This is a genomic window from Saccharopolyspora sp. NPDC003752, assembly GCF_053605825.1.
Map to the genome: position 1 here is coordinate 111273 of NZ_JBSGJZ010000009.1, position 165623 is coordinate 276895.

Sequence of the window (165623 nt, forward strand, 5' to 3'; positions counted from 1 at the left end):
CTACCACCACGTGCCGAACAAGCAGACGCTGCTGGCGGCGGTCGCCGACGAGATCCTGATCCGGGGCAAGCGACCGCACCGGGCCCGGGAATGGGACCGGCGCGTGGTCGAGGTCTGCGCAGAGCTCCGGGACGCGATGCTCGCCTACCGCGACGGTGCCGAGGTGGTCGTCACGGCGCACACCTTCGGCCTCGGTGCGGCCGAGCCGGCGAACCAGCTGCGGGCGGCCCTGCACGACGGCGGCCTGCCAGACGACCTGGTCGATGTCGGCACCCGGGCCCTCCTGCACCTCGTCTTCGGCCACACGGTGGAAGAGCAGATGGCGCTGCAGGCGGCGAGCGCCGGCGCGATCGACCGGGCGCCCGGCGGACCGGCGGACTTCGAGCGCGGGCTCGAACTCGTCCTGGACGGCCTCCGGTCCAAGGTCGGCGGCTGACGGCGCGCCGCGACGCGCGGGCACCGTAGGGCACTGCTCTCCGGGAGGCTCGGCGAGTGCTCTGCGGTGGCTGCCGCCCGGGCGCTGTTCAATACTCGGCCCGAGGGGAGTACTTCCGCAGGGTCTGCCCGGTCAGGACGGATGCCCATCGGCATCCCCGGCAGGCCGCCCTCGGCGGGCGAAGGAGACCTCGAACGCAACCGAGTTCGAGGGGGTCTCCATGCCTCGTCCGACCGTTCTCGCCGCCCCATCGGACTCGATCGGCTCGCCGTGGCTCTGGGGCATCAGCATCGCCGTGCTGCTGGCGCTGCTGTGCGCCGACTTCCTGGTCACCCGCCGCCCGCACGAGGTCTCCATGCGCGAGGCCATCGGCTGGTCGGTCTTCTACCTCGCCTTGCCCCTGGTGTTCGGGTTCTTCCTGTGGAGTGCGTTCGGCGGCGGCCAGGCGCTGGAGTTCATCACCGGCTTCGTGGTGGAGAAGTCCCTGTCGGTCGACAACCTCTTCGTCTTCATGATCCTGCTGTCGGGATTCGCCGTGCCGGCGGAACTGCAGCAGCGGGTGCTGCTGTACGGCATCGTCGGGGCTCTGGTGCTGCGCGGGATCTTCATCGCGGCCGGGGCCGCCCTGCTGCAGGCGGGCAACTGGGCGTTCCTGGTCTTCGGCGCGATCCTGTTCGCCACCGCCGTCAAGATCCTGCACGAGGCGCTCACCGGATCCGGTTTCGACCGCGACGTGTCGCAGATGCGCTCGGTGCGGCTGCTGCGGCGGCTGATGCCGGTCACCGACGACTACCGCGGCCCCCGGCTCACGGTTCGCGAAGGCGGCCGACGTGCCTTGACCCCGCTGACGGTCGTGGTCGTGGCGGTCTTCGCCACCGACGTGGTGTTCGCCGTCGATTCCGTCCCCGCCGTCTACGGCATCACCGAGGACCCGTACCTGGTGTTCACCACCAACGCGTTCGCCCTGCTCGGACTGCGCGCCCTGTACTTCGTGCTGGCGACGGCGCTCGCCAAGCTCGCCCACCTCAACCACGGGTTGGCGATCATCCTCGCGTTCATCGGGGTGAAGCTGGTCCTGCACTGGGCGCACGGGATCTGGCCCGCCGTCCCGGAGATCCCGACCCCGCTCTCACTCGCGGTCATCGTGGCGGTCTTGGCGGCCGTCACGCTGACCAGCCTTCGCGCCCGCCGCGGCGCCGAAGAGCCCACGCCCGGCAGCTGACCATGTCCACCGAAATCCTCGTCGAACTCGCCGCGACCGTCCTCGTGGTGGCCGCCTTGCTGATCGCCTGCGCGGTCCTGCTCGACGCCCGTCCGCCCAGAGGGCCGCACCATTGACCGCGGTGGTGCTCCGCAGCCCCACCCGTGAACACGACGAACTGCCGTCCCGGCCATGGGAGATTCCCGAGGCCCGGCCGGAAAAGCAGCGACCCCGAAGCCGCTTCCTGGCGGTGTCCGCACAGGCCGAACCGGACGCAGTTCGGGGCTTCGGGGTCGGGTAGCTGCCTGGTATTCGCCGACCGCTTGCCCGCGTCGATTTCCACAGGGGGCATCGCACGTCGGGTCGGCTGGAGTGCCTGGGCGGTCCTAGCGGACAGCCACCTCACAAGTCCTGTTGGTATTCAACGTTGGACCACCTCCTTTCCTGTGTACCGAGGAGGCTAGGGGGCGGCGACCCACCGGGGCAACTGATTTTTTTCGCGTCGGCTGCCACGGGGTTCTCCCGCGCGCAGGGACCGGACGATCGCATGTGGACAGATCGATCGGTGGCCGTGCACCCGCAGCCGGTCGGCACGCACACCCCGACACCTGCGTAGCGAACTACGTAGTGCCACGAATGTCCCCGCAACCGGGACCAAAGACACTGGACACGTCCAGCCGAACGGACCGACCGAGGCGAAACGATGGTTCACCAGCTCCACCCCGAACGAACCGCTCCCGCACATCGACGCGGCCGCGGGCAACCGAGCCCCGCTCCCGCGGACGCGCTCCGGTTCGGCGGACGCTACGAGGATCTGCGTGACGATCACCTCGCGCACACGCTGATCCGCGAGGACGCAGCGGTCGAGCGGGAGGAGCTTTCGCCCCACGAGCGCCTCAGCTGCCACGTCCACCGGCGGTGGGCGCACGAATGCATCAGCTCCCCGGTGCACGTCATCGCCGTCACCGGGCACCGGTGGTGCCGGAGTTGTGACGCCGAGGCGTCCGTGGCGGTGGACGAGGTGAGCGGCGCGGTTTCGGTCGTCTGCACGCGGTGCCGCACCACCCCCGACAGCGCGGCAACGCGGCAGATCCTGCGCACCTGCCGAGCGAGCCTGGCGGTCGCGCTGGGCGACCGCAGGGCCTGCGCCGCGCAGCAAGCCCCCGCTGCCTGACCCCCCGGCTTCGCGAGCCCATCGGATTGCCGCTCCGGCGCGGAAGGCGTGAGCGGGCGCCCCACCGGTCGTGGCTGGTCGCTCTCGGCGACCCGGCTCGTGCGGTCACGTGCGCGCCGCGCCGCTCGGCGCCGCGTTCCCGTGCGAATGCCCCCGCTGCGCGGTCCTCGGGCTCCGCGAGCGGCGGAGACCGGCGAACGCGAGTGCGGCGAACGTGATGACCCACGCGGCCCGGCGAGCATGAAGGCCACGCCCAGGCCGGTGAGCGGCAGCACCCCGGTGAACGTCAGCGGGAGGATGACCGCACCGGACAGGGCGTTCCCCGCGATGGCCGACCCGGCCAGCCGCGACGGGATCTCCGGGTAGCCGGCGATCAGGCCGAGAGCGGCGGCGCCGCCGAGCATGGCGATCCCGATGCACACCGCGAACGCACTGCGCGCGCTGGCATCCGCGGGCACGACCGCCGACTCGCCGCTGCAGCGATAGGCCGCCGAAAAGGACGGTCGCTCTCTCGCTGTCGGTTCGCACTGCCGGTGGCGGCGTCAGGTGTCCGAGTGCCACCAGCGGCGGAGATGCCGCCGTGCGGGGCGAAACGGGCGGGGAGACCGGTCAGGAATCGAGAAGCGCCGGCCGCGTGCCCGCGCCTAGCGTGACCGGAGTGGACATCACCGGGCAGGGGCCCGGTCGACCACCACGAACGTCCCCACCCGGCTGGTCCCGGGGTTTCCCGATTTCGCAGGAGGTCCGAATGAACTGGAACAAGTGGGTTCGGCAGAGCCACCGCTGGCTTTCCATCGCCTTCACGGTGACCGTGATCGTCACCTCCGTCGCCCTGGCGCAGGAAGAGCCCATCATCTGGGTTTCCTACGTACCGCTGCTCCCGCTCGCGCTGCTCCTGCTCAGCGGCCTGTACATGTTCGCGCTGCCGTACGCCAAGCGCAGCCGCCGAACCGCCGCCCGCGGGAGATGACCAGCTACCTGAGTCCTCGCCGAAAAGCCTTGCAGCCCACACATTCTCGGTCACCACCGCGAGCACCGTCGAGTCGACTGCCCGGAACTGCTGGTCCGGAACCCCACCCGGGGTCTTCCAGGCCGACTTCGCGTCGACCTGGCGTGAGCCAGCCCTCTTCCTGATCGCGGGCGAACCCGTGATCAGGCGGTCTTGGGGGCGGCGCGCATGCCGACGTACACGCACGGGGTGCCGTTGGCCAGCGTCGCGAACACCACCGGGCTGTACGCCTCGCCGCCGAGGTTGAAGGGTGCGGCGAAGACCGTCGGCGATACCGGCAGCAGGCTCGCTTCCATCGGCGGGGCAATGCCTTCCAGCTCGTCGACGAACTCGTAGCGGATCCGTGCGCCGCCCGCGTCGCCCCGGCTGATGGTCGTGATGGCTCCGGCGCGCCGGTAGCTGCCCAGCAGCGGCGTCAGATCCACCTCGGGCGGGTTGGCCGGCGGAGCGAACGGGGCCGGCATGCGCGCGTCGGCCAGTTCGGCCAGCAGTTCCCGGAACAGGTCGGCGTAGAGCCGGGCGAAGTCGCCGCCGTTGGTGAGCAGCACGACCACTACGCCTGCTTGCGGGATGACGCGCAGGTAGGACTGCTGCGCGCCCGCGTTGCCGTCGTGGCCGAAGCCGGAGACCCCGCTCCAGTCGTGCAAGGTCCAGCCGAGCCCCCAGCCGTCCGCGGACATGCTCCACTTGTCCGGGCTGTCCACCTCGCGGCGCTGCATCGCGGCGACCGCATCGGCGGACAGGACCCGGGTGCCGTCCGCGGCGATGCCGCGGTCCAGGTGCATCTTGGCGAAGCGGGCGACGTCACCGGCCGAGACGATGACCCGGCCGTACGGCCCCGCCGAGCGCGGCATCATGTCCCAGACGGCCGCCGGTTCGGGTTCCCGGCCGAGGTGCCCCATGGCCGCCCGGAACCGCAGCGCTTCCTCCGGCAGCGTCATCGAGTGCTCCAGCCCGAGCGGGGCGAACAGCCGGTCCCGCAGCGCCTGGTCCCAGGTCTGCCCGGTGAGCACCTCGACGATCCGGCCGAGCACGACGTAGCCGAGGCTGCCGTAGGAGAACGCCGTGCCCGGCGGGCAGTCCAGCGCCACGTCTCCGGCGGCCTCGACGTACTTCGCCAGGCAGTCGTCGCCGCGGCCGGAGTCGTGGAAGAAGTCGTTGGTCACCCCGCCGGTGTGCGACAGCAGCTGCCGGACGGTGATCGTCGCGGTGGCTTCCGGGTCCGGGGTGGCGAATTCCGGCAGCACGCCCACCACCGGCGCATCCAGGTCCAGCTCGCCGGAGTCGACCAGCTGCATCACCAGCGTGGCGGTGTAGGCCTTGGCGAGCGATCCGGCCAGGAACACCGAATCGGGGGTGGCGGACACCCCGGTTCCCCGGTGCAGCACGCCGCTGGCCAGCTCGTGGACGGTGCCGCCGGCCAGCACGGCCAGCGCGGCTGCCGGGACGTGGTGGGCGGCGCGCAGCTCGTCGAGCCTGGCCTGCCACCGGTCGACGTCGAATTGCGGTACTGGCATTGCTGAAGATCCCCTCTGACCTGCGAACCGCACAGTGTGCGGATGTCCGCACACCGTACTGAGGCCGTGCGTTGTTCGCAAGGACATACACTGTTCGGGCCGATCGCGCGAGAGGAGCGAGGAGACCGCATGCCAGCCGATGAGCAGTCGTTTCCCTCGGTGTGGGCCCGCCCGCAGCGACAGCGGCGGGAGCAGCCGGCGCTGAGCCGGGAGCAGATCGTCGCCGCGGCGCTGCACCTGCTGGACACCGAGGGAATCGGGGCGTTGAGCATGCGCAAGCTCGGCGTCCAGCTCAACGCCGGGGCCACCTCGATGTACACGCACGTGGCCAACAAGGACGAGCTGATCGAACTGGTCGTGGACGAGGTCTACGGCGAGATCGAGGTGCCGGTCCCCGGCGATGCCGCGGGTTGGCGGGCGGCGATCACCGGCTGCGCGCACAGCATCCGGTCGACGCTGCTGCGCCACCCGTGGATCGTCTCCGTGCTCGGCGAGGCGGGCGTGGCCTACCTCGGGCCGAACATGATGCGGCTGACCGAGGCCATCCTCGCCGCGTTCGAGGAAGGGGGCTTCCCGCTGGATGCGGCCGACCGGGCGATGAACACGGTCTTCGCCTACGTCGTCGGGGTGTCGACCAGCGAGGCGGCCTGGCTGACCATGCTCGCGCGCAGCGGGCAGGGCGAGCAGGAGTGGGCCGAGCGCCTGTGGCCCGCTGCCGAACGAGCGGTGCAGGAATTCCCGCGGCAGCGCAAGCTCTACGCCGCGCAGCGGGGCCAGAACCTGCGCAGCGCCCGCGACGACGAGTTCGCCACCGGGCTGGACTGCGTCCTGCGCGGCCTGGCGGCCCGCTTCGCCCTCGACCCCGGCGCGTGACGCCAAGCTCCACTTTGGACGAAATCGTGCCTTGGCGGCGCGCGGAACCGGATTCAGGGGGCGTTTCAGCGCGGCGTGAGGGCGCGTTCGGGATGTGGCCGCCTGGAGCGCAGGCGGCGATTTCGCGCGAAATCGCCGCCGACGTCACGCACCGGACGAGCCGTCCTTCCTTCGCCGGGAGATCACTCCGGCCAGTCGGAGTTCTTGATGACCTCGACGAAGTCGCCGCGCACGAAGCCCGGGGCGTAGTAGGCGAGCACGTCCGCCTTGACGTTGCCGAACGTCGTCTCGGGGCGGTCCTCGATGCCTTCGGTGAACGCGGCGAGGATCCGGTTCTTGAAGTCCGGGCGGGGGTGCGCCGCGACCACGGCGGCGCGTTGCTCGTCGGAGACCGCGTGGTAGCCGATGCCCAGGACGTCGAGCTCGACGCCGCGGGTGACCAGGGCGACCTCGGGCGCCATGTGCAGCGGGATCTCGGGGGTGGTGTGCAGGGCGATGGCGGTCCAGACCCGGTCGGCGGGTTCGCCGCCGATGCCGTGGGCCTGCAGGAACCTGCGGGCCTCGTCGGCGCCGTCGATCTCGAAGCGCTGGTCCGCGCGGCGGAACCGCTCGGTCAGCCCCAGGTCGTGGAACATGGCGCCCACGTACAGCAGCTCGGGGTCGAACCGCAGCCCCTGCTCCCGGCCGCGCAACGATCCCCACAGGAACACCCGCCGGGAGTGGTCGAACAGCAACGGCGACGCGGCCTCGCGCACCAGCTCGGTGGCCTCCCGCGCCAGGGCGCTGTCCGGGATCTGCACGCCTGCGATGGATTCCTTCATCTCCGTTGCCTCCTGCTCGGTCGGTGCCGGGTTCCAGGTTCGCCCGGGCGGCTACCCTGGTGCCATGTCCTTCCGGCCAGAAGAACCACAGATCCGGACATGACGCACCGGGTGGCCGTCGTGGTGTTCGACGGTGTGACCATGCTCGATGTCAGCGGCCCGACGGAGGTGTTGCACCAGGCGGGTCGGCTAGGCCACCCGTACGAGTTGGTGCTGGTCTCGCCGAGCGGTGCGCAGGTGGCCACGTCCGCCGGGCTGGGGCTGGCCGGCACCGTCTCGGCGGCCGAGGCCGGTTCCGTCGACACGGTGGTGGTCGCCGGCGGCGACCGGCTCGCCGAGCAGCGGCCGGAGGGCGACCTGCTGGCGGCCGTGCGCACGCTCGCCACGCGGGCGGAACGGGTCGCGTCGGTCTGCACCGGCGCCTTCGCCCTCGCCGAACTGGGGCTGCTCGACGGCCGCCGCGCGACCACGCACTGGCGGCACGCCGAAGCGCTCGCCCGCCGCTACCCCCGGGTGCGCGTCGAGCCGGACGCCATCCACATCCGCGACGGTCGCTACGTCACCTCGGCCGGCATCAGCGCCGGAATCGATCTGACCCTCGCCCTCGTGGAAGACGACCACGGCGCGGACGTGGCCAGGGGCATCGCCCGGGAAATGGTCGTGTTCCTGCAACGTCCGGGCGGGCAGTCGCAGTTCTCCACGGCCCTCGCCACCCCGCCGGCGCGGAGCGACGTGCTGCGCTCGGTGATCGCGTCCGTGGTCGCCGACCCGGCCGCCGACCACAGCCTGCCGGCCATGGCCGTCGCGGCGGCCGTCAGCACCCGGCACCTGACCCGCCTGTTCGGCGCCGAACTCGGCACCACGCCGGCCCGCTGGGTCGAACGCGTCCGCCTCGACCGCGCCCAGCAACTCCTCCTCGACGGGCACAGCGTCACCTCGGCCGCGCGCCACAGTGGACTGGGCACCGACGAATCCCTCCGCCGCGTCTTCGCCCGCCACCTGGGCACGACGCCGACCCACTACCGCCAGCGGTTCGCCACGACGCAACACCAGCCCCCGGCACCGTAACGCTCGCGCCGTGGACCGTCGGCGGTTTTCGGCTTCGCCCAGCGCGAACTCCTCGCGTGAAGCCGCACCAGGAACAGCGCACGACCGGCGCCGGAGACGCATCGACGTCCGGCAATAAGTCCACTGCGGACACTCAGGCGAGTGCGCGTCCGGCTCGGCTGAGCGCGTCGATGCGTGGTGTGAGGAGAGCCATGCGGTCGTGGATGGGATGTGTTGCCGGAGCGTTCTCCGGGGTAGCCGTTGATCGGCAAGCGCCGGGCAGCCACCCGGCGACGTGCACCCCGAGTTGAGGAGCTCAGCGATGGAACTGGTTGGTTTGCGTCACGTGTACGAGCAGGAGGGGCCGTTCGCGACCGTCTACCTGGAAGCCCGCTCGCCGGGGGAGGACGCGGGCAAGCAGGTCGAGCTGCGGTGGCGGGCGCTGCGCGACCGGCTCCAGGCGGCAGGCGCGCCAGCGGAAACGCTGGACGCCATCGAGTCGGCGCTGAGCGGGGCGCCCGGCGAGGAGCAGGCCCGGGGCCGGGTGCTGGTGGGGGCCGGGTCCGCCGTGCTGCTCGACGAGCCGTGGGACGTCGAGCCCGGAGCCGGCGACGACGCGTTCTGGGATGCGCTCCCGCAACTCGGCGCCTACGTGCGGGAAGCCGCGCGCTCGGTGTCCGAACTCGTGGTGATCGCGGATCAGGAAGGCGCGCAGGTGCGCCAGGACGTGGTGACCGAGCATCGCGGACCGCAGGAGATCGACACCGACGTCGTGGAGGGCACGGGGCACGACGGCGTGCACAAGCCGCGGCACGGGGCGTTGTCCCACAAGCGCATTCATCGGCGCGCCGAGGAAACGTTGCAGCGCAACGCGAAGGACGTGGTGGCCCATGTGAACGCGGTCGCCGCGAAGTTCCGGCCGCAGGTGGTGGTCCTCGCGGGTGGCGTGCAGGCGCGGACCGAGGTGCGGGAGCACCTGCCGGCCGAGCTCGCGGAGCGCGTCGTCGAGACCGAGCGGGGCGGGCTCGCCCACAACGCCTCCGATGAGGCGCTCGACGAAGAGCTGGTGCGGATCGCCGGCGAGGAGAGCAAGCGAAGGGCGGCGGACAGCGCCGGCAGGATGGAGGCGGGCCTGACGCACGGCCGGGCGGTCCAGGGGGACGACTCGGTTGTGCGGGCGGCCGAGCAGGGCGCGGTTGAGACATTGCTGCTGGAGGACGACGCGCCGGCGGAGCACGAGGCGTTCCTGCTCAAGACCTGCGCCGAGACGACCTCCGGCGTCGAACTCGTGCCCGCCGGGACCGGGCTGACCGACGGGGCGGGTGCGATCTTGCGCTTCCCCGTTCAGCAGTGACCGACCGGCCGTTTTCTGAGATGACGCAAGGGAAGACCTCGTGCGCGTCGAAGGTGGTCGGCAACGACGCAGGGGCCGGCGAACCGGGAGTTCGTCGGCCCCTGCACGTTCGGATCACCCCAGCCATCGCCCGCGGCGCAGCGCTTCCGGCGGGACTCGGGGGCCCTTGTGCAGCAGCGGATCGGACTCGCGCCCGGGCACCGGCACCGTCCTGGTGCGCGACCGCCCGAACCGCTTGCGGAGCTGCGCCAGGATGTTCCGCAGTCGCGTGTTCCACATGAGATCCATGACCTCCTCGTGCGCGGGTTTCAGCTGACTCGACACGAGGGTTTACGCCCACGGGGATGAGGAAACATCACCGCCGGCGCCGATCGGGTCCCGCCCGCGTTTCAGGCCTTCCGGTGGGCGTCGAGCCAGTCCACGATCTCGTCGAGCACGCGGTCCTGCTCCGGCTCGTTGTGCGGCTCGTGGTAGAGCCCTTCGTGGATCCGCAGGGTGAGGTCCGGCGATCCCGCGTGGGCGCGCACCAGCTCGCTGGCGGCCGGTGGCATCAGCCGGTCCGCGCCGCCGTGCAGGACGAACAGCGGCATGGTCAGCGACTTCAGGCGCTGCGGGATCGCTTCGACCGCCAGCATGATCTCGGTCGCGGTCCGCGCCCGCATCTTCCCGTCGTGGCAGAGCGGGTCGGTGCGGTAGGCCCGCACGACCTCGGGATCGCGGCTAATGGTGCTCGCGTCGAGGCTGCGCACGCCGAGGTCGGGCAGCAGCTTGGACAGCAGCGGTGCGGCGGCCCGCTCCACGGCCGACACCGAGCCGGTGCTGAGCGCGGGGGCGGAGATCACGGCACCGGCGATCCGGTCGAGCGGCGTCCCGGTGAGGTACTGCAGGGAGATCAGCCCGCCGAGGCTGTGCCCGTAGACGAACAGCGGCACGTCGTCGTGGCGCTCGACGGCCAGCCGCGCCAGGAGGTCGACCCCGGCGACGGCAGCGGCCATGCTCCCGATGTTGCCGCGCTTCCCCGGTGAACGGCCGTGCCCGGGGTGATCGAGGGCGTACGCGGTGTAGCCGGCCGCGTTGAGCCGCTCCGCGACGTGGCGGTAGCGGCCGCTGTGCTCGTGCACGCCGTGGACGAGCACGACCACGCCGACTGGCCGCTCGACCGTCCAGCCCTGCCAGTACTGCCCCGAGGGCAGGGTGCCTTCGAAGTGCGCTGCCTTCGGCCGAGCGTCGTCGTGGGACTGCGTCATCGGGTGCCTTCCTGTCCGGTCATGTGCACTGCTCGCCGTCTGGAGCGCACACGTCCGGGCAAGCCTCGTCCGATGATCGGATCTCGGCAACCTGTCGGGCCGCCGAGCGGACTTCGCGCCCGATCGCGTCGGCGGTGCCCTGAGCCGTGGCCTCTGCCTCGTGAATGCTCCTGATACCTGCTGTGACCAGCTGTGGACCATGTGGGTGGCGATAGCGATTTTCGCGTTCGCGGAATGTACAGTGCGTGGCATTGCTCGAGTGGCTCCGCGCCCGTGCGCGTTGGGCCCGGCGCCCGGGTAGTGCTACGGGAGCGCGGTGCGGTTTCTCGCCCGCGCGAGTCGGCTGTCGCCGCCGCGGTGCAGCTCAGGACGGAGATGTGGTGAATATCCCCGACAACCAGGCGACGGACGCGGTCGGCGATCGGCCCGACAGCGGTGCCCGGCGACCGGGCGCCGCGCTTCTCGGAGATCCGTTGATCGGAGAGCTCGCCGCCGACCTGCGCGAGTACGCCATCTTCGCCCTCGACGCCGACGGCCGGGTGAGCAGCTGGAGCGCCGGGGCTCAGCGGGTCAAGGGTTACGACAGCGAGGAGGTCATCGGGCGGCACTTCTCGGTGTTCTACCCGCCAGAGCAGGTCGAGTCCGGGTATCCGGACTGGGAATTGGGCCAGGCCATGGCGCGCGGGTTCTTCATCGACCGGGGGTGGCGGCTGCGCAAGGACGGGACCCGGTTCTGGGCGCACGTGGTGATCACGGCGCAGCGGGCGCCGGACGGCAGCCTGGAGGGCTTCATCAAGGTGGTCCGCGACGAGACCGAGGCGCACGCCCAGCGGCAGCGTTCGGAACGGCGGTTCACCGACCTCTTCGAACTCGCTCCGGTGGGCATCGCCCTCCTCGACCAGGACGAACGGATCCTGGACGCCAACGGTGCCCTGCGCGACCTGCTGGGCGACCGGCTGCACGGCAAGAGCGTCGCCGATCTGATGCACCCCAGCGATTCCCGGGCGGGACTGATCTCGAGTCCTGCGGGCCCGGCCGAACCGGATCGGCAGCCGGCCTCACCCCGCGTTCTGGCCCGCGCCGATGGGCGACCGGTGTTCTGCGACGTGCGGTGCGCGGCGTCGGTGCACGACGACGGGAACCGGTTCTGGTTGGCGGTGTTCCAGGACGTCACCGAGCAGGTCCGGCACGCCGAGACCCTGCACTTCCAGGCGACGCACGACCAGACGACCGGGCTGCTCAACCGGCAGGGCGTCAACGAGCTGCTGACCTCCGTGCTCGCCTGCGGCGCCGACCGAGCGGCCGTGCTGTTCTGCGATCTGGACAACTTCAAGCGCGTGAACGATTCGCTCGGCCACGACGCGGGCGACGAGCTGCTCCTGGCCTTGGCCCAGCGCCTGACCACCGAGCTCCCGCCGTGCTGCACGCCGGCCCGGCTCTACGGGGACGAATTCCTCGTGGTCTGCTCCGACGTGTCCGGCTGCGGCGGGATCGACGCGCTCATCACGAGCGTTTCGGACATCCTGAGCGCGGCCATCCCGTTGCAGGACCGACTGGTCTCCATCACGGCCTCCATCGGCGCGGTCGCCGTCCAGGACGGTGCCACGATCGACGAGATCATCAGCGCCGCGGACGCGGCGATGTTCGACGCCAAACGCGGCCACGGACGCCTCACGCGGACCGCGCCGAGTACGAGCGGGGCGCAGTTGACCCTGGAGGAAGAGCTCCGCGGCGCATTGCGCCACGACGGGCTCCGGCTGCACTACCAGCCGATCGTCGCCCGGGACCGGTCCATCGTGCTGGCGGAAGCGCTCGTGCGGTGGCCGCACCCGGACCTCGGACCGCTGGCGCCGGACGTGATCCTGCCGGTGGCGGAGAAGGGCGGCCTGCTGCCCGAGCTGGACCGCTGGGTCCTGCGCACCGCGCTGGGCGAGGCGGCCACCTGGAAGTCGCACGACGGCCACCCCGTGGGCGTGACGGTGAACGTCTCCGGGCTGCGTCCCGAGGCCCCGGACTTCGCCGACGAGATCTCCGATGCGATCAGCGAGACCGGCATCGCGCCGGACCGGGTCGTCGTCGAGATGGTCGAGACGTCCCTGGTGGACCTGCCGTCGAAGCCGCGCAAGACGATGAGCGACCTGGCCCGAACCGGGGTGCGGTTCGCCATGGACGACTTCGGCACGGGCTATTCCTCGCTCGCCCGCCTCAAGGACCTGCCCACCCAGATCGTCAAACTCGACCGGCGCTTCGTCACCGGGATGGGGACCGATCCGGCCGACCTCGGGATCGTCCGCGCCGTGGTCGAACTCGCCCGGGCCATGCGACGGACCTGCATCGCCGAAGGCGTCGAGAACATCACTCAACACCGCCTGCTCGAAGGCCTCGGCGTCGACGCTTGCCAGGGTTTTCTGTTCGCGCGCCCCCTGCCGGCGCCGGAGTTCCGGGCGTTCATCGGCGCACCCGGCCCCCGCTGACGGTGGTGCCGATCCGGTGTTCGTGATCGCTACGCCTCGGTTTCGGGGCGTGCTCTGAGGTCGCCGGAGGTGTGCAGGTCCGCGCTCTCGATCGCCGTCCAGTACCGGATGGCGTCCGTGACGGCCACCTCCAACTGATCGCTCAGCCTGGCCAGGTGGGTGCCGGCGACCTTCAGCTTGTCGCCGGGGTGATCGCTGGTCTTGGCCCGTTCCAGCTCGCGTTCGTCGAAGCGCCCCACCTGTTCGGCCAGCACCGAGCTCAACTGGCTGAGCTGGGCGATCGTCGACACGATCGCCGAGCCGAAGGCGTGGAGCTCCCGCAGGGACGGTTGCGGGGTCCTGGCCTGCCGGCTCACGGCCATCCCCACGGCGTCGCGGCCGCGGTGCAGCGCTTCCAAGGGGTGTTCGTAGTCGGGCATGGCGAGTGCCTCCTCTGCTCGGAAGGCCCGGTAACGCTGAAGTACCCGGTGCCGCTGCCCGGCTCCCGCGATGGTGGAGAGCAACTCGTCGGGCGGCGGTTGTTTCGGAACCGCCCTGCCCCGGGAAAGGCAAGGGTGGTGCCGGAGGGGGAGGTGACATGTCGTCGGCCGGGCGAGGCAGCAACCGGGCGATCACGGTGGGTGTGGTCGCCGACCCCGGCGTGCCCACGGAGATCGCGCACCGGATCGCCGACGGGCTCCCGGGCGAGTTCTGCGCGCGAGTCGATCGCGACCTCGACTGGTCCGTGGAGGTCCGGTCCGAGGCGCTGTCGCTGAGCGAGGACGGCCGGATCGACATCGCGGGCAAGGCGCAGGAGAAGAAGTCGTCGGAGGGCTGGGACCTGCTGGTCTGCTTGACCGATCTGCCCCGGCGCGACGCCACACAGCCCGTGGTGGCCGAGGTCGACACCGATCACGGGGTCGGCCTGGCATCGCTGCCGGCGATCGGCTGGATCCGGCTGCGCCCGTACGTCCGGGACGTCGTCGTGCACCTGGTGGGGTTGCTCGCGCGGGAAACGCTGAAGCTCACGGATTCCCGTCCGGCAGGCGGGCACCACCACGCGCGGAGGTGGGGCTGGCCCGGTTCGCAGATCCGCCAGGTCCCCGCCGGGAACGACCACGCCGACGTGACCTTGGTGCTGCCCGGGGCGCGCGGCCGGCTGCGCCTCCTCTTCGGGATGGTGCGCGACAACCGGCCGTGGCGGTTGGTCCCGGAGCTTTCGCGGGCGATCGCGGCCGCCACCGCGACCGCCGCGTTCGGCATCTTCTTCCCGACCATCTGGTCGCTGGCGGACAACCTCAGCGCCGTCCGCCTGGTCGTGATCAACCTGGTCGCGGTCTTCGCCATGGTCACGTGGATCACGCTGCACAACAGCCTGTGGGAAAGGCCGCGCGACAGCGAGGACCGCAACAAGGTCGTGCTGTACAACGCGGCCACGCTGATCACCCTGACCATCGGGGTGGCCTGCATGTACGCCCTGCTGTTCGTCATCACCCTGATCGGGTCCACCGCCGTGATCAGCGTGGACTACCTGGGGAAGCAGTTGGGGCATGCGGCGACGTTCATCGACTACGCCAGCCTGTCCTGGCTGGCGAGTTCCATGGGCACGGTGGCGGGTGCGCTGGGGTCCAGCCTCGAAACGGAGTCGGCCGTCCGGCGGGCGACCTACAGCCGGCGGGAACGCGAACGCCGCGCCCGACGCCGCAGGGAATCGCGCGAGGAGCAGGGCTAGCGGTCGTGCCGGGGGGGATTCCCAGCCTTGGCCGGGAAGTGTTCCTGCTCCGGAGAAGTCGGCGCCGCACCAGGATCGGAGCATCGCGATCGGAAGGGGTAGGAGATGAAGAACTCGCTTGTCCGGCACGGGAAGATCGGCCCGCTGAGCTGGCATCGCGGACGACGTGGTGCGACGACGTGGTCCCTGCGGCTGGGGCCCTGGTCGTGGACCGGCAGCAGGTCGTCCCACCGGAGTTCCCGGCGTTCCCGGTGGAAGGCCGGGCGCTGAGTGGCATCAACGCCCGCGCCAAGCATGATTCGCGGGAGGCCCGCACGGCTGCGACGTCTTCCAACCGGGCCCGCCGCCGGCTGGACTAGGCCGGGGCGATACCGGTTACCCAATGGGCGGCAGCCTGCCGATGTCGAACGGGAAGTGAGGTCGGACGGGAGGATCGGTGATGGACACGATGAGCCTCGCGGCAGACGGATTGGTCGGCTACGCCACCTCCGTGGCGGAAGATCTCGGCGTCGACGTCTTCGAGATCGACATCAACCTCGACGTCGATCTCGCGACCGTGATCATCCTCGTTGACTCCCAAGTACCGGTGTTCGAGGAGTTCCCGCTCCTGCTGACCTGGGACGAGGTGAGCGGATGGGCGCTGCGGATCGACACCGACGGCTGCGGCGGGACCGCGACGCTGGAGTTCTTGGGCGAGGACATCCTGCCGGACTCCGCGTCGGTGCGGCGGTTCCTCTGGGAGGCGGTCCGCGGGAACTGCCCCGGCGTGCTCGCCTCACCCGCGTTCCGGCTGCCGAACGCGTGTGACGACCTGGAGCAACGACTCGCTCGGTTCTGCAACTGACGATGGCGGCGGCCGGAATCCAATGTGGCCTGTCGAGGTGCCCGGAAGCTTTTCTTCGTGCCGTCCGCGGCCGCGGTTGACCCGGGAAGCGAGCAATCCCCGCCCGGCGGTCGCCTAGGTCCGGAGCCGGGACTGCGCCGACCGCACCGCGCTCATGACGTGGCGGCGCCGCTCATCGGCCGACCGCTCGACCGCATCGGGGTCGGGCGCGAGTCGACCGGCCACCACGATGCCGTAGACGGCGTGGTCGAGCGCGATGACGAGACGGCCGAGCAGCCTCCGGTGGGTCGGGCGCACGGCCAGCAACGGCGCGATGACGGCCTCGAACCCCAGCCAGATGACCAGGCCGTACGCGGGGCCGAACCAGGGGAGCGATCTGAACTTCCGCGGCAGGACGTTGTACCCGAGCCCGGCCATTGCGCCGTAGGACCAGTGCGCGGCTTCGGTGAGCGCCGTGCGGTGTCCCACGGGCAGCTGCTGGACGGACTCCGGCGCATGCTTGCCGACTATCGCTTCCGGAGGCGTTTCCTCGACGAGGCCGACATTCCCGGTGAGGGTCCGGATGCCGGTCATCGCCATGGCACCGACGAGTCCCCGCGCCCCGGCGCGGACCAGATCGCGGGTCTTCGAGTGCTGGGAACGTGACACCGGGCCACCTCACAAGATCTGTCCTGCCGGGCGGAACACCCACCGGCTACCCACCGGAACGGACCTCAACCGCACGTGGTCGTGGTGCTCAGGGGCGTTGACCTACGCCCGTGGCGAGCTCGTGCAGGCGGCCTCCCGGGACGCGCGGCGCGAGAGGCGGGGTTCTGCCGCCTCCGGCTTCCCGCAAGCCGTGGAGGAACCCTTCGACGGCGTCCGTGGAGCTGTACCGCGGGGACCAGCCGAGTTCGTCCCTGGCCCGCGACACATCCATGACGGGAAGCCGCAGGAAGGCGTCGAACAGGCCAGGCGACGCGGGGACGAGGTGCAGGTGCCAAGCTGCGGAGAGGACTCCCTTGGCGATGCTGGGTGGAACACCCACCGTCGGCTTGCCGAAGAGCTCGCCCAGCACGCCGGTGTCGATCAGCGGATCCGCGGCGATGTTGAACGCTCCGGCGCCGGTGGAAAGCGCGGCAAGCCGGTACGCCTCGCCGACATCATTGCTGTGCACCGCTTGGAAGCGCATGCCGCCCGGAATCGGCAGGGCCGGCAACAGGTCTGGCCTAACGAGCCGGTTGATCAGCATCGGCCCCAGGAAGAGCCGTCGTTGCTGGGATGCCGATTCCGGTTTGAAGCAGAACGCGGTCCGCATCCGGACGACCCGGATGTCCTGGTGCTGCAGTTCGAAGGCATCGAGATACCGCTCCAGGTACGCCTTCTCCCCGCTGTACGCCGCGGCAGGCCATCCGTGGGTCGGCCACGACTCGTCGATCGGCCGCGCGTCCGGCCCCGGGCTGTAGGCGGCGATCGACGACGCGTGCACCAGGCTCGGGACGCCGGCCGCCGCGACGGCGTCGAAGACCCGGATGCCGCCGAGCACGTTGTTGCGCCAGGTCGTGATCGGGTCGTGGGTCGGCTGGAACAACCAGGCGAGGTGGATCACCACGTCGGCCGAGGCGAAGCGCGCCACCAGATCATCTTCGGTGACATCCGTGCGTTCCCAGCGCACCTTCGAGCTGGTGACGGGTGGCTCTCGCCGTGACAGCGCGATGATGGTGCCGACCGCGGGGTCCCGGTCGAGTGCGTCGACCACGCTGGTTCCAATGTTTCCGGTCGCCCCAACGACGACAACGCGCTGGGGGCTCTCGGGCGCATTCATCGTTGGTCTCCTCCTTGGCCCGGTGCTGTTCCCGCCGCATTCACGGCTTCCCCTCGTGGGAAGCGGAAGCGACGACAACTCCGGCTACCCGGCGAAATTCCCGGATAACCTGCGCGCCTTCCTGCGTGATCAAGAACTGGACGACGACGGTGTGCCTCGACTGGCCATCGCGCGGTCGAAGAACCGGTCCTGCCGCCGTCCACGTCGTGAACGCTCGGCCACCGGCTGTCGCCAGCGCTACACCTCGACCTGGTCGCTCAAGCGAGCTCTTCGTCTGCGTGACCTTCCCCAGCCGCCGAGTAGAAGGCGTTCAAGCCCATGCGCAGGGCATTGCGGTTCCGCGCGCTCATCTGCTGGAGCACTGCGGCGAGGTCGGCTTTCCGAGCACGCCGGAAGCGCTGCATGAAACGGCGTCCGTCAGGGGAGAGCTGCAGGACGATCTCACGACGGTCGATGGCGCTGTTTCGACGTACGAGCAGCCCGGCTGCCTGAAGGCGATCGCACAAGCGACTGGTGACGGAGGGGATCGAGCCGAGCTCGTCGGAGAGCCCGGCGAGGTTGAGCGAAGAGTGACGATCCACCACGATCAGGGCGCGCAGTTGCGGTGCCGAAACCTTCGGCCGGACGCGTTCCGCACTGCGTCCCCAGACCACGACGAGCGCCCGGGCCGCAGTCTCGATCTCGTCGAGGAGATCGGCTGGTGGTGGATCGGGTCGACGCACCGGGATCGTCTCCCTTGCTTCAGCACACGATCACTCAGGTGAGGTATCCATTGTCTCACGCGAAGGACCGGGAGCGTCCCGTGCGATGACTTGCCGGAAGATTCGTTGCCGGTGAGCAAGGTGTTCGGATTCGTTCCACGAGGCCCGCGGGATCAAGGACCGGTGCTGGTCCTGAATGGACGATCGTCAGCCCGGCTTTCTCAATGGCCGCATTCTGAAAGCGTCTTTTGCTGCAGTTGCGCGTCGTTGCTCTGATGCTGGCGATCCTCGTGTGACTGTCGTGCTCCCTGCGCCTTCGCGTTGGTGTTGGGGCAGTGCGCGTTCGTGGCTGCCGGGACGGGAACGGGTTGTCAATGTTGCTGGCGAGCATCGGATTTCGGCATGTCTGCACGTTCTGCCGTGACCACCAACGGCGGGCGCTCCTCGGGCGAGACATCCTCCAGGCGGCCGTCAGCGAGGATCTTCGCCGCTGCCCCAACGATGTCTGCGATCACATGCAGGCCCCCACGGATGCACGCTGCCGCGTTCGAGGTTCGGATCAATGTGCCTACGTCGACCAGGCTTCGGCTCACCCAGGGCGCGTTGATCTGGGCGACCAGGACGATTTGAACGGTCTCGTACTCATGAGCATGCTCAGAGTCGTGCGTGCTTGACATGATCTGCCGCCTCCGAGTCCTGGCGCTGCCGGATCGTGCGAGCGATTCCACCGTGGGCATACCCCTGGGAAAGCGACCATATCGGAGCGGCAGGAGAAACTTTCCGCATGCGGGGTTGGGCGCATACTGGTGGCGAGCGTGGTGTCCGTGACGTGCCGGACACCGCGAGGCGCTAATGGTCAAGGACGATGTCCGAAGGGCATCGACGTCCTTGGAGGAGGGGTGCAGCGCCATGACGTGGTTTCCTCGCCTGCTCGGCATCGGAACGGCCGCGGCCGGCGCAGTCGTCGTGCTACGTCCGGAGACCCTCGCGAACGCCTGTGGGATGGGTGATTCGGACGGGAACGTCGCGCCGACCACCGCGGTTCTTTGCCGTGGCATCGGTGTACGAGACGTGCTTTCCGGGTTGGCGATGACCTTTGCGCCGAGTCCGGACACGCTGCGACTGGCGGTCGTGGCCCGTGCGACGGCCGACTTCGGTGACGCGGCGGTCCTGGATCTTCTGCCCGGCGATTCGGAGACGCGGAGCATCGTGGCGACGTTGGCGGCCGGCCGCGGTGTGCTGTGCGCGCTGAGCGGCCTGACCATCCGTTCGGACGCAGCGGACGAAGAAGTCGTGAAGCCGGCTGACGACCAGCAGGCCTGCGGGTGGAGAAGGGGGCACCGAGAGGGGCGCACGACCGCCCGGATGTCTCCCCTGCGGCGCTGGGTGAGCGAGATCGTCGAGGAGGAGCTTCGAGAGTCGGACGTGGCCGACTGACCTCGCTCGGCGTTCGCGCTGGAAGCTGTTCATGGAATTGGAAAATCACGTTTCGCGTGCCGTGGAAAGTGATCTCGGATGCTTTGGCGTGGTGCTCGATCTTGTTCTCGTGGCAAGCCCGGTCGATCACGAAGTTGTCCCGTGGCAAAGGGTTTGGGCGACTAGTAGGAGGGTAGCCACTCAAGATAATCGCCGTAGCGGCTCAGCAATAGGTGGGCTCATCAGCTCGCACGAGCCGTTTGCGTTTGAGGGCGGCCGGCCCGCCGGAGACGCCCGCAGGAGGTTGATCATGAAATCTGGACCTCAGATCGCGCTCGCGGTCGCGATCGGCTACGTCCTCGGGCGCAGCCGGAAGATGAAGCTCGCGATCGCGACCGCCGGGGTGATGGCAGGGCGGCGCCTCGGGGTCAATCCCAAGGATCTCCTCGCGCAGGGGGGCAAAATGATCGCAGGGTCCCCCGAGTTGAAGAAGTTGACGGGTGAGGCGCGTGAGCGCCTGATGGATGCGGCGAAATCCGCTGCGATCGCGGCGGCGACGAGCAAGATCGACTCGATCGGCGACAACCTGACCAAGCGGGCCGCCGGTTTGCGGACTCCCAACATCGGGGAACAGGCGTCTGGTCTCGGTGAGCAAGCCGCTGGACTCGGCAAGCGAGCTTCTGGACTCGGCAAGCGGGCCGCCGGGGAAACTCCGGAGGAAGACGTGGACGAGGGTGAAACGGCGGCCGAGGAGCAGGAGGAAGAGCGGGCTGCGGTGCCGTCACCGCGACATGCCCGCAGCCGGACGGATGAACGTTCGGCATCGACTCGCGGGAGCACGCGTCGTTCCGACTCGAGTGGCAGGAGAGGCACGGCGCACAAGGAACCCGAGTCACGGTCGAAGACCACCGAGCGCGCCAGGTCGACGGCCAGTGGTGGGGCATCGGCAAAGGCCGCGGGCCAATCGAGTGGCCGGGCCGGGAGCAGAACCGGCTCTGGAACGTCGGCTCAGCGCGAGCCGGGAACGAGTTCCAAGTCGTCCACCACCAAGAAGTCGTCTTGAGCGTGGCTGAGGTGATGACCATGGCGGAGCAGCCCGATGGGCGTCGTTCCGGTGCTGGTGGGTTGTTGAGCGAGCTGCCGCTCGAACCGTTGAAAGCGGGGCTCCAGGATTTGTTGACCGCAGCCGGGGAGCGGGCGGCTGGTTTCGTCAGCGACAGGGTCGAGGACATGACCGAAAGGCTTGTGGAGTCGGCCGAAAACGGTGGTGCCGGGTTGATGGCCGCATTGACGGGGGGTAAGGAGTTGGCTGCGGGAGGGGCCCCGGTCAAGTCGGCGCTGAAGGCCGGCTTCTCCGGATTGAAGGAGAAAGCAAAAGAGACGCTGGGCATGGGTGGAGGCAAAGGGGGGAAGAAGGGCAAGGCCAAGGTCGTCAACATCATCGAGCACAATGATGTGGGATTGCCGCTTCGCGTTGTGTACGACCAGTGGACCAGGTTTGAAGATTTTCCCGACATGACGAAGAAAGTCCTCAGCGTGGACCAGGAATCCGACGAGAAGATCAACTGGAAGGCGCAGATCTTCCTGTCGAAGCGAAGCTGGGAAGCCACCATCGTCGAACAGGTTCCCGACGACAGGATCATCTGGACTTCGAAAGGCGCGAAGGGGAGCGTGGATGGATCGGTCACGTTCCACGAGCTCGCGCCGAACATGACGCGAATTCTGCTTGTCCTCGAATACTATCCGCAAGGATTCTTCGAGAAGACGGCGTACATGTGGCGTGCGCAAGGGCGGCGTGTGCGAGCGGACTTCAAGTACATCAAACGGCACATGATGACGCGGACGATCCTGGAACAGGACAAGATCGAAGGATGGCGCGGCGAGATCCGCGACAGGGAGGTCGTCCGGACTCACGAGGACGCCCTGCGCGAGGAGGAGGAAGGGTACGGCCGCGAACCCGCCGAGGAAGAAGAGGAATACGAAGGCGAGCGCGGCGAAGTTTACGAGGAGCCCGAAGAGGAAGAGGGCGAAGAAGAAGGTTACGAGGAAGACGAGGCCGAGCGGGGCGAGGACTACGGCGAAGCGGACGAAGAGGAAGAAGGGTACGAGGACGAAGAGGAGTACGGAGACGAGGACCAGGAGTACCGGGAAGGCGAGGAGGGCGACGAAGAAGAGGAGGAGGAACGCGGAGGGCGTCGAAGTGAACGTGTGACATCCAGCCGGAGAAGGTGATCGCATGACCGTCGCGAGCATGCAAGGCGGCGGCGGGTCCCCGGTGCAGCGGGGAACTGGAGGGACTCTTGCCGACGTAGTCGAGCTCATCCTCGACAAGGGGCTGGTCATCGACGTGTTCGTGCGCGTCTCGCTGGTGGGGATCGAGATCCTCACGGTCGATGCGCGCGTCGTGGTGGCCAGTGTGGACACCTACCTGCGCTTCGCCGAAGCGACCAACAGGCTGGACCTGGACCAGAAGGGCGGCAAGGACCTTCCAGAGCTCATGCAGGGCGTGACGGAGAGCGGTGCGAAAGGCAAGACCAAGGGAATGATCGACGCGGCCAAGGACAAGTTCGACGAGTTCCGCGGTGCCGACGAGGAAGCCAAGCGGGAGAAGCAGCCCGTACGGCGCAGGGAACCACGCAGTCGGGAGCGTGAGTGATGGCCACACGCGCAGAACGAGGCGAACAGGTCCAATCAGGACACGAAGACGACGTCGATCGCGGCGTGTACGTGTACGGGATCGTCGGCCACCGGGAGGGGCTTCCGGACGATCTGCCCTCGGTTGGAGATGGCAAGGAAGAGGTGGACCTGGCCTCGTACGGCAAGCTCTCCGCCCTGGTCAGCGAGGTGCAGCTCACTCGTCCGCTCGGGACGCGCGAGGATTTGCTCGCGCATGAACGAGTACTCGACACGCTCGCGGCGGAGGCGACGGTGATACCGATGCGCTTCGGATCCGTCGTGAGAACCAGGGAAGCCGTCGTCGACGAGCTCTTGGCGCCCCATCAGGGGCATTTCGAGGAATTGCTCGCAGAGCTCGCCGGGCTGGTGCAGTTCACCGTTCGCGGCCGGTACGCGAACAACGCGCACCTCCGTGAAATCGTTTCCGAAGAGCCCGAGATCCGGGAACTCCGCGCGGCCCTTCAAGGGCTGCCCGAGGATGCGGGCTACGCCGAGCGCTTGAGGCTGGGCGAGCTGGTCAACAACGCGGTGGTCAGGAAACGTGAAGTCGATACCGAGACGCTGATCAGCTCTCTCGAGAAGTCCTCCGCTGCTTCCGCTTCACATGCGGTCGCGGGTGAGGACGACGCCATGCACGTCGCGTTCCTCGTTGATCGCGAGGTGGTGGCGCAGTTCGAGCAAGCAGTGGACGATCTCGGACGGCAGTGGGATGGGCGCGTCAACTTGCGGTTGATCGGGCCTCTCGCTCCCTACGACTTCCTTCCGGAGACCTGACATGGGGCTCATCACCGGACTGCTCACGCTTCCGCTGGCACCGGTCCGAGGTGCCGTCTGGGTGGCTGAGCAGATCAAGCAGCACGCGGAGCAGCAGTACTACGACCCCGCCTTGATCCAGCGCCAGATAGCCGACGTCGACGACGCGCACGCCGCCGGCGAGCTGACCGATCACGAGCGCGACGAGCTGCAAGCGGACCTGCTGGCCAGGCTGTTCGAAGCGCAACGCCGACGTGACGCCGGGGAGATGTGAATCCGGTGGCCACCACGCGGGACGACGACGCCAGGGACCGCGAGCCACCTGCCGATCGCCCTCGGCGACCTCGGCCGCGGCAAACGGGATCGAAGGCGTCGGCGCAACGCGACGATCGTGCCGAGAAGGACCGCAAGCCGCCGCGAGTGCGTCGGGAACCGGAAGGTGAAGAGGACAGGCGAGGTAGTGATGACGGGGGACGTCCGCTCAAGGCCGCCGAGGCCGCGCAGCTGGCCGTCCGCCAGGTGCACGAACTGACGGGCAGGCAGCCAGAGGGTGTCACCTCGCTGGAGCGCGCGGAAAACGGCTGGCGCGTGAGCGTCGAGGTGGTCGAGAGCCACCGGGTTCCGGACACGGCGGACATCCTGGCGGTGTACGAAGCGGAGCTGGACCAGGACGGCGACCTCCTTTCCTACCGGCGGGTCGATCGATACTCCAGGGGACGAGGCGACGAACGATGAACGGATACGATCGCGAGGAGCGGATGACGGCGCCGGAGGTTCGAGGCGGCGGGGCGCGGGCACCCGCCTGGTACGGACAGCGCGGGGCACCACCTGCGAGACAGGAGTCCGCGAACCTCGCGGACATCCTCGAACGCGTCTTGGACAAGGGAATCGTCATCGCCGGCGACATCCAGGTGAACCTGCTCGACATCGAGCTTCTCACCATCAAACTCCGGCTCGTGGTCGCCTCGGTGGAACGCGCCCGCGAGATGGGGATCGATTGGTGGGAGCACGACCCCACGCTCTCGTCCGGCCACCGCGATCTGGTCGAGGAGAACCGGCAGCTGCGCTCTCAGGTCCGGGAGCTGGAGTCCGAACGCGGCACACCGCAGGGCGCGATAGAGCAAGGAGAAGACGAACAACGCCGTGAGCGTCGTCGAAGCGCACCTCCTCGGCGCGCCCCTGAGGAGCAGGACCGTGGCTGAAACCCTGTCCTACGTTTACGCGATCTCCCGGAAGGACGCCGACTTGCAGCCCGGCGCCGCGGGGATCGCCGGGTCGGAAGTCCGGCTGGTCAGCTCTGGCGAGTTGACAGCGTTGGTCAGCACGGTGCCCGCTGAGGAGTTCGGCGAGCAAGGGCTGCGGAAGAACTTGGAAGACCTGCGCTGGCTGGAAAGCACGGTGCGCGAGCACAATCGCGTCGTCGACGCAGCAGCTGCCACCTCGACCGTCGCGCCACTGGCGTTGGCCACGGTCTACTACAACGACGCTCGGGTCCAGGCCGCGTTGACCGAACAAGCGCCCATGTTCCTCGACGTCCTGGCGCTGATAGCCGGCCGCACGGAGTGGGGGGTCAAGGCGTACGCGGACCTCGTCAAGAGCACGTCCGGGGAACCTGCCGAGCCGGAGACCGGCGAGGGCGAGCGCCCGGGACAGGCTTATCTCCGCAAGATCCGGGCGCAGCGGAAGGGGCGGGCCGAGGCAGAGCATGAAGCAGTGGAGCGAGCAAGCGAGATCCACGATGCCTTGAGCAAGCTCGCGCACGCGAACCGCGTGCACCCGCCGCAGAATCGCGACCTCGCGGCCTATCGAGGCTTGATGGTGCTCAACGGCGCCTACCTGGTCGACGACTCGCGGACCGAGGAGTTCACCTCCGCGATCGATGACATAGCGAGCGGAAGCTCCCTGCAGATCGAGCTCACGGGACCTTGGGCACCGTACTCGTTCGCGGTGGTATCCGCGGAGAAACGGTGAGCGGGGCGATGACGACAGGACACGACGTCAGCACGCGAACTGTCCGGGACGCTCGGGAGATCGCGCTCGTCGACCTTCTCGACCGGCTGTTGGCCGGCGGGGTGGTGATCACCGGTGATGTGACCATTTCCCTGGCCGGGGTGGACTTGGTGCGGGTCTCGCTGCGGGCGATCATCACATCGATCCAGGAGAGCACGATGAACGTCGACTCCTGGGAGCGGGGCAGCGATGGGTGAGCCGTCCGGAGAACGGCGGGTCGGCCGGTCGGGAAGACTGCAGCACCGCATCGAAACCGATGCGGAGTCGGTCCAACGCGATCTGGTCCGGCTCGTGCTGACCATCGTCGAGTTGCTGCGCCAGCTCATGGAACGCCAGGCCTTGCGCCGGGTCGACCAAGGCACGCTCGATGATGAGCAGATCGAAGAGCTGGGTCTGGCCCTCATGAAGCTGGAACAGGCGATGACGGAACTGCGCGATCGATTCGGACTCTCCACCGACGATCTCAACCTCGACCTCGGGCCGCTCGGCCCGCTGCTGCCGCGGGACGACCAGTGATGGTCACCTGCCCTCGTCGTCGCTTCCGGAGCTGTGAGCGTCGTGGGCCCTTCGCCGCAGCGCGTTCTTGCGGACACCACGACGTGGGCCGCACACCAGCGGAGGTGCGCGGCCCACGAAACATGTGGCTATCCGTCTTGGCCGGGTTTCTTGTCTTTGTGCCCGGTGACGGCATCCTTCACCTTGTCCGCCGCCTGCTTCAGAGCACTCGTGGTCTGTTCGCCCTTGCCCTCGGCTTCTTTCTCCTTGTCGCCGGTGGCTTGACCGAGCTTCTCCTTCGCCTTGCCGGCAATTTCTTCGGCCTTGTGCTTGGCTTCGTCGCCGATGCCCATGTCATGCTCCCTTGGTACGGCTGCTCGAGACTCCGCTCGCCTCCGCGTGAAGCTCAGCCCGAAGGTCTGCGAAGTCGCTCCATGCATACCCGCGACGCGTTGGCCGTACACCTGAAGGTACTTGTTTCAGTGTGACGTGTGGCACTGCTGTTGTATGCGGATTGCTGCGAGGCTGGAAGTAGGCCATAGGCCGCCGCTCGACGACCTATTCGGAGCTCGTCCATTGCCCGGACAGGCCGACGATTCCCGTTGTGCTGTTTCGGGTACCCGATGGGTAACTCAGGGTTCGGTGATGGCCGTGATTCGGATAAAGGTGGCACTGGCGAAGCTCGTCAGGATCTTGCTCGGCTGGTGGGGTTGGGTGAAACCGGCTTTGCGCCGCCTCGGCCGGAAAGCATTCCGACGGCTTCGAACCTTGTCCGCGACACTCGCGGGCGCTTTCCGAAAGCTTTCGCGGGCGGTGCCAGATGTGGTGCGCGGGCGGAGGTTCGGATTCTCCGGGCGCGCCAAGAAAGCGAGAAGCGCTTCCGGGCGTCGTTCCACACGCGGAAGGGACTCGGGTAGGACAGGTGCTAGGCACAGGAAGCGGATGAAACTTCGGGGCGGCAAGAGATAGTCGCGTGTTCGCCTCCGATCGGCCCGAGAAATCCAGGTCGGAGGCGATTCTGGAAAACGGGGTTGATGTGAGCGAAGCGAGCGCCCCTCCCGGGCGGCGAGGGAAACGGCCCGGGGAAGTCATCGGCGGTCGAAGTGGGCGGGATGAGTCCCGATCGCAACAAGATCTCGCACCGTCCGGGCGAGCCCGCAGGTTGCCGGCGTTGGCGGCGGCGGAGTCGACCGCCGGAGACGTGGCCGATCGCAGCGGTGCGCCCGCTGAGGTGGCAGTTGCGCTGGGGCGGTTGGAAAGCAGTCTCCGGCGCCTCGTCGACGCCGCGGTCGAAGTCTGCGCACAGCTCATCTCGACGAAGGTCGAGAGAGTCGTCGGCAAACTCGCCGAACGCGCGGACAAGTCCGGGGCGGTACCGGGGGCTGCGCTTCGGGCGGTGCGGGCAGCGATCCTCGGGAAGAGCCCGGTCTGGGAGGCGATCAAGGGCGCGATAGCCGGCATGAGCTGGCAGACCAAACTCATCTTGGTGGCCGGGATGATCTTGTTTCCCATCCTGCTGGTCGTGTTGGGCGTGGTCCTCCTGCTGGTGCTGATCGTGCGTGCCGTTGTGGTGGCGTTCCGCGCGGCAACGCAGCGAGGTTGAGGCACCGCTTGATCGTGCCTCACTGGATCGAGCGATGCTTGAAGGTATGAACTCGCGAATGGCGTCCGGCTCCCTGCGGCAGAAGAATGGGTTGCAACCGTTGGCATGTGTGGTGGCATCGCTGATTTGGAGCTCGAGACATGTTGAAGATCAAGGCCTATCCGGCCACGCTCCTTGGCTATTTGCTGCGCTTCTGGGACATGGCCAAGATCGCATTGCGCCTCGTTCGAAAGGTCGTCCAGGACGTGCTTGAACCCCGTGCGTCGAGGCGTCACGGCAAACGCAGGTTCTTTCGGAGGTCCAAGGTCCGCGAGCGGCGGATGATGCTTTTGCGGCGCACGAGCATGGTGGCGGCGGGGAGCGCGGCAGCGGCTGCCATGGCGTACGTCGTTTACCGCATGGTGCGGTCGTCGAAGGAACCGGAGGAACGCGCGCTCGGGCGGGAGGAAGCCCCCGAGGAAGCCGAAGCATCGACTGACGAGGGTGCTCGGCCGGCTGAGGAGACGTTCCCACCCGAGGACGCCATCCCGGCAGCCAGGGCAGCCGAAACGACCAGTACCGGGAAGCGGGGTCGAGGCACGAGGCGACTGGCCCGGCTTCGTGGTTCCCGCTGACGGCCAGGAGCCACGCGCTCGAACAGTGCTACTTCTCGACGACGGTGACCCTGGCTGTTTCTCGTGGCGGAGCTTGTTCGGGTAGTTCCACGCTCCCGCCTTGGTGAGCGCGGGTTTCGCGAATCATGTCGCGGATCTCGCTCAAGAGCAGGGCTTGAGCCATCGTCGCCCAGTACAGCGCTTCATCCTTGGGCTTGATCTGTTCGGCGGCCGCTCGTGCCCGGGCAAGAGCTCGGTCCGGATCGGTGACGATCTTGCTGGTCTTGTTGTCCTTGGCCATGACCACGCAATACCCGCGGCCGCGATCATCAACACCGCGGCGCGCCGTGGTCGTGATCGTGAAGCCGAGGGGGCCAGCCGGCGAAACGAGGAGGGGAGGCGGTGGTGATGGCCAAGGAAGAGACCGGGAAGCGGAGTCGAGAGGACGTCAGCACGGAAGGGAGCTGGGCGACCACGTCGGGACGAGCCAGAGAGGCTGCACCGACGGCCGAGGTCGCCGAGACCGAGCACGGCCGCACGACGATCGCCGCTGGGGTGGTGCAGAAGATCGCTGCAGTCGCCACTCGCGAAGTCTCGGGAGTGGCGGCACTCGGTGGGGGAGCGGCCCGGGCATTCGGCGCGATCCGGGAACGGATCCCTGGCTCGAGCGCTTCGCAAACGTCGGGGGTGGCGGTGGAGGTCGGGGAGAAGCAGGCCGCCATCGACCTGGACATCACCGTGGAGTACGGGGCCGCGCTGGTGGACCTGGCGCGGGCGGTGCGTCGCAACATCATCACCGCGGTGGAGCGGATGACCGGACTGGAGGTCGTGGAGGTCAACATCGCAGTCACCGACATCCGCCTGCCCGGTGAGGAGAAAGCCCCCGCGCCCACCCGTGTCGAGTGACGATCTCCGTCGGGCCGGGAGCGCAGAGAACAGAGGCTGAGGACCACTCGGTCGAGCTTGCTGCGGGCATTCCTCGGTCGGCCCCGCGCGTATTCCTCGGGGTGCTTGATCGCGAACTCCTCATCTGATCGGCACTGGTGTGTCCCCAGTGCACACTCCAGTACCTCTTGGCAGAGTGGTTCGGCCGACCTCGAATGGACATTGACGGGAGCGGTTCGTGTCCTGCGGTTCGTCCGCTGACCATTGACAGCTGCATGTGAGGGCTGTGTCCTGCAGTACAGGTGGGCAAGCAAATCAGCTCCTGCAGTACGGGTTCGCCGGGGTTGATACGACTTGCTGACCGTGGGTTCTGCTGGTTCCCGGCCAACGGTGTGAGGGAGGAGCGTGCCAGTGAAGGCTGCCACCGTGGTGCCCGGAAAGCCGGAGCTGTCGGCGGTCACTGAGCTGCCTGATCCCGTTCCGCAGCCGGGCGAGCTACTCGTGCGAGGACTGCTGGTGGGGTTCTGCCGCCTTGATCGTGACGTCACCGAACGCGCGCATGGTGCCTTGCCACCGGGGCAGGACCGCATGGTCCTCTTCCACGAATCCGTCGGCCAGGCGATCCACGCTCCTGCGATCAGCGGGTTCCAGGATGGCGACTACGTGGTCGGTGTCGTCCGGCGTCCGGACCCGCAGCCGTGCGAGGCGTGCGCCGCCGGGCAGTGGGACTTCTGCCTCAACGGTGAGTACACCGAACGCGGCATCCGGGGCCTGGACGGATTCGGTGCTCAGCTATGGACCGTCGAGCCCCAGTTCGCGATCAAGGTCAGTCCTGGGCTCGGCGCTCTGGGCGTGCTGACCGAGCCCGCATCGGTGGTGGCCAAGGCGTGGGAGCAGGTCGACATGATCGGTCGACGCGCCTACTTCGCTCCCCACCGCGCGCTGGTGACCAGGGCTGGACCGATCGGCCTGCTCGCCGCGCTGCTAGGCGTCCAGCGCGGCTTGGAGGTGCATGTCCTCGACCAGGTCGCCGAAGGGCCGAGACCCGATCTGGTCCGTGCGCTGGGCGCCACCTACCACACCTCGCTGGACGATCTGCGTTGCGAACCGGACGTCGTGATCGAGACGACCGGATCCGGCAGGCTGGTGTTCGAGGTTCTGCAGCACACCGCGCGCAACGCCATCACCGTGCTGACCGGTCTCGCGGGCCACCACCGCACCATGCCCTTCCCCGCGGAGGCAGCGATCGACAACGAGTTGATGCTGGACAACGACGTCGTTGTGAGCAGCGTGAACGCCAACCTGCGCCACTACAAGCAGGCCGTGCAGGCGTTGGCCGCCGCAGATCGGAACTGGCTGGAATCGTTGATCAGCCGCCGGATCCCGTTGCGCAACTGGACCGATGTCTTCGACACGGGACCTGACGAGGTGAAGGTCGTCGTAGACCTCCAAGCCTGACACCAGCACCCTGACGACATCCACAAAGGATCTCGTTGGCCGTCAACGGTGGGCGGCTTGCGGATCTGAACCTCGACCTCGGCCCGCTGCTGCCGCGCGGCTGACTCGCCACTGCTCAGCCGGAGTGGCTGATCGTGAGGAGCGCGACGTCGTCCGCCGGTCGTTCGGTGCCGACGAGCTTGTTCATCACCGTGGTGCACACGGCGTTCGCCGGAGCAGGGGAGACCGCCTCGCAGAGCTGCTCCAAACCGACGTCGATCGATCGGTGGCGGCGTTCGACCAGGCCGTCGGTGAAGAAGCAGACGACCCCGTCGTAGGGTAACGCGAGCACGCTGGTCCGCCGTGGGCGGCGGGTGACGCCGAGACCGACGGGGGGATCCACCGGCACCTCGGCGAGGTGGCTGCGGCAGGAGGGCGTGCCGATGACCGGCGGCAGGTGTCCGGCCATCGAGATGTGCAACGTGGCCGCGGCCGGGTCGTAGATCGAGTACGCGACGGTGGCCATGGCGTTCGGTTCGAAGTGGGTGACCTTGCGATCCAGCTTGTGGAGGACCTGCGCGGGGTCTTCCGTTTCGAGGGCGTAGGCGCGCAGGGCGCTGCGCAGCCGGCCCATGATGATCGCCGCGGCCAGGCCGCTGCCGACCACGTCCCCGATCACGATGCCGATGTGCCCGGACGGCAGGGTGAAGACGTCGTACCAATCGCCGCCGACACCCGGATCGACGCCCGACACGTACCGCGCGTCGAGGGTGACCCCCGGGACCGCGGGCAGTCGAGTGGGCAGCAGGCTGCGCTGGAGCGCCTTCGTCGCGGCGCGCTCGGCGCGCGTCGTGCTGGCGCGGATCGCCAGCGCGATGCGATCGGCGAAGAGCTGGAGCAGGTGCACGTCGCGCTCGGTGAAGCGGCGGGTGTCGTAGGTGCCGATGTAGAGCACTCCGATGATCTCGCCGCCGGCCAGCATCGGGGTGCCCATCAGCGTTTCGATCCCGTGCTCCTGGAAAACCGGGCGGAGGACCGACGGGTCTTCCTGGCTGTCCAGGATCGGCGGCCGGCGTCCGGAGGCGACCGCCTCGGCGAAGGCGGGGCCCACGTGAACTCGAACGTCCTGGCGGACCTCGTCCTCGATCCCGACGGCGGCGGTCGCGACCAGCAGCTCACCGGCGGGTTCGTAGCGCATCACCGCGGCGGTGTCGACGCCGAGCAACTTGCTGACCCGGTGCAGCATTTCACGCAGCAGGTCGTCGGATTCGAGGTGCGCCAGCGTCGTGTCGGTGACGAGCTCGATCTGCCGCAACCGCTCCTCTGCGTCGTCGGACGAGTTGACCGCGGGCCGCATGGGGACAATGGTAGCCGCGCCGATCCTTGATCATCTTTGCGTTCGGGCACGGTGACGACCACCATGGGGGCATGTCCACGTCTACCGGTTCAAGCGACCCCGCAGCACCGTTGACCGTGGTAACACGATGGTCCGATCGCGTGTTGCTGATGGAAGTCGCGGGTGAAGTCGAACTGCTCAACGCCCCGCGGGTCGAGTCGGCGATCATGAACGCCTTCGACATGCGGCCCGAGGTCCTGATCCTGGACCTCTGCGGGGTGACGTTCCTGTCCTCGGCGGGGCTCGCCGTCCTGGTCCGCGCTCGGCATCGCGCCGGAACCGACATCAAGTTCCACGTGGTCGTCGAAGGCCCGGCAACGGTGCGGCCGGTGCAGTTGACCGGCCTCGACCAGGAGATCGCTTTCTTCTCCTCCCAGGACAAGGCGATGGCCGCCGCCGCAGGCACTTGAGTTCGGCGGTCCGCGCCACGGTTGGGGCTGGAAATGATGGCTGGTGAGCCGAACGGAGGTCGTGCTATCGGTGCCGCCGGGAATGGCGGAGTGCCGGTGCCCGCGCTGCGGTACCGGATGGTTTCGGCGTCTCCGGGGGAGTTGCCCGCGCTGCGCGACGAGCTGGCGAGGTGGAGCCGCGGCGCGGGCCTCGGGAGCGACGCCGCGGAAGCGCTCGCGCTGGCGTGCTACGAGGCGATGGCGAACGTCGTCGAGCACGCCTATGCGCGCCCGGGTGCGATGGACGTGGAAGCGGTGCACTTCGCCGCGGAGCGCCGTGTGCAGGTCACGGTCACCGATCGCGGCAGCTGGGTGCCGCTGGACCGGGGTTCGGACGTCGATCGGGGCAGGGGGCTGCCGTTGATCCGCCGCCTCGCCGACGAGGCGGTGATCACGCCGGGAGATGCCGGCACGGAAGTGCGGATGAGCTGGTCAACGCCCGGCGCATGACGTCCTGCCGCAATTTCAATGGAAATCGAAGGACCGATTTCCATTGAAATTGCGGCAGACGTGTTGCTCGGGGTGGCGTGAGGGTTCCCGTGACAGCTGTGAGGCCTGTGGTCTCGCTGCCTCACGCGGCCGGGACGGGCTCTACCCGTGCACGGCAGCCAGGCGGCCACGGGGTTCCGGGTGGTCCGGCTTCGGCCTGTATCCGGATCCGGAGTTCCGGACCGGTCGAATCCCGTTGCGGTGAAAACAGATTTCGTGCGGCCAGGTGTCCCGCATACCTGGCTTCGGTGATGAGGTCCTCCCATCTCCCGTCGAGCAGAACGGCATCGCCTTGCGCTAGCGCCAGCACGGCTCTCACCGCCGTGCGGGGCACCGGAATTCGGCCATCAGGGCGACCGCTCGCTCCTCGGCGCTCGTTGAGCCCGCTGCGGCACCGAGTGGTGTGGAAGCGGGTCAGGCGGGGTAGTCAGACGGAGAAGAGTCCCGGCGGAGCGGATCTCCTGCCGGCTGCGCAGGCAGTCCTTCGTGGCGCCGAACTTCCCGTTGAACGGGGGTGTTCTCCGTGATCGTGCTCGGAGTAGTCCTCTTGCTGCTCGGCTTCTTCCTCAACATCTCGATCCTGTGGATCCTGGGCGTGGTGCTGACCGTCGTGGGCGCCGTTTTCGCCATCTCGGGCGCCAGCGGCCGCGCTATCGCCGGGCGGAAGCACTGGTTCTAGTCCCGGCGGAGCGGAGCACCTGATGCCGCGCGGGGTGGAGCGTTGACATGGCGGCTGTGCTGGTGAGCCGGAAGCAGCCATTGTGGACGAACGGCACTGCGGGCCGCTCGGCGACCACGCGCGGAGGCGTCGAGGAAGAGCGCGACCGGGAACGCGATTGACGCCGCGGCTGATCGGGTAACGCGCGTGCCGGCGTTCGGCCTCGGACGCTTGCCGTCGATGTGGTTTGTAGAGGTGCTGCGGATGATCCGGTGACGTCAGCGCACCGATCCCGCTACCCGAAGCGGGCGCGGGTTCAGGGGGCGGGCGCGACCGTGCGCTTCTCGTCCACCTCGCCGTCGAAGCCGTGGATGACCACGTCACCGCCACCGGTGCGCCGGGCTTTGTCCGCCGCCTCGGCGATGGCCCCGGCCTGGGTCCTGGTTCGCGACTCCGTCTTTCCGGTGCTCGCGTCGACGACTTTCCAGGTGCCTTCGGCGTGGTCGCGAACGACATGACGTTCTGCCATGGCGCCCTCCGGAAAATCAGGCACTGTCGACTCAGGACTACCCGGAGCGTGGTGCCCAACACCTGCGGGGCTCGCTCGGTCAGCGGTCGGTCGACCCCTCCTGCGCGCGGACGACTTCCTCCTGCAGCATCCGCGACTGCTGGCGCGTGCGGATCCGGCCCAGCGTCCAGATCGTCACGCCGTGCGCCACCGCCAGCACCAGCAGCAGGACCCCCAGCCGCGCCACCACGGTTTCCGGCGCGCTGCCGAGGTCCATCGGCACGACGGAGATCAGCGCGAGCAAACCCAGCGCTGCCAGGTGGAACACGACGACGACCAATTGGTTCACCGAATCCGCGGCGGCGGAATCGCGGGCGGTCGACTGCAGGTAAGTCGTTCCGCCGCGCCGGATCAGCTGACCGTCGGCGACCACCAGCGCGGCGCCGATGACGAGGAACACCATGAACGAACCCGCACCCGGCATCGGACTTCCCTCCACTTCCACTCGGAACGGATCGTTCACCGAGCGCTACCCGGAGCGCGATGCGCGGTAAACGACGAGCGATCGCTTGACACCGAGATGGAGCAGCACGCCCGAGTTGTGATGGCAAGCACTTCGCGGGGGCCTTCGGGATGCGGAAAACCGTTCGATCCGTAAGCTGATCTGTCTGCCCTGGGCGGGTCATCGGAGTACGCGCCTGGACTACTGCGGAGCGAGACAGTGATTTCACGTCCTGTTCGGAGTTGCGACACCTCACGGGACCTGCCGCGCGGCGGGCAGCGGGGCAACGGGTCGTCGGCGGGACGGCGCGTTCGGTGACTCTGACAGCAGCAGGTGAACAGCTCGTCCCGTCCGCATCTCCGGAAACCGCGGCCAGCGCGGTGTTCTGGTCGGACTTCGCGCCGGATCAGCGCACCCTGGTCGAGGTTCTCGACAGCACGGCGCGTCGATTCCCGGACGCCCCGGCGATCGACGACGGCACGACGGTGCTCAGCTACGGCCGGCTGACCGCCGAGATCGACGTCGTGCGGCGACGGCTCGCCGAAGCCGGCATCGGCGTCGGCGACCGGGTCGGAATCCGGATTTCCTCCGGCACCGCGGAACTCTACGTCTCGATCCTGGGCGTGCTGGCCGCCGGCGCCGCCTACGTCCCGGTGGACGCGGACGATCCCGACGAGCGCGCCGAACTCGTGTTCGGCGAAGCCGAGGTCTGCGCCGTGCTCTCCGACGGGAGCTCGTTCGCGTTGCGCCGCGAGCCGCTCGGTCGCCCGGGCGAACCGTCGCCCACCGACGACGCCTGGATCATCTTCACCTCCGGTTCGACCGGGAAGCCGAAGGGCGTGGCGGTGAGCCACTCCGCCGCGGCGGCCTTCGTCGACGCCGAAGCGGGCCTGTTCCTCACCGAGGAACCCATCGGCCCCGGGGACCGGGTGCTGGCCGGGCTGTCCGTGGCGTTCGACGCCTCGTGCGAGGAGATGTGGCTGGCCTGGCGGCACGGCGCCTGCCTGGTGCCCGCGCCGCGCGCCCTCGTGCGCACCGGTGTCGACCTCGGCCCCTGGCTGGTGGCGCGGCACATCAGCATCGTGTCGACGGTGCCGACGCTGGCCGCGTTGTGGCCCGTCGAAGCGCTGGAAGAGGTTCGGCTGCTCATCTTCGGGGGCGAGGCGTGCCCGCCGGAACTCGCCGAACGACTCGCCGTCGAAGGCCGCGAGGTCTGGAACACCTACGGGCCCACGGAAGCGACCGTCGTCGCCTGCGCCGCCCGGCTCACCGGCGAGGGGCCGGTGCGGATCGGATTGCCGTTGGCGGGCTGGCAACTCGCGGTCGTCGACGAGCGCGGTGAACCGGTTGCGATGGGCGCCACCGGCGAGCTGATCATCGGTGGCGTCGGCCTCGCCCGGTACCTGGACGCGGGCAAGGATGCCGAGAAGTTCGCGCCGCTGCCGTCGCTCGGCTGGTCCCGGGCCTACCGCAGCGGTGATGTGGTGCGGGCCGAGCCCGAGGGGCTGTTGTTCGTCGGCCGGGCCGACGAACAGGTCAAACTCGGTGGCCGCCGCATCGAACTCGGTGAGGTGGACGCGGTGCTGCAGGGCCTGCCCGGCGTTGCCGGGGCGGCCTCGGCCGTGCAGACCACCGCCGCCGGGAACCAGCTCCTCGTCGGCTACGTGGTGCCGCGTGCGGAGTCCGAGGCGACGTTCGACCACGACCACGCGGTGCGGCGGCTGCAGGAGCAGCTGCCCGCCGCGCTGGTGCCGCTGCTCGCGGTCGTGCCCGACCTGCCGACCCGCACCTCCGGGAAGGTGGATCGGGCCGCGCTGCCGTGGCCGCTGCCCACCGCCGGCGGCGATCCCGCCGCGAGGTCGGCGATGTCGCCGACCGAGGCGTGGCTCGCGGAGTGCTGGGCGGAAATCCTCGGCGTGGAGGTGACCGACCCCGCCGCGGACTTCTTCGCCACCGGCGGCGGCAGCCTCACCGCCGCCCAGCTGATCGCGCGCATCCGGATGCGCCACGCCCAGGTGTCGGTCGCCGACATCTACCAGCACCCGACGCTGGGTTCGCTGGCCGCGCACCTGGACGCGTTGGAGGCGATGACCGAGACCTCGCGGCGCGTCGTCCGCCCGACGCCGCGGCTGACCGGGCTCTGGCAGGCCCTGATCATGCTGCCGCTGCTGGCCATCGTCGGGTTGCGCTGGACGACGGTGCTGGCGGCGCTGAGCAACGTGCTGGCCTGGACCGGATCCGTGCCGTTCGCGCCGACGGTGTCGTGGTGGTGGATCGCCGCGGCGTGGCTGGTCCTGTTCAGCCCCGCGGGCCGGATCGCGTTGTCGGCCGGTGGTGCGCGACTGCTGCTCGCCGGGGTGCGCCCGGGCACCTACCCGCGCGGGGGCGGTGTCCACTTGAGACTGTGGACGGCCGAGCGGCTCGCCGGGTTCAGCGGCGCGGCGGGCGTGTCCGGTGCCTCCTGGATGACCCACTACGCGCGGGCGCTGGGCGCCAAGGTGGCCAAGGACGTCGACCTGCACTCGCCGCCGCCGGTCACCGGCATGCTCAAGGTCGGCAAGGGCGCGGCCGTCGAACCCGAGGTCGACCTCGCCGGCCACTGGGTCGACGGCGACGAGGTGCACATCGGCAAGATCCGGATCGGCGCCGGCGCGCGCGTCGGCGCCCGCACCACGCTGATCCTCGGCGCCCGGATCGGCAAGTCCGCGGAGATCGCGGCCGGCTCCACGGTGCGCGGCCCGGTGCCCGCGGGGCAGCGGTGGGCCGGATCCCCGGCCGTCCCGGTGCGCGAAGCGGGCCGCACCTGGCCGTCGAGCCGTCCGCCAAGGTCGCAGGTGTGGGCCTCGGTCTACGGGGCCACCTCGGTGCTGCTCGGGCTGCTGCCGGCGCTGGCGGCACTGCCCGGCGTCATGGTGCTCGGCCTCGCTCTCGCCAGCGCACCCGATCTCGGTTCGGCGCTGACCCGGGCGCTGCTGGCGGTGCCCCTGGCGAGCGCGTGCTACGTCGTCTCGTACGCGTTGCTGGTGCTGGTGAGCGTGCGCGCGCTGAGCATCGGGATGCGCGAGGGCTACCACCCGGTGCACGGCCGCATGGCCTGGCAGGTGTGGGCGACCGAGCGCCTGATGGACATGGCCCGCATCGGCCTGTTCCCGTTGTACGCCAGCCTGTTCACGCCGGTGTGGCTGCGGCTGCTCGGTGCCGAGGTCGGTCGCGACGTGGAAGCCTCCACCGTGCTGGCGCTGCCGAAGATGACGAAGGTCGCCGACGGCGCCTTCCTCGCCGACGACACCATGGTCGCCACCTACGAGCTCGGCGGCGGCTGGCTGCACGTGGCCCCGGCCCGCATCGGCAAGCAGGCCTTCCTCGGGAATTCGGGCATGACCGCGGCAGGGCGTTCGGTGCCCAAGCGCGGCCTGGTCGGGGTGCTGTCCTCGACGCCGCGCAAGGCCAAGAAGGGCTCGTCCTGGCTGGGCATGCCGCCGATGCCGCTGCGCCGTTCCATCGACGAGACCGACGCGAGCCGGACGTTCGCCCCGCCGCTGCGGCTGAAGATCGCTCGCGCGATGGTCGAGCTGTTCCGGTTCGTGCCGGTCGTGCTCAGCGCGGCGCTGGCGGTGCTGGTGCTGGCGGCGCTGGCGTTCCTGCACGCCGAAGGCGGGCTGTGGCTGGCCGCGTTGCTGGCCGGGCCGGTGCTGCTGGTCGCGGGCCTGCTGGCGTGCGCCGTGACGACCGCGGTGAAGTGGCTGCTGGTCGGGCGCTACCGGGCGGACGAACGCCCGCTGTGGAGCTCCTTCGTGTGGCGGACCGAGCTCGCGGACATGTTCGTGGAGGTGCTGGCCGTCCCGTGGCTGATCGGCTCGGCCGGCGGGACGCCGCTGCTGACGGCGTGGCAGCGCAGCATGGGCGCGAAGATCGGCCGCGGGGTCTGGCTGGAGACCTACTGGCTGCCCGAATCGGACCTGGTGCGGCTCGGCGACGGCGCGTCGGTCAACCGCGGTTGCGTGGTGCAGACCCACCTGTTCCATGATCGGGTCATGCGGTTGGACGAGGTGCGCCTGGACGCCGGCGCTACGCTGGGCCCGCACGGCATCGTGCTGCCCGGTGCGAGCATCGGTGCGCACACCACCATCGGCCCCGGGTCGCTGGTGACCCGGGGAGACGAGGTGCCCGCGCACTCGCGGTGGCTCGGCAACCCGATCTCGACGTGGCGTAAAGCGGGAGGACGTCGCCGGTGAACCCTGGTGCTGACCAGTCGGGTGCGCCGGCGCCCGGGGCGGATCGGTCGACGGATTCCTACCTGCCCGAGCACGGCAACGGCGGGTATCGCGTCGCGCACTACGACCTGGACCTGGAGTACCAGGTCGGCCCGAACCGGCTCGCCGGGCAGGCGACGATCTCGGCGGTGGCGACGCAGGCCCTGTCGCGGTTCAGCCTGGACTTGGCCGACCTGCGGGTTCGCCGGGTGCTCGTGGACGGCCGTCCCGCCAAGTTCACGCACGGCGGCGGGAAGCTCCGGATCAAACCGGCGCGCCCCGTCGCAGCGGCGGCGGAATTCCGGGTGGACGTCCGGTATTCGGGCAATCCGCAGCCGATTTCCGGCCGGTGGGGCGAGATCGGGTGGGACGAGCTGACCGATGGCTCCCTGGTCGCCGGCCAGCCGATCGGCGCGCCGTCGTGGTTTCCCTGCAACGATCACCTCGCGGACAAGGCGGGCTACCGGATCTCGTTCACGACGGCCTCGCCGTACTCGGTGCAGGTGACCGGGAACCTGGTGTCGCGGCAACGCCGCGGCAGCACCACGACCTGGGTCTACGAGCGGCCGGAACCGACCGCGACGTACCTGATGAGCATCCAGGTCGGCCTGTACACCGAGGTGGAGCTCGCCAGCGGCCCGGTGCCGCAGCGGGCGGCGATCCCCGCGCGGCTGAGCGACCGCTTCGCCGCGGACTTCGCGCGGCACGGCCAGATCATGGACGTGCTGCAGCGGTTGTTCGGGCCGTACCCGTTCGGCGAGTACGTCGTCGTGGTCACCGACGACGACCTGGACGAGCCGGTCGAGGCGCAGGGCATGTCGGTCTTCGGTGCGGGCCACCTGGACGGCCGGCGCACGAACGAGCGGCTCGTCGTGCACGAACTGGCGCACCAGTGGTTCGGCAACAGCGTGACGATCGCGGACTGGCGGCACATCTGGCTCAACGAGGGCTTCGCCACCTACGCCGAATGGTTGTGGTCGGAGTTCTCGGGCGGCCCGTCGGCGCAGCAGCACGCGGCGAACTGGCACGCGCACGTCGCCGCAGGTCCGCCGGACCTCCGGATCGCCGATCCGGGTGTGGCCGGGATGTTCGACGAACAGGTCTACAAGCGCGGCGCGCTGACGCTGCACGCGCTGCGCCGCGAACTGGGCGACGAGCCGTTCTTCGAGCTGCTGCGGAAATGGGTCGCCGACCACCGGCACGGCACGGCGACCACGGCGGACTTCACGGCGCTGGCCGGCGAATTCGCGAACCGGTCGCTCGCCGGGTTCTTCACGAAATGGCTGGACAGCACCGAGTTGCCGCCGCTGCCACGCTGAGACCGCCACATCGGGCGCCGGCGACAGGGGTGCGGAGCGGTGGCGTCGATCTTGATCGCCGACCGGAGCTGCCTGAGCCCGGTGCGTTGGACGGGGCACCGACACCGCGCCCTCGTCTGACGTTCACCCATCCTTGCGGGCCGATTCGTTGTGCTCCGGGCTGGAGACCGGTTGTGTGGTGGCAGAACTTCCTGTGACGCAGATTCGAGGTTCCTGCTGCGATGGTCGCCACCGAACCGTCCGGGTCGACGCCCCAACCGCTGCTGGCCGGCCGCAGGCCGTTGGCCCCGCACCTGTCGGTGTACGTGTTCATCCTCCTGCCGTTCCTGGCGCTGGTGGCGGCGGTGCCGCTGGCATGGGGGTGGGGGCTGCGCTGGTGGGACGCGCTGCTCGCGGCCGGCTGGTACGTGTTCACCATCCTCGGCGTGACGGTGGGCTACCACCGCTACTTCACGCACGGCGCGTTCCGCGCCAAGCGCTGGCTGCGCATCGCGCTCGCGGTCGCGGGCAGCATGGCGGTCCAGGGCCCGATCCTGCACTGGGTGGCCGACCACCGCCGCCACCACGCTTTCGCCGACAGGGAGGGCGATCCGCACTCGCCGTGGGCGTTCGGCACGTCTCCCGCCGCGCTGGCGCGCGGGTTCTGGCACGCGCACATGGGCTGGATCTTCGAGCGGGACCTGACGAACCAGCGGCGGTTCGCGCCCGACCTGCTGGCCGATCCCGACATCCGGTTGGTGCACCGGCTGTTCGGCCCGTTGACGGTGGCGACGTTCGCCCTGCCCGCGCTGTGCGGCGGTGTGATCACGGGTACCTGGTGGGGCGCCGCGACGGCGTTCTTCTGGGCCGGGCTGGTGCGGGTGGCCCTCCTGCACCACGTGACGTGGTCGGTGAACTCGATCTGCCACCTGGTCGGCGATCGCCCGTTCCGCAGCCGGGACAAGGCGGCCAACTTCTGGCCGCTCGCGGTGCTGAGCATGGGGGAGTCGTGGCACAACCTGCACCACGCCGACCCGACGTGCGCCCGGCACGGGGTCCGGCGCGGCGAGATCGACATCTCGGCCCGGGTGATCTGGATCTTCGAGAGGCTCGGCTGGGTCTCCCACGTCCGCTGGCCGACCCCGCGACGCCTCGCGCGCCTTGCGGCCGACAGCTGATCCACCATCCTTTGTGGACGAGTTCCGCTGAGACGTGTCCGCCTGGGTTTGCAGGGTGACGATTTCGCGCGAAATCGCCACCGGCGTCCGATGCCTTCGGGATGCGTCCCGACCTGAGCTCGTGCGCCGGAAAACCGTTGGCCAGGGTAGTCATCTCGCAGTCAGACTGCAGGCGTGGCCGTACTGGAGAAGACCGCGCGGGCGCCGGGCCGGGCGTGGGCGACGGGCCTGAGCCTGACCTCGTGGGTGCTGTTCGCGAGCTCCGGCCCGCTGGCCAAGGCGGTGATGGCGGCGGGTTGGTCCCCGGCCGCGGTGACCGCGGTGCGGATCGCGCTGGCTGCGGTGCTGCTGGTGCCGGTGGTCGCGGTGCTGCGGCCGCAGGCGCTGCGGTTCCATCGCGCCGACCTGTGGCTGCTGCTCGGCTACGGCCTGCTCGGCGTCGCCGGGGTGCAGCTGTTCTTCTTCCTGGCCGTGGCACGGATCCCGGTCGGGGTGGCGATGGTGCTGGTCAACCTGGCGCCCGCGCTGGTCGCGCTGTGGGTGCGGGTGGTGCGGCGCACCCGGTTGCCGGGGCTGATGTGGCTGGGTATCGGGCTGGCCGTGGCCGGATTGGTCCTGGTCGCGGAGATCTGGCAGGGATCCGAGCTGGACTTGCTCGGTGTCGCCGCCGGGCTGGCCGCGGCGATCTGCTCGGCCGGGTACTTCCTGCTCGGCGAGCACGGCGCGAGCCGGTACGACTCGTTCGGGCTGACAGCGGCCGGGCTGTCGATCGGCGCGGTGGTAGTCGCCGTGGTCGCCTTGCCGTGGACGCTGCCTTCGGGATTGTTCAACGTCCCCGCGGAGCTCGGCGGCTTGCAGGTTCCGGTGTGGCTGGCCCTGCTGGTGCTGGCCGTGGCCGGCACCGCACTGCCCTACCTGGCCGGGCTGCGGGCGCTGCGCAATCTGCCTCCGGCCCTGGCCAGCGTGCTGGCCTTGGTGGAACCGCTGGTCGCCGCCGGACTCGCCTGGCTGCTGCTCGGCCAGGCGCTGAGCCCGACGCAACTGGCCGGGGCGGTGGTACTGCTCGCCGGCGCGGTGCTGGTGCAACTGGCCGCCCCGAACTCGCTCCCGGAAGGCCCCATCTCGCGCAGACCTGGCTGACCGCTGGTGCGTGATCGACGCGCCCGCTACCGGAACCGGCGTGGACTTCTCCAAGGCTGGATTGCGCTTATTCGCGTAGTTCCTCAATTGTGGGCAGGCGGTTCATCGAGGGAGTCGCACTGCTGACCTTCCGATCAGGTGGAGATTCCGTTGTCGGGCAAGGATTCACCGCATCCGTTCCGCGGTCCACGTGCTCGTCTTGCCGGAACGGCAAGATCTCGTGCCAGATCGGTGCGCGCCTGCCGAGACTGGGTGCTGATCGACGGCGCGACCGGCGCCGACTCCACAATTCCTCCGCAGGACAGGAACACATGACCACCGCAACTCGGCCGCTGACGCGCAGGTTCCGCCGACCCGCGCGCACGATGGCGACCCTCTCGCTCACCCTTCTACTCACGATCGGCGGCGCGGCCTGTTCCGCGCCGACCGCGGACGACGTTGCCCCGTACGCCGTCGCCACCCAGGACGATCCGGCGTTCCAGGGCGCCTTCCGGCACGAGTTCGCCGATGTCGACGGCGTTCGCATGCACTACGTGACCGGCGGCAGCGGCACGCCGGTGGTGCTGATCCACGGCTGGCCCCAGACCTGGTACGGCTGGTGGCAGATCATGCCGGCCCTCGCCGAACACCACACCGTCTACGCGGTCGACCTTCCCGGACTGGGCGACAGCACCGGCTCGCCGACCGGCTACGACAAAGCCACCCTGGCGCGGTACGTGCACACACTGATCGCCGACAGGCTCGGGGTCCGGGACGCCGCCGTCATCGGGCACGATTTCGGCGCCGCGGTGGCGTTCCAGTACTCCAGCCAGTTCCCCGGCGACACCGCCCGCCTCGGATACCTCGACCTGCCGCTACCCGGGCCCGCGATCGACGCAGCCACGTACCGCACGCTGAGCTGGCACATCGCCCTCCACTCCCAGCGACGGGTCCCCGAGGCGATCGTGGGCGACGACGTCCGCGAGTACCTCGCACTCTTCTACCCCCAAGTCTCGTTCGAGGGCACGGCGTTCGGCGGCACCTCGGATCGGTCTCCGTTCACCGACGGCGAGATCGACGAGTACGCGCGGACCTACAGCCGGCCCGAGGCGCTGTCGGGCGGCTTCGAGCTCTACCGCGCCCTCGACGAGGACGCGCGCGACACCGTGGCAGCGGCACCGGTACGCGTCCCGACCCTGCTCATGACGGCCCAAGGGCAACTCGACGCGATCCGAGCCACAGTGGACCCGCGGATGGCCAACATCGTTCGAGCAGTGGACGTGCCGCGCGCGGGCCACTGGCTCGCCGAGGAAAACCCCCAGTTCGTCACCGCGGAGCTGATGCGTTTCCTCGAAGGATGACCGCGCCACGGCTGCACCGGGCGGTGGTGTGTCCGAAGTGGACCGGTCAGGGTTCTTCGTCGACCGGGTCGGGTAGTGTCCAGCGGTCTTCTCGGCGGGGGTGGATGTATCCGTAGTAGTAGAGGTAGCCGATCGCCAGGATGGCCAGCGTGATCGACACCGGGATCCAGTCGCTGACCAGGTTTTCGTAGACGACCACCACCATGGTCGCCAGGAGCAGCAGCGGGGGCAGCGGCCAGCCGGGCATGCGGTAGGCCGCTCGCCGGGTGCGGCCTCGGATCCGGCCGACCAGCGCAGCCAGTCCGACCAGCACGTAGGTGATCACCAGGCTCGCGCCGGAACCGAGCAGCAGCACCTGGAACGGCAGCAGCCAATAGGCCAGCGTGCCCAGCGCCGCCACCGTCAGGGTCGCCACCACCGGCGTGCGCAACCGCGGGTGCACCCAGGTCAGCGGCCCGCTGATGGCGTCCGGCCAGGAGCGGTCGCGGGCCGCGGAGTACAGGCTGCGGCCGAGCTGGAGCATGATCGCGATCACGGCGTTGATCACCGCGATCGCGATGCCCAGGCTGACGATCGTGTTCATCACCGGTCCGCCGCGGGCGAGCAGGAAGTAGTTCATCGGCGAATCCGCGTTGACCAGCTCCGGCATGCTCGGCGTGCCCAGCAGCACGGCGACCAGCGGGACGAACTCGGCCACCACGGTGATCGCCAGCGACCAGAGGATCGCCCGCCCGATCGTCCGGGTGGCCTGGCGGGTCTCCTCGGCGTAGTAGACGGCGGTGCCGTAACCGTTGTAGGCGAAGATCGCGATCGCGGTGTAGGAGACCACCAGGCCCGCGGACGCGGCGCCCAGGGTGCCGTCCGGGCCGGCTCCCTGGGCGGTCCACAGCACGGAGACCGGCTGGGTGACGTGCACGAAGCCGAGGACGGCCAGCACGGCCAGCGCCAGCAGTTCGAGCACCAGGAAGATGCCGGTGACCCACGCGTTGGTGCGGATGCCCAGCACTGCGATGAGCCCGGTGACCACGATGACCGCGATGCCCACCCAGCGGCCGTCCAGCGCGGACCACACCACGCCGAGGTACTCGCCGGTCCCGCTCGCGATCACGCCCAGGATCAGGATGCCGGACACGATCGTCAGCAGGTACAGCGCGAACCCGGTGGGCTTGCCGACGGTCCGGGCGACGAACGCGTACTCGCCGCCGGTGATGGGGAAAGCGCTGGACAGCTCGGCGTAGCACAGCGCGACGGCGACGCCGACCAGCGCGGCGACGGCGAACACCACCGCGGAGGCGCCGGCGACCCCCTGGATCACCGACGGCACGATGATGAACACGCTCGACGCGGGCGTCACCGCGGAGAGCGTGATGAGGATGTTCTCCCGGAAGGTCAGCGACCGGGAGAGGGCCTGGCGGTAGGTGGCTGATCGGGGAGTGCCGGTTCGTGGCGTGACTTCGTCGGTCATCGAGCACCTCGACCCTCACGACAGTTATTTGGCGCAAGGGTCAAAGATGCGGCTCGCAATGTCAATGGTGGCTGGGCCATATTGTTGACTTGATTGGCACGAGTGCCAGACAATCGCTGCATGGCACGTCCCAGTCGCAAGCCGGTGCGCCGCGAACACCTCGTCGCCGCGGCGACCCGCGCCGTCGGCCGCCAGGGCCTCGCCGCGCTGCGGGTGGCCGATGTGGCCGAGCAGGCGGGCGTGGTCCGCGGTTCGGTGCACTACTACTTCCCCGACCTGTCCGAGCTGCTGCGCGAGGTGTTCCGGCAGGCGGTGGAGCGGTTCTGCACCGACCGCGCGGCCATGCTGTCCACAATGGATGATGCGCGGGAGAAGCTGGTGGCCGCGGCCCGCGCGGGCATCCCGTGGCGGGCGGACGACGAGCTGGTCAACGTGCTGTACGAGTTCACCACCGCCGTCCGGCAGGACCCGATCTACTCGGTGATCGCGGAGAGCCTGTTCGACCGGCAGGTCACCATGTACGGCGCCGTCCTCGAGATCGGCCGGGCCCAGGGGCACTTCCAGCCGAGATCGCCGGTCGCGGACATCGCGGCGAACCTGGTGTGCCTGGAGAACGGCTACGGCCTGGAGATCATCGCCGGCAACGCCGTGATGCCTCCGCAACGCGCGTTCGAGCTGATCCTGTCCTACGCCCGCGACGCCACCGGGTGCGCCGACCTGACCGGCGACCCGGCCGGCTCCGAGGTGGCCCGCTTGCGGCCCCGGAAGGGAACCCGATGACCAGCGCCATCCGCACTCCCGCCGGACTGCCCCGGGCCCGCGCGTTGGGGATTCCGCTCGACGGCACGCCCGGCGAGTGGAACGCGATCACCGACGTCCCCGGCGTCGAGGTCGGCTACGCCACCCTGATCGACGGGGACGGCCCGCTGCGCCCGGGGCGCGGCCCGGTCCGCACCGGGGTCACCGCCATCCTGCCCCGCGGCCGGGACGGCGTGGCCGACCCGTGCGCCGCCGGCTGGTTCTCCCTCAACGGCAACGGGGAGATGACCGGCACCGCGTGGATCGAGGAGACCGGTTCGCTGACGCTGCCGGTCGCGATCACCAACACCCACGCGATCGGTACGGTCCATCGCGGACTGATCGACTGGGTCGTCGAACACCACCCCGAGCTGGGCCGCGAGTGGCTGCTGCCGGTGGTCGCGGAGACCTGGGACGGCTACCTCAACGACATCAACGGCGCCCACGTCCGCACCACCCACGCCGCGGCGGCCGTGGACGCCGCCCGGTCCGGCCCGATCGAGGAGGGCTCGGTCGGTGGCGGCACCGGGATGAACTGCTACGCCTTCAAGGGCGGCAGCGGCACCGCGTCCCGGGTCGTGGAGTACGAATCGGACCGTTACGCGGTCGGCGTGTTCGTGCAGGCCAACTTCGGATCCCGCCGGGAACTCGTGGTCGCCGGCGTGCCGGTCGGCGCGCACCTGCAGGCGGACAACCCGATGGAGGAGGCCGACCGGTTCGCCGCACCGGGCGCCGGATCGGTGATCGTCGTGGTGGCCACCGACGCGCCGCTGCTGCCGGGGCAGTGCGCCGCGCTCGCCCGGCGGGTGCCGCTCGGCCTGGCCCGCACCGGCACCACCGGCAGCCACTTCTCCGGAGACCTGTTCCTCGCCTTCTCCACCGCGAACCCGGGCGCGCTCACCAGCACCATGGGCTCCGGCGGGGCGGCCTACGAGCAGCTGCGGTTCGTGCCGTGGGGACGGATGGACCCGTTCTACGAGGCCACCGCGCAGGCCGTCGAGGAGGCGGTGCTCAACGCGCTGACCGCCAACGCGGACATGACCGGCCGCGACGGGCACCGTTCCCCGGCCCTGCCGCACGACCGGCTCACCGAGCTGCTGCGCGAGTCGGGGCTGCGGCCAGACCGTCGTTGACGCTCTGCCGATGCGAATCCCGTTGATCGGCCGGGCTTGCCAGGAGATCCGTCCGTTGTGGACAATTCGCCGATTCGTCCGCCGCGTCTTAGAAGTCCGGGCTGCTGGCGTCCTTCCAGGTTCGGGGCACGACGACGTGGAGAGCGTCGCGCGCGACCGAGAAGCGTTGCGGGGTGCCGTCGACGAGTTCGCCGTCGACGTTGATCGGGAGGTCGGGGCCGGTCGCCACGTCGACCCGCTTGGTGCGGAAATGGCGGACGTGCTCGCTGTCGAGCGCACCGCGTTTGAGATCGCGCGCGGCGGCGATCAGGTCGTGGAGGCTGCCGTGCCGCATGACGGAGATGTCCAGCGTCGCATCGTCGATCCCGGCGTCGTGCGCCGCGAGCTGCCCGCCGCCGAAGTAGCGGCCGTTGGCGATCGACAGCTGCAGCAATCCGTGGTGCTCCTGCGGTTCGTGGTCGCCATCGGGGAACGTCAGGTGCGCCGAGAACGGTCGGTGTCGCAGCAATGCCTTGACGGTCGCCACCGGGTATGCCAGTGCCCCGGTCCACCTCTTCAGCGTCGGCGACATCGCCTCGGCCACGCCCGCGCCGAGACCGACCGATGCGCGGTTGACGTAGTAGTTGTTCCCGCAGAGGCCGAGGTCGATGTCGACCACTTTGCCGTGCGCGATGGTGCGGCACGCCTGGTCGAGGTCGGTGGGGATGTGCAGGGTTCGTGCGAAGTCGTTGGCGGTGCCCAGCGGCAGCAGGCCCAACGGGACGCCGCGGTGCGCGAGGACGTCGACCACCGAGCTGACGCTGCCGTCACCGCCGCCGAGGATGATCAGGTCGTGGCCCGCGTCCACGGCCGAGTTCACGGTTTCCGGGAGCCGGGCCGGATCGTGCAGCGGGAAGGTCGAGTCCAGCGGCACACCCAGGCTGCGCAACTTGTCGATCGCCCGCGCGTATGCCTTGGCGCCGGTGCGGGCCCGTGCATTCACCACCAGGGCTGCTCGCGTGGTGGAACCGTCGGTTGTGATGACCGCTCCTCACGAGGAGAACCTGCCTGCACCTGCAGTGTAGAGGGTCGTTTCGGAATGGTGCGCGGGCGCGTGTGGGACGTGGGCGTCTGGGGCGCAGGGCGCCGTTTTCGCGCGAAACCGGCGTTCCGCGTGGGGGCGGGCGTCGGTTTCGCGCGAAACCGCCGCCTCCTGTCAGGCGCCGGGATCCTTCGGGATGCGCCTGGCGGAGCCATTCTGAAACGACCGCTGAAGGGATCTGGCGCGGGACTCATCTGCGCTCCGGGTGTGCGGAAGACCTCCTGCGCGGCTTCCGGCCGATGGCGAAGTAGATCGCGCTCAGCACGATGAAGAACGGCACGCCCGCCCACCAGGCGACCGCCAGGTCGTCGATGAACGCCGTGGACACCAGGATCGCCACCAGGAAGAGGATCGCTGCGATTCCGGTGACCGGCGCGCCGCGCAGGCGCACCTTCGGCAGCGGTAGGCCCGCCGCCGCGCGCGTCCGCCGGAACGCCAGGTGCGTGACGAGGATGAGGATCCACACCGCCAGGGCGCCGAAGATGGACAACCCGAACAGCACCAGGTACGCGGCGTTGCCCTGCGCGGCCGACAGCACGGTGGCGACGAGCAGTCCGGCCGCGCTGAGCAGCAGCGCGTTGCGCGGCACCCCGCCCTTGCTCAACCGGGCGGTCCAGCGCGGCGCGTAACCGTGCCCGGCGAGGGAGTGCAGCATCCGGGTGCTCAGGTAGAGGTTCGTGTTCGCGCTGGAGAGCGCAGCGGTCAGCACCACGAAGTTCATCACCAGCGCGGCGAACGGGATTCCGGCCGCGCCGAAGACCGTCACGAAAGGGCTCTCGGACACCCCGCTGCTCTGCGCGATCGTCGTCCAGGGCACCACGGTCAGGACCAGAGCGATGGCCAGCAGGTAGAACAGGGACAACCGCAGCACCATCTGCCGGGCCGCGCGCGGGATGTCGCGTTCCGGGTTCTCCGACTCGGCCGCGGTCACCGAGACGACCTCGGTGCCGATGAAGCTGAACAGCGCGAACACCATCGCCAGGTACAGGCCGGTCCACCCGTTGGGCAGGAACCCGCCGTGCGCCACCAGGTTGTCGAAACCGGTGGGCTCGGCGTTCGGCAGCCCGACCGTCACCAGCGCGAGCGCCAGCAGGATGAACACCACGATCGCGGTGACCTTGATCATCGAGAACCAGTACTCGAAGGTGCCGAACAGCCCGACCGCGCCCGCGTTCACCGCGAGGATGAGCACCGAGAACGCCACCACGGGCAGCCACAACGGCAGCTGGGGCCACCAGAACTGCGTGTAGATCCCGGCCGCGATCAGCTCGCCGCCCACCGCGATCACCTGGATGGTCCAGTACGTCCAGCGCACCACGAATCCCGCCCACGGGCCCAGGTAGCGGTGCGCGATCGCGCCGAACGCGCCCGCGTCCGGGTGCTGGACCACCATCTCGGCCAGCGCCCAGGCGATCACCAGCGCGACCAGCGCGCAAGCGAGGTAGGCGAGCACGGTGGCCGGCCCGGCCTGCGAGATCGCCAGGCTGGACCCCAGGAACAGGCCGGTGCCGATCGCGCCGCCCAGCCCGATCATGGTCACCTGGCGGCGCGTCAGCTGCCGGCGCAGCCCGGTGCCGGACGTGCCCACCCCGGTGGCGCTGCCTGTGGTGGAGTCCATGTCATCTCCCGGATCTGCGGTAGTCGGCGATGGCCGCGACGACGGCGTCCACATCGGACTCGTCGTTGTAGAAGTGGAAGGACATCCGCAGCACGGTGCCGCGCGGGCTGGTCGCGATCCGGCGTTCGGCGAGCCATGCGGCGAGTTCGCCCGGGGCATCGTCGAGGAGCGCGACCTGCGGCCCGCGCGACGCCGGATCGGTCGGCGACCAGAGCCGCTCGCCCGCCGCCAGCAGCTCGTCCTGCAGGCGCTGGGTCAGTCCGCTGACGTGGTCGTGCACCGCTGCGGGGTCCAGGCGGTTGACCAGGTCCAGGCCCGCGTTCGCGCCGTAGGCGGCCGGAATGCCGGGCGTGCCGGTTTCGTAGCGGCTCGCCCGCGCCGGATGGTCCACCGAGCGCGGATCGAACGCGAACGGGTTCTCTCGGCCAAACCACCCGGTCAGCTGCGGTGGTACCGCATCCTGCACGCCGCGGCGCGCGTACAGGAACGCGATGCCGGGGATGCCCAGCACGTACTTGAGCGCGCCGGCGACGAGGAAGTCGCAGCCGAGCTCCTCGACGTCGATGCGGTGCACACCCGCGGCCTGGTAGGCGTCGACGAACGTCGTCGCGCCCTGCTCCTTCGCGCGGGTGATCACCTCGCGGACCGGCAGCAGGAGGCCGTTGCGGTAGGACACCAGCGGCACCGACACCAGCCGGGTCCGCTCGTCGATCGCGTCCAGGTAGTCCTCGGTGCGAACCTGCCCGTCTTCGGCCCCGACGTGGACGACCTCGGCTCCCCGGGCGCGCTGCGCGAGCCAGACGTGCGCGATGGAGGGGAACTCCATGTCGGTGGTGACGATGCGCGGCCGCTCGGCGTAGGACCTGGTCGACGCCGCCTGGAAGGCGCCTTCGGTGGCGTTGGACAGGACCGCGACCTCGTCGGGCTCGGCCCCGATCAGCTTCGCGAAGCCTCGACGCGCCTGTTCGACCTGGTCCATCCAGATCTCCCACGGTGCTCCGTGCACGTGCATGCTGCGCTGGAACTCGGCGAGCGCGTCGCCGAGCTGGTAGGAGGCGGCGCCCTGGCTGCAACTGGCCAGGTGCACGTTCTCGGCCAGCGACGGGAAGGAGGCGCGGAACGACTCCGGGTCGGTGATGGTCTCGGCGGGCTGTGCCGGGGTGGCGTTCACGGTGCGATTCCTCTGCGGGTGTGCGGATTCGGCCGGGTCAGTAGCTCGGCGGGGTCACCGATACCAGGAAGGTGGCGGTGTCGGTGCCCGGGTTGACGAAGCGGTGCGGGACTCGCGAGTCGAAGTAGCAGCTGTCGCCCGGTTCCAGCCGGATCCGGGAGTCGCCCACCTCGACCAGCAGTTCTCCCGCCTGGGCGAGCACGCATTCCTCGGAGGGGTGGCTCCACGGTTCCTCCGACGACGCGGCACCGGGTTCCAGGCGGCCTTCGAGCAGCTCCAGGCGGCCCGATCCGGGGGACAGGCGCGTGTAGGCGATCCCGCCGTGCGGCGAGCCGACCTTCATCCGCCGCTCGCGGCGGACCACGGCCACCTGCTGCACGTCGTCCTCGGCGAAGAGGCTGAACAGCGGGACTTCCAGCGTTTTCGCCAGTCGCCGCAGGGTTTCCAGGCTGGGGTCGTGGATGTTGCGCTCGACCTGGCTGAGCAAACCGGTGGACAGGCCGGTGAGTTCGGCCAGCTGCTTGAGGGTGAGGTCGCGCTTCTGGCGCAACTCCCGGAGGTGGGGGCCGATCATGGCTTCGCGCCTTCGGTGTGGATGAAGTATTTCAGCGAGGATGAACCGCCGTGCGCGCGAAGTCAATACCGCGGCATCGCAGATCGCCGAGCGCCAGAACCGCTTGCGCTGGGCCTTTTTCAACCTCACCTCGACACGCCTCGTGAGTGGCGATGGCTGTTCTGACGACCACCACCACTCACGAGGCCACGCCACCGCAGTCGTGAGTGGCGATGGTCGCTATCACGACCATGCGCACTCACGACCCCGGTGCCACCAGCACAGGCCAGGATGAAAAGGCTCGCTGGAAAGAATCGTTGGTACGGCGAACTCTCGGATGCCTCGTCCGGCGAGGGTCAGTGGCCGCGGAATGCTTCGACGAGCCACCAGGCGCCTTCGCCCGGGGCGATCTTGGCGTCGATCAGCAGTGGCGTGGCGCGCGGTCCGTTCAGCCAGTCGCGCACCGGCGCGAGGTCGGCCTCGGTGCGCACCGTGAGTCCGGTGCAGCCGAAGCCGCGCGCGGCGGCCGCGAGGTCGGTGTCCGGGAACTCGACGGTGTCCAACCGGTGGCCGTCCGGGCCGAAGTGGTGGACCTCCGCGCCGTAGGCGTGGTCGTCGTAGACCACGATCACCATCGGCAGGCCGAGCCGGGCCGCCGTTTCCAGTTCGGCGATGCCCATCAGCGCGCCGCCGTCGCCGAGCGCGGCGACCGGCAGCCGGTCCGGGCGGGCCAGCGCCGCGCCGATGGCGGTGGCCAGGCCGAGGCCGATGGACTGGAAGGCCTGGGTGAAGCAGAAGCCCTGCTCGTCGGGGACCCGCAGGAACATGCTCGGGTAGCCCATGAAGTTGCCGGAATCCACCGCCAGCACCCGCTCTTCGGGCAGCAGTGCGTCCAGGGCGATGGTCAGCGCGCGCGGATCGATGGCGTCCGGTGTGGACTCGTCGTCGAACGCCACGTCGCGCCAGGACCCAGCGCTCGCGATCCGCTCCCGCACCTCCGGATCGCGGTAACCGGCGCGCCGGATGCCGCGATCGGCGAGTTCGGCTCGGGCCGCTTCGGCGGTCGCGGCGACGTCGCCGAGCACCCCGAGGTCGACCGGGCGGTGCGCGGCGATCGCCTCGCTCTCGATGTCGACCTGCACCAGCGCGGACCCGGCGCCGATCAGGTTGCCGTGCCGCGTGGTCCACATGTTCAGGGCGGTGCCCCAACCGACGACGAGGTCCGCGCCGGAGATCAGCTCGGCGGCCAGCGGCGTGGCGAACCCGCCGGAGACGTCCAGCGACCACGGGTCGTCGCGGAACAGGCCCCGCGCCACCGCCGAGGTGGCCAGCAGCGCCCCGCATGCCTCGGCCAGCGCCCGCAGTTCGACGCCGGCGTGCCGGGCACCGCGACCGGCGATGAAGACCGGGCGTTGCGCGGTGACCAGCCGGTCGGCCAGTTCCCGCACCGCCGCGGCGGACGGCGCGACCGGGTTCAGCGCCGGGAGCTGCGGGACGTGCGGTTCGCCGTCGAACTCCGCCGCCTGGACGTCCAGCGGCAGGTTCAACACGACGGTCCGCCTGCCCTCGGTCGCCAGCCGGACCGCCCGCACCACGTCGTCGACGGCGGTGGCCGCGCTGTGCACCCGCTCCGCGCGGGCGCCGACTGCGGTGGCCAGCGCATCCTGGTCGATCCGGAAGTTCGAGCGGATGGCCGCGGACGCCGTCTCCGCGGCGAGCACGAGCAGCGGGGTCCGGCTCTTGGCCGCTTCGGTGATGCCGGTGAGCGCATTGGTCAGCCCGCAGCCCTGGTGCACCGAGAGCACCCCGAGGCGGCCGCTGGTGCGCGCATACGCGTCGGCCATCGTCGCCGCGCCGCCCTCGTGGCGGGCGGCCACGAACCGCGCACCCGCGGCGACCAGTGCGTTGGTGACGTGGAAGTTGCCGCTGCCGACGACGCCGAAGACGTGGTCGGCGCCCAGTGCGGCCACCGTGCGGCCGACGACCTCGGCGACGTTCATCTCGTCCCTTCCCAGTCTGTTTTGTTTGCTTTTGAACCCGGGCTTTGTCTTTGAAGCGGCGTAGCCGCTTAGCCCACCTAAGCAACTTGCACCGCCGCGGGTTCTCAGGCTGTGCCCGCCCTCTGGGCTACTGGGCGAGGCCAGTCCCCAGCGCCGTGTATTGGTCATACATAAGTCGGGGATCCCACAGCGAGGCGGCGTCTGAGGTTCCGCTACGCGCACCGCTATGCAAGCCCATTGAAAAAATCACTTCTCAGTCCTGTTCGATCAGCGCCAGGACCCGCGTCGGGCTGCCGGAGCCGTTGACGATCGGCAGCGGCGCGGCGATCAGCACCGCTCCGGTGGGTGGCAGCAGCGCGAGGTTCTGCAGTTGGGTGAGGCCGTACTTGCCGGCGCCGAGCAGCAGCGAGTGGCAGGGGAAGGCCGGTTCGAAGGTGGGCGCCATCCCGGCGTCGGTGCCCACCGTCTCCACGCCGATGCCGATCAGGGCGCTCTCCTCGGCCAGCCAGCGGGCGCAGTCCGGCGAGATCCCCGGGGTGTGCGAGCCGTTGTCGTCGGCGTTGAGGAACTCCGCCTGATCGCCGCTGCGCGCGTCCCAGCCGGTCCGCACCAGCAGCCAGCCGCCTTCAGGCAGGGAGCCGTGCGCGGATTCCCACTCGCGGATGTGCTCGGTCTCCAGCAGGAAGTCCGGATCCTCGGCGACCTGCGCGGAGCAGTCCAGCACCGCGGCCGGGCCGATCATCTGCCGGGTCGGGACCGAAGCCACGTCGAGGCCGTCGCGGCCGGTGATCCAGTGCACCGGCGCGTCGAAGTGGGTGCCGGTGTGCTCCCCGGTGTGGATGTTGTTCCAGTACCAGGCGGGGCCGCGGTCGTCGAACCGGCTGATCTCCTCCAGGCTGAAGCCGATGGTGTTGGAGAACGGCTCCGGTAGCCGCAGGACGGGCACGTCGGACGTCAGGGGCGCGGTCAGGTCGATGACGCTGATCCGGCCGGACGTCAGCGCCCGCAGCAGTTCGTCGAGGACGGCCACGTTCTTCGCCTCCGGATTCCGGGAACTGGACGACGTGCGGGATCCTACTTCGCGTCCGAGGCGCTGCCAATGCGCCGGGAATCACCCGGTGCGGCAGGGAATTCGGGTGCAGCACTGTGGATCGAGTCGGCCCGCGCGACCGCTGTTATCGTGTTCGCGTGACGACGGACATCGTGACGGATGGCGCATCGGTCGGCGATGCCGTGGTGGGCGAGCTGACCGGCCGAGGCATGCAGCCCAGGCAGCTGATCGTCACCCTCTACGGCCTGTACGCGCGGGAGGCCGGTGGCTGGCTGTCGGTGGCGTCGTTGGTGCGGCTGCTCGCGGATCTCGGCGTGGACGAGCCCGCGGTGCGCTCGTCGATCTCGCGGCTGAAGCGGCGCGGCATCCTGCTGGCCGAACGGCGCGGCGGGGCGGCGGGATACGAGCTCTCCGGTGCCGCGCTGGAGATCCTGCGCGAAGGCGACGAGCGGATCTTCCGCCGGGAGCGCGCCACCCTCTCCGACGGGTGGGTGCTGGCGGTGTTCTCGGTCCCGGAATCCGAGCGGCAGAAGCGGCACGTGCTGCGCACCCAGCTGACGCGCCTGGGCTTCGGCACCGCCGCGCCGGGGGTGTGGATTGCCCCGGCAGACTTGCGGGACGCGGCGAGCAGCGTCCTGCAGCGCTACGAGCTGGCCGGGTACGCCGATCTGTTCCACGCCGAGCACCTCGCCTTCGGCGATCTGCGGGCCAAGGTGGCGCAGTGGTGGGACCTGGAGCAGCTGCAGGAGCTCTACGGCGAGTTCATCGGGGTGCACCAGCCGGTGCTGCGGCGGTGGCGCCGCCGCCGGTCGCCGCGCGGGCCGGAGGCCTTCGCCGACTACGTGCGGGTGCTCACCGACTGGCGCCGGTTGCCCTACCTGGACCCCGGGCTGCCCGCCGAGCTGCTGCCGAAGGACTGGAACGGGACGGTGGCCGCCGAGGTGTTCTTCGAGCTGAAGTCCCTGCTGGAGCGGCAGGCCCACGACCACGTCGACGCCGTCGCGCGCTGACCGCTCAGGAGTTGTCCCAGAAGGCTCCGGGAACGCCCATCCGAAGCCGCCCGGTGGGCGGTTTCGCGCGAAACCGGCGCCTGCCTCCACGCGGAACGCCGTTTTCGCGCGAAATCGCCGCCCTGCGCCCCGGCCGGCCGCATGCCCGCGCGCCCAGTCTGGAACGACCTCTCAGACGGGGATCGCGGCGGTGCCCTTGATCTCGACCAGGGCCTCGGCGTCCCAGAGGCGCTGCACGCCGATCCCGGCCATCGCCGGGTAGTCCCGTCCGGCGAGCTCGCGCCACACCGCGCCGATTTCCCGGGCGTGCGCCCGGTAGTCGTCCACGTCCACGATGTAGACGGTCAGCTCGGTCACCTGATCGGGGCGGCCCCCGGCGGCGCGCAGCGCGGTGAGCAGGTTGCCCAGCGCCTGCCGGAACTGCGCGACGACGCCGTCACCGACGATCTTGCCGTCGGCGTCGAGCGCGGTCTGCCCGGCCAGGAACACCAGGCGGCAGTCCGAGGCAACCACGGCATGCGAGAAACCCGCCGGGCGGGCCAGTTCCGCGGGGTTGATCCGTTCGATGGTCATGATTGCACCGCTCCTCCGTCCACAGTGATCCCTTGTCCGTTGATCGCGGCGTTGCGCACGCACAGCTCCACGACGTCGGCGACCTCGTCCGGGCTGATCAGCCGGCCGATGGGTTGCCGGCCCTCCAGCGCGCTGCGGGCCTGTTGCGCGCTCCGCCCGGTCTTGGCGGTGATGTTGTCGATGGTGCGTTCGGTCATCGGCGTGTCGACGAAGCCGGGGCACACGGCGTTGACCGTGACACCCGTCCTGGCCAGCTCCGCGGCGGCCGAGCGCACCAGCCCGAGCACGCCGTGCTTGCTGGCGGTGTAGGCGCTGACGTAGGGGTCGCCGCGCTTGGCGGCCATCGACGCGATCACCACGATCCGGCCGAAACCGCGTTCGGCCATCGCCGGAACCGCCCGGCGCAGGAAGCGGAACGGCGCGGTCAGGTTGATCTGCAGCGCGCGTTCCCAGTCGTCGTCGGTCGTCGCGGTCAGCGGTGCCGAGGTGGCGGTGCCCGCGTTGAGCACCAGGACCTCGACCGGTCCCCATTCGCGCTCGACCGCGTCGAAAACGCGGTCCGGGGCCTGCGCGTCGGCGAGGTCGGCGGGCAGGTCGAGTGCCGGCCCGGGCAGCCGCGCGGCGGCCTCGGCGAGCTCCCCGGCGCTTCGCGCGGTGAGCGCGACGCGGTTGCCGGACTCGGAAAGTCGCTGGGCGATGGCGCGACCGATGCCCCTACCGGCTCCGGTGACCAGGCAGTTTCTCGTCGTCACGGAGGCGATATTACGTAAAATTGACGGTCGTGCGCAATGCGGCATACGCTGCCGGGAGCGGAACCGACGGAAGGAGCCCGCGGTGCGCATCGCGGTCATCGGTGGCGGTCCAGGCGGCCTGTACTTCTCCGCGCTGCTGCGGCAGCTCGGCCCGGAGCACGAGATCGCCGTGTGGGAGCGCAACGCGCCGGACGACACCTTCGGGTTCGGCGTGGTGTTCTCCGACGAGACCCTCGGCGGCATCGAGCACGCCGATACCGGGATCTTCCACGCCATGCAACGGGAATTCGCCAGGTGGGACGACATCGACGTGCACCACCGGGGCGCCTCGTCCACCTCCGGCGGCCACGGCTTCGCCGCGATGAGCCGCAAGCGGCTGCTGCGCATCCTGCAGGAGCGGTGCCGCGAACTGGGCGTGGCTCTGCACTTCCAGGCCGAGGCGCCGGACGTCGAGCGGCTGTCCGAGGACTACGACCTGGTGGTCGCGGCCGACGGCGCGAACTCGGCGGTGCGCGCCCGGTATCCGGAGATCTTCCGGCCCAGCGTGGAAACCGGGCGCTGCAAGTACATCTGGCTGGGCACCGACCTGGTCTTCGACGCGTTCAAGTTCGTCGTCCAGGAAACGCCCCACGGCATCATGCAGCTGCACGGCTACCCCTACAGCCGCGACGCCAGCACCTTCATCGTCGAGATGCACGAGGACGTCTGGCAGCGCGCCGGATTCGCCGACTTCGCCGACTCGGCCTCGACCAGGCCCGGCGACAGCGACGAGAAGTCCATCGAGCTGATCCGAGAGCTGTTCGCCGAGACCCTGGCAGGCCACGAGGTCTTCGCCAACAACTCGAAGTGGCTGAACTTCCGGACCGTGCGCTGCGACTCGTGGCGGCGCGGCAACCTCGTGCTGCTCGGCGATGCCGCGCACACCGCGCACTTCTCCATCGGCTCCGGCACGAAGCTGGCCATGGAGGACGCGCTGGCGCTGGTGGCCTGCCTACACGAACAGCCCTCGATCGACGCGGCGCTGGAGGCGTACGAGGCGGAGCGGCGTGCGGTGGTGACCTCCACGCAGCGCGCGGCCCAAGCCAGCCTGGAGTGGTTCGAGAACATCGGCCAGTACGTGCACCAGGATCCCGAGCAGTTCGCCTTCAACCTGCTCACCCGCAGCCGCCGCGTCACCTACGACAACCTGCGGCTGCGCGATCCGGAGTTCGTCGCCGGCATCGACGCCTGGTTCGCCGGCGCGGGCGAGGTCCGGCCGCCGATGTTCCAGCCGGTGCGGCTCGGACCGCTGGAGCTGCCCAACCGCGTGGTCGTCTCGCCGATGGACATGTACAGCGCGGTCGACGGGGTGCCGGACGACTTCCACCTGGTGCACCTCGGCAGCAAGGCCCTCGGCGGGGCCGGGCTGGTGATGACCGAGATGGTGTGCGTGTCCGAGCAGGGGCGGATCACGCCGGGCTGCGCCTGCCTGTGCACCCCGGAGCAGGAGGCGGCCTGGCGGCGGGTGGTGGACTTCGTGCACGGGAACACCGCCGCGAAGATCGGCGTCCAGCTGGGGCATTCGGGCCGCAAGGGTTCGACGAAGCTGATGTGGGACGGCATCGACGACCCGCTGGACGAGGGGAACTGGGAGGTCGTCGGCCCCTCGCCGCTGCCGTACTCGGCGGCGAACCAGACGCCGCGCGAGCTCACCGCGGCCGAGCTCGCCGAGATCAAGCAGCAGTTCGTCGCCGCCGCGCAAGCCGCCGCGCGGGCCGGCTTCGACGTGCTCGAACTGCACTGCGCCCACGGCTACCTGCTGTCGTCCTTCATCTCCCCGCTGGCCAACCAGCGCACCGACGAGTACGGCGGATCCCTGGCGGGCAGGCTGCGGTACCCGCTGGAGGTCTTCGACGCGGTCCGCGAGGTGTGGCCGGCCGACCGGCCGATGACGGTGCGGATCTCGGCCACCGACTGGCACGAGGGCGGGGTGGACGCCGACGAGGCGGTGCGGGTCGCGCGCGCGTTCGCCGAGCACGGCGCGGCGGGCATCGACGTCTCCACCGGCCAGGTGGTCAAGGCCGAGCGACCGGCGTTCGGCCGGAGCTACCAGACGCCGTTCGCCGACCGGATCCGCAACGAGGTCGCGCGCGAGCACGACATCGCGGTGATCGCGGTCGGCGCGATCTCCTCCTACGACGACGTCAACTCGCTGATCCTGGCCGGCCGGGCCGATCTGTGCGCGGTCGGCCGCACCCACCTCTACGATCCACAATGGACTCTGCATGCGGCGATCGAGCAGGACTACGACGGCCCCGGCGCGGCGTGGCCGAAGCAGTTCCGGGCCGGTAGGCGAAAGCCGCAGACCGGGCGCACGGACGGGCCGAAACCCCGCCTGGAGCTGATCCGCAGCGGCGGCCGTGGCACCGCCCACGCGCGCTGGAACCCCGCCGAGGAAGGGACGGAATGAGCACCTTCGCACTCACCGCGCAGCAGCGCGAGTTCGTCGAACAGGTGGGCCGGGTCGCCGCCGAACGGCTGCGGCCCGTGGCCGAGTCCGGCACGCCCGGCTCGGTCAACCGGGACCTGATCAAGGCGATGGGGGAGCAGGGCCTGCTGGCGAAGCTCTTCCCGGGCGGCGCGGGATCGCGAGAGGCGGCCTCGCTGGACCTCTGCCTGCTGCGCGAGTCGCTGGCACGTGTGTGCACCGAGGCCGAGACCGCGCTGGCGCTGCAGGGGCTGGGCAGCTACCCGGTGCTGCAGTCCGGCCAGGACGAGCAGGTGCGGCGCTGGATCCCGGCCGTCGCGGCCGGGGATGCGGTCGCGGCGTTCGCGCTCACCGAGCCCGAGGCGGGGTCCGACGCCGCCGCGCTGGAACTGGCCGCCGAGCCGGACGGCGACGGCTGGCGGCTGACCGGGGAGAAGATCTGGATCTCCAACGCGCCGGAAGCCGACTTCTACGCGGTGTTCGCCCGCACGACGGCCGGGGCCGGGGCCAGGGGCGTGAGCGCCTTCGTGGTGCCCGCCGACCGCCCGGGGCTCTCCGGCGAGCACCTGGACATGATCAGCCCGCACCCGATCGGCCGGCTGACCTTCGACGGGGTCCGGGTGCACCGCGCGGAGCTGCTGGGGGAGCAGGACCGGGGCTTCCGGGTGGCGATGCGCACGCTGGACCTGTTCCGCCCCAGCGTCGGCGCCTTCGCGGTGGGCATGGCGCAAGCGGCCCTGGACGCGGCGGTCGAGCACGCCGGAGCGCGCCGGGCCTTCGGCGGAACGCTCAAGGACCTCCAAGCGGTGTCGCACCCGCTGGCGGAGATGGCCACCCGGACCGAGGCGGCCCGTCTGCTGGTGTACTCGGCGGCAGCGGCCTACGACGCGGGCGAGCAGAACCTGGCCGGGCGCTCGGCGATGGCGAAGCTCTTCGCCACGGAGACGGCCCAGTACGTGGTGGACGCGGCGGTCCAGATCCACGGAGCCCGAGCGCTCCACAAAGGACACCTGCTCGAACACCTCTACCGAGAGGTCCGAGCGCCCCGGATCTACGAAGGAGCCTCGGAAGTCCAACGCACCATCATCGCCCGAGACCTCTACCGCTGATCCCGGGTGCACGGCGCCTCCGACAGAGTGCCGGGCGGCGGCGATTTCGCGCGAAATCGCCCGCCACGCTCCAAGCGGTCGCGACTCACATGTGCCCGCATCCCATGCCGAAATGACCCCTTGGTCGACCCTCCTCGCGAAGGCCGGGGGTGAGATGATGACGGCATGAGCGCACCCCCGGAAGGATTGCCGGTCTACCGAGTTCTGACCGGTCCCGATGACGCGACGTTCTGCCGCCGGGTCAGCGAGGCGCTCGCGCTCGGCTACCGCTTGCACGAAGGCCCTGCCGTGACCTTCAACGGCGAGCGCGTGATCGTCGCCCAGGCACTGCTGTGGCCGGACGCCGGCAATGCACCTGCCGGCTAGCGCCGTCAGCGGCCCTGCCAGTTCGGGGGGCGCTTGGCGTTGAAGGCGGCGTGGAACTCCGCGTAGTCCGCCGTTTTCATCAGCAGGGCTTGGGTTACCGCTTCTAGTTCCAGGGCTCCGGAGAGGCTCATGTCGAGTTCCCGGGTGAGCAGCTCTTTGGTCTGGGCGTAGCCCTGGAACGGGCCGGTGGCCAGGCGCCGGGCTAGCGCGGCCACCGCTTCGTCCAGCTCGTCGTCCTCGACGAGTTCGCTCACCAGGCCGTAGCGTTCCGCCTTCTCCGCGTCGATCGTGTCGCCGAGCATCAGCAGCTGGGTGGCGCGGCCGAGACCGACCAGGCGGGGCAGCAGGTAGGCCGAGCCCATGTCGGCGCCGGAGAGGCCGACCTTGGTGAACAGGAACGCGAACTTCGCCGAGCGGGACGCGATGCGGAAGTCCGCCGCCAGGGCGATGACGGAGCCCGCGCCGGCCGCCATGCCGTGCAGCGCCACGATGATCGGGATCGGGCACTCCCGCATCGCCTTGATCACCGCGCCGGTCATCTTGGTGAACTCCAGCAGCCGGTCGGCGTCCATCTTCAGCGTTTCGCCGATGATCTCGTTGACGTCGCCGCCGGAGCAGAACGCCCGCCCTTCGCCGCGCAGCACGAGCGCTCGCGTGTCGCCGCGCTGCGGGAGCTCGGTCAGCAGGTCGCGCAGGTCCGCGTACGCCTCGAAGGTGAGCGCGTTGAGCTTGTCCGGCCGGTCGAAGGTGACGGTGGCGACGCCGTCGGCGTGCTCGAAGCCGAAGTGCTCCCACTCGGCGGTGATGGGAACCGATCCGCGGAACGGGCTCATGGGGGCGTCCTCCCTGGGCGTGCCGGATGCCCGGAGCGTATCACTGAAATTTGACTGCCGTCACCGATGCGACATGCTTGACGAGGAGTATGGCGAGATATTGACTGTCGTCACATCAAGTGAATACTTGGGGCGAATCGCGTCGCCCCTGTCGTCGTTGGAGGGAGCGCTGCCGATGCAGCCCTCGTCGCAGTTATCGGTGTCCGGCCACGTCGACACGTTCTGCCGGGACAACCTGCCGCCGCGCGAGCAGTGGCCGCAGTTCCGGTTCGACCTGCCCGGGCTGGCGTACCCGGAGCGCCTCAACTGCGCCGAAGTGCTGCTGGACGACGCGGTGGCGCAGTGGGGGCCGGACCGACCGTGCCTGGTCACGCCGACCGAGCGCTGGACCTACGGAGAACTCCAGCGCCGCGCCGACCAGGTGGCGCAAGTGCTCGCAGAGGATTTCGGCCTGCGGCCGGGCAACCGGGTGCTGCTGCGCGGCCCGAACAACCCGTGGCTGGTGGCGAGCTGGTTCGGCGTCATCAAGGCCGGTTGCGTCGCGGTGACCACGATGCCGCTGCTGCGCTCCGGAGAGCTCGGCCAGCTGATCGAACTCACCCGCCCCGCCCTGGCGCTCTGCGATCACCGCTTCGCCGCCGAGCTCCGCGACGCGACCCCCGGTGTCGTGATCGCGACGTACGGCATCGACGCGGAGGGAAGCCTGGACCGCCGCTGCGCGACGAAGACCGGCGAGTTCACCGCGGTGCCGACGGCCGCCGACGACGTCGCACTGCTCGCGCCGACCTCCGGCACGACCGGAAAACCCAAGGCCACCATGCACTTCCACCGCGACGTGCTGGCCAATGCGGACACCTTCGCAAAGCACGTGCTCAAGCCAGACGCCGACGACGTGTTCACCGGAACCCCGCCGCTGGGCTTCACCTTCGGGCTGGGCGGCCTGGTCGTGTTCCCGATGCGCGTCGGGGCGTCGTCGCTGTTGCTGGAGAAGGCCGGCCCCGACGACCTGGCCAAGGCGATCGCGGAGCACGGCGTCACGGTGCTGTTCACCGCGCCGACGGCCTACAAAGCACTGCTGTCGGCCGACCGGGGCGCGGACCTGGCGACGCTGCGGCGCTGCGTGTCGGCCGGGGAACACCTGCCCAAGGAGGTGTGGGAGGCGTTCCACGCCCGGACCGGCATCAAGATCATCAACGGCATCGGCGGAACCGAGCTGCTGCACATCTTCATCTCGGCCGCCGACGGCGACATCCGGCCGGGCGCCACCGGCAAGGCGGTGCCCGGGTTCGAGGCGGTGGTGCTCGACGACGACGGCGAACCCGTGCCCGATGGCTCGGTGGGGCGCCTCGCGGTGCGCGGGCCGACCGGCTGCCGCTACCTCAACGACGCCCGGCAGCAGCAGTACGTCCAGCATGGCTGGAACATCACCGGCGACGCCTACGTCCGCGACGGCGACGGGTACTTCTGGTACCAGGCGCGCAACGACGACATGATCATCTCCGCGGGCTACAACATCGCGGGCCCCGAAGTGGAGGAGGCGCTGCTGGCGCACCCCGACGTGGTCGAAGCCGGGGTGGTGGCGTCGCCGGACGAGCAGCGCGGCTCGATCGTCAAGGCCTACGTGGTGCTGCGCGACGGACTGGCGGGCGACGCGGACAAGGCCGCCGAGCTGCAGGACTTCGTCAAGCAGCGCATCGCGCCGTACAAGTACCCGAGGGAGATCGAATTCCTGGAAGCCCTGCCCCGCACCAGCAACGGCAAGCTCCAGCGCTTCGTCCTCCGCGAGCGCGCCCGGCCCTGACCGCCCGTCTCCGTACTAGTTCTGCGCGACCGCCGCCCGGACTCCGTCCTCCGCAATTTCCATTGAAATCGAACCTTCGATTTCAATGGAAATTGCGGAACCGGGTGGCACGGGCAGAACTAGGCGCCGAGGCGTTCGTCGAGGATCTGGCGCAGTGCGGAGAGGCCGTCGTGGACTTCGGTGAAGCTGGTGCTCAGCGGGGCGAGTCCGATGCGGATCCCGTCGGGCGCGCGGAAGTCCGGGATGACACCGCGGTCCCAGAGCTGCTCGGTGACCTCCCGGAAGTCGGCCCGCCGCAGGGTGATGTGGCTGCCGCGGCGCTCGGGTTCGCGCGGTGACGCGAGCTGGACGCCGCGGTCGAACAGCCACGCCTCCGCCAGTTCGAGGGCGTACTGGGTCAGCAGCGACGACTTCGTGCGAACCGCCTCGATCCCCGCTTCTTCGAGCATGTCCAGGCTGGCGAGCAGGGGGAGCATCGCCAGGATCGGGGGCGTGCCGCTGAGCATGCTGCGGATACCGTCGGCGGGGCGGTAACCCGGGCCCATCTCGAACGGTTCGCGGTGTCCCATCCAGCCCCAGATCGGCTGTTGCGCGGTGCCCTGGTGGCGGTTGTTGACGTAGCCGAAGGCGGGAGATCCGGGCCCGCCGTTGAGGTACTTGTAGGTGCAGCCGACGGCGAAGTCGGCGTCCCACGCGTCGAGCTCAACGGGCACCGAGCCGACCGAATGGCAGAGGTCCCACAGCACCAGTGCGCCCGCCCGGTGCGCGGTGCGGGTGATCGCTGCGGCGTCGGCCAGGTAGCCGGAGCGGTACGCGACGTGGCTGAACACCACCAACGCGGTGTCGGGGCCCACTGCCGCGGCGACCTGTTCGTCGGTGATGCCCGCCGCCGGATCGGTCTCGATCCACTTGAGGACCAGGTCGCGTTCGGCGGCGATGCCTTCCAGGACGTAGCGGTCGGTGGGGAAGTTGTCGGTGTCGAGGACGATTTCGCGGCGGCCGGGCCGGGCGGCGACCGCGGCGCGGGCGAGCTTGTAGAGCATGACGGTGGTGGAGTCGGCTACGACAACCTGCCCGGCCTCGGCACCGAGCGCGGCCCTGCCGAGGCGGTCGCCGACCGCGACCGGCCAGTCGAGCCACTCGTCGGTCCAGCCCCTGATCAGGCGCTGTCCCCACTGCTGGTGGATGAACCGGTCCATGCGCTCGGGGAGCGCGCGGGCGGGGCGCCCCAGGGAGTTGCCGTCGAGGTAGGCGACGACGTCCGCGCCGTCGGGGGTCAGGAACCGCTCCCGGAAGCCGCGCAGCGGATCGGCTTCGTCCAGCGCATGCGCCTTCTCCAGGAGGCCGGTGCGGTCGGGCATGGCGTTCTTCCTCTGCTGGTGGTCGAGTCAGGACGTGGGGGACGGGTCGAGGACCTCGACCACCGAACGCACCTCCCGGAAACTACCGGGCGGGGCCCAGGACCGGTCGCCGGGATACCCACCCGGCGTGGTCAGGACGGCTCCGGCGGCCCGGACCGGATCGTCGGTGGCCATGCGGCGCAACGCGCACCGGTCGAACCACCGGCCCCGCCAGGCGGAATCGGCGATCCCCCAGTCCTCCTCGTCGCCGGGCACCGCGGGCTACCGGGTGATCTCGGTGCGCACCGCGTACAGCTCGGGGAAGAAGGTCAGGTCCAGTGCGTCGCGGAGGAAGGGCACCCCGCTGGACCCGCCGGTGCCCCGCTTGAACCCGATCGTGCGCTCCACGGTCTTGAGGTGCCGGAAGCGCCAGAACTGGAAGTTCTCCTCCAGGTCCACGAGTTCCTCGCATGCCTCGTAGGCTTCCCAGTTCTCCTCGGCCGACTCGTAGATCTGCCGGAAGACGGGCACGAGCTCGGGTGCGTAGGTGTGCGCGCGGCTGACGTCGCGCTCCAGCAGCGGCGCGGGGATCGGGTACCCGCAGCGGGCGAGGTGCCGGAGGAACTCGTCGTAGATGCTGGGGCGCCCGAGCAGCCCGGACAGCAGCGCGTGGGCGCGCTCGTCGTGGCGGAACACCTCCAGCATCTCGGCGTTCTTGTTGCCGAGGACGAACTCCACTGCGCGGTACTGGTAGGACTGGAATCCCGATGACCTGCCGAGGAATCCGCGGAACTGCACGAACTCCGTCGGGGTCAGGGTCGCCAGCACCGACCACTGCTCGGTGAGGGTGCGCTGGATGTGCTTGACCCTGGCCAGCCCCTTGAGCGCGGGCTGCAACCGGTCGCCCGCCAGGTGCTCGCAGGCCGTCCGCAGTTCGTGCAGCACGAGCTTGAGCCACAGCTCCGCCGCCTGGTGCTGGATGATGAACAGCAGCTCGTCGTGGTGCTCGGGTTCGCTGACGGGCTGCTGGGCACCGAGCAGCTGGTCGAGGTTCAGGTACTGGCCGTAGGACATGGCGGTGCGGAAATCCCTGACCACCTCGTCCTCGATGGGACGGGTGTTCGTCGCATCGACCATCGGTTCTCCTCACGCCCCGCCCGAGCGGGCGGAGCCGACGCCGGTTCATGTCGCATCCTATACGAACGTCACGAACAGACAATAGACGTTCAATTGGCGGAGCGCGTTCCGTCCATTGTGGATGAATCACCGTAGCCCTGCCGCGGCCGGGCGAGCGTGATCAGCGCCGATGCGGAGACGAGCACGAAGCCCAGCACCACGGCGGCCATCGACATGGCGGTGGTGCTGCCCAGCACGCCGGGCAGGGGCGCGGCCGCGGCGGCGAGCACGAACTGGGTCCCGCCGAGCAGGCCGGAAGCGGCTCCGGGGGCATCGCCGCCGACCGCGAGGACGATGGTCGTCGAAGCGGGCAGCGCCACGCCGAACCCGGAGGTCAGGCCGAACAGGCAGGCCCAGGTGGCCGGGAACGTGCTGATGCCGACCGCCAGCAGCGCGACCAGCGTGATCGCGGCGGCGACCATGACGGCCACCCCGATGACGAGCAGGGAGTTGAGCCGCACGCGTCCGGCCAGCCGTCCGAACACCGCACCGGCCACTGTGGTGCCGACGGCGTTCGTGGCGAAGACGAGGCTGTAACCGGTGGGGGACAAGCCGTAGACGTTCTGGAAGACGAACGGCGAGCCGGTGATGTAGGCGAACAGGGCGGCCAGTCCGCAACCCATGACGAGGAGGTGGCCGACGAGCTCGCGCCGCCGGAGCAATCCGCCCATGGCGGTGAGCGCGGCGCGCAGTCCGCCGGTCCGGCGCCGCTCGGCGGGCAGCGACTCAGGAACCCACGCCCAGACGGTGGTCATCAGCACCAGTCCGGTCGCGGCCAGCGCCACGAACACCAGGCGCCACGAGCCGACGCCGAGGACGAGGCCGCCGGCGACCGGTGCCAGCACCGGCGCGGTCATCGCGATCACGCTCAGCGTCGAGAGCTTGCGGGCCGCGCTGGGGCCGGTGAACCGGTCACTGATGACGGCCCGCCCGATGACGAGCCCCGCACTGCCTGCGGCCCCTTGCAGCAGCCGGGCGACGTCGAACACGGCGATGGTCGGGGCGAACGCGCAGACCAGGGACAACGCGGTGAACAGGCCGGAACCGGCCAGGAGCAGGCGTCGCCGCCCGGTCGCGTCGCTGACCGGGCCGAGCACGACCTGGCCGACGGCGAGCCCGACGAGGCACGCCGTCAGGGAGAGCTGGACGGCCGTTCCCGAGGTCGCGAACGAGGTGACGATCTGGGGGAAGGCGGGCGCGTACATGTCGGTGGCGAACGGCGATACCGCCGAGAGTCCACCTAGGACGATGATGAGCCGCCCCGTTCCTGCGCGCTGGGAAGTGGCTTCGATGCTGGCGTTCATCGGTCTCCATCGGAGGATGTCTGCTTCGGGGACGGCTGGTGCGCCGCTACGCGTCACATCGTTGGAGCCGGGGCGGTGCAGTGGTGTGGAGCGAGGTGCCCGCGCATGTGGAGCGCGGTGCTTTCTCAGGAATGCGCCTGCCTGAACCGCGCGGGGGTGATGCCCCGGTCGCGCCGGAAGGCGTAGCCGAAGTTGGTGGGCGAGGAGTAGCCGACCTCGTGCCCGATCCGGGCCACGGGCCAGTCGGTCTCGACGAGCAAAGCGGCGGCCCGGTCGAGGCGGCGACGCCGGTGGTGCGCCAGCACCGATGTCCCGTACAGCGCGCGGAATCCGGTCGTCAGACGCCGGACCGACATCGACGACGCGCGGGCCAGATCGGCCAGCGTCGGCGGTGCGTGGCGTTGCTGCCAGAGCAGCTCCGGAACGCGGCGCAACGCGGCCACCTCGTGGTCGTCCAGGACGAGCTCCCGGGCGTCTGCGGACGGGGGTGCCGCGAGCCCGTCGATCAGTGCGGCCAGCGCCGCCACGACCCGCGATTCCAGGAACAGCAGGCGACCCGGTGACGAGCGCCGGTGCACGAAGATCTCCTCTAGCGGGCCGGCCACCGCGCGCAAAGCGGCGGACCGGCCCAGATACCGTTCGCGCGCAACTTCTTCGGGCCCCGTGGCCGGCAGGGCGTCCGCGCCGCCGAGGTAGGACTCCAGCCCGCTCCAGGTCCCGGTGATCGACACCGCTCGGTATCGCTCGCCGTCGCCGTGTGCGACGGAGCCCCCGGTGGCGCACCGAGGGCTCAACGCCACCGAGCCGGTGTGCAGCTCGCCGACGCCGGAGTCGGTTTCGCTGACGCGCATGCGCCCGTCGACGCAGTGCTCCAGCTCGAAGTGGTCACCGGGGAACGCGTACCCGACCTGGTGCCCGCCGGTGAACGCGACGTCGTAGCGGGTGATGTGGAACCCGCTCCGCAACGACGTCACCTCGATCGTGCCGTCACCGACCTCGGGGCGAAGCCGATGCCGGACGGTGCCATCGCGGCTCTCGTCGGACTGAGCGATCGACGAGTAGTACGCCGCGCAAGTCCGGTCCAAGGCGGTGGAACCGGCCGCGCCGGAGATCAGGTGAACCCGAGCCACGAACCCACAGGTTAGTCCGCCCTTACCTGGGGCCGGCTGTCAGCTGATGCCGTGCAGGCGTGCGTGCAGGTGCCGGACCTCGGCGGCCAGCTCCGGATCCGGCCCCGCCACCGGGACGTTCGGTGCGACCGCGTTGATCGGCAGCGCGGCGACCTGGCCCGCCCCGATGCCCCACTCGCCGTGCCATGCGGTCAGCTGCTCGGTGCTCGTCGCGTAGACGATGCGCCCGAGGCCGACCCATGCGTGGGCGGCGCTGCACATCGGGCAGTGCTCGCCGGAGGTGTAGACGGTGCTCTCGCGGCGCTCGGCGGGGGAGAGGTGCTCGGCTGCCCAGCGCGCGATCTCGAACTCCGGATGCCGGGTGGCGTCGCCGTCCTTGACCCGGTTCCGGTCCGCGAAGCGGACCGCGCCCCGGGAGTCGACGAGCACGGAACCGAACGGCTCGTCCCCGTCCTCCAGCGCCTCGCGCGCGAGTTCGACGCAGCGCCGAAGATGCGCGTGGTCGTCCGCCGTGATGGTCTGATTTCCCTCCGCTTCATGCATCGGTCCACTCTAGCACATTTTGGTATACCAATATTCCGGGGAATGTGGCCGCCAATAATGGGACGAGGTATTTGTTTCGCGCGGGTTTCGGGCCGTACCGAGATTAATCTCGCAGGCTGGGACGATTCATTCATCCCCTCTCGAATCGCAGTCGTTGGTATACCGTCCTGCTCGTTCGTGATCTAGAAGAGGCGGATGAGACGCGGGTCGTTCCGAAGGTGATCGTGAGTGCGGTGGCTGCGGCGGTCGTCGCCATGCGACAGGGTGAAACGGCAGGAGTTCGTGCCGCAACCCCGCCATATCCGGCCAGCTACGCGCACCAGGACTAACGGCCTGCGTGAAAGCGGTCCACGGCGTGCTGGAGAAGCTGAATCATCGCCGGCACGTGCGTGTGCTCGGCGGCGGCCCAGCGCGTCCGCGCCTCGTCGGTCTCCTGCTGGTTGAAGTAGGCGAACACCAGAGCGTCATCCGTGCGCTGAACGACGATCTCGGGGAGCAGTCCGATGGCGGATCCCGCCCCGAGAAGCACGTGGTCCGGGGTGCGCTGCCGCACCTGCCAGCCGAGCACGTGGTCGTCGGACGGGATCGGGCCGAGTCGCACGCCGAGTGCGCCGAACCCGTTCGTCATGGCATCCCGCATCGCCGCCGGGTGGTCTTCGAGGGTCGCGCGAGCCCACTGCTCGGCGGTCCGGTCGGCCACGCCGTCGAACTCGGCGATGACGGCGTTCTGGTAGTCGATCCGGGCCAGCGTGCACAGGGCGAGCGCTCCGGGTGGTACCTCGATCTCGCGCACTGCGGCCGAAGTCTGCGTCGTGGACTCAACCATGGCTGCTCCTCCACGGGAAGTCGGATCGTTGGTGGCCCTTCGCCGGATCCACCATCCATTCAGTACTGTATGGATGACGCTAGTGGTGCCGGGAAGGCAGCGTCAACCCGGCGTGAGGCGATGCTTCAATTGGCCGAGCACGCGAGACCGAACAGGAGCAGGTCAAATGGCGCCACCGACCCGCACCCCGCCGAGCGCGTGGATCGAAGCCGGCCTGAAGGCCCTCGCGAGCGGGGGGCCGGACGCGGTCCGGATCGAGCCGCTGGCGAAGGAGCTCGGCGCCACCAGGGGCAGCTTCTACTGGCACTTCAAGGACCGCGGCGCGCTCCTCGAAGCGATGCTGAACACCTGGGAACAACGCAGCATCGACGAGGTGATCGACCAGGTGGAGACCGAGTGCGGAGACGCGAGGGACAAGGTCCGCAGAGCGGGCATGCTCACGTTCTCCGGCGAACTGGTCCCGATCGACCTGGCGGTCCGGGACTGGGCCCGGTACGACCCGGCGGTCGCCGAACGCCTCCGCCGAGTCGACAACCGCCGCATGGACTACGCCCGCGAACAGTTCCGGAAGTTCTGCACCGACGAAGACGACGTCGAAGCCCGCAGCCTGATCGCCTTCTCCCTCGCAATAGCCAAGCACCTGCTGGCGGCAGACCACGGCCCCCGAAGCCGAGCAGAAGTCCTCCACCTGGCCTCCACCCGCCTGCTGGCCTGATCACCGTGTCGGGGAAGCCGTGATCCACTTCGGTGGCAAGTGGCTGCGGCGGCGCTGCGCGGGAGGGTTCTGAATGGAGTTCATCAACGTCGAGTGGAATCCAGGGCGGGGAGGGTTCTGGATCGATCTCAGCGCTGGGAATAGGACGGAAAACCAGCTTCGGGGGGCGTGAGTGCGTCGACAACGACGCGGTCGACGCTGGGGAATATGTCCGCTGGGCTGGAACGGTCGAGACTCTGGGCTCAGCCTCAGGCTGCGTCGTTCTGGTCCCACCAGGAGTCGGCTGTGTCGTCGGTCCACTCGGCGAGGCGCGTTCCGATGTGGCCGGGGAAGTCTTCGAGGGCGTCCAGGCGCCGGCTGATCTCCGCCTGGACGACGAGCGCTTCGCGGCGGTGCCGTTGTACGAGGTCCCAGCACTGCTGTTCGAGCGCGTGGTTCATGCAGAGCTCGGCGAGCTTGACGCGACGATCGAGTTCGTCCAGGGGGCAGGAAGTCAGTGACTCGGTGTGGGATTGCAGGATGAGCTGGGACATGGTCACACACCCCGATTCGTCGGCGGATGGCTGTTTCGGTCGCGCAATCCACTGTGACGCCCGACACCTGTGCCGCGTACGAGGTGAACTACTCATGGCACGCCCGCATTCGGCCTGAGTAGTGCGCCGGGCCGCGGACGCTCGACGGGTGGCGATAGGACCGGCCCCCGTGGGTGCTGCCGGATTTATCCTGGGCTCGGCCCATCTGCGGCCTGCGGTGGGCTGACCGCTGCGAGCCAGGTCGGATGCGGAGGTACCTGGTGGGGAACGCCGGGGTTTCGATCGCCCTGTTCACTCGGGACCTTCGGGTGCACGACAATCCCGTGCTGTCCGCGGCCGCCGCGGCGGCTCGGGTCGTTCCGCTGTTCGTGCTCGACGAGGCGATCATCGGCGGGTACCACCCGTGCCCGAACCGGGCGGCGTTCCTCGCCGAGAGCCTGGCCGACCTCGATGCGGGACTTCGCGAGCGCGGAGGCCGGCTCGTCGTCCGCCGCGGGTGCGTGGTGGCGGAGGTCAGCCGGGTCGCGGAGGAAGTCGGTGCCGACGAGGTGCATGTGGCCGCCGACGTCAGCGGCTACGCCCAGCGTCGCCTCCGGGAGCTGCACCGCGCATTATCGGCCGCGGGCCGCGACCTGGTGGTGCACGAGGCCGTGATCACCGCGGTTCCAGCGGGAGAGGTGACGCCCCAGGGCAAGGACCACTTCGCGGTGTTCACCCCCTACTACCGCCGCTGGTCGACGGCGCCGAAGCGCCGCCCGCTCGGATCACCCCAATGCCTGGCGATGCCCCGCCTGAGCGCGGGGCGGACTCCCTCGGCGGCACAGCTGTGCGCAGGTGAGACCTCGCCCGACCGGCCCGTCGGAGGGGAAAGCGCGGCGCGGCGCTTGTTCGACGAGTGGACCCGGTCGGTGCGCGACTACGCGGACGACCACGACGATCTGGCGGCGGACAACACGTCGCGGCTGTCGCCCTACCTGCACTTCGGCTGTCTGTCCCCAGTGGAACTGGTCGACCGGGTCGGCACCGGCGATCCCGGCGCCGAAGCGTTCGTGCGGCAGGTCGCCTGGCGCGATTTCCACCACCAGGTGCTGGCTGCTCGACCAGCGGCCTCGCAACACGACTACCGGTCTCGGGGAGACCGGTGGCGCCACGACGAGCACGCGCTGGAGGCGTGGAAGCAGGGCCGCACGGGCTACCCGATCGTCGACGCCGGCATGCGCCAGCTGGCCCGCGAAGGCTGGATGCACAACCGGGCCCGGTTGATCGCCGGGAGTTTCCTCGCCAAGACGCTGTACATCGATTGGCGCCGGGGTGCCCGGCACTTCCTCGACCTGCTGGTCGATGGCGACATCGCCAACAACCAGATGAACTGGCAATGGGTCGCGGGCACCGGCACCGACACCCGCCCCAACCGCGTCCTCAACCCGTTGGCGCAGGCGAAGCGCTACGACCCGAACGGCGACTACGTGCGCCGCTACGTGCCGGAGCTGCGCGGCATCGACGGCGGCGCCGTGCACCAGCCCTGGCGCCTCGACCCCGGCATCCGGCGGCGGTTGGACTACCCGGAGCCGATCGTCGACCTGGACGAGGGCGCCCAGCGCTTCCGAACCGCCCGCCGGGCATGAGGCGCGCCGGTCATCGCGGTGCGGTGTGCGCGGTGGAGCCGCGGATGACGAGTTCGCTGGGGAACTCCTTCTTCCTGGGGGACAACGAGCGGTCGTCGACCCGCTCCAGCAGGAGGCGCACGGCGGTTCTTGCCATTTCCGCGATCGGTTGCCGGACCGTGGTGATGTCGTAGGAATCCCACGACGTCAGCGCGATGTCGTCGTATCCGATCACCCACACGTCCTCGGGGACGCGCCGGTTCAGGGACACAGCTCCGTCGACCGCGCCGAGCGCGGTCAGGTCGTTGGCGCAGAAGACCGCCGTGGGCGGGTTCTCCTGGGCGAGCAGTTCGCGCATCGCCGACCTGGCGACGTCGTGGGCGAATCCGCCCTGGGCCGTGAGTTCTTCGGCCAGCGGCCGACCGAGCTCCGCCAGGCGGTCGCGGAATCCGCGCTCCCGGTGCCGGGCCGTGCTCGGCAGCTCGGGGCCCCGCAGGAAGCCGATCCGGGTGTGCCCGGTGGCGACCAGGTAGTCGGCGACCGCTCGGCCGCCGGCGATGTTGTCGGTGGTGACCTGGTCGCAGTCCAGCGAATCCAGCCCGCGGTGCAGCAGCACGATCGGCTCTCCCCGCCGGAGCGCGTCGGCGAGCTGCTCGGACCCTTCGGTGACGGTGGTGAAGATCAGGCCGTCGACGGTGCCTTCGTCCAGCGCTCGCAGGGCGCTTTCCCCGCCGGGGTCGGGTGCGTTCCACAGGACCATCCGCTGACCGGCCGCGTCCAGCGCTTGGCCGACCGCTTCCAGCAGCTGCGGGTAGAAGGGGTTGGTGATGTCGGCGACCACGACGCCGACGGTCGAGGTGCGCCGGGTGCGCATGGTCCGCGCCGCGGCGTGGGGCCGGTAGCCGGCTTGCTTCATCGCGGTCAGGACGCGTTCGCGGGTTTCCGGCGCGACCTTGTCGCTGCCCTGCAGGACCCGGGACACCGTCATCTGCGAAACGCCGGCCAACTGCGCTACGTCCCGGCTGGTGACCACCGAGCACCTCCAAGGGCTGGATCGAGGGAGTTCGAACTGCGGGTTTACGTAAACATGCTACCGGTCTACAGTGCGATGTGTACGTAAACATGCGAAGGGATCACGGCACCATGGCTTTCGCGCTCAAGGCCCCGGCCACCAGTTCGGCGGCGACCACCACCTCGTTGCCCGACGTGCAGGAGAAGGTCGAGGCGATCGTCGCCGACATCCGCGCCCGCGGTGACCAGGCGGTTCGCGAGTACTCGGCGAAGTTCGACAACTGGCAGCCCGAGTCGTTCCGGCTGTCGCCCGCGCAGATCGAGGAGATCGTTTCGCGGGTTCCGCAGCAGGTCATCGAGGACATCGAGTTCGTCCAGCGGCAGGTTCGGGCCTTCGCCGAGCGGCAGCTGGCGTCGATGCAGGAGTTCGAGGTGGAAACGCTGCCCGGCGTCCACCTGGGCCAGAAGCACATCCCGGTCGCCGCGGCCGGTGCGTACGTGCCGGGCGGTCGTTACCCGCTGCTGGCCTCGGCGCACATGACGATCCTGACGGCCAAGACCGCCGGGGTGCCGCGCGTGGTGGCCTGCACGCCGCCGATCCGCGGCGAAGTGCCGGACGCGACCGTGGCCGCCATGCACCTGGCCGGGGCGGACGAGATCTACCTGCTCGGCGGTGTGCAGGCGGTGGTGAGCATGGCGCTGGGCACCGAGACCATCGCGCCGGTGGACATGCTGGCCGGTCCCGGCAACGCCTTCGTCGCGGAGGCCAAGCGGCAGCTGTTCGGGGAGATCGGCATCGACCTGTTCGCCGGCCCCACCGAGGTCCTGATCGTGGCCGACGAGACCGCCGACCCCTTCGTGGTGGCGGTGGACCTGCTGAGCCAGGCCGAGCACGGCCCGGACTCGCCGGCGGTGCTGATCACCACCTCGGAAGCGCTGGGCCGCTCGGTCATCGAGCACATCGACGGCCTGCTGCCGGAGATGCCCACCCGCGACAACGCCGCGCCCGCCTGGCGCGATCACGGCGAGGTGCACGTCGTCGAAAACCTCGACGAGGCTTACGAACTCGCCGACACCTACGCCAGCGAGCACGTCCAGATCCTGACGGCGCAGCCCCGCGAGGCGCTGGCGAAGATGCGCAACTACGGTGCGCTGTTCCTGGGCGAGGGGACCTGCGTGTCCTACGGGGACAAGGTCATCGGCACCAACCACGTGCTGCCCACCCGCGGCGCCGCCCGCTACACCGGTGGGCTCTGGGTCGGCAAGTACCTCAAGACCGTGACCTACCAGGAAGTCACCGACCAGGCCTCCAGCGCGAAGCTCGGCGAGGTGTGCGGACGCGCGGCCCGCGTCGAGCTGTTCGAGGGCCACGCCCGGTCCGGCGATGTCCGGGCCGCCAAGTACGGCGGCGCGCAGCTGCCCTGGGCGCCCGACGCATTCGCCCTCTCCTGACCAGCCACACCGAAAGGCGCACCGCGCATGTCCTCCAACGCAACGACGCGTGCCGGGGTCCCGTCGGCGTCGAGAACGTTGACGTCCAGCACCATCGGCAGCGTCATCGAGTGGTACGACTTCACCATCTACGGCACCGCTGCCGCGCTGATCTTCAACCAGCTGTTCTTCAGCAACATCAGCCCGGCCGCGGGCACGCTGGCCGCGTTCGGGACCTTCGCGGCGGGCTTCATCGCCCGCCCGGTGGGCGGATTCGTGGCCGGCCACTACGGTGACCGGCTCGGCCGCAAGGCGACCCTGGTGATGACCCTGACGCTGATGGGCCTGGCCACCACGCTCATCGGTCTGCTGCCCACCTACCAGCAGATCGGCATCGCGGCCCCCGCGCTGCTGGTGCTGCTGCGGCTGGTCCAGGGCTTCGCGGTCGGCGGCGAGTGGGGCGGGGCGGTGCTGATGGCCGTCGAACACGCGCCGGACGGCAAGCGCGGCCGCTACGGCGCTTGGCCGCAGACCGGTGTGTCGGCCGGACTGCTGCTGGGCACCGGGGTGTTCAGCCTCGTCTCGCTGCTGCCGGAACCGCAGCTGATCAGCTGGGGGTGGCGGATCCCGTTCCTGGTGAGCATCGTGCTGGCCCTGGTCGGCCTGTACATCCGGTTCCGGATCACCGAGTCCGAATCCTTCGTAGCGGCCACCGAATCCGGCGGACCGTCGCGCCGGCCGCTGGTCGAGGTGCTGCGCACCCACCCGAAGCAGATTCTGATCGCGATCGGCGTCCGCTTCGCCGAAGGCGGGAACTACTACGTGTTCACCGTTTTCATCCTCACCTACATCACCCAGCAGCTCGACCTGCCGCGCCAGGCCGGGCTGACCGGGGTGATGCTCGCGGCCGCGTTGAACATCGCCGCGCTGCCGCTGTGGGGTGCGTTGTCGGATCGCGTCGGCCGCCGGCCGGTGTTCATCGGAGGTGCGCTGTTCATGGCCGCCTACGCGTGGCCGTTCTTCTGGCTGGTCGACACCAGGTCCCCGGCGCTCATCGCGCTCGCCCTGGCCATCGCGCTCGCGGTGCCGCACGGAGCGGTTTTCGCGCCCATCGCGGCGTTCTACACCGAACTGTTCGAACCGCGCGTGCGGTACAGCGGTGTGTCCATCGGCTACCAGATGGGCAGCGTGCTGCTGGGCGGCTTCACCCCGCTGCTGGCGACGTCGCTGATCCTGTGGTCCGACGGAGCTTCGTGGAGCGTGGCGGCGCTGGTCGCCGCCGGGGCGCTCATCGCGGCCGCCTCGATGTACGTCGCCCCGGAAACCTTCCGCCGCAGCCTCGCCGCGCCGCGGAACGCGCCGGAGCGGCGAGTCGGCGCGTGAACAGCCGTGCGTGCTTTGCGTCGCTATGGCAGCACAAAGTACGCACGGCTCCGGGCCTGCCGGAACGTTGTTCCAGGCCACCATGCGGCGGACAAAACCCCGAAACTCCAGGCGCCCCGGAACATTCTCGGGCGGTGAGGTGCCGGCTTGGCGGACCTGTTCACAGTTCGGGCAGCCGGCTGATGTCGAGATCCGTGCCGGCGATCTCGGTGCGCAGTTCGTTGAGCCGCTGGTACTGCTCGACCGCCGAAGTGCGTTCGGCGGCGGCGAGTTCCAGCACGAGGGCGTGCACGATGGTCAGCGGTGCGATGAGCTCGTTCGCCGCTCCCTCGGTGGAGTCGGGCAGCGGTAGCACGGTGTCGGCCTGTGTTTCCCCGGCCTCGTCGATGGCCTCGGTCAGCAGCACGCTGCGCGCGCCGATCCGGTGCGCCTGGTCGAGGACGATGCCGATCTCGCGGAACACCCGCAGCGGCGCGATGACGACCACCGCGTGCGCGGGTTGCAGCCTCAGGAGTTCGTCGGCGAGGCGGAAGCCGGTCGCGGTCCAGGAATCCGCCGGCCTGCCCGCGCGCCGCAGGCTCAGCGCCAGGTGGTCGGCGATGGCGGCGCTGGGGCCGATCCCGTAGGCCCAGATGTGCTCGGCGTCGTTGAGCGCTGCGACGGTGCGCGACCAGTCGGCGCTGTCGATGAGCGCGGGCACTTCGCCGAGAAGGGTGAGCCCGGCGTCGATCACGGGTTGCAACACGCCGTGCTCCGGGCGCAGCCGCTGCACCCGGTCGTCGAGGACCTGCGCGGGGTCGCGGCGGCGGGCTAGGTGGTCGACGAGGCTGCGCTTGAGGTCGTTGAGCCCGTCGAAGCCGAGCTTGCGCGCTGTGCGGATGACGGTCGCGTCGCTGGTGCCGGTGACTTCGCCGAGTTTGGCGGCCGAGGAGATCGCTGCCTCCTCGGGATGCCGTTGCAGGTAGTCGGCCACCGCTCGCTCGCCGCTTGCGAGCTTGCCCGCCCGGTTTCGGATGCGTTGGCCCAGCGACTCGCTACGTGAAGTGTTCACGTCGTCCATTGTGCCACCGCGAAGTGAATGCTACGTTTCTGGCCTGTTGGAGCCAATGCTCCCGACCTCCTGCGGAGACGGTGATGAAACCAGTTCAGCAGTCGAGCGTCGCCGTGATCGGGGTGGGCACGATGGGCAGCCAGCTGCTGCACCGGCTCGCCGCCGACGGTCTCGCGGTGACCGGCTTCGAGCAGTACGACATCGGCCACGAACGCGGCGCGGCCGGCGGTGAAACGCGCATCTTCCGCGTCGCCTACAAAGAAGGCGGTGACTACGTCCCGCTGCTGCGCGAAGCGCGCTCGGCGTGGCAGGAACTCAGCGCACGTACGGGTGTCCCGCTGCTCGAACCCTGCGGCGCGATGACCATCGGGTCGGCCGAGGACCCCGATGTGCGCACCGTCGTCGACGTGACCGAGCAGTGGGACCTCGACGTCGAACAGCTCGACCACCGCGAGGCCGTCCGCCGGTTCCCGCAACACCGGCTCTTCCCGGACGACGTCGTGCTGCTCGACCGCCAAGGCGGCCTGCTGCATCCGCAACGCGCGATCGCCGGAACGACCCTGCTCGCGGAGAAGGCCGGCGCGAGGCTGCACACCGGCACCACCGTCGAGGATGTCGTCGACGACGGCAACGGCGTCGCCGTGCACTTCCGCCGCGGCGAGGAGATCCAGGTCGAGAAGTTCGACCAGGCGGTCTTGTGCACCGGGCCGTGGATCACCCGGAGCGTGCCGATGCTCGCCCGCGACGTCGAGATCCGGCGCGCGGTGCTGTGCTGGTTCGAGACCGCGGAGAACTGGGGCCCGGAGTCCTTCCCGGTGGGAATACGGCGCAGCGGAGGGGAGAACACCTTCTCCTTCTTCCCGGACGTCGGCGGCGGGGTGAAGATCAACCTGCACGTGCCGAAGTCCACCGTGGACGATCCGGACCTGCTGGATCCGGTGGTGGCACCCGAGTACGTCACCAGGGTGTCCGAGGCGGTGTCGAGCTGCCTGCGCGGGCTGGCGCCGCGCCCCACCGCGGTGCGGACCTTCATGGAGGGCTACACCGCGGACAACCACGGCATCATCGGCCGCGACCCGCACCGGCCGAACGTGCTGGTGATGGGCGGCTTCTCCGGTCACGGCTTCAAGCTGGCACCGGTGTTCGCCAGAGCGGCCGCAGAGCTGCTCCGCACCGGCCGCACCGACGTGCCGATCGACCACTTGTCGCTGTCCCGCCTCCGCTAGAGGCGGGTCGAACGATCCACGTCGCGGTGGGGCAGCGGCGCCTCGGCCGCCGTCCCGGCCCGGGACGTCCACTCCGCTTGCTCACACAACCCTTGAGGAATGCCATGCTGCGCATCGGTATCGACGTCGGCGGCACGTTCACCGACGTGACCGCGCTGGACACGTCCACCGGCCGGTTCCACATCCACAAGCTGCCCTCCACCACCGACGACCAGTCGGTCGCGGTCGCCGACGGTGTCCGCGAGGTGCTGCGCCTGGCCGGCGCCGACGCCGCCGACGTCGGCTACCTGGGCCACGGCACCACCGTGGCCACCAACACCGTGCTGGAATCCAACGGCGCCCGCACCGCCTTGGTGACCACCGCGGGCTTGCGCGACATCATGGAGATCGGCCGCCAGCAGCGTCCCGACCTCTACGACATGAACGCCGACAAGGCGCCACCGCTGGTGCCGCGGTCCCAAGTGCACCCCGTGGTGGAGCGGATGTCGGCCGAGGGCAAGGTGCTCGAACCGCTCGACACCGACGACCTCGCGGCGGTGATCGACCGGGTGCGCGCCGACGAACCCGAGGCCGTCGCGGTGTGCTTCTTGCACAGCTACCGCAACGCGAACCACGAGCTGGAGGTCGCGGAACGGCTGCGCGCGGCGCTGCCCTCGGTCTACGTGTGCGCCTCCGCCGAGATCGCACCGGTCTTCCGCGAGTTCGAGCGGTTCTCGACCACTGTGGTCAACGCCTACGTCGGGCCGCGGATCAACCGCTACATGTCGCGGCTGGCCGAGCGGATCCGGGCCACCGGGGTGCCGGTCGAACCCAAGGTGATCGGCTCCAGCGGCGGGATGATGTCGTTGGCATCGGTCGGCCGCTACCCGGTCACGACGCTGCTGTCCGGGCCGTCGGCCGGCGTGGTCGCCGCGTCGCAGGTGGCCGGCCAGGCGGGCTTCGAGAACCTGATCACCTTCGACATGGGCGGGACCAGCACCGATGTCTGCCTGGTGCGCGACGGCCGCGCGCTGGTGTCCGCGCAGCGGCGCATCAACGACCGCCCGGTGCGCACCCCGTCGCTGGACATCCACACCGTCGGTGCCGGTGGCGGCAGCATCGCCCGGGTCGACACCGGTGGGGCGCTGGAAGTCGGCCCCAGCAGCGCCGGATCCCAGCCTGGACCCGCCGCTTACGGACGCGGCGGGGTCGAGCCCACCGTCACCGACGCCAACGTGCTGCGTGGACGGTTGAACCCGGAGCACATCCTCGGCGGCGCCCTCGCCGTCGACCACCCGGCGGCGGCGCGGGCGGTGGACGGCATCGCCGCCGCGATGGGCGCCGACCGGGCGGTGGCCGCACGCGGCATCGGCCGGATCGCGGCGGTCAACATGGCCGGTGCGGTGCGCAAGGTCTCGGTGGAGGCCGGCGAGGACCCGCGCGGCTACGTGCTGGTCGCCTTCGGCGGCGCAGGGCCGCTGCACGCCGTCGAGGTCGCGCGCGAGGTCGGCATGAGCACCGTGCTCGTGCCGCCGAACCCGGGAACGCTGTGCGCGCTCGGCCTGCTCGTCACCGACATCCGCACCGAGTTCGCCAAGGCGGTGCTGGCCGACGCGGCCGACAGCGACCTCGACAAGCTCAACGAAGCGCTGCACGAGGTGCACGGCGCGGCCCAGGAGTGGCTGGCCGCCGAAGCACCCTCCGATGTGGACACGGCCATCACCGGCGTGGCCAGGATGCGCTACGCCCGGCAGAACTTCGAGCTCTCCGTGCCACTTCCGCAGCAGGTGATCGACGCGGCGCGGTTCGACGCCGCCGCGCTCGCCGCGCTCTCCACCGCCTTCCACGACCAGCACACCAAGAGCTACGGCTTCGCCCACCGCGACGCCCGGGTGCAGATCGTGGAGGTGCAGCTGACCCCGGCGGCGGTGGTGGACAAACCCGAACTGCCCGCTATCGAAGCAGGAACCGACCCCGCCGACGCGTTGCTGGGGCATCGACCGGTGGACTTCGACGAGACCGGCGTGGTCGACACCCCCGTCTACGACCGGTCGGGCCTGCGCGCGGGCACCGTGCTGCCCGGCCCCGCCATCGTCGAACAGCTCGACACCACCACGGTCATCACCCCGTCGGCCGCCGCGCACGTCGACCGCTACGGCAACCTCGTCATCGAACTGGAGCAGCGATGAACACTCCCGACCCGATCACCGTGCAGGTCATCGGCGCGTCCCTGGTGACCATCGCGGAGGAGATGGGCGCGGTGCTGCGCCGGGCCAGCTACTCGACCAACATCAAGGAACGGTCGGACTGCTCCACCGCGCTGTTCGACGAGCGCGGCAAACTGGTCGCCCAGGCCGAGAACATGCCGATCCACATGGGATCGATGACCGGCCTGATCGACTCGCTGGAAGCCTCCGCGCTGACCGTGCGGCCCGGCGACGTGTTCATCACCAACGACCCGTACCACGGCGGCGGCACCCACCTGCCGGACATCACGATGGTCAAGCCGGTCTTCGACGGCGGTGAGCTCATCGGCTACAGCGCCAACATCGCGCACCACTCCGACATCGGCGGCCGGGTGCCGGGCAGCAACGCCGGCGACTCGAACTCCCTGTTCCAGGAAGGATTGCGGATCCCACTGGTCAGGTTCGCGACCGCGGCCGGGGTCGAGCAGGCACCGCTGGCATTCGTCGAGCTCAACTCGCGACTGCCCCAGGAGCGGCGCGGCGACATGCTCGCCCAGCTCGCCTCCGTGGAGATCGGGGAGCGGCGGCTGCGCGAGGTGCACCGGCGCCACGGCCGCGAGACCGTCCGCGCCGCTACCGCACACCTGCTGGAGCACTCCCGGAAACGGCTGTCGGCGGCGCTGCGCGCGGTCCCCGACGGCACCTACCGGTTCCGCGATCGCATGGACCCCAGCGACGGCCCCGCCACCGAGATCGTGGTGGCCGTCACCATCGCCGGCGACCGGGTGGCGCTGGACTTCGCCGGCACCGGCCCGCAGAGCCCGGTCGGCATCAACGTGGTGCGCCCGGCGCTGGAAGCCACCGTCTACTACGCCTTGAAAGCAGTGCTGGACCCGGGGATCCCGCCCAATGGCGGGTTCTTCGACGCCGTCGAGATCAGCGCGCCGCACGGCAGCATCGTCAACCCGGTCGAGCCCGCGCCGGTCACCGCTCGAACCGACACCTGCCAGCGGGTCGCCGACGTCGTGCTGGGTGCCTTGGCCGATGCGGTACCGGAACGGGTACCCGCGGCCAGCCACAGCACCGTCACGTACGTGACGTTCTCCGGGGAGCACGACGGGGAGTTCTTCGTCTACCCGGAGGTGGTGGCCGGCGGCGGCGGAGCCCGGACCGGCAAGGACGGCATGGACGCCATCCAGGTGCACATCACCAATTCCTCGAACCTGCCCATCGAGGCGCTGGAGCAGGAGTACCCGCTGCTGGTCGACACCTACGAGCTGATCCCCGACTCCGGCGGCGCGGGCACCCACCGCGGCGGTCTCGGCGTGCGCCGGGACGTGCGAATCCGCTGCGACCACGCGGAATTCTCCGCGCACGCCGACCGGCAGGCGTCCCGTCCGTGGGGCTTGCGCGGCGGTCAGGACGGCAGCCCCGGACGGTTCGTCATCAACCCCGGCCGCGCCGATGAACGCCGGCTGCCGGGCGGCCGGATCTCCGGTGTGCAGCTGCGCGAAGGCGACGTGCTCCGGGTGGAAAGCCCGGGCAGCGGCGGCTTCGGCGACCCCGCGCAGCGCTCGGCCGCGCAGGTGCGCGAGGACCTGCGCAACGGCCGCATCACCGAACGAGCAGCGCGCGAACACTACGGACCCACCTCGGCCGACTGACTCCCGGCACCGATTGGAGTGCAGGCATGACGACAGCATCGACCGTTTCCGCGCCTCCGGACAGATCCCTGGTCCGCCGGGTGACCTGGGCGACCTGGTCCGGTTGGGGCCTGGACGGCTTCACCAACCAGATGTTCCCGCTGGCGCTCGGCGGCATCATCGCCGCGCTCGGCCTGACCACGGCCCAGGGCGGTCTGGCCACCTCCAGCGCGCTCATCGCCTCGGCAGTGGGTGGTGTGGTCGGCGGACGCCTGGCCGACCGGTTCGGCCGGGTCCAAGTGCTGGTGCTGGTGATCAGCGCCTACGCCCTGTTCACCGGCCTGACCGCGACCGCGCAGAACTTCGAGCAGCTGCTGATCTGGCGCACCCTCGAAGGGTTCTTCTTCGGTGCCGAGTGGCCGGTGGGTGCGGCGCTGATGGCCGAGTACGCGGCACCGGAGCGCCGGGGCCGGGCACTGGCCTGGATCCAGTCGGCGTGGGCGGTCGGCTGGGGCGTGGCCAACCTCGCCTACGTGCTCAGCCACGCGTGGCTGCCGGAAACCATCGCCTGGCGGGTGATGTTCGCCGTCGGCATCCTGCCGGCAGTGGTCGCCTTGCTGATCCGCCGGAACCTGCGCGATGTCCCGACCGTCCGGGTGCGGCGCGAACCGCGGCAGAAGGGCGCCTTCGGCGAGCTGTTCGCTCCGGGGCTGCGCAAGTACACCGTGCTGGGCACCCTCTTCGGCGCCACCGGCCTGGCCAGCACCTACGCCCTGCAGACCTGGATTCCGCTCTACCTGAAGGAAGAACGCGGTCTGAGCGTGAGCAGCACGGCGCTCTACATCTGGTTCATGATCGTCGGCAACTGGCTCGGCTACGTGCTCGGCGGTCACGTGCACGACCGGATCGGACGACGCCGGGCGTTCACGCTCTTCTACCTGGGCACGGCGGTTTTCGGATTCCTGTTCATGGCCGTTCCGGTGAAGGCGCTCTGGTACAACCTGCTGCTCGCGGCCGTGGTCGGGTTCTTCATCTCGGCCCAGGCATCGGGCAAGGGGGCATTGTTCACCGAACTGTTCCCGGCACGGGTGCGCGGGACCGGGGCGGGCATCACCTACAACGTCGGCCGCGGTGTCGCGGCGTTCAGCCCGGCGCTGATCGGCTGGGCATCGGACGGCATGGGGCTGGGCAGCGCCATCGTCGTGGTGCTGCTGGTCTGCACGGCGTTGACCGTCCTGTTCATCTGGCTGCTCCCGGAAACCAAGGGCCGGGTGCTCGACTAGGGGACTTCGCCGGAGCAAGAAGAGATCACCGGCACCACCTGTCCGGTGAGAACTCGGCACACACATGGAGAACTGAGAACTCGATGGAGAGATTCCTCCCCACCAAGCGCAGGACGCTTCCAGTCGCGTTTCTGAGCGCCCTCACGGCCGCCGCACTTCTGTCCACAGTGGCGTCGGCTGCCGAGCCGCCGACCACGGCTGAACCGGCCGCGACGGCGGAGCAAATGCCACCGGCCACGGCTGGTCCGGTCGCGACGGCGAAGCAAGTGCCGACACCGACCATCACCGGCCCGGTCCCGGTGGCGATGCCGCCTGGTACCGACCTCACGCACAACTACCCGCAGCTGGCGGCGGAGCCCGGCTTCGACCTGTCCCAGCGCGGTTACGTCGAGGAGGAGTACTTCTTCGGAGGAAAGGCGACGCGCTACGACACGCCGCCGATGGCCGACGGCGTCGCATTGTCCACCGGCAATCCGTACAAGACCCGGATGATCGTCCGGCGCCCGGACAACCCCGCGAAGTTCAACGGCATCGTGGTCGTCGAATGGGTCAACGTGACCTCGGGGTACAACCTCGACGTCCACTGGCAGGAATCTCGTGACTACCTGACCCGCGAAGGCTATGCCTACGTGGGCGTGTCGGCGCAACGCGTCGGCGTGCAGCAAGAGCCCTACGGCCTGACCGCGTGGAGCCCGGCCCGCTACGGCACGCTCGACGTCACCGCAGGTGGCACGATCACCGATGACTCGCTGTCCTACGACATCTTCTCCCAGGCCGGACAGGCTGTTCGAACCAACCCGGCCGTGCTCGGCGGACTGCGACCGGCCACCGTGCTGGCGGTCGGGCAGTCGCAGTCGGCGTCGCGGCTGGCGCTGTACTACAACTCGATCCAGCCGCTGGCCCAGGTGTACGACGGCTTCATGCTCTTCGTGGGCAGCGGTGGACCGTTCCGGACCGACATCCCCACGAAGCTGCTGCGCATCAGCACCGAGACCGAGGTCTTCCTGAACCGGGTGCCGCACCAGGCGGATTCCGGGGTCTTCCGCTCTTGGGAGATCGCGGGTGATTCGCACGTCGACTACTGGTTCATGATGAATCGCATGCAGGGCGTCGCGCGAGACGGCCTGAAGCCCTTCTCGTTCACCTGCGACCGGCCGCCGCTGAGCCACGTCGACACCAAGAACGTGCTCAACGCCGGGTATCACCACCTCGTCGACTGGGTTCGCCACGACAAGCAGCCGCCCACCGCGCAGCCGATCCGGACGGCGCCCACGCCGACCGGGGTGGCGATCCCGCGCGACGAGAACGGGCTCGCGTTCGGCGGCATCCGGCTGGCCGAAGTCGACGCGCCGATCGCGACCAACACCGGCGAGAATTCGGGGCAGGAACTCTGCCGCCTGTACGGATCGCACCAGCCCTTCACCGCGGAGAAGATCGCCTCGCTGTACCCGACCCACGACGCCTACGTCCGAGCGGTGCGCGACGTGACGAAGCGGAACCTCCGGGAGGGCTTCATCCTCCAGCACGACGCCGGTGAAACCGTCCGCGAAGCGGAGGCATCGCGAGTCGGGACGTCGAACCCGCTGCCGATCCCATAACCACGACCGGTACCGGCAAAGATCACCGACTGCCTGGCACTGCAACGCCGGGCAGTCGGCGATCGACGTCCCGTGTTGGACTGGACGGTCAGCTTTGGTCGTGGAGGAATGCGGGGATTTCACCGCGGGTCGGGTAGTTCGGCAAGGGTGCCGGCTCGCTTTGCAGGAATGCGTTGACGACGGCGTAGGCTCGTTCGTCGTTGTCGTCGAGGCCGTTCCACATGTGGTGTCCGACGCCGGGCATGTACTGGGTTCGCTCGATGGCGGGATCGTTGGCCAGAACGGTGGTCGCCCATTGACGAATCTGCGAAGAGCACTCGGCGATCATCAGCATTGCGGGGATGTCGGAGCGCCCAAGTTGCGCAGCAATCGAGGATGAGTCCTTGATCGTCTGCTGGAACTGCAGGCTCGGGGCAGGGCTGAAGGAGAAGTTCTCGGCCGTGTCCTCGGTGGGGATGCGGTCAGCATCCTGTGCGCAGTAAGCGGATGCGGTGTCGCTGCCGAGGTCGGCGGCTGTGAAGGCGTTGTCGGCTTCGGCCTGCCCGATCAGCCCGGTATCGGGCGAGAGGAGCCCAAGTCGCATGAGGCCGAGCGCGACGGCATACCTGGGGACATCCGTGGAGCGCGGGCCGCTCGGGGCCGGAGCGAGGCCGCGCGCGGTCGGCAGTCCTTGTTGCCCGGTGATCCGCGCTGTGGGGCCGTCCATCGGGCCAGGCTCGGCGATGATCGCTTTGTGCACGCGGGCGGCGACGTCCGGCTCGGCCAGGGCCCGGGTGAGGATGCCCCCTCCTGCGGAGAATCCGAGGACGTCGACCCGGCCCTTGTCCAGGTGGTCGATGAATGCTCCGAGGTCGCGGACCGATCTGGAGGGGTTGTACTGATCCATGGGAAGCAGCTCGCTTCGTCCACCGCCGGCTTGCTCGTAGGCGTAGACGTCGTAGCCCTGTCGTGCCAAGAGCTGCAGGAAACGGTGATCGAGCACCGAGATGCTGCGGACGGGTCCGCCGTGGAGGTACACGAGGGGCGTTGCGCGGCGGGGACTGCCCGGGGCGGGCGGGTAGTGGTATACCGCGACCCGGCTTCCCGTGGCCAGACTCCACTTCTGCGTCGCCACGAACGGCAGGTCGGCTGGGAATCGCCGGTCGGTTGGCACGCTCGGGATGCAGACCGACGCCGTCAGCGCTACCGCGATGACCACCGGTAGGAGCGGCACGAGTTTGCGCGGCCCCGCCCGGCGGCGGCCCCGCCATATCGCGACGGCGGCCCCGGCTCCGAGGGTCGTCAGCCAGGCCACGAGCCCCGAGCCCGCGCCATCTGTCAGGACGAGCAGCGCCAGGAACAGGCCGACCAGTCCCACGACGGCGCCCGAGGCCAGTCCCAGGCGACCGGTGAAGCGGGCAAGACGGATGAGGAGTTTTGGCATCACGGGTCCCTGCGAGAGTTTCCAAACTAAGTTTCAAAACGACGTTAGCACGCGAGCTAGACTGGTCACCGTGGGTAGGCCGAGAACGAACGACGACACCGTGAGAGAGCGTCTTGTCGAGTCAGCCACCGAGCTGTTCGCAACCCGTCCACGTGAGTCGATCACTGTCCGCGCCCTGGCTTCCGCCGCCGGAACCGCGACGGCGGCGGTGTACACGTTGTTCGGCAACAAAGACGCACTGATCAACGAGGTGCGCAACAGGGCGGTCGCAGGGCTGTTCCGTGACCTGGCGGCAGTGCCGACCTCCGACGACCCCCTCGCCGACCTCTGCGCTCTTGCCGCCACATACCGGCGCTGGGGACGCGAGCACACCCACCTCTACATGGTGTTGTTCGGTGGCGTGCAGACCTTCGACCCGTCGGGCGCGGTCGGAACCGGCGACCCCGTCCGACCGCTCCTGCACGCCATAGATCGCGCCTTGGCGGCGTCCATGCTCACTGGCGACGCAACAGCTATCGCGCTCTCGTTCTGGGTGACCCTGCACGGACTTGTGACGCTCGAACTGGCAGGAGCGCTCGACACCGCCACGGCCGAGAGCGCATTCCGATCGGCGATCCCCGCAACACTCCGCGGTTGGGCGACCCCGGCGGCGGACCGCGCCCTGCTCTGCGGCGAAATCACCCAGGCGCCGTGATGTCCTGACGGCTCGGCGCGCCTGGTGAGCGTGCTCGCCTCATTCCACTTTGGAGAGCGGTACCTCTTCTCGGGTGATAGGCGAACACGATCAGCCGCGGATCCGATAAGTCCGAAGTGGACTTGTTGACGGCCAGAACGGCTTTTGCTCAGACGGGAAATCCGCTGCGCCCGATCTCTGTCGGCGGTCGACCGCGCGGAGCATACTGCTGGACGCCCGGCGATCTTCCGGTGTGCAGGATCGACCAGTTCGGGGGTGCGAATGGCCGAGATCGACGACTTCCAGCACAGTGATTCGAAGCTCCGGCGCGATCTGTCCGTCCAGCAGCTGCTGTTCATCTCGATCGGTTCCATCATCGGATCCGGCTGGCTGTTCGCGGTGCTGTCCGCCGGTGCCGTCGCGGGCCCGGCGGTGATCGTGTCGTGGGTGCTCACCGCAGTTCTGATCTCCTTCCTCGCCTTGAACTACGCGGAGACCGGCTCGATGCTGCCGCGCAGCGGCGGTGTCGCCCGCTACCCGTACCTGACGCACGGCGGCTACCTCGGCTTCCTGCTGAGCTGGTCGATGCTGCTGGGCGGCGTCACCACGGTGGCCATCGAGGCGCTGGCGGTCGTGCAGTACGCCGCCGGTTACGTCGCGACCTGGACCGGCATCGAGCTCACCAGCCACGGCGACGACGGTTCCACGCTGACCGGGACCGGACGCGTGCTGGCGGTCGTGGTGATGCTGCTGTTCTTCTGCGTCAACGTCTTCGGCATCCGGTTCTTCGGCCGGTTCAACCAGTGGGTGAGCTGGTGGAAGCTGATCATCCCGGTGCTGACGTTCGTGCTGCTGTTCACCGTCTTCGACAGCTCGAACCTCGCCGGCCACGGCGGTTTCGCGCCGCAGGGCTGGGGTGCGGTGTTCAACGCCATCGCGGTTTCCGGCATCGTGTTCGCCTTCCAGGGCTTCCGCGAGGGCGTCAACTTCGGCGGCGAGGCGCGCAACCCGCAGCGCGACATCTTCATCGCCACGGTCGGATCGGTGGCCATCTGCGCGGTCATCTTCGTGCTGCTGCAGGTGGCCTTCATCGGCGCCCTCGACTGGGGCTCGCTGGGCGTCGCCCCGGGCGACTGGAGCGGGCTGGAATCCAGCCGCTGGGCTGATCAGCCGCTCTATTCGGCACTGGAGTCCACCGGCGTCGCACTGCTCGGCGCGTTCGGCGTGTTCCTGCTGGTCGACGCCGCGATCTCGCCGGCAGGCACCGGCTGGATCTACATGGGCGACACCGCTCGAACCCTGTACGGGATGGCGCTGCACGGCAGCATGCCGCGGGCGTTCGCCCGCGTCGGTGAGCGGACCCGGGTGCCGTGGCTGGGCATGGTCGCCTGCCTGGTCGCCGGGTGCGCGTTCTTCCTGCCCTTCCCCGGCTGGTACAAGCTGATCGGCTACACGTCCTCGACCGCCGTGATCACCTACCTCGCCGCCGCACCGCAACTGCAGGTGATGCGCCGGGTCGCCCCCGATGCGCCGCGACCGTTCTTCCTGCGGGCGTCGAAGTTGTTCTCCCCGCTCGGCTTTCTCGCGGCGAGCATGATCCTGTACTGGTCCGGTTACGAGGTGCTGCAGGGCGTGGTGGCCACCGTGCTGATCGCGCTGCCGATCTACGCGCTGTACCAGGGGCCGCGGCAGGGCAGGGTGCCCCTGGCCGGTGCCACGTGGCTCGGCGCCGGATTCGCGGTCGTCTGGATCGCCACCCAGGTGATCGGCCCCCTCGGCACGGACAGCCTGCCGTTCATCGCGTTCTGGCTCCTGTCCACCGCGGAGGTCGCCGGCTTCACCTTCCTGTTGTGGCGGATCAGCAGCCCGGAGGGGCGTCGCGAGATCCGGTCCTCGAACTGGGCGGTCGCGCTGACCTTGGTGCTGTACCTGGTCTCCTACTACGGCGCATACGGAACTGCGGCCGTCCCGCTGCTGCCGTTCCCGTGGGACAGCGCCGTCGCGGCAGTGCTCGGTCTGATCGCCTACTACTGGGCAGTCGAATGCGGCTATTCGACGCAGGAGCTGCGGGCCAGCATGGCCGGAGCAGACGATTCCGGAGGGACGCACAATGGTTGATGTCATCGTCGTCGGTGCCGGCGTGGTGGGTTCCAGCATCGCCTTCCACCTGGCCGAGAGCGGCGCTAACGTGGTGGTGCTCGACCCGACGGGAGGCTTCGGCGGCCAGACGTCGCGGTCCGGGGCGATCATCCGCGACCACCACGCGACCGCCGTGGAAGCCGATCTCGCCTGGGAAAGCCTGACGCAGTACTACGAGTCGTGGGCGACCCGGGTCGGCGGTGCCTGCGGCTTCACCCGAACCGGATTCGCCTACCTGGCCGATGACCGCGATGCCGAATCGGTCCGGGCCAACGTCGCCATGCTCAAGGCGCACGGGATGCCCGACGAGCTGCTGACGCCGGAAGAGCTGCGCGAGTTGGAACCCGGTATCTCGACCGAAGCGATCAGCGTCGTGTCCTATGAGGAACGCAGCGGGTACGCCGATCCGGCTGCCACCACGATCAGCCTGCAGCAGGCCGCTCGACGCCACGGTGCGCGCTTCGAGCGGTTGCGGGTGTCGGCGCTGCTGGAGGAGTCCGCGCGGGTCGTCGGGGTCCGCACCGAGGATGGCGAGCGGCGGGCCGATTTCGTGGTGCTCGCGAGCGGTGCTTGGACGCCTCGGCTGGCCGCGACCGCCGGCCTGCAGCTGCCGATCCGCGCGGCGCGCATCCAGGTGATGCTCTACGAGCGCCCGTACGACCTCCCGACCCACCTGACGATGACGGACGTGGCCAACGACATCTACCTGCGCGCGACGGCAGACCGGTGCACCCTGGTCGGGCGGCACGCGCCGGAGCGCGAATGGCTGGACGACCCGGACGCCGATTTCGGCGTGCCCGACGCGGACTTCGTCGCGGAGGGCCTGGTGCGGCTCGGCCGCCGGATCCCGGCGATGGCCGAGGCCCCGTACCGGATCGGACGCACCTGCGCGCTGGACATCACCCCGGACGGCCGCCCGGTCCTCGGGCCGTGCGAGGTGCCGGGGCTCCACTTGGCGGCGGGTTGGAGCGGCTCGGGATTCGGCAAGGCCCCGGCGATCGGCGCTGAACTCGCGCGCTGGATCCTCACCGGTGCCCCGAAACGCGCCGAGCTCAAGACGTTCACCGCACAACGCTTCGCCACCGGGGCTCTCATCCGGGGAGACCACGAGTACGGAGCCACCGGCCCGCACTGATGCGCGCTGCCGGAGATGCGGCCGACGGAAGGGGCAGATTCCGCCGGCCGCACGTCCCTCAGGCGGACGCGGACTTGGAGCGCTGCAGGATGTTGAGCGCTTCGAGCAGATGTACGCGGAATCGCTCGTGGTTCTCGCTCATCGGGAAGTGCCCGATCTCCGGCATCTCGATGAAGGTGCCGTTCTTGATCTGACGGGCCGTCCGCGCGCTGTCGGCGGGAGTGGTGAGGTAGTCGTACTCGCCGGTGAGCATCACGACGGGGCACCGGTCACCGTCGATCTCGCCGAGCCGGTCGCGCAGGTCGTGGTCGACCGAGTAGTAGTGCAGGTCGCCCTTGAACGACTCGGATCCCTGCGTGTAGTAGAACCAGGTCTTCCAGCGGTCGGCCTCGGGCGACTGCGGCGCCATCAGGTCCCACACGCCGCTGGCGCAGACTTGTGCGGCGTTGGCGTGCGGGTGCTGCCACCAGTCGAGGTAGAAGCCGGGGGAGTAGTCGGCGCCTTCGACCGGGATCACACCGGCGAAGCGGTCCGGGCGCCGCAGCGCCAGCTGCAGGGCGATGTTGCCGCCGAACGACGAGCCCATGAAGATCGGGTCCTCGAGTTCGAGGGCGTCGCACAGGGCGATGATGAAGTTGGCGTAGTGGTCGGCGGTGAGCTTGTACTCCTCCTTCCACCACTCGACGTTCTCCGGCGGGTCGGACTTGCCGTGGCGGGGCAGGTCGTAGGCGATCACGCGGTAGTCGGCCGTGATCTCCTCGTCTTCCAGCAGGCCGCGCCACTGGTGGTTGTGGCAGCCGGCGGTGTGCTGGCAGACCAGCGGCTGCCCGGTGCCGTTCTCGAGGTAGAACACCTTGTACTGGAGGCCGTCCACCTCGATGTCGACGTAGTGCCCGGTCACGGGCGAGATCTTGCTCATGCCGAAGTCCTTTCTCAGACGGGGGCGCCGACGGTGCGGAGCAGCTCGATCTGGCGGGTGACGCAGCGGAGGTTCTGCATGAGGACGAGCACGTCGCCCTCGAGCTTCATGTCGCGCTGGAAGCTCGCGGCCCAGATGCCGTGGAACATCGGCGCCGGCACCGGCTCGCCGAAACCGCGCCACGTCTCGGCGCTCGCGCGGATCGCGAACTGGTACGGCACGTCCAGCGGCCCGGGGTCGACCGCGACGTCCACCACGCGGCCGGATTCGACCTTCACGACGAATGTGTGCTCGACGGCGTCGATCAGGTACGAGCACGTGAAGTACTTGCCGTGGGCCTGGATCTCCGGGTCGCCGTTGCTGGCGGCGGCGAACGCCTCGGCCCATGCCTCGGCCGATGGGGAGCGGGTAACCGCGGTCATCGTCGGGCTCCTCTCTGAGCGGGTTGCGGCTGCCGTCGGTGCGACGGCTCTCGTAGATAGGACTCCCCGCATCACCACAGGTCCAATACCTGTCGCCCACCGTTCGATAGTCCAAACGAATTGGTCGCCCCGGCCGGGCGGTGCTTATCATCCGTGTGTGGCGGACCTACCGGAGCTTCGCGTGCTGCGCTATTTCGTCGCCGTCGCCGAGGAGCTGCATTTCGGAAGGGCGGCCGCACGCCTGCACATCAGCCAGCCGTCGCTGAGCGTGCAGATCCGCAAGCTGGAGCACTCCCTCGGCGCTCGTCTGCTGGAGCGCACGAGCCGCTACGTCGAGCTGACACCGGCCGGCCTGGTGCTGCTCGACGAGGCCCGCCGCCTTCTGGTCAGCGCCGAACGGCTCGCGTTCGCCACCCGCGAGGCCGCCAACGGCAACCGCGGTTCGCTGATCGTCGGCTTCCAGGCCAACGCCGCTGCTGAGCTCACGCCGAAGATCCTCGCGGCGTTCCAGGCCCGGTATCCGCGCGTGCAGGTCGAGATGCGCTCGCACGACTTCAGCGACCCGTACGTGGGTCTGGGCGAGGGCAGCGTCGACGTCGCCTTCGTCCGGCCGCCGGTGCTGATGCAGAGCTGGCTGTCGGTCGAAACGCTGTTCGTGGAGCCGCGGGTGCTCGTCGCGTCGAGCGAGTCGCCGCTCGCCGAGCGCGAGAAGGTGACCATCGCGGACGTGGCGGACGAGCCGTTCGTCGGCCGCCGGGCTCCGGAGTACTGGCGCGACTTCTGGCTCGCCGCGGAGAGCCGCGGTCCGCACCCGGTCCGCCTCGGCGCCGAGGTCAGCAGCGTCGACGAGTGCTTCGAGGCCATCCTGTCCCGCCGCGGTGTCGCCTTCACCCAGGCGTCGACCCAGCGCTACTACGACCGCCCCGGCCTGGCATTCGTTCCGGTCGAGGGCCTGGCGCCGTCCCCGCTCGCCATCGCGTGGCGCAACGATCTGGATGCGCAGCCCGTCCGCGACTTCGTCGAGACGGCCCACCTGCTGGCCGGCCTCGACATCGTCCCCGCGGCGTCACCGCACGGGCGCCTCCCCGAGCCGCCGGGGCTCTCGGCGGTCGCCCGGTAGCCGGGTGCCCTGGGCCGCTGTCGTCCACCTCGCCTCCCGGCTCACGTCCCGCAGTACTTGCAAGCGCCGGTAGATGCGAAAGCAATTATAGTGGAATCGCTTTTGTCCTCGTGTGCAATCATTGGTCGATGACCCGACGAAGGAGGCTTCGATGACCGCGACCACCCCTGCGCGCGCACCCGGTCGGTGCGCGCCGTCCCTGGCAGCTGGGGGACCGCAGCTGAAGCCCCTGGTGCAAGCCGTTGCGATGGTGCCAGTGGTCGCGGCATGAAGGCGATCGTTCTCGGTGAATACGGCGGACCGGACGCGCTCCGGCTGACCGACCTCCCAGACCCGAAGGTGGCCCCGGGAGAGGTGCTGGTCCGGGTGAAAGCCGCCGGCGTCAATCCGGTGGACTGGAAGCTCGCCGAGGGAAACCTCGACGGCCTCATGGAGACGCACTTCCCGCTGATCCGCAGAAGCGGCCGCGGCGTTCGTAGCGAAGCGCAGGCCGGTGTTCATCGGCGAATGACCCGATCGAGAGCGGGCGTTCCAGCTCCGCGCGCAGCCCGTTCCGGGGCGTGAAAAGGGCTGCGCAGCAGCCGCGTCCGAGCTGTCGATGCAGTTGAGTCGTCCACTGTGGAGCTATGATCAGTAGTACTAGATCCTCTAGTAGGCAGCGCGGTGGTGATGTCGTAATCTTGCCGCGACCTGGCGCAGGTTGCTGACGGTGACGGTTCGGGGACGGTGGCACTGGGTGGCGCTGCGGTGTTGTCCGGCTCTCGGCGCCGGCCGTGATGCGGACCGCGTAGAGCGGGAGGCCGCCGGAGCCGAGACGTGTCCAGCGGCCTCCCCGGATCACCGATCGAGCAGTGACCGGTGTTGTCCGGTCAGCTCTGCGCGGGTTGTGGGACCGCGCTCAGGCGGCTGGTCCGTTCGAGAGTGCTGATTCCGGCGGCGCAACACAGGCCGATGACCGCCATGCCAAGCCAGGGCAGCATGGCGAACCCGGCGGATCGGGCGATGTCCAGCGCACTGCCGGTCAGGAGATTGCCGGCCATGATGCCCACGCCGCAGACCGTGTTGTAGAGCCCGTAGTAGGTCGCGACGAGCCGGTTGCCCGCCAGCGTCACGATCGTCTCCATCTCGAAGGGAAACACGATCACCTGGCCGAGCGCGAGGAGTGCCACCGACAGCAGCAGCGGGATCGCTCGAACAAGGATTTCGGCCGGGGAAGGGCTTTCCGCCGCGCCCGGCGAGCCCGCGGTGATCAAAGGCGGGAGGAACGCCGCGCTCATCAACAGCAGGCCGACCACGAGGCATCGGCCGGGTTCCCATCGCCGCTTGCACCACGCCGTGATCCGCACTTGCCCGGCGATAGCCAGGATGCCCGACACCGCGAAGAGCGCTGCCACTGTTGCCGTCCCGGGCAGGCCTCCTCCCGCCAGCCGCCGCGCCTCCAGGGGCAAGGCCAGGTAGACCTGGAACGACAGCACGTAGCTGCCGATCATCGCGATGGAGAACATGACGAACGACCCGTTGGAGAATGCCGTTCGCCAGTCCGCGAGGACCGATTGCTTGGTATCCGCGGCCGAGTCCGTTCGCTGTGCCTTGCGCTGTGGCAGGGCGCGGGCTTGCAGGATCGTCAGGGCCGCGAAGACCGCTGCGGAGACGAAGCAGGTGAGCTGGAACGCCACGCCGGTCAGCACCATCCCCACCAGCGGCCCCAACAGGATGCCTGCCTGGTAGAAGACGTTGAACAGCGCGAACGCCTCGACTCGTCGGTCACCGGAATCGTGCGAGAGGTAGGCGCGCACGGCCGGGTTGAACAAGGCTCCGGCGAAGCCGGTCGCAGCCGAGGCGAGCACCAGCGCCGGCACCGAGTCCACGACGCCCAGCAGCGCGAATCCCGCCGTCCGCAGCAGGCAGCCGGCGATGATGAGCGGCTTGTAGCCCAGGCGGTCGGCGAGGGTGCCGCCGATCAGGAACATGCCCTGCTGCGAGAAGTTGCGAACCCCGAGGATGAGCCCCACCAGCCAGGTCGCCAGGCCCAGCCCGTCGGACAGGTGCGCGGCCAGGTAGGGGATGAGCATGTAGAAGCCGAGGTTGATGGTGAACTGGTTGATGACGAGCAGCTGGACCGGCCGGCTGAAGGACCGGAACTGGCGGACCGTCCGGATCAACGCCCACCTCCGACGGGTGCGCCTCCGGTCGGGTCCGAGACGTGCTCGCACCTCGTCCACCGGGTCACTTCGCGTTGTCCCGGGTGCTCGATCAAGTCCGGATCTTCCGGCGGAGTCGTCCCCAGAAGACCGTGCCGAGCGCAGTATTCGTCGCTGTACACGGTGTCGAAGTATCGCTGTGGTCCATCCGGGAAGACCGCCGCGATGCGGGTGTCCGGCCCCGCCGTGCGGGCGACCCAGCCGGCGACGAGCGCCACCGCGCCGACGCTCCAGCCGCCGCTGGCGTAGGTGGCGGCCGCGAGCTTTCGGGCCGACCACACGGCTTCGCTCGGGCCGACCCAGTGCACCTCGTCGAACGAGTCGTAGTCGATGTTCCGCGGGTAGATGCTCGAACCGAGGCCGCGCATGAGGCGCTGGCGCGCTGGTTGTCCGAAGATCGTCGACCCGATGGTGTCGACGCCGACGACGCGCAGCTCGGGGAAGAATGTCCGCAACACCCGGCTGACGCCCGCCGAATGACCACCGGTTCCGACGGAGCACACCAGGACGTCGAGCCTGCGGAGCTGGGTCACCAGTTCCAGCGCCAGCGACGCGTACCCGTCCACGTTGTCGGGGTTGTTGTACTGATCTGGGCCGAACGAGCCGGGATTCTCGGCGAGGAGCTCGGCCACGCGATCGCGGCGCGCCTGCTGCCAGCCACCGGTGGGGTGCGGTTCGTCCACCACGTCGACACGGGCCCCGTAGGCCCGCAGCATCCGGTGCATGATCGGCTCCATGCCCGGATCGGTCACCAGGGTGACCGGATGCTCGTACCTGATGCCGGCCAACGCTAGGCCCAGGCCCAGGGTGCCGCTGGTCGACTCGACGATCGCGCCGCCGGGCGCCAGCTCACCGCGCTGGCGGGCCCGTTCGATCATGTGCAGTGCGGGACGGTCTTTCATGCCGCCCGGGTTGTGGCATTCCAGTTTCGCCCAGAAGCCGCAGCCCGCTCGGTTGAACGGCCGGTCGATCCACAGCACGGGGGTGTTCCCGATCGTCGTGTCGATGGTGTTCGATGTGCCGGGAGCAACGGAATTCCTCGCCAGTTGGGCGAGAGCGGCATCGGTTCGCGCGGGTGGGAGCAGGGTATCCATTCGTGTCCCTCGGATCGCTGCGCGTACATGCGCAGGGCGGGAAGGCGTGCCGGACCGGCGTGACCGGAGGATTCCCGGTCGCGCTGGGAAGAGGCACGGTGATCAGCGTGGAAGGCGAGCGCTGATCACGTTCGTGAGGTGCACGAGGAAGCGAGGATCTGACGCCCGCTCGGCGGCAGTGCCGGGTGCGAGGAACTCGCGAGCGAAATCCACCCGTGGTCGCTGCGGGGGAAGGGCGGCCACGCCTCCGGTTCCGGCGCGGCCGTGTCCAGGAACGGCGAGATGTCCCGTGCTGAAAGCCCGCAATGCGAGTCGATCGGGCCGTGCCGCGTTGTGCCGTCGTCGCCTGGGTTCTCGCTGTTGTCGCACTCCTGGCTGGGGAGGTTCGAAGCGCCGGCGCCCGCATGGACGGCGGTGGAGTGCGCCGGGTCGAGTCCGATCACCACATGCGTGGCGAGGAACGCCGTCAACACGAGAAGCGCGATGCACGACCAAGTCCCGCCGATGTGGCGGACGGTGAACGACTGAGCTCGCACAGTGACGACTGTAGCGCGTGCTGCCGGTCACTGCTCGGCGGGGTTGGCATCGGTGACGACACGTCGATGACGTGTTCTTTCTTGTGTGGCAACGCTATCTGGTGGCTGGCGTCCTGTGTTGATAGTGGATGCGGAAGCCCGGGTCGCGGCTCCCTGGATTTGCTACTAAGTGATCTAGTAGATTGAGTACTAGCGCAGATAGTAGACAAGTGTTCGGTCGTCGAGCAGGTTTCGCTCCCGGGTTTGCGGGGAGCCCACATCGACGACACCAGTGCAGGCTCTCCGGGCGGCTGAGGCCATGCGTCCGACCGACCGCAGGCGAGAGCTCGTAGAGACGAAGGAGAGCGGTCCAGCGTGGCTTTGCGCCAGTTGAAGCGTTCGATGCGGAGTGCGATCTCGGCCTCCGCGGTGGCCGTGGCGGCAGTGTCGGTGGCCTTGCCCGCAGTTGCGCAGCCGTCGGATCCGGGAAGTGGTTCCCCCGAGATGAGGCGTTACAAGCAGCTGAGCGAAGACGCGAGCAAGGCGAACGAGGACGTCCTCGTCGCTCAGGACGAACTCGACAGGAAGCGGGCCGAACTCGACGCCGCGAAGGCGCAAGTGGCTGCGGCCAGGAGCGTTGAGCAGCAGAGCCGGGCGGATGAAGCGCGCCTGCAGGGCCGGGTCGACGAGCTCTCGGGTGCGGCATATCGCGGTTCGCGGCTGAACGGGGTCTCGGCCTTGCTCGCCAGCGAGAATCCCGACGCGTTCCTCGACCGCGCCACCGCCCTCGAGGTGATGGCCGCGGACAACGGCGAAGTCCTGAGCAGCTACGCCCGCGCCTCCGCCAGCGCCGCCGAGGCTCGTGGCACGGCCGAGTCGGCCGAGCTGCGAGCGCAGGAGGCCGCCGATGCGGCGGCCAGGCTCCTGGAGGACGTGCGAAACCGGAAGCGGGACCTGGACAAGCAGGTCGGCGACCTGCGCGAGGCGATGAACGAGCTGAGCTCCGAGGAGAAGGCCGGCCTGAAGGGGCCGGTCGACTCCGGCAGCTACCTCGGGCCGCCCGGTGCGGCGAACACCGCCCTGCAGGCCGCCCTGTCGAAACGAGGATCCGAGTACGTCTGGGGCTCAAAGGGGCCCGGCACGTTCGACTGCTCCGGCCTGACCTACTGGGCGTACAAGCAGGCCGGGATCACCATTCCGGGCAACAGCCGGGCCCAGTGGGGCGTGGGGCGGCCGGTGTCGAAGGACCAGTTGCAGCCGGGAGACCTGATCTTCTTCGACGACGGCAGCGGCAATCCCTCGAAGATTCACCACGTCGGCATGTACGTCGGCGGCGGGAAGATGATCGACGCCCCCACCGAAGGTCAGCTGGTGGACGTGCGGTCGGCCAAGGGCGACGGCCACTACATCGGCGCGCGGCGCATCGTCGGGTGAGCTGCTGCCTGCGGCGGGAGGACGCTCGGCGCGATGTCGCCCGGTCCCGGGTGCTGGTGCGAAACCGCTCCCGGGGCCCAACCGACCGGCGTACCCGGGCAAGCGGTGTGCTGCTGCGTCGAACACCGCTTCGTGCCATCAGGTTTCGCCCACCTCGGTCGTTGGAGGTCACTTCTCGCTGGTGGACCACCGTTCGGCGTTCGCCGGGCTCGCTCGCGAGCCGGTGGACTTGCGGTCCGGACGCGTGGGTGCGGTCAGCCCCGGTAGGCCTCCAAGAACCGGAGCCACACCTCGCTGATCGTCGGATACGACGGTACGGCGTGCCACAGGCGGCCGACCGGGATCTGCCCGACGATGGCGATGGTGGCCGAGTGGATGAGTTCGCCGACACCGGGGCCGACGAAGGTGACGCCGAGGAGGGTTTCGTCGTCGAGGTCGACGACCATGCGGGCCCGGCCCCGGTAGCCGTCGGCGTACAAGCCCGCCCCGGCGACAGAGGAGAACTCGACGTCGACGGCGCGGGCGCGGTGTCCGGCCTGCTGGGCCTCGGCGAAGGTGAGGCCGGCGGCCGCGGCCTCCGGGTCGGTGAAGACGACCTGCGGGACGGCGGCGTGGTCGGCGGTCGCGGCGTGCGCGCCCCAGGGCGCCGGTTCGAGCAGGGGCGTGCCCTGGGCTCGGGCGGCGATGGCGGCGCCCGCGATCCGGGCCTGGTACTTGCCCTGGTGGGTGAGGAGCGCACGGTGGTTGACGTCGCCGACGGCGTAGAGCCAGTCGGTGCCGGTGACGAGGAGGCTGTCGTCCACGGACAGCCAGGATCCTGGCTCCACGCCTACCGTTTCCAGGCCGATGTCGTCGGTGCGCGGTGCGCGTCCGGTGGCGAAGAGGATTTCGTCGGCCTCGACGCGGTCGCCGGTGTCGGTGGTCACGACGACCGTGCCGTTCTCGCGCGTCACGGAGGCGACGGAGGTGCCGGTGCGAATCTCCACGCCTGCCGCGGAAAGTGCCTCGGCGACGAGCTCGCCGGCGAAGGATTCCATGCGGGGCAGCAGGCCCTTGCCGCGCACCAGGACGGTGACCTGCGAGCCGAGTGCTTGCCAGGCCGTGGCCAGCTCGGTGGCGACCACGCCGCCGCCGACCACGACCAGGCGGCCGGGAACGGCTGGGGAGCTGGTGGCTTCGCGGCTGGTCCAGGGGCGTACGTCGGCGAGCCCGGGCAGGTCGGGCAGCTGGGCCCGGCTGCCGGTGCAGACGGCGACGGCGTGCCGGGCGATGAGGGTCTGCTGCTCGCCGTCCGGGCCGGTCACGGTCACCGTGCGTGGTCCGGAGAAGCGGCCGTGGCCGCGGTAGATGTCGGCGCCGATGTTCTCCAGCCACCCGACCTGGCCGTCGTCCTTCCAGTGGGAGGTGTAGTAGTCCCGGTGGGCGAGGACCGCGGACGCGTCGAGATCGCCGCGGACAAGTTGGCGCAGTCCGGGCACCCGGCGGGCATCGGCCCGGGCGATGGCCGGGCGCAGCAGAGCCTTGCTGGGCATGCAGGCCCAGTACGAGCATTCGCCGCCGATCAGCTCGCTCTCGACGATCGCGGTGGAGAGACCGGCCGCTCGGGTGCGGTCGGCGACGTTCTCGCCCACGGGCCCGGCTCCGAGCACCACGACGTCGTACTCGGTGGAATCCGCCTTCGCCGGGGCGCCGGCCTGGTGAGTGGCGACGGTGCTGCTCATAGGTGATTCCTTCTTCCGGTCGTGGCGGACGAGGACGAGACGCCCCTTGGCGTGCGGCGCCTCACGGGCCAGCATTCCAGGCTCCGCGCAAGGCGATGCCGACGGCTTCGACGTGCCTGTCGGGTCGGAAAAGCCGAACGGGCCACCACGTCCTGCGTGATGGCCCGTTCTGCTCCGGCGGTCAGTTGCGCGCGGTCACCGGTTCCCGCCGGTCGGTGACCGGGGCGAGGTCGGCCGGATCTCCCGCGGTGCTGCGGAAGCCGCGCAGCCGCAGGCTGTTGCTGACCACGAACACCGAGCTGAACGCCATCGCCGCCCCGGCGATCATCGGGTTCAGCAGTCCCGCTGCGGCCAGCGGGAGGGCGGCCACGTTGTAGGCGAAGGCCCAGAACAGGTTGCCCTTGATGGTGCGCAGGGTGCGGCGGGACAACCGGATGGCGTCGACGGCGGCGCGGAGGTCGCCGCGGACCAGCGTCAGGTCGCTGGCCTCGATGGCGACGTCGGTGCCGGTGCCCATGGCCAGGCCGAGGTCGGCCTTGGCCAGGGCCGCGGCGTCGTTGACGCCGTCGCCGACCATCGCCACGACCTTGCCCTCGCCCTGCAGGCGCGTGACCACGTCGACCTTGTCCTTCGGCAGCACCTCGGCGATGACCTCGTCGATGCCGACCTGCTCGGCCACGGACTTGGCGACGGCCTCGTTGTCGCCGGTGAGCAGCACCGGCGTCAGGCCGAGCTCCCGCAGCTGCGCGATGGCCTGCGCCGAGGTGGGCTTGACCGTGTCGGCGACGACCAGCACCGCCCGGGCCTGCCCGTCCCAGGCGACCGCCACCGCGGTGCGGCCTTCTGCTTCCGCAGCGGCCTTCGCCGCGGCGAGCTCCGCGGTCAGCGGCTGGCTCCACTCCGCCAGCAGCGCCGAGCGGCCGACCAGCACCGCGTGCCCGTCGACGATGCCCTGCACGCCCAGGCCTTCCACGTTGGTGAAGTCCTCCACTGCGGGCAGCTCGCCCATCGCCCGCTCCGCGCCGCGTGCGATGGCGCGGGCGATGGGGTGTTCGGAGGCGTTCTCCAGCGCCCCGGCGATCCGCAGGACCTCGTCGCGGTCGGTGCCGGCGGTGAGGTGGACGTCGATCAGTTCCATCTGGCCGGTGGTGACGGTGCCGGTCTTGTCCAGGACGACGGTGTCGATGCGCCGGGTGGACTCCAGCACTTCCGGGCCCTTGATCAGGATGCCGAGCTGCGCGCCGCGGCCGGTGCCGACCAGCAGCGCGGTCGGGGTGGCCAGGCCCAGGGCGCACGGGCAGGCGATGATCAGCACCGCGACGGCGGCGGTGAACGCGGCCGCCAGTCCGGTGCCCGAGCCCAGCCAGAACGCCAGCGTTCCCACCGACAGCGCGATCACGATCGGCACGAACACCGCCGAGATCCGGTCCGCGAGCCGCTGCACGGCGGCCTTGCCGGTCTGCGCGTCCTCGACCAGCTTGGCCATCTGGGCGAGCTGGGTGTCCGAACCGACCCGGGTCGCCCGCACCACCAGCCGACCGCCGGCGTTGACGGTGGCACCGACGACGTTGTCGCCGGGGCCGACCTCGACCGGGACGGATTCGCCGGTGAGCATGCTGGCGTCGACCGCAGAGCTGCCCTCTTCGATCACGCCGTCGGTGGCGATCTTCTCGCCGGGCCGGACGACGAACCGGTCCCCGACGGCGAGTTCGCCGGTGGGGATGCGGACTTCGCGGCCGTCGCGGAGCACCGCGACGTCCTTCGCACCGAGCTCCAGCAATGCGCGCAACGCCGCACCTGCGCGCCGCTTCGACCGCGCCTCGAAGTAGCGCCCGGCCAGGATGAACGTCGTCACCCCTGCCGCGACCTCCAGGTAGATCGAGCCCGCGCCATCGGTGCGCTGGATGGTCAGCTCGAAGGGGTGCGTCATGCCGGGCGTGCCCGCGGTGCCGAGCAGCAGCGCGTACAGGGACCACAGGAACGCCGCGATGGTGCCCATGGAGACCAGGGTGTCCATCGTGGCCGCGCCGTGGCGCAGGTTCGTCCACGCCGCCTTGTGGAACGGCCAGGCGCCCCACACCAGCACCGGTGCGGCCAGCGTCAGCGAGATCCACTGCCAGTAGGTGAACTGCAGGGCCGGGACCATCGCCAGCGCGATCACGGGCACGGACAGCACGACCGATGTGATCAGCCGCTGCCGCAGGGTTCGGGTCGAGTCCGCTTCCTCGTCGTCCCGCTCGGTCGCCGGGCCGCTGTCCTGTTCGGTCCTGGGCAGGGTCGCGCCGTACCCCGCGGCCTCGACCTCCGCGATGAGCTGTTGCGGGTCGATGCCTTCCGGGACGCTGACCTTCGCCTTCTCGGTGGCGTAGTTGACGGTCGCCGCGACGCCGTCGAGCTTGTTCAGCTTGCGCTCGATGCGCGCCGCGCAAGAGGCGCACGTCATGCCGGAGATCGAGAGTTCGAGTTCGCTGGTGACTTGCGGGGGTCGTTCCGTGGCGGTCATGCCGTTCTCTCCTCGCTGCTCAATCTCTTCGGTCAGCCGTCGTGGCCTGCGTGGCCGTCACCGCGCTGGGTTTCCGGGGTGGTGCCGCCCGCGGCGTCCACGGTGAACTCCGCGGTGCGCACGACGCCGTTGTGCTGGAAGTCCAGGAACAGCCGGTAGGTACCAGCGGTGGGCACTTCCGCGACGAAGTCGATCTCCGGGCCGGGTGCCGTCCTGCCGTCGCCGGGCGCTCCCTCGGGGTGCACGTGCAGGTAGGCCAGGTCGCCTTCGCGCAGTGCCACCAGGTGTCCGTAGGCGGACAGGTACGGCTGCAGGTCGGTGACGGGCCGGCCGTCCTTGGCGACCGCGAGCCGGACGGGGGATGCCTGGCCGGGGACGAGCTCACCGTCCAGCCGGACCTGGTAGCCGTCGACCTCTGCGACCCGGGAAGGAGCGAAGTCGCGCGGTTCGAAGGCCCCGCCGGCGGCGATGTCGGTGCCGAGGGTGGCCGGAGCGGCGCCGGTCGGGGTGAAGTCGGCGAAGACGCGGTAGCTGCCGGCTTCGGGCAGGTCCAGCGGGACGGTCCAGGTGCCGTCCGCGGCCATCTCCGGGTGCAGGTGCTGGAATCCCGCGGTGTCGCGGCGCACCACGATGAGGTGCATCCGCTTGTCGTGCTCGACGTCGAACCCGGTGACCGCGTTGCCGTCCGGGCCGAGGATGCGGAAGGAGAAGGGCTCGGTGGTGCCGGTGGCCTGCGTCGTGTCGGTGGGCGCGAGGGTGTAGCCGCCCCTGGACGACGTCAGTCCGCCGGGCAGGGTGGTCTCCGCGACGGTGCCGCTGTGGGTGTCCCCGTGCCCGGCGACCTCACCGCCGGGCATGTCGCCGTGACCGCTCGGGGCGGACATGGCGGTGAAGGGACCGACAGCGGTACCGGTCGCCCAGGCGCCACCGGCGACCAGGGCGAGCGCCGCACCGTAGGCGGAGAGCTTGCCTGCTGTGTTCATGATTCCTCGCTGTGCTGGTGGCCGGGCCGGGAGCCCGGCCCGATCGGGGGTGGAGGTCAGCTGGGGGCCAGCTCGTAGCCGGCCTCTTCGACGGCGGCCCGCACGTCGGCGTCGCTGATCGCGTCGGCGCTGGTCACGGTGACGGAGCCGGTGGGCAGGTCGACGGCCACGTCGGAGACGCCGCCGATCTTGCCGACCTCCTCGGTCACCGACTGCACGCAGTGTCCGCAGGTCATGCCGACAACGGTGTAGGTGGACTCGGCCATCAGGAGCTCCTCGGTGTCATGTCGTTCGGTCAGTCGCTTCTACCCTTAGGGGGTAGCCGTATTGGCGCGACACCAGATTTATACCCCCATGGGGTATGTCGGTCAAGTCTGCGGGGTCTGTTCGATCGGACGGGTTGCCCGCTGGTCGATCCGGTCGCCGCGGCATTTACTAAGATTCGTAGTAGTATGGGAGTTGATCTCGTGGCTGCGCAGTCCGATCGCCCGCTTCACGCTGCCCATCTGATCCGGTCGTCCAGGCGACGCTCCGCGCGCGTCCGATGTGGATTCCGGAGATCGGGCGCGCGAACTCGCGCCGGGCCCGGATGGAAACCGGGTACGACCTCATCGTGGTCGTCCTCTGGGCGCTGCCCGGTCGTTGTGAGTAGTTTGGCCGTGTCAGTGCGGTGCTCACGTGCGACCAGGACGGAGACTGTCATGCCGGGCAAGGCGAACCTCGATCGGCTGCGGCGCTATTGGGACCGGCACTCCCGCGGTTACGACCGCCAGATGGGGTTCATGGATCGGAAGTTCTTCGGCGACACGAGGCAGTGGCTGTGCGGGCAAGCCGAAGGGGAGGTCCTCGAAGTCGCCATCGGTACCGGGCTGAACCTCGGCTGGTACCCCGACGACGTGCGGCTCACCGGGGTCGATCTGAGCCCGGGCATGCTCGACCACGCGCGCCGTCGTGCGGAAGAGGCGGGCCGGGAGGTCGCGCTGAGCATCGGCGATGCCCAGCGGCTCGAGTTCCCGGACGCCTCGTTCGACACCGTGGTCTGCACGTTCTCCCTGTGCGCGATTCCGGACGATCGGGTGGCCGTCGGGGAGATGAAGCGCGTTCTGCGGCCGGGCGGACGGTTGCTCCTGGCCGACCACGTGGTGAGCACGTCGTGGCCGGCTCGGGTTGTGCAACGGTTGCTGGAAGTCGTCACGATCCCGGTGGGCGGGGAGAACTTCCGGCGTCGCCCCATCAAGCACGTGCAGGCCGCCGGGTTCGGCATCGAGCAGCATGATCGTTTCAAGCTGGGGATCGTCGAGAGGCTCGTCGCCCGCAAGCCCGCGGCCTGATCCGCGCGCTCCCGTTCGACGAAACCTGCTCCTGCTCGACAACGGACGGTTCATCGCCCGTCCACCGAATCTCGCGGACGAGGTTCCACGAACGAAAAGCGCCGCATCGCTGCGAAGCCCGGTCCGGGTGCCGTGCTCAGCCCTCAGCCGAGTCCGGACGAGATGCCCACTCCCAGCGCGACGGCCAGCACGACGCAGGCGAACGCGCGGCGGACGGTGGTTGCCGGGAGGCGAGCCGCGAACCTGCCTGCGGCCACCGACACGAGCATCGCAGTGCCGGCGAACGCGATCAGCACGCCCACCTCGATGCTGCCCGCGGTGCCGATGTGCGCGAGCAGCCCGCTGCTCGCGTTGATCAGCACCACCACCAGGGAAGTGGCCACGGCTTGCGGCGCGGCCAGGCCGAGCAGCACGGACAGCGCCGGGACGACGATGAAGCCGCCGCCGACGCCGAACAGCCCGGTGAGCACGCCGACGCCGGCTCCGGCCGCTGCCGACTTCGGCAGGCAGCGGCGGTGATCGATACCGCCATCCGGCATCCGGCACGCGCCCGTGTGCTCGTCGTTGCCGGTGAACATGCGCACGGCCACGACGACCATGAGCGCCGCGAAGGCCAACAGCAGCCAGCGCTGCGGGAACTCCCGGCCCAGCGCCGTGCCTGCGAAGGTCCCCGGCAGGCCGGCGGCGCCGAACACCAGCGCCACCGGCCACTGCACTGCGCGCAGCCGGGCCCGGGACGACAACCCGCCGATCGACGACGCGGCCACCACCACCAACGCGGTCGGGATCGCGGTGCTCAGCGGCTGCCCGACACCGTAGACGAGCGCCGGGACCGCCAGGATGGAACCACCGGCGCCGAGCAGGCCCACCGAAAGGCCGATCACGACGCCGAAAACGACGGCAGGCAGCATCGCTTCAGCGGGCCGGTGTGTCGTCCGCGGTCAGCGCCGCGAGCAGCATCGGCGCGTCCTGCGCCGGGGTCCGGTTGTACGGCAGCAGCGAGAGCACCCGCGCCATCGCGCAGGTGTTGCTCAGCGCGGAGAACGTCAGCCCGCCGCCGATGAATCCGGCCAGCCACTTCATCTTCGGGGCGACGACGCTGCCCAGGACGCCGGTCAGGACCAGCGATCCGGCGACCAGCCGCACCTGGCGTTCCATCGCCCACTTGCCGGTTCCGCGCGCGACCGGGGCGCCCTGCTGGTCCCACGCGTTGATGCCGCCGGCGAGGACGGTCGGCCGGCCCAGCCCGGCGGCGGCGAGCAGGGTGCGGGCGTCCTCGGCCCGGACGCCGGAACCGCACACCAGCACCAGCGGGTCTTCGTGCCCGGCTGCCAGGTCGGCTTCCCGCAGCAGGTCGAGCGGCACGTTGTAGGAGCCGGGGATGTGCGCGGCGGCGAACTCGCCGGGCGTGCGCACGTCGATCAGCCGCGCCCGGGGCTCGCTTTCGAGCAGCGCGCGAGCGCGGGAAACATCCACAGTGGATGATAATGGGCCGGTCATGGTCCTCCTTCTGTCGAAATGTGTCGTCATGCCGCGGTGACCAGGGGAACCCCGGCCGGGCCCGCGGCGGCGAACGCGTCGTCCACGATGACGGCGGTCCGCCCAGCGGATTCCAGCAGCGACGCCGCGGCGGTCGCCCGGTACCCGCTGCCGCAGTGCACCCACACCGATCCGGCCGGGATCTCCGGCAGCCGGTCCGCCAGCTCGTAGAGCGGGATGTGCACGGCGCCTTCGACGTGCGAGGCGCGCCATTCGTTGTTGGTCCGGACGTCCAGCACGACGTCGGCGCGCGGGAGCTCGCCGGGTGCGCCTGCCAACGCGACGGCCAGTTCGGCGAACGTGGCGGTCGGGGTGCTCACCAGCTGGGACTCGTCGGCGGCCAGCTCCGCGGGCTGCCCGGTCGCGGCGGCGGCGAAGTGGTCGATGCCGATGCGGGCGAGCTCCCGCTGCGCGTCGGCGACCTGCTCGCTCGACTCCCCGACGAGCGTGATCGGCGCGCCCCAGTCGATCATCCAGCCCAGCCAGGTGGCCATCGGCCCGTCCAGGCCGAGGCTGATCGTGCCCGCCAGGTGCGTGTCGACGTAGGCCTTGCGGGACCGCAGGTCGATGACCCATTCACCGCGCCGCAAGCGTTCGGCCAGGTCTGCTGGCGTCGCTTGGGCGGGTGCGCGCAGGTCCAGCGGCTCGGGGCCGGCGATGTTGCGCGTCCCCATGTGCGCGTAGTAGGCGGGGTAGGCGTCCAAACCGGCCAGGGTGGTGTCGACGAAGTCCTGCTCGGCCAGCGACAACGCCGGGTTGGCCGAACGCTGCTCGCCGATCGTCGACGAGTCGCCGTCGGCCTGGGTCGCCGAGCAGAAGCTGCCGAATCCGTGCGTGGGCCAGATCTGGGTGCCCTCCGGCAGCAGGTCGGCGAGCTTCCGGGCCGACCTGTGCTGGTGCCGGGCGAGTTCTTCGCTGTGCTGCGCGCCGAGCAGATCGGTGCGCCCGGTCGTGCCGTAGAGCAGGGATCCGCCGGTGAACACGCCGACCGGTGCACCGTCGCTCTCCAGCACGTACGAGAGGTGGTGGAAGGTGTGCCCGGGCGTGGCCACGACGCGCACCCGGAAACCGTCGGCGACGTCGAGCAGGTCGCCGTCGCGCAGCGGGCGGTGGGTGAACGGCGCGTCGTCGGCCGCGGCGATGCCGTACTCGGCTCCCGTCAGCCGGGCGAGCTCCAGGCCGCCGGAGACGTAGTCGTTGTGGACGTGGGTTTCCAGGACCAGCGCGATCCGCGTGCCCAGCCGGCCGGCGAGGGCGATGATGCGGTCCACGTCGCGCTGGGGGTCGATCACCACCGCGCGCCGCCCGTCGGTGGCCAGGTAGCTGCGGTCGCCAAGCGACGAGGTTTCGACGACCTCGACGCGGAGCCCGGCGAGTCGTGAGGGCGCTGCTGTCACTTCGATTCACCTCCGATACCCCGGGGGGTATGGTTCGGGCGCACCTGTGCGCTGGGCGAGGTCGCGCCGGTTGTCAGGCGAGGGCGAGGAAGAGCCGTTCGAGCTCCTGCTCGGTCATCGGGGGTTCGTCCCCGTTGTCCCGCGCCTGCTGGCAGTACCGCATGCCGCTGGCCACGATCTTGAAGCCGGCGCGGTCCAGGGCACGGGAAACGGCGGCCAGCTGGGTCAGCACCGCCGCGCAGTCGTCGCCTTCTTCGATCGCCTCGATGACGCCGGCCAGCTGGCCCTGCGCGCGCCGGAGGCGGACCAGGGCGTCGCCCAGGAGTTCGGGTTTCATCTGCATGTCTCTCTCCTCCTGTGTTAACCATACCCCGGGGGGTACCCGATTGGGCAGGATGTGACGGGACGCACGGCGGCCGGCTTCGAGCGGGTCGGCCCTCCCGGGCCGATATGTACTATCCATCTTAGTAGTTGTCTGCTCGTGGTTCCGGAAGGTCGCAATGCGCATCGATGATGGTGGTGGTGTTGGTGGGAATTCGTCCGACGGCGTGCTTCGCCCCCGTGCCCTGAGCAGGCGGGGTTTTCTGGGGCTAGGAGCAGGGCTTGCCGCCGTTGGCGTGGCGCAGGCCTGCTCGACCACCGCTGCACCGGCACCGGTCTCGCCGACAGGCCCGCAGGTGCTGGAATCCGAGCGCGCGCGTCGCGCGGCGAACGCGCGAATCGTGAACGTGGACCTGCGTGCGCGACCGAGCATTGTGGACCTCGGCGGTCCCGAGGTGGCGACCTGGACCTTCGATGATCGGCTGCCTGGCGGGGAGATCCGGCTCCGGCGAGGCGAGGTGCTCCGGGCGAGCCTGGTCAACGAGCTCCCGCAGGACACCTCCATCCACTGGCACGGCATTGCGATGCGCAACGACATGGACGGCGTGCCCGGCGTGACCCAGGAAGCCGTGCGGCCCGGCACGAAGTTCGACTACGAGTTCACCGCGCCGGACCCGGGGACCTACTTCTTCCACCCGCACGTCGGCGTGCAGCTCGACCGCGGGCTCTACGCGCCGCTGATCGTCGAAGATCCCGACGAGCCCGGGCGGTACGACGCCGAGGCGGTCGTCGTCCTCGACGACTGGCTGGACGGCGTTGCCGGAGACCCCGATGCGAAGCTCGCCGAGCTGACGGCCAAGGGCATGCAGATGAGCGGCATGGACCACGGCGGGATGCCGGGCATGGGCATGGGCGGTATGGATCACGGAAACGCGGGCCCGCTGGGGTCGGACACCGGCGATGTGGACTACCCGCACTACCTGATCAACGGGCGGGTGCCGACCGCGCCGAGCACGATCGGCGCCCGGCCGGGTCAGCGGCTGCGGTTGCGCATCATCAACGCGGCGTCGGACACCGCGTTCCGCGTGGCGCTCGGTGGCCACCGGATGGTGATCACCCACGCCGACGGGTTCCCGGTGCAGCCGGTGGAGACCGACTCGCTGCTGATCGGCATGGGTGAGCGCTACGACGCCGTGATCATCGCGGGCGATGGAGTCTTCCCGCTCGTGGCGTCCGCGGAGGGCAAGCGGGGGCAAGGGCTCGCCTTGGTGCGCACGGGATCCGGGACGCCACCGGCGCCCGACGTGCGTCCGGCGGAGCTGGACGGCCGGCTCCTCGCCGCAGGGTCTCTCGTCGCTGCGGAGTCGGTCCGGCTACCGGCGCGGGGGCCGGATCGCACGCACGCGCTGGAGCTGGGGATGGACATGTCGGTCCCATACCGGTGGACCATCAACGGCAAGACCTTCGAGGAGCGCCGGCCACTTCCGGTCGGCCAGGGCGAGCGCGTCCGGCTGCGCTTCGTGAACAGGACGATGATGTTCCACCCGATGCACCTGCACGGGCACACGTACCAAGTGGTGACCGGGCGGGATGCCGGGCCGCGGAAGGACACCTCGATCGTGCGCCCGATGGAGACGCTGGAGGTGGACTTCCAGGCGGACAACCCCGGCCAGTGGATGATCCACTGCCACAACGCCTACCACGGCGAAGCCGGCATGATGACGACGATTTCCTACCAGGCTTGAGAAATCACGGGCTCCGCCGATGCGGCTCAAATCTCGAACAGGATGGGGCACGTGATCATCGCGAGGCTGGCGAGGATGCCCAGGCCCGCGAGCGCCGGGAGGAGTGCGGCGGTCAGCCCCGCCATGCCGGAGGCCAGCGCGCGCTTGGCTCGTGGTGCGCAGGGCCCCAGGAATTCGAGGTGGTGCAAGCGGAGGGCGACGGCGCCGTCGGCCATGCCCAGGGCGTGCTGGGGAGTGGCCGGACCGCCGTGGCAACCCGACATGATCAGCAGGGCCGAGCGCACGGAGCCGGCACCGTGCAGGCGCGCCGCGGCGCGATCGGCGGCCAGTTCGACGGCCGTGCGCACCAGGGCGGGGGAGTGGCGCATCAGCGGGATCCACGGTGCCGAACGAGCGAGGGCTTCGGCCAGGCCGACCAGCATGTGGTGGCGCCCGTGGAGGTGGGCGCGTTCGTGCTCGATGACTGCGGCGGCGTCGTCCGCGCAGAGTTCGTCCCGGACGCCGTCGGTGGCGACCACGAATGCCGGCGTTCCGGCAACGCTGTAGGCCAGGGGCTTCGGGTGCGGCAGCCACATGGTGGGGAACGGGCCGGCCTCGGGCTGCGCGGCGACCCGCAGCAGTTCGAGCTGCCGCTGGTGCATCCGGCGTTGCCGCCGAACGTGGTGCATCAGCCTGACGCTGACGAGCAGCAGCACGCTGGCGAGACCGAGCAGGAGCAGCAGTGCCGTCACCGCGTGGAACTGCGGGAGCGCACCGTGCTGCACTGCGGTCAAGCAGTGGTGGACCAACTCCATGAGCAGGGATGTGGGTCCGTGGGCGGGCAGCAGGACCACGACCAGGGCGGCTACGACCGTGAGGAACGTCGTCGCCACCAGCGCAACCCAGGTCGCCAGCACGACCTGGGGATCGATTCGCCGCGCCATCATCCGGTCCAGCGGGCCGGGGGAGTAGCCGACGACGATGCCGACGCCGACGAGCAGGGCGAACGCGAGGATCATCGCCGGGACCGCCGCCGCAGGCCCCGCCGCAGGGCGGCCGTTTCGTCTTCGGACGCGGACTGGGCGAAGTGCAGCAGGACGGCCTCCGGATCACCGCTGGATTCGAGCAGCTCGCGCATGGCCCGGGCCGCTGCCGCTTCGCGGGCTTCGGCCGGGGTGTAGAGGTATGCGCGGTTGTGCAGCTCCCGCTCGACCCACCCCTTCTTGTGGAGGTTGTCGAGCACGGTCATGACCGTCGTGTACGCGAGATCGCGCGTGTTGTTGAGTTCCGCGAGGACTTCGCGGACGGTCATCGGCTCCGCGGACTGCCACAGCACGTCCATCACGGCGCCTTCGAGCTCTCCCAGACCCTGCATGCCGAACCTCCTGCTCCTGCGGCCGAGGATACGGGTCCGCCCCGTGCGCACGTGAACGCCTGCGGCGTTCCCGCGATCAGCTCAACGGGGCTCGCGCGGCGGAGGGTTTTCCCCCACGGACGTGGATCCCGCTGGTGGCGAAGGGGATTGCCGCTTCCGGTCCGCGGGGACCGGCCGGGGATTCGGCGGTTCGGCGAACAACGCGCTCCCGCCTGGTGTACTGTTTCACTAGATAACTGGTGAAATAGTTATTTGACCGGGAAGGGCGACCATGAATGCAGGAGAGGTGCCCGCGGTGCGGACGCACCAGCTGGGCAAGAGATATCGCCGCGGGTGGGCGCTGCGCGGTTGCTCGCTGTCGTTGCCCCCGAACCGGGTGGTCGCGCTGGTCGGCCACAACGGGGCGGGCAAGAGCACTCTGATGGGTCTGACCGCCGGTCTGCTCAAGCCGACCGAGGGCGACATCGAGGTGTTCGAGCGGCGGCCCAGCGGAACCGGTGCGCCTGAGGAAGTGGCCTACGTGACCCAGCAGAAGCCGCTCTACGCCGGCCTGACCGTGTCGGAGACGCTGCGCTTCGCCGAGCGGATGAACACCCGCTGGGACCAGGCGTACGCGGAGCAGCTCGTCCGGTCGGCGGAGGTGCCGTTCGACGCCAAGGTCGGCAAGCTCTCCGGCGGGCAGCGCACCAGGGTGGCGCTCGCGCTGGCGCTGGGGAAGCGTCCCAGGCTGCTGATGCTCGATGAGCCCCTGGCCGAGCTGGACCCGCTGGCTCGGCAGGCGACTCTGCGCACGCTGCAGGAGGAATCCCGGCAGCACGGCATCGGGATCCTGCTGTCCTCGCACGTGCTGGAAGAACTCGAAGCGGTCTGCGACCACCTGGTGCTGCTGGGCGGCGGCCGGGTGCGGTTGGACGGGTCGGTCGCCGATCTCGTTGCCCGGCACCGCGTTCTGCGGGGAGCCGGGCAGCTGCCCGTTGCGCCGGGCGACGTCGTCGACAGCGTGCACTCCGGGCAGGAGCAGATCCTGATCACCAAGCGGCGCGGGCCGGTGACAGCATCCGGGTGGCGGGAGCACGCGCCCCGGCTGAACGACATCGCGCTGGCCTACATGCGCAACAACGACTACAACGCGGAGGTGGCGGCATGATCTGGGTCGCCTGGCGGCAACATCGCGCACAGCTGATCACCCTGGCCGCCCTGCTGCTGCTCGGCAGCGCGACCGTGCTGGTGCTGCACGCCAGCATGACCGGTGACATCGAGGAGTACGGCCTGCAGGCGTGCCTGTCGATCCGCGAGAAGACCCCCGACTGCGCGCAGATGCGGGTGGAGTTCCAGAAGGAATGGTTCGATCTGATCAAGGTCGGACAGGGGGTGGTCTTCGCGCTCCCGGTGCTGCTGGGTGCGTTCTTCGCCGCGCCGTTGTTCGCCCGGGAGATCGAGCACGGCACCCACGTGCTCGCCTTCACCCAGTCCGTCAGCCGGCTCCGCTGGATGATCACCAAGGTGGCGGTGCTGCTGCTGCCGTCCGTCGTCGTGGTGGTGGTGCTCCAGTTGCTCGTCGCCCGGTGGGTGGCGGCCGCCGGGCTGCTGGGCCCGTTGCGGAGCGGCCCGTTCCAGTGGCTGAGCTTCGACAGCACCGGACCGATGCCGGTCGTGCACCTGCTGTTCAGCTTCGCCCTGGGGGCGCTGCTGGGCGCGGCCATGCGGCGTTCGCTGATGGCGTTGTCCACCACGCTCGGCACGCTGGTCGTACTGCGCGTCGTGGTGACCAACGTCGCCCCGAACTTCTTGCCGGTGCAGCGCCTCACCACGTCCGACCCGACGATCAGTGCGACGCCCAGTGAGCCCGGGGCCATGGTGCTGGACTCCGGTTTCCTCGGCAAAGGCGGGCAGCTCCTGCGCCCCGAGTCGTCGGACGTGACCTCCTGCCCGATTGGTGTGGACTTTGGCGCCTGCTACGCGGAGAAGGGTCTGACCGGGAGCTTCGCCGACGTGGTCTACCCGTCCGCGGCGCCGGGTCTGCAGCTGGCCGAGTTCGCCGTGTTCGGCCTCGTCGCGGTCTTGCTGCTGGTGGGAACCGCGTGGACGCTGCAACGGCAGCACTGATCCGGCGGCGCCGGGTTCCGCGCTCGGATGAGCGGGGCGGATTATGCTGGGCCGTATGATCGAGTTCCGGATCGACCGTCGTTCCGGGGTCACCACGTACGTCCAGATCATGCAGCAGGTCAAGCAGGCCATGCGGCTGGGCCTGCTGGGGCCCGGTGATCGGCTGCCCACTGCGCGTGAAGTTGTGGAGGCGACGGCGGTCAATCCGAACACGGTGCTCAAGGCCTACCGCGAACTCGAGCGCGAAGACCTGGTCGAGGCCCGGCGAGGGGTGGGAACCTTCGTGACGCGTTCGCTGGCGAGCGAGCTGACCGCCGTCGAAGCGCCGCTGCGACGCGATCTGGAGGACTGGATGAGCCGCGCGAAGAGCGGTGGTCTCGCCGTGGAGGCCGTCGACGCGCTCTACACTGCCGTCCGAGACGAGCATTTCCACGTTGAGGGGCCGAACGCATCATGAGCGCGTTGCGCACCACCGGGCTGTCCAAGAGCTACGGCCGGAAGCAGGCGCTCCGGGACTGCACCGTCGAACTGCCCGAGGGAAAGGTGATCGGGCTGGTCGGCGCGAACGGCGGGGGCAAGAGCACCTTTCTCGGGCTGGCGGCCGGACTGATCCGGCCGTCGGCCGGGCAGGTGCGGGTGTTCGGTGACGAGGTGCGCGGCCGCCTGCACCCGGACGCGGCGTACCTGCCGCAGCACCGCCCGCTGTACAAGGACTTCACCATCGCGGAGATGATCCGGACGGTGGGTGCCGTGAACCACCGGTGGTCGCCGGAGCGAGTGGAGGAGGCGCTGGCCGCGCACCCGGAGATGGATCGCAGCAGCCGCGTCAGTTCGTTGTCGCAGGGCATGCGCACCCAGCTCGCGCTCGCACTCTGCCTCGGTCGGCTGCCGAAGCTGCTGCTGCTCGACGAGCCGATGTCGGATCTCGATCCGCTCGCCCGCGAGGACTTCCTCCGGCTGGTGATGACCGATGTCGCCGAGCGCGGGATGACGGTGGTGCTGTCCTCGCACTTTCTCGGCGAGCTGCGCGACGTGTGCGATCACCTCATGCTGCTGCACGCCGGGCAGGTGCTGCTCAACGGTGATGTCGAGGAGATCCTCGACGACCACCTCGACGTCATCGGCCCGGCCGACGACGGATCCTCGGTCACCGGCACGGTGATCCACACGAGGCGAACGGGCCGCCAGCAGCGCTCGCTCGTGCGCACCCCGGGCTCGCTCGCGGCGGGCTGGGAGGGGCAGCGGCCGGAGCTCGAAGGGCTCGTGACGGACTACCTGCGGGCCCGGCAGGGAAGTCGCTGATCACCGTGATCGGACCCGGGCAGGTCAACCGCTGCAGCGGCTTTCACGTCCCGGGGGATCCCTGTCGCAATTGGACAGTGCCGACTCCTCCGGCGGCCGGAACGTCGAGCATGGGTCCACAATGGACGTGTCCGGTGGCGTCGGTCTGATCGCGGTCGCGCGCGTTACTGACGACCGGTGAACGCTTCGAGGAGTGTTGCAGGCGCAGCGCTACCAGGAGCAGGAGCGCAGCGGTCGTTGCTGAAACGGTGGTGAATCCCGCGACCAGCACCGTGACGATGGCCGCGATGGCGATGACCACACCGGCTGCGGCGAGCCCGGGCGTGCGACGAGGAAGCCCGGTGGTCCCGCGCTCGAATCGGCCCAGTCGGCCGGCGAGCGGGATGAGGACCAGCGCGATCCCGGCCAACCACGGGCCCCGGGTCAGCCACCACGCGGCGCCGAGCGGCTCCGGCCAGGGGAATCCCAGCACCAGCAGCACGGCGGCGAGCAGCACCACGGCGGGCATGTGCCAGAGGTAGATGGTCAGCGAATGCTTGCCGATCACGTCGACGGCGGCGCGCAGGCCCGGCCGTCCCATGAGGACCGCCAGGCGAGCGGTGATGAGCGACAGCAGGCACACCTGGACGACGCCGAGCAGCACCAGGTTGATGGTCGGCGGGTTGAGGTTGGCCAGCATGTCGGCCGGGTAGGGACCGGTGGTCGTATTGGTCAGCAGCAACGCGAACGCGCCGAGCGCCACACCCAGCAGCACGCTGTTCGACCGGAACCGGAACCAGCCGTCGGCGTACCAGAACCCGATCTGCTGGATGGCCAGCCAGACGAACGCGAGATTGACGAACCCGATCTGCGGCGAAGCGGTGGCGATCGACAGCACGTCGACGCCGAGCGCGGACGCGACGAGCAGCGCAAGCGCCGCCCGCGGCGCTCGCTCGTGCAGCCGGCACATCAGCGGGACCAGCGTGGACGTCCCCAGGTAGACGCCGATGAACCACATCGGCTGGCCCATCCGGAACCCGACCTGTGCGAGCAGGTCCGGCGAGACCCCGGCCGCGCTCGCCAGCGCCAGCGCGCCTGCGATCACCGAGAACGCGACCAGCGCGGGCCGGGCGAGCCGGGTGAGGCGGGCCCGGACGAAATCGGCCGGCGCCGCACCGGCGTCGCGCATTCGGCGCCACTGCGTGATGCCCGCGAATCCGCCGACGACGAAGAACAACGGCATCACCTGGATGATCCAGGAGACCGGGGTGAACCACCGCTGGTTCTCCAGGGCGTTCGTGATCTGGATGCCCGACGCGCTGACCTCGATGCCCGCCATCATGGCGTGCAGGACGACGACCACCACCAGGCAGGCCGACCTGACCAGGTCCAGGACCCGGTCGCGGGATGGTCCTGGGCCGGCGGGCGGTGCCGGTGCCGGTGCCGGTGCAAAAGGTGTGCGCAGATTGGCCACTGTCGCTTCTTCCGTGAATGAGTCCGGACGAATTCCGGACCGGAAAAAGCGTATGAATTCGGCGGCCTGATCGCGTCCGTCCCGGGAGCGCATTCAGAACCCCTACCGCGGTAGGGGGTGGGGCGCCCACTACCTCCCCGGTACTGGGCCCATCACGTGCCGGTGGCGGAGACCAGGCCGCATTCGTAGGCGGCGATGACGGCCTGCACCCGGTCGCGGACCCCGAGCTTGCCGATGATGCGGCTGACGTGGCTCTTCACGGTCTGCTCGGTGATGAACAACGCGCCGGCGATCTCGCTGTTCGAAAGCCCTTGCGCGACGAGGAGCAGCACCTCGCGCTCCCGTTCGGTGAGCGCCGCCAGTCGCGGTGCGATCTTCTGGCGCGGCGGGGCGGACCGGGCGAAGTGCTCGATCATCCTGCGCGTGACCGTCGGTGCCAGCAGCGCCTCGCCACCGGCGACCACGCGCACCGCCGAAACCAGGTCGGCGGGCAGCGCGTCCTTGAGCAGGAAGCCGCTGGCCCCCGCCCGGATCGCCTCGTACACGTAGTCGTCGATGTCGAAGGTCGTCAGCATCAGCACGCGCGGCACGTGCCCGACGCTCGCGGGCGGGTGCATCAGCTGCCGCGTCGTGTCGATCCCGTTGAGCACCGGCATCCGCACGTCCATCACGACGACGTCCGGGTGGCGGGCGTGGCTGATCTCGATCGCGCGCGCGCCGTTCTCCGCCTCGCCGACCACCTCCATGTCGGGCTGGGCGTCGAGCAGGGCGGCGAACCCGGCGCGCACCATGGCCTGGTCGTCGACGACGATCACCTTGATGGTCATTGGTCTTCCCGCTCCTGCGAATCGTTTCCGGCCGTGTGCAGCGGGAGAACCGCGCGTACTTCGTAGCCGCCGTCATCGAGATGTCTGAAGTGGACGTTCCCGCCGACGATCGCGGCCCGTTCCTGCATGCCGACGAGACCGTGCCCGCCGCCCTGAACCGGGGTCACCGCCCGGTCCGGGGCGCTGTTGCGCACGGTGATCGTCAGCTCACCGCCGGAGCGGGCGAAATGCACCTCGGTGCGCGCGCCGGGGGCGTGCCTGGTCACGTTGCTCAGCGCTTCCTGCACGATGCGGAACGCCGCGATGCCCGCGATTTCGCTGCCCGTCCCGTCTTCCAGCAATTCCGTGCCGTGCGCGGAAACGTCCACGCCCGCGCGGCCTGCGCTGTCGATCAGCTCCGGAATGCGGGCCAAACCCGGCTGCGGAACCAGCTCGCCGCCGGTCTGGCCGTTGCGCAGCACGCCCAGCACGCTGCGCATCTCGCCCAACGCCTGCCGCGACGCCGCCGCCATCTCGTCGAACTCCGCGATGAGACGCGGGTCGAGGTTCGGGTGCCGGTACTGCGCCGTGGTCGCTTGCACGTTGATCAGCGACATGCTGTGCGCGATCACGTCGTGCAGTTCGCGGGCGATCCGCGTCTTCTCCTCGGCTATCACGCGCTTGGCGTGTTCATCCGCGCTGAGCCTGCGTTCCTGCACGAGCTGCGAGGAGATCTGCCGCCACTGCCGCACCACCAGCGCCCCGCCGAACACGCCACCGGTGACCGCGCCGAACACGATGAGGTTTCCCGCCACGGCATTCGCCGGCACGCTCTGCGGCACGAGCACGGCAGCGCCGACAGCTGCCGCGACGCCACCGAGCCAGCATCGCAGGCCGGCCGGCCACGCCTGGTGCACGCCGAGCACGCTGATCAGCAGCCCGTGACCGATCAGCGTCGTCACCGAGACCGGCCAGATTGCCGCGGGATCGTCGCTGCGGGCCGCCATCGCGAGCAGGAACACGGCCGAACAGGAGATGACGGTCGCCGACCGCGGGTAGAAGGGCGCGAGGCCGATCGATCCGGCCTGGGCGATGCTGAGCAAGAACGCCAACATCAACGGCATCCCGAGCACCACGGCGTTGACGGGGACCGCCACGGCTGCCAGCGCCAGCGCGAGAACACCGAGCACGGCCCAAACCCAGACAACGGGCTTCACCTGGGGGCGCGGCTGCTCATCCGGATCGCGCCTGCGCTTGGACTTCGCCATCGGGGGAGGCTCAACTCCACAGCTCGTAGAGATCTTCCACGAGCGTACCCGCTGCGCAACACCGGTCCGGCACTCGACCGCGATGCCCAGCAGCGGCAGGCCGAAATCCTCGACCTGCGACAGCACACGCCCCGAACGCGGTCGGCCGGAGCTGTGCGCTGGTGAGGGCGGCCGAGGTCGCCCGCACCAGCGCTTCGACGGCCGGGTCAGGCCGTTGCCGCAGCCGCGGCCCGGCCCGCTTGGCGGCCGGAGAACAGGCAGCCGCCGAGGAAAGTGCCCTCCAGCGCGCGATAGCCGTGGACCCCGCCGCCGCCGAAGCCGGATACCTCGCCCGCGGCGTACAGCCCGGGGATCGGGACGGCTCGCGCGTCCAGGACCTGGCCGGACAGGTCGGTCTGGAGGCCGCCGAGCGTCTTGCGCGTCAGGATGTTCATCCTGATGGCGATCAGCGGGCCGGCGTCCGGGTCCAGGATTTTGTGCAGGGGCGTGGTGCGCGCGAGGAGATCGCCGGAGTAGGCCAGCGAGTTGCGGATCCCCATGATCTGTTCGTCCTTGGTGAAGTTGTTGTCCACCTGGCGGTCCCGCATGACGATCTGGCGCTCCAGGTCGCCGGGATCCACGAGGTCCGCACCGGCCAGCCGGTTCATCCCGGCCACCAGCTCCGGCAGGGTTCGCGCGACGACGAAGTCCTCGCCCCGGTCCTGGAACGCCTTGACCGGTGGCGGAGTCGAGTTCAGCAGCCTGCTCGCCAGGTAGCCCGCCAGGTCCTTCCTGGTCAGTTCCGGGTTCTGCTCGGAACCGGAGAGGACGAACTCCTTGTCGATGATCCGCTGGTTCAGCACGAACCACGAGTAGTCGTAGCCGGTGTCCTTGATCAGCTTGAGCGTCCCGAGGGTGTCGTAGCTCGGGATGCCGGGATTCGGGAACCGGCGGCCGCGCGCGTCGAACCACAGCGAGGACGGCGCGGCGAGCACCCGGATGCCGTGGTCGGGCCAGATCGGGCTGTGGTTGGCCAGTCCCTCCGTGTAGTGCCACATGCGGTCGCGGTTGACCAGCCGGGCGCCGGCCCGCTCGCTGATGGCCAGCATCCGGCCGTCCACGTGGGCCGGCACGCCGGTCACCATGCGCTTCGGCGGTGCGCCCAGCCGGTCCGGCCAGTTCTGCCGGACGAGGTCCTGGTTGCCGCCGATGCCGCCGGAGGTGACGATCACCACCGGCGCGTGCAGTTCGAAATCGCCGACCCTGGTGCGGGAACTCGGCGTGCCGCGCGGCGCGTCGCTGGGCTCCAGGACACCGCCCCGCACGCCGTCGACGACTCCGTTGGTGATCGTGAGCTCGTCCACCTGGTGGCGGAACCGGAAGGAGACCAGGCCCTGCGCGGCGGCCTCGCGCACCTTCTTCTCGAACGGCTCCATGACGCCGGGGCCGGTGCCGAGCGTGAGGTGGAAGCGGGGGACCGAATTGCCCGGTCCGTCCGCGAGCTGGCCGCCCCGCTCGGCCCAGCCGACGATGGGCACCCACCGCACACCCATCCCGTGCAGCCAGGACCGCTTCTCCGTCGCGGCGAATTCCAGGTAGGCCTCGGCCCAGCGGGCAGCCCAGTAGTCCTCGCCCAGCGGGTCCTCGGTGCCGCGGTCGAAACCGGCGTTGCCGAACCAGTCCGCGCGAGCCAGTTCCAGCGAGTCGCGGATCCCCGCCAGCCGCTGCTCCGCGGAGTCGATGAAGAACAGCCCGCCGAGCGACCAGAACGCCTGCCCGCCGAGGCTGGCTTCGGGTTCCTGGTCCAGGAGCAGGACCTTGCGGCCCGCGGCCGCCAGCTCCGCGGTGGCCACCAGCCCCGCCAGGCCGCCGCCCACGACGATCGCGTCGGCATCGGCACCCGAGGCGGGGTGCGGTGCGGCGGCTGCGGCAGCTGTGGGCAAGGCCGCGCTCACCGCGGCCGCACCACCGGTGATGAGCACGGAGCGCCGGCTGATCCGGCCGTTCCCGCGAGAGTTCATAGCATCCCCTGTTGCCGTTCGATCTTCCCTGACGACGTGCGGCCGACCGCAAGTTACCTCTGGGTAAGGTTCTGGTCACCATGCTGGACCCCGCACGAGGGGAGTGGTGGTGGTGAGTTCTCCAGTCTTGGGAGGTCATCGTTGTGATCGAATCCAACGCGGTCGAACTCCGCTGGCGCGGCGAACCGCTCCACCAGGTGCTCGCCGCCGCCGCGCCCGCGCTGGTGCCCGCCGTGCTCGCGCAGGTGATCGCCGAGTTGCCCGCGTACGCCGAACTGCCGGAGGAGGAGCTGCGCGGGGACATCACCCGGATCATCGAGCGGGGCATGGCGATGGTCGGGCGGATGTTGCGCAACGGCGGCGCCCCCGACCCGAAGTCGCTGACCGACCTTCGCGAGGACATCCTGCACCGGGCCGAAGAGGGCGTGCCGATCGAGGCGGTGCTCAACGCGCACAACGTGGGTGTCCGGGTGGCGTGGGAGCACTTCAGCGCGCAGGCCCGGCCCGAGGACATGCACGCCCTGGTCGGGGTGGTGGACCTCGTGCTCCGCTACCTGCGCGAGATCACCTCGGTGGCCTCGTCCGTGTACTTCCAGGAGCGGGACACCTTCCTGGCCGATGCGCACGCCGCTAAGCAGGACCTGCTGGCGGCGTTGCTGACCGGGGGCGACTCGATCGACGCGGCGGCCCGGCTGGGGATCCGGTTGGCAGACAGCTACGCGGTGCTCGACGTTGAGATCGCCGCGCATCCGGACGAGTCCGCGCCGGGCACCAACGCGGACGTGGCGCGGTGGCGGAAGCTCCGCCGGTTCCGCGCGGAACTGGAACGCCGGTCGCCGCAACCGCTGCTGTCCCGGCTCAACAAGCACGGCGGGGTGGTGCTGCTGGCCCGCGACGACGCGGCCGATCCGGACCGGCGCGTCCACGACCTGGTCCTGGCCGCGGGCGCGGCGGCGGGCGCCGACGTGACGGTGGGCGCGGTATCGGCGTCCGTCCCCGGTATCCCCGAAGCCGCGCGGACCGCGCACGAGTTGCGCCGGCTCGCGGTGGCCGGGCGTCCACCGGGGATCTACACGCTCGACGAACTAGCGCTGGACTACCAGCTCACCCGCCCCGGCCCGGCCCGCGACGTGCTGGCGGGAAAGCTCCGCGCGATCGAGGACGAACCAGACCTGCTGGAAACGCTGTGCACCCACCTCGGCACGGGCCTGAACCGGCGCCGCACCGCCCGCCGACTGCACGTCCACCCGAACACGGTCGACTACCGGATGCGCAAGGTCGCCGAACTCACGGGCCTGAACCCCGCGGACCCAACGGACGCGGCGCACCTGCGAGCCGCCCTCATCGCCCGTACCCCGCACTGATTCCCCCGCCAGGGAGTGCAGGTCGATTCGGTCGTGCAGGTTCGCCACCCGGCGACCGGTGAGCGCTTCGACCCGTTCGATCCGGCAGTGGACGGTGTTGACGTGCAGGTGCATGGCGGCCGCGGTTCGGGTCCACGACGCGCCGCTGTCGAGGAAGGTCTTCCGGGTCTCCAGCAGCCGGGCGCTGCTGCCGATGACCACCGGCTTCAGGCTCCGGTCGGCGCGGCTCGGTCGCTGGCGGGGTGCACGAGATCGATGTACTCCTGCGGCAGCTGGTCGAACGACAGCTTGGTGACGCTGGCGGGTCCGGAGCTGTAGGAGTCCTCGCCCTGCACGAGGCCGTTCTCGTCCACCGGCCACAAGATCAGTTGCCGGTGGACGACGAGGTAGTCGGCCGACTCGTCGTCCACCGGGATGCCGCTCTGGGCGGCGTACGAACCGGGGTAGATCTGCTTCAGGTACCCCTCGGTGACCACGCAGTGGTCGTCGACGACCAGCCGGTCCAAGGTGAACTCGAGGATGTTGGTCCGCGTCGCGAGGAAGTTCGCGTAGTACGTCCGCACCCCGTCGTAGCCTTTCGGGCCGACGTCCTTCCCGCCGTTCCAGAAGTGGTAGTCGGGCGTGGGGCTCAACGTCACCATCAGGCGGTCGAGGTTCGGTTCGGCCTCCGCCTTCATGTGTTCGAGCACGATGCCGAGGACGACGCGGTGCCGCTCGTTGGTCGTGACGGCGAGGCGGTTCTCGAGCATTTCCCAGGTGCGGTTGGGATCGATGACGGCCACGTGGATTTCCTTTCCGCGGAAACGGATGTCACGCCAGATGGTGGCCCGGGACGCACCGGTGGATCATCCGATGCGCGTCGGCAGATTCCCCCGGCCCGCCCGACGAGCGTCGGGCGACGCGGCTCAGAACGTCTCGCCGAACACCTCCGACGCGGCCAGCTCCGTCGACGACAGCGTCACCCTGCGGACCATGAGCACCAACGTCGCCTTGAACCGGTCCATCGGGTCCGCCAGGTCCCAGCCCATCTCCGCTTCGAGATGGGCGAGCCTGGCGGCGACGGTGCTGTGGTGCACGTGCATTTCCTCGGCGGTGCGCCGGAGCGACCCGAACACGCAGTAGGCCTCCAGCGTGGACACCTCCTGCTCGCCGGCCGGGGACGTGGCGATCGCATTGATCCGCGCCGCATCCGGATCGTTGAGCAGACGTTTCAGGGGGAGCTCGGCCAGCAGTTCCAGCGAACCCAGCCGCCCGTACGACACGGCCCGCCGCCCATGTCCGGTGGACGATGCGAAACGCAGCGCTCGACGCGCCTGCTGCCACGACGCCGGCGCCGCGTACACGCTCATGCGCTGGCCGATCCCCACCCACGGGCCGCGGTCGCCATCGGCGCAGCCCGGAGCCATCGGACGCTCGGCGACGATCGCGGCGTGCAGATCATCGGCCAGCCGGCGGTCGTCGCAGTCGTCCTGCAGGAGCATCGCCGTCAGGTTCCCGACCGCGACCGAGTGAACGAGGCGACCTGGGCAGCTGCGCGCGACCAATTCCAGCGCCGCCTTGCTCGACGCGGTGGAGACCGCCATCGCGCGGACCTGCCGGGTCGCGTCCAACCCGAGCAATCCCACCGCTCGAACCCGGTCCTCGCGCCTTTCCTTGTCGGAAAGGACCACTTCCAGCAGTGCCGGATGCCCCAACCGCGGACCGGCAGGCACCGCCGACCGCTGCGCCGCCACGCGCAAGGCATGCTGAAGCCGATCGAGGAGTAGCGAGTCGAGCGGGTGCTCGGCGGCAGTGCGTTCGAGCCAGACAGCCGGATCCGCGGCGGTCGGCGTCGCGAGGCGGCTCTCGTCGAGCGGGTCGCCCAAGCCCCCGTACCTGATGACCGGGCCCGACGCCCACTGCGCGCCGACCGGGCACTCCGCGAGCAGCGCCGCGGACCGCACGATGGCGTCGGCGTTGGCAGCGGACTCGCTGAGGGCGTCGAAGTACGAGATGACCCGGAACACCGACAGCGCATCGGACGCCAGTTCCGACATGCGCAACTGCTCGTCCTTCATGGCATTTCACCAGTCGTCACGCCGGGCACCGGTGCCTCCCAACCCCGGGCCAACGCCCGGGCGTGACGGTGATGGTAGTGACGCCACGGCTCGCCGAAGCCACGGCGGCCGTTGATCAGGACGGGGGCGCGGGGTTCCACACCAGCCACTTGCGCGCGACCTCCGCTGCCAGATCGACGTCGTGGTGGTGGGCGAGGAGCAGCACCTGGCACAGCACGTCGGCCACCTCCGCGCGGAAGTCGGTCGCCAGCTCTTCCGGGCTCTTCCCCTTGTCCCGCGCTTGTCCGGTCATCATGAGGAACGCCTGCGTCAGCTCGCCGAGCTCCTCGTGGAGCTTCAGCAGGAACCACGTCGCGTCCCGTTCGACGCCGTACTTGCGCGCGTAGTTCGCCGACACGGCTTCGACCTTGTTGACCAACTCGTAGAGGTTCACGCGCGCAGCCTAGAGACGCGTGTGATGCCGAGGTCCCGCCCGGCTTCAGCCCTCCTGGATGCGCCGGGCCAGCACGTAGTACGGATCGTCCGCGTCCCGGCTCCCGCGCGGTCCGTCGCCTTCCGGGGCGAGTTGTGCGCCCACCGTCGAGTGCGTCCACTCGCGCACCGCGAACCGCTCGACGATCGCCCACCGCCCGTCGCGCTTGGCCATGTGATCGACGTAGCGGAAGCCGCTGATGAAGTTGCGCCGCGGATCGGATTCCGGCGATCCCCAGTGGACGGCGGTCCCGTAGGTCTCGGCGACCGCCTGGTCACCGTGCAGCTCGCAGAGGTGGTTGCCGACGATGTGCATGGTGCCGGTGAAGCCGCCGAGCAGGGGACGCACCCACTCGACGTATTCGTCGACCGTGCCGTCGAATCCGGTGTGGTGGTCGATGCCGCCGGGGTGGTAGGCCGAGCGCACCAGGTCGAAGTCGAGCCGGTCGATCCCGCGGCAGTAGCGCAGCACGACCTCGCGGATCCGCTGCCCGTCCAGCAGCCCGGTCAGCGGATCGGTCACTGGGTCACCGTCCAGCCGCCGTCCACCGGCAGCAGGACGCCGTTGATGTAGGAGGCGAGCGGGCAGAGCAGGAACAGCGCGGCCCACGCGATGTCGTCACCGGTCGCCATCCGCTTCATCGGGTTCTTCTCCAACGACCGCTGCCCGACCTCGCTCTGCACGAAGCCCTGCAGCCGCGGGGTGTCGGTCATGCCCGGGGCGACCGCGTTGCTGCGCACCTCGGCGTTCCGGTAGGTGGCGAGATGCCTGGTGTAGCCGGCGATCCCCGCCTTGGCGGCGCAGTACCAGGGCGAGTCCGTGCCGATGAGGTTGCCGGCCAGCGACGAGACGTTCACCAGCGCGGCACCCTCGGGAACCCCGCCGGCGAGCCAGGTCTCGGTCATCAACCGGACGCTGCCGACCGCGATCCGGACGCCCTCGTCGAAGTCGAGGTTCCCGGCGGAGGAAGGCCCGGCGTTGTTCACCAGGTAGCGGATCTCGCCGAGGCGACGGCTCTCGGCGAAGCCCCGCTCGACCTCGGCCGGCGCGGAGACGTCGGCCGTGACCGCGAGGGCCTTGCCGCCGGACGCGGTGATCCGGTCGACGGTGGCGGCGACGGCGCTCTCGTCGAGATCCCAGGCGGCGACGGCGAGCCCCAGCTCCGCGGCGCGGAGGGCGACGGCCTCGCCGATCCCGCTCCCGGCGCCGCTGACCAGCAGGACGTCTCCAGGGGTGAAACCGAGGTCGATGGTGGGCTGAGCGGTGTTCGGCACGGGTGCTCCTCGAAGGGGTAGTCGGTGGTCAGACGCCGTATCCGCCGTCCACGTCGAGCTTCTGCCCGGTGATGAACTTCGCGCGGTCCGACGCGAGGAAGCACGCGGCTTCCGCGATGTCCTGGGCGCTGCCGAAGGCGCGCAGCGGGATGTTGCGCTTGGTGACCTCCAGCGCCCGCTCGTCGAGGTCGCCGCTGGCCATCAGCTCGGCGGCCATGCCGTCGGTCAGCATGCCGGGGCCGACGCAGTTCACGCGGATCCCGAACCGGCCCTCCTCGGCGGCGAGCGCCCGGGCCGTCGCCTCGACGGCGCCCTTGGGGCCCGCGGACAGCCCGTCGCGGACCGGGTAGCGGTGGGTGGCCGCGGTGGTGATCGCGACGATCGAGCCCCGGCTGGCGCGCAGCGCGGGCAGCGCGGCGTGCACGACGTTGAAGAACGCCTCGGCCTCGGCGGCGAGGTGCTTGGCGAAGTCGGCCGGTTCGACCTTGGAGAGGTGGACCTGCGGGATCAGCGGACCTGCCGCGTGGACGAGCGTGTGGATCGCGCCGAAGCGTTCGACGACGCTGTCCAGGTAGACCTTGCTCTGATTCGCGTCGGTGAGGTCGAGTCGGTCCGCTGCGGCCACCCCGCCGCGCTCGGCGAGCTCCGCGACCAGGTTTTCGGCGGCCCGTTGGTCGCTGCGGTAGGTCAGGGCGACGCCGGCGCCGCGTTCGGCGAGCAGCCGGCAGATCGCGGTACCGAGACCGCCGGTCCCGCCGGTCACCACCGCGACGCCGTGCCTGTCCTGGAAATCCGTCACGATCGCCCTTTCCGTTCGTGATGCCTGAGTGGTTGTTCCAGATCGGTGCGCGGGCATGTGCGCCGACGTGGTCGCTCGGGTGCGGGGCGCCGGTTTCGCGCGAAAGCGGCGTTCCGCGTGAGGCGTGATGGCGGTTTCGCGCGAAACCGCCACCGCCTGTCAGGTGCCGGGTGCCTCCGGGACGAGCCGGTCGGAGCCATTCCGAAACGACCCCTAAGGGCTGTTCGGGAAGTTGGTCCAGCCCTTGCCGTCGGCGCGGCCGTACCAGCCCGAGGCGGCCAGCGTGCCTCCGTCGACCGGCAGGGTGTGGCCGGTGATGTAGCAGGCCTCGTCCGAGGCGAGGAACTGCACGGCCGCGGCGTAGTCGTCCGCGTCGCCGAAGCGGCCGAGCGGAACCCAGGTCCGGATCAGCTCGGGATCGCGGCCGCGCAGCATCGCGGCGGCGGGGGTCTGCGGGGTGTCCGCGAGATCGGGCGCGATGGCGTTCACCCTGACGCCGTGCTGCCCGACCTCCACCGCCAGGCTCTTCGTGAACGCCGAGACCCCGGCGTTGAACGCCGAGTAGGCGGCCTTGCCCGGAATGCCGCGGAAGGCCTCGACGGTCGAGTTGTTCACGATGGCACCGCGACGCTGCTCGATCATCGCCGGCAGCAGCGCGTGGGTCATGGTGAACACGTGGTGCAGGTTCAGCTCGTAGAGCCGGCGCCACTGCTCCGGCGTCGACCGCACGAACGTCCACGCCGTCGGGCGGAAGTCCCCGACGTTGTTGACCAGCACGTCGACTCGGCCGTCTCCCGCGGACAGCGCCGCCCCGGCGGTCTCGGCCACCACGTCGTCGTCGGTGATGTCGCCGACGACGACCACGCAGCGACCGCCGGCGGCCTCGATCTCCAGCCGCGCGGCGCGGGCGGCGTCGCCGTCCACGTCGTTGAGCACGACGAGATCCCCGGCACGGGCGAACCGGCGGCTGATGGCGCCGCCGATGCCCAGCGCACCTCCGGTCACAACGCAGATCCGTGGTCGGTCAGTCATCTTCGCTCCAGGAGGGGACGCGCGAGCGGCGTGGTGTTCGGGTCTCGATCCAGTCGATGGACAGCTCCCGGCGCGCGAACCGCCACGCGCCGTCCTGCCTGCGGTAGCCGTCGGCGTAGCGCAGGTGCCACACGAGGTTGATCGGCTCGCCCGACGACCGCTTGCCCAGGTGGTGGGCGATGCACGCGATGCGGCCGGTCGCGGTCCGCCCGTCGCCGTCGAAGACCTGGCCGACGATCGCGTGCTGGGTGAGTTCGAAAGCCTCGACGGCGCGCAGTGCGCCGGCGATCGCCGATCGGCCACTGTGGACATCGGACGGGCCGAGTTCGGCGGGCGGGGACGGCATCGCCAGCACGGCGTCTTCGGTGAACAGGGCCGCAGCCACGGCGAACGCGCGGGCGTCCACGGCGGCCGCGTAGCGGGCGACCAGGTCGGCGAGCTCGACCCGGTCGGCCGTGGTGAGCGTCATCGCCCGGCCAGGCCGAGCCGCTGCGCGCACGCGGAGAGCTCGTCCTTGACCGCGGCCAGGTCGGTTGCCGGCGTGGGCTGCAGCACGATCCGGCTCGCGCCCCGCGCGGCCAGCGACTCGGCCTTCTCGGTGGTGATCGCCGAGACGAGGTGCCCGAGCGTGACCTCCAGCGCGTCGGGATCCCGGTCCGCCGCTTCGGCCTCCTGCCGCATCAGGTCGATGAGCTCCTGCAGCTCGGCGCCGCCGACGCCGAGCGGCTGCAGGCCGTCACCGCGGCGTCCCGCGCGCCGCGCGGCAGCCCGGCTGTGCCCGCCGATGTGGATGGGGACCCCGCCGGGCCGGACCGGCTTCGGGTAGGTCATCGCCCCGGCGAAGGAGAAGAACCGGCCGTCGTGGTCGACACCGGTCGACGACCGGTCGGCCCACAGCTTGCGCAGCACGTCGATCTGCTCGTCGGCCCGCCGCCCGCGGGTCTCGAACTCGGCCCCGCACGCCTCGATCTCCTCCCGCATCCAGCCCATGCCGACGCACAGGCGCAGCCGGCCGCCGGAGAGCGCGTCGATGGTGGCCGCTCGCTTGGCCAGCACCACCGGGTGGTGGTTGGGCAGCACGAGCACGCCCGTGGCCAGCTCGATGCGGGTCGTGTGCGCGGCGAGGAACATCAGCAGGTCCAGCGGATCCGGGATGTCGCAGTCGTCGGCCAGCTCCATCTTCCCGGAACTCGCGTAGGGGTAGACGCTGGAATACCGGCTGACCACGACGGCGTGCTCGACCGCGACGATCGATTCGAACCCGCATGCCTCGGCGTGCCGGGCGAACTCGCCCATCCAATCGGGCCGGGCGGTGACGCCGGCCGCCACCGGAGCCATTACGGCGTATCTCATAACGGAATCCTACGAGAGCGAGACGAGAATACAAACCTAGCGTTTGCTTGTTTTTCTGGTTACGATGGCGCGCGCTCCGGCATCGCCGCGCGCATCACGCGTGCGATGCCCAATGTGGACAGTGATGGGAAGTGGCCGCATTCCTGCGGCGCTCACCTGCGCGCGGTGAGCCGCCGAGCGCAAATCACCGCTGTCGGCTTCGCGAGCGTTCGACGTCCACCCGGGTGACGGTACATTTCCCGCGAAATCGCGCACCACCTGCGGAAACGATGGTGGCGCAATTCCTCGTGAAATCGCGTTCGTGCCGTCGGCGGGGGTTCAGGCACCGGGTCGGCGGCGGGTGACCGCCGCCGACCCGGCGCGTCACGCTTCCTTCGCCGCGGGGCGGAGCTTGGTCTTGAGGATCTTGCCGCTGGCGTTCTTCGGCAGCTCGTCCCGGACGACGATCTCCCTCGGCACCTTGAAGTTCGCGAGCCGGGCCCGGCAGTACTCGATCAGCGCGTCCTCCGTCGGCCTGCTCCCGCCGCGCGGCACCACGAACGCGAGGGCGACCGAGCCCATCCGCGGGTCGGGCTTCGCCACGACGGCCGACTCCGACACCTCCGGGTGCGTCGCGAGGACGTTCTCCACCTCGGCTGGGTAGACGTTGAACCCGCCGACGGTGAACATGTCCTTGATCCGGTCGGTGACCTGCAGGCATCCGTGCTCGTCGAGGCGGCCCACGTCGCCGGTGCGGAGCCACCCGTCGGCGTCGATGGTCTCGGCGGTGGCCTGCTCGTCCTCGAAGTAGCCGAGCATGACGTTGCGGCCCCTGATCAGGATCTCGCCCTCGTCGCCGGCGGGCACGTCGTCGCCCGCGGGGTCCACGATGCGGAGCTCCATCCCGTCGACGGGCGGGCCGGTCGTCTCCGCGATGTGCGCCGGGTCGTCGTCCGGGAGGGACTGGGTCACCACGACAGCCTCGGTCAGGCCGTAGGCCTGGCTCACGGACGTGAAGCCCAGCTCGTCGCGCATCCGCTGGAACAGCGACTTCGGCACCGTCGCGGCCCCGGCGACGGAGAACCGCAGCGACGAGAGGTCGTACTCCGCCAGCCGGGGGTGGTTGAGCAGGGACGTGAACAGGGTCGGCGCGCCGGGCAGCACCGAGATCCGCTCCGCCTGGATGAGTTCGAGCAGCTCGTCGGCCTGGAAGGTGGCGACCGGGTAGATCGTGCTCCCGGCGGTGATCGCGGTGATCATGCCGGCCTTGTAGCCGAAACCGTGGAAGAACGGGTTGACGATGGCGTAGCGGTCGGCCGTGCTCAGCTCGGCGCGCTCGGCCCAGACCCGCGCGACGTCGATCGTCTGCCGGTGCGCCGTGAGCACGCCCTTGGGGATGCCCGTGGTGCCCGAGGTGAACATGATGTCGCAGATGTCGTCGGGCGTCACCGCGGCGACCATCGCCTCGAACCGGTCTTGGTCCACCGAGCGGCCGCCGGAGATGAAGTCCGGCCAGCTGAGCACGCCGTCGGCGGGCTGCCCGCCCAGGTCCACCACGGTGTGCAGGTGGGGCAGCCCGGGGATGGGGCCGTCCCCGGCCTGGCCAGGCGATTCCGCGGCGGCGGTGCGGAGCATCTCGAGGAAGTCGATGCCCAGGAACCCGTTGGCGAGGACGAGCGTCGAGGCGCGGGAGCGGGCCAGTACGGCCGCCGCCTCGTGGCCCCGGTAGCGGCTGTTGAGCGGGACAACGATGGCGCCGATGGACTGCGCGCCCAGGAGCGCGAGAATGAACTCCAGCCGGTTCGGCGCCCAGATGGCCGCGCGGTCGCCCCGGCGCAGGCCGCGCGCCGCATACGCGCGCGCCGTCTCGGTCACGAGCCCGGCCAGCTGTTCGTAGGTGACCCGGATGTCCCCGTCGACGACGGCGGGTTGGTCGGGATGCCGCCGTGCGGCCTCCGCGACGAGGAGGGGGATCGTCATCGGGGTGTTCACCGTGCCCACGCTCTCCTTCGAGACGACCAAATGCTTGCTAGGTGATCCTAGCGGCGGGTGCGCCCGCAGACCAGGCCTTGCGCGGTGCGGGAGCGGCGTGCCGCGGCGGCCAGTGGCGGGTGCGCGGGCGCGGCTGTGGCAGACTGTCGACCAAACGCTTGTTGTTGTGGGGGATTCGCGGTCTGCGGGAAGGAAGGCGAGATGGCGACGAGGACCCGGCCGGGGTCGGCCAAGCGCGGTGCGGCCTCGGCAGGAGGCGGCAGCGGCTCCGACCGGCGGAGCCAGCTGCTGAGCATCGCCGCGACGCTGTTCGCCACGAGAGGGTACGCCGAGACCACCGTCCGGGACATCGCCGACGAGGCGGGCATCCTCTCGGGCAGCCTCTACCACCACTTCAGCTCGAAGGAGGCGATGCTCGACGAGATCCTGCGGGGCTTCCTGTCCGCACTGCGCGACCGGTTCCGTCAGATCGAGCAGGACAGCGTCGACCCCCGCGCGGCGCTCGACGAGCTGATCGTCGCGTCCTTCGAGGCCATCTCCGCGACCCCGCACGCGGTCGCGCTCTACCAGGCCCAGGTGGTGGCGCTCGCCCGCCAGCCCGGCTTCGAGTACGTCGGCGAGTTCAGCCGGGAGATCGAGAAGATCTGGCTGCGGTTGCTGGTCGCCGGGCAGAAGGCCGGGATCTTCCGCGCCGACGTCGACATGAACATCACCTACCGGTTCATCCGCGACACCGTGTGGTCGTCCGTGCGCTGGTACCGCCCGCGCGGCAAGTACAAGCCGGAGGCCATCGCCAAGCAGTACCTCCACGTCCTCTACGGCGGCCTCCTCGCGAGCTAGTGGCTCGGCCCGCGTGGTTGGCCGGGTAATCGGCTTGCCGTCTCTTGATCATCAGGCCGAGGCCGATTCATCCTGGGCGGTAGTCGCTTTGGTGAAGCAGAGGCACGGCGAACCGCCGTGGCGCCTTTGGGCAGAAGCGGGTTTCGGCCAGTTGATCGCCTGGTCGGGCGCCGCGTTTCGGGCACCCGACCAGATCCTCCCGCGGTTACAGATACGGGCGGGTGATCAGCTCAATCGCGTGACCGGCGGGGTCTTTGAAGTACACTCCTCGACCGCCGTGCTCGTTGTTGATCTCGCCTGGGCGGCGCATCTGCGGATCGGCCCAGTGCTCGATGCCGCGATCGCACAGCCGGCGATACGCGCGATCGAACAGCTCGTCGTCGAGCAGGAACGCGTAGTGCTGCATCTGGATCTCCACCGGCGGCTCGGCGAACTGCAGTAGCACGCCGTCGGCGAGCTGGATGTTGGTGAACGGGCCCCAGGACGGTGCTTCTGGGAGTTCCAACAGCTCTCGGAAGAACCGAGCCGACTCGTTGCGATCCTTGGCAGCGATGATGGTGTGGTTGAACGTGGCTGTCATTCGGCTGACCTCGTTGTTGTTCGACACGGGAAAAGGACTTCGCGGTGCGCGAGTGCCGGGAGGTCCACGTGGTGCCGAACTGAGGGGGTGCGTTCTCTGCACCCGCCGTGCGATCAGCCCTCCACCGGGTGGCCGATCTGTGCGTGGCGTAGCGCCGGTCCGGTGTTCACATTGGTGACGTTACTTGATCGGGCTGGCCGCTACAACAGGACGCGATCGGCTGCAAGTGGCTCTTCACGCAGTCTTGGCCGGTCCGTCACGGTTCTGCCTGTCGGTCGACGAGTGAGGCGGAGCCGGGTCCTGCGGCATCTGGGCGTGCACGCCGTTGCTGGGCGCGGAAGTGGGCTTCGTCGACGCCGTCGGCGCCGTGGATTGGTACGGACGACTTCGCTCCATCCCCCGGGAGAGTGTATGGTCCACCACACCAAGCGCTTGCTCGGTGATCGGCACGAGGGATGTGGGATGTGACGGAGCAGCTGGTGGACTTGCGGGACAAGGTCGTGTTCATCACCGGTGCCGCACAGGGGCAGGGCGCCGAGCACGCCAGAACGCTGGCGCGGTTCGGGGCCGATGTGGTGCTCGCCGACCTCGACGAGCGCGCAGTTGCTGCGGTCGCTGCGGAGATCGACGCGAAGACCCTCGCCCTGGAACTGGACGTGCGGAGCAAGAGCGCGTGGGACGAGGCGATGCGGCGCACCCGGGCCGAGTTCGGCCGGGTCGACGTGCTCGTCAACAACGCGGGGTTCTACGGCTTGGCCCCGCTGGCGGCGCTCGAGGAGGACCACCTCGTGCGGGCGCTGGGCGTCAACCTGGTCGGGCCGATCCTCGGGATGCAGGCCGTGCTCCCGCTGATGCGCGACCGGGGTGGCTCGATCATCAACGTCGCCTCGACCGCGGGGCTCACGGGGTTCGCCGGCGGGATCGGCTACGGCGCCTCGAAGTGGGGGCTGCGCGGGGCGAGCAAATCGGCGGCCAAGGAGCTCGGCGAGTTCGGGATCCGGGTCAACTGCATCTGCCCCGGCGCGATCGACACCGCGATGATCTCCGACGAGACCAGAGCGGGCGGCGGCGCGGTGGCGAACCAGCCGATCCCGCGGGTCGGTGCGCCCGCGGAGGTGTCCGCGCTCGTGGCGTTCCTGGCCGGCGACGCAAGCAGCTACTGCACCGGGCAGGACTTCGTGATCGACGGCGGCCAGACGATCTGAGGAGGGGAACGTGTTCGACGCAGAGGTCGCGGCGGTCATCCGGTCGCTCGACGCGGGATTCCCGAAGGTCGAGGAGATGACGGGGGCGGAGGCGCGGGCGGCGATCGCGGCGCGGCGGCAACCGGTGCGAAACCGGGACGATGTGGCGCGCACCGAAGACCGCGAGATCCCCGGGCCCGGGGGCGGTGTGCCCGTCCGCCTGTACTTCCCGCACCGGCGCGGTGACGAACCGTTGCCGGTCGTCGTCTTCTGCCACGGCGGCGGGTTCGTGTTCTGCGACATCGAGTCGCACGACGCGTTCTGCCGCGAGCTGTCGGGACGGACGTCGTCGGTGGTGGTCTCGGTGGACTACCGGCTCGCGCCCGAGCACAAGGCGCCCGCCGCCGTCCTCGACGCCTATGCCGCACTGACCTGGGCCGCGGAGAACGCACGCGGGTTCGGTGGCGACCCGGGCCGGCTGCTGATCGCCGGCGACAGCGCGGGCGGGAACCTCGCCGCTGCCGCCTGCCTGATGGCCCGGGACGGCGGAGGGCCCGCGGTGGCCGGCCAAGTGCTGATCTACCCCGTGCTCGACCCGTCGTGCGACACCGGCAGCTACCGCGAGTACGGCACCGGTTACGGGAACACCAGGGCCGCCATGGAGTGGTACTGGCGCCAGTACCTGCCGGCGGACGACGTGGCCGGGCCCCGGCACCAGGTCGTCCCGCCCGCCGCGGACACCTTGCGCGGCCTGCCGCCCGCCGTCGTCGTCACCGCGGGCCTGGACCCGCTGTCCGACGAGGGAAGGGCGTACGCGGCCGCGCTGGCCCGGGACGGGGTTCAGGTGACGCACCGGCACTATCCGGGCCTGTTCCACGGGTTCCTGACCATCATGTCCCTGCAGGCCGCGCGGTCGGCCCGCGATCTGCTGTGGCACGACCTGTGCGCAGCTACGAAGCAAGGAGCAACGTCTTGACCATCGGAGCTCACAGCGCGGTGCGCGACGTCCTGGTCGTCGGCGCCGGATTCGCCGGTCTGTACGCCGTGCACGCGTTCCGGCGGGCCGGGCTCGACGTGATCTGCCTCGAAGCAGGCGAGGACGTCGGCGGCACGTGGTTCTTCAACCGCTATCCCGGCGCCCGCTGCGACGTGGAGAGCATCGACTACTCCTACTCGTTCGACGAAGACCTGCAGCGCGACTGGGTGTGGAGCGAGCGCTACGCGACCCAGCCGGAGATCCTCTCCTACATCCACCACGTCGCGGACCGGTTCGACCTGCGGTCGCACGTCGAGTTGAGCAAGCGGGTCGTGGCCGCGGACTTCGACGAGACCGCGTCGCGGTGGGCGGTGCGCACGGAGGACGGGGACGAGCACCTCGCGCGGTACGTCCTGTTCGCCACCGGTTCGCTGTCGGCCCCGAACAAGCCGGACATCCCCGGCGCCGACACCTTCGCCGGCGAGACGTACTTCACCGCGCGCTGGCCGGAGCCCGGCCCGTCGCTGCAGGGCAAGCGCGTCGGCATCATCGGCACGGGCTCGTCGTCGGTCCAGTCGGTGCCGATCCTCGCCAGGGAGGCCGACTCGCTCACCGTTTTCCAGCGCACGCCGAACTACAGCGTGCCCGCGCTGAACCGGCAGCTCACCGACGCCGACCAGCGCCGCATCCGCGAGGAATACCCGGCGCGGCGGGCGAAGGCGCGCATGAGCGGCGGCGGATCGCCGCACCAGCCGCACCCGAAGCGCGCGGCCGAATGCACCCCGGAAGAGCGCGAGGCCGCGCTGGAGGCGGGGTGGCGCAACGGTGGTGTGCTGTTCGGCAAGACCTTCCCCGACCAGTTCACCGACATCGAGGCGAACGACTACGCGCGCGAGTTCGCGGAGCGGAAGATCCGGGAGATCGTTGCGGACCAGCGCACCGCCGAGGACCTGATCCCCACCGACCACCCCATCGGGACCAAGCGGATCTGCACCGACTCCGGGTACTTCGAGACGTTCAACCTGGACAAGGTCGCGCTGGTCAACCTGCGCCGGGAACCCATCACGCGGATCACCGGCGCGGGCATCGAGACCAGCGCGGGATTCCACGAACTGGACGTGCTGGTGTACGCCACCGGGTTCGACGCGATGACCGGTGCGCTCACCCGGATCGACATCACCGGCCCGCGCGGCGACCGGATCCAGGACGCGTGGGCCGAGGGGCCGGTCACCTACCTCGGCGTGCAGATCCCCGGCTTCCCCAACCTCTTCACCGTCAACGGCCCCGGCGCGCCGTCGGTGCTGTCCAACATGGTGCTGACGGCGGAGCAGCAGGTCGACTGGCTGGCCGAGCTGATCCGGCACGCCGACGAGACCGGGGCGGCCCAGGTGGAAGTGCGCGACGACGCCGCGGTGAAGTGGACCGATCACGTCCAGCAGGCCGCGGACGCCACGCTGTTCCCCCGGGCCAACTCCTGGTACCTCGGCGCGAACATCGAGGGCAAGCCGCGCCGGTTCATGCCCTACGTGGCAGGACTGGGCGCCTACCGCGAGCGCTGCGAGGCGATCAAGGCCGACGGCTACGAGGGATTCGTGTTCACGGCTCGCTGACGGTGGAGCGGCGGCGACCCCGCCGCACCACGCGGCCTACGGGCCAACGAGGTACCGGCAGACGACACCTCCGGCACTGCGGGTTTGCGCCACCGAGCCCGGCGGCGCAAACCCGGGGGTGCGCCTGGGCTTCCCGCCCGACCGCAATTTCAATGGAAATCGGACCTTCGATTTCCATTGAAATTGCGGGAGTTGTCCACAGGTATCGGCGTGTCGTGGCCCGACACGCCGAAGGCCGCAATTTCCATTGAAATCGGACCCTCGATTTCCATTGAAATTGCGGGTCAGGAAGGTCGGCGGTGCAGGGCAGGGCCGTCTTCCTGTTGGTTCCGGCGTTCGGGGTCTGCGGGGGCGGGGCGACTCGGCTTCGCCGTGCGCGTCTCGCCGGACGATCATGCACGTTTCGCCGGATGACCATGCGTGTCTCGGCGGGCGATTTCGTCGTTGCTGAACGGGTTTTCGCGTCAGTATGCCAATCGGTGCTCGCCGCTGATGTCGCGGCGAGCACCGATCTTCGTTTCAGGCCGCGGTGATCGCCGCGAGGACGCGGGCGCGGTGGGCCGCCGTGGTGCCCCAGGCCGCGACCAGGGCGCGCACCTTCGTGATCCACAGGCCGAGATCGTGCTCCAGCGTGTAACCGATCGCGCCGTGCACCTGCAGCGCCGTGCGGGCAGCGAGGTAGGCCGCGTCGGAGGCGGCGACCTTGGCCGCCGACACGTCCCGCGCGGCATCGGCCGACCCCACCGACACCGCCGCGCCGTGCAGCAGCGGCCGGGCGAAGTCGAGCGCCACGCGGACATCGGCGAGTGCGTGCTTGAGGGCCTGGAACTCGCCGATCGCCCGGCCGAACTGACGCCGGTTCTTGGCGTACTCCACGGCCTCGTCGAGCAGGCGCTCGCCGGCGCCGAGCAGCTGGGCCGAGCAGGCGAGCGCGGCAGCGTCGAGCGCGGCAGCGGCCGCGCCGGCCGGCAGCGTGGCGAGCCGGTCCTTCGCGGTCACCTCGAAGAGCCTGCGGGTGCTGTCCACGGAACGCCGCAGCGACCCCGGCTCCGCGAGGTGCAGCTCGTCGCCGTCGACCAGCAGGACGCGGTCGGCGACATCGGCGTCGAGCGCGAAGGGCGTGCCGGGCGGCGCGGCGAGCGTGACCACCCTGCTTCCGGCGGCCAGCTCCGCGAGCGATTCCGGGTCGGTCGCCTGCAGCAGCGCGGGCGCGACGACGACGGACTCGATGTACGGCCCGGGCACGAGGTGGCGGCCGATCTGCTCGAACGCGACGACCACGTCGATCGGCGACGCTCCGAGCCCACCGGCATCCTCCGGCACGCACAGGGCGTGCACGCCGAGGTCGGCCAGGCGCTGCCAGATCTTCCGCCCGGACGCCGCATCGCCCTCGCTCCACGCGCGGGCCGCGGTCGGCACTCCCGCGGTGCCGAGGAAGTCGTCCAGCGACCGGGAGAAGGCGAGCTGTTCGTCGTTCAATGCGAACCTCATCGGGCGCGGCCCTCCTTCGGCAGGCCGAGCAAGCGCTCGGCCACGATGTTGCGCTGGATCTCGTTCGTCCCCGCGTAGATGGGGCCCGACAGCGAGAACAGGTAGCCGTCCAGCCACGCGCCGCCGGCCGCCGCGTCCGGGCCGCGCAGCTCGGACTCCGGCCCGAGGAGATCCAGCGCGGTCTCGTGCAGCGCGACGTCGAGTTGGGACCAGAACAGCTTGTTCACGCTGCCGTGCGCGCCGATGTCGCCGCCGCCGGAAAGCCGCGTGACCGTGCCCCACGTGTAGAGCCGGTAGGCCTGCGCAGCGATCCACGAGTCGACCACGCGGTCGCGCAGGTGCGGCTGATCCGCGCCGCGTTCGCGCCACAGCGCCACCAGCCGGTCGGCCGCCGCGCAGAACCGGCCAGGCGAGCGCAACGACAGGCCGCGCTCGTTGCCCGCGGTGCTCATGGCCACCCGCCAGCCGTCGCCCGGCGCGCCGAGCACGTCGGCGTCGGGCACGAACACGTCGTCGAAGAAGACCTCCGCGAAGCCGGGGTGCCCGTCCAGCTGGGGGATCGGCCGGATGGTGATGCCATCGGCGTTCAACGGGAACAGGAAGTAGGTCAGCCCGCGGTGCCTTTCGGCGTCCGGGTCCGAGCGGAACAGGCCGAACCCGCGGTCGGCGAAGGGCGCCCGCGAGCTCCACGTCTTCTGCCCGTTGAGCACCCAGCCGCCGCGTGCGTCGTCGCGCGTGGCCGTGCTGCGGATCGACGCGAGGTCGCTGCCGGCCTCGGGCTCCGACCACGCCTGGGCCCAGATCTCGGTGCCGTCCGCCATCGACGGCAGGTACCGGTCCCGCTGTTCCCGGGTGCCGTGCCCGAAGATGATCGGGGCGAGCAACGAGATCCCGTTCTGCGCGACGCGCACCGGCGCGCCGCTGCGGTAGTACTCCTCTTCGAACAGGACCCACTCGATCATCGAGGCGTCCCGGCCGCGGTACTCCGCCGGCCACGAGACGACCGACCAGCGGGCCTCGGCGAGGGTGGCTTCCCATTCCCGGCGGGCCGCGAATCCCTCGGCGGAGTCCAGCAGGGGCAGCGGCTTCGCCGGGACGTGGTCGTGCAGCCAGGCCCGGGCTTCGTCGCGGAAGGCCAGCTCCTGCGCGGTGAAGTCGATGTTCATGCGTCCTTGTCTTTCCGCTCGGCCGCGTCGCGCATCTTGCGCGCGTCCATCCCGGCCAGGGAGTCGCCGCCGACCTCCGCGTTGTGCGCGTGCGCGGCGTGGTGCAGGCCGAACACCGAGTCCATGCCGGCCCGCATGCCCTGCAGGTCCTCCGCCTGGTTGATCGCCTTCTTGGTCAGGGCGAGCCCGAAGCCCGGCATCGCGCCGATGCGGCCGGCGAGGTCGAGGGTGAAGGATTCCAGCTCGGCCCGCTCCACGACGTGGTTGACCATGCCCAGCTCGTGTGCGCGCTGCGCGGGCATGCGGTCGCCGGTGTAGAGGAACTCCTTGGCGGCGCGCGGGTTCATGACCCACGGGTGGGCGAAGTACTCGACGCCAGGGATGCCCATCTTCACCACCGGGTCGGCGAAGAACGCGTCGTCGGAGGCGACGATGAAGTCGCACGACCAGGCGAGCATCAGCCCGCCGGCCACGCACGCGCCGTGCACCATCGCGATCATCGGCTTCGGGATCTCCCGCCACCGGCGGCACATGCCGAGGTAGACCTCCGACTCGCGCGCGAAGCGGCGGTCCACGCCCTCCCGGCCGGTGTGGTCCCACCAGATCACGGCCTTGCGGTCGAAGCTCTGGTCGGCGTCGCGCTCCGGCGTGCCGATGTCGTGCCCTGCGCAGAAGTGCTTGCCGTTGCCAGCCAGCACGATCACCTTGACCTCGTCGTCGTCCACGGCACGGCTGAACGCGGCGTCGAGCGCATAGGTCATCTTCGAGTTCTGCGCGTTGCGGTACTCGGGCCGGTTCAGGGTCACGAGGGCGACCGCGCCTCGGCGCTCGTAGGTGACCACCGAGTCGTCGCTGGTACTGGGCATGCTCCTTCACGTCCTTTCCCAAACAAGTGCTTGGTTTGCTACCCTACGGGAGATCGCCGGTACTTGGCCAGGACCCGCGGTCATCCGCTCACAGCGATCGGTTCGGGAGCCGCAGTGACGTCGTCGAAGAAGGAACAGCCCACGCCGGAATGCCCGCCGGCCCACCGCCTGCTCGAAGGCAGGACCGTCGTGGTCACCGCCGCCGCGGGGGCCGGGATCGGGGCCGCCGCCGCCCGCCGGTGCCTCGAAGAGGGCGCCAAGGCCGTCGTCATCGGCGACACGCACGAGCGGCGCCTCGCCGAGTCGGAGAAGGCGCTGGCCGGCGAGTTCGGCGGCGACCGGGTCGCCGCGGTCGTGTGCGACGTGACCGATGAGGCGCAGATCGACGCGTTGTTCGACGCGACCGAGGCGTTCGGCGGCGCGGACGTGGTGATCAACAATGCCGGTCTCGGCGGCACGGCGTCGGTGCTGGAGATGACCGACGAGCAGTGGCACAAGGTCCTCGACGTGACGCTGACCGGTACCTTCCGCTGCGTCCGGGCGGCAGGCAAGCGCATGGTCGACGCCGGCAAGAAAGGCGTCATCGTCAACAACGCCTCGGTGGTGGGCTGGCGCGCGCAGGAGGGGCAGGCGCACTACGCGGCGGCGAAGGCCGGCGTGATGGCGCTGACCCGGTGCGCCGCGATGGACCTGGCTCCGCACGGCATCCGGGTCAACGCGGTCTCGCCCAGCCTGGCCATGCACCCGTTCCTGGCGAAGGTCACCAGCGACGAGCTGCTCGCCGAGCTCAAGGGCCGGGAGGCGTTCGGCCGCGCGGCCGAACCGTGGGAGATCGCGAACGTGATGGTCTTCCTCGCCAGCGACTACGCGTCGTACCTCACCGGTGAGGTCCTGTCCGCGAGCAGTCAGCACGCCTGAAATCCCAGACCCCGCACGCCTTTTGCGTGGCGGTGCGGGGCAGCGGCCCTCCACGGAAGCTACAGCCGCCGCCTGGACTCCGTCCTCCGCAATTTCCATTGAAATCGAACCTTCGATTTCAATGGAAATTGCGGATCCGCAGGCGCCGGGACGCACCGAAATAGAGGAGAACTCCGTGACCGAGGCCTACATCGTCGACGCCGTCCGCACTCCCGTCGGCCGGCGCGGGGGCGCGCTCGCCGGGATGCACTCGGCGGACCTCGGCGCGCACGCCATCCGCGCGCTCGTGGATCGCACCGGGGTGGATCCAGGCGCGGTCGACGACGTCATCTTCGGCTGCTGCGACACGATCGGTTCCCAGGCCGGGGACGTCGCGCGGACCGCGTGGCTGGTGGCCGGCCTGCCCGACCACGTGCCGGGTGTGACCATCGACCGGCAGTGCGGGTCGAGCCAGCAGGCCGTCCACTTCGCGGCGCAGGGCGTGCTCTCCGGCACGGCCGACCTCATCGTGGCGGGTGGGGTGCAGAACATGTCCGCCATCCCGATCTCGGCCGCGATGATCGTCGGCCAGCAGTACGGCTTCAGCACGCCCTTCGCCGAGTCACCCGGCTGGCTCAAGCGCTACGGCGACCAGGAGGTGTCGCAGTTCCGCTCGGCCGAGATGATCGCCGAGCACTGGAACATCTCGCGGGCCGACATGGAAGCCTACGCCTACGAGAGCCACCAGCGGGCCATCGCCGCGATCGACGGGGGCCGGTTCGCCGCGGAGATCGCGCCGGTCGACGACTTCGACACCGACGAGGGGCCCCGGCGCGACACCAGCCTGGAGAAGATGGCGGGCCTGCAGCCCGTCGCGGGCGGTGAGCGGATCACGGCGGCAGTCGCGTCGCAGATCAGCGACGCCTCGGCCGCGGTCCTGATCGCCTCGCCGCGCGCGGTCGAAGAGCACGGCCTGACCCCGCGTGCGCGCATCCACCACATCTCGGTGCGCGGCGCCGACCCGGTCTGGATGCTGACCGGCCCCGTCCCGGCGACCAGGCACGCATTGGAGCGGACCGGGATGGGGATCGACGACTTCGACCTGTTCGAGGTCAACGAGGCGTTCGCGTCCGTCGTGCTGGCGTGGGCGAAGGAGACCGGCGCGGACCTGGCCAGGACGAACGTCAACGGCGGTGGGATCGCGCTCGGCCACCCGATCGGGGCGACGGGCGCCCGGTTGATGACGACGATGCTGCACGAGCTGGAGCGCCGCGGCGGGCGGTTCGCGTTGCAGACGATGTGCGAGGGCGGCGGCCAAGCCAACGTCACGATCATCGAACGCCTCTAGAGCTGTTCGAGAACTCGTTCTCCGCATCGGCACATGTCTCCCGTGGGGATCGCCTGGGGTGCGGGCTCCCGATCCCGGCGGCCCGCGGCCTTGTGCCGCCCGCGTCCGCTGGTTCGGCGACCGATGGCCTGTCCTCCGCAATTTCAATGGAAACTGCGGACCATCGGTGTGTCGCACCCCCGACACGCCGGAGGTCGCACCCCCGACACGCCGGGGGATGTGGGCAACCTCGGGTTCCTGTGGACAACTTCCGCAATTTCAATGGAAATCAGAGCTCTGATTTCCATTGAAATTGCGGACCACCCCGGTGGGGGTGGGGTGGGGTTGCGGCTGTCGGCTCGAACGTGACCGCTTGGAGCCGTAGCTGTGGTCGGTTTGGATCGGATCGATACCGGTGGGCGCCTTCTCGGTCGCGCGGCATCGCGTTGCGCGCCGGGCGGGGGCTGCGCTGGGTGGGGCTGCGCTGGGGTGGGGCTGCGTCGGGTGGGGCTGCGTCCGCCCGGGCCTCGTTGGGTGGGGGCTGCGCTGGGTGGGTGAACCAAGCGCTTGCTTGTTGTCGGGATCGTGTGGTTATCTGGGCGCATGACGGAGCACGACGGGCCGACGGCCGGCTTCTGCGCGGGACGGGTCGCCATCATCACCGGTGCCGGGCAGGGTCTTGGCCGGGCGCACGCCCTCGAATTCGCGCGCCACGGCGCCAAGGTCGTCCTCAACGACATGTCCCCGTCCGTCGAGGACGTCGCCGCGGAGGTGCGGGCCGCGGGAGGTGAGGCGGTCGCGGTCGTGGCCGACATCGCCGACTGGGCGGCCGCCGAGGGCGTCGTCGACCTAGCCGTGAGCACGTTCGGCAGGCTCGACACCCTCGTCAACAACGCGGGCATCAACCGGGACCGGATGCTGGTCAACATGAGCGAGTCCGAGTGGGACCAGGTCATGACCGTCAACCTCAAGGGGCACTTCGCCCCGCTGCGCCACGCGGTCGCGTGGTGGCGGGACCAGGCCAAGGCGGGCAACCGGATCGCCGCCCGGGTGGTCAACACGTCGTCCGGGGCCGGGCTGATGGGCAGCGTCGGCCAGGGGAACTACGGCGCGAGCAAGGCAGGCATCGCCGCGCTGACCCAGGTCGCCGCGGTCGAGTTCGCCCGCTACGGCGTGGTCGTCAACGCCATCGCCCCGTCGGCGCGGACCCCGATGACGGAGGCGGTCTTCGCGGAGCGGATGGCCAAGCCCGCCGACGGCTTCGACGCGATGGACCCGGCGAACGTTTCCAGCCTCGTGGTGTGGTTGGGCAGCGACGCGGCCACCACGACCGGCCGCGTCTTCGAGATCGAAGGCGGCGAGGTCTCCCTCGCCGACGGGTGGCGGCACGGCCCGCCCGCGGTGAAGGACGGCCGGTGGGAGCCGCAGGAGCTGACGGCGGTCATCGCCGACCTGGTCGCGAAGGCCGAACCGCCGACGCCCGTGTACGGGGCCTGACGATGACCATCGGTGATGAGGAATTCCGCGCCGAGGTGCGCGAATGGCTGGCCGACGAGCTGACCGGCGAGTTCGCCGACGTCGTCGGCCTCGGCGGTTCGGGCCGGGAGGACGAGGCGCTCGACCGCAGGCTGGCGTGGGAACGCCGGCTCGGTTCGGGCGGCTGGATCGGCCTCGGCTGGCCCGTCGAGCACGGCGGCCGCGGTGCCTCCCTGGCGCAGCAGGTGATCTTCCACGAGGAGTACGCGAGGGCAGGCGGGCCGGGGCGCTTGCTGCACATGAGCGAGCAGCTCGTCGGCCCGACGATCCTCGCGTTCGGCTCCGACGAGCAGAAGCGGCGCTTCCTGCCCGGAATCCTGTCGGGGGAGGCACTCTGGTGCCAGGGCTACTCCGAGCCGGGCGCGGGATCCGACCTCGCAGGAGTCCGCACGCGCGCGGTGCGCGAGGGGGACGAGTACGTCCTGAACGGGCAGAAGGTGTGGACCTCGCTCGCGCACGTCGCCGACTGGTGCTTCGTGCTCGCGCGCACCGACCCGGGGTCGAGCCGGCACGCGGGCCTGTCCTACCTGCTGGTCCCGATGGACCAGCCCGGCGTCGAGGTCCGGCCGATCCAGCAGATCACCGGCACCAGCGAGTTCAACGAGGTGTTCTTCGACGATGCCCGGACGCCGGTGGCCAACCGGGTCGGCGACGAGGGCGACGGCTGGCGGGTCGCGATGGGCACGCTCGGCTTCGAACGCGGCGTCGCCACGCTCGGCCAGCAGATCGGCTTCCAGCGCGAGTTCGACCACGTCGTCGAGCTCGCCAGGGAGGGCGGCGCGCTGGCCGATCCGGAGCTGCGCCAGCGCATCGTGCAGTCGTGGATCGACCTGCGGGTGATGCGCTACACCGCGGTGTCGACGTTGCGGTCGGCCGGCAGTTCGGTGTCCGGGTTCGAGGCGTCGCTGTCCAAGCTGCAGTGGGCCACGTGGCACCGGGACCTCGGGGAACTGGCCGTCGATGTCGTCGGGTCGGCGGCGCTCACCGTCGGCGATCCCTACGACCTCTCGCCAGAGCAGACGTCATTCCTGTTCAGCCGGTCGGACACGATCTACGGCGGCTCGAACGAGATCCAGCGCAACATCATCGCCGAGCGCGTTCTCGGGCTGCCTCGCGGATGAAACGGAGTACCCGGTGAGCGAGAACGAAGACCTGCGCGACGAGATGCGCAAGGCGGTCGCCGACTTCCTCCGCGCCGAATCGGACCGGCGGGCGGCGATGGACGGTGACGACGGCTACGACCGGGCGCTTTTCAGGCGCGGCGTAGCGGACCTGGGGCTCGGTGGGCTCCCGGTGCCGGAGCGGTTCGGCGGGCTGGGGCTCGGGTTCGCCGAGGCCGCTGTGGTGATCGAGGAATTCGGGCGCGCCGTCGCGCCCTCACCGGTGCCGGACACGCTGATCGCCGGGACGCTGCTGGGCGAATCGGCCGACGCGGGATCGCTCGGTGAACCCGGCGAGGCCTTGCTCCAGAGGCTCGCCGAGGAGCCGGTCGCGATCGCCGTGGCCGGCCTCACCGGGACACCCGGTCGCGGGCCGGTCGTGGCGGCCGGTGGACAGCTGTCGGGCGTGGTCGGTGCGGTCCCGCACGGGGCGGCGGCGGACATGTTGCTGGTGATCAGCGACGAAGGGGACGACGCCGCTGTCCATCTCGTGTCCCCGGATCAGCCGGGCGTGACCCGCACACCGCGCCGGGCGCTGGACCACACGCGCCGGCTCGCGGACGTCGAATTCGCCGGTGCTCGCGCGGATCGCCTGTCGCCCGAGGCCGATGGCGGGGCCCTGGCACGCCGGCTGGTCGCCCTCGCCCGAATAGCGTTGGCCGCCGAGTCCGCCGCCGCGGCGCAGGCGTGCCTCGACGAGACCGTGGGCTACCTCAAGGTGCGGGAGCAGTTCGGGCGGCCGATCGGCTCGTTCCAGGCCCTCAAGCACCGGTGCGCCGATCTCGCGGTCGCGGTCCACGGCGCCGTCGCCACCGCGCAGTACGCGGTGCGGTTCGCCGTCACCGGCGAGGCGACCGACGAGCTGGGCGACGATCTGGCGACCGTCGCTGCGGTGGCGAAGGTGGTCGGCGCGGACACCTTGATGCGGGTGGCCGCGGATTGCCTGCAACTGCACGGCGGCGTCGGGTTCACCTTCGAGCACGATCTGCACCTGTACTTCAAGCGGGGCAAGGCGAATCAACTGCTCGCCGGGTCCGGCCCGGCGTTGCGGCGGCAGCTGGCCGCACGTCTGTGAACGGGGGTCCCGGACAGCGGGACCGGCGCTGGGCCTGCGCGGCGAATCGCGCAAACGTAGCGGTGTGCTTGCATCGATGGCCAATTCCGGGAATTCCAACGATCTTTCGATCGCCGATGCGGTCGACCGCCTCAGCAGGGCCGAGCGGACGGGAATCCCCGCCGAGCCGGTGCGGGACGTTCTCGGCGATACGGACATCGCGCTCGCTTACGCGGTGCAGCAGGAGCTCGCGCGGCGGCGTGAAGCCAGGGGCGCGGTGGCGGTGGGCAGGAAGATCGGGCTGACCTCGCCCGCCGTCCAGCGGCAGATGGGCGTCGAACAGCCCGACTTCGGAGTGCTCTTCGCCGACATGGACGTCTCGGGCCGGGCCGTGATCCCGTTCCACCGGCTGCTGCAGCCGAGGGTCGAGGCGGAGATCGCCTTCGTGCTGAAGGCGGACCTGGCCGACGGTGAGCTCGACGAGGCGCAGGTGCGCTCGGCGGTCGACTACGCCGTGCCGGCGCTGGAGATCGTCGACAGCCGGATCGCCGGATGGGACATCGCGATCACCGACACGATCGCGGACAACGCCTCCAGCGGGCTGTTCGTGCTGGCCGAGCACCGGCTCGCGCTCGACGAGTTCGAGCCGCGGGAGGCGGCCATGCGGCTGTACGCCGACGACGAGCTGGTCTCGGAGGGCGACGGGGCCGCATGTCTCGGTGATCCGCTCACCGCGCTCGCCTGGCTGGCGCGGACGGCGTTGTCCTTCGGCGATCCGCTGCGCGCCGGGCAGATCGTGCTCTCGGGAGCGCTGGGTCCGCTGGTCCCGGTCGCACCGGGCATGCGGTTCCGCGCCGTCATCGACCCGCTCGGCGAGATCACCACGACGTTCTCCGCGAAAGGAGCATGACGGCGCTTCCTCGTTGCGGAATCCCGTTCCGGCAGCAGGTGTTCCGCCGGGATCGGCTACGCCAGGTATCGCGCGAGGAGCAGCCGCGCCGCCAGTCGCATGTCGGCCTCCGCCTGCTCGACCGTCGTCTTGCGGCTGAGGCTGGAAATGAGCACCCCCCACCAGCTGAACACGAGCAGGCGGATGGTGCTGCGGTCTTCCTCGCTGGGGGAGGACTTCCCGAGGGTGCGGAGGATGGCGTGGGAGAGCGCCGAGTCGTTGTCCGGATACCCGCTCGGATCCGTGGTGTAGCTGGCGGCGGTGCTCTGGACCATCGCCGAACACAGCAGCGGCCGGCGGAGCAGCTCGCGGCTCAGCGCCACCAGGACCTCGCCGATGTCGGTGACGACGTCTTGGCCGCCGACCGGCCACAGCTGTTCGACGAACTTGCCGAGCTGCGCCTCGAACACCGCGGTGAACAGGTGCGTCTTGGACGGGAAGTAGCGGTAGACCGTCCCGATCGCGACACCGGCGTCCTTGGCGACCTCGTGCATCTGCACGCGGTCGAAGTCCGCCGTGGCACCGAGTTCCGCGGCGGCGTCGAGGATGCGATCGCGGCGCGCGACCTGGCCCTTCGACACCGGCGATGCGGGAGGCCGCACATCGGCGATTCTGGCCACTGTTCCCCCTGTTCTGGCCGCACGTCCGGATTCTCCGGTTTCCCAGGATAGAGGCGCGCGGTTCGCGCGCCGGACGTCGGATCTGGTGGCTAGAGGCTGTTTTGAGTGTTGTGGTGTGGTATCGCGGGGTTTTGTCTTTGAAGCGGCGCAGCCGCTTAGCCCACCCTCGCAGCTTGCGCCGCTGCGGGTTCACGGTGCCCACCCCTCCGGGGTTCTCCCAGCGAGGGACAGCCCCGACGTGGTGAATTGGGTATTCATGAGTCGGGGGTCCCACAGCGAGAAGGCTCCTGAGGTTCCGCTACCCGCACCGCCACGCAGAGCGAGTTCGGAAACAGGTTCTAGAGCCAGTCGCCGCCGTCGCCGACGGTGAGGAAGCGGGTCATCGCCTCGCTCGACCACGTCTGCTGGGGAGCCGCCAGGTCGGGCCGCGGCAGGGCGGGGCCGGCGAAGAACTCGTTCGACACGGCGTGCGCAGCCTGCATGAGGAGGGGCGCAACCCGTTCCATGGGCGTTTGCACGTCGCCCACCACGGAGATCGCCGCCGCGGGACCTTCCTGGCCGCGCAGCGCGATGCCGACGCAGCTGACGTGGGCGAAGCACTCGCCGCGTTCGAAGGCCAGCCCGCGACGGCGCCTGATGCGATCCAGTTCCTGGTGGAGGATGCCCAGATCGCCGATGCTGCGCGGGGTCCGGCGGACCGCGTCGGCATATTCGGCGTCGATCCGTTCCGGGGGCAGCCAGGCGAGCATCGCCTTGCCCAGCGCCGTGCAGTGCGCCGGGGCCCGGCCGCCGACGCGCGAGGGCACGTCGACCGCGGACCGCCCGCCCACCTTGTCGAGGTAGTACACCTCGGTGCCGGAGAGGACCGCCAAGTGCACGACCAGCTTGGTGCGGATCGCCAGGTCGTGGAGCACCGGCGCCGCAGCGCTGCGCAGGGCGTTCTGCCCGATTTCGCGGCCGCCGAGCCCGAGCGCTCGTTTGCCGAGCCGGTATCCGGACGTCGTGTGGTCGAGCCAGCGCAACCGGACCAGCTGGTCGAGGATGCGGTGGGCCGTCGATCGGGGCAGACGGGTCCGCCGGGTCACCTCCTCCAGGTTCCGACGGGTGTGCGGGTGCTCGAACAGGTCCAGGATCAGCGTCATCCGCTCCACCATGGACGGCGGTACGGGCTCCTCGACTGCCGACTCGGCATTCATCCTCAACGTTGAGGTCATGCCACACCTCCCGCGACCGGCAAAATGGAATTGATTCTAAAACAAGCTAGCAGCGACTCGGGCCGGCGAAAAGTGCCTGAACGGTGGCTGCGGCGGCCATCCCGCCCGAATGGTCCCGTTGCGCCGGGCGGGATGGCTGCCCGGCCTGTCAGTGCGCGGCGCGGGTCTCGGTCGGAGCGTGCCGCGATGCGAAGGCGTGGATGCTGGCCACGACGTGGTCCAGCTCCTCCTGGGTCGTGCCGTGGCTCATGCCCAGGGACATGCCCCGCTCGAAGACCTCGTCGGCGACCGGCAGCCCGTCGCGCGGCTGCCGGAACTCGACCCCCCGCATCATCGGGTGCCGGGTGACGTTGCCGCTCCAGACCGTTCGGGTGTCGATGCCCGCGGCCTCCAGGGACTCCTGCAGGTCGCTGCGGGTGAACCCGGCGTCGGGCTTGACGAGCACCGGGTAGCACAGCCACGCGGTGTGGAAGTCCGCCAGCTGGCGGGGGAGGGAGAACAGGGTCGGGTAGCTGCCGAAGGCGGCGCTGAAGGCCTCGAAGATCTCGGCGCGGCGGGCGAAGTTGCGGTCCAGCTTCGCCAGCTGCTGCAGCCCGAAGGCCGCGCCCAGCTCGGAGGGCTCGAAGTTCCACGGCAGGACGTCGAAGATGAAGTCGTTGTCGTAGGCGACGCCGTCGAGGTCTTCGCGGAACACCCGCCCGCTGCCCGCCGAACCGAACAGGTGCGGCTCGGAACGGCGGCCCCAGCGCCGCAGCATGAGCCCCCGGTCGCGCAGGCGCTCGTCGTCGAGCGTGACCATCCCGCCGTTGCCTGCGCAGGTGATGATGTGCGCCATGGCGAAGCTGGTGACCGTGATGTCGCTGCGCAGGCCGGTGGGCGTGCCGCGCAGCGTGGTGCCGATGGCGTCGCAGGAATCCTCGATCACCTTGAGGTCGTGCCGGTCGGCGATGTCGCGGATGGCATCCCAGTCCGGGGCGTTGCCCGCGAGGTTCGGGATCAGCAGCGCCCTGGTCTTCTCGCTGATCATCTCCTCGATCTTGCTCACGTCGACGTTGTAGGTGTCCGGTTCGACGTCGACGAAGACCGGCACGAGGCCGGCGCGCACGAGTGGGGAGACGTCGGTGGAGAAGGTGAGCGGCGAGGTGACTACCTCCGCTCCCGCGGGCAGGCCGAGGAGCTCGACGGCGAGGTAGATCGCCGAGGAGCCCGAGTTGCACATCAGCCCGAGCCGCTTGCCGTACAGCTCGGCGACCCGGCGCTCCATCTCGGCGACGTTCTTGCTGATCTTCAGCGCGAGCGGGCCGCCGCGCAGCACCTCCAGCACGGCGTTGATCTCCGCCTCGTCGTGCACGCTCCGCGCGTAGGTGACACGTGTGACCATGGGAAACCTCCGGTTGTCGTGATGGGCGGCGGTGGGCCTGGGGACGCGCGGATCGCCGGACATCGGCCGCGACCCCGTCGGCACCGCGCGGCGCCGGTGGCCGTGGCGACCGCCCGGGATCGCCGCGAACTCCTCGGCCGCGGCGGGCGAGATATCCACCAAGCGCTTGATTGGGATGTTCCGCTCAACAGGACCACATACTGGTGTGGAACCGCCCGGTTGTCTACCGTCGCGAGGGGCCGGTGGCGAATTCTTCGGAGGAACCGGGAATCCTGGCGCCGACGTGATCGCGGCCGCGGCGGCCCGCGTCCATCGTGGACGAAGTCGCGGCCGGTGCTGTTCCGGCGGCGACCACATCCGGTGGTGCCGTGGACTTCCGGGGGACGCGACCCGAACGATGCCGTTGGAGGGAGTGCTGTGCCCACTCAGCAGGAGGTGTTCGGCGGGGGTCTCGCCGTGGTGACCGGTGCCGGTTCCGGGCTCGGTGCCGGACTGGCCCGGCACCTCGCCGGGAACCTCGGCATGACGGTGATCGCGGCGGACGTCGACGAGCCGGCCGTGCGCGGCATCGCCGACGAGGAGCACGGCAGTGGTGGCCGCGTGGTCGCGCACGTCGTCGACGTCCGGGATCCCGACGCGATGATGCGGCTCGCCCGCCAGGTGCGCGACGAGTTCGGCCCGGTTCGGCTGCTGATCAACAACGCCGGGGTCGAGCAGGTCGGCTACCTGTGGGACGTCACGCCGGAGAGCTGGCGGCGGGTCGTGGACATCAACATCACTGGGGTCTTCCACGGGATCCGGGCCTTCCTGCCCGCCATGATCGAAGACGAGCGGCGCAGCCACGTGCTCACGATCGCGTCGGTCGGTGCCGTCACGACGTTGCCCCTGCAGGCCCCGTACGTCATGAGCAAGCACGCCGTGCTGGGCATGGTCGAGTGCCTGCACCAGGAGATCGCCCAGGTCGGCGCCGACGTCTCCGTCGCGGCCGTGCTGCCGGGGCCGGTGGCGTCCAACATCTTCAGCGCCGCGGGCGGCGTCGAATCCGGTGACGTCGCGGCCGCGGAGGAACACCGGCGGGACATGCTGGCCATGCTCGAACAGGCCATCAGCGCCGACGAAGCGGCGGCGACGATCGTGGAGCAGGCGGCGCAAGGCGAGTTCTACATCGTCACCCACCCCGAGACCGTGCACGCGGCCATGGCGGCGCGTGCCGATCAGCTCACCCACCGTCGCGCCCCAGCGCCTCACCGGAGCCGGTTCGGCCGGCGCGATTGACCGGTGGATCGAGCGCATCCCGTTGAGCGGGAGCAGCTCTTCACCGCCGGTGCGCAGCGGTGGTGGGCTGCGGCATCGCAGTACCGCACCAGAACGAGGAGACTCCGATGCCCACGAGCACACCGCCCGCTCCCGCGCCCGCCCACGACACGATCGTCGACCTCGTCGTGGCCGGCTCCGGCACCGGGATGGCCGCGGCGCTCGCGGCGCGAGAAATGGGGCTCGACGTGCTCATCGTCGAGAAGACCGACTACGTCGGCGGGTCGACTGCCCTGTCCGGCGGTGCGTTCTGGATCCCGGCGAGCTCGCTGCTGGCGGCGGAGGGGGCGGTCGATTCGCCCGAGCGCGCCGAGCTCTACCTGCGCTCAGTCGTCGACGGCAGCTCGCCGGACCAGCGGTGGGAGAGCTTCCTGCGCCACGGCGACGAGACCGTCCGGATGCTGCAGCGGACCACACCGATGCGCTTCATGTGGAGCAGGGGCTACTCCGACTACCACCCGGAACTGCCCGGTGGCACCGCGGCCGGCCGCAGCTGCGAGTGCAAGCCGTTCGACCTCTCGGTCCTGGGCGCCGAGCGGGCCCGGCTGCGCCCCACGGGCCTGAAGTCCCCGGTGCCGATGCCGATCACCGGTTTCGACTACAAGTGGATGAACCTCATGACCCGGGTTCCGCGACGCGCGGTTCCGCGCGTGGTGCGGCGGGTTTCCCAGGGCATCGGCGGAAAGCTGCTCGGCCGGGAGTACGTCGCGGGCGGTCAGGCGCTCGCCGCCGGCTTGTACGCGGGTGTCCTGCGGGCCGGGATTCCGGTGTGGACCCGGACCTCGGTGCAGCGGTTGACCACGGAGGGCGACCGGGTGACCGGCGTGGTGCTGGAGCAGGACGGGCGCGAGGTGACGGTGCGGGCACGGCGCGGTGTCGTGCTCGCGGCCGGCGGTTTCGACCACAACATCGCGCTGCGCCACGAGTTCCAGTCGGAGGCGCTCGAAGCCGGCTGGAGCCTGGGGAACGAGGGGAACACCGGGGACGCCATCCGGATCGGGCAGGAGGCGGGAGCCGACATCGGCCTGATGGACCAGGCGTGGTGGTTCCCGGCCGTCGCGCCGCTGCCCGGGGCGGCTCCCCTGGTCCTGCTCGCCGAGCGGTCGCTGCCGGGGTCGCTCATCGTCGATCGGCACGGCCGCCGGTTCGTCAACGAGGCGACCGACTACATGAGCTTCGGCCAGCGGATCCTGGAGCGGGAGCGGGCCGGCGACGCCGTCGGATCCATGTGGATGGTGTTCGACCAGCGCTACCGCAACAGCTACGTGTACGCGGCCGGGCTGTTCCCGCGGATGCCGCTGCCGGAGAGCTGGTACGCCGCCGGCATCGCGCACCGGGCGGACGATCCCGCCGATCTGGCCCGCCGGACCGGGCTGCCGGTCGAGGGCCTCGTCGCATCCCTGCGCCGGTTCAACGAACTCGCGGCCGCCGGCGTCGACGAGGACTTCGGCCGCGGCGCCAGCGCCTACGACCGCTACTACGGCGATCCGACCGTCGCGCCGAACCCGAACCTGCGCCCCCTGCAGGGACAGCTGTACGCGGTGCGGATCGTCCTCGGCGACCTCGGCACCTGCGGAGGGCTGCGAGCGGACGGGCACGGGCGGGTGCTGCGGTCGGACCGTTCCCCGATCGACGGGCTCTACGCGATCGGCAACACCGCGGCGAACGCGTTCGGCACCACGTATCCGGGAGCCGGCGCGACCATCGGTCAGGGGCTCGTCTACGGCACCGTGGTGGCGCGCCACGCAGCCGGCAAGGAGGCCCCGGTTGCGCCTGCTTCCTCCAGCTGACGACGATGCCGACTTCGCGGGGCGGGGGTTCTTCCGTGCTCGGCGAAGCATCCGCCAGCCCGGGAGAGCGGTGGAGTGAACGGCCTGTTCGCCTCGTCCATCGGGACGAACGGTCCGTTCACTCCACTTCCAGCGGTGCCCGCCGATGCTGGGCGGATGGAGCGAACGGACCGTTCACTTCGCCTATCGAGGCGAACAGGCCGTTCACCGCTCACCGGCTAGAGAGGATGCACCGCTGCGCGAAACGAGGTCCCGATCGCCGTCCCGCTCGCGATCCGTCCGGCGCGCCGGGCAGCGTCGGGTAGTACGTTCCGGCCGACCAGCCGCCGTCGACCGCGATCTCGGCCCCGGACAGGTAGCTCGCCGCGTCGCTGGCCGCGAACAGCGTCACCTGGGCGATCTCCTCCGGCTCGCCGATGCGCTGCAACGGCACGTCGACGTAGTGCTGCTGCAGCGCCTCGCCGGACTCGCCGGCGGGATTTCCCATCGCGGTGTTCATCCCGCCGGGATGGATGGTGCACACGCGGATTCCGGACGGGCCCAGCTCGTACGCCAGCGACCGGGACAACCCGCGCACCGCCCACTTGCTGGCCGAGTACGCGGCCAGGCCGTTGACGCTGCGGAGCCCGTCCACCGACGAGGTGTTGACGATCACGCCTCGCCCCGCCGCCTTCATCGCCGGCACCACGGCCTTGACGCCGAGCAGGACGCCGAGCACGTTGATGTCGAGCACCTGCTGGGCGTCCGCGACCGACAGCTCTTCGATCTCCGCCCAATGCAGGATTCCCGCGTTGTTGACGAGGATGTCGATGCCGCCGAACCGGTCGGCGGACGCGGCGACCAACGCGCGCCAGTCCGCCTCGTCCCGGACGTCGATCTGGTGGAACATCGCGCGCGAACCGATCTCGTCCGCGACCTGCTGCCCCGCGTCGACGAGCACGTCACCGAGCACCACGGCCGCTCCTTCGGCGGCGAACAGCCGCGCGGTGGCGGCTCCCAAGCCCTGCGCGGCGCCGGTGATGATGGCCACCTTGCCATCGAGTCGTCCCATCGGATTCCCTTTCAGCGGCGGAATGGCCCGAATTGGGCGGGATCGCCGGTTCCTGCGCCACCCGAAAGCACCAGGCTTCCAGCCTTGCCCGCCGAATGCCCGCAGGCCTCCCGCTCATCGGGAATCCGCACCGCACCGGGCCCGCGGCCGGCTCCGGACGCTCCCGCCCGAGCGCTTGCTCAGCCGCGCGAGCGGGAAGTGTCCGTCTTGGTCAGTGGGATCGAATCGGCACGGCGGAGTCGCCCGGGAGCATCGTGATCCCATGGCGACGGAAGAGACTTCGAACCGCTGGGACGACGAGTGCGACGTGCTGGTGATCGGTTCCGGCGGCGGAGCGCTGACCGGGGCCTACACCGCGGCCCGGGAGGGGCTCTCGGTGATCGTGGCCGAGGCGACCGACAAGTTCGGCGGCACCACGGCGTATTCCGGCGGCGGCCTGTGGTTCCCGGGCAACGCGGTGCTCCGGCGGGCCGGTGACCAGGACACCCTGGCGGACGCCAAGACCTACTTCCGCGCCGTGGTGGGGGATCGCACGCCCCGGGAGCTGCAGGACGCGTTCCTGGACAACGGCGGACGGCTGGTCGACTACCTGGAAGCCGACGACGACTTCGAGTTCCTGGTCTACCCGTGGCCGGACTACTTCGGGTCCGCCCCGAAGGCGAGTGCGACCGGTCGGCACATCATGCCGACGCCGTTGGAGCCCGCGCGGCTCGGCGCGTTGCGGGACTCCCTCCGGCCGCCGCTGGACGTCGACCGGGCGGGCAATCCGCCGGCCGACCTGCTCATCGGCGGGCAGGCGTTGATCGGCAGGCTGCTCCTCGCGCTGTCCAAGCAGGACGCGGTTCGGATGCGCCGGGGCGCCGTCTGCGACGAGCTGGTGCGCGAGGGCGACGTCGTGGTCGGTGCCGTGGTCGACGAGGGTGGCCGGCGGCGCCGGATCCGCGCCCGCAGGGGCGTGCTGATCGCCGCCGGCGGATTCGAGCGGAACCAGTCGATGCGGACCGAGCACCAGGTCCCGGGGGCGGCGCGCGATGCCATGGGGCCGCCGGGCAACCTGGGCAAGGCGATCCAGGCCGGCATCGACGCCGGCGCGGACACCGACCTGATGTCGGAGGCGTGGTGGTCGCCCGGCATCACCCACCCCGACGGGACGTCGACGTTCTCGCTGTGGTTCACCGGCGGGATCTTCGTCGACGACAACGCGGAGCGCTTCGTCAACGAGTCCTGGCCGTACGACCGGATCGGCCGCGTCGTCATCGACCGCATCGGCGACGGCGGCGTGACGCTGCCGTTCTGGATGATCTACGACGACCGCGAGGGAGCGCGGCCGCCGGTGCGCTCGACCAGCGTCCCGGTGGGGGAGACCGAGGACTACGTCGACGCCGGCCTGTGGTTCAGCGCCGACACCCTGGGCGAGCTCGCCGAGCAGATCGGTGTCCCGGCGGAGAACCTGGTGCGGACGGTGGCGCGGTTCAACGCGTTCGCGGCCGCCGGAACCGATGACGACTTCCACCGCGGTGCCGAGCCGTACGACCGGGCGTTCGCCGGGGACGGCTCGCCGCTGGTCCCCATCGAGAAGGGACCGTTCCACGCCGCTGCGTTCGGGATCTCCGATCTCGGCACCAAGGGCGGCCTGCGCACCGACGCGCGGGCCCGGGTGCTCGACACGTCGGGAAGCGCGATTCCGGGCCTCTACGCCGCGGGCAACTCGATGGCGGCGGTCAGCGGGACCGCGTACCCGGGTGGGGGCAATCCGATCGGATCGTGCATGGTGTTCAGCCACCTCGCCGCGCTGGACATGCTCGCACGATGACCACGACCGGCGGGTCGTGCTGACGACTGCCGCGTTGCGCGAACGGGGCCGCCCTGGCGCAGAGAGCGCCGGGGGAGCACCCGCTCGAATTCGACGATCGCCGCGAGCTGCGGGCCGGTTTCCGGCCACCCGCCTCGCGGCGTTCTGCTTGCCCGCCGCGACCTCGCTCGACGGAAACGCGGCCTTCGCCTTGACGCCTCCCCGGCGCGTGGTTAACCTTCCCGCCATCAAGCAAGCGCTTGGGCAATTCGCGGAATAACGAAGCGGGCTGAACGCTGAACGCCCGCCGGATCCGCGCGCCGCCCGGTGCATTTCGGGCGGAGGTCGTCGCCACCGCGACTGCCGGTCAACGTCAAGGACGACGCAGGAGGAAAGGCATGTCGAGCGTTCCCGTGGATGCGACGCCGTCGGCGGCCGAGGAGCTGCTGGCGATCTCGGAGATCCAGGCCCTGTTCGCCAGGCGCCTTCGCGTGATGGACACCAAGCAGTGGGACCGCTACGCGGAGTGCCACACCGACGACGTGGTCAGCGAGTCCTACGCCGACGTTCCGGACGCGAACCGGCCGCAGGCGGACGGCCAGGGGAACAAGGTGGTCGGCGCCGAGGCGCTGACCAAGGCGATCTCCGGGCTCCTCGACGGCGACACGAAGGTCACCACGGTGCACCACGGGCACATGCCGGAGATCGAGCTCACCTCCCCGACCACGGCGCGCGGGATCTGGGCGATGGAGGACGAGCTCTGGTGGCAGCACGGCGACGTCACCGAGCACATGCACGGCTACGGCCACTACCGCGAGGAATACCGGAAGGTGGAGGGGCGATGGCGGATCAGCTACCGCAAGCTCACCCGCCTCCGCGTCACCAAGACGCCCGGGTTCTTCTCCTACCTCCGCGGCCGGCTCTAGCGGGCGCTCTGCCGCACGACACGCGGCGTTCCTCCTCGATCGCCGCGCGGTGCGACCGGTGAACGGTCCACAGAGGAAATTCCCCATTGGCCGGGTATCGGCTGGAGGCCCCCGATGAACTCGCAGGAACCAACCCCGACGGGTGCCGGCCCGTCTTCCGTCGGGTCAGCACAGTTGCGCAAGGTGGCGCTTTCCAGCCTGCTGGGGACCGTCATCGAGTACTACGACTTCCTGCTCTACAGCACGATGGCGGCCCTGGTGTTCGGGAAGCTCTACTTCCCGGCGCTCACCCCGGGCGTCTCGACCGTCGCCGCCTTCGGGACGCTGGCGGCCGGCTACGTGGCGCGTCCCCTGGGCGGGCTCCTGTTCGGGCATTTCGGCGACCGGCTCGGGCGCAAGTCGATGCTCGTGGTGACCATGATGCTGATGGGCGGCGCCAGCTTCCTCATCGGCGTCCTGCCCACCTACGACAAGATCGGCTTCGCCGCCCCGGTGTTGCTCGTCCTGCTGCGCATCGTGCAGGGCGTGGCGGTCGGCGGGGAGTACGGCGGTGCGGCGCTGATGGTCATCGAGCACGCCGACTCCAGGCGCCGAGGGGCGTGGGTCGGGATCATGCAGCTCGGCTCGCCGTTCGGCTTCCTGCTCTCCACCGCCGCGGTCACGGTGGTGACCCTCCTGCCGAGCGAGGCCTTCCTCTCCTGGGGCTGGCGGGTGCCCTTCCTGCTGAGCGCGGTGCTGCTGATGATCGGGCTGTACGTCCGGCTGAGCGTCGTCGAAAGCCCGGTGTTCCGCGAGGCCGCTGCCGTCGCGGAATCCCAGGCGCAGCCCAAGGTGCCCGCGCTGCAGCTGCTGCGGCAGCCGCGCGCGCTCGTCCTGGCGTGCGCCGCCGGGATCGGGCCCTTCGCGCTCACGGCCCTGACCAGCTCGCACATCATCGCCTACGCCACGGGGCTCGGGTACCAGATGTCCGATGTCATGCGGGCGCTGCTGTTCACGGTGTCCGTCTCGATCGTCTGCATCCCCTTGTTCTCCGCCTTGTCCGACCGGTTCGGGCGGCGCCGCGTGGTCATGGTGGGCGCGGTCGGCACGGTGCTCTTCGCGCTGCCGCTCTACGCCATGGTCGACAGCGGGTCCGTGGTGGTCATGACGGCCGGGCTGATGATCGCCCAGGTGCTGCAGAACCTGATGTACTCGCCGCTGGCGCCGATGCTCTCGGAGATGTTCGGCACCCGCGTCCGGTACACGGGTGTCTCGCTCGGCTACCAGCTCGCCAGCCTGCTCGGCGCCGGCTTCACCCCGCTGATCGCCACCAGCCTCGTCGCCGCCACCGGGGGTTCGAGCATGCCGCTGACCGCCATCGCGGCCCTGTCGGCGGCGATCACGATCGTGTCGATCTGGCTCATCGCCGAGACCAGGGGCCGTGACCTCACCGACGACGGCCCAGCCGTCGCGGGCCGTCCGGATTCCGGTGCGACGATGGAGGAAACGCGATGAGTGCCATGACATCTCCGAAGACGCCGGTGCTGGTCACCGGCGCGGCATCCGGGATCGGCGCGGCCTGCGCCCGCACCCTGGCGGCCGCCGGCCGACCGGTGGTGCTGTGGGATCGCGACGAGCAGGGCGCGACCGCCGTCGCGAAGCAGATCGAGCACGACCACGGGACACCGGTCGCCGTGTCCGGGATCGATGTCGCCGACGTGGCCCGGTACGACGACGTCCTCGGCGAAGCCCGACGGGCCGTCGGCAGGATCGGCGGTTTCGTCCATGCCGCAGGTGTTGTCGACTCGACACCGGTGACGGAGTTGTCGCGCGAGGCGTGGCAACGGGTCCTCGACGTCAACCTCACGGCGTACGCCTACGCGGCCGCGGCGCTCGCCGAGGACCTCAAGGCGCAGCCGGGCTCGGCCATCGTCGCGATCTCGTCCATCAACGCGACCCTCGGGCAGGCGAACATCCCGTCCTACAGCGCTTCCAAAGCGGGAGTCCTCGGGCTGACCCGGTCGCTGGCCGCGCAGTTCGGCCCGGCCGGAGTCCGGGTCAACGCGGTCTGCCCCGGGTACATCGAAACGCCGATGCTGGAGCGCAGCCTCGCCGACACCCGGCGCGGGGCCCGGATGCGCGGCGATGCGATGCTCGGCCGAGTAGGGCAACCGGAGGAGGTCGCGTCCGTCGTCCGCTTCCTGCTCAGCGACGAAGCCAGTTTCGTCACCGGCAGCACGATGTTCGTCGACGGCGGCGTCACGGCTAGCGACCGCCTCGGCTCGCTCGTCGACTGACGCCGAAAGGCTGATGGCCGCCCGTCGTCCCTCCTGATCAGGCTGGGACGGCGGGCGGCCTGCACCCTTTCCAGTGCTGTGACCGGAAACGATCATCGGTTTGGCGGTGGTCGGATGTTTGGTGCGGAGAGGGGGATGATGAGGGTATGACCGCTAGCTCTCGCGCCCAGTCGTTCGATGTAGCCGCAGCTCAGTACGCGGCGAGTCGGCCTTCTTATCCAGCCGAGCTCTTTGACTCCATCGAGGAGTTCGCAGACTGTCGTTTGGTGGGTGCCCGGGTCGCCGATGTCGGCGCGGGTACCGGAATCGCCAGCGTGCTGCTGCGGGAGCGGGGTGCGGATGTGATCGCTGTCGAGCCGGGTGAAGCCATGGCTGGTGAGCTCCACCAGGCGCTCCCGGGGGTGCCGATCGTGAGGGGTGACGGCAATGCTCTGCCGCTGGCCGATGCGTCCTGTGACCTCATCACATATGCGCAGTCCTGGCAGTGGACCGAACCCGGCCGGTCCGTCCCGGAGGCGTTGCGTGTCCTGCGAGCGGGCGGTGCGCTGGCGATCTGGTGGAACACCACGGCCTTCGACGTGCCGTGGATCCGCGAGCAGCACGAGAGAATCGCGCACCACTGCGGGGTGAACCCAAGGTCTGCGGTGCGCCCTTCGGACAGCGATGCCATCCGGCTGGCGGGGCTGACGGGGCAGCGGGTTGCGCGCCGTCAAGTGCGCTGGAGCCGCATCGTCCCTCTCGACGTGCATCTCGCCAACATTGGCAGCCGCTCGGCATTCCTCGTCCTTGAAGAGGCCGCCCGCCATGCATTTTTCGTCGATGAGCGTGAGAGGCTGGGAAGGCTTTTTCCTCGCGAGGAGGTGGAAGAGACCTACGTGGTTGATCTCCTGGTGGCGCTCCGCCCCTGACGTTGTGCGGCCGCGGGATGGGGCGGTGCGGTCATGCTGCTGAGGTGAGTGGTCGTCCGCCCCAGCGGATGCCCTTCTCGCTGCGGATGCGGGCGCGTTCCTCGCGTTCTGCGGCCAGGACGTCGCGATGGCGGGCGTTGGCGTTGTGCCAGCGCAGGTCGGCGTGCGTGCCGTTATCGCACCGAACTTGTGCTGCCGCGGCGCCCGATCTGCTGTAGCTTCTGCCTCTCCTGGTCGGTCAGTCTGCACACGGACAGGCTCAGCCACCGCGCCTCCCGGGGCCGGATCGGACGTCACCGCGGATCCAACCGCCACGACCATCAACCCGGCGGACCTACGCGGTCACAGCATCGTCCGGCTCCCGGGAGCCGGTGCGGACGCCGGGATCGTGGCGATCCCGGCGTCCATCGAACGCAGTCCTCCCGATCGCAGCCCGATCGCTCAGCGGATCGTGTTGCCCGCGTCCACCGGGAAGTTCGCGCCGGTCACGTACCGGGCCTCGTCGGAGGCCAGGTACACCAGCGCGTTGCTGATGTCGATCGACTGGACGCGCTCCACCGGGAGGGTGTTCATGAACAGCGGTCCGAGGTCCGGCCGCTTCTCCAGGAGCGTCGGCAGGACCGGCGAATGCCCCTGCGGCGTGTCGACGCCGGTGGGGTGGATCGTGTTCACCCTGATGCCCCGGTCGGCGAACTCCAGCGCGAGCGATCGCGCGATGCCGACCACCGCGTGCTTCGCCGCCACGTAGGGCAGGAAGAAGGGGAGTCCCTTGAGGGACGCGGTGGAACCGGTGATCACGATGCTGCCGCCGCCAGAGGCGAGCAGGTGCGGGATGGCGGCCGCGCAGGTGTTCCACACCCCGGTGAGGTTGATGTCCAGCGTGGTCTGCCAGATCTCGGGGGTCAGGTCCTCGGACGGCTGCGTGGTGCAGATCGACGCGTTGGCCGCCACGATGTCGAGGCCGCCCAGCTCGGCGACACCCGCGTCGAGGACGGCCGCGAGTTGATCCGCGTCCCGCACGTCCGCAACGGCGGTGTGGATGCGCCGACCGTGCTTCTCGACCAGGCGGACGGTCTCGGCCAGCCCCTCTTCGGTGCCCATCGGGTACTTGACGACGTCGAGTTGCCGGCAGATGTCCACGGCGATGATGTCCGCGCCCTCCTCGGCCAGCCGCACGGCATGGCTGCGGCCCTGGCTCTGCGCGGCGCCGGTGATGAAAGCGACTTTCCCGGACAGCCTCATGGGTTTCCTCCTGAACGGTTCCGTCCTCGGCGGCACGGTGGCCCAGCGGCCCGGCGCGCGCTGTAACGACCAAGCGCTTGCTACGTTATCAGCGCGGTGGCCCGCCGGGCGAGGGCTGGCGCCGCGATGACGGGCCGAGTACCGGGTCATCTCCGGTCGCGGTCCACGGCGACCGCCGGAAGCTGCGGGCGGGCACGCGCCGGCCGAGATCGGTCTCGGTGAGCGGGAGGTCGACTGTTTTCGTCCCGCCCGGACTTCCCACCATTGATGAGCTTTGGCAAGACGGAGGCAAAGGAGCCCTCATGACGTCACTGCAAGCGGCGGGCGAGAACGAGGTGCGGGTGATCGAGGCGGCGGCTCCGCCGGTTCGCTACGCACGCGGCTGGCACTGCCTCGGCCTTGCCGACCACTACCGGGACGGAAAGCCGCACGCGATCGAGGCGTTCGGCACCAAGCTGGTCGTGTTCGCCGACAGCAGCGGGAAGTTGAACGTGCTCAACTCGTACTGCCCGCACATGGGCGGCGACCTGAGCCAGGGCGAGGTGAAGGGCGACGAGGTCGCCTGCCCGTTCCACGACTGGCGCTGGTCGGGCAGCGGGCGCTGTGCGAGCATCCCGTACGCGCGGCGGGTGCCGCCGCGGGCCCGCACGAAGGCGTGGACCGTGCTGGAGCGCAACGGGCAGCTGTTCGTGTGGAACGACCCGCAGGGGAAGCAGCCTCCGCCGGACGTGACGATCCCGGAGATCCCCGGCACGGATTCGGACGAGTGGACGTCGTGGACGTGGAACTCGCTGCGGATCGACGGATCGAACTGCCGGGAGATCGTCGACAACGTCGTGGACATGGCGCACTTCTTCTACATCCACTACTCGTTCCCGACGTACTTCAAGAACGTGTTCGAGGGCCACGTCGCCACCCAGACGATGCACAGCAAGGCCCGGCCGGACGTGAAGATCGGCACGAACTACTCCGACGACAGCAGCCTGCGTTCGAGCGCCTCCTACTACGGGCCCTCCTACATGATCGACTACCTGTGGAGCGACGTGGGAGACCAGACGATCGAGACCGTGCTGATCAACTGCCACTACCCGGTGTCGCCCACGAGTTTCGTGCTGCAGTGGGGCGCGATGGTCAAGAAGCCGGACGGCATGTCCGACGAGGAGGCCGAGCAGATGGCCCAGGCGTTCGCCGCGGGAGTGGAGAAGGGTTTCCTGCAGGACGTCGAGATCTGGCAGAACAAGGCGAAGATCGACAACCCGCTGCTGTGCGAGGAGGACGGCCCGGTCTACCAGCTCCGGCGCTGGTACGAGCAGTTCTACGTCGATGTCGAGGACGTCCAGCCGGAGATGACCCAGCGGTTCGAGTTCGAGATCGACACCGAGCGGGCGATCCAGTTCTGGCAGGCCGAGGTCGATGACAACCTGGCCAACGGCCGGATCATCGTCGACGACAGCGCCCCCACCGCCTGATCGGCGCGCTCCATGACCGACGAGGAGATTCCGCTCCAGCCCGTGTCCTGCCGCAGCTGCGGCACGTGCGTGCTGGTCAAGAAGAACAGCCTGGCCCACACGCTCGTGCAGTGGACGAGCGACACCGAGCAGTGCGTCGAGCTCGCGCGGAGCCCGACCGCCGACCGCGCAACGGTGCTGACGTGCCTGAAGTTGCGCGACAGCATCGAAACCGCGGTGCGCGATGGGCGAATCCGCGTTTCGCAGCCGTGATCCCGGGACGGCCGACTCCTCGCAGCCGAGGAGCCGGCCGATCCGGATCACCGCCACCAGCCCGCCGCGGCGCGGGCCGACCACGAGAAGAGGACATCGGACATGCCGGAGCCGTCCGTCATCCGCGACGTCGTCGCGAGCTATGTGAAGGCCATCGGGACCGGGGGAGCGGCGGAGATCGCGGCGTTGTACGCGGAGGACGCCACGCTCGAAGATCCGGTGGGAAGTGAGCCGTTGCGCGGCCGGGACGCGATCGCCGAGTTCTACTCGGCCATCGAGAACCTGCGCCGGGAGAGCGAGCTGCTCGCGGTGCGGGCGGCCGGGGACAGCGCCGCGTTCCACTTCCGCGTGCGCACCGAGACGCCCGACGGAGCGGTCGAGGTCGAGCCGATCGACGTCATGACCTTCGACGAGGACGGGCGGATCACGAGCATGCGGGCGTTCTGGAGCCCCGAGGACGTGCAGTCCGCCTCGTGACGGCACGCGTCCGTTGCGGGGCACGGGTTTCCGGGGTCAGGCCAGCCAGCGGTTGAGCGTCTCGACGACGCACGCCGGCTTGGCCTGGCCCTCGACCTCCGCGGTGATCCGGATAGTCGCCTGGACCCCGCCGGGCACGTCGACGCAGGCGAGGACCTCGCCACGGCCGCGGATGCGGGATCCGGCAGGCACCGGCGCCGGGAAGCGGACGCGGTCGGCGCCGTAGTTGACCCCCATGCTGACGCCGCGCACCGACAGCAGCTGGGGCAGGAAGTAGTTGCACAGCGACAGCGTGAGGTAGCCGTGGGCGATCGTCGACCCGAACGCGGACTTGCGCGCCCGCACCGGATCGACGTGGATCCACTGGTGATCGCCGGTGACGTCGGCGAAGCCGTCGATCCGCGCCTGGTCGATCGGGAGCCACGCGGTGGGGCCCAGCGTCGTGCCGACGGCCGCGCGGAGCTCGTCGAGTCCGTCGACGGTGAACGGGGCTGCGCCCCCGGATTCCTCGGCCACCTGTTCCTGCCCTTCCGCCGTGCCCGCGGCACCGGCCTGCTCCATCTCGGCACCGGGAGCATAACTGGCCAAGCGTTTGCTTGGGAAGTTGCGCTGGCGCGGACCCGCGCCGCAGCTGCGGAAGTCCGGGCGCGCAGGTCGGTCCCGGTCAGCGGGAGCAGTGCTGGGAGCGGCCCGGAAGCCGAACCTAGCGTCTAGCACGCCCTGGCACATCGGTGGCGGGAGCGGCCGTCTTGATCATTTCCGGAGGTGCCTGCATGGCGCACGATGTGGTTCGCCGAGTGGAGGAGGTCGCCGCCCGGCTCGCAGCGACCGCGGAAGAGACCGAACGCCTCGGCAAATTGGCGGATGAGAGCGTCAAGTTGGTGCGCGAGGCCGGGGTCATGCGGCTTCTGCAGCCGACCGACTTCGGCGGATACGCAGCCCACCCGCGCGATTTCGCCGAAGCCGTGATGGCGGTCGCGAAGGTGTGCGGATCGACGGGATGGGTGTGCGGGGTGGGCGGCGTCCACCCGTGGGAGATGGCGCTCATGGACCGCCGGCTCCAGGAGGAGGTCTGGGGGGAGAACGGGGACACCTGGATCGCTTCCCCGTACATGCCCAGCGGCGTGGCCACCCCGACCGACGGTGGCTACGTCCTCCGCGGCCGGTGGCAGTTCTCCTCCGGAACCGACCACTGCGACTGGATCTTCCTCGGTGCGATGCTCGGCGACGCCGACGGCAAGCCCGCGCAGCCGGTGAAGACGATGCACGTGGTCCTGCCGAGGAAGGACTACACGATCGTCGAGGACTCCTGGGACGTCATCGGGTTGTGCGGCACGGGGAGCAAGGACGTCGTCGTCGACGGTGCGTTCATCCCGGCGTACCGGACGATCGACGCCGATGAGGTCGCCCAGGGCGAGCTGGCCGCCGAGCGCGCCGGCCGGACCGACACGGTGTACCGGCTGCCGTTCTGGACGATGTTCCCGCTGGGCATCACGGCGGCGGTCATCGGCATCGCGGAAGGCGCGCTCGCCTGTCACCTCGACTACCAGCGGGACCGGGTCATGGCGGCCGGGACCCGGGTCCGCGACGACCCGCACACGATGTACGCGATCTCCGAGGCAGCCGCGGAGATCGCCGGATCGCGCACCCAGTTGCTCGACGGCGTCAGCCGGCTCTACGACATGGTCGACGCGGGCCGGCCGATCAGCTTCGAGGACCGGTCGGTGGTGCGCCGGAACCAGGTGCGCTGCGCGTGGCGCGCGGTGTCCGCGGTCGACGAGATCTTCGCCCGGTCCGGCGGGAATGCGGTGCGCCGCAACAACGCGATGCAGCGCTTCTGGCGCGACGCGCACGTCGGCCTGCAGCACGCCATCCACATCCCCGGCTCGATCTACCACTCGAATGCCCTGACGTCGTTGGGCATCGAACCGGACGGGCCGCTGCGGGCGCTGATCTGACGCCGGCGACGTCCGGCACCTACGACATGAGGAGAGGAAGAGCATGACCGACATCAGCTCACTGGGCTACGTCCGGATCCGCGCCACGGATATGGACGCCTGGCGGAAGTTCGCCTTCGAGACCATCGGTTTCGCCGAGGGCAGCGGGCCGGAAGAGGACGCGCTGTACCTGCGCGTGGACGAGCGGATCGGCCGGATCGTCGTCCTGCCCGGCGATGTGGACCGGGTGGAGGCCGTGGGCTGGGAGGTCCGCGACCACCTGGGCCTCCAGCGGGTCCAGGCCGCGGTCGAGGCGGCCGGGCTAGCCCCGAAGCCGCTGACCCTGGAGGAGGCCGACACCCGCCGGGTGGAGGCGGGAATCGCCTTCGACGCACCGGGCGGAACCCCGCTGGAGATCTTCCACGGCCCGGCGCTGGACCACAGCCCGGTCGCGACGCGGTTCGGCAACCGCTTCGTCACCGGGGCGCTGGGGCTGGGCCACGTCGTGGTGCCGGTGAGCGACCTGGACGGGGCGTACCGCTTCTACGCCGAGACGCTCGGCTTCCTGCCGCGAGGGGCCTTCCGGCTGCCGGCGCCCCCGGAGTACGGCCCGGTCCGCCTCCGGTTCATGGGTGTGAACGCGCGGCACCACAGCCTCGCGCTGCTGCCGTCGCCGGATCTCAAGTCCCCGGCCCTGGTCCACATCATGGTCGAGTGCGAGACCCTCGACGAGGTCGGCCGGGCGCTGGACCGGGTCATGGACAGCGGCTACCACGTGTCGTCCACGTTGGGGCGTCACACGAACGACAAGATGGTGTCGTTCTACGTCCGGACCCCGGGCGGCTGGGACCTCGAAGTCGGTTGCGAGGGCATGCTGGTCGACGAGTCGGCCTACTCGGCGGAGGAGATCACGGCCGACAGCTACTGGGGCCACAAGTGGGACTTCAGCAGCTGACCTGACCCGACAACGAAGCGCGGCGCGGAGAAACCTCCGCCGAGTAGGCCGACTCGTCGACCAGCATGCCCTCGCAACCGACTTCGAGGTCCCAGCCGCCCGGGGTCCGGACGTAGAACGAC

Annotated in this window: 158 protein-coding genes and 2 pseudogenes (1 of these 160 only partly in view); 85 read left to right on the forward strand and 75 right to left on the reverse strand. The window is 70.0% G+C overall.

The window, feature by feature from the left end; translation table 11 throughout:
* The 4 genes from ACWEV3_RS14365 to ACWEV3_RS14380 all read left to right on the forward strand — a co-directional run.
* A protein-coding gene (locus tag ACWEV3_RS14365) for a TetR/AcrR family transcriptional regulator C-terminal domain-containing protein (protein WP_452614280.1) crosses the window boundary here: on the forward strand, positions 1-436 show its 3' portion. It extends 119 nt beyond the left edge of the window; the window shows 436 of its 555 coding nt (coding positions 120-555); the start codon falls outside the window, past its left edge; its stop codon occupies positions 434-436.
* Between the two features lie 220 nt (positions 437-656).
* Positions 657-1658, forward strand: a complete 1002-nt coding sequence (locus tag ACWEV3_RS14370; protein WP_452614281.1) for a TerC/Alx family metal homeostasis membrane protein — start codon at positions 657-659, stop codon at positions 1656-1658.
* Positions 1659-2340: 682 nt separating this feature from the next.
* Complete coding sequence (locus tag ACWEV3_RS14375) at positions 2341-2811, forward strand: hypothetical protein (protein WP_452614282.1); 471 nt, start codon at positions 2341-2343, stop codon at positions 2809-2811.
* A gap of 748 nt (positions 2812-3559) precedes the next feature.
* Positions 3560-3781, forward strand: coding sequence for a hypothetical protein (locus tag ACWEV3_RS14380; protein ID WP_452614283.1), 222 nt, complete (start codon positions 3560-3562; stop codon positions 3779-3781).
* Positions 3782-3963: 182 nt separating this feature from the next.
* Here the strand turns inward: ACWEV3_RS14380 and ACWEV3_RS14385 are convergent, their stop codons facing one another.
* The gene (locus ACWEV3_RS14385) at positions 3964-5337 is read right to left on the reverse strand and encodes a serine hydrolase domain-containing protein (RefSeq protein WP_452614284.1); all 1374 of its coding nucleotides are present in this window, start codon (positions 5335-5337) and stop codon (positions 3964-3966) included.
* A 129-nt stretch (positions 5338-5466) separates the two neighbouring features.
* Here ACWEV3_RS14385 and ACWEV3_RS14390 point away from each other — a divergent pair, with 129 nt between their 5' ends.
* Positions 5467-6210 (forward strand): TetR/AcrR family transcriptional regulator C-terminal domain-containing protein, encoded by a 744-nt coding sequence (locus ACWEV3_RS14390; RefSeq protein WP_452614285.1) that lies wholly within the window; start codon positions 5467-5469, stop codon positions 6208-6210.
* Positions 6211-6392: 182 nt separating this feature from the next.
* Here the strand turns inward: ACWEV3_RS14390 and ACWEV3_RS14395 are convergent, their stop codons facing one another.
* On the reverse strand, positions 6393-7031 hold the full coding sequence (locus ACWEV3_RS14395) for an HD domain-containing protein (RefSeq protein ID WP_452614286.1): 639 nt from the start codon (positions 7029-7031) through the stop codon (positions 6393-6395).
* 99 nt (positions 7032-7130) lie between these two features.
* Here ACWEV3_RS14395 and ACWEV3_RS14400 point away from each other — a divergent pair, with 99 nt between their 5' ends.
* Both ACWEV3_RS14400 and ACWEV3_RS14405 read left to right on the forward strand, forming a co-directional pair.
* The gene (locus ACWEV3_RS14400) at positions 7131-8099 is read left to right on the forward strand and encodes a GlxA family transcriptional regulator (protein ID WP_452614287.1); all 969 of its coding nucleotides are present in this window, start codon (positions 7131-7133) and stop codon (positions 8097-8099) included.
* A gap of 301 nt (positions 8100-8400) precedes the next feature.
* The gene (locus tag ACWEV3_RS14405) at positions 8401-9432 is read left to right on the forward strand and encodes a baeRF2 domain-containing protein (RefSeq protein ID WP_452614288.1); all 1032 of its coding nucleotides are present in this window, start codon (positions 8401-8403) and stop codon (positions 9430-9432) included.
* Positions 9433-9546: 114 nt separating this feature from the next.
* On the opposite strand, the gene ACWEV3_RS14410 is transcribed toward ACWEV3_RS14405, so the two are convergent.
* Together ACWEV3_RS14410 and ACWEV3_RS14415 are read right to left on the reverse strand one after the other, a co-directional pair.
* Positions 9547-9720, reverse strand: coding sequence for a hypothetical protein (locus ACWEV3_RS14410; protein ID WP_452614289.1), 174 nt, complete (start codon positions 9718-9720; stop codon positions 9547-9549).
* 101 nt (positions 9721-9821) lie between these two features.
* Complete coding sequence (locus ACWEV3_RS14415) at positions 9822-10679, reverse strand: alpha/beta hydrolase (RefSeq protein WP_452614290.1); 858 nt, start codon at positions 10677-10679, stop codon at positions 9822-9824.
* A 380-nt stretch (positions 10680-11059) separates the two neighbouring features.
* On the opposite strand from ACWEV3_RS14415, the gene ACWEV3_RS14420 reads away from it, so the two are divergent.
* Positions 11060-13153, forward strand: coding sequence for a sensor domain-containing protein (locus ACWEV3_RS14420; protein WP_452614291.1), 2094 nt, complete (start codon positions 11060-11062; stop codon positions 13151-13153).
* Between the two features lie 29 nt (positions 13154-13182).
* Here ACWEV3_RS14420 and ACWEV3_RS14425 read toward each other — a convergent pair whose 3' ends face one another.
* Positions 13183-13572 (reverse strand): hypothetical protein, encoded by a 390-nt coding sequence (locus ACWEV3_RS14425; RefSeq protein ID WP_452614292.1) that lies wholly within the window; start codon positions 13570-13572, stop codon positions 13183-13185.
* 158 nt (positions 13573-13730) lie between these two features.
* Between ACWEV3_RS14425 and ACWEV3_RS14430 the strand changes: the two genes are divergently transcribed.
* The 3 genes from ACWEV3_RS14430 (at position 13731) to ACWEV3_RS14440 (ending at position 15708) form a co-directional block, all read left to right on the forward strand.
* A complete protein-coding gene (locus ACWEV3_RS14430) occupies positions 13731-14864 on the forward strand; it encodes a hypothetical protein (protein ID WP_452614293.1) in 1134 nt (377 codons plus the stop codon).
* Between the two features lie 179 nt (positions 14865-15043).
* A complete protein-coding gene (locus ACWEV3_RS14435; RefSeq protein ID WP_452614294.1) occupies positions 15044-15223 on the forward strand; it encodes a hypothetical protein in 180 nt (59 codons plus the stop codon).
* A gap of 80 nt (positions 15224-15303) precedes the next feature.
* A complete protein-coding gene (locus ACWEV3_RS14440; protein WP_452614295.1) occupies positions 15304-15708 on the forward strand; it encodes a DUF6292 family protein in 405 nt (134 codons plus the stop codon).
* A gap of 114 nt (positions 15709-15822) precedes the next feature.
* On the opposite strand, the gene ACWEV3_RS14445 is transcribed toward ACWEV3_RS14440, so the two are convergent.
* From ACWEV3_RS14445 to ACWEV3_RS14460, 4 genes are all read right to left on the reverse strand, one after another.
* Complete coding sequence (locus ACWEV3_RS14445; protein ID WP_452614296.1) at positions 15823-16356, reverse strand: hypothetical protein; 534 nt, start codon at positions 16354-16356, stop codon at positions 15823-15825.
* A gap of 88 nt (positions 16357-16444) precedes the next feature.
* The gene (locus ACWEV3_RS14450) at positions 16445-17512 is read right to left on the reverse strand and encodes an NAD-dependent epimerase/dehydratase family protein (RefSeq protein WP_452614297.1); all 1068 of its coding nucleotides are present in this window, start codon (positions 17510-17512) and stop codon (positions 16445-16447) included.
* 257 nt (positions 17513-17769) lie between these two features.
* Positions 17770-18234, reverse strand: a complete 465-nt coding sequence (locus ACWEV3_RS14455; protein WP_452614298.1) for a MarR family winged helix-turn-helix transcriptional regulator — start codon at positions 18232-18234, stop codon at positions 17770-17772.
* Between the two features lie 350 nt (positions 18235-18584).
* The gene (locus ACWEV3_RS14460; RefSeq protein ID WP_452614299.1) at positions 18585-18890 is read right to left on the reverse strand and encodes a hypothetical protein; all 306 of its coding nucleotides are present in this window, start codon (positions 18888-18890) and stop codon (positions 18585-18587) included.
* Positions 18891-19065: 175 nt separating this feature from the next.
* Between ACWEV3_RS14460 and ACWEV3_RS14465 the strand changes: the two genes are divergently transcribed.
* The 11 genes from ACWEV3_RS14465 to ACWEV3_RS14515 all read left to right on the forward strand — a co-directional run bounded on the left by ACWEV3_RS14465 (position 19066) and on the right by ACWEV3_RS14515 (position 25584).
* The gene (locus ACWEV3_RS14465; RefSeq protein ID WP_452614300.1) at positions 19066-19650 is read left to right on the forward strand and encodes a hypothetical protein; all 585 of its coding nucleotides are present in this window, start codon (positions 19066-19068) and stop codon (positions 19648-19650) included.
* 289 nt (positions 19651-19939) lie between these two features.
* Positions 19940-20692, forward strand: a complete 753-nt coding sequence (locus ACWEV3_RS14470) for a hypothetical protein (RefSeq protein ID WP_452614301.1) — start codon at positions 19940-19942, stop codon at positions 20690-20692.
* A 2-nt stretch (positions 20693-20694) separates the two neighbouring features.
* Positions 20695-21861: an SRPBCC family protein gene (locus ACWEV3_RS14475; protein WP_452614436.1), complete on the forward strand. Its 1167-nt coding sequence runs from the start codon at positions 20695-20697 to the stop codon at positions 21859-21861.
* Between the two features lie 4 nt (positions 21862-21865).
* A complete protein-coding gene (gvpJ, locus tag ACWEV3_RS14480) occupies positions 21866-22285 on the forward strand; it encodes a gas vesicle protein GvpJ (protein WP_452614302.1) in 420 nt (139 codons plus the stop codon).
* Positions 22285-23079, forward strand: a complete 795-nt coding sequence (locus ACWEV3_RS14485; RefSeq protein WP_452614303.1) for a GvpL/GvpF family gas vesicle protein — start codon at positions 22285-22287, stop codon at positions 23077-23079. The genes gvpJ and ACWEV3_RS14485 overlap by 1 nt, the downstream gene beginning before the upstream one ends.
* A 1-nt stretch (position 23080) precedes the next feature.
* A complete protein-coding gene (locus ACWEV3_RS14490; protein WP_358380105.1) occupies positions 23081-23332 on the forward strand; it encodes a gas vesicle protein GvpG in 252 nt (83 codons plus the stop codon).
* Between the two features lie 146 nt (positions 23333-23478).
* Positions 23479-23793, forward strand: coding sequence for a gas vesicle protein GvpO (locus tag ACWEV3_RS14495; RefSeq protein ID WP_452614304.1), 315 nt, complete (start codon positions 23479-23481; stop codon positions 23791-23793).
* Positions 23790-24260: a gas vesicle protein gene (locus ACWEV3_RS14500; RefSeq protein WP_452614305.1), complete on the forward strand. Its 471-nt coding sequence runs from the start codon at positions 23790-23792 to the stop codon at positions 24258-24260. Before ACWEV3_RS14495 ends, ACWEV3_RS14500 begins: the two co-directional genes overlap by 4 nt.
* Positions 24253-25029: a GvpL/GvpF family gas vesicle protein gene (locus tag ACWEV3_RS14505; RefSeq protein WP_452614306.1), complete on the forward strand. Its 777-nt coding sequence runs from the start codon at positions 24253-24255 to the stop codon at positions 25027-25029. The genes ACWEV3_RS14500 and ACWEV3_RS14505 overlap by 8 nt, the downstream gene beginning before the upstream one ends.
* 8 nt (positions 25030-25037) lie before the next feature.
* Positions 25038-25265, forward strand: coding sequence for a gas vesicle protein (locus ACWEV3_RS14510; protein WP_358303500.1), 228 nt, complete (start codon positions 25038-25040; stop codon positions 25263-25265).
* Positions 25258-25584: a gas vesicle protein K gene (locus ACWEV3_RS14515; RefSeq protein ID WP_452614307.1), complete on the forward strand. Its 327-nt coding sequence runs from the start codon at positions 25258-25260 to the stop codon at positions 25582-25584. Before ACWEV3_RS14510 ends, ACWEV3_RS14515 begins: the two co-directional genes overlap by 8 nt.
* Positions 25585-25712: 128 nt before the next feature.
* Here the strand turns inward: ACWEV3_RS14515 and ACWEV3_RS14520 are convergent, their stop codons facing one another.
* Complete coding sequence (locus tag ACWEV3_RS14520) at positions 25713-25916, reverse strand: CsbD family protein (protein WP_452614308.1); 204 nt, start codon at positions 25914-25916, stop codon at positions 25713-25715.
* Between the two features lie 818 nt (positions 25917-26734).
* Here ACWEV3_RS14520 and ACWEV3_RS14525 point away from each other — a divergent pair.
* A complete protein-coding gene (locus tag ACWEV3_RS14525) occupies positions 26735-27166 on the forward strand; it encodes a hypothetical protein (RefSeq protein ID WP_452614309.1) in 432 nt (143 codons plus the stop codon).
* 140 nt (positions 27167-27306) lie between these two features.
* Positions 27307-27780, forward strand: coding sequence for a hypothetical protein (locus ACWEV3_RS14530; protein WP_452614310.1), 474 nt, complete (start codon positions 27307-27309; stop codon positions 27778-27780).
* A 28-nt stretch (positions 27781-27808) separates the two neighbouring features.
* Here the strand turns inward: ACWEV3_RS14530 and ACWEV3_RS14535 are convergent, their stop codons facing one another.
* On the reverse strand, positions 27809-28060 hold the full coding sequence (locus ACWEV3_RS14535; protein ID WP_132486642.1) for a hypothetical protein: 252 nt from the start codon (positions 28058-28060) through the stop codon (positions 27809-27811).
* A gap of 107 nt (positions 28061-28167) precedes the next feature.
* On the opposite strand from ACWEV3_RS14535, the gene ACWEV3_RS14540 reads away from it, so the two are divergent.
* Together ACWEV3_RS14540 and ACWEV3_RS14545 are read left to right on the forward strand one after the other, a co-directional pair.
* Positions 28168-28665, forward strand: a complete 498-nt coding sequence (locus ACWEV3_RS14540) for an Asp23/Gls24 family envelope stress response protein (protein ID WP_452614311.1) — start codon at positions 28168-28170, stop codon at positions 28663-28665.
* Positions 28666-29055: 390 nt separating this feature from the next.
* Positions 29056-30102, forward strand: a complete 1047-nt coding sequence (locus ACWEV3_RS14545; protein ID WP_452614312.1) for a glucose 1-dehydrogenase — start codon at positions 29056-29058, stop codon at positions 30100-30102.
* A gap of 115 nt (positions 30103-30217) precedes the next feature.
* On the opposite strand, the gene ACWEV3_RS14550 is transcribed toward ACWEV3_RS14545, so the two are convergent.
* Positions 30218-31438, reverse strand: a complete 1221-nt coding sequence (locus tag ACWEV3_RS14550) for a PP2C family protein-serine/threonine phosphatase (RefSeq protein WP_452614313.1) — start codon at positions 31436-31438, stop codon at positions 30218-30220.
* 71 nt (positions 31439-31509) lie between these two features.
* On the opposite strand from ACWEV3_RS14550, the gene ACWEV3_RS14555 reads away from it, so the two are divergent.
* From ACWEV3_RS14555 to ACWEV3_RS14565, 3 genes are all read left to right on the forward strand, one after another.
* Entirely contained in the window at positions 31510-31887 is a 378-nt protein-coding gene (locus ACWEV3_RS14555) for an STAS domain-containing protein (RefSeq protein WP_452614314.1), read from the forward strand.
* 96 nt (positions 31888-31983) lie between these two features.
* The gene (locus ACWEV3_RS14560; protein WP_452614315.1) at positions 31984-32376 is read left to right on the forward strand and encodes an ATP-binding protein; all 393 of its coding nucleotides are present in this window, start codon (positions 31984-31986) and stop codon (positions 32374-32376) included.
* A gap of 562 nt (positions 32377-32938) precedes the next feature.
* A complete protein-coding gene (locus tag ACWEV3_RS14565; protein WP_452614316.1) occupies positions 32939-33094 on the forward strand; it encodes a hypothetical protein in 156 nt (51 codons plus the stop codon).
* 295 nt (positions 33095-33389) lie between these two features.
* Here the strand turns inward: ACWEV3_RS14565 and ACWEV3_RS14570 are convergent, their stop codons facing one another.
* A complete protein-coding gene (locus ACWEV3_RS14570; protein WP_452614317.1) occupies positions 33390-33602 on the reverse strand; it encodes a DUF2188 domain-containing protein in 213 nt (70 codons plus the stop codon).
* Between the two features lie 79 nt (positions 33603-33681).
* Positions 33682-34065 carry a hypothetical protein gene (locus ACWEV3_RS14575; RefSeq protein ID WP_452614318.1) on the reverse strand — a complete coding sequence of 128 codons (384 nt, stop codon included), beginning with the start codon at positions 34063-34065 and terminating at the stop codon, positions 33682-33684.
* 332 nt (positions 34066-34397) lie between these two features.
* On the opposite strand from ACWEV3_RS14575, the gene ACWEV3_RS14580 reads away from it, so the two are divergent.
* The 5 genes from ACWEV3_RS14580 (at position 34398) to ACWEV3_RS14600 (ending at position 43292) form a co-directional block, all read left to right on the forward strand.
* Entirely contained in the window at positions 34398-38318 is a 3921-nt protein-coding gene (locus ACWEV3_RS14580; RefSeq protein ID WP_452614319.1) for a Pls/PosA family non-ribosomal peptide synthetase, read from the forward strand.
* The gene (locus ACWEV3_RS14585) at positions 38315-39655 is read left to right on the forward strand and encodes a M1 family metallopeptidase (protein ID WP_452614320.1); all 1341 of its coding nucleotides are present in this window, start codon (positions 38315-38317) and stop codon (positions 39653-39655) included. The genes ACWEV3_RS14580 and ACWEV3_RS14585 overlap by 4 nt, the downstream gene beginning before the upstream one ends.
* Before the next feature lie 221 nt (positions 39656-39876).
* Complete coding sequence (locus tag ACWEV3_RS14590) at positions 39877-40812, forward strand: acyl-CoA desaturase (RefSeq protein WP_452614321.1); 936 nt, start codon at positions 39877-39879, stop codon at positions 40810-40812.
* Between the two features lie 174 nt (positions 40813-40986).
* A complete protein-coding gene (locus ACWEV3_RS14595) occupies positions 40987-41952 on the forward strand; it encodes an EamA family transporter (protein ID WP_452614322.1) in 966 nt (321 codons plus the stop codon).
* A 311-nt stretch (positions 41953-42263) separates the two neighbouring features.
* Positions 42264-43292, forward strand: a complete 1029-nt coding sequence (locus ACWEV3_RS14600) for an alpha/beta fold hydrolase (protein WP_452614323.1) — start codon at positions 42264-42266, stop codon at positions 43290-43292.
* 46 nt (positions 43293-43338) lie between these two features.
* Here ACWEV3_RS14600 and ACWEV3_RS14605 read toward each other — a convergent pair whose 3' ends face one another.
* Positions 43339-44757, reverse strand: coding sequence for an APC family permease (locus tag ACWEV3_RS14605; protein ID WP_452614324.1), 1419 nt, complete (start codon positions 44755-44757; stop codon positions 43339-43341).
* 120 nt (positions 44758-44877) lie between these two features.
* Here ACWEV3_RS14605 and ACWEV3_RS14610 point away from each other — a divergent pair, with 120 nt between their 5' ends.
* Positions 44878-45537: a TetR/AcrR family transcriptional regulator gene (locus tag ACWEV3_RS14610; RefSeq protein WP_452614325.1), complete on the forward strand. Its 660-nt coding sequence runs from the start codon at positions 44878-44880 to the stop codon at positions 45535-45537.
* Positions 45534-46688 carry a DmpA family aminopeptidase gene (locus ACWEV3_RS14615; RefSeq protein ID WP_452614326.1) on the forward strand — a complete coding sequence of 385 codons (1155 nt, stop codon included), beginning with the start codon at positions 45534-45536 and terminating at the stop codon, positions 46686-46688. The genes ACWEV3_RS14610 and ACWEV3_RS14615 overlap by 4 nt, the downstream gene beginning before the upstream one ends.
* 88 nt (positions 46689-46776) lie before the next feature.
* Here the strand turns inward: ACWEV3_RS14615 and ACWEV3_RS14620 are convergent, their stop codons facing one another.
* The 6 genes from ACWEV3_RS14620 to ACWEV3_RS14645 all read right to left on the reverse strand — a co-directional run bounded on the left by ACWEV3_RS14620 (position 46777) and on the right by ACWEV3_RS14645 (position 54141).
* The gene (locus tag ACWEV3_RS14620; RefSeq protein WP_452614437.1) at positions 46777-47709 is read right to left on the reverse strand and encodes a lipid kinase; all 933 of its coding nucleotides are present in this window, start codon (positions 47707-47709) and stop codon (positions 46777-46779) included.
* 250 nt (positions 47710-47959) lie between these two features.
* Positions 47960-49387 (reverse strand): amino acid permease, encoded by a 1428-nt coding sequence (locus ACWEV3_RS14625; protein WP_452614327.1) that lies wholly within the window; start codon positions 49385-49387, stop codon positions 47960-47962.
* A gap of 1 nt (position 49388) precedes the next feature.
* Positions 49389-50558, reverse strand: a complete 1170-nt coding sequence (locus ACWEV3_RS14630; protein WP_452614328.1) for an aminotransferase class V-fold PLP-dependent enzyme — start codon at positions 50556-50558, stop codon at positions 49389-49391.
* A 37-nt stretch (positions 50559-50595) separates the two neighbouring features.
* Positions 50596-51132 carry a helix-turn-helix domain-containing protein gene (locus tag ACWEV3_RS14635; protein ID WP_452614329.1) on the reverse strand — a complete coding sequence of 179 codons (537 nt, stop codon included), beginning with the start codon at positions 51130-51132 and terminating at the stop codon, positions 50596-50598.
* A gap of 335 nt (positions 51133-51467) precedes the next feature.
* Complete coding sequence (locus ACWEV3_RS14640; RefSeq protein ID WP_452614330.1) at positions 51468-53111, reverse strand: thiamine pyrophosphate-binding protein; 1644 nt, start codon at positions 53109-53111, stop codon at positions 51468-51470.
* Between the two features lie 253 nt (positions 53112-53364).
* On the reverse strand, positions 53365-54141 hold the full coding sequence (locus ACWEV3_RS14645; RefSeq protein ID WP_452614331.1) for a cyclase family protein: 777 nt from the start codon (positions 54139-54141) through the stop codon (positions 53365-53367).
* Between the two features lie 158 nt (positions 54142-54299).
* Between ACWEV3_RS14645 and ACWEV3_RS14650 the strand changes: the two genes are divergently transcribed.
* Entirely contained in the window at positions 54300-55172 is an 873-nt protein-coding gene (locus tag ACWEV3_RS14650; RefSeq protein ID WP_452614332.1) for a PaaX family transcriptional regulator, read from the forward strand.
* Between the two features lie 171 nt (positions 55173-55343).
* On the opposite strand, the gene ACWEV3_RS14655 is transcribed toward ACWEV3_RS14650, so the two are convergent.
* Positions 55344-55745: a RidA family protein gene (locus ACWEV3_RS14655; RefSeq protein ID WP_452614333.1), complete on the reverse strand. Its 402-nt coding sequence runs from the start codon at positions 55743-55745 to the stop codon at positions 55344-55346.
* Positions 55742-56497: an SDR family NAD(P)-dependent oxidoreductase gene (locus ACWEV3_RS14660; protein WP_452614334.1), complete on the reverse strand. Its 756-nt coding sequence runs from the start codon at positions 56495-56497 to the stop codon at positions 55742-55744. The genes ACWEV3_RS14655 and ACWEV3_RS14660 overlap by 4 nt, the downstream gene beginning before the upstream one ends.
* Before the next feature lie 82 nt (positions 56498-56579).
* On the opposite strand from ACWEV3_RS14660, the gene ACWEV3_RS14665 reads away from it, so the two are divergent.
* From ACWEV3_RS14665 to ACWEV3_RS14675, 3 genes are all read left to right on the forward strand, one after another.
* Positions 56580-58946, forward strand: coding sequence for a bifunctional salicylyl-CoA 5-hydroxylase/oxidoreductase (locus ACWEV3_RS14665; RefSeq protein WP_452614335.1), 2367 nt, complete (start codon positions 56580-56582; stop codon positions 58944-58946).
* Positions 58943-60073: an acyl-CoA dehydrogenase family protein gene (locus tag ACWEV3_RS14670; RefSeq protein ID WP_452614336.1), complete on the forward strand. Its 1131-nt coding sequence runs from the start codon at positions 58943-58945 to the stop codon at positions 60071-60073. The genes ACWEV3_RS14665 and ACWEV3_RS14670 overlap by 4 nt, the downstream gene beginning before the upstream one ends.
* A gap of 165 nt (positions 60074-60238) precedes the next feature.
* Complete coding sequence (locus ACWEV3_RS14675; RefSeq protein WP_452614337.1) at positions 60239-60439, forward strand: DUF1737 domain-containing protein; 201 nt, start codon at positions 60239-60241, stop codon at positions 60437-60439.
* 5 nt (positions 60440-60444) lie between these two features.
* Here the strand turns inward: ACWEV3_RS14675 and ACWEV3_RS14680 are convergent, their stop codons facing one another.
* Entirely contained in the window at positions 60445-61272 is an 828-nt protein-coding gene (locus tag ACWEV3_RS14680) for an enoyl-CoA hydratase family protein (RefSeq protein ID WP_358574797.1), read from the reverse strand.
* Between the two features lie 175 nt (positions 61273-61447).
* On the opposite strand from ACWEV3_RS14680, the gene ACWEV3_RS14685 reads away from it, so the two are divergent.
* Positions 61448-63073 carry an AMP-binding protein gene (locus ACWEV3_RS14685; RefSeq protein ID WP_452614338.1) on the forward strand — a complete coding sequence of 542 codons (1626 nt, stop codon included), beginning with the start codon at positions 61448-61450 and terminating at the stop codon, positions 63071-63073.
* A 119-nt stretch (positions 63074-63192) separates the two neighbouring features.
* Here ACWEV3_RS14685 and kynU read toward each other — a convergent pair whose 3' ends face one another.
* The 7 genes from kynU to ACWEV3_RS14720 all read right to left on the reverse strand — a co-directional run bounded on the left by kynU (position 63193) and on the right by ACWEV3_RS14720 (position 69392).
* A complete protein-coding gene (gene kynU, locus ACWEV3_RS14690) occupies positions 63193-64434 on the reverse strand; it encodes a kynureninase (protein ID WP_452614339.1) in 1242 nt (413 codons plus the stop codon).
* A gap of 27 nt (positions 64435-64461) precedes the next feature.
* On the reverse strand, positions 64462-64689 hold the full coding sequence (locus tag ACWEV3_RS14695) for a hypothetical protein (RefSeq protein WP_452614340.1): 228 nt from the start codon (positions 64687-64689) through the stop codon (positions 64462-64464).
* Between the two features lie 6 nt (positions 64690-64695).
* The gene (gene kynA / locus ACWEV3_RS14700; RefSeq protein WP_452614341.1) at positions 64696-65550 is read right to left on the reverse strand and encodes a tryptophan 2,3-dioxygenase; all 855 of its coding nucleotides are present in this window, start codon (positions 65548-65550) and stop codon (positions 64696-64698) included.
* Positions 65551-65639: 89 nt separating this feature from the next.
* Positions 65640-66893, reverse strand: a complete 1254-nt coding sequence (locus ACWEV3_RS14705) for a multidrug effflux MFS transporter (RefSeq protein WP_452614342.1) — start codon at positions 66891-66893, stop codon at positions 65640-65642.
* Between the two features lie 125 nt (positions 66894-67018).
* Positions 67019-68023: a helix-turn-helix transcriptional regulator gene (locus ACWEV3_RS14710; RefSeq protein WP_452614343.1), complete on the reverse strand. Its 1005-nt coding sequence runs from the start codon at positions 68021-68023 to the stop codon at positions 67019-67021.
* A 39-nt stretch (positions 68024-68062) separates the two neighbouring features.
* Positions 68063-68566, reverse strand: coding sequence for a nucleoside deaminase (locus ACWEV3_RS14715; protein WP_452614344.1), 504 nt, complete (start codon positions 68564-68566; stop codon positions 68063-68065).
* A gap of 325 nt (positions 68567-68891) precedes the next feature.
* Positions 68892-69392, reverse strand: coding sequence for a hypothetical protein (locus tag ACWEV3_RS14720; protein WP_452614345.1), 501 nt, complete (start codon positions 69390-69392; stop codon positions 68892-68894).
* Positions 69393-69558: 166 nt separating this feature from the next.
* On the opposite strand from ACWEV3_RS14720, the gene ACWEV3_RS14725 reads away from it, so the two are divergent.
* Entirely contained in the window at positions 69559-70107 is a 549-nt protein-coding gene (locus ACWEV3_RS14725) for a TetR/AcrR family transcriptional regulator (RefSeq protein ID WP_452614346.1), read from the forward strand.
* Positions 70108-70355: 248 nt separating this feature from the next.
* Here ACWEV3_RS14725 and ACWEV3_RS14730 read toward each other — a convergent pair whose 3' ends face one another.
* Entirely contained in the window at positions 70356-70640 is a 285-nt protein-coding gene (locus ACWEV3_RS14730; RefSeq protein WP_452614347.1) for a hypothetical protein, read from the reverse strand.
* 245 nt (positions 70641-70885) lie between these two features.
* Here ACWEV3_RS14730 and ACWEV3_RS14735 point away from each other — a divergent pair, with 245 nt between their 5' ends.
* A complete protein-coding gene (locus tag ACWEV3_RS14735) occupies positions 70886-72265 on the forward strand; it encodes a cryptochrome/photolyase family protein (RefSeq protein WP_452614348.1) in 1380 nt (459 codons plus the stop codon).
* A 10-nt stretch (positions 72266-72275) separates the two neighbouring features.
* Here the strand turns inward: ACWEV3_RS14735 and ACWEV3_RS14740 are convergent, their stop codons facing one another.
* Complete coding sequence (locus ACWEV3_RS14740) at positions 72276-73277, reverse strand: LacI family DNA-binding transcriptional regulator (protein WP_452614349.1); 1002 nt, start codon at positions 73275-73277, stop codon at positions 72276-72278.
* Positions 73278-73387: 110 nt separating this feature from the next.
* Between ACWEV3_RS14740 and hisD the strand changes: the two genes are divergently transcribed.
* Positions 73388-74707 (forward strand): histidinol dehydrogenase, encoded by a 1320-nt coding sequence (hisD, locus tag ACWEV3_RS14745; RefSeq protein WP_452614350.1) that lies wholly within the window; start codon positions 73388-73390, stop codon positions 74705-74707.
* Between the two features lie 27 nt (positions 74708-74734).
* Positions 74735-76069: an MFS transporter gene (locus ACWEV3_RS14750; RefSeq protein ID WP_452614351.1), complete on the forward strand. Its 1335-nt coding sequence runs from the start codon at positions 74735-74737 to the stop codon at positions 76067-76069.
* Positions 76070-76229: 160 nt separating this feature from the next.
* Here the strand turns inward: ACWEV3_RS14750 and ACWEV3_RS14755 are convergent, their stop codons facing one another.
* Positions 76230-77120: a MurR/RpiR family transcriptional regulator gene (locus tag ACWEV3_RS14755; RefSeq protein WP_452614352.1), complete on the reverse strand. Its 891-nt coding sequence runs from the start codon at positions 77118-77120 to the stop codon at positions 76230-76232.
* 83 nt (positions 77121-77203) lie between these two features.
* On the opposite strand from ACWEV3_RS14755, the gene solA reads away from it, so the two are divergent.
* The 5 genes from solA to ACWEV3_RS14780 all read left to right on the forward strand — a co-directional run bounded on the left by solA (position 77204) and on the right by ACWEV3_RS14780 (position 85035).
* Positions 77204-78346, forward strand: a complete 1143-nt coding sequence (gene solA / locus ACWEV3_RS14760) for an N-methyl-L-tryptophan oxidase (protein WP_452614353.1) — start codon at positions 77204-77206, stop codon at positions 78344-78346.
* 104 nt (positions 78347-78450) lie between these two features.
* Positions 78451-80514, forward strand: a complete 2064-nt coding sequence (locus ACWEV3_RS14765; RefSeq protein WP_452614354.1) for a hydantoinase/oxoprolinase family protein — start codon at positions 78451-78453, stop codon at positions 80512-80514.
* A complete protein-coding gene (locus ACWEV3_RS14770) occupies positions 80511-82175 on the forward strand; it encodes a hydantoinase B/oxoprolinase family protein (RefSeq protein WP_452614355.1) in 1665 nt (554 codons plus the stop codon). Before ACWEV3_RS14765 ends, ACWEV3_RS14770 begins: the two co-directional genes overlap by 4 nt.
* 26 nt (positions 82176-82201) lie before the next feature.
* Positions 82202-83437, forward strand: a complete 1236-nt coding sequence (locus tag ACWEV3_RS14775; RefSeq protein WP_452614356.1) for an MFS transporter — start codon at positions 82202-82204, stop codon at positions 83435-83437.
* Positions 83438-83703: 266 nt separating this feature from the next.
* Positions 83704-85035 (forward strand): alpha/beta hydrolase domain-containing protein, encoded by a 1332-nt coding sequence (locus ACWEV3_RS14780; protein WP_452614357.1) that lies wholly within the window; start codon positions 83704-83706, stop codon positions 85033-85035.
* A gap of 88 nt (positions 85036-85123) precedes the next feature.
* Here the strand turns inward: ACWEV3_RS14780 and ACWEV3_RS14785 are convergent, their stop codons facing one another.
* Positions 85124-86458: an alpha/beta hydrolase gene (locus ACWEV3_RS14785; protein ID WP_452614358.1), complete on the reverse strand. Its 1335-nt coding sequence runs from the start codon at positions 86456-86458 to the stop codon at positions 85124-85126.
* Positions 86459-86528: 70 nt separating this feature from the next.
* Here ACWEV3_RS14785 and ACWEV3_RS14790 point away from each other — a divergent pair, with 70 nt between their 5' ends.
* From ACWEV3_RS14790 to ACWEV3_RS14800, 3 genes are all read left to right on the forward strand, one after another.
* Positions 86529-87152, forward strand: a complete 624-nt coding sequence (locus tag ACWEV3_RS14790; RefSeq protein ID WP_452614359.1) for a TetR/AcrR family transcriptional regulator — start codon at positions 86529-86531, stop codon at positions 87150-87152.
* Between the two features lie 261 nt (positions 87153-87413).
* Positions 87414-89249 (forward strand): APC family permease, encoded by a 1836-nt coding sequence (locus ACWEV3_RS14795; RefSeq protein WP_452614360.1) that lies wholly within the window; start codon positions 87414-87416, stop codon positions 89247-89249.
* On the forward strand, positions 89242-90405 hold the full coding sequence (locus ACWEV3_RS14800; RefSeq protein ID WP_452614361.1) for an NAD(P)/FAD-dependent oxidoreductase: 1164 nt from the start codon (positions 89242-89244) through the stop codon (positions 90403-90405). The genes ACWEV3_RS14795 and ACWEV3_RS14800 overlap by 8 nt, the downstream gene beginning before the upstream one ends.
* A gap of 58 nt (positions 90406-90463) precedes the next feature.
* Here ACWEV3_RS14800 and ACWEV3_RS14805 read toward each other — a convergent pair whose 3' ends face one another.
* Both ACWEV3_RS14805 and ACWEV3_RS14810 read right to left on the reverse strand, forming a co-directional pair.
* On the reverse strand, positions 90464-91324 hold the full coding sequence (locus ACWEV3_RS14805) for an alpha/beta fold hydrolase (protein ID WP_452614362.1): 861 nt from the start codon (positions 91322-91324) through the stop codon (positions 90464-90466).
* 14 nt (positions 91325-91338) lie between these two features.
* Positions 91339-91746 carry a hypothetical protein gene (locus ACWEV3_RS14810; protein WP_358379899.1) on the reverse strand — a complete coding sequence of 136 codons (408 nt, stop codon included), beginning with the start codon at positions 91744-91746 and terminating at the stop codon, positions 91339-91341.
* 157 nt (positions 91747-91903) lie between these two features.
* Between ACWEV3_RS14810 and ACWEV3_RS14815 the strand changes: the two genes are divergently transcribed.
* A complete protein-coding gene (locus ACWEV3_RS14815) occupies positions 91904-92866 on the forward strand; it encodes a LysR family transcriptional regulator (RefSeq protein WP_452614363.1) in 963 nt (320 codons plus the stop codon).
* Between the two features lie 267 nt (positions 92867-93133).
* A pseudogene (locus ACWEV3_RS14820) lies at positions 93134-93319 on the forward strand (alcohol dehydrogenase catalytic domain-containing protein); the annotation flags it as partial.
* A 416-nt stretch (positions 93320-93735) separates the two neighbouring features.
* Here ACWEV3_RS14820 and ACWEV3_RS14825 read toward each other — a convergent pair.
* The 3 genes from ACWEV3_RS14825 to ACWEV3_RS14835 form a co-directional block, all read right to left on the reverse strand.
* Positions 93736-95028: an MDR family MFS transporter gene (locus ACWEV3_RS14825; protein ID WP_452614364.1), complete on the reverse strand. Its 1293-nt coding sequence runs from the start codon at positions 95026-95028 to the stop codon at positions 93736-93738.
* A complete protein-coding gene (locus tag ACWEV3_RS14830; RefSeq protein ID WP_452614365.1) occupies positions 95025-96161 on the reverse strand; it encodes a PLP-dependent cysteine synthase family protein in 1137 nt (378 codons plus the stop codon). The genes ACWEV3_RS14825 and ACWEV3_RS14830 overlap by 4 nt, the downstream gene beginning before the upstream one ends.
* A gap of 125 nt (positions 96162-96286) precedes the next feature.
* Positions 96287-96697, reverse strand: a complete 411-nt coding sequence (locus ACWEV3_RS14835) for a hypothetical protein (protein WP_452614366.1) — start codon at positions 96695-96697, stop codon at positions 96287-96289.
* A gap of 483 nt (positions 96698-97180) precedes the next feature.
* Between ACWEV3_RS14835 and ACWEV3_RS14840 the strand changes: the two genes are divergently transcribed.
* Positions 97181-98110, forward strand: a complete 930-nt coding sequence (locus ACWEV3_RS14840) for an NlpC/P60 family protein (protein ID WP_452614367.1) — start codon at positions 97181-97183, stop codon at positions 98108-98110.
* A gap of 254 nt (positions 98111-98364) precedes the next feature.
* Here the strand turns inward: ACWEV3_RS14840 and ACWEV3_RS14845 are convergent, their stop codons facing one another.
* From ACWEV3_RS14845 to ACWEV3_RS14860, 4 genes are all read right to left on the reverse strand, one after another.
* Positions 98365-99831 carry a dihydrolipoyl dehydrogenase family protein gene (locus ACWEV3_RS14845; RefSeq protein ID WP_452614368.1) on the reverse strand — a complete coding sequence of 489 codons (1467 nt, stop codon included), beginning with the start codon at positions 99829-99831 and terminating at the stop codon, positions 98365-98367.
* A gap of 181 nt (positions 99832-100012) precedes the next feature.
* The gene (locus tag ACWEV3_RS14850) at positions 100013-102334 is read right to left on the reverse strand and encodes a heavy metal translocating P-type ATPase (RefSeq protein ID WP_452614369.1); all 2322 of its coding nucleotides are present in this window, start codon (positions 102332-102334) and stop codon (positions 100013-100015) included.
* 32 nt (positions 102335-102366) lie between these two features.
* Positions 102367-103317 carry a hypothetical protein gene (locus tag ACWEV3_RS14855; RefSeq protein WP_452614370.1) on the reverse strand — a complete coding sequence of 317 codons (951 nt, stop codon included), beginning with the start codon at positions 103315-103317 and terminating at the stop codon, positions 102367-102369.
* 56 nt (positions 103318-103373) lie between these two features.
* Positions 103374-103583 carry a heavy-metal-associated domain-containing protein gene (locus tag ACWEV3_RS14860; protein WP_452614371.1) on the reverse strand — a complete coding sequence of 70 codons (210 nt, stop codon included), beginning with the start codon at positions 103581-103583 and terminating at the stop codon, positions 103374-103376.
* A gap of 435 nt (positions 103584-104018) precedes the next feature.
* Between ACWEV3_RS14860 and ACWEV3_RS14865 the strand changes: the two genes are divergently transcribed.
* Positions 104019-104648: a class I SAM-dependent methyltransferase gene (locus ACWEV3_RS14865; RefSeq protein WP_452614372.1), complete on the forward strand. Its 630-nt coding sequence runs from the start codon at positions 104019-104021 to the stop codon at positions 104646-104648.
* Positions 104649-104791: 143 nt separating this feature from the next.
* On the opposite strand, the gene ACWEV3_RS14870 is transcribed toward ACWEV3_RS14865, so the two are convergent.
* The 4 genes from ACWEV3_RS14870 to ACWEV3_RS14885 form a co-directional block, all read right to left on the reverse strand.
* Positions 104792-105559, reverse strand: a complete 768-nt coding sequence (locus ACWEV3_RS14870) for a sulfite exporter TauE/SafE family protein (protein ID WP_452614373.1) — start codon at positions 105557-105559, stop codon at positions 104792-104794.
* 4 nt (positions 105560-105563) lie between these two features.
* Positions 105564-106148 (reverse strand): rhodanese-like domain-containing protein, encoded by a 585-nt coding sequence (locus ACWEV3_RS14875; RefSeq protein WP_452614374.1) that lies wholly within the window; start codon positions 106146-106148, stop codon positions 105564-105566.
* A 26-nt stretch (positions 106149-106174) separates the two neighbouring features.
* Positions 106175-107584 (reverse strand): MBL fold metallo-hydrolase, encoded by a 1410-nt coding sequence (locus tag ACWEV3_RS14880; RefSeq protein WP_452614375.1) that lies wholly within the window; start codon positions 107582-107584, stop codon positions 106175-106177.
* 73 nt (positions 107585-107657) lie between these two features.
* Positions 107658-107927: a metal-sensitive transcriptional regulator gene (locus ACWEV3_RS14885; RefSeq protein WP_093266475.1), complete on the reverse strand. Its 270-nt coding sequence runs from the start codon at positions 107925-107927 to the stop codon at positions 107658-107660.
* A 385-nt stretch (positions 107928-108312) separates the two neighbouring features.
* On the opposite strand from ACWEV3_RS14885, the gene ACWEV3_RS14890 reads away from it, so the two are divergent.
* Positions 108313-109650: a multicopper oxidase family protein gene (locus tag ACWEV3_RS14890; protein ID WP_452614376.1), complete on the forward strand. Its 1338-nt coding sequence runs from the start codon at positions 108313-108315 to the stop codon at positions 109648-109650.
* A gap of 26 nt (positions 109651-109676) precedes the next feature.
* On the opposite strand, the gene ACWEV3_RS14895 is transcribed toward ACWEV3_RS14890, so the two are convergent.
* Both ACWEV3_RS14895 and ACWEV3_RS14900 read right to left on the reverse strand, forming a co-directional pair.
* The gene (locus ACWEV3_RS14895; RefSeq protein ID WP_452614377.1) at positions 109677-110648 is read right to left on the reverse strand and encodes a M56 family metallopeptidase; all 972 of its coding nucleotides are present in this window, start codon (positions 110646-110648) and stop codon (positions 109677-109679) included.
* Entirely contained in the window at positions 110645-111004 is a 360-nt protein-coding gene (locus ACWEV3_RS14900; protein WP_452614378.1) for a BlaI/MecI/CopY family transcriptional regulator, read from the reverse strand. The genes ACWEV3_RS14895 and ACWEV3_RS14900 overlap by 4 nt, the downstream gene beginning before the upstream one ends.
* Before the next feature lie 271 nt (positions 111005-111275).
* On the opposite strand from ACWEV3_RS14900, the gene ACWEV3_RS14905 reads away from it, so the two are divergent.
* The 4 genes from ACWEV3_RS14905 to ACWEV3_RS14920 are packed head-to-tail and all read left to right on the forward strand — an operon-like array spanning position 111276 to position 114412.
* A complete protein-coding gene (locus tag ACWEV3_RS14905) occupies positions 111276-112151 on the forward strand; it encodes an ABC transporter ATP-binding protein (protein WP_452614379.1) in 876 nt (291 codons plus the stop codon).
* Complete coding sequence (locus tag ACWEV3_RS14910) at positions 112148-113110, forward strand: hypothetical protein (protein WP_452614380.1); 963 nt, start codon at positions 112148-112150, stop codon at positions 113108-113110. Before ACWEV3_RS14905 ends, ACWEV3_RS14910 begins: the two co-directional genes overlap by 4 nt.
* A 55-nt stretch (positions 113111-113165) precedes the next feature.
* Positions 113166-113567 (forward strand): GntR family transcriptional regulator, encoded by a 402-nt coding sequence (locus ACWEV3_RS14915; protein ID WP_452614381.1) that lies wholly within the window; start codon positions 113166-113168, stop codon positions 113565-113567.
* Positions 113564-114412, forward strand: coding sequence for an ABC transporter ATP-binding protein (locus ACWEV3_RS14920; protein ID WP_452614382.1), 849 nt, complete (start codon positions 113564-113566; stop codon positions 114410-114412). Before ACWEV3_RS14915 ends, ACWEV3_RS14920 begins: the two co-directional genes overlap by 4 nt.
* 43 nt (positions 114413-114455) lie before the next feature.
* Here ACWEV3_RS14920 and ACWEV3_RS14925 read toward each other — a convergent pair whose 3' ends face one another.
* The 4 genes from ACWEV3_RS14925 to ACWEV3_RS14940 all read right to left on the reverse strand — a co-directional run bounded on the left by ACWEV3_RS14925 (position 114456) and on the right by ACWEV3_RS14940 (position 119939).
* Positions 114456-115865 (reverse strand): acyltransferase family protein, encoded by a 1410-nt coding sequence (locus ACWEV3_RS14925; RefSeq protein ID WP_452614383.1) that lies wholly within the window; start codon positions 115863-115865, stop codon positions 114456-114458.
* A gap of 152 nt (positions 115866-116017) precedes the next feature.
* Positions 116018-116692 carry a response regulator gene (locus ACWEV3_RS14930; RefSeq protein WP_452614384.1) on the reverse strand — a complete coding sequence of 225 codons (675 nt, stop codon included), beginning with the start codon at positions 116690-116692 and terminating at the stop codon, positions 116018-116020.
* Complete coding sequence (locus ACWEV3_RS14935; protein ID WP_452614385.1) at positions 116689-117939, reverse strand: sensor histidine kinase; 1251 nt, start codon at positions 117937-117939, stop codon at positions 116689-116691. Before ACWEV3_RS14935 ends, ACWEV3_RS14930 begins: the two co-directional genes overlap by 4 nt.
* A gap of 206 nt (positions 117940-118145) precedes the next feature.
* Positions 118146-119939: an FAD-binding dehydrogenase gene (locus ACWEV3_RS14940; RefSeq protein ID WP_452614386.1), complete on the reverse strand. Its 1794-nt coding sequence runs from the start codon at positions 119937-119939 to the stop codon at positions 118146-118148.
* 143 nt (positions 119940-120082) lie between these two features.
* On the opposite strand from ACWEV3_RS14940, the gene ACWEV3_RS14945 reads away from it, so the two are divergent.
* Positions 120083-121303 carry a PucR family transcriptional regulator gene (locus ACWEV3_RS14945; RefSeq protein ID WP_452614387.1) on the forward strand — a complete coding sequence of 407 codons (1221 nt, stop codon included), beginning with the start codon at positions 120083-120085 and terminating at the stop codon, positions 121301-121303.
* 27 nt (positions 121304-121330) lie between these two features.
* Here ACWEV3_RS14945 and ACWEV3_RS14950 read toward each other — a convergent pair.
* The 11 genes and pseudogenes from ACWEV3_RS14950 to ACWEV3_RS15000 form a co-directional block, all read right to left on the reverse strand.
* Positions 121331-121504: pseudogene (locus ACWEV3_RS14950) on the reverse strand (helix-turn-helix domain-containing protein); the annotation flags it as partial.
* A 5-nt stretch (positions 121505-121509) separates the two neighbouring features.
* Entirely contained in the window at positions 121510-122085 is a 576-nt protein-coding gene (locus tag ACWEV3_RS14955; RefSeq protein ID WP_452614388.1) for a nuclear transport factor 2 family protein, read from the reverse strand.
* A gap of 123 nt (positions 122086-122208) precedes the next feature.
* On the reverse strand, positions 122209-123360 hold the full coding sequence (locus ACWEV3_RS14960) for a PucR family transcriptional regulator (protein ID WP_452614389.1): 1152 nt from the start codon (positions 123358-123360) through the stop codon (positions 122209-122211).
* A gap of 115 nt (positions 123361-123475) precedes the next feature.
* Complete coding sequence (locus ACWEV3_RS14965) at positions 123476-123793, reverse strand: hypothetical protein (protein ID WP_452614390.1); 318 nt, start codon at positions 123791-123793, stop codon at positions 123476-123478.
* 45 nt (positions 123794-123838) lie between these two features.
* Positions 123839-124354, reverse strand: a complete 516-nt coding sequence (locus ACWEV3_RS14970; protein ID WP_452614391.1) for a nuclear transport factor 2 family protein — start codon at positions 124352-124354, stop codon at positions 123839-123841.
* Positions 124351-125106 (reverse strand): SDR family NAD(P)-dependent oxidoreductase, encoded by a 756-nt coding sequence (locus ACWEV3_RS14975; RefSeq protein ID WP_452614392.1) that lies wholly within the window; start codon positions 125104-125106, stop codon positions 124351-124353. Before ACWEV3_RS14975 ends, ACWEV3_RS14970 begins: the two co-directional genes overlap by 4 nt.
* Positions 125107-125134: 28 nt before the next feature.
* Positions 125135-125905, reverse strand: a complete 771-nt coding sequence (locus ACWEV3_RS14980) for an SDR family NAD(P)-dependent oxidoreductase (RefSeq protein WP_452614393.1) — start codon at positions 125903-125905, stop codon at positions 125135-125137.
* A 213-nt stretch (positions 125906-126118) separates the two neighbouring features.
* Positions 126119-126937 carry an SDR family NAD(P)-dependent oxidoreductase gene (locus ACWEV3_RS14985; protein WP_452614394.1) on the reverse strand — a complete coding sequence of 273 codons (819 nt, stop codon included), beginning with the start codon at positions 126935-126937 and terminating at the stop codon, positions 126119-126121.
* Positions 126930-127406, reverse strand: coding sequence for a nuclear transport factor 2 family protein (locus ACWEV3_RS14990; protein WP_452614395.1), 477 nt, complete (start codon positions 127404-127406; stop codon positions 126930-126932). The genes ACWEV3_RS14985 and ACWEV3_RS14990 overlap by 8 nt, the downstream gene beginning before the upstream one ends.
* On the reverse strand, positions 127403-128290 hold the full coding sequence (locus tag ACWEV3_RS14995; RefSeq protein WP_452614396.1) for an LLM class F420-dependent oxidoreductase: 888 nt from the start codon (positions 128288-128290) through the stop codon (positions 127403-127405). Before ACWEV3_RS14995 ends, ACWEV3_RS14990 begins: the two co-directional genes overlap by 4 nt.
* Positions 128291-128653: 363 nt before the next feature.
* The gene (locus ACWEV3_RS15000; protein WP_452614397.1) at positions 128654-130249 is read right to left on the reverse strand and encodes an AMP-binding protein; all 1596 of its coding nucleotides are present in this window, start codon (positions 130247-130249) and stop codon (positions 128654-128656) included.
* Positions 130250-130462: 213 nt separating this feature from the next.
* Here ACWEV3_RS15000 and ACWEV3_RS15005 point away from each other — a divergent pair, with 213 nt between their 5' ends.
* Positions 130463-131101, forward strand: a complete 639-nt coding sequence (locus ACWEV3_RS15005; protein WP_452614398.1) for a TetR family transcriptional regulator — start codon at positions 130463-130465, stop codon at positions 131099-131101.
* A gap of 205 nt (positions 131102-131306) precedes the next feature.
* Here the strand turns inward: ACWEV3_RS15005 and ACWEV3_RS15010 are convergent, their stop codons facing one another.
* Entirely contained in the window at positions 131307-131681 is a 375-nt protein-coding gene (locus tag ACWEV3_RS15010; protein ID WP_452614399.1) for a VOC family protein, read from the reverse strand.
* 464 nt (positions 131682-132145) lie between these two features.
* Here ACWEV3_RS15010 and ACWEV3_RS15015 point away from each other — a divergent pair, with 464 nt between their 5' ends.
* The 3 genes from ACWEV3_RS15015 to ACWEV3_RS15025 are packed head-to-tail and all read left to right on the forward strand — an operon-like array spanning position 132146 to position 135451.
* Entirely contained in the window at positions 132146-132886 is a 741-nt protein-coding gene (locus ACWEV3_RS15015; protein WP_452614400.1) for an SDR family NAD(P)-dependent oxidoreductase, read from the forward strand.
* Positions 132887-132896: 10 nt separating this feature from the next.
* The gene (locus tag ACWEV3_RS15020) at positions 132897-133841 is read left to right on the forward strand and encodes an alpha/beta hydrolase (protein ID WP_452614401.1); all 945 of its coding nucleotides are present in this window, start codon (positions 132897-132899) and stop codon (positions 133839-133841) included.
* The gene (locus tag ACWEV3_RS15025; RefSeq protein WP_452614402.1) at positions 133838-135451 is read left to right on the forward strand and encodes a flavin-containing monooxygenase; all 1614 of its coding nucleotides are present in this window, start codon (positions 133838-133840) and stop codon (positions 135449-135451) included. The genes ACWEV3_RS15020 and ACWEV3_RS15025 overlap by 4 nt, the downstream gene beginning before the upstream one ends.
* Before the next feature lie 519 nt (positions 135452-135970).
* Here the strand turns inward: ACWEV3_RS15025 and ACWEV3_RS15030 are convergent.
* The 3 genes from ACWEV3_RS15030 to ACWEV3_RS15040 are packed head-to-tail and all read right to left on the reverse strand — an operon-like array spanning position 135971 to position 138974.
* Positions 135971-136942 (reverse strand): acyl-CoA dehydrogenase family protein, encoded by a 972-nt coding sequence (locus ACWEV3_RS15030; protein WP_452614403.1) that lies wholly within the window; start codon positions 136940-136942, stop codon positions 135971-135973.
* Positions 136939-138108 (reverse strand): acyl-CoA dehydrogenase family protein, encoded by a 1170-nt coding sequence (locus ACWEV3_RS15035; protein ID WP_452614404.1) that lies wholly within the window; start codon positions 138106-138108, stop codon positions 136939-136941. The genes ACWEV3_RS15030 and ACWEV3_RS15035 overlap by 4 nt, the downstream gene beginning before the upstream one ends.
* Complete coding sequence (locus tag ACWEV3_RS15040; protein ID WP_093266532.1) at positions 138105-138974, reverse strand: enoyl-CoA hydratase; 870 nt, start codon at positions 138972-138974, stop codon at positions 138105-138107. The genes ACWEV3_RS15035 and ACWEV3_RS15040 overlap by 4 nt, the downstream gene beginning before the upstream one ends.
* 114 nt (positions 138975-139088) lie before the next feature.
* Here ACWEV3_RS15040 and ACWEV3_RS15045 point away from each other — a divergent pair, with 114 nt between their 5' ends.
* The 6 genes from ACWEV3_RS15045 (at position 139089) to ACWEV3_RS15070 (ending at position 145858) form a co-directional block, all read left to right on the forward strand.
* On the forward strand, positions 139089-139892 hold the full coding sequence (locus tag ACWEV3_RS15045) for an SDR family oxidoreductase (RefSeq protein WP_358574862.1): 804 nt from the start codon (positions 139089-139091) through the stop codon (positions 139890-139892).
* A 175-nt stretch (positions 139893-140067) separates the two neighbouring features.
* Complete coding sequence (locus ACWEV3_RS15050; protein WP_452614405.1) at positions 140068-141219, forward strand: acetyl-CoA C-acetyltransferase; 1152 nt, start codon at positions 140068-140070, stop codon at positions 141217-141219.
* A 582-nt stretch (positions 141220-141801) separates the two neighbouring features.
* On the forward strand, positions 141802-142695 hold the full coding sequence (locus ACWEV3_RS15055) for an SDR family oxidoreductase (RefSeq protein WP_452614406.1): 894 nt from the start codon (positions 141802-141804) through the stop codon (positions 142693-142695).
* Between the two features lie 2 nt (positions 142696-142697).
* The gene (locus ACWEV3_RS15060) at positions 142698-143855 is read left to right on the forward strand and encodes an acyl-CoA dehydrogenase family protein (RefSeq protein WP_452614407.1); all 1158 of its coding nucleotides are present in this window, start codon (positions 142698-142700) and stop codon (positions 143853-143855) included.
* Between the two features lie 13 nt (positions 143856-143868).
* Positions 143869-144969 (forward strand): acyl-CoA dehydrogenase family protein, encoded by a 1101-nt coding sequence (locus tag ACWEV3_RS15065; RefSeq protein WP_452614408.1) that lies wholly within the window; start codon positions 143869-143871, stop codon positions 144967-144969.
* A 76-nt stretch (positions 144970-145045) separates the two neighbouring features.
* Positions 145046-145858 (forward strand): 2-keto-4-pentenoate hydratase, encoded by an 813-nt coding sequence (locus ACWEV3_RS15070; protein ID WP_452614409.1) that lies wholly within the window; start codon positions 145046-145048, stop codon positions 145856-145858.
* A gap of 56 nt (positions 145859-145914) precedes the next feature.
* Here ACWEV3_RS15070 and ACWEV3_RS15075 read toward each other — a convergent pair whose 3' ends face one another.
* From ACWEV3_RS15075 to ACWEV3_RS15085, 3 genes are all read right to left on the reverse strand, one after another.
* Positions 145915-146499: a TetR family transcriptional regulator gene (locus tag ACWEV3_RS15075; protein ID WP_452614410.1), complete on the reverse strand. Its 585-nt coding sequence runs from the start codon at positions 146497-146499 to the stop codon at positions 145915-145917.
* Positions 146500-146855: 356 nt separating this feature from the next.
* Positions 146856-147731 (reverse strand): IclR family transcriptional regulator, encoded by an 876-nt coding sequence (locus ACWEV3_RS15080; RefSeq protein WP_452614411.1) that lies wholly within the window; start codon positions 147729-147731, stop codon positions 146856-146858.
* Between the two features lie 148 nt (positions 147732-147879).
* Positions 147880-149112, reverse strand: a complete 1233-nt coding sequence (locus ACWEV3_RS15085; RefSeq protein WP_452614412.1) for a DegT/DnrJ/EryC1/StrS family aminotransferase — start codon at positions 149110-149112, stop codon at positions 147880-147882.
* Positions 149113-149529: 417 nt separating this feature from the next.
* Between ACWEV3_RS15085 and ACWEV3_RS15090 the strand changes: the two genes are divergently transcribed.
* Positions 149530-150387 (forward strand): SDR family NAD(P)-dependent oxidoreductase, encoded by an 858-nt coding sequence (locus tag ACWEV3_RS15090; RefSeq protein ID WP_452614413.1) that lies wholly within the window; start codon positions 149530-149532, stop codon positions 150385-150387.
* A gap of 107 nt (positions 150388-150494) precedes the next feature.
* Positions 150495-152216: a 3-ketosteroid-delta-1-dehydrogenase gene (locus ACWEV3_RS15095; RefSeq protein WP_452614414.1), complete on the forward strand. Its 1722-nt coding sequence runs from the start codon at positions 150495-150497 to the stop codon at positions 152214-152216.
* A gap of 211 nt (positions 152217-152427) precedes the next feature.
* Here ACWEV3_RS15095 and ACWEV3_RS15100 read toward each other — a convergent pair whose 3' ends face one another.
* Positions 152428-153267: an SDR family NAD(P)-dependent oxidoreductase gene (locus ACWEV3_RS15100; protein ID WP_452614415.1), complete on the reverse strand. Its 840-nt coding sequence runs from the start codon at positions 153265-153267 to the stop codon at positions 152428-152430.
* A gap of 262 nt (positions 153268-153529) precedes the next feature.
* Between ACWEV3_RS15100 and ACWEV3_RS15105 the strand changes: the two genes are divergently transcribed.
* The 5 genes from ACWEV3_RS15105 (at position 153530) to ACWEV3_RS15125 (ending at position 159169) form a co-directional block, all read left to right on the forward strand.
* On the forward strand, positions 153530-155080 hold the full coding sequence (locus ACWEV3_RS15105) for an FAD-binding protein (protein ID WP_452614416.1): 1551 nt from the start codon (positions 153530-153532) through the stop codon (positions 155078-155080).
* Between the two features lie 377 nt (positions 155081-155457).
* Positions 155458-155985 carry a nuclear transport factor 2 family protein gene (locus ACWEV3_RS15110; RefSeq protein WP_452614417.1) on the forward strand — a complete coding sequence of 176 codons (528 nt, stop codon included), beginning with the start codon at positions 155458-155460 and terminating at the stop codon, positions 155983-155985.
* A 183-nt stretch (positions 155986-156168) separates the two neighbouring features.
* Entirely contained in the window at positions 156169-157479 is a 1311-nt protein-coding gene (locus tag ACWEV3_RS15115) for an MFS transporter (RefSeq protein WP_452614418.1), read from the forward strand.
* Positions 157480-157484: 5 nt separating this feature from the next.
* Positions 157485-158261 carry an SDR family NAD(P)-dependent oxidoreductase gene (locus tag ACWEV3_RS15120; RefSeq protein ID WP_452614419.1) on the forward strand — a complete coding sequence of 259 codons (777 nt, stop codon included), beginning with the start codon at positions 157485-157487 and terminating at the stop codon, positions 158259-158261.
* Positions 158262-158527: 266 nt separating this feature from the next.
* Complete coding sequence (locus ACWEV3_RS15125) at positions 158528-159169, forward strand: class I SAM-dependent methyltransferase (RefSeq protein WP_452614420.1); 642 nt, start codon at positions 158528-158530, stop codon at positions 159167-159169.
* A 441-nt stretch (positions 159170-159610) separates the two neighbouring features.
* On the opposite strand, the gene ACWEV3_RS15130 is transcribed toward ACWEV3_RS15125, so the two are convergent.
* Positions 159611-160411 carry a mycofactocin-coupled SDR family oxidoreductase gene (locus ACWEV3_RS15130; RefSeq protein ID WP_452614421.1) on the reverse strand — a complete coding sequence of 267 codons (801 nt, stop codon included), beginning with the start codon at positions 160409-160411 and terminating at the stop codon, positions 159611-159613.
* A 302-nt stretch (positions 160412-160713) separates the two neighbouring features.
* Here ACWEV3_RS15130 and ACWEV3_RS15135 point away from each other — a divergent pair, with 302 nt between their 5' ends.
* The 3 genes from ACWEV3_RS15135 (at position 160714) to ACWEV3_RS15145 (ending at position 162609) form a co-directional block, all read left to right on the forward strand.
* Entirely contained in the window at positions 160714-161880 is a 1167-nt protein-coding gene (locus tag ACWEV3_RS15135; RefSeq protein ID WP_452614422.1) for a Rieske 2Fe-2S domain-containing protein, read from the forward strand.
* A 12-nt stretch (positions 161881-161892) separates the two neighbouring features.
* Positions 161893-162132, forward strand: coding sequence for a hypothetical protein (locus tag ACWEV3_RS15140; protein WP_452614423.1), 240 nt, complete (start codon positions 161893-161895; stop codon positions 162130-162132).
* Positions 162133-162234: 102 nt separating this feature from the next.
* Positions 162235-162609, forward strand: coding sequence for a nuclear transport factor 2 family protein (locus tag ACWEV3_RS15145; RefSeq protein ID WP_452614424.1), 375 nt, complete (start codon positions 162235-162237; stop codon positions 162607-162609).
* 36 nt (positions 162610-162645) lie between these two features.
* Here ACWEV3_RS15145 and ACWEV3_RS15150 read toward each other — a convergent pair whose 3' ends face one another.
* Positions 162646-163197 (reverse strand): MaoC family dehydratase, encoded by a 552-nt coding sequence (locus ACWEV3_RS15150; protein ID WP_452614425.1) that lies wholly within the window; start codon positions 163195-163197, stop codon positions 162646-162648.
* A 185-nt stretch (positions 163198-163382) separates the two neighbouring features.
* Between ACWEV3_RS15150 and ACWEV3_RS15155 the strand changes: the two genes are divergently transcribed.
* Both ACWEV3_RS15155 and ACWEV3_RS15160 read left to right on the forward strand, forming a co-directional pair.
* The gene (locus ACWEV3_RS15155) at positions 163383-164567 is read left to right on the forward strand and encodes a hydroxylase (RefSeq protein ID WP_452614426.1); all 1185 of its coding nucleotides are present in this window, start codon (positions 163383-163385) and stop codon (positions 164565-164567) included.
* Between the two features lie 43 nt (positions 164568-164610).
* On the forward strand, positions 164611-165501 hold the full coding sequence (locus tag ACWEV3_RS15160) for a VOC family protein (RefSeq protein WP_452614427.1): 891 nt from the start codon (positions 164611-164613) through the stop codon (positions 165499-165501).
* Positions 165502-165623 lie beyond the last annotated feature (122 nt).

Coding starts and splice junctions, on each gene's coding strand:
- ACWEV3_RS14370 (WP_452614281.1), top strand. CDS start 657: ATGCCTCGTCCGACCGTTCTCGCCGCCCCATCGGACTCGATCGGCTCG.
- ACWEV3_RS14375 (WP_452614282.1), top strand. CDS start 2,341: ATGGTTCACCAGCTCCACCCCGAACGAACCGCTCCCGCACATCGACGC.
- ACWEV3_RS14380 (WP_452614283.1), top strand. CDS start 3,560: ATGAACTGGAACAAGTGGGTTCGGCAGAGCCACCGCTGGCTTTCCATC.
- ACWEV3_RS14385 (WP_452614284.1), bottom strand. CDS start 5,337: ATGCCAGTACCGCAATTCGACGTCGACCGGTGGCAGGCCAGGCTCGAC.
- ACWEV3_RS14390 (WP_452614285.1), top strand. CDS start 5,467: ATGCCAGCCGATGAGCAGTCGTTTCCCTCGGTGTGGGCCCGCCCGCAG.
- ACWEV3_RS14395 (WP_452614286.1), bottom strand. CDS start 7,031: ATGAAGGAATCCATCGCAGGCGTGCAGATCCCGGACAGCGCCCTGGCG.
- ACWEV3_RS14400 (WP_452614287.1), top strand. CDS start 7,131: ATGACGCACCGGGTGGCCGTCGTGGTGTTCGACGGTGTGACCATGCTC.
- ACWEV3_RS14405 (WP_452614288.1), top strand. CDS start 8,401: ATGGAACTGGTTGGTTTGCGTCACGTGTACGAGCAGGAGGGGCCGTTC.
- ACWEV3_RS14410 (WP_452614289.1), bottom strand. CDS start 9,720: ATGGATCTCATGTGGAACACGCGACTGCGGAACATCCTGGCGCAGCTC.
- ACWEV3_RS14415 (WP_452614290.1), bottom strand. CDS start 10,679: ATGACGCAGTCCCACGACGACGCTCGGCCGAAGGCAGCGCACTTCGAA.
- ACWEV3_RS14425 (WP_452614292.1), bottom strand. CDS start 13,572: ATGCCCGACTACGAACACCCCTTGGAAGCGCTGCACCGCGGCCGCGAC.
- ACWEV3_RS14430 (WP_452614293.1), top strand. CDS start 13,731: ATGTCGTCGGCCGGGCGAGGCAGCAACCGGGCGATCACGGTGGGTGTG.
- ACWEV3_RS14440 (WP_452614295.1), top strand. CDS start 15,304: ATGGACACGATGAGCCTCGCGGCAGACGGATTGGTCGGCTACGCCACC.
- ACWEV3_RS14450 (WP_452614297.1), bottom strand. CDS start 17,512: ATGAATGCGCCCGAGAGCCCCCAGCGCGTTGTCGTCGTTGGGGCGACC.
- ACWEV3_RS14460 (WP_452614299.1), bottom strand. CDS start 18,890: ATGTCAAGCACGCACGACTCTGAGCATGCTCATGAGTACGAGACCGTT.
- ACWEV3_RS14465 (WP_452614300.1), top strand. CDS start 19,066: ATGGTCAAGGACGATGTCCGAAGGGCATCGACGTCCTTGGAGGAGGGG.
- ACWEV3_RS14470 (WP_452614301.1), top strand. CDS start 19,940: ATGAAATCTGGACCTCAGATCGCGCTCGCGGTCGCGATCGGCTACGTC.
- gvpJ (WP_452614302.1), top strand. CDS start 21,866: ATGACCGTCGCGAGCATGCAAGGCGGCGGCGGGTCCCCGGTGCAGCGG.
- ACWEV3_RS14485 (WP_452614303.1), top strand. CDS start 22,285: ATGGCCACACGCGCAGAACGAGGCGAACAGGTCCAATCAGGACACGAA.
- ACWEV3_RS14490 (WP_358380105.1), top strand. CDS start 23,081: ATGGGGCTCATCACCGGACTGCTCACGCTTCCGCTGGCACCGGTCCGA.
- ACWEV3_RS14500 (WP_452614305.1), top strand. CDS start 23,790: ATGAACGGATACGATCGCGAGGAGCGGATGACGGCGCCGGAGGTTCGA.
- ACWEV3_RS14510 (WP_358303500.1), top strand. CDS start 25,038: ATGACGACAGGACACGACGTCAGCACGCGAACTGTCCGGGACGCTCGG.
- ACWEV3_RS14515 (WP_452614307.1), top strand. CDS start 25,258: ATGGGTGAGCCGTCCGGAGAACGGCGGGTCGGCCGGTCGGGAAGACTG.
- ACWEV3_RS14520 (WP_452614308.1), bottom strand. CDS start 25,916: ATGGGCATCGGCGACGAAGCCAAGCACAAGGCCGAAGAAATTGCCGGC.
- ACWEV3_RS14530 (WP_452614310.1), top strand. CDS start 27,307: ATGTTGAAGATCAAGGCCTATCCGGCCACGCTCCTTGGCTATTTGCTG.
- ACWEV3_RS14535 (WP_132486642.1), bottom strand. CDS start 28,060: ATGGCCAAGGACAACAAGACCAGCAAGATCGTCACCGATCCGGACCGA.
- ACWEV3_RS14540 (WP_452614311.1), top strand. CDS start 28,168: ATGGCCAAGGAAGAGACCGGGAAGCGGAGTCGAGAGGACGTCAGCACG.
- ACWEV3_RS14550 (WP_452614313.1), bottom strand. CDS start 31,438: ATGCGGCCCGCGGTCAACTCGTCCGACGACGCAGAGGAGCGGTTGCGG.
- ACWEV3_RS14555 (WP_452614314.1), top strand. CDS start 31,510: ATGTCCACGTCTACCGGTTCAAGCGACCCCGCAGCACCGTTGACCGTG.
- ACWEV3_RS14570 (WP_452614317.1), bottom strand. CDS start 33,602: ATGGCAGAACGTCATGTCGTTCGCGACCACGCCGAAGGCACCTGGAAA.
- ACWEV3_RS14575 (WP_452614318.1), bottom strand. CDS start 34,065: ATGCCGGGTGCGGGTTCGTTCATGGTGTTCCTCGTCATCGGCGCCGCG.
- ACWEV3_RS14590 (WP_452614321.1), top strand. CDS start 39,877: ATGGTCGCCACCGAACCGTCCGGGTCGACGCCCCAACCGCTGCTGGCC.
- ACWEV3_RS14600 (WP_452614323.1), top strand. CDS start 42,264: ATGACCACCGCAACTCGGCCGCTGACGCGCAGGTTCCGCCGACCCGCG.
- ACWEV3_RS14605 (WP_452614324.1), bottom strand. CDS start 44,757: ATGACCGACGAAGTCACGCCACGAACCGGCACTCCCCGATCAGCCACC.
- ACWEV3_RS14610 (WP_452614325.1), top strand. CDS start 44,878: ATGGCACGTCCCAGTCGCAAGCCGGTGCGCCGCGAACACCTCGTCGCC.
- ACWEV3_RS14615 (WP_452614326.1), top strand. CDS start 45,534: ATGACCAGCGCCATCCGCACTCCCGCCGGACTGCCCCGGGCCCGCGCG.
- ACWEV3_RS14625 (WP_452614327.1), bottom strand. CDS start 49,387: ATGGACTCCACCACAGGCAGCGCCACCGGGGTGGGCACGTCCGGCACC.
- ACWEV3_RS14635 (WP_452614329.1), bottom strand. CDS start 51,132: ATGATCGGCCCCCACCTCCGGGAGTTGCGCCAGAAGCGCGACCTCACC.
- ACWEV3_RS14640 (WP_452614330.1), bottom strand. CDS start 53,111: ATGAACGTCGCCGAGGTCGTCGGCCGCACGGTGGCCGCACTGGGCGCC.
- ACWEV3_RS14655 (WP_452614333.1), bottom strand. CDS start 55,745: ATGACCATCGAACGGATCAACCCCGCGGAACTGGCCCGCCCGGCGGGT.
- ACWEV3_RS14670 (WP_452614336.1), top strand. CDS start 58,943: ATGAGCACCTTCGCACTCACCGCGCAGCAGCGCGAGTTCGTCGAACAG.
- ACWEV3_RS14675 (WP_452614337.1), top strand. CDS start 60,239: ATGAGCGCACCCCCGGAAGGATTGCCGGTCTACCGAGTTCTGACCGGT.
- ACWEV3_RS14680 (WP_358574797.1), bottom strand. CDS start 61,272: ATGAGCCCGTTCCGCGGATCGGTTCCCATCACCGCCGAGTGGGAGCAC.
- ACWEV3_RS14685 (WP_452614338.1), top strand. CDS start 61,448: ATGCAGCCCTCGTCGCAGTTATCGGTGTCCGGCCACGTCGACACGTTC.
- kynU (WP_452614339.1), bottom strand. CDS start 64,434: ATGCCCGACCGCACCGGCCTCCTGGAGAAGGCGCATGCGCTGGACGAA.
- kynA (WP_452614341.1), bottom strand. CDS start 65,550: ATGGTCGATGCGACGAACACCCGTCCCATCGAGGACGAGGTGGTCAGG.
- ACWEV3_RS14705 (WP_452614342.1), bottom strand. CDS start 66,893: ATGAACGCCAGCATCGAAGCCACTTCCCAGCGCGCAGGAACGGGGCGG.
- ACWEV3_RS14715 (WP_452614344.1), bottom strand. CDS start 68,566: ATGCATGAAGCGGAGGGAAATCAGACCATCACGGCGGACGACCACGCG.
- ACWEV3_RS14720 (WP_452614345.1), bottom strand. CDS start 69,392: ATGGTTGAGTCCACGACGCAGACTTCGGCCGCAGTGCGCGAGATCGAG.
- ACWEV3_RS14725 (WP_452614346.1), top strand. CDS start 69,559: ATGGCGCCACCGACCCGCACCCCGCCGAGCGCGTGGATCGAAGCCGGC.
- ACWEV3_RS14730 (WP_452614347.1), bottom strand. CDS start 70,640: ATGTCCCAGCTCATCCTGCAATCCCACACCGAGTCACTGACTTCCTGC.
- ACWEV3_RS14735 (WP_452614348.1), top strand. CDS start 70,886: ATGCGGAGGTACCTGGTGGGGAACGCCGGGGTTTCGATCGCCCTGTTC.
- hisD (WP_452614350.1), top strand. CDS start 73,388: ATGGCTTTCGCGCTCAAGGCCCCGGCCACCAGTTCGGCGGCGACCACC.
- ACWEV3_RS14750 (WP_452614351.1), top strand. CDS start 74,735: ATGTCCTCCAACGCAACGACGCGTGCCGGGGTCCCGTCGGCGTCGAGA.
- solA (WP_452614353.1), top strand. CDS start 77,204: ATGAAACCAGTTCAGCAGTCGAGCGTCGCCGTGATCGGGGTGGGCACG.
- ACWEV3_RS14765 (WP_452614354.1), top strand. CDS start 78,451: ATGCTGCGCATCGGTATCGACGTCGGCGGCACGTTCACCGACGTGACC.
- ACWEV3_RS14770 (WP_452614355.1), top strand. CDS start 80,511: ATGAACACTCCCGACCCGATCACCGTGCAGGTCATCGGCGCGTCCCTG.
- ACWEV3_RS14775 (WP_452614356.1), top strand. CDS start 82,202: ATGACGACAGCATCGACCGTTTCCGCGCCTCCGGACAGATCCCTGGTC.
- ACWEV3_RS14785 (WP_452614358.1), bottom strand. CDS start 86,458: ATGCCAAAACTCCTCATCCGTCTTGCCCGCTTCACCGGTCGCCTGGGA.
- ACWEV3_RS14795 (WP_452614360.1), top strand. CDS start 87,414: ATGGCCGAGATCGACGACTTCCAGCACAGTGATTCGAAGCTCCGGCGC.
- ACWEV3_RS14800 (WP_452614361.1), top strand. CDS start 89,242: ATGGTTGATGTCATCGTCGTCGGTGCCGGCGTGGTGGGTTCCAGCATC.
- ACWEV3_RS14805 (WP_452614362.1), bottom strand. CDS start 91,324: ATGAGCAAGATCTCGCCCGTGACCGGGCACTACGTCGACATCGAGGTG.
- ACWEV3_RS14810 (WP_358379899.1), bottom strand. CDS start 91,746: ATGACCGCGGTTACCCGCTCCCCATCGGCCGAGGCATGGGCCGAGGCG.
- ACWEV3_RS14830 (WP_452614365.1), bottom strand. CDS start 96,161: ATGGATACCCTGCTCCCACCCGCGCGAACCGATGCCGCTCTCGCCCAA.
- ACWEV3_RS14840 (WP_452614367.1), top strand. CDS start 97,181: ATGAGGCGTTACAAGCAGCTGAGCGAAGACGCGAGCAAGGCGAACGAG.
- ACWEV3_RS14845 (WP_452614368.1), bottom strand. CDS start 99,831: ATGAGCAGCACCGTCGCCACTCACCAGGCCGGCGCCCCGGCGAAGGCG.
- ACWEV3_RS14850 (WP_452614369.1), bottom strand. CDS start 102,334: ATGACCGCCACGGAACGACCCCCGCAAGTCACCAGCGAACTCGAACTC.
- ACWEV3_RS14855 (WP_452614370.1), bottom strand. CDS start 103,317: ATGAACACAGCAGGCAAGCTCTCCGCCTACGGTGCGGCGCTCGCCCTG.
- ACWEV3_RS14860 (WP_452614371.1), bottom strand. CDS start 103,583: ATGGCCGAGTCCACCTACACCGTTGTCGGCATGACCTGCGGACACTGC.
- ACWEV3_RS14865 (WP_452614372.1), top strand. CDS start 104,019: ATGCCGGGCAAGGCGAACCTCGATCGGCTGCGGCGCTATTGGGACCGG.
- ACWEV3_RS14870 (WP_452614373.1), bottom strand. CDS start 105,559: ATGCTGCCTGCCGTCGTTTTCGGCGTCGTGATCGGCCTTTCGGTGGGC.
- ACWEV3_RS14875 (WP_452614374.1), bottom strand. CDS start 106,148: ATGACCGGCCCATTATCATCCACTGTGGATGTTTCCCGCGCTCGCGCG.
- ACWEV3_RS14885 (WP_093266475.1), bottom strand. CDS start 107,927: ATGCAGATGAAACCCGAACTCCTGGGCGACGCCCTGGTCCGCCTCCGG.
- ACWEV3_RS14895 (WP_452614377.1), bottom strand. CDS start 110,648: ATGATCCTCGCGTTCGCCCTGCTCGTCGGCGTCGGCATCGTCGTCGGC.
- ACWEV3_RS14900 (WP_452614378.1), bottom strand. CDS start 111,004: ATGCAGGGTCTGGGAGAGCTCGAAGGCGCCGTGATGGACGTGCTGTGG.
- ACWEV3_RS14905 (WP_452614379.1), top strand. CDS start 111,276: ATGAATGCAGGAGAGGTGCCCGCGGTGCGGACGCACCAGCTGGGCAAG.
- ACWEV3_RS14910 (WP_452614380.1), top strand. CDS start 112,148: ATGATCTGGGTCGCCTGGCGGCAACATCGCGCACAGCTGATCACCCTG.
- ACWEV3_RS14915 (WP_452614381.1), top strand. CDS start 113,166: ATGATCGAGTTCCGGATCGACCGTCGTTCCGGGGTCACCACGTACGTC.
- ACWEV3_RS14920 (WP_452614382.1), top strand. CDS start 113,564: ATGAGCGCGTTGCGCACCACCGGGCTGTCCAAGAGCTACGGCCGGAAG.
- ACWEV3_RS14930 (WP_452614384.1), bottom strand. CDS start 116,692: ATGACCATCAAGGTGATCGTCGTCGACGACCAGGCCATGGTGCGCGCC.
- ACWEV3_RS14935 (WP_452614385.1), bottom strand. CDS start 117,939: ATGGCGAAGTCCAAGCGCAGGCGCGATCCGGATGAGCAGCCGCGCCCC.
- ACWEV3_RS14940 (WP_452614386.1), bottom strand. CDS start 119,939: ATGAACTCTCGCGGGAACGGCCGGATCAGCCGGCGCTCCGTGCTCATC.
- ACWEV3_RS14960 (WP_452614389.1), bottom strand. CDS start 123,360: ATGAAGGACGAGCAGTTGCGCATGTCGGAACTGGCGTCCGATGCGCTG.
- ACWEV3_RS14985 (WP_452614394.1), bottom strand. CDS start 126,937: ATGACTGACCGACCACGGATCTGCGTTGTGACCGGAGGTGCGCTGGGC.
- ACWEV3_RS14990 (WP_452614395.1), bottom strand. CDS start 127,406: ATGACGCTCACCACGGCCGACCGGGTCGAGCTCGCCGACCTGGTCGCC.
- ACWEV3_RS14995 (WP_452614396.1), bottom strand. CDS start 128,290: ATGAGATACGCCGTAATGGCTCCGGTGGCGGCCGGCGTCACCGCCCGG.
- ACWEV3_RS15000 (WP_452614397.1), bottom strand. CDS start 130,249: ATGACGATCCCCCTCCTCGTCGCGGAGGCCGCACGGCGGCATCCCGAC.
- ACWEV3_RS15005 (WP_452614398.1), top strand. CDS start 130,463: ATGGCGACGAGGACCCGGCCGGGGTCGGCCAAGCGCGGTGCGGCCTCG.
- ACWEV3_RS15010 (WP_452614399.1), bottom strand. CDS start 131,681: ATGACAGCCACGTTCAACCACACCATCATCGCTGCCAAGGATCGCAAC.
- ACWEV3_RS15030 (WP_452614403.1), bottom strand. CDS start 136,942: ATGAGGTTCGCATTGAACGACGAACAGCTCGCCTTCTCCCGGTCGCTG.
- ACWEV3_RS15035 (WP_452614404.1), bottom strand. CDS start 138,108: ATGAACATCGACTTCACCGCGCAGGAGCTGGCCTTCCGCGACGAAGCC.
- ACWEV3_RS15040 (WP_093266532.1), bottom strand. CDS start 138,974: ATGCCCAGTACCAGCGACGACTCGGTGGTCACCTACGAGCGCCGAGGC.
- ACWEV3_RS15055 (WP_452614406.1), top strand. CDS start 141,802: ATGACGGAGCACGACGGGCCGACGGCCGGCTTCTGCGCGGGACGGGTC.
- ACWEV3_RS15060 (WP_452614407.1), top strand. CDS start 142,698: ATGACCATCGGTGATGAGGAATTCCGCGCCGAGGTGCGCGAATGGCTG.
- ACWEV3_RS15070 (WP_452614409.1), top strand. CDS start 145,046: ATGGCCAATTCCGGGAATTCCAACGATCTTTCGATCGCCGATGCGGTC.
- ACWEV3_RS15080 (WP_452614411.1), bottom strand. CDS start 147,731: ATGACCTCAACGTTGAGGATGAATGCCGAGTCGGCAGTCGAGGAGCCC.
- ACWEV3_RS15085 (WP_452614412.1), bottom strand. CDS start 149,112: ATGGTCACACGTGTCACCTACGCGCGGAGCGTGCACGACGAGGCGGAG.
- ACWEV3_RS15095 (WP_452614414.1), top strand. CDS start 150,495: ATGCCCACGAGCACACCGCCCGCTCCCGCGCCCGCCCACGACACGATC.
- ACWEV3_RS15100 (WP_452614415.1), bottom strand. CDS start 153,267: ATGGGACGACTCGATGGCAAGGTGGCCATCATCACCGGCGCCGCGCAG.
- ACWEV3_RS15105 (WP_452614416.1), top strand. CDS start 153,530: ATGGCGACGGAAGAGACTTCGAACCGCTGGGACGACGAGTGCGACGTG.
- ACWEV3_RS15110 (WP_452614417.1), top strand. CDS start 155,458: ATGTCGAGCGTTCCCGTGGATGCGACGCCGTCGGCGGCCGAGGAGCTG.
- ACWEV3_RS15120 (WP_452614419.1), top strand. CDS start 157,485: ATGACATCTCCGAAGACGCCGGTGCTGGTCACCGGCGCGGCATCCGGG.
- ACWEV3_RS15130 (WP_452614421.1), bottom strand. CDS start 160,411: ATGAGGCTGTCCGGGAAAGTCGCTTTCATCACCGGCGCCGCGCAGAGC.
- ACWEV3_RS15135 (WP_452614422.1), top strand. CDS start 160,714: ATGACGTCACTGCAAGCGGCGGGCGAGAACGAGGTGCGGGTGATCGAG.
- ACWEV3_RS15140 (WP_452614423.1), top strand. CDS start 161,893: ATGACCGACGAGGAGATTCCGCTCCAGCCCGTGTCCTGCCGCAGCTGC.
- ACWEV3_RS15145 (WP_452614424.1), top strand. CDS start 162,235: ATGCCGGAGCCGTCCGTCATCCGCGACGTCGTCGCGAGCTATGTGAAG.
- ACWEV3_RS15155 (WP_452614426.1), top strand. CDS start 163,383: ATGGCGCACGATGTGGTTCGCCGAGTGGAGGAGGTCGCCGCCCGGCTC.
- ACWEV3_RS15160 (WP_452614427.1), top strand. CDS start 164,611: ATGACCGACATCAGCTCACTGGGCTACGTCCGGATCCGCGCCACGGAT.